Source organism: Tamlana flava, from assembly GCF_041287255.1.
GTDB classification, from domain to species: domain Bacteria; phylum Bacteroidota; class Bacteroidia; order Flavobacteriales; family Flavobacteriaceae; genus Tamlana; species Tamlana flava.
In genome coordinates this window covers 576714-807399 of record NZ_JBGGTX010000001.1, presented here as the reverse complement: position 1 = coordinate 807399, position 230686 = coordinate 576714, and the positions used below count along the sequence as shown (strand labels likewise).

Below are 230686 nucleotides of genomic sequence, written 5' to 3'. Positions count from 1 at the left end.
TAATCAGGCGATAATACAATGTTTTCCTTTTTATTTAAAATGATGTCCTTGCCGTTATATTTTTCAATGATTTGTGGATTGACATTGGCTCCTGTAAAATCTGGCGATGTATCAAAATGCGATATAAAACCAATTGTCGGCACATCGTGTTTTACATTGCTCGCCAATGCGGCCATGATGTATGCGTTTTTATCAATGGTAACCTCTTGCATGCCAATGCTTTTGAGTTCTTCGGCAAGTTTGTTTGCCAAATCCCATTGTTTTTCTGTGCTCGGTGTGGTTTTAGAATTGGGGTCAGATTCCGTATCTATTGTAACGTAGCTAATAAAGCGTTTTATAAGGTGTTCTTTTGAAATCATTGAAATGAAAAATTAATAGCCTTTACTTGACCTCTAAAATACAATTATAAATTTTTTCAGCTTCGTAATTGGTTGATTTTTTAATAAGGTGTATTTTTGCACAAATAATACTGATGTATAAACTTTTACTTCGCCCTTTATTTTTCGCCTTTGACCCAGAAAAAATCCATCATTTCACATTTTCGCTGATAAAATTCATATCAAAAATCCCTGGATTTCAAGCTATTTTTAGAAGTCTTTATTTGGTTGAAGATAAAAGGTTGGAGCGAAATTTATTCGGGCTCACTTTTAAAAATCCAGTTGGGTTAGCAGCTGGTTTCGACAAAAATGCCGTGCTCTACAACGAACTGGAAAATTTTGGTTTTGGTTTTATTGAAATTGGTACGGTAACCCCGAAAGGCCAACCTGGAAATGTAAAAAAAAGATTGTTTAGGCTAAGAGAAGACCAAGGTATTATAAACCGTATGGGGTTTAACAATGAAGGTTTGGAAGCTGCTATTGTTCAGCTAAAGAAAAATAAAGGTAAGCTAATAATTGGTGGGAATATTGGTAAAAATACCGATACAAAACCCGAAGATTACACTAGGGATTATTTGGAATGTTTTAACGCCCTTCACCCATATGTTGATTATTTTGTGCTGAATGTGAGCTGCCCTAATGTTGGGAGCCATGCCAAATTGAACGACAAAGATTATTTGGAGGAATTGATAGCGGCAGTTCAGAAAGCCAATAAATATTTTGAGAAGCAAAAACCCATCCTTCTAAAAATAGCACCAGATTTAAACAATAACCAATTGGACGAAATTGTTGAATTGGTCAAAAGCACCAAGCTAGATGGCGTAATTGCCTGTAATACGTCAACCGACAGAAGCGGACTAAAAACTTCAAAAGAAAGGCTTGATGAAATTGGCAATGGTGGATTAAGTGGCCAGCCCATAAAAGCCAAAAGTACTCGGGTTATAAAATATCTTTCCATAAAGAGTAATAAAGCTTTCCCAATAATTGGTGTGGGAGGGATTCATTCCGCTGAAGATGCTTTAGCGAAAATTGAGGCTGGAGCTGATTTAGTTCAAATCTACACCGGTTTTATTTATGAAGGCCCAACTTTGATAAAACGTATCAATAAGGTAATCCTTCAACATAATTCTACTTTATAAAGCGTTTTACGATTAAAGATTTACCATTTGAAATGTTAAGCAGATAACTTCCTGAAGATAAGTGGCTAATATCAATTGGGTGATGGTTGATTGCTGTGCCCTTTAAAAATATTTGCCTCATAAGATTTCTAATTGCAAAGTATGCAGCTTCTGAGGGATTATTGTTTTTGGCATAAAGCAAATTATCGGTTTCTGGATTAGGATAAACTTTTTAAATCTCATTGGTCACTGCGGTATAAATCGTTTGGAAAAAGACGTTGTCTATGGGAATATCACTATCCAATCCATTGCCTCTTATAGCACGAAAACGCACCTTAATGGTTTCGAGCAAATGTGGATAAATCTATGGTTTTTGTTCTAAAAGGGTCGCTTTGGCTATTCTGTTGGCCACCTCGAAGGGGAGGTATAATATAATTAATGTATCCGTTCTGGGTTTTTATATCAACATGCAGCTCACCAATGTTTTTGCCGAACATATGGTATGCAAATTCCAATCCGTTATTTACATAATCTACATTAAAGCAAGGTGAAATAAATTCCGCAACGTCCCCAGGTTCAGCACCCGAAGCTTCGGCATATATGTAACTATTTACAGTGTCATTTGAATTTTGGCTAGAGAAAGGACCAGTATCGACAGATTGGGGCTTGCCAATGTTTGAAAGCCAATTGTAACCATTTCCGCTAATATCGTTACTAGTCCAGCCTTGATTATCCAATAGGTTGAAATTTTCAAAATCTTAATTAAATAAACATAGCCAAGAATAAAGACGTTGTAAAGCTAATACTGTCGATTATTTAACATTTCAATAATAAAAGATGGATTTATTTACGCGTCAAACGACTGATTATACTTGAAGAGTTCTATTATTTTAGAACAATTTTTTTGCTTGTTTTAGCACCATTTACATCCGTTAAAGTTAAAAGGTAAATTCCTTTGCTCAAATAGTTTAAGTTTAATTTTAAATCGGAAACATTTGATGCTACCTGTACTGATTTTACCAATCGCCCCAATACATTATAGATTTTTATGGAATTTAATCGAGTGTTTTGGATATTTGAAATCGTTAAAATATCTTTACCTGGATTTGGATGAATAATCAAATCTTTAAAAGAAGTTTCATTTTCAACGCTCAAAGTTGAAGATTTATAGGTGAAGGTTACGGTTCCAATTTTTCTATCATTAAAAGGTGAAATGTTCGATAAACTTGAAATAACACCAACTGGATTTGTCTCTGGATTGCTCAATGAATACATGTTTCCATCTTCGGTTCCAGCATCGTAAGGGTATAAATCTATAGAGAAGGTGGCTTTCCAGCCATTGTTAAATCCTGAATTTCCAGACCTGAGATTTTCACCATTTACGGCAATAAACCAATCTGGGCTTGGTGCTATCATGGAAGCTAAGCTTATCAATGGAAAATCTTCGCTCACTTCAAGGTTGTTAATCGTTATTGTTCCTTTCGCTGAATTTAGTCCGCTTCCAACAACAACTTGATTGGCATCAGAATTGGTTTCAACTTCATTTACAAAAGTGCTTGTAGCACCAGTTTCGGCAATCGATTCTATTCCGGGTGAAGCAAGTGCGCCCATCATCAAAAACGTGTGTTCAGTTTTATGAGTTACTACGGTCAACGGTGACCAATGGGCGTTGGGGGGTAAATCTATAGTGCTAATGCCGTCATTAGGGTTATCTGCCACAGATTCCCAAACACTCTCAAAAGTTATATCGTAAAAGGCAACACTTTGGGCAGATGAAAACATTGACAAGAATAATGATAAGGAGACTAATGGCGCAGTGTTTTTCATATAACAACTTTTTTATTTTTTAAATAGTCGAGGCCTATTAAACGGACTTACAAAACTCTAGATAAAACACGCTTTGTTTTGATATGCTTTGTCAAATTAATACTATTTTTATCACACATTTTGAAGAAAGGAATGTCCAAACCTGTTAAAATAATTGAGTGCCCAAGAGATGCCATGCAAGGGATCAAGGAATTTATTCCAACGGCAAAGAAGGTACAATATATTCAATCCTTGTTAAGAGTAGGATTCGATACCATTGATTTTGGCAGTTTTGTTTCCCCAAAGGCCATTCCGCAAATGGTTGATACGGCCGAAGTCTTGGCACAGCTGGATTTGTCCAAAACAACTAGTAAACTATTGGCTATTATTGCCAATACAAGAGGGGCGGATGACGCCAGCAAATACCCAGAAATTGATTATTTGGGCTATCCGTTTTCAATTTCAGAGAATTTTCAAATGCGAAACACCCATAAAACCATTGCACAATCTGTGGTTACACTTTCAGAAATTCTTGAAATTGCCAATAGATCAAATAAGGAAGTGGTGGTTTACATTTCTATGGGATTTGGCAATCCTTATGGTGATCCATGGAATGTGGATATAGTAAGTGAGTGGACAGAGAAACTCGCCAATATGGGCGTGAATATTTTATCGTTAAGCGATACGGTTGGAACCTCAACACCTAAAAGTATTGATTATTTATTTTCAAATTTAATTCCGCTTTATCCCAAAATAGAGTTTGGTGCCCATTTGCATACAATACCATCTACTTGGTTTGAAAAGGTTGATGCGGCATATAAGTCCGGCTGTAACCGTTTTGATGGGGCCATTCAAGGTTTTGGGGGTTGCCCCATGGCTAAAGATGAACTTACGGGCAATATGCCAACTGAAAAACTGCTGTCGTATTTCACATCCAAAAGCAAGAATAGCTTAAATGCTCTTAGTTTTGAAAGTGCCCACAACGAAGCTTCAAAAATCTTCAATACTTACCATTAACAATTCAAATTAGTTTTTCACTACAAAACTTAACGATTTAAATGTTAAATTTTACTCATAATATTTTGAAATATAAGTAGTTGAATTTTCTAGTTAAAAATTATTTAAAATTAATCTAAATAAACTTTGAGAAAGTTTAAATAGGTGTTATTTTTGCCCCTGTAAAAAAATCTATTTATAACCAATCTAAATAAAAATAACAAATTAATCATGAGAAAAATAACCTCTATTTTTTCAATTTTAATGGTGTCATTCTTGAGTGCGCAAACCGCTCAAGATTCAATCACCTTCGACCCCCAAAAACAACTTAATGCTGCACAACGTTTGTTGTCAGGTAATTATGGTCAGGCTGTAACTGTTGGTGCTTACGGCGAAACTACTTATAATCAACCAGAGGGGATGAATGGTGAATTAGATATTCAGCGTTTGGTGCTACTTTTTGGCTACAAGTTTGACGATAAAACCCAATTTGTAACAGAGTTGGAATTGGAGCACGTTGAAGAAATTTATGTAGAGCAAGCCTTTGTTAATTATGCTGTTGCACCAAATGTTAGTTTACGTGGTGGTTTAATGCTGGTGCCTATGGGTATAATAAACGAGTTTCATGAGCCCACAACATTTAATGGTGTTGAAAGGCCGGCGGTTGATGCCGCCATTATTCCTACAACATGGCGCGAAATTGGTGTTGGTGTTACAGGACGTTTCAATGATTTATCATTAGGTTACCAAGTCTATATTTTTAACGGATTTAAATCTACAGAGGCTGATGGAGAAGGCGGAATTAGTGGATTTCTTGGGGGATCGAATGGGTTACGCGGTGGTCGTCAAAAAGCCGTTCAATCTACCGTAGATAGTCCAACATTGTCAGCTAAATTTGATTATTATGGTTTACCAGGACTTCGTTTAGGTCTTGCAGGATATTCTGGAAAAACACAGGCGGCAGACGATATTGAGGAAATGAGCGGGGCAAATATCGGCATTTCCATGTTGGGGCTTGATGCTCGTTATGCTTACCAACGTTTTACGGCTCGAGGTCAATTTGTATATGCTAGTTTAAGTGATACTGCAGCATATAACACGGCAACAGGTAGAGATTTAGGTAGTGCCCTGCAAGGTTGGTATTTAGAGGGTGCATTTAATTTATTACCTCAAAATAACCAACAGCGTTTGTTTGCGTTTGTGAGGTACGAGCAGTACGATACCCACGCCAAAACAGAGGGAGGCTTGGTACAAAACGATGCCTATAACCGGAACGATATAACAACCGGATTGAGTTACCATATTGCCCCAGGTGTTGTGCTTAAAGGAGATTATCAATTTAGAGATAACGCTTTGTCTGGAGCAGACGTGGACAATAGGCTGAATTTTGGAATTGGTGTTTGGTTCTAAAATAATTTAAGCAGGTTGAACGCACTTAACCAAAGGCAAATCATCAAAATTATTTTTGGGGTTCGCCTTTGGTCATTTTTCTTGAAATAACAACTAAAAGCAATACATTTGTAGCATGAACACAAAGGCGGTTTTAATACTATTCACAACATTTCTGATGTTATCTTTCAGCTTGCCACAAAACATTCAGAAAAAAGTGGACAAAGAAATTACCAAAGTTTTTGGTGTTGAAACTTTTGATTTTTCTGAGGTTACCATCAACCAAGAAATTGTAACAGAATTACCATCAAAGTTTGGAAAGGATAATTTCTTCAAAATTGAAGCGAATAACACCGTTTTGGGCTATGCTTATCTGTCGCAAGCACCAAGTAAAACCGCCCAATTCGATTATTTGGTTTTACTAGACAAAGAACTGATTGTATTGAAATCTAAAGTTTTGATTTACCGCGAGGAATATGGAGGAGAAATTGGCAGTTCTAGGTGGCTCAGGCAATTTGAAGGTAAAACCGGTGGCGACGAGCTTAAATATGGCGATAACATTCTGGCCATTTCCGGGGCTACAATTTCAGTTCGTTCTATGACCAATGCCATGAACGACCTAATGACTTCTTTAAAAATCCTACAAAATAAAAACGCACTCTAAATGCTACTAAACGGATTGATATTTACGCTTCCAAAAGAGATTAAATTATTAATCGGTGCATTTATTATTGTATTGAGCCTTGGGTTTTTTACTGGGTTATTATTTGTAGAAGAAACGTCATCCGCTAACCCAAATGGCATTGAAGAGCAATATTTGGGAAATGAAGACGATGACCAAGCAGAAGTAATGCGCTTTAAAAAGAGCGACCAAGAAATGCTTACTTTGGTGCATAACCATATGCTGTCCATGTCTATAATTTTCTTTTTGTTGGGTTTGATTGTTTCAATTACAAAACTTCCAAAAAAGTTAAAATTGTTTTTAATTGTAGAACCATTTTTCTCGGTTGTATTCACTTTTGGAGGTTTATATTTACTCTGGAAAGGCATGCTTTGGATGAAGTATATCGTAATGCTTTCGGGAATTTTGATGACATTTACGTTTTCACTGGCTGTGGTCGTTATCCTCAGGCAACTACTCCAAAGGAAATAATTCCCCATTTTAACAGTTTGTTGTTAAACTATCGGTGTTTGATTTAGTCTATAGTAAAGATTAACCAAATAGCCACTCTTGAAAAAGTTATTATTCTTTTCGTTCTTATTAATTTCTTCAACATTATTTGCCCAAAAATTTTCTTTGGAGGGTATTGTTAAAGACCAAGATTCAACATCTTTGGAAGGTGCTACGGTTTACGTTCAAAGTATTTCAGATAGTGTACCGATGTCCTATGGTATTACCAATAAAAAGGGTGAATTTTCACTTCAAGTCAATGCGGAAAATGATAAAAAAGCCATTTTCAACATCGCTTATTTAGGCTATAAGCCCTATACAAAAGAGATTTATGTGCCCAATGGCGACCAATTAAATTTGGGTGTGATTACCTTGGAAAATCAGGTTGAGGAACTAAATGAAATTTCGGTAGTTGGTAAAGCCCCTCCGGTGGTCATTAAAAAAGATACTATAGAATACAATGCCGATAGTTTTAAAACCATGCCCAATGATATGGTTGAAGATTTGCTTCGAAAGCTACCAGGCGTTGAAATAGATATGGATGGTGGCATTACCTATAATGGTATTGAGGTTGAAGCCATAAATGTTGATGGTATGGAGTTTTTTGGAGACAGAAGGGGAGACGTGGCACTGAAGAACATACCGAGTAATGCCGTTAGCAAAGTTCAGGTTACTGATTACAAAACTGACACCCAAAAGTTTACCGGTGAAGAATCGGATTCCGGTACCAAGGAAATCAACTTAAAAATAAAAAAAGGAAAAAATAGGGCCTATTTTGGCGATGTTAATGTGGGTTACGGTACCGATGAAAAATACCAGGCCAATGCTAATTTATTCCAGCTTATTGAAGGTAAACAGCTAGGCGTTATCATGGGAACGAATAATATCAATATGACCCGTGGTTTTAATTCGTTGCCCGATGCAACTGCAAGTACGGGTTATATTGAATCGGATTTTATAGGTGCTAATTTTGCAAAAGGAAAATGGAATGAAACCCGTATAAATGCTGATTACCGCTATAGTGCTCAAAATACCGATAGGGCCCAGAAAAGCTATTCAGAAAACTTTTTGCCTGATTTCAATTATATCACGAATTCCAATAGTAGTAGTTACAACGACTCCGATAGCCATAATGCAGGCTCAGAGCTGAGGTTTCTTATCAAACCAAAAAATGAGGCGTCCAGAAAACACGTTCGGGTATCAAATAGAACACGTTTTAATGCGTCCAACAATGATACTTTTTCTACTACCGATAGGATTTCGGAATATGAAAATGGCGATTTGGTAAGCAAGTATTTTTCAACAAATAGTTCCTCAAGCTCCAATTATTCTATAGAAAATGATTTTAATGTGGCTTCGCGGTTGGGTGGGCGTCGAGATTTTTTGGTCATTGGCTTTAATACCAATTTTGATAAGCAAGATAGCGAAGGCTCCAACTATTCCAGAAATGAATTGGAAAGCAGTGCCGAAGACATAATTCAAGATCAAGTTTCAACCACCAATAATTCGGGCTCACGAATTGGTTTTTATGGAAGATGGAGCAAAGAAATATTACCGGATTTCAGAATAATTCCTGGATACCATGCTACGGTGAATACACAAGTTGATGAAAAGAGCATTTATGATTTTAATGAAGACACCCAGGAATTTGATAGCTTTAATGACAAAATAAGTATAGATAGCCGATATGTTTCCACAACGGTCAGTCCGTCTCTGCGATTGCGTTACGACCATAACGATTTCCGTTTTGAAATTGGTGCCACACATACCAATACATTCAGAAAATATACCGATAACATTATTGAAGCCCGTAATTTTAAAAACGATTTTCAATATTTAACCTACAATGGTAGAATCCGCTATCGCGACGAAAAAGGCTATAAAAATATTTCTTTGAACTACAGACAAAATGTTGATTTACCCAACGTAAACCAATTGCAGCCTATTGCCAACGTAAGCAATATTACCAATATAGTTACCGGAAACCCAGACTTAAAACCTGGTGTGAGCCATAATCTTGATTTTGGATATCAAAATAATCTGGCGGCCAACAAAATAAGTTTAAGTGCCGGAGCAGAAGCTACTTTTGTAAACGACAAAATCATCAATTCCACGATTACAGATGCCGATTTAATACGCTATACTACTTTTGAAAACATTGATGGCGACTATACTTTTTCAGGTAATGCAGGGATTTCAAAGTCGTTTTTAAACAAGAAAACAAACTATAACATTAGCCTAAGATTAAACGGTGATTATAGAAACATTAGGTCCATTCAAAATGCCATAAAGTTTACGGCGAAAACCAATACATTAAGGCCTTCGTTATCCTTTAGTTATTCCTATGACAAAAAAATAGAAATTAGTTCGTCGTACAGTTACGGTTTAACAAATACCACGTATAATACCGATGCTTTTAATGATAACGACTTTTTTGTTCAAAATTTAAGACTTGAATCCTCGGTATTTTTTCTAAAAGATGCCTTTTTCACCAATAAATTATCCTATCGCTATAACAGTAGGGTTGGCGACGATTTTGATGGTGCCGCCATATTTTGGAACGCCGGTTTGGGTATGACCATGTTTGAAAAGAAAGCAACGCTAACGTTGGTCGGGTATGATTTTCTTGGCAAAAACAATGGCTTTAACCGTTCGGTAACAGAAACTTCTATCCGTGATGTGGAAAACATGATTTTAGAACAATATTTTATGGTCACTTTTGTGTACAAATTTGGCAAATTTGCAGGGCAAAATATGATGGATGGCCGCAGGGACTTTAGAGGAGGAGGCCGTGGAGGTTTCCGAGGCAGACGTAATTAATAATCAGATATCAGGCTGGTTCATTTTTTAGGACTCATTTTCAGAATTGATAAAACTATATTTTACTGTACATTTATAGAATGGTGCGATGTATTTTTACTTTTTGTTTTATCATTTTAGCTAAGCCCATTTGGGCAAAGGAATGGAAAAGTTTAAATGCCTATCACAAATCAACCAAAAATCAACAGCTGCCACCTTCAGATTGGTTGAAATCCGATAGAGTTAAAAACACTATAGTTTGGCAAAAGGCCAATAAATATAATCTTAAGAATAATCTATCAAAAGAATACCGAAACATTGTTGAGCGGCGTGATTTTTACAAATGGCTTTATACAGCATTGGGAAAAAAGGGGCATGAGGTGGTTTGGGTGCAGATGGCACATTACATATCAAAAAAATTGCATCTCATTGAAGCGTTTCCACATGCCTTGTTAACACGGCAAAAGATAAAAACCTATGCCAATTTAGGTAGCGTAACCGTTTTTAAAAACGCCTTTCCAGAACTTAAAACAATGTACAATTCAGATGAAATTTTAAAGGGAAAAGATGCCGATGTTTGGGATGAAACCATTTTAAAATTAGAACAGTTTAACTGGATCGCAAACATTTATGAAACAATGGATGAAAAAAGCCTTCACACCTTAGTACGTATAGCCAAGGGAAAATGTTTATATGCCTTGGTTGTGCCTAAAGCCATTCGGTTTAAAGGTGAACTATCCAACGCAAAATCCCGCTATAATTATGCACTTGAAATGCTTAAGCCATATTGCGAAAACAGATATTAAACTTAACATGATATCTTAGATATTAGTTGTATATTTGCACGCAATTATAATCGTAATTGCATCATGACTGCACATCAAAACAAAATTGTCGGCGAAGGTTTAACTTATGACGACGTACTTTTAGTTCCCGCATTTTCTGAAGTTCTCCCACGCGAAGTCAATATCCAATCCAAATTAACGCGTAACATTACTATTAACGTACCGATTATTTCGGCTGCGATGGATACCGTTACCGAAAGTAGAATGGCCATTGCCATGGCACAAGAAGGAGGTATTGGGGTGTTGCACAAAAACATGACCATTGAACAACAAGCGCTAAAGGTAAGACGTGTAAAACGTGCCGAAAGTGGTATGATTATCGACCCGGTTACGTTGCCGATGACTGCTACCGTTCGTGATGCAAAAGCCTCTATGGCAGAACACAGCATTGGGGGAATTCCTATTGTGGATCCCAATGGAACATTAAAAGGTATTGTTACCAACCGCGATTTACGTTTTGAGCACGATAACAAAAAACCGATTGTTGAGGTAATGACAGGTGAAAACCTAGTTACGGCACCTATAGGAACCTCGTTGCGTGATGCCGAAATCATCCTACAAGAAAATAAAATTGAAAAGTTATTGATTGTTGATGAAGATTATAAATTATCAGGACTCATTACGTTTAGAGATATTACCAAGGTTACCCAAAAACCAAATGCCAATAAAGATAAATACGGACGTTTACGTGTTGCTGCCGCACTAGGCGTAACTGCTGATGCCGTTGTGCGAGCCGAAGCTTTGGTAAATGCAGGTGTTGATGCCGTGGTTATCGATACAGCGCATGGCCATACTAAAGGTGTGGTAAGCGTCTTAAAAGAAGTAAAAGCCAAATTTCCAGAGTTGGATGTAATTGTTGGCAATATAGCAACAGGTGCAGCCGCCAAATATTTGGTTGAAGCTGGTGCCGATGCCGTAAAAGTGGGTATTGGTCCGGGTTCCATTTGTACTACGCGTGTGGTTGCAGGTGTTGGTTTCCCGCAGTTTTCTGCGGTGTTGGAAGTCGCTGCTGCCATAAAAGGTTCGGGTGTTCCGGTAATTGCCGATGGCGGTATCCGTTATACGGGTGATATCCCAAAAGCTATAGCCGCAGGTGCCGATACGGTTATGTTAGGCTCATTATTGGCAGGAACTAAAGAATCTCCAGGTGAAACCATTATTTACGAAGGCAGAAAATTTAAATCGTACCGAGGTATGGGTTCTGTTGAGGCCATGAAAGAAGGCAGTAAAGACCGCTATTTCCAAGATGTTGAGGACGATATTAAAAAACTGGTGCCGGAAGGTATTGTTGGGCGTGTGCCATATAAAGGTGAGTTATACGAAAGCATACACCAATTTATTGGCGGTTTACGTGCCGGGATGGGTTATTGTGGCGCCAAAGATATTGAAACCTTAAAGGAAACGGGGCAGTTTGTAAAGATTACGGCTAGCGGTATTAACGAAAGCCACCCGCACGATGTGGCCATTACCAACGAATCTCCTAATTATTCTAGATAAAATTTTTAGGTTCGTTAACGTCCTGCTAAACGCAGTTCGGTCATGAGAACGAAGATACAAAAAGAGGGAGACAATGCAGCCTTTGTGAGCGCTGCCACGCGAGCGACGGCGGCATTGTCCCTCTCGCCCATAAATTTCCCTTAGGAAATTATATTGGCGAGCCACTTTATTGAATCGGGAGTTCGATTGGCCGGGCCAAATTGCTTTTAGCACTGCAGATGGCTTACGTTTTCCCTCGATGGGCAGTGGAAGTTGTATTGAGCAAAAAGGCCTTTTTCAATTTGGTTTAGCAGGACGATGGAATACATGCACCGAAAGGGCGGGAGCAACGGAGTTGCGTAGCCATTTTGGTCAGCTTTCGCTGAATGTATTCCATCTTGGTGATATGCGTCGTTTAAATGACTTATATCAGTCGTTAACGAAGGTAGCGGAATTTTTTTACAAAGTCAATTTTTTCTTTCAAGGCAAAAAAGTGAGGGTAGTAAAAAACGTCATTGCTCCATACCACCCTCATTTTAAATAAAATTAAAGCTAATAGTTTACAAGGTATAATTTACACCAAACATAAAGTTTCTACCCATATTAAAAATACCGTCCGGCTTTAATCGAGACAGGTGGTTTGTATAGGTTTTATCGGTTAAATTGTTCGCAGAAATGGTAACAGAAAGTTCTTTGTTAAACAATGTAAAACTGCCGCCCAATCCAGCACTTAGCAAATTATAGCCATCAGTGGCCGTTTCGAAAGTGCTGACTTTGGTTTGTTTGAAAGTGCTACTCAATTTTGCAAAGGCATAGCCTTTTTTAATCCATGGCTTTTCAAATTCCACGCGTACCATATTGCTTAAACTATTGGCAGGAATTAAAGGCAAATAGGTGTCGTTTTGTTGCTTTCCGGTAACGGTTTCAAAGCTGCTTTCAAAATGTAACCAATCTAGCGGGTGCGGGTGCAAATGGAAACCGATTTCACCCCCATACAAGTGGGCGTCATCCTGTATATATAAAAACACAGGGTCTTCGTTTACGAAATCTCCGTTTGGCGACAGAAAAATGTAGTTGTTTATGGAGTTATAAAAACCGTTGGCAAACAACTCGATATGCTCGTTTTTGAGTTCTAAAGCCACATCAGTTTGAAAATTTTGCTCGCTTTTAAGCTCAGCATTACCGATTTCGTATCGGTTGGTACCTTCGTGAGTTCCGTTGGAAGTTAGTTCCGATAGATTGGGTGCCCGAAATCCTGTGGCCAAATTGATTCTTAAGGTCAGGTTTTTGGCCATATCTGTTTTTACACCAAAAGCGCCGTTAAAACTGTTAAAGTTTCTCTCAACACCATCTAAAACCAAAATCGCCCGATTATCAAAACGTGCGCCCAATTGTACATCAACCTTTTCAAAATGGATGTGTGAGGTAGCCAAAACACCAATATCATTTGTGGTGGCGTCCGGAATCAATTGCTCTTCGCCATAATTGCCATTTACTTGGTGCATACCCTGAACGCCAACAATGGTTTCGAATTTTCCCAATTCGGGCAAATGGTATTTTACATCGTAATTGGCGGTTTTTAATTTCATGTGCAGGGCGGCTTCCAGAATTTCGGCTTCATCTGTATGCGCGTCATGTTCTTCTTCCGTTTCGTCTTCTTCATGATGTTCCTCAAATTCCTTTCTGTCGTTGTAAATATACCCGAGGTTAACGTCCAATTTGGAGTTGTTCAAAAACCAAGTGGATTTTGAACTGAACACGTGGTTGGTAATATCCTGAAAGGGGAGAAGTGGTTTTTTGCTCAACGATTGTTCTCCGATTTCCTCTGGAATACCCAATTTTGAGTGGTTGAGGTTATAACGAAATTCCGTTTTAAAACTGTTGTTTTGATAACCCATTCCCGCTTTAAAATCTTCTTCCTTAAAGCGCGTGTTGGTCACCCTGTAAGGTTTTGTATTGTAGTCCGCATGTTCGGTAATGCTTCCACGGAACAAGAACTTAAAATTGTTTTCTGAAGCTTTGTACCCTGCGTTAGAACTAAATCCTTGGGTATTGCTAAAATAATTGCCACTAAAATCGCCCGACGAAGTATTGTTTTGTGCAAATCGCTCAGGATTTAAATAAAGCACACCGCCAAGAGCATCGCTACCGTAAAGTAAAGAGGCAGGGCCTTTAATGACTTCAACACTTTCAACACCAGTGGAATTTAAGCCCAATCCGTGTTCGTCACCAAATTGTTGGTTTTCCAACCGAACGCCCTGTGTGTACACCAAAACACGGTTAGAGCTGAGCCCGCGAATTACGGGTTTACCTATGCCCAAACCCGTGGAAATACTTTCCACTCCTGCAATATTGGTAATGCCCTCCGAAAGTGTAATGGCTCCATTGGACTTTAAATCGGCAACAGATTTTTGCTCTACTTTCATCACATTCTCGCTTTGTAATTTATGGAAAGGCGTTGAAATAATGATGCTTTCCATTTCAATGGCCGAAGGTTCCAAAGCAATGGACATTTGTTGGGTTGTTGGCACCGTAATCTTAAACGATTTGGTTTCATAACCCATTATGGAAACCACGATGTTATGGCTTCCCGGGGCAATGTTTTCAATATAGAATGTCCCTTTGGCATCTGTAATCGTACCTTTTTCAAGGTCTGAAATATAAATGTTGGCAAACTCCAGTGGTTCGTTAGTTTCGGCATCCGTCGCCATGCCTTGAATACTATTTTGACTGTATAGGTTAGCGGTTGCTAATAGCAACAATGCGCTTAAAAGTGATTTCATTTAAAATGTATTTAATTTAATAATATGTGAAGCTGATATAGCTCGGTTACTTATTAAATTAAAGCGGGAGGTCCCCGAAGTGAAAAGTGTAAACGTTGGTATTTACTTAAAAACTGATAAAATGACAAATGCTTTTCTGAGGTTTTGGTGAGTGAAAACAGTTGGAAATGTGAATCTGAAAACGTAAAGTGATTATGGATTTGGAATTTTTGAAAATCGCATTCTAAATCTACTTTATGTAAATGAGTGGTGCTATCACCATTACAAGCTTCGTGTTTATGGTGCTGGAAAATATGCGCCATTTTTACCGAGGCCGGCAATAACAAAGCTGCCACCAAAAGCATCGTGAAAACTCTAAAAATTATATGTTTTTTTAAATCGTTCAATTAATTAAAAAAACGTTTTAAACCAATTCTGCGGAGCATCTTTTTTTCAAAATTCCAGAAGAACTTATATTGACCAAATAGCCAGCCAAAAAATACGAGCATAAATTGGTAAACAATAAAAAGAAGGACAATTCTAATGGTCCAGTAGCCAAATGTGCCGAAATTTTCTCTATCAATATTCAGAAAGCCTAAAATGGGTTTTCCTATGTACGATGCTGTAGAACCTGTAATGGCAAAGACAATCAATATGAGTACCACTTGCCAATTACTTTCAATACCCCAACGCGTTTTTAATTTTTCCAAAATTTGCAATTTAATGCAAAAATAATGAAAACGGATTTAAATTCGAGGCGCCCAAGGCCCCAATCTCTGATTGTAGGTCATTTGAAAATAGATAAAGTAGTTGTAGAGCAGGTAATTAACCTCATAGCCATAGTCAATATTCTGTTGGTAGTTAATCTGCATTTCATATAGCTGAGGGTTGTATTGTTGCGGTTGGAGCACACGTTGGTTCCATTCCAAAACATATTGAAAGTTTCTGTTCTCTAGGTATTGCTGAGAATAAAATCCTCGAGGTCTGGCCCTGCTGGCCACCCAAAAATTGAAACCGGGCTCGATGATTATAATTTCATATTCCAGTTCCTCATTGGCTATTTTAACAGTGTCATTTTCTTTTGCATTTTCCAGCCGTTCATCTTTTTTTGAAGTAGTTTGTTTTGTCGTATTGCAATTAAGGATGACAACAGAAATAAATAGAATGTAGATAAGTTTTTTCATGGCTTGAATGCTTTAAAAAATATACTTTCAAAAGTAGTGTTCCATAAAGCTTATTAAAAGTTATAATGAGTTAAATGGGGTTTCCGTTGAGGGAAACTTGGGTTATTCTTAAAGTTACAAAAATCATTTCTTTATAAACTTTTAATTAAGATTGTTTTAATAAAAAAAGCGTCGAATACATTGTCTTCGACGCTTTTTAGATATTGTATAAACGTATTTATTTCTTTCCGAAAAGTCCACCCAACAAACCGCCAAGGCCACCTTTCTTTTTGTTGCCGCCCAAAACCATTCCAGCAACATCGTCAATAACGCTTCCGTCTCCGTCAGCATCCAAAATGGCCTCTAAAAAGCTTTGTTCTTGTTTTGGTGAGTTTCCTTGTATTAAACCACCCAATAAGCTTTCAATGCCACTTTGGCTGCTCACGTTATTTTGGCGGGTTTGTTTCCCTAAAACGCCCATTAAAATTGTTGCAGCCACTTTTAATATTTGCGCTACGGAACTGGCATCCATACCTGCCTTGGCGCCTAAAGTTTGTTCGACACGTTGTTGTTTGCTACCCAATACATGCCCAAGAATTTTACTTCCGTCATCAAGAACATTGGAATCTACACCTCCACTAAACAAGCCGCCAAGGTTGTCTAAAATACTACCGTCGTGTTTGTTGTTTAAAGCACTCATCAAACCTTCGGCACCTTGTGGTGTTGAAGCATTACGTCTCATAGCTTACATTAAAACAGGCAAAGCCATAGTCAATACATCTTGCGTTTTGTTTTGTGGTTGATTGGTTTGACTTGAAACCCCATTGATGAGGGTTTTCCCCAGGTCGCTGTTTAATAAATCTAAAATTCCGGACATGATAATTATTTTGTTTTAAAAAGATTAGAAAAAATTCGGACAATTAATGTACAAAAAAAGTCCCAACTTATGTAGTTAGGACTCAATTTTAACCTTAAGGTCACATTTGGTTTAATAAAGCCAAATTATTGTGCCATTAGCGTAATAATTTGTGATGCCAATTCTGTGCCAATTCTATCTTGTGCTTCGTTGGTTGCGGCTCCTGTGTGTGGTGTTAATGACAACGCAGGATTCATCAACAATTGCATTTCTGGTTTAGGTTCATTTTCAAAAACATCTAATGCTGCTCTGGCAACTTTACCGCTTTCAATAGCTTTTACAAGTGCCACTTCGTTTAACACACCACCACGTGCTGCGTTGGCGATGATAACACCGTTTTTCATCATGTTAAATTCTGCTTCGTCAATAACATAATCCTTTTGAGCAGGAACGTGTAATGTGATGAAATCAGCCTGTTTTAAAACCTCTTCTTTTGAAATGGTCTTAATTTCAAAACTTACTTTTTGTCCGTCAAAAAAGTCCAATTCCAAATTGGCTTTTTCAATAAAAGGATCATATGCAACCACTTTCATTCCAGCACCTAAACCTACTTTTGCAGTAGCTTGACCTATACGGCCAAATCCTAAAACACCCAAGGTTTTACCTTTTAATTCTATACCTTTAGCGTAAGCTTTCTTTAATTTACCAAAGTTGGTATCGCCTTCCAATGGCATATCGCGGTTGGAGTTATGTAAAAACCGGGCTAATCCGTAAAAATGACCAAACACCAATTCTGCAACAGAGTGAGAAGATGAAGCAGGTGTGTTGATTACATGAATGCCTTTGCTTTTGGCATAGTCCACATCAATATTATCCATTCCAACGCCGCCACGACCAATGATTTTCAATCCAGGACAGGCATCAATTAAATCTTTTCTTACGGTTGTAGCACTACGAACCAATAAAACTTTGATGTCTTTCTCGTTGATGTAGTTGCTTAATTGCTCTTGGGCCACGGTAGTAGTAATTACTTCATAGCCTCCTTTTTCCAATGCATCGATACCACTTTTTGAGATACCGTCGTTTGCTAATATTTTCATTATTTTAGTTAGTAGTTAAAAGTTAAATGGTGATAGTTCAATGAACAAAAGCCATTCAACTTTAAATTAAATTTTATTATGCTTTGCTCTCCAATTCGCTCATTACTTCAACCAAAGCTTTAACGCTTTCAATTGGAAGAGCGTTGTACATAGATGCTCTGTATCCACCAACACTTCTGTGGCCATTAACACCACTAATGCCAGCTTCTTTCAACATGGTGTCAAAAGTGTCTTTAAGGTTGTCGTTGGTAAGGTTGAAGGTCGCGTTCATTTCTGAACGGTCTTCTTTAGAAGCAAATCCTTTAAACAATGGGTTTAAGTCTATTTCAGAATACATTAAACGCGCTTTCTTTTCGTTTTCTTTTTCAATAGCCGCAATGCCGCCAATGCTTTTTAACCATTCCAAAGTCAACATAGAGGTATAAACTGCAAACACAGGAGGTGTATTTAACATACTTCCACTACCAATGTGTTTTTTGTAATCCATGATTGATGGAATTTTTCGGGAAACTTTTCCAAGAATATCTTCTTTAACCACAACAAGTGTCGTGCCTGCAGGGCCCATATTTTTTTGTGCACCAGCATAAATCAACCCGAATTTTGAAAAATCCAACTGACGTGAAAAGATATCGCTACTCATATCGCAAACCATGGGGATTGGCGAATTGGGAAACGATTTCATTTGTGTGCCAAAAATTGTATTGTTTGATGTACAGTGAAAATAATCATAATCTTCAGGAATGGAGTATCCTTTCGGGATGTAGTTAAAATTTGCCTCTTTTGATGAAGCCACTTCGTAAATATCATCCAACATTTTAGCTTCTTTTATGGCTTTTTCACTCCATGCACCAGTATTTAAGTAACCCGCTCTTTTTTCCAAAAGGTTCATGGCCACCATCAAAAACTGGGTACTTGCACCACCTTGTAAAAAAAGTGCTTTATATCCTTTGCCTTCCAAACCAAGAAGCTCTAAAACCAAAGCTCTTGCTTTCTCCATGACATCAACAAAATCCTTGCTTCTATGTGATATTTCAATTAAAGATAAACCAGAATTATTAAAGTCCATTACAGCTTGGGAAGCTTTTAATAATACCTCTTGAGGTAAAATACTAGGTCCTGCGCTAAAGTTATGTTTTTTCATTTTGTCTTATAAAAATTAGGATGCAAAGTTGCTAATTAATTAGGGATTATATGTTATAAAATCAATAATTTTTTCAAGAAATTGCTAACAAAAATTCAATGGAATCTACACTATCCGCATAATCCCAAAGTTGCGGTTTTTGTGTCTGTCCAAAGGGAATTTCATTTTCAACAAACCCTTGTGAAACAATGCATTGAATTTTGTTTTTTTCTGTTTCCAGCTTTTCTTTAAGGCTTTCTTTATCTTCATAATATTCATAGAACGCCGTTGCTATGGGCGATGCATAGCTTTCGTCTTCTTTTATCATGAAAAACCCGTTTTCAAGCATGTCGAATTCGCTCATTAAATACACTGCTTTGTTGTAGTCGTAATTATTGGCGTATTTTACTCTGTCAATAATGGGGTGCCAATGGTAAATGGCTTCAAAAAAAGCATCAAATTTGTAGCCTTTTGGCACAAAAAGTTTTGATACGTTGCGACAGCCCAAGCCATAGTATCTAAAAATATCCTCTGACAGATTTTTTAAATCTTCGGAAGTTTCATTACCAGTTAAAATAGCAACCGAATTCTTGTTGTTTCTAATTATGGAAGGTTTACCTTTAAAATAGTATTCAAAATACCTTGCCGTATTGTTGCTGCCAGTGGCAATAACCGCATCAAAGTCTTCAACCTTAGCTTCGGTAAAATTTATTTTCCCTTTAAATTGAGGTGCAACATATTCCAAATACTTGGCCAAAAACGGAAGTAAATGTTTATCGCTTGACGATTGTTTTACCAAAACCTCATGGCCCGTAATCAATACTGATAAAAAATCATGGAACCCAACCAAAGGGATATTCCCCGCCATAATTATGGCCACTTTTTTAGGTGAAACATTATTAATTTGGTAGGGTTTAAGCCATTTATTTAGATTTTCGGTCGATAGCAAATCAGCCCATCCTTTTATGGCGAAACGTATGTTTTCTGGGGTAAACCATCCGTTATGTTCTTCAGCCAATTTTAGTTGATGCTTAAAACCATCAAAAAACAGGTCATTATGTGCAATATTGTCCGCCTTTAGAATAACATCATTAGAAAATTGCCTAAAAAAATCTCCTAATTTTACAAAAGCGTTAATTCTTTCAGGTAATTGCATCTTAATTTGGTTATGACGGGTTTTGGCTTTATTTTTGCGACTGCAAAGTTAGAAAGAAAAAAACGCTATGGCAATTATAATAACAGACGAATGTATAAATTGTGGTGCTTGCGAACCCGAGTGCCCAAACACAGCTATTTATGAAGGTGCCGACGATTGGCGCTATAAAGATGGCACCAGTTTAGAAGGTACAGTAGTGCTAACAAATGGAAAAGAAGTTGATGCCGATGAGGCTCAAGAACCAATAAGCGATGAGCTTTACTACATTGTTCCAGACAAATGTACCGAATGTAAAGGTTTTCATGATGAGCCACAATGTGCTGCAGTATGCCCGGTAGATTGTTGCGTGCCTGATGAAGACCACGAGGAAACAGAGGAAGAATTGTTGGCTAAACAACGCTTTATGCATCCTGAGGATTAGTTGGCAATCGATAATGAATTATAAAAAAATCCTAAGCTTTTTTGGCTTAGGATTTTTATTTTAGCTTTAATTAGTTTTGCAATGAATCCAAAAAAAGCATTTCTCCTAATAGACGGTGAGCAACCGAATCAATTGCCAAACTTATCGAAATATGATTTGGTTTGTGCAACCGATGGTGCTTACAGTTTTTTTGCGGAAAATAACATCACTCCAGATTTTATTAGTGGTGACTTTGATGCTTTGGAAAAACTACCCAAAAATATTGAGGCTATAGCAACCCCAAATCAAGATTATACTGATTTTGAAAAAGCACTCAAGATTTTAAAAGAACGAGACTTCACTAATATTCATGTTTACGGTGCAAGCGGAAAGGAGCAAGACCATTTTTTAGGCAATTTAAGTACTGCCATAAAATGGAAATCTGAATTGAACCTTACTTTTTTTGATAATTATGGCTATTATTTTTTAGCTGACGAAACCACAAAAATTAAGGAATGTAAGGGCAAAACGATTTCGTTGGTGCCATTTCCTGAAGCATTGGGGATTGTCACATCAGGGTTGCAATACTCGCTTAAAAAGGAAAGCTTGACTTTTGGTGGCAGAATTGGAACTAGAAATGTGGCCATAGAAGATGAAGTTACCATTACTTTCGAATCTGGGGCTTTATTTGTTTTTGTTAATGATTAAACTGTAACTTAGCAGAACACCAAACCAATAAAAATCATCATGAGTTCTATTGTTAAGTTTGCCATAGTTGGAAGTGGTAATATTGCCAATACTTATCTTTCGGCAATGAAAAATATTGCGAACGCCGAAGTTGTTGCTGTAGTTTCAAGCAAATCTGAAAAGCCACAATTGTTAAGACATCTTCCTTTTTTTATAAGCATTTCGAAAATAAATATTGATTTTGATGCCGTTATTGTGTGCACCCCAAATGGCCTGCATCATATTAGTGCCGTTGAAGCAGCAAAATTGGGCAAGCACGTACTTTGCGAAAAGCCCATTGACATTACTTTGGAAAGCATAGATCAAATGATTGACGCTTGCCAGAAACACAAAGTTCAGTTGGGCGTGGCTTACCAAAGGCGTTATAGTTCAGACAACTCCATTGTGAAAAAGTTAATCGATGCCGATGAATTAGGACGTATATTTTCAGTTGATCTGTCCGTAAAAAATTATCGCGACCAAGCATATTATGATTCTTCACCATATCGTGGAACTTACAATATTGATGGTGGTGGGCCTTTTATTCAGCAAGCCTCCCATTACATCGATTTATATTATTGGTTCTTTGGAAAGCCTAAAAAGGTGGTCAGTAAATTGGGTACTTTTGCGCATGATATTGAGGTGGAAGACCACGGCGCAGCCATATTTGAACATGCTTCTGGGATAATTGGGACCATAACAGCTTCAACAGCTACAAAACCGGGGTTTCCTGCAAAAATGGAAATTTACACCAGCAAAGGCTACCTTATTTTGGAAAACGATGTCATTACCCATTGGAACATTGATGGCATTGAAAACCCAACCACCCAAAGAGCAAAAGCAAATACACATACAGGTGCGGCAACTGCAGCGGTGGCCGATACCACCAACCATGAAATTATATTAAGCGATTTTGTAAAAGCCATAAAAACAGGTGAAGATTGCCTCATAACTGGTGAATCGGCCAGAAATGCCACCGAAATGGTTTTGGAAATTTATAAAAGTCAGTTTTAATACAATATTGAATTTGCTCAAGTACTAATCAATATGCTTTCGATTACAAAATATATAACGCTTAATATAATGCTAACTGTTAACGCTTTGCTTCTTTTCTCTTGCCTTTTCGCGTGCAAAACAGAAATAGCAAAATTTGATTGTGAGAATGTTGAAATAATTGAGGCGCCTTTAGGCTTGTCCATTGCTGAAGAAGATAAATACTATTATGAAAATTACGGGTTTGTTCCACCGTTAAATCAAAAATATAAAAATTACTTCCCTTTAGGCGTGGCAGTGGCGAACCATCAAAGATTTTCCCTAGAAGGGGAACTAGTACAATACCACTTTGATGCCATTACACCCGAAAATGAGTTAAAGCCAAATTACGTTCAACCATTTGAAGGAGACTGGCGCTGGGACGATGCGGATAATCTTTTGGTTTTTGCCCAGATGAATAATAAAGAATTTCACGGGCACTGTCTTGTTTGGCATTGGCAAACGGGAGAATGGATGTTTCAAAGTCCTGATAATCCCAACAATCTAGTATCAAGAGAAAAACTGATTGAGAGAATGAAAACCCATATCAGCACTGTTGTTGGTCGCTACAAAGGAAAAATAATATATTGGGACGTTGTCAATGAAGTTATTTCAACGGACAATACAAACCGGGATAACCTTTACAGCCCATCTTATTGGTATGAAATAGTTGGGCCCGAGTTTATTGAATTGGCCTTTCAGTTTGCCCATGAAGCCGACCCCGATGCGTTATTGGTATTTAACGAATACGGACTTGCAGATCCACAGAAAAGAGCAAAAGCATTAAAAGTGATTGGTGCACTGCTTGAAAAAGGTGTAAAAATAGATGCTGTTGCCGAACAAGCGCACTGGTTTTTAAATTGGCCAAGCACAGAACAAATCAGGGATATGATTCATGACTTTCATGCTTTAGGGCAACAATATGGTGTAGACCTGAAGTTTTTAATCAGTGAGTTGGACATTGATGTGTACAACGGAAACACAAATGTAGCAGAAATGGCATATGCTTCAGTAGAAGAAGATTTAACCGCTCGGTATGATGAGCTATTTAAGGTATTCAGGGAAGAAAGCGATAAAATAGATAAGCTTTCATTCTGGCATATTTCAGATAAATATACCTGGCTTGAATTCTATTTTGCGCCTGGGCGGGCAACTTATCCCTTGTTATTTGATAAAGAGCGAAAACCAAAAGCATGTTTTTGGTCGGTTGTAAATTTTGATGCTGGTTCAGAATTTGAAAGCTTGAGACAAAACTGGATTGAAGAAAACCTCTGTGACTAATTGGGAAACCTTTGAAAGTTTTTATAGCTGTTGTTTACAATCTTGTAAATAAATAAAGCTATTTTGTGTTGATTTTCTGATAATAAAAATATAACTTCGATTATCAATCGATAAAAAGAATTGAAACTGCTTTTTATCTTTACGATAAGCGTAACCCCAAACTCACTCCCCAACACCAAAAGCTTTCATTTCCTGTAAAGGTTCTAAAGTTTCATCGTCTTTCCAAATGGCATCCTCAAATCTGTTAAGCACTTTGTATGGCACAATGCTGTCTTGTTTTATAGAGGCAAAATCATTTAAGTTCAATTTGCTATTTTCAGTAAAAAGAAGTTCTTTTTTACTGCGGTTATCGCCTTCAATTTTAAAGCTAAAACCAATTTTATTTTTTGCCCAACCATTTTCAATAAATTTTAAGTCGCGGTTTACGTAAAAATAACTGCCCTCAGTCTGTTTTAAATATTTTAGGTGATAAATGTTGTTTTTGTTCTTTTCAAATAACAAGGTTCCTTCGCTTACATTGGCTATATATTTTACACCCAAAAGCAATTTTAAGTTCAATTTGCCGCCATGTCGGTTTTTATAAAAGTTATAATCAATGCGTGTTACAGCGTATGCGGAATCACTGACAAAAATTTTTCCGGTGTATTTGGCCTTTCCTTTTCGGGGTTCAAAATTAATGATATAGGTTAGTTCGTCGTTATTAGTGGTCATCTCCTCAAAGGCATACTCATACAAATCGCTATCCAAAATATCACTTAAAAAGGAGTTATTGTAGTACTGCGCCTTTCGCAACATGTTTCGGGTTACGTTATTTAAATTTGGTATGTTGAACTCGTTTTTTTCTTCTTTTTCAAAGTTTTCATCTTTGAGCGACAGTGAATCTTCAACTTTAAAAAATCCTGTTTTTACTTTATAGGTTTTTGTGGTATCTAAATAAGTGAGTATAATCTGTGTGGCTTTGGTTTGAACATCTTCAATGGAAAAATCATTTTTATAGTCAATCAGTTTGGTGGCTTTATTGACGGTGAGTTTGCTGCTATCTAAATTAAAGCTGTACAATTCGCCTTTAAAATCGGTAAAATGGGTCATATCGCTTTCGCATATTTTTTTTGAAAGTGCTTTCAAATCGGAATTGGCTTGTTCAATATTCTTTTTCTTGACGTGCGATGCTTTTTCGATTTCAAACTCTAAATTTTTAAAATCTACATAATCGGAATTTCTTCTAAAAACTTGATATTTGTTCAATTCGTAGTCGTAGTTTTTAGGAATGTTTCGTTTTACTTTTGCTATAATCGAATCGGCATTCGGTGCTTTGTTAATCAAATAAACTTCATCCAGTTGGTTAAGAGCTTCGCTTAGGGCAATAATATTACTGGCTTTTTTGATTTCGCTTATGGATATATTATTTGTAGCATAGCCCATACATGATATGATAATAATCTTGTCGTCCTCTTCATGCTGTATGGTAAAATAGCCATCATCATTGGAAATAACACCACTATAATCACCGGTTTTTATGGTCGCATAAGGAATTGCTGTTTTGCTGTTTTTGTCAATGACCCTCCCTGTGATAGTTTGTGAAAGGCTGTTATTGCCGATTAACAAGGAAAGTGTTAATAGGAGGTACTTCATATTAAGTCGATGGTTTATAATCTTTATAACGATTAAGTTTAGATATTGTAACAAAATTTTTTACATTTAAAAAGCGAGTAAATTTTGAAATTGTTATGGTGATGAGTGGTAAAATGGAATTAAAATACTTAGTTAAGGAAATGAAACCAAAATTAAACAAAGGCGATTATGTTTTTGTTGTGGTATCCGATTTATCCACTATTGATAGAGCGCAAACCTTATGTGAGTTTAAAGAAGCTGAAGGTGTAACAATCGTAATTGAAAAACAAATTGCGGATAAATTGAATTTAAAATATGATTTTGTGGCTTCTTGGATTACCTTAACCGTTCATTCTTCTTTGGAAGCTGTCGGTTTAACCGCGGTGTTTTCATCTGAACTGACAAAGAATAATATAAGTAGTAATGTGATTGCGGGATTTTACCATGATCACATATTTGTGGCAAAAGAGGATTCAAACAAAGCGATTGAAGTATTGAATGAATTATCAAAAAATCATGTTGAATAAATAAGCTAATAAAAACCGAGCAATTGCTCGGTTTTTATTTTTCTATTGTTGTTTTTAAAAATTAAAATTTATCCTGGCAAATACATAAGTTCCATCAGATCCCATTTGAACGGAATCGGCCAAACCACCTTGGTCTGTCCATCCGTCGAACTGTGGTGTTGGATATTTGTTGAATAAATTATTGGCACCAATGCTGATTTTGGCATTATCACAAATTCGATATCCCAAACTCAAGTCTACAACCATCGCGGCTTTGTATACATCAGTGGCTACATCATATAATGCCTCTGCCTCAGTTTGATTAGTCGCTGGTGAGTCCACCCATTGAAAATCTTGTAAAGTGACTTCACTAAATTGTGTTAACGATACCGTAGCGTCTAACTTTTTGTGTGTATATCCAAGATTTAAACCAAACTTATAGTCTGGTGCAGCAGCTTCCAGGTAAGCTTGAGAAAAGGGACCAAAAAATGTAAATTCATTTAAATTGCCATTGTTTATATTTTTTATTTTAAGGTCGTTTATGTTACCTATTAAACCAACTTTAATATTCGAATCAGTGCCAATATTTGTTTCATAGCCCAAAACCACATCTAAGCCGGTTGTTCTAGTGTCTACACCATTTGCAAAAAACTGTGCAGCATCTACGTTTAGAGGACCGAGAACAGCTTGGTCTGTGAAGTTGTCAGTTAATATAATACGGTCGTCCACAGTAATTGAATAAGCATCAACAGTTGCCGTGAAATCTCCTTTTTTGAACGTAAATCCAATACTTGCATTTACAGCCTTTTCTTCATTTAATTGTCCAATACCAAAAGCTTTGGTAACAGTACTATTATTCGCCGATAATAGAGAAGGTACTGATTCACCTGCTACAATGTTATTGAATATTAAATTATAATATAGTTGCGCCAATGAAGGAGCCCTAAATCCTGTTGAAATGGAACCTCTTAATGAAAAATCGTCACTAAGTTTTAGTCTGCTAGCCAATTTAGCATTAAAAGTGTTGCCAAAATCGCTATAATTTTCAAATCTAACTGCCGCACCAAGCATAAAGGCTTCGCTTGCATTAAATTCTGTGTCAAAATAGATGCCATAATTGGTTCTGTTTCGGTCTACTTCATTAGCAGGGCTGTAGCCCGGGAAACCCTGTGAACCTCCTGGTAAATCATCTCCGTTGGAATCGAAAGCAACTGTTTGATTACTTGGATTAGTAATAATGACTCCATTGGTGTCGTAAAGCCCATATGAAGGGGCTTCACCAGCAAAAATTCCAAAATTTTCAGTTCTATATTCAAAACCAAATGCCAAACTTAAACCAGACGCAACATCATCTAAATACTTGTTGAAGTCCAAGCCCGTTGTGTTTTGTGATAAGTAATGTCCTCCAGCATCAAAATCGGTTGGCGACGCATTTTGCATAGAAGCATTATTACTGCCTTTGATAAAGTAATGGAAATTATTTTTTCCAAAAGTATTGTTGAAATCTAAATTCCACCCATTGTCCATTTGATGTCTCACACCCACAGAAACAGAAACATCAGTGATGTTTGATGTAATTCTTGGCGTAAATCCATTCGGGTATAAGCTTGGGACCGAGCGGTTATCTCCATCATCAAAACTATCTCTAGAAAAAGCATAGGCATCGGTATCTCTGTAGTTTCTGCCCCCAAAAGCATAAACTTCAGTGCGATTGTTTACCGGCAATGAAGCGTTTAACATAAAATTAAACCCATCTACACCAGCGCTACCGTAACCTTTTCTCCATGCAAAGCCTGGTCGTAAGGTGCGGTCTTTGGATAAAAACTCGGTTGTGAAATTCACATACCCACCTTGGTCGTTCAGAGGTACACCATAATTGGCATCAATTTTAACAGTGGCGCCATCAAAGTTTTTATCCTTTCCATCCAATCGATTTTTACCTTCAACATTATTAAGGGTTTCGCCCGTTGCTTCTTCCCAGCCTTCACCTACAGCGGTACTGTAAGCCCCATATGTTATTCCTCCAGAAAAGCCATCGGTATTGTCTTTTAAAACTATATTTATTACTCCTGCAATAGCATCAGAGCCGTATTGGGCAGAAGCACCATCTCTAAGGACTTCAATTCGTTTTATAGCGAAAGCTGGAATTGCATTAAGGTCAGTTCCTGAATTACCGCGTCCTCGTGTTCCAAAAATATTAACCAAAGACGATTGATGCCTACGTTTACCATTAATCAATACTAAAGTTTGGTCGGGACCTAAACCGCGTAAGGAAGCAGGAACGATATGGTCGGCACCGTCCGATCCAGATTGTCTGGTTGCATTAAAAGAAGGTGCTGCATATTGTAGTATTTCATTAACCTCAAATTTACCAGTCGTCGATGCAATTCCTGAGACATCCAATACATCTACAGGTACGGCTGTATCTGTAGCCGTTCTTCTTGGGCTACGAGAACCAACTAGGAGGACTTCATCCAGGCTCACACCTTCTTCCATAACAACATTTAGTATGGTTTGATTGTTTACAGCAATACTTAAAGTATTGTAACCTATATAACTAAAGGTTAGAGTTGCATTTTCACCTACGGTCAAGGAATAATTTCCATCAAAATCTGTTGCCGTACCTTTAGAAGTGCCATCTTCTGATATATTAACCCCAGGCAATGGAACACCATTAACATCTTTTACCGTTCCAGAAACAGTTTGTTGCGCTAATGTTAATGAGGTAGTTAACGCTAATAAATAAAAATAAATTTGTTTCATAAATATGGATATTTTGGTTAGTTTCACTAAGATAGTTGAAAAGTTTTTTATGAAATGTAAATTTTTTTGAAGATTTTGTTTTGTACTTTTTCACATTCACATGAATTTTGTTAATTCTCACTTCAATAATTCTAGATATACAATGAATATAATTTATATTTGCACTCGCAAAAAATAATTATAATGAAAGCAGGTATCGTAGGATTGCCAAACGTAGGAAAGTCAACGTTGTTCAATTGTTTATCAAATGCAAAAGCGCAAAGTGCAAACTTTCCATTTTGTACCATAGAACCCAATATTGGTGTGGTAAACGTGCCAGATCCAAGATTGGAAAAACTGGAATCGTTGGTGAAGCCCGAGCGTGTTATGCCTGCAACGGTTGAAATTGTAGATATTGCTGGATTGGTAAAAGGTGCAAGCAAGGGAGAAGGTTTGGGTAATCAATTTTTGGCGAATATTCGTGAGACCGATGCGATTCTGCATGTATTGCGCTGTTTTGATAACGATAACATTGTTCACGTTGATGGAAGCGTGAATCCTATTCGAGATAAGGAAACTATTGATATGGAATTGCAATTGAAAGATTTGGAAACCGTTGAAAAAAAACTGGATAAAGTGAAGCGCGCTGCCAAAACGGGTAATAAAGAAGCTCAAAAGGAAGAGGCTGTTTTGCTGCAGATAAAAGCAGGATTGGAAACTGGGACATCAGTTAGGGCTTTAGAGTTTTCTGAGGATGATTATAGCGATTTTGTAAAACCCGCACAGTTTATTACAGATAAACCCGTGATGTACGTTTGTAATGTGGATGAAGGTTCTGCGGTTTCGGGTAATGCCTATGTTGAAAAAGTAAAGGAAGCCGTTAAAAATGAAAATGCTGAGGTTTTGGTATTGGCGGTAGGCACGGAGGCCGATATTAACGAACTTGATGATTACGAAGAACGCCAAATGTTTCTTCAAGATATAGGGCTGGACGAACCGGGTTCTGCAAAATTGATTCGTGGTGCTTATAAACTATTGAAACAACAGACCTATTTTACAGCCGGTGTTAAGGAAGTTCGTGCATGGACTGTTGATGTTGGCGCTACTGCTCCACAGGCGGCAGGCGTAATTCACACCGATTTTGAAAAAGGTTTTATTCGTGCCGAGGTAATTGCGTACAACGATTATATTGCTTACGGTAGTGAGGCCAAGGTTAAAGAAGCCGGAAAAATGCGTGTTGAAGGCAAAAACTACGTGGTTAAGGATGGCGATGTCATGCACTTCTTGTTTAATGTTTAGGGATTTAAAAGACGGGAGTTTATCGACTAGCTAAATAGCTACAGCAAGGCTCAGTTTTTATTTTTATTGAATTTCCTCATGAACATCGTAATTTCATCGTTTTTCAGAAAACGAAGCTAAAACGGAAACTTATTTTCGTTTTATGAAATCAACTAGGTCATTTATTTACGGCATTTTACTCGGTATACTCGGTATCCTGATGTTCTCTTCCAAAGCGGTGATGGTAAAATTGGCATATCAATATCAAGTTGACGCCCTTAGTGTTTTGTTGTTGCGTATGCTGTTCTCTTTTCCATTTTATTTGGTTGTGGCCGCTATTTATAGTAGAAAGGAAAGTGCCATTAAAATTACCTCGAAAGAATATGCTTGGGTGGCGTTTTTTGGGTTTCTAGGTTATTACTTGTCCAGTTACTTTGATTTTGTTGGATTAGTGTACATCAAGGCTAGCTTAGAGCGCATTATTTTATTTCTTTATCCTACAATCATCCTGATTTTTAATCGATTGTTTTTGAAAAAACCAATCACCAAAACGCAAGTAATAGCTATTATTTTGAGTTATATGGGCATAGTAATTGCCTTTTGGGGCGAAGTGGCCATTTCGGGAAATGATACCTTTATTGGAGGCTTCTTAATATTGCTTTGTGCCATTACTTATGCTTCCTATTTGGTAGGAAGCGGTTGGTTAATACCAAAATTGGGCGTGGTTAAGCTTACCTCTTATGCCATGTTGGTTTCTTGTGTTTGCGTGTTTGTTCATTATGGGTTGGTGTCTAAAATCAATATTCTTAATTATCCGTGGGAAGTTTATATGCTGGGGTTTTTAATCGCCATTTTTGCAACTGTTATTCCTTCCTATTTGGTATCGGAGGCTATAAACCGAATCAATTCATCCAATTTTGCCGTTATTGCTGGTTTTGGTCCTATTTCAACCATAGTTTTGGCATCCATTTTTTTAAATGAGCATCTCACCATTATGCAATTATTTGGTGCTCTGATAGTTATTATTGGCGTCCTCCTCGTGTCAACCAAAAAGAAGGCTACAGCCTAAGTTAAGGTTCTCAACAATATCAAGGATATATTGTTAATTACTTTGTTTGCTGCCCTTTTCTTTTTTTATTTGGTTATGTTATATTAGCAACCCCTCACTAAATTTTACTGAATAGATATATGGCGGAACAAATCAATTACACCGAAGATAATATACGTTCTTTAGACTGGAAGGAGCATATCCGTATGCGCCCCGGAATGTATATTGGAAAGCTGGGTGATGGTAGTTCGCCAGACGATGGTATTTATATTCTGCTTAAGGAAGTTTTGGACAACTCTATAGACGAGTATGTCATGGGAGCAGGCAAAACCATTGATATTTCCATTCAAGGCAATAAGGTTATTGTTCGCGATTATGGTCGAGGTATTCCATTAGGTAAAGTTGTCGATGTGGTTTCCAAAATGAACACCGGTGGAAAGTACGACTCCAAAGCCTTTAAGAAATCTGTGGGTTTAAACGGTGTGGGTACCAAGGCAGTAAACGCGCTATCAAATTATTTTAGGGTTGAATCGAATAGGGATGGAAAATCGGCTTCAGCGGAATTTGAGCAAGGAAATCTTACCAACCATGAAATGCTTGACGATACTACCCGAAGAAAGGGTACAAAAGTATCGTTTATTCCTGATGAAACCATTTTTAAAAATTACAAGTTCAGGAACGAGTATGTGGTAAAAATGCTTAAGAACTATGTGTATCTCAACCCGGGGTTGACCATAGTTTTTAATGGTGAAAAATTTTATAGTGAGAACGGGTTAAAGGATTTATTGAGTGAAACCATCAATGAATCCGATACGTTGTATCCCATTATTCATTTACGAGGTGAAGATATTGAATTGGCATTAACGCACAGTAAAACCCAATATAGTGAGGAGTACCATTCGTTCGTTAATGGGCAAAATACTACCCAAGGAGGAACACACTTAAATGCCTTTAGGGAAGCTTTGGTGAAAACCATCCGTGAATATTTTGGTAAAAATTACGATCCTTCCGATATTAGAAAATCGATTGTAAGTGCCATCGCCATCAAGGTTATGGAGCCTGTTTTTGAAAGCCAGACCAAAACAAAATTGGGCTCTACTGATATGGGTGGTGATCACCCAACGGTGCGTACGTTTATCAATGATTTTGTAAAAACTTATCTGGATAATTATTTACATAAAAACACAGATACCGCTGAAAAAATTCAACGCAAGATTTTGCAGGCCGAACGGGAACGCAAAGAACTTTCAGGTATTCGTAAACTTGCAAGAGATCGGGCGAAGAAGGCAAGTCTTCATAATAAAAAATTACGCGATTGCCGGGTACATTTTGGTGACACCAAAAGTGACCGGAATTTAGAAACAACCTTGTTTATTACAGAGGGTGATTCGGCTTCGGGTAGCATAACTAAGTCGCGCGATGTTAATACCCAAGCCGTATTTAGTTTAAAAGGAAAACCTCTTAATTGCTACGGTTTAACTAAAAAGATTGTTTACGAAAACGAAGAGTTCAATCTGCTTCAAGCAGCTTTAAATATTGAGGAATCGCTAGAGGATTTGCGTTACAACAATGTAGTGATTGCAACTGATGCCGATGTTGATGGGATGCACATTCGTTTATTGCTTATTACCTTCTTTCTTCAGTTTTTTCCCGAAGTGATTAAAGAAGGGCATTTGTACATTTTGCAAACACCGCTTTTTAGGGTTCGAAACAAAAAGGAAACCATTTACTGTTATTCTGAAGAAGAACGCATAAACGCCATTGAAAAACTAAAACCGAAACCAGAAATTACAAGATTTAAAGGGTTGGGTGAAATTTCGCCCGATGAGTTTAAACATTTTATCGGTGATGATATGCGTTTGGATCCTGTAATGCTTGATGAGGGTATGTCCATTGAGGAATTATTGTCTTTTTACATGGGGAAAAATACACCCGATAGACAAGAGTTCATCATTGATAATCTGAAGGTTGAAATGGATATTGTTGAATAAACAAGGGCTAAAATTTTCATTTTAATAGTTTGGAACGAAAAAAATAAGAATTTGGTTATAAAATAACGTTAAATTGGTAGAGAATGATTCACATAAAATTTAATTTTGTAAAAAATAAATTCAAGAATCCGTCCCGTTATTGAGGGAATAAAAACTAAATTAAAATGTTATATTCAAAAGAAACTAAATTGGTAAGAAGAGAGGTTTATGATTTTGTAACTGCCTTAAACAGCAATATCAATAAAACAAAGTCCAAAAAACATGGTAAAACAATGCTCACTGGAAAACCCAAGAAAGATTGATAATTAATGATTGAAGAAAGCGACGATTTAATTAATAACGAAGACGAGCCCCAAGAAACCATAACCCGTGTTACGGGCATGTACAAAGATTGGTTTTTAGACTACGCTTCGTATGTAATTTTAGAACGGGCAGTCCCTGCTATTGAAGACGGTTTTAAGCCTGTTCAGCGTCGTATCATGCATTCAATGAAAGACCTTGACGATGGGCGTTACAATAAAGTGGCGAACATCGTCGGGCATACTATGCAGTATCATCCACATGGCGATGCCAGTATTGCTGACGCCATGGTGCAACTCGGCCAAAAGGATTTGTTGATAGATACCCAAGGAAACTGGGGAAATATCCTAACTGGAGATAGTGCAGCGGCATCACGATACATAGAAGCTCGCTTGAGCAAGTTTGCTTTAGATGTTGTTTACAACCCAAAAATTACCGAATGGCAAGCTAGCTATGATGGTCGTCGTAAAGAGCCAATAAACCTTCCGGTTATGTTTCCTCTTTTGTTGGCGCAGGGCGGAGAAGGTATAGCTGTTGGCCTTTCTACAAAAATATTACCACATAATTTTATTGAGCTTATTGATGCTTCCATAAAGCATTTGCAAGGCAAACGGTTTACCATTCTACCTGATTTCCCAACAGCCGGAATTGCCGATTTTTCTAATTATAATGATGGTCTAAGAGGTGGAAGGGTACGTGTGCGCGCTCGAATTTCACAATTAGACAAAAACACCTTGGTCATTACTGAATTGCCCTATGGTACGACAACCTCTACATTAATAGATTCCATCATAAAAGCCAATGACAAAGGTAAAATAAAGGTCAAAAAAATTGAGGACAATACGGCTGCTGAGGTTGAAATTTTAGTGCATCTGCCTTCCGGATTGTCGCCAGACAAAACTATTGATGCACTTTATGCATTCACCAGTTGCGAGAGTTCCATTTCGCCTTTGGGCTGTGTTATTGAAGATAATAAACCATTGTTTATAGGAGTTTCTGAAATGCTTCGCCGAAGTACTGATAATACGGTGGAGCTTCTGAAGCAGGAATTGGAGATTAAGCTAGGCGAGTTTGAAGAGCAATGGCATTTTGCATCTTTGGAGCGCATATTCATCGAGAATAGAATATATCGAGATATTGAAGAAGAAGAAACTTGGGAAGGCGTTATAAGTGCCATAGATAAAGGGCTTCAGCCGCACATAAAGCACCTTAAAAGGGCTGTAGTTGAAGAAGATATTGTTCGCTTAACGGAAATTAGAATCAAGCGCATTTCAAAATTCGATATTGATAAAGCTCAACAGAAAATTGAAGCTTTAGAAGAGCAAATTGCTGAAGTAAAACATCATCTGGCTAACCTAATTGATTATGCCATATCGTATTTCAAACGACTCAAAAAGGACTATGGCGAAGGAAGAGAGCGCAAAACCGAAATTAGGGCTTTTGATGATGTTGATGCCACTAAGGTGGTTATTAGAAATACTAAACTTTATGTAAACCGGGAAGAAGGTTTCATTGGTACATCACTCCGTCGGGATGAATATGTCTGCGATTGCAGTGATATTGACGATGTTATTGTATTTAACCAAGAAGGTAAAATGATGGTTACTAAAGTTGATGCCAAAACCTTTGTTGGCAAGGACATTATTCATGTGGCTGTTTTTAAAAAGAAGGACAAGCGCACCATTTACAACATGATTTATCGCGATGGTAAAAAAGGTGCATCATACATTAAACGTTTTGCAGTAACAGGTATAACCCGAGATAGGGAATACGACCTAACGAGTGAAAATAAAGGTTCGACCGTATTGTATTTTTCTGCAAATCCAAACGGAGAGGCAGAGGTAGTAACCATATTACTGAGGCAAGCAGGCAGTATAAAAAAGTTAAAATGGGACATTGATTTTGCAGATATTCTCATTAAAGGGCGGGCCTCAAAGGGGAATTTGGTTACCAAATATGCCGTAAAACGTGTTGAGTTAAAGGAAAAAGGGATCTCAACCTTAAAACCTAGAAAAATTTGGTTTGATGATACTGTACAACGCCTTAACCTTGATGGTCGAGGAGAATTGATAGGGGAATTTAGAGGAGAGGACAAGCTGTTGATCATCAATCAATCAGGCATTTTGAAAACGGTCACTCCTGAAGTTACCATGCATTTTGACGATGACATGATTGTTTTGGAAAAATGGGTGCCAAAAAAGCCAATTTCAGTCATTTATTATAATGGAGAAAAGGAACTTTACTATGTTAAGCGCTTTTTGGTTGAGCAGGAAGGCAAGGAAGAATCCTTTATTTCAGACCATCCAAATTCACAATTAGAAATCGTTTCAACCGATTGGAGACCAATGACCGAAGTAGTTTTTGCAAAAGAACGAGGAAAAGATAGAAAGGATAATTTGGAGGTAAACCTTGAAGAGTTCATTGCCATAAAAGGGATCTCGGCATTAGGTAATCAATTGACCAGAGATAAGGTCATTCAAATAAATCTGATGGATTCATTGCCTTATGAAGCACCTGAGGAAGTCCATGCCGACGATTTAGAAGTGGTTGATGAAACAGATGTATCGTCTAATGTTTCTGATGAAGAAAAGGATAATTCGTCAGATTCAAATGGCGATACAAACCAAGATTTTGATTTGGACGGCGAAGGACAGACTTCTTTGTTTTAACCCCTTAGTTGCTTGCTCTTTTTATTTATTCTAAAATTCAAAAACTCTACAAACAGAGAAAAAGCAATGGCGAAATAGAGGTACCCTTTAGGTACCACACCAACTTCATTTCCGAACAATTTAGTATGTGATAGGTGAGCGGCTTCAGTAATAAGCATAAAGCCAATCAAGATTAAAAATGCCAAACCTAAGATTTGCATACTGGGGTGTGTTTTAATAAATTCTCTTATAGGATTTGCAAAGCCAATCATTATTACAATGGATATAATAACCGCAATTATCATAAGTGCTAAAGTATAGCTTTGGTTGGGATGAAGACCGTTAGTCATTCCGACAGCTGTTAAAATAGAATCTATTGAGAAAATAAAATCAATAATTAATATTTGTACCAAGGCTTGTGATAAACTCTTTATTTTTTTCTTATTAAGACTTTTCTCGTCGTGGTTGGGAATTTCAACTTTTTCATGTATTTCGGACGTGCTTTTATAGATTAAAAATAATCCACCTGTAAAAAGTATAAGGGCTTGCCAACTAATGGTTATATGCAACCACGAAAGTTCAATAGTATAAAAAGGCTCCTTTAAACCTATTAAAAAGCTCACAAAAAACAATAGTATAATACGCTGAACCATAGCCAAGACCAAACCAATTTTTGTAGCTTTGGATTGTTGATTTTCGGGTAATTTGTTAGCTGCGATTGATATAAAAACAATATTATCGATACCTAAAATTATTTCCAGAAAAGTTAGGGTTATTAGTGCCATTATGGCATCACTGGTAAAGAGAAAATCTATCAACGTTGATATCAATATTTAGACTGTAAATTTAACAAAAAAGCACCTGTTTTTCTCTTTTAAATTTGCATGATTTTAGGTTCTTTTTAACTGCCGTTGAATTTTTTTTATGGCCGATTCTATTGATTTTTCAGGTTCAATGATATTGTAAGGACCCCAAAATCTTGGGTCTGAAAAGCCCGATGCCATTTCAGTCAAAATAGTTGAGGGACGAATCAATTGACTTCTAATTTCGGCAATTTTTGTGTCTCTAATTTCCCAATCAGTTATGGCCATTTCACTATTTAATGTGTACGTGCTATTGAATAGTTTTCCCTTCCAATTTACTTTAAAAGTCAGTGAAATATTGCTGTAGGCGTAGTGCCATTTGTCATTTTGGGTTCGATAATTTACTCTGTAATTAGCCTCTTTTGGGTAAACTTCAACTTTTCTGGGCTTTTTCCTAACAAACATTCGGCTAGATAGTTCTCTATTCGAAACATTTAGGCTATATACGGCGCTTTTAAGCGCTAAAGAACTAGCATCAATGTAGAGCTTGCCATAGTATAGCGGAGATTTTACATGACCTTTTTGTTTAAAATCAATAACATAAACAAGCTTGTTGTTAATTGTTGTAGTAGGGCTATAGCTAAAGTTATAAAGCTCCATGCTTTCTTCGGTAAAAATGAACTCTGGGTATTTGATGATATCCGTATAGAGATTGCTGAAAGGCCCGCCTTGTAATTTTAGGGCTATAGTATCCAATTTTGTGTAATCGGTATTTTTTCTGGCCTTAACCAACTCGATGTGGTCGTCTCTATAATTATTATATGGTTGTTTATGTATCTTAACCACCGCTTCAGAGATTGATGCATTTTTCTTTCTTTTCTTAATGGTTTCTCTGTAAAATGCAGTCATCAACGTATTATGGTTATTGTAAATGGTGCTTTTCTTTCTTAGTGTTTTTTTAACGAGTTCCCGGGCATCTTCCATGAGTGTGGCAATGATGCTAATTTCATTTAGTTTGGTAAAGCCTGGCTCCAGTTCTATTATTTCATTAATGCCTATTGAAGAAATTTTTAGGTCTATTTTTTCATAACCTAAGTAAGTAACGCTTATGGTTTCATCAATGAAATCCTCAGGCACTTTTAATAAAAATTCACCATCGCTGTTTGTTACAGTGCTAATGTTAGTGTTGTTTATAACAATATCGGCAAAAACCAGCGGTTTATTTGTGGCTTTGTCAACCACTTTTCCTTCAATTTCTTTAAAATTATCTTGAGTTTGGGCATTGATTATGTTCACGCACACTAAAAAAATAGCGAACATATAAATGAAACGATTAAGGGATGATTTGTTCATGGCAATATTTTTTAAAAAACCATGACATAAGTTACGAAATATTGGTCTAATTATCTAATATCCAATAATTTTTAACACCTTTTTTAAGAGAGTTAAATGAGTGTTTCAGTATCTTCATGAACAATTTATTATTGGAAAATTATTACCAAAGATTCATTGGGTAATACTTCCGATTCTGACATCTTTCAATTTAAGATATTACAGCAGAATTTGGCTTTTAGGGATCAGATAACTCTTAACGTAATTTTTGGATTTCAAAAAACAGAATAGCTGTATATTTACATGATTTTTATTAGAATATGCAGCAAAACTTCATACCGTTTTACAAAACAGGCTACTTTTCATCTTTAATTTGTGATTATTTAGATGAACGGGCACAACTAAAACCGTTTTATAATCGCTTTCCTAAAATTGAAAATTTTAAAAATCAAATAACCGAAAAAGAGCTGTCGTTCAAAAATGAATCTCGAAGTGTCTTGGTTGAATCACTTAAAAAGCAATTCCAAAAATTTGATGCTTCAAAAAGTTCACTTCAAAATATTGAACTTTTAAAATCTGAAAAGACGTTTACCATCACTACCGGTCATCAGCTAAATTTATTCACCGGACCACTTTATTTTCTTTATAAAATTGTTTCAACTATTAATCTTTCAAAAGCATTAAAAGAAAAATATCCTTATTACAATTTTGTTCCTGTTTATTGGATGGCTACAGAGGACCATGATTTTGATGAAATCAATTATTTCAATTTTAAAGGGAAAAAAGTACGGTGGAATAAAGACGCCAGTGGTGCTGTTGGGGAACTTTCAACTAATGGACTGGAAGCTGTTCTAGATTTGTTTTCGCAAGATTTGGGTGTAAGCAAAAATGCCCAATTTTTAAAAGAGCTATTTGAATCATCCTATTTAAAACATGCAGATTTAGCCAGTGCTACCCGATATTTGGCCAATGAATTATTTAAGGATTACGGATTGGTGATTATTGATGCCAATAATCCGGAGCTTAAAAAGCGATTTTTGCCTTACATGGAGAAAGAATTGTTAGAGCAAACCTCTTTTAAATCAGTTGCTGAAACAAACGAAAAGATAAACAATCTACCCGAAAATTACAAAATACAAGTAAATCCTCGTGAAATCAATCTGTTCTATATAAAAGACAACCTGCGCGAACGTATTGTTTTTGAAGATGGGGTTTATAAAGTTTTAAACACTAACCTTACATGGAGTAAGATTGAAATACTTAAATATCTCAATGAATTTCCTGAACGTTTTTCTCCAAATGTGATTATGCGTCCGTTGTACCAAGAAGTCATTTTACCCAATCTATGCTACATTGGCGGTGGTGGTGAGCTGGCCTATTGGTTTCAACTTAAAACATTTTTTAACGAGTTAAATATTCCATTTCCAATTTTGTTACTTCGAAATTCAGTTTTAATCCAGTCTGAAAGTCAATCCAAAAAACTAAAAAAGCTAAACATTTCAGATGAAGATATTTTCTTAAAACACAATGCTTTTATAAATAAAAAAGTTAGGGAAATATCAAATATAGACATCGATTTTTCATCTCAAAAAAAGCATCTGAAACAGCAGTTTGAAGACTTGTACAAACTGGCTGAGCAGACAGACAAATCGTTTTTAGGTGCTGTTAAAGCACAAGAAGTGAAGCAGATTAAGGGACTCGAAAATCTTGAAAAGCGTCTGCTTAAAGCACAAAAAAGAAAACTGTTTGAAGAGGTTTCAAGAATGACCGAACATCAAAACGATCTGTTCCCAAAAGGAGGTTTACAGGAGCGTAACACCAATTTTTCAGAATTCTATTTAGAATATGGCGATGCTCTTATTTCTTCTCTTATTGAAAATCTTAATCCCTTAAGAAACGAATTTTCAATTTTAACTTTATAAAGAAGCTATGTAGAAGCATATTCTTCAAACTAAAGTAATAGTTAATAAAAAACTTAACCTATTGTCTTGGTAATGCTTATTGCAATGCTATATGATTAATGACAATATCAAAATGAATTTCTTCATGTAATAGGTTGGGTTAGTGTTTCATAAAAATACCCTTTATTTTTTGTAATACAAAACGGCGGTAATTTGGACTAGATTTAGCATTTTGGATTCGAATATTTTAACTTTGGCGACAGAAGTCCAAACATAAAAAACATGCATAAAATAGATATCGAGTTAGTAGAGATGACCTTGGATGTTATGAAATATACCATCGATCGTCTCACAGCAACAAATACTAAAATTGGTAAACCAAAAAAGGAGGAAGAATTAAAAGCGTTGGTTGGCGAAACGGTTACCAAAGCGGGTATTGGTGGGGAAGTTGCCTTTAAACTCTGGAAAAAATATTTAATGAAAGCTACTGTATCGATTGATCACCCCAGACATCTGGCATTTGTGCCTGCATCTCCAACACGTGCTGCAATAATGTTCGATTTGGTAACCTCGGCATCCAGTATTCATGGTGCCTATTGGATGGAAGGCGCGGGAGGTATATTTTGTGAAAATGAGGCCATGCGCTGGATCGTTTCCTTGACGGGCTTGCCAGACGGTGCATTTGGTGTTTTTACGAGTGGCGGCACTGCGGCCAATTTATCGGCTATTGTCACGGCTCGCGAGTATTGGAGAAAAGACGATACTTATAAACGTGAAAAAGGTTTGATCATAACATCCTTTGGGGCACATTCTTCTATAAAAGCTATGGCCAAGGTTGCTGATGTGGATATTTTATTGGTAGAAAGTGAGGAAAAATTAACTGGCGACGATTTACGAAAAACCATTGACGGTTTAACCTTTCATCAACGAAAGCGTCTTTTTGCAGTGGTGGCCACAGGTGGGACAACCAATGCCGGTATCATTGATGATTTAACAGGTATTGCTGAGGTTTGTGAAAAAGAAAAGTTATGGTTTCATGTTGATGCAGCCTATGGGGGCGGAGCCTTGATTGCCGATTCCGTAAGGCACTTGTTCAATGGAATAGAACGTGCCGATAGCATCACTATAGACCCACATAAATGGATGTTTTCGCCATACGATTGTGGTGCCGTAATCTATAAAAAACCAGAACTTGCCAAAGAGGCACATTCTCAGGAAGGATCTTATTTAGATATTTTTAAAGATGAAGGGGCACATGGTTTTAACCCAACCGATTATCAAATACAGTTAACACGCCGTGTCAGAGGTTTACCTTTGTGGTTTTCTTTGGCTATGCATGGTACGGATAAGTACAAACAAGCCGTAGAGCGAGGAATTGAATTAACCCAAATAGCTGGAAAATTAATTGAAGATATGCCTCATGTTGAGTTGGTTAGAGAGCCGAACTTATCTTGTGTTTTGTATAGAAGGATAGGCTGGAAACCTGAAGACTATACACATTGGACCTACGAAAACCATAAAAAAGGATTTGCCTTGGTAACGCCCACAAAATGGAAAACAACTGATGGTTTTGAGACGGTATCTCGCTTCTGTTTTATAAACCCAGATACCACAAAGCAGGATATTAAGGCTATTTTGGAATCCATGAAATAGTTGATAGTCTTGTTGAAAAAAATACCTGAAAAATTGCAATTCCAAATGCTTCAATAAAAAATCAATTCCTATTTTTGCGCATGCAACATGATAAGGTACTTATTTTAGACTTCGGATCGCAATACACACAACTTATTGCACGCAGAGTTAGAGAGCTCAATATTTATTCCGAAATACATCCATTCAACAAAATTCCAGAACAAATTGAAGATTACAAGGCCGTAATTCTTTCGGGTAGTCCAAATTCCGTGAGAGGTGAAGATGCCCTGCATCCAGATTTAAGCAATATTAGAAGAAAAAAACCTTTGTTGTCGGTTTGTTATGGGGCACAATATTTAGCACATTTTTCAGGTGGAGAAGTAGCTCCTTCAAACACGCGTGAGTACGGTAGGGCAAATTTATCCTTCATTAAAGGGAATGAACCTTTTTTCGCTCACATTCATACAGGGAGTCAAGTTTGGATGAGCCATAGCGATACTATAAAAAAGCTACCAGAAAATGGAGTATTAATTGCCAGTACACATGATGTTCAAAATGCGGCATATAGAATTGACGGCGAAGAAACTTATGCCATTCAATTTCACCCCGAGGTTTACCACACAACAGACGGTAAACAATTATTGGAGAATTTTTTAGTCAGCATTGCGGGCTTACATCAGGACTGGACACCTCAATCTTTTGTTGAAGAGACCGTTGAGGCCATACAGAATAAAGTTGGCGATGGTAAAGTGGTTCTTGGTCTTTCCGGTGGTGTAGATTCTACAGTTGCTGCCGTTCTTCTAAATAAAGCTATTGGCGATAATCTTTACTGTATTTTCGTAAACAATGGTTTACTACGAAAAAATGAATTTGAAAACGTATTGAACCAATACAAAGGCATGGGGCTAAACGTTAAAGGAGTTGATGCTTCACAACGTTTTCTAGATGCCCTAAAAGGAGTTGAAGATCCGGAGAAAAAACGCAAGGCCATTGGTAATGCCTTTATTGAGGTTTTTGATGATGAAGCCCATAAACTGCAAGATGTTGAATGGTTGGCGCAAGGTACCATTTATCCCGATGTTATTGAAAGTGTTTCGGCTACTGGCGGACCTTCTGCCACCATAAAAAGTCACCATAATGTTGGTGGTTTGCCCGATTTTATGAAGTTGAAAATTGTAGAGCCGCTTCGTTCAATTTTTAAAGATGAGGTTAGGCGTGTAGGGGCTACCTTGGGCATTGATCCAGAACTTTTGGGGCGCCATCCGTTCCCTGGTCCCGGATTGGGCATTCGTATTTTAGGTGATATTACTGCAGAGAAAGTCCGTATTTTACAAGAAGTCGATTTCATTTTTATTAACGGTTTAAAGGAATGGGGACTATACGACAAAGTTTGGCAAGCTGGCGCTATGTTATTGCCCGTTAACAGTGTTGGCGTAATGGGCGATGAGCGTACTTATGAAAAGTGTGTGGCGTTAAGAGCCGTTGAAAGCACTGATGGAATGACTGCCGATTGGGTGAATTTGCCATATGAATTCCTTCAAAAAACATCAAACGATATAATAAATAAGGTAAAAGGCGTTAATAGAGTAGTGTACGATATTAGCTCCAAGCCACCAGCAACTATTGAGTGGGAATAAACAATTTTAAAACCCAAAAATAGTTTTTGGCACATTATATGATTGCCTTGTTAATGAGATTAAATCGTCCATTAAGTAAAAGGCAACGTATATATGAATTGTATGGCGTTTGTTATATTTATGTTTTATTTTGAACCAAATGAATAAATTTTTATTAGTAATAGTCCTGTTTCTGGCATTTAGTTTAACTTCCTTAAATGCACAAAATTTCAGCACACATAAGGTAAAAGAGGGTGAAACCATAGAAGAAATATCTTTAAAGTATTATGTAACGCCTTTTGATATTTACTCCTTAAATCCAGATGCTAAAAATGGACTTAAACCTAATACCGTACTAATTATTCCCATTTCAAAAGCGCAAAAACCAAAAGTTACCGTTACAAAGGATTTGCAAGGGTTTAGGGAACACAAAACAAAACGCAAGGAAACCTTATACAGCCTGTCCAAAGTATACGGTGTGTCGGAAGATGATATAAAAAAGTACAACAAGTTTTTATATTCCAATGCCTTAAAGAAAGGGGATAAAATTCAAATACCCATTTATAAGATAACCGAAACCGTTGAGGAGGTAAAAACTACGAAGCCTTATACGGTTTTGCCACAAGAAGGAAAATGGCGTATAGCTTACAAATTTGGAATTTCAGTGAAAGAATTAGAGGTGCTGAATCCAGATATGCACGAAGTTTTAAAAGTAGGTGAAGTTATTAACGTGCCTAATTTAGATACCGAAGACCAAAATGTGGTAGACGAAAAGTATAACTATTATAAGGTGTTGCCAAAAGAAGGGTTCTATCGTTTAAAGCTTAAATTAGGTTTGGAGCAGGATGAACTTGAAGTGCTAAATCCAGGATTAAAGGAAAGCGGTTTAAAGGACGGCATGATTTTAAAAATTCCACTTACTAGTGGTGTAGGTCAATTTTCAAAGAGCGATATGGTCAGTTTAATTGACAGTATTTCAGATTTCAGAACCAAACGTATTGCCATTATGCTGCCTTTTAGGTTAAACCGTGTAGGGTTCGATTCGGTTGCTGATACCAAAAGAAGCATAAAAAACGATCCATATTTAGATACCAGTTTAGATTTCCATTCTGGGGTTTTAATGGCTGTAGATTCACTTAAAAAATTGGGAATTTCCTTAAAAGTTGATGTTTACGATACCAAAAATGAGGTAAGTGAGGTTTCAAGAATCATTCGAGGAAATAATTTTGAAGATGTTGATGCCGTTATAGGTCCACTTACTTCTAGGAATTTTGAACAAGCGGCTGCAGAATTGAGAGCGTATAATACACCAATTTTTTCGCCAATTGGTACCAATTTAAAATTATATGATAATGTGTTTCAGTCAAGGCCATCAGACGACTTGTTGAAAACCAAAATTGTGAGTTTTGTAAAGGCAGATACTTCGGCAGCCAATATCTTAATTGTTTATGATTCCAAAAATGTTGAAGTTTCCAATGAATTGAAACGAGAATTTGGCCGTGCGAAACAGGTTCTGTCAAGAAAAAATAAAGACGGAAAAGATGAGTTTTTTGTAACGCTTGAAGATATTGAAAACGCATTAAAACCAGGAAAAAACATTGTGTTTTTAGAAACCGAAAATGCGGGTTTTGTGTCAAATGTCACCAGTGTTTTGGCATCTTTAATCAGAAAAGAAAAGACAGAGGAAGAAGAGGTCAGAGAGATTGTTTTGGTAACAACCCATGCTAATGGGGCTTTTGACGGCGATCAGGTAAACAATACCTATTTATCAAAATTGCAGTTTCATTTTGCTACGGCGTCAAAAGATTACGACGAAAACCAGCACAAAGTTTTCATCAATAAATATAACCAAATGTATAATATAACCCCTAACAACAAGGCGGTTAAGGGTTTCGATTTAACCATGGATGTCGTTCTGCGTTTAGTGTCTTCAGATGATTTGTATATGTCTGTTAAAAATGCGCCCTTAACGGAATACGTGGAAAATAAGTTTGCTTACAAAAAGCAACTTTTGGGAGGTTACTATAACGACACGGTTTATTTGGTCAAGTATGACAATTTATCGATTGTTGAGGTAAAATAATAAGTTTAACGGTAGGTCGTTTTATCTCTAGAATATTTAGTTTGTGCTTAAAGTCATCCTTTTATTTTGTGGTTTTTTATTTTTCAAACAAGACGAACCTGTCTTATCTTGGAGTGAAGTTCATAGATTGTCGTGGGCAGATTTTAAGTCAAAGCCGAATGATAATGAAAACGCCGCAGCCATAACAGCATCGGGTATAACCTTTGGTTTTTCCATTACCCAAACCGATAAAAATCAGGTGGTAAGTTTTACTTCAGAAGTACATGCCCATTTTTATCCGGAGCAATCTTGGTACAAAGTAGAGCAAGCCGATGATTATGCTTTGGGGCATGAACAATTGCATTTTTATATTACGGAATTATATGCCCGAAAATTTAGGGAACGTATCAGCGAGTTAAGGGTTTCCAATAACATTAGAAAGGAACTGAAAGGCATTCATGAAAATATAAATAAAGAGCCTTCGGAAATTCAAAGTGCTTATGATTATGAAACCGACTATTCCCGAAATTACGAAACACAAGATAAGTCGTCTGCCTTTATAAGGTTAGAACTTCAAAAATTGGCAACATATAAATCAATAGAATAAGCATGCTGTCCGATAAACAATTCTTAATCGATTTGGCACATACCAAAATGCCCTATGGTAAATACAAAAACCGTTATTTAATTGATTTACCTGAATATTATGTGGTATGGTACCACAACCAAGGTTTCCCCAAAGGTAAATTGGGCGATATGCTCAAACAGGTTTACGAGTTAAAGCTAAACGGTTTGGAAGACTTGGTCAGGAATATTCAAAAGCAATATCCAAAAAAATGACTTTTTTATCTTTCGCTGAATTTCTTCCATCGATTCGGTTTAGGAAAAGTAGTGAATTTTTACACACTAGCTTTACGGTTTGGCACCGCCCATGAATTTATAAAATTCCCTTTAGTTTAAGCACTTGGACCACTATTTTTATATACTTTTGTTGTCTGATTCCTTTTTTTGTGTTTATGTTTTGGTTTAGTTCTCTTAAGGTCTTTAAGGTTTTATCCCTATAGCCTTATTTTTATACCTCCATTCACCACAAAGCCATCTACAGGCGCATAAATGTCCCTGAACACGGGGTTGCCGATTGAACCTGTAAAGATAGTGCCAAACTTTGTTTGTCGAGTGTCTCCAAAGTTTTCAAAGTTGATGAAAATGGAGAAATTGTCCCATAACTTTTCTACCATAAACCCAAAAAGCCAATACTGTCTGCCAGTTGTCCCGTCATTTAATTTTTGAGGGCTAAAGTAATATGCTTCCAAGCCAATTTTTAATTTTTCTTCCATTTCATACATTAGAACATTATTAAGTCGGTGTGTTGAAACCAACGGGAAGGTTTTCTCCGTTCTATTGTAATGTTCATTTACATCGGCTAGAGTATAACCAATAAAAAGGGCTAAGTCACCATAAGTCAACTTTATATTTGTTTCAATACCTTTTGTATCAATAAAGCCATTAGGTTGTTGAAACTCATAAAATCCATTGTTTAACAAAGCGAGCACTAAGGGGTCTTCAATTTGTGTGTAAAAGAATAGGGTATTTATACTAAAAAATAATTGTTCTGATAATGGAGTTTTAAAGTTCATGTCGAAATTACCACCAACACTCTGCTCAGCTTTTGTGTTGGAAACATTAATGGGCAATACATTTCTGAATTGTATGCGTTCGGCATCTTCAGTGAAAACAGTTGGGGTTTTGTAACCTATACCGCCACCAAGGCGCATGCTCAATTTTTGGTTTACTTTTAATAATGCAGAGATTCTGGGCAATGCGAAAAAACCATATTCATTCTGATAATCCCCTCTGAAACCAGTTTCCAATGCAAATTTGTCTGTTGCATCCCAAGTATTTTGTACAAATATGCCTGAAGTGATATACTTATAATCAACAACCTCTGAAATATTTAATGGGTCTTGTGTGAATTTATCTGTCCAAAGGTTAAGGCCAATTATCCATTCCGATTTCGTTTCTCTGTACGTATAAGTTGCTTCACTGAATGAAGATAACTGTACACCTGAAAATGTGAAATCTGGGATTTCAATTTTTCGGTCATAATAACTCACACTGTTTTTGAGTGATAGTCTTGATTTGTCGCTTATAAGGTGGTCTATTCCTAATTGGGTGCTAAAGCGATTGGTATTGTTCTTTTCAAAAAATGAGTTTGTGGCATTACCATCTCCTTCAATGTATTTAATGTCACCACCTATGCGGTCTTCCACAATGCTATTGAAACCAATGTTGAGTGAGGTCTTATCATCAAAATCCAAAAAAACCTTTGGATTTATAGTATAACGCCTGAATTCAGGAATGGCCGTAAGCCCTATATCTGCGGGGTCATAAGGGGTGCCTAGATTATAGGAAGCAAAAATGGTGGTACCAACTTTATTATTGAACTTTTGGGAATAAAATCCGCTGACATCCAAGCCTAAAGCAGAGGTGCCGTTCAACATAAAGCTTAGTTCCCTTTCTTCTTTGGGCGTTTTTGATAAAAGATTTACCAAGCCTGCAATGGCACCACCTCCATAAAGGGTTGAAGAAGCCCCCTTAATGACTTCCACTTGTTTTAAATCAAGTGGTGCAATTTGCATCAAACTTAAACCGCCTGAAAACCCTGCATACAAAGGAAAACCATCTCTTAATATTTGTGTGTATTTCCCGTCAAGCCCTTGGATTCGGATGCTTGAATTGTAGGAAGTTGCAGATGTTTGTTGCGTTTGTATCCCTGTACTCTCGTTCAGCATCATACGGATGTCACCAGGTTTCATGTTTCCCTTTTCCTCGAGTTCCTCTCCCGAAATGGCTTCGATTCGTGTTGGTATGTTGTAGATAGTTCTTTTGGAGCGAGTGGAAGCAATCACCACTTCATCCAATTCTTCCCCTTCGCTTTTGGAAAGTAAAATCTTAACGGGTTCAGTTTCTGATAAAGGAAAGTTGAAAGTTATCTTTGTCACTTTATATCCTATATATCTAAAAATTATTGTTTGGTTTCCATTCGGAATATTATTGATTTCTAAGTACCCGTTTTGGTCTGTGATGGCACCATTGGCTGTACCGTCCAAATTTGCTGTTGCACCCAGGAGGGTTTCTTTGCTCTGGTTATCTTTTACAATGGCTTTTAATATGTTTTGTCCAAAACCCAAAGATGTATATAGCATTACAGACAAAAGCAAGATGAAATTTTTCATTTGTCTAATATTTTTATAAATGATAAAAATAATTGGGCTAGTGGTGTTTAGCACCGCTAACAATTTATAGTGGATTAATCACTTTTGTATCATTAACTTATTTTCGGAGGTTGCCAGATTTTGACAAAAAAATCATCTGTAAATTGAGGTAGATAAACCACAATAAATTTACTTTTATTGAAATGGATTTTTTTGAAGTGAAAGTTCAACTTTGAATATACAAATCCTGAACACGTTCCACAGGTTAAAAATGGTGAGCAAATAGACCAATCACTATCACGATGGTCTTCTTCTTTTTCCAAATGATTATCTGTTTGCTCTGTTTGTATTTCGTCATTACAATTATCATCCAAACAACAAGGAATTGTTGAAAGGCAAAAAGAGTATAAAGCCAAGATTAAATAAAGTGTTTTCATTGTTGCAAATGTACAAAATAAGCTATTGAAATAATGGATTAGTAAACAGGTTGGATGCGTTTAAACTCGTTTTTAGGTTGCAGGTAACTTGGCTTATATGAGTCGTTTCAATGACTTATGACAGTCGTTATAGAAACAAGTTCAGCATGCATAAACGAAAGAGGTTGGAAATTTTTATAAACCTAAGTGTTTTTTAGGCTGCCAATTCAGTTTATCTTATAAAATCATTTAAAAAGAACAGAGCCATATTTAAAACTAATAATCATTTCATCAAATTGTTTGATAAAGTCTTGGCCAAAGTTGCCATGAAAGTGATTGACATCGGTTCCGATATTGTTTGTGTGAAGCCGCAAGTCTTTCAGCCAGGCTCCCGATTTTCCAACACTTAAATGCAAACTATCCAATACGTAACCCTCAAATTCTATAAACCCTCCTCCACTGCCGGATTGAAAGGTTGTAGGTGTATAGTTTTCTTCTATTTCGGTTTTATATTTCTCGAAAAATGGTTCATACAATGCAGTTTGTCTCGCACCGGTATCAAACCCAAAACTCAAGGAGTCTTTTTTATAGGTAACTGCAATTATGGGCGTTAGTCCATCTAGGGCAAAATTGTTTATATTGTAGTCTATGGGAGTTTTGGGAATGGAAATGGTATCGTTTTTTGAAATTCTAATTTCATCCATGGCTTCGATTACTGGGAATCCTATAATCCCATTTATGTAATAATCTATTTGAGGAAAGGAAATATCGTCATCATTAAGTACCAAGAACACCACGTTTTTAAACATGAGGTCTCCAATTGTCAATTCATTGGCTATAGCGAGTTCGCTATCCACTCTTTGACCCGTAAAGGCGGTTACATAAAAGTTGGATTCAATAAATGTTAAGCCTAGTTCTTCAACAAGTGATTTTTTAATGACCGAAATGTTTGCGCCTGTATCAAATATAAAGTTTTTGGTTTTGCTGTTTATGGATACATCAACGTTGAACAGCCCAACTTTGTCCTTAACTATTGGAAAAGAAACGTCGGTACTTTTAATAATTTCCTGCTTTGGGATGTTTTTTAAGGACGTCCAAATGTTGATTTCGTTTTCCAAGTTTTCAATATCAGAGGAATCATTCAACTGAAGGAAGTTTTCTTGAATATATTTACTTGCCATGGCTGCATCACCATATTCATATAAATTCACATGATTGAGCAATTTGGTATTATAAAGGGTATTAAGAACGGTGTCTGAGAGTTTGGCCTTACTTTGGCTCAATAACTCATCAATCACCGCGTTGGATTCCGATAATTTATTGAAGACATTAAGCACAATAGCTTGGTAATATAGTTCGTGGTCTTTTGAGAGATTGTCCTTTTGGGCATAAAAGCTTTCTTTCAGTTTAAAATAGTTTTGTGTTTCAATTAAACTATCCAATAGGGTTAGTGTTTCCTGATTACTCACCTTTTCGGCAACTGGATTTTTGCAAGCCATTGAAAGAATAAGAAGAAAAAGAAAAAGCTTTTTCATGGATTTCCATTTTAATAATTATGTGGTTAAGTTAATTATAAAAAAAGAGAACGTTTGTAAAAATACGTTCTCTTTTAGGTTAGACGTTTTTATTTGTTTATTGTTACTTCATTTAAACGTTTAATGGGTTAGTTGTCATTGATGACTTGTCCTGAACCTAAAATATTAACATTCATTGAAGGGGTTCCCCTGTAATAAACATTCCCGCTTCCTTCAATTTTTACATCTAGGTTTGATTCACAGGCCACTTCAATTTCACCAGACCCTTCGTTATCAATGTTACACCTTTTTGATGGCATGTTGAAAGCAAAAATACTACCCGAGCCTTCATTTGTAATATCTAAACCATTACAACTGCCCTCCAGATAAATGTTAGCATTGCCACTGTTAAACGCCTTAAAATTTTGAACATTGGTGTTGTTGTACACGTACATGTCACCCGTGCCCGAATTTTCAATTTCTGTTAAACTAATCACAGTTAAATGGGCTTCTAAATGTACGTTTCGGTAACTTCCATCGGCTAGGGACAATTCTAATTTTCCATTTTTAACATCGGTTCGTACTCTGCCCATAATATTGTTGTCGGCAATAATTTCAACACTTTGCTCGGTACCTTTTGTAATGGTTACATAAAAGGTGCCCTCGCTTGAAACAGCATCAAAATATTCTACAGGCCTAAATTCTGAAATGGTTTGGCCAGAACCAACAAACTGGTCTTCAGAACATCCAAAAAACGTTATTAATACTGCAAGAATCATAAATAATTTTTTCATTTTTTTACTTTTTAAGATTGACGCAGCAAAACTAAAATGAAAAATATGGCTGGGCATTGATCTATATCAAGATTTAAGTTTTTTGAATTTTGCCCGTAAACGCGACAAAGTTTCGGGTGTCATATCAAGGTAAGAAGCAATGATGTGGTGCGGAATACGGTTAAAAAGGTTTAAATCTGTTTCATTAAATTCAATCAATCGTTCTTCGGCATTCTTAATGATTCTTGAAATTTCCTTATTGTGCTTTTCCACAATAAAGTCTTTAAGTTTAGCCGTTTCAAATTTGGCAAATTCAGGTTGATTGACTCTTAAGGCATCCAATTCATCTTTAGTCCAAAAAATTAATTTAGTGTTTAAAAGCGCTTGACAGTTAATGTATGAGGGTTCGCCCGTCCAATAACTAACATTGGAGGAATAGAAGAAATCATGCTCTTTTGAAATTCTTATGGTTTTTTCGTTGCCCGAATAATCTATAACATAATGACGTACCACACCTTCAATAATAAAAAAAACGCGTTTTGAAACATCGCCTTGGTTTAAAAGGTGTTCGTTTTTTTTGTATTCAATGCTATGGCCAGATTTTAAAAAGCTATCTAAAGAAAAATCCATAGAAATGTTTGTTAATTGTAAGATTGGGGATAAGTTAGTTTAACGGTTTGGCTATGGTTTCCACCCAAAATCGTTCTCATGATGATTTGTTGAGAACCATTTTTAATAAAAGTAAGAATTTTTGCTTCTCCTAGCCAAATGTGTAATGAATTATGTGCTTTGTTTTGTTTTTGTAATTATTAAACGAATAAAGCAGTATTCATTTATAGTTTATTTCGACTTATTCAATTCGTTTTGAATACTTAGAATTAATTCCTCGAAATCTGAAATTTTATCTTCTAGCCTTCGAACATAATTATTTGCTACATCTTTTTCCAAATATACCAATTGGTTAAAGGCCCTATTATTCTTTAAAGAATTATAATCAATGTGCGGAACGCCAATTTCACTGTTTTTATTTAATGTTTCTTCTCTGAATGTAAAAATTTCATTGGTAAGTTTATATCTCATTTCTTCCTGAACATCTCGGTCAGCATCAATAAAAATGATACCAAGAGGAAGATCGTTTTCGTACATCCTAACAATATTCTGCCTGAGTGAATTATCGCGAATTAAGTCAATTCCATAAGATTTTAAGGACTCATAGGCTCCCTTGTCGTAAATAAAACTTAAGGTCATCGTCATCTGTTCGAACGAATTTCTGAGAATAGAATCCGCAGGTAGCGGTATCTGGTTTAAGTCTTTAATAATAGTAGAAATATCATTTCTTTTGGTAAGAGCACGATTATTATATATAAATTTAGTTCTGCCCAAATCTCTTTTAAGTGATTTGAGTACCTCTACCAAAAAGGTATGCTCTTTTTTTATATGCTTTTGGTTTTCATTCCATGTATTTATCTGAAGAGCAATTAAAATTCCAATGACGACAAGAACAATTTCTCCAAGAGAGTATTTTAGATACTTTCCTGTTTTGCTTTCGAAAAGTAAATTTTGTCGAATTTTTCTAAAGAAATTTATCATTGGTTATTGGTTAATCATGATGAATAATAATTTCGAAACATGCTTAGTTTTAATGCTAATACACGCTCAGCACAAGTAACTAATATTAGTTTTTAAACGAAATTAGTTGAAATTTTCTTTAAAATCAAGTCATCGTTTTTTCTTATATCTTCAATTACGTTCATGGCAAAATGCGTTAAAACTTATAACGTAAACCGAGCAAATATGCTTCATTTTCCGAACTAAAGCCATTTTCTAAATGCTCCTTGGTATATGGCGAGGTAAAAATATAGGTGCTTCCAATGCCCACAACGGCTCCAGCCAAAACGTCCCAATGGTCGTGCCAGCCATCGGGGCCTTCCATTCGGCTAACGCCTACAATGGTTGCCCCTAAATAGGCCCATTTGCCATATTTCCAGCCATACCGGCGTTGTATAAAAGATGCAGATGAAAATGCGGATGTGGTATGCCCCGAAGGAAATGCGTCGTACAGATTTCTGCCTTCAGGCCTTTCTTTTTTTATGATTCGTTTGAGTGAATGGGTAATAATTAAACTTGTTCCATAAGAAAGTGCAAATTGTTTTGTCCCTTGCCAATCTTTTTTTAATTATGGTTGTTAACCCAGCGATAGCGGGCATGGCAACTTGAAGCACATCACCCGTATCTTCTAAAGCAAATTCCCATTTTTCATGTGTGGAACCATTGCCTTGAGGAACTTGCGCTGTTGTATTCAAGCCGTAGAGAATGATTAGTGAATAACCTAAAAAATACTTAATCAATCTTCCTTTCAAAATAAATATGATTTAAGGATTGTAAACTTGACCTCTGTGCGGTTTAAGGGCATCCCGTATGGGTTTCATGTCTGCTTCATCAACCACCAAATAAGCTATGCTGTGTATATCGCCATTATCCTCAACACCAGTAATGGTAATGGCTAACTTCTTAATTTTCACATATTCCTTTAGGTGAATTTCGTGGTGCTCAGCTATTTTATGGGCGTCTGGTCCACGAAAATCCCAAATCAATTTAAGTTTACGCATGTTGGCTCGGGGTATTTTTTACCTATAAATATCTGTTAAATATAGTTTAAAAAGTGTAATAATCGCTATTTTTCACCGTTTGAAAAACAACTTGTTTTATAGGTTTATATTAGTATTTTTGTAACCGCAGAAAAAAAATTACACTCATGAAATCAAACTATTTTATTTCCTTATTTTTAATGTTTTTTGTTTTAACTGCTAAAGGGCAATCTAATAACGAAACCGTATTGTTTACCGTTGATGGCGACCCTGTTTATACTTCAGAATTTATTCGGGTTTACAACAAAAACCTCGATTTGGTTCAGGATGAATCACAAAAAGATGTAGATGAGTATTTAAAGCTCTTCACCAATTATAAACTGAAACTAAAGGAAGCAAAAGCGTTGGGATTGGACGAAAAACTAACGTATATAAGAGAGCTTTCCAATTACAAACAGCAGTTGGCCAAAAATTACATGTCTGATAGCAAGGTTACCGATGACTTGGTTGAGGAAGCCTATGAGCGTATGTCATATGATGTAAATGCCGACCATATTTTGGTTAAGGTTGATGAAAACGCAAGCGCGCAAGATACTTTGGAGGCTTACAAACAAATAGTAAAACTTCGTGATAGAACGCTTAACGAAGGCTTTGAAAAAGTTCGAGCAGAAGTGCACAATGGACAAACTATTTTTGGTGAAAAATTGGGTTATTTTTCTGGATTTAGAATGGTTTATAAATTTGAAAGTGCTGCCTTTAATACTGAAGTTGGTGAAATTTCACAACCTTTCCGTACCCGTTTTGGCTACCATATTGTAAATGTTTTAGACAAGCGTAAATCAAAAGGCGAGGTTACAGTAGCGCACATTATGGTGGTGGAAAAGCCAAATGACTCTTTGGCTGAAAAACCAGAAACCAGAATTCAGGATATTTACAAAAAAATTGAACAGGGCGAAGATTTTGCATCTTTGGCCAAGCAATTTTCAGATGATAAAAATTCAGCCATAAAAGGTGGTGAATTGGCGCCATTTTCAAGTGGACAGTTAAGGGCCAAGGAGTTTGAAGATGTTGCGTTTCAATTGGAAAACGAGGGTGATAATTCAAAACCGTTCAAAACAGATTTTGGCTGGCACATTGTTAAGCTAATCAACAAAAAACCGATTCCAGAATTTGAAGCCATAAAGCCAGAATTGATCAATAAAGTTAAGCGTGATAGCCGATCTAAATTAATTGATGAAGCTTTGGTAAATAAGCTTAAATTCAAATACAATGTGAGTAACGACCAACCAAATTTGGATTATTTTGTTTCTATTTTAAATGATAATTATTTTGCTAGAACATGGCGACTTCCTGAGGATTTTAAAGGAGATAAGCCATTTTTAAAAATAGGCGATGAACAATTGCTATACAAAGATTTTGGTTATTATCTGGAAAACCAACAGCGTAATACCACGCCAAGGGCATCTTTTAAAACTATTGTTTCTGATAAATATCAAAACTTTTTAAAGGAAGAGTTAATTCAATATCAAGAAGACCATTTGGAAAGTGAAAATCCAGACTATGCCGAGATAGTGGCAGAATACAGAGACGGTCTGTTGTTGTTTGATCTTATGGAAACCACAATTTGGAATTCAGCAAAAACCGATACTACGGAAATAGAAAACTATTACGAAACGAATAAAAGTAAGTACATTTCAGAAAAGCAAATTAATGCCGTTGTAGCATCTTCTGCGAAACATAAAACTTTAAAGAAAGTAGCAAAGTTGTTAGAAGAAGGTATGGCAATAGATCGTATAAAGTCTTTGGTTAATAGCAACGATGCGATTGAAGTGATTTTTACGTCAGGCATTATGGAAGCCGATAACCAAGCTCTGCCAAAGGATTTGGAGTTTAAAAAGGGCATTTCTAAAATCCTGAAACATAATGATGGTTTTGTGGTTGTTCAAATAAAGGAAGTGCTTCCAGCCGGTCAAAAATCATTTGACGATGCAAAAGGTGCTGTTATTGGTGATTACCAAAACCACAAGGAAGAAAATTGGTTGGAAGAATTGGCTGAAAAATATAAAATTGAAGTAAACCAAGAGGCTCTGGAGCGTGTAAAGGCCCAACTTAAAAGTAAATAGGTGCGCATTAAATCCCTCATATTAATAATCTTTTTGTCTCTAATGTTTTCCTGTGATTTTTTCAAGAAAACCGATGAACGCAAACCCATTGCTCGGGTGAACGAAAGTTATTTGTATGAGGGCGATATTAAAAATTTGGTGCCCGATGGAGCTTCTAAACAGGACAGTTTACTTTTGGTGCAAAACTTTATCAATCGTTGGGCAACGCAACAGCTTTTTGTTGATGGCGCATTATTGAACTTAAGTATAGATCAGCAAGAATCGTTCAATAAATTGGTGGAACAATACAAAAACGATTTATATACCAAAGCTTATATAGAGGCTTTGGTAACCCGAAACCTTGACACGACAATACCCATTGAGGAAGCCAAAATGTATTATGAAGACAACAAAGAGGTCTTCAAACTCAATGAAGAATTGATAAAGTTTAGGTACATTCACGTTGATGAGAATATGAATAATTTTAATAACATAAAGGATCGCTTTCGCCGTTATAACGCCAAGGATAAACGTGTTTTGGATTCCATTTCAATTCAATTCAAATCTTACTCGCTAAACGATTCCATTTGGATAAAGTTAAGTCAGGCCGTAAGCAAAATTCCAACGGTGACTTCCGAAAATAAAAATGAACTGTTAAAAAAATCTAATTTTGTACAGCTCAAAGATTCATTAGGAGTATATTTGATGCAGATTAATGATGTTTTGTTGCGCAACGAAACGGCTCCCTTAGAGTATGTAAAGCCAACAATAAACCAAATAGTAATCAATAAAAGGAAGTTGGACCTCATTAGAGAATTAGAAAAAGATATTACTAAAGATGCTATTAAAAACAAACAATTTGAAATATACAATTAATTTGAAACGCCTTACACTACTCGGTGTATTGATGTTAGCCTTTAATATTTCAACTTCTCAAGAAATTATTGAAGATGAAGTAGAAGATGAGGTTGCCGTGGCTGAAACACAGCCAACCGATATTCAAAATGGTAAAAAGGTAGATGGAGTTGCGGCAGTAGTGGGCGATTTTATTGTTTTGGATTCTGATGTGCAAAAGGAAAGAGACCAGATAATTGCCGCTGGTGGCTCGTTGGAAGGTGTTGACAATTGTCAATTGTTTGGTTTAATGTTGGAGAAAAAGCTATATGCGCATCATGCCATTCAAGATAGTCTCCCAATATCTGATGCTGAAATTCGAAAAAGTGTTGATTACCAAATAGAACAGTTTTTACAGCAAACCAATGGTTCTATGGAGCGGCTTTTGGAGTTCTATAACATGGATGACGAAAAAACCTTTAGGGATGAAATGTTCGAAATTAATAAATCCAATCAATTAGCGTCTAAAATGCGTGCGAAAATTGTTTCAGAAATTGAAATTACTCCTGAGGAAGTTCGTACGTTTTTCAATAAAATTCCAAAAGATGAACGGCCAACTTTTGGTACAGAACTTAAGGTGGCGCAAATTGTCGCCGAACCAAAAGTATCAGAAGAAGAAAAACAAAGAATTATTGATCGATTAAAACAGTTCAAGGCCGATATTGTTGAAAATGGAGCCAGTTTCCGTTCTAAGGCGGTGTTGTATTCTGATGATCCAGGCTCTGCAAGTCGAGGAGGAAAATATACTTTGAATCGAAAGCAACCTAGAATGGTCAAGGAGTTTAGGCAGGTGGCATTTTCATTGCAAGAAGGTGAAGTGTCCGAACCCTTTGAAACCGATTTTGGTTACCATATCATCACCTTGGAAAAAATTAGGGGGCAAGAGTACGATGTCGCACATATTCTGTTAACGCCTAAAGTGTCCGATCAAGCTATTGAAGAAGCCAAAGAGCGTTTGGAAAAAGTAAGAAAACGTATTGTTGATGGTGATATTTCATTTGCTGATGCTGCGAGGGAAGCCAGTGATGAAAAGGAGACTAGGGCAGATGGAGGTCAATTAATTAACCCAACTACACAGGACTACAATTTTGAATTGACCAGAATGGACCCAGAACTTTACTCACAGATTCAAAACCTAAAAGATAGTGAGGTAAGTTTGGTGTTTAAAGAAGAAGACCGTACAGGAAAAATAAAGTTCAAAATCTTAATGGTTACAGATAGAATCAATGAGCATCAAGCTGATTATGCCCGAGATTTTTTAAAAATCAAGGAATTGGCTCTTGAAGAAAAGAAAATAAGGGAAATTGAAAAATGGCAAGAAGAAAAAATAATGGATACCTACATAAAAATCAGTGGCAATTATAGAGATTGCCAATTTTCTAGTAATTGGTTAAAAAAATAAGTCCATGTCTGATGTAACTGCCATTGAGCAATTTGTAAAGCAATATAAAAGCTTAAAAAGCGAAATAGCCAAAGTTATTGTTGGCCAAGATGATGTGGTCAATCAAATTTTAATCTCTATTTTTTCAGGAGGACATTCGTTGCTTATTGGTGTGCCCGGTTTGGCAAAAACCTTAATGGTAAATACCATAGCACAAGCTTTAGGATTGGATTTTAAACGTATTCAATTTACTCCAGATTTAATGCCCAGTGATATTTTAGGTAGCGAAATACTGGATGAAGACCGTCATTTTAAATTCATCAAGGGGCCAATTTTTTCTAATATCATTTTGGCTGATGAGATTAACAGAACACCTCCAAAAACACAAGCTGCTTTGTTGGAAGCCATGCAAGAGCGTGCTGTTACCGTGGCTGGGCATCATTATAAACTGGATTTGCCGTATTTTGTTTTGGCCACCCAAAACCCTATTGAGCAGGAAGGAACTTATCCGCTTCCTGAGGCACAATTAGATCGTTTTATGTTTGCCATTTATTTGGATTATCCATCCTTTGACGAGGAAGTTGAAGTAGTTAAAGCTACTACGGCTGATACACAGCTAAAAGTTAACGCTCTTTTATCAGCACAACAAATTATAGATTTTCAGCATTTAATACGTCGTATTCCGGTAGCCGATAATGTTATTGAGTATGCAGTTAGTATGGTTGGCAAAACCAGACCAAATTCAGATGCAGCTCCTGAATTGGTTAAAACCTATATTGATTGGGGTGCTGGGCCAAGAGCTTCGCAGAACTTGATTTTGGCGGCCAAAACGCATGCTGCAATCCATGGTAAGTTTTCACCAGATATTGAAAACGTTCAAGCTGTGGCGCATAGTATTTTAAGGCATAGAATCATTAAAAATTACAAAGCTGAGGCCGAGGGCATTTCAGAAGAACAAATCATCCAGAGTTTATTTTAGTCAGCTTCAAATAGTTTATCTCGAAAACTATCATTTTTCTTGTTGTTTTGGAGCTGTTGCTTATGTTGGTGCATAGGTTAAAATTAGTCACTTTAATAGGTTTATTTACCAATAACCTAACGCTCACTACTTACATTTTTTAAGATTTCTGCTATTTTCTTGGCTATTACAAAAATCGATTTTTGATTTATCGAAGAAATTGAACTTGATAAATCATCATTTTTCCACCTTTTTTTTAAAAAAAACTTTAACCATATCAAATAGTAATGACACTATCATAATTTGATATTATTGCATGAGTTAATCGAAGTTTTAATTAAAAAAAATGCTTTAATTTTGGTATTTTGCAACGCTTTTGCAAAACTAAAAAAACACGAAAACGATATCAATGGCTTTTTACGATTAAGAGGACAATGGTTTTTTCTAAACAGTAGAATCTTAAAGGAAAGTCTTTAAAATTGAAAAGAAACCTAACTATGAATAACTACAACGATTACATCAAGGAAATCGAAGAAAGAAATGCAAAAGGCTTGCATCCAAAGCCAATTGAAAGTGCTGAACTACTTGCTGAAATAATAACCCAAATTAAAGATTTAAGCAATCCATACAGAGAAGATTCGCTTAAATTTTTCATTTACAATGTTGTGCCCGGAACTACCGGGGCAGCAGGGGTTAAGGCTAAGTTTTTAAAAGAGATTATTCTTGGTGATGCCGTTGTTACAGAAATAACGCCAACATTTGCGTTTGAACTGTTATCACATATGAAAGGTGGGCCTTCTATCAAAGTTCTTTTGGACATAGCTCTAGGTTCCGATTCTGAACTTGCCAAACAAGCGGCTGAAGTTTTAAAAACACAGGTGTTCTTATACGAAGCAGATACTGCACGTTTAAAAGAAGCTTTTGAAGCAGGAAATCCTATCGCGAAGGACATAATTGAGAGTTACGCCAATGCAGAGTTCTTTACAAAACTTCCTGAAGTAGAAGAGAAGATAGACATCGTTACTTTCATAGCAGGAACAGGTGATATTTCTACCGATTTACTTTCACCTGGTGCTGATGCACATTCAAGATCAGATCGCGAGTTACATGGACAATGTATTTTTGAGCACAACAAAGACATGCAGAATGCACTTTCTGAGTTGAAGGCTCAACACCCAGATAAGCGTGTGATGTTAATCGCCGAAAAAGGAACAATGGGTGTAGGTTCTTCAAGAATGTCTGGTGTAAACAACGTAGCATTATGGACAGGTATTCAGGCTAGCCCTTATGTGCCGTTCATAAACATCGCTCCAATTATTGCAGGCACAAACGGTATTTCACCAATTTTCTTAACTACAGTTGGTGTAACGGGCGGTATTGGTATTGACCTTAAAAACTGGGTGAAGAAAACGGATGCAGAAGGAAAAACGGTTTTAGATGATAACGGAGATCCGGTGTTAGAACAGGTTTATTCAGTTGAAACAGGCACTGTTTTAACCATCAATACAAAAACAAAAAAGCTATACAACGGTGATAGGGAACTGAAGGATATTTCAGCTGCGCTAACGCCACAAAAAATGGAATTTATCAAAGCTGGTGGTTCTTATGCTGTGGTATTTGGAAAAAAATTACAAACGTTTGCTGCTAAAGTTTTAGGCGTTGAAGCACCTGTTGTTTATGCGCCTTCAAAAGAAATTTCTATCGAAGGTCAAGGTCTTACAGCAGTTGAGAAAATCTTTAACAAAAATGCTGTTGGAACTACCCCAGGTAAAACGTTACATGCGGGTTCTGACGTTCGTATAGAGGTAAACATTGTAGGGTCTCAAGATACCACAGGTTTAATGACTTCTCAGGAGTTGGAAGCTATGGCGGCTACTACTATTTCTCCAATTGTAGATGGAGCTTACCAATCTGGATGTCACACGGCTTCTGTTTGGGACGATAAATCTAAAGCGAATATTCCAAAGTTAATGAAGTTTATGAATGACTTCGGTTTAATTACGGGTAGAGATCCAAAAGGAGTTTACCACGCCATGACCGATGTAATTCATAAGGTGCTTAACGATATTACCATTGACGATTGGGCCATCATCATTGGAGGAGATTCACACACGCGTATGTCCAAAGGCGTAGCTTTTGGTGCCGATTCAGGTACGGTTGCACTAGCTTTAGCTACAGGTGAGGCTACAATGCCAATTCCTGAGTCGGTGAAAGTTACCTTTAAAGGAAACATGAGAAGTTATATGGACTTCCGTGATGTGGTTCACGCTACGCAACAACAAATGTTGAAGCAGTTTGGTGGAGAGAACGTTTTCCAAGGTAGAATTATCGAAGTTCACATTGGTACCTTGACATCCGATCAAGCCTTTACGTTTACAGATTGGACCGCAGAGATGAAGGCAAAAGCTTCAATTTGTATTTCAGAAGATGATACTTTGATTGAATCTTTAGAGATAGCAAAAGATCGTATCCAAATCATGATTGAAAAAGGTATGGATAATGATAAGCAAGTGCTTCAAGGTTTAGTAGATAAAGCAAACAAGAGAATCCAAGAAATCAAAACAAGTATTAAACCAGCCCTAAGACCAGATGCCAATGCAAAATACTATGCGGAGGTTGTGGTTGACTTAGATGAAATTGCCGAGCCAATGATTGCCGATCCCGATGTAAATAATGAGGATGTTTCAAAACGTTATACGCACGATACTATTCGTCCACTTTCATATTACGGCGGAACCAAAAAAGTAGATCTTGGTTTTGTTGGATCTTGTATGGTTCATAAGGGAGATATGAAAATCTTAGCACAAATGTTGAAAAACATCGAAGCGCAACAAGGAAAAGTTGAATTTAAAGCGCCTTTAGTTGTTGCTCCTCCAACCTACAATATTGTAGATGAGTTAAAGGTAGAGGGCGATTGGGCAGTATTGGAAAAATACTCAGGCTTTGTGTTTGATGATAATGCACCAAAAGCTGCAGCGCGTACCAAGTACGAAAACATGCTGTACTTAGAGCGTCCAGGTTGTAACCTTTGTATGGGCAACCAGGAAAAAGCAGAACCAGGTGATACTGTAATGGCAACTTCTACACGTTTGTTCCAAGGGCGTGTGGTAAAAGATTCAGGAGAGAAGAAAGGTGAATCATTGTTATCTTCAACGCCAGTAGTAGTGCTTTCTACTATTTTAGGAAGAACCCCTACCATGGAAGAGTATGAAACGGCTGTTGATGGTATAGTTTTAACAAAGTTCAAGCCATCCCAAAAACAATTAATCAACGCTTAAACCTTTTTCACCATTATAATCTAAAAGCCCAAATCACCAGATTTGGGCTTTTTATATTTCCTATGACTAAGATTTTTAGTATTTTAGTAAGGAATGAAAAGTTTAACATTGAAAAATAAAAAATACATATGGCATTTGATATTGACATGATAAAAGGTGTTTATTCCACCATCGGGGAACGCGTAAATAAAGCCCGTGAGATTGTAGGGAAACCATTAACGTTGTCTGAAAAGATTCTGTACGCCCATTTATGGTACGGTAACCCAACAAAAGCATATGTAAGAGGAAAGGATTATGTTGATTTTGCTCCTGATAGAATTGCATGTCAGGATGCTACGGCGCAAATGGCGCTATTGCAATTTATGCAAGCCGGAAAAAGTAAGGTGGCTGTGCCAACTACGGTACATTGCGATCACCTCATTCAAGCGAAGGAAGGTGCTGCGGCAGATTTAAAACATGCCAACAGTGTAAGTAGCGAAGTATTTAAGTTCTTGGAATCTGTTTCAAATAAATATGGTATTGGATTTTGGAAACCAGGTGCTGGGATTATTCACCAAGTAGTTTTGGAAAATTATGCATTTCCGGGAGGAATGATGATAGGTACCGATTCACACACCGTTAATGCAGGTGGTTTGGGAATGGTAGCGATAGGTGTTGGCGGTGCCGATGCCGTTGATGTTATGGCAGGTATGGCGTGGGAATTGAAATTCCCCAAACTTATAGGTGTAAAGTTAACAGGCAAGTTGTCGGGATGGACAGCACCGAAAGATGTTATTTTGAAAGTTGCCGAAATCCTTACCGTAAAAGGAGGAACTGGTGCTATTGTTGAATATTTTGGTCCGGGTGCAACGGCAATGTCTTGTACTGGTAAAGGAACAATTTGTAACATGGGTGCAGAAATTGGGGCAACTACTTCTACTTTTGGATACGACGAATCAATGGAACGCTATTTACGTTCCACCTATAGAGAAGATGTGGCTGATGCTGCAAATGTTGTGAAAGAACATTTAACCGCCGATGCTGAGGTTTATGCGAATCCAGAACAATACTTTGATCAGGTTATTGAAATTAATTTATCAGAATTAGGGCCGCTTTTAAACGGGCCGTTTACTCCAGACTTATCTACAGAAGTGGGTCAAGCCATGGCTAAAAAAGCAAAAGCCAATGATTGGCCAATTAAAGTTGAATGGGGCTTGATTGGATCTTGTACCAATTCTTCTTACGAAGATTTATCAAGAGCATCCTCAATAGCCCAACAGGCATTGGATAAAAATTTAAAAACAAAGGCTGAGTTCGGTATCAATCCTGGTTCAGAGCAAGTGCGTTACACTGCGGAGCGTGATGGTATTCTTCAAGTTTTTGAAAAGTTGGATGCTAAAATATTCACTAATGCCTGTGGGCCATGTATTGGGCAATGGGCAAGATATAGCGATCCTAAAAACGCGCCAAAAAACAGTATCGTGCATTCGTTCAATAGAAACTTTGCAAAACGTGCAGATGGAAACCCAAACACACATGCATTTGTAGCTTCACCTGAATTAACTGCGGCCATTGCCATTGCTGGTCGTTTGGATTTCAATCCTTTAAAGGATAAATTAATCAATGAAAATGGTGAGGAAGTTATGCTGGATGAACCAACAGGATGGGAATTACCTCCAAAAGGTTTTGAGGTAAAAGACAATGGTTATTTGGCTCCTGAAGAAGATGGTAGCCATGTTAATGTTGTGGTGAAAGAAGGCTCAGAACGCTTACAGTTACTAACACCGTTTGAGCCTATTGGGGATTCAATCACTGGTGCGAAATTATTGATCAAAGCTTTTGGAAAATGTACTACAGATCATATTTCTATGGCAGGGCCTTGGTTGCGTTTTAGAGGACATTTGGATAATATCGCCAACAATACTTTAATTGGTGCGGTAAACGCATTCAACCAAAAAACAAATTTTGTAAAAAATCAATTAACTGGAGAATATGGTGGTGTTCCAGATGTTCAGCGTGAATATAAAAAGGCAGGTATTAAAACCGTAGTTGTTGGAGACCATAATTATGGAGAAGGTTCATCACGTGAGCATGCGGCTATGCAACCAAGACATTTGGGCGTGGCTGCTGTAATTGTGAAATCGTTTGCGAGAATACACGAAACAAATCTTAAAAAACAAGGAATGTTGGCACTAACTTTCGCCAATGAAAATGATTACGATTTAATTCAAGAAGATGATACCTTCAATTTTTTAGATTTAAACGAATTTGGTCCAGACAAGCAATTGACCATTGAAGTAGTGCATGCCGATGGAAGCAAAGACATCATAAAACTGAACCACACTTATAATGCTGCACAAATTGAATGGTATAAGGCAGGTTCAGCTTTAAATTTGATAAAGAAACAAAACGCTTAATTTAAAGGGTGACGATCCAAATAAAATGCTTTTAAAATCCAGCAAAAATGCTGGATTTTTTTACGTTAAACTTTATATAAAAATCTTATAATTGTATTTTTACCAAAACACCTTATCATGAATTCTAGAGCTGCTCAGCTTAAAGCCTTTGATAGATTATTAACCATTATGGATGAACTTCGGGAGCAGTGCCCCTGGGATAAAAAGCAGACGATGGAAACTTTGCGACACCTAACTATAGAAGAGACTTACGAACTCGGCGATGCCATTTTGGATAATGATTTGGAGGAGGTGAAAAAGGAGCTTGGAGATGTACTGCTTCATATAGTATTTTACTCAAAAATTGGCAGTGAAACCAACGACTTTGACATTGCTGATGTTTGCAACAGTATTTGTGATAAATTAATCAGCAGGCACCCCCATATTTATAGTGATGTTAAGGTGGAAAACGAAGAAGATGTAAAACGAAATTGGGAAAATTTAAAGTTAAAAGAAGGTAAAAAAAGCGTTTTGGAAGGGGTTCCAAATAGTTTGCCGGCGTTGGTTAAAGCAAACAGAATTCAAGAGAAAGTGGCAGGAGTTGGTTTTGATTGGGAAGCACCAAATCAGGTTTGGGAAAAAGTGGAAGAAGAGTTAAGCGAACTAAAAGAAGAAGTTGAAAACGGAAACAAAGACGCTATAGAAAGTGAATATGGTGATGTGCTGTTTTCAATGGTTAATTATGCCCGTTTTTTAGGCATAAACCCTGAAAATGCATTAGAACGTACCAATAAAAAATTCTCAAAGCGATTTCAATATCTAGAGAAAAAAGCAAAAGCGCTCAATAAACCATTAAAAGAAATGACCTTGGCTGAAATGGATGTATTTTGGGAAGAAGCCAAGCGATTACCAAAATAAGGAATTGGAAAATCTGTGATTTTCAAATTTCCAACAGGGAAGAAGCCAAGCGATTACCAAAATAAGGAATTGGAAAAACTGTGATTTTCAAATTTCCAACAGGGAAGAAGCCAAACATTCCTCAAAAATGATATTTTAATTAGATATTTGTTTTTATTCAAGAAAGATATATTGTGGTATTAAAATTAATTAATAATGTTTATTTGTGTTTGGAGGTTTTTGCGTTGTTTGCACAAATGGCTTGGACCCAAAATATTGCACCTACATTAACGGCAATTGGCAATCAACCATATTGTCCACAAAGTGAGATTAATATTGTTACCGATTTTAACGTTGTTGACCCTGATGATACTGAGATTGAGGCATTTTATATACAAATATCAACGGGTTATGTATTAGGAGAGGATTCTTTAATTCTCTTAGGGGCTCATCCAAACATTGTTTCTTCATGGAACAGTCTTGAGGGTAAATTAACATTAACTGGATCAACTTCAATCGAGGTGAGTTATGTTGATTTTATTGCGGCGATAAAAGATATTGTTTTTCAAAGTACGAGTAATAATCCTTCGGATAAGGTTTTTTCAATAACTATAGGAGATGCCAATTACTTACCATTAACCGGTCATTATTATGAATACGTTCCAGCCTATGGTATTACATGGGCGGATGCTAGAGTGGCGGCTGAGAACTTAACTTATTTTGGCCTGCAAGGCTATTTGGCAACCATACTTTATCCAGAAGAAGCTCAATTGGCAGGTGAACAAGCTCCAGGTGCTGGTTGGCTGGGAGGATCAGATGAAGAAACTGAAGGTGTATGGAAGTGGGTAACAGGACCAGAATCTGGCACAGTTTTTTGGAATGGGGGTAATAATGGCTCAACTCCAAATTATGCAAATTGGAATATCAATCAACCGGATAATGCTCATGGTGGTCCAGGAGAGGATTATCTTCATATAACCGATCCATCTATCGGTATCAGGGGTGCATGGAATGATTTAAGAATTGCGGGAGATCCTCCAGGACCGTATCACCCCAAGGGATTTATTGTGGAGTATGGAGGAATGCCAGGAGATCCTATTATAAATATAGCGGGCAGTACAAGTATTTATACACCATCAATTATTGATAGTTCACCTGGAAGCGTTTGTGGTAGCGGAACGGTTAATTTATCGGCAACTGCTTCTAGTGGAGATGTTTTGTGGTTTGATGTCCCAACAGTAGGGACGCCATTATTCAGTGGTCAAAATTTTACAACTCCTGTTATAAATACAACAACAACCTATTATTTGTTGGCCTCAGAAAATGGATGTGAGGACGGTGTCAGGGTACCTATAGTTGCAACGGTATATGAAGAACCAACATATCAATCAAATATTGCCTTCACCAATTGTGACGCAGATAGTGTCCCAAATGATGGCTTTACCGATTTTAACTTGGAAGAGGTTAATGATATTATAACGAGTAATAATGCTTATGGGCTTTATTTTTCCTATCATCTAACTTATCTAGACGCAGATTCAAACACAAACAATATAACATCTCCCAACTCATATAATAATTCTAATGGCAATACCATATATGTTAGAATATTTAATGATTTAGGTTGTCATGTCGTATCCACCGTTAATTTGCAAATAACAACAACCTCTTTTTCACCAAACTATTTTGAAGTGCTTCAATCATGTGATGATAGCACCGAAGATGGCTTTTATGGATTTGATTTGGGGCAAATGTCGCCTTTGTTTATCTCCCAGTTTCCTTCGGGACAAAATTTAAGTGTGCATTATTTTGAACATTTGGAAGATGCCCAATTGGAACAAAACGAAATTCTTCAGCCTAATAATTATGTAAACACTGAACCTTTTTTACAGACTTTATACGTTCGTGTTGAAAGTGGTGATAACGGTGGCTGTTTTGGAATTGGTCCACATTTGATTCTAAACGTTCTTCAAAGGCCAGAATTTGAAGTAGATAATTCCGCATTTTATTGTTCCAATGCTCAGCCAATAAGAATTCCTGTAGTTAATGCAAAAGGCAATTACGCCTATGAATGGCGCGATGAAACGGGAAATATTATAAGCACTGAGTCTTATGCCGATGTATTTTCAGGAGGCTCGTTCAACGTAATAGCTAGGTCTTCTTTGGGGTGCGAATCGTTTCCAGTTAGTTTTTCTGTTGCAGAATCTAATGTTGCCGAAATAACTTTGGAGGATTTAACCATTGTTGATGCATCCGAAAATAACACCATTACCATAAACAATAACAGCAATAACCTTGGAATTGGGGATTATGAGTTTGCCCTTGATGACGAAGACGGATACTATCAAGATACTCCTTTTTTTGACAGAGTTCAACCAGGATCCCATATGATTTATGTAAGGGATAAAAGCGGTTGCGGCGTAACGTCAATAGAAGTTTTTATACTTGGTTTCCCTAAGTTTTTTACACCAAACAGTGATGGTTATAATGATTTTTGGCAGGTTGAAGGTTTAGGTTCAGATTTCAATACCAACGAATCTAAAATAATTATTTATGATCGATATGGAAAACTAATCAAGCAACTTACGGCCAAGAGCGGAGCTTGGGACGGCACTTTAAACGGACAGCTCCTTCCAAATTCTGATTATTGGTTTGTAGCTGAGTTGGTGAAACTATCGGGTGAATTGAAAACCTATCGCGGACATTTCAGTTTAATTAGGTAAAGAAACTAAATCAATACAATTCTTTTATTTTACTGAGTTTATTTTTCCAAAGTTTTAAGGATTCCTTGTGTTCCTTAATGTTATTTTTTACCTCCTTTACAACCGGGTTGTCGTCCTCTACATTGGTAAAGAATTGCAAATTGTTTTCCAATTGATTGATTTGGCTTTTTACTTCATCAATTTTTTTGCGGATAAATGCACGTTCATTGTCTAAATTTCTGCTATCCTCAGAGGCATTTAAAACATCAAGTTTGTTTTCAAACTTAATCATTTCAACCTCATTCTTGGCCATTTTTAAACCAGTTAGAAGTTCGTCAATGGTTTTTTGGAATTTACCTTCAATAAAACGTTTGTCGTTAGGAACTTTGCCCAGCTTTTGCCATTCGCTAATCTGCTCCTTTATGAGGTTTACACTTTCGTCTTTGTCTTTCGGCAATTTCAAATCTTTTAATTTGTCCAAAAGCTCATTCTTTTTATTATAAGCTTCAACTTGTTCTTTGCTGGCGGCATTTCGTTTGGCATGAATACGGTCAAAATAATGGTTACATGCTACTTTAAAGCGTTTCCATATTTTGTCACTATCTTTTCTAGGCACATGACCAATTTTTTTCCAATCGCTTTGGATTTTCTTCATCAGGGGAGTAACTGTTTCAAAATCCTCACTATCCTTGTTGTCTTCAGCTATTTTGATTAAATCGAGTTTTAATTGAAGATTGTTGTACTGGTCTTTTTTAAGCCCTTTGTAAAATGCATTTTTTTGTCTGTTGAAGGTTCTAACAGCTTCCTTGAATTTTGCCCAAGTATCTTCGTTTACTTTAATGGGAACCTTGCCAGCATTAAAAAAAGCATCTCGTAATTGTTCAACAACCTTAATTTTCTTTTGCCAAGCACCGTGTGTATTGCTTTCTTGACCAGTTGCAACATCAATTTGGGAAATAATTTCAAGCTTTTTTTCCAGATTCTTTTCGTAGACTTTATCTATTTCTTGGTAATAAAGTTGGCGTTTGTCATTTATAATTTTGGTTGCGGCCTTGAAGCGTTCCCAAATTTCTTCCCTATGCTCCCTGGCTACAGGACCCAACTCTTCTTTCCACATTTTGTGCAATTCCTGTAACTCCCTAAAAGCGTGCATCACGTTGTTATCTTTGGCTAATTCTTCTGCACGCTCAATAATAAGTAGCTTTTTTTCAAGATTATGTTTAAAATCAAGATCTCGTAAATCCCTGTTTAAATGCAAAAAGTCATAAAACATTTCTACATGGTGGTGGTAGCTGTTCCAGGCGTTGTTGTATTTGTCACGCGGAATTGGCCCCGTATTTCTCCAGCGTTCTTGTAATTCTTTAAAATGCTTGTAGGTGGTGTTTATGTTTTCTTCAACATCAATTAAGCCTTTTAATTCTTCAATAATCTCTAACTTATCAGCGAGATTTTGCTTTAAGTTTTTCTCTAAACTTTGGTAATGTTCATTAAGTTTTTTTCTGTATTCTCGGTATGCTGCTTTAAACCGTTTTTGAACGGGTGAAGAGTAATAAAAGTCCATTTCATGGCCGCCATCGTTTATAAAATCTTCTTTTTTCTCGTCAATTAATGCCTGAAATTTAGTTTTGAATTCTGAATTTATACTGTTTACATGGTTCCTAATGGCTTGTACCTTTTCATTTTTTAATAGCCTTTCCAGTTCAATGGCCAGAGCTTCCAATGACATGGTGTCGTATTCTTTTACCTCAATTTTATGTCTGTCTTTGTTGCCCTCATCTTCTGCATCTTCTGCGTTAGACTCCTCGATTTCATTCAGAACCTCGTCGTGTTCATGTGAATTTTTGATAGAATCCGTCTTCTCATCTTCAACTTTTTCTTCAGCAATTTCAGCGACTAATTCGTTGGATTCTGCATCTGTATGAGATGTTTCTTCAACGGCTTTGTTGGTATCCAATCCCGTCGAATTCTCGTTGAGATTAGTTTCTTCAGCTCCTTCTGCATTCTGCAGTTTATTTGTGTCAGACATTTTAAAAATGTTAAGGTTCATTTCACTTATTAGAACTTTAAAGATACTAACAAGTAAAGTATTTACAAAGAGGTTGAAGATTTTTAGTTGTAATATGATGGGTTTTATTCAATATCCCATATAGACCAAGCTTTTTGGGCTTGTAATTTCAACATATTTAGTCCATTAATGATGGTAGCTCCGTTTTGTTTTCCAAGACTTAAAAATTTGGTTTCCTCTGGGTTGTAAATGAGGTCGAATAAAATATGTTTTTCAGTTATGGCATTGTACTGAATATCTGGGCAAACGTCAATATTTGGGAAGGTGCCAAGTGGCGTGCAATTGATTATAATTTGATGGTTTTCAATATCTTCTACGGTCAAGGTTTCATAACTAAAGGCAATGCCGTTTGAAAGCTTTCTCGATACATATTGAAAAGAAATTCCTAATTCTTTTAGGCTGTATGCAATAGCTTTACTAGCACCACCGGTGCCTAAAACCAAGGCTTTCCGATGATGTTTTTTTATAAATGGCTCTAACGATTTTTTAAAACCATAACAATCAGTATTATAGCCCACTAACTTCCCCTTTTTGGTAATTTTAATGGTGTTGACTGCACCTATTTCTTTGGCTTTTTTGTTTAGTTTATCCAGATAAGGTATCACCTGTTCTTTGTACGGAATGGTAACATTTAATCCCTTTAAGCCTTTGGTGTTCTTAACTATGGAAGGAAAATGGTCTATATTTTCAATATCGAAGTTTTCATAAGAAGTATTGTCAATGCCTTCATCTTCAAATTTTTTTTTGAAGTATGCTTTTGAAAATGAATAGGATATATTTCTTCCTAAAAGACCTAATTTGTTCATTTAATTTTTCTGGTTTTTTGTCCGTACCACTCCAGTGCCAAAACTATTAAAATTCCCAAAACTATAAAACCTATGGCGTAGTATGTTTCAGTGTCCCAGCCTGGTAAATAGCGTTGGTAGTTTTTTATAACTTTTTTGCCAGCAGAATCCAATATGAAACTGCCATCAGTAGCAACTATGTATATACTCTTTTTCCATGGCCAAACAACGCCCAATGAACCGATAATAAACCCTATAATTGATGCAAGGGTAATGCTTTTAAAATGTTTAAGAATATAGCTTAATGCATGAGAAAAGGTAACCAAACCGGTAAAAGAACCGAAGGTGAAAATCCCCAAAACCTCAAGCATTCTTATACGTTCTCTATTGTTGATAAAACTGAAATCACCTGAAAAAATATCAGAAAAAGTATCGTATAAAGCGTTAACTGAATCTACCAAAAGTAATACATAATTGCCTAAAAGAATTAAAATGAAGGATCCTGAAAAGCCGGGCAAGGTCATTCCCGAAACGCTAATAATGCCGCAGAAAAAAACAAACCATAAGTTGTCATTTTCCGTGGCAGGATTTAAAAAACTGATACTCGCTCCCAAAATAATACCGACCGCCAAGGATATGTAAGTTTTGTAGTTCCAGTCATTAAAGTCCTTGTTAATGTAATAGATGGAGCCAATAATCATTCCGAAAAAAACACTCCAAACATATAGTTCATAATGTTCGATTAAGAAGTCCAAAACTTTAGAGACGCTAAAATAGCTAACAATCATTCCGAAGAAAAGTAGCCCCAAAAACCGACCATTTACATATCGGTAAAAACTGTTAAACCTTCCGTTAAAAAGTAACAAGAATGCTTTTCGATTTATTTTTTTTAGTGAATAGATGAATTCTTCATAAAAACCCGCCACAAAAGCAACCACGCCGCCAGAAACCCCAGGAACTTTATTCGCAGCACCCATGCCCAGTCCTTTTAGGATCAAGAATATTTTATCTCTGAGTGTTCTGGTGCTTTGCATATTTATTTTTTAGAGCCTAATCTCTCCAGAATAAAAATAGTTAAAAACCCTAAGACCATTAATGCCGTGCCAAATAGTAATTGATTATTGCCTTCAAAAGCAAAGGGGGAAATGCTTTCTTGTAATAAAGGAGTCTTTATTCCCTTTGAATTGGTGTGCCAAGTAAGTGTATTTTTCCATGGCCAAACCCTATTTAAAGATCCGAAGATAAAACCAGTTAACACAGCCAAAGTTATATTGTGAAAGTGTTTAAATAACCATTTTAAAACGTGGCTAAAACTTACCAGACCAATTACGGCGCCAATTATAAAAATCAATAACTTTTTGATATCCAAGTCATGAATGGCATTGCTCAAGGTTTGGTAGGCACCCAGAATGATGAGTATAAATGAGCCCGAAATACCGGGTAAAATCATGGCGCAAATAGCAATGGCTCCTGCAAAAAAAAGAAACCAAGGGTTGTCGTTTGTTGCCATAGTCGGCAATTTGCTGATATAAAACGCTATTGCAGCACCAGCAAGCAAAGATATGATGGTTGCCAAGTTCCATTTGGTTATTTGTTTGCCCACAAAGTAAATACTGGCAATGATGAGCCCAAAGAAAAACGACCATATTAAAATAGGATGGTCTTCAAGCAAGTATTTGGCCAACCGCATAAAAGACACAAAACTAATGACGATGCCTAAAAGTAGGGCAACAATAAAGTTTCCGTTGAGTTGTTTCCAAAACGGCTTAATGCCCTCTTTAAAAAGGGTTTTAAATAATGATGCATTTACCTTACTGATGGTGGTAATTAATTCTTCGTAAATACCTGAAATAAAAGCTATGGTTCCTCCCGAAACGCCAGGTACAGCATCTGCGGCACCCATGGCTAATCCTTTAATGGAAATGATTAAATAGTCGATTAAACGTCTTTGCATATTTGGTTTTTTAAGCAAAAACCAAAGGTATGTATTTTAACGGAACGTTTAAGTTATGGATTTGTTTTTAGTAAGTTTTTAACAACCATATTGTTTACAACCTCAGGAAAAAGCTCATCAAGTATAAACGAGTAATCTTCGTTTAATTTTATTGCGTTTTTTAAATGGAAAGAGCCCTCGTTGTTTTGGTTTAACGAAAAATAGGAGCCAGCTAGACGATATTCAATTTCAGCATTTTCATTGTAAAAATCTTGGGCTTGTTCAAAATTAAAAATGGCTGCTTCAAGTTCACCCAGTTTTATCAATAAATCACCCCGAGAAAGCCAAGTACTCAATTCGTAATTGCCCAATTCCAGGGTTTTTTTGAAACCGCGCTCTGCTTCTTCGTAGAGATTTAAACGTTGATTGATTTGAGAATACAATTTCCAATAAGTTACATTTTCTGGATCAATATTGATTGCTTTATTGATGAAGTAAAGTGCTTTTTGGAAATCCCCTTTTCTTTTGTAAAACCTGGTAATAGCAATCCAACCTTTGTCCAATAGAGGGTCTTCGTGCACCGTTCTGTCATAATATTGAAGAGCCAAATCAAAGTTTTTCAACCTTTCATAGCAGTTGCCAATACGCAGTAAAGCAAAAGAAGTTGGTTCATCCAATTTTAAGGTTATGGAGTAATTTTCTATGGCGTCCTCATACCGTTTTAGTTTTTCCAATACTTTACCACGTTCAAGATACGCGCCAACAAAAGTGTCGTCTGATATAACTGCAAAATCAAAAGCAGTCAGCGCTTTATTGTAGTCTTTTAAAATGAAATATTGTTTTCCCAATTGATGCCAAGCCACTTCGCAATATGGATTTTTGTCTAAAAAGATGTTCAAATATGAAATGGCATCTTCATTTTGGTTTAAAAATTCGAAGCAGTAAATGATATTGTACAACGCTGAATAATCATCCATATCCTCTTCAAGACACTTCATAAAATACGTTTTGGCATTTTCATATTCATCAAGAAATAGGTACTCCATACCGATTAACGAATAGATGTCAACAACATCATCGGTAAGGCTAAGGGCCTGTTTTAAAACATCAATAGCTCTTTGGTGATTATCCTGTTTAGAAAAAATATTGGCTTTTTGGATGTAAATTTCTTCATTTGTAGGGTCAATGCTATAAAGCTCATTTAACAAGGTGTCTGCTTGGGGAAATTTGTCTTCAAAAACATAGATTTCAACTTTAAAAAGTCTTAAATTGATGGAGGAGGGGTGTTGATCTAAACCTAATTTAATGGCCTTTTTTGCTAGAGCTATTTTACCTTGGTTTAGATAGTGGTGAATGATGTTTTCAAATTCTTCGGAATCGAAAAACAAAACATGGTTGGTTTTTAACATCGATTCAAACTTGGTGAGCGGTAAGTTGTTGTTCTCTTCAGGACTAAACTCCATAGGCAAATTTGTGGGATTTCTACTCGAATAAATTTAAGCTTCTAAATGCTTTTGAATGGAAAATGAAGTAAATGTTTTTAACAAAGTAATCAACAGGTACCGGCATTTTTTAATTTTATTAATAGTTTTTTATTGATTATCAGAAGTTTGTGTTATTTATTTTGACGGAGTATTTCATCTAAAATATCAATAATTATTTTGCAACCGTATTTTATTTCGTCATTTGAAATTGTCAACGGAGGAGTAATTCTTACAGCTTTAGGCTCGAAAAGCAGCCAAAAAAGTATTAATCCAGCATCTTGACACTTCAAAATAAGTTTATTTGTTATTTCTGCAGAAGGCGTTATAAAAGCTAACATGAGTCCTTTGCCTCTTATTTCTTTTATCAGGGGATGAACAAGAAGGCTCTTGAATAATTTTTCCTTTTCCAGTACTTCTACCATTAAATTGCTTTCAGTAATTTCCTTTAAAGTTGCTAGGGCAGAAGCGGCAATTACCGGATGCCCGCCAAATGTGGTGATATGGCCTAATTTTGGATTTTCCATCAACAAATCCATTAATTTTCCCGAAGCGGTAAAAGCACCAATGGGCATACCGCCTCCCAACCCTTTACCTGTCACTAAAATATCAGGGGTACAATTATAATGTTGAAAGCCGAAAAGTTTTCCGGTTCTTCCAATTCCTGGTTGAATTTCATCTAATATAAGGAGTGCACCAACATCATTACACTTCTTTCTTACTTTTTCTAAGTAGTCGTTTTTGGGTTCTAAAAAACCAGCGCCTCCTTGAATGGTTTCTAAAATAACGCCCGCCGTTTTTTCGGTTATACGGTTTAAGTCTTCTTCGTCATTAAAAGTTATGAATCTCACTTCTGGTATAAGTGGCCTGAAAGCTTGTTTGCGCTCTTCATATCCCATAACACTCATAGACCCCATAGTATTACCGTGGTATGCATTTTGGGCGGCAATGATTTCGCTCCGTCCAGTGGCTCTTTTTGCCAATTTTAAAGCACCTTCAATGGCTTCTGTTCCTGAATTGGTTAAGTAGGTCTTCTCTAGGGTAATTGGTAGTTTACTGGCTAATAATTTTGTGAGTTCAACAGCAGGTTTTTGAATATATTCACCGTATACCATAACATGCATATATTTGTCCAACTGCTCTTTAATGGCATTTACAACTTTAGGGTGGTTGTGGCCTAAAGGACAAGCGGAAACACCTGCGACAAAATCTAAATACGGCTTATTTTTAGTGTCATAAATGAATGATCCATTGGCATGTGAGATTTCCATGGCCAAAGGATGTGCCGTGGTTTGGGCTTGATATTTTAGGAAATCTGGTTTCATTCTTTATTCAGAAAGTTTTTTAACTCAGCTCCCCAACCGTATACTTCATCGGTAGGTTGAATTTGCCCTAGCAAAAACCTAAAAACATTACTGTCTTTTTGGTGGCCTTCCAAGGTGTATTTTGTCCAGGTATTTTTTAGTGTTATGTCTAAGTGGGATAAATCTTTAAAGCCTTTTCCAATTAAGTTTTTTGCCATTAACCTAAAAACTATTTTGCCATTTCCTTTTAACCAAACTGAAATTTGGATTTTGCCTTTCAAGTTAGGTACATCTTGAAGAATAATACCATTTTCTGCATTTTTGTTGTAAATTTTATCAGCTGTTTTTGTGTTGTCCTCAGCTAACATATCATCAGGTTTTACAGAAATATTGATTTTTGCCCAAATATCTGAGTCAAATTCATTTTTAGATTTTATTAGGTTAATTCGAGGTGTTAAAGTTGAAAAAACATTACGTGCCGCCTTATTTTTAGGTACATTTTTACCGGCTTGTTCTATACGTTCCATCATATTTTCATCAAAAAAGGCATCTTGCGGCACATAATCTTCAAGCCCTTTTATAGTTGGTAAATTATAAGGTTTGTCTGCTTTAAATAAATCTTCAATGCTTAATGGTCGCTCTTCCTCGCGCCAATCAAAACCTTTAAGAAATTTTTGGTTTTCAGGGTATTTCGACTCGGGGTACAAATTGCCATCCACTTGATTAAACCTGGTATATTCATCGATATCTCCGTTGGAAAATAACATGGAAATGCTGCCCGATTTTGCTTTATCAATACCAATTAATTCCTGTTGGTCGTTTCGGGCATAGAAAATAGATTCTGCATTTTTATTAATATCTACCTGCCTCAATTGGTTTTCAGCATTAAATAAACCAACCAATCGCATACCATAAATTTGGTTATAGCCGGTTTTGCTTATGGTATCTTGACTGATTATGAATGCATTATTGAAAACCAAAAGCGAGTCTATTTTTTCAGTTTCGTTGTTGGATAGTAAGTGAATGGTGTCTCCCGTCATTTGGTTTTCCAAATTCCACAAAACAGGTTTTCGTTTTAACGAAAATTTATCTCCTGGTGAAAAACGTGGAATATTTATAAATTTGGTAATGCCCGTTTTTTGGTTGGAATATATAGAATCGGCTTTACCACTCATGTCCGATTTGTACATTTTAGCATTGTAATAGGCATTAATAATCCTGTTTTCTGGTTTGCCTGTAACCATGATTTTGTCGGCATGTATGTAAATGGAATCATGCTCTTGCACCGTTATGGCCAATGCCCGTTTTGTTATGAAAACGGAATCCTTTTCTTTAAACACTTCTGCATAGTGGCCCTTTACAACACTGTTGTTTATGGTATCGGTAATTTTGATGTTGTTTGACGCCGAAGCAAAACTCTTCGTGTCATCGAAATATAAACTATCACCTTCAATAATTCGGTTATCGTAATCTATTCTCGCGTTTTTTAGTGCGTAACCTACTTTGTTTTCTGTATCATAAAAGCCTTTTTCGCAATATGTTTTACTGGTTTCGGTGGTTATTGTTGAAGGCCCGTACAAATAAGCAAGACCCGTATCTGAATAAAAATCGAAGTAATTGGAATTAATGGTTGACTCTTCATTCACCAAAACAACATCTTCAACAAACCTTAGCTTATTAATACTCATATAGGAACGGCCAATTTTACTTGTAATGGTCACCGAAGAATCTCGAACAACCGTACCGCCACTTTTGTAGAAGGCTTGTTCCTTGAGTTTATCAAAATATAATGTATCCGTAGTTATTATAGAATTCGGGTCTTCCAAAACCACATCGCCGCGTGCAAAGGCTAGTTCTGTAATGCCACTATACTCAACATATTTTGCAGTCATTTTTATGGTATCCCCCTGTTTTATATTAACATTACCATAAGCTTCTATGAAATTTTCAGCACTGTAATGTATGGCTTTATCACACCACATATTGGCGCCATTATGTTCAATATGAACTTGCTGTGCATCGTCCCGTGTTAGAATTTTGGCCCCTGGATAATTTTCTTCGTCAATGGTAAGCTTTCCGGCATATTCAATTTGGATTTTCTTTTTGGTTTGCCCGTTAACAAAATCGGTGGAAATAAAACAAATAAAAAGCGTGAAAATTAAAACCTGTAGTATCTTCAAAATAGAAATTATTTGTAGCAAAAATAACGATTAAAATGATGTTTTATGATTGCAGAACAAAAAACGCTCCAAATATATTCTAGAAGGCTGAAACAAGATGAATTTTAATCTTTATTGTCTGTTTTTTTTCGTCTATAGTTTCATAATATGTTAATTTTGTAAAATAAAAACTAAAAATACATGGAAGATTTATCACAAGAGGAATGGGCAGAACAATTAGCTAACGATGATAATGCCGTAGTGCTAGATGTGAGAACAGACGCCGAAGTTGCCGAAGGTATTATACCAAATGCCATTCATATTGATATTTACAAAGGTCAGGGGTTCATATATCAAGTCGAGGAGCTGGATAAGAGCAAAAATTATTATGTGTATTGTAGATCGGGGAATAGAAGTGGCCAGGCCTGTAAAATAATGGAGCAGCTGGGTTTTGAAAACACATATAACCTCGAGGGAGGCATGTTGCAGTGGACTGGTGACGTTGTTGATATGGATTGAGTTTTCAAAACTTTCAAGTAAGCCAAAACTATATAATTAATTTTAAACTAATAAGCAGATGAAATATTTATGGTTTATAACCTTGGTTACATTTCCACTATTGTTCAATTGCCAATCAATAAGTAAGGAAATTAAAATAGCTCCGGAAGAACTTAATGAGGTTTTGCAGAGTAACGAAGGCATGCAACTGGTCGATGTAAGAACTCAGGAAGAATACCAAACATCGCATTTAAAAAATGCCGCGAATTTTGATTTTTATTCTAAGAGTTTTGCCGATTCTTTAAAAACTCTGGACAAAAATAAACCTGTCTATGTCTATTGCCGTTCAGGTGGTAGAAGTGGAAAAAGCGTTGAAGAACTAAAAAAACTAGGCTTCAAGGAAATTTATGATTTAGAGGGCGGCATTCTAAATTGGATAGATCAAGGTTTGGAAGTATCCAAGTAAGACGCTCTTCTATTAAATTTAGGACTATTTAAAAAAGTAGTTGAAGTAACATTCAACTACTTTTTTTCGTCATTCACCTTTTTTATTTTTTCATCATATCTTATTTTTTGTATTTTTATGTATCATTTACTAATTAAAAGCAAAAAGTATTGAATGATTTTTGACATATTTTCAATTGTAAAAATTTTTAAATTAATAATTTTAAAAAATATGGAAAACGGATATATAATTTTAGGAATAATTGCCCTGCTTTTTTTAAGCATGTATGGATATTCTTATCTATCGGTTTACATGGAGAAAATCAGGCAAAATAAAGAGAAAAAACAAGAGATAGAAAGGCAGGAATTAAGACGTCAAAAACGTTTGGAACATCAGGCCAAGGTTGACGAAAAAGTTAAAAAATTCAATAAACGTAAAGAAGAAATTCAACATGAATTAATGCTGTTAGAAAAAATGAAAGAAAAGCAGCGAGTTAGTTAGTCCTTAAATTCTTCTTTAACAAAAAACCCATATAAGTGATAATTTATATGGGTTTTTTTAGTTTGTGGAGCCGCCGAGATTCGAACTCGGGTCCAAACAAGTAACTAAAGGGCTTTCTACACGTTTATTCTTTTCTTGTTTTTCGATTGCAAGCTGGTTAAAGACAACCCACCTACAACTTAGCTTTTAAATCTCGAAAGTGCATCAAAGCGCTACACAATCTTGGTTAATTTTTACGATGCCCCTAAAAAGAACGCCACTAACCAAGGCTTTCAAGGGACATTTAGCTTTCCCGCCTTGCGGGACTAGGCTTGCTCTTACTATAATTCAGAATTAAGCAGCTAAAGCGTAGTTATTCTCGCCGTTTAAATTTTGGTTCAGCCTTTAACGTGTTTCAAAACCATTACACGACGTGCTTACCGTTTAATTAATCTCGCTGTCAAAACCAGTCGACCCCAATTAAATAGTAATTTTTTTGGCGTTGCCCTATCGGGTCAGGCTTTCGGCAGTCGCTCTTTGCAAGTAGCTCCAACAATGCCTCAATCCTTAACGCGGGGAGCAAAGGTATCAAAAAAAGTTTGGTTAAACTTTCAAATCCCTTTACATTAGTTCAAAATTTATACCAAAAATTGTTTTGTCAGTTATATTGTTACAGCACCTAATTAATAAAAAATGAACATTAAATTCGCTATAATAAAAGAACGTAAAAACCCACCCGATAGGCGTGTGGTTTTTTCGCCTTCAAAATTGAAAAAAGCCAAAAAACAATTTCCAAATGCCTCTTTTAAAGTTGAAGCCTCAGATATTCGGGTGTTCCCGGATGAAGAATATACCAATGCTGGTTTTGAGGTTACAAATGATGTTTCAGATTGCGATGTTTTTATTGGGGTAAAAGAAGTGCCAGTTGAAGCGCTAATACCCAATAAAAAATACTTCTTCTTTTCGCACACCATAAAAAAACAACCATATAACAGAAAGTTGTTAAAAGCTATTTTAGAAAAGAACATTGAGCTTTACGACCACGAAACTATTGTCAACAAAGAAGGTTTTCGTTTAATTGGTTTTGGCAGGTATGCAGGTATTGTTGGTGTTTACAATGGGTTTCGAGCCTGGGGTTTGAAATATAGTTCATGGAGTTTACCCAAGGCAGGTCCATTGCCTAACCAAAAGGCTTTGATTAATGAATTGAATAAAATTACTGTTCCTAACATAAAGATACTTTTAACAGGAAGTGGAAAGGTAGCTAACGGAGCCCAAGAAATGTTGGATGCCATGAACATAAAACGAGTTTCCGTTGAAGAATATTTATATAATACATATAACGAACCTGTTTATTGTAAAATTGATGTACTAGATTATAACAAACGAAAAGACGGGAAAACGGTTGGTGATGTTTATGACTTTTTCAAAAATCCGCAAGATTATGAATCTAATTTTTTCAGATTTGCCAAGGTTACAGATTACTATATTGCAGGTCATTTTTATGGAGATGGTGCGCCTTATTTATACACCCGATCCGATGTAAAATCTCCAGATTTTAATATTAAAGTAGTTGCAGATATTAGTTGTGATGTTGATGGCCCGGTGGCTACAACCCTTCGTGCTTCAACCATTGAACACCCTGTTTATGGCTACGACCCACAAACTGAAAGAGAGGTTGATTACAGAAACGATAAAGCCATTGTGGTTATGGCAGTTGATAATCTGCCTTGCGAACTTCCGCAAGATGCCAGTGAAGGGTTTGGCGAAATGTTTTTACAGCATGTTATTCCTGCTTTTTTCAATAATGACAAAGATGGTATACTTAAACGAGCAAAAATTACTGAAAACGGAAAACTTACCGAACGTTTTGCTTATTTGCAGGATTATGTGGATGAAAAGGAATAAATTTGTCACTTACCCAATTATTTAATTTATGATAAAAACGGCTTTGGTTACGGGCGCAGCATCTGGCTTGGGTTATGAGTTGGCCATGCTTTTGGCAAATGATGGTTATAAATTAATATTAGTTGATATTGATGAACTGGGGTTGGCAAAAGTAAAAGCTGAAATAGCCGATAAGTTTAATTTAGAAGTTATTACTTTGATCAGGGACTTAAGTGCCCCTAATGTAGCCCAAGATATAATTGACACCATAAGTAATGAACCTATTGACGTTCTAATAAATAATGCAGGTTTTGGTTTGTTTGGCTCGTTCGTGGAAACAGAATGGGAGCGTGAATCTGAAATGTTGCATTTACATATTTTAACAACTACGCATTTAACCAAGTTGGTCTTAGAGAGTATGGTTCAACGAGGCTCCGGGCGGATATTAAATGTGTCTTCTCTTGCGGCATTTCAACCAGGACCTTTGATGGCTATTTATTATGCATCCAAAGGTTATATGCTATCCTTCTCTGAGGCCATTGCCAATGAATTGAAAGGAACCGGGGTTACGGTAACAGCGTTGTGCCCAGGACCAACAAAAACTGATTTTCAAAAAACGGTAGCTGAAGATTCTTCAAATAACAAAATTACTTTTAATATGGCTTCAGCAAAGGCTGTGGCATTATATGGCTACAATTCTATGTTAAAAGGAAAGGCTTACGCTATTCCGGGGAAATTCAATAAATTTCTTGCTGTTTTACCCAGATTGGTTACCCGAAATGCGGCAACATTCATTGTTAGGAAAATACAGGAAAAAAACCGTGAAAAATAATAGCCTATAAGGTAATTTAGTAAGCAATCTAGGTTTTATCAATTGTCATTTTATTTCTACTTTAATGAGACAATTAATACTCATTATCCTTTTATTATTTCTTTAAAATCACTAACTTATGAGGTCTTTCACTGGTTATTAATTTAAAAGAAATGAGTCATGAGTTTTGCCTTAATTTTTACAATTTCAGTAGTTGTATTTCTGTTATCTGGTATACGCATTATTTTTGAATATAAACGGGCTTTAAAGTTTAGGTTTGGTAAACATATTAAAACTTTGCAGCCTGGTTTTAGGTGGATTATTCCTTTAGTAGAAACTATTCAGATTGTTGATATAAGAGTTATTACCATTAATGTGGTTTCCCAAGAGGTTATGACCGAAGATAATGTACCGTGCAGTATAGATGGTGTAGTTTTCTTTAAAGTAATTGATCCTGAAATGGCTGTGTTGGAAGTTGAAGAATATACTTTTGCTATCACGCAATTGTCGCAGGCTGCACTTAGGGATGTTTGTGGTAAGGTGGAGTTAGATACTATTTTGTCCAAACGTGAAGAAATGGGAAACAACATTAAAAAGATTGTGGAGGTTGAAACCAAAGAATGGGGAATAGATATTATTGATGTTAAGATTAAGGATATTCAGCTACCAGAAAACATGAAACGTATGATGGCAAATCAAGCTGAAGCAGAGCGTTCCAGACGTGCGCGAATTATTCTTGCTTTGGCCGAAGAGCAGGCTGCTGGCAAATTACTTGAAGCAGGTAAACTTATTGATCAGTCACCTTCAGCAATAAAATTAAGGTTGTATCAAACGTTATCTAATATTGCGGCCGAAAAGAATTCTACAATATTATTTCCTTTCCCAGAAGAAGTATTGCCTAGAAACTCAAGAAAAAACGATGAAAAAAACTAGATTCATTAATATTGAATATTATTTTTTTTACTTTCAGATTTTATTTCAATAAAAAAACAGGTTCAAGAGAATTACTTTTTAAGTATTTTTTTATTGAAAATTCCCGTGCTTGATTCTAGTCGTATGATATAAATACCTTCAGACAGTTCAAACATCGGTATAGAGGTATAATTAGATTTTATGTTTTTCACTTTAGTTCCTAAAATTGAATAGATTTCTACTTTTTTAAGAGGTTTTTTAGAATCGATAGTCAAGTGGTTAATAACGGGATTTGGGTACAAATTAATAAATTGTCCTAAATCATTTTCATCTATACTTAAGGCAGCACAATCTTCGGAATATACAGTTGTATCATTTTTTATCCATGTACTGTAAGGTGCTCCGTCATTATTAGCTAGAGTTTCATCATCAACCTGGATGCAACCTAAACTATTACAAGATCTGGCATTAAAAAATACAAGGGAATTATTGTTTCCGTTTTTAACATTTAATGTTGTAATATTTTGACTGTATGAACAATCAACATAGGTTAAGGCTGGATTTTGACCGAGGTCTAAACTTGTAAAACTTGATCCAGCACAATAAACTGTTCGTAGAGCAACATTATAACTTAAATCTATATCTGTAAGTATATTATTAAAAAAATAAAGCTCTTCTAAATTTATATTGTGGCTTAAATCCAGTGATGTAAGTGGATTGCCATAACAAACTAATCCTACTAAAGCAGTATTCTGGTCAAGAATTAAATCTGTAAATAAATTATCATCACAATTTAACTGAGTTAAAAGAATATTGTTGCTAACGTTTAATGCTGTTAATTGATTTCTACCACAATTTAATGATACTAAAGCTGTATTTAGACTAACATCTAAATTAGTTAGTTGGTTAGAAAAACAATAAAAAATTGATAAGGCAATATTTTTGCTGACATCTAAATCTGTAAGTTGATTAGCTTGACATTGTAAATAATACAAGGCTGTATTTTTACTTACATCTAAAGTTGTGAGTTGATTTGAAGTAAGACCTAAAGATGTTATTAAAGTATTTTTGGTAATATCGATGCTTGTTAATTGATTGTTGTTGAAATTTAAAAATGTAAGTGCTGTATTTTTTGTTACATCAATAGTTTCAAGGGTATTATTAAAACATTGTAAACGGGTCAGGACTGTATTTTGAGTAACATTTAAATTAATGAGCTGATTATCATTGCAGGTTAACTCAATTAAATTTGTATTTTGACTTAAATCTAAATCAGTTAACTGATTATAAGAACAGACTAAATGGGTTAAACTTGTAAAACCTTCAATGCCTGTTAAGTCAGTAATAGATTTAGAATGAACATCTAAAACTGTAACATCTGAAATATCCGCAGTCGCAACACTTTGATTTATGGTACCATCGGTATCAATGCCTAAATTAATAAGGGCTTGTTCAAAATTGGCATCTGGAATTGCAGTGGTTTGAGCATTTAATATACCTAAAACTAAAAAAAGGAGCGCGAGGGAAGAGTAATTTTTTAACATGATAGTTAGATTTAACTAACTCGTAAAATAAGTATTTAAAAGGTAGAATAATATGACGAATGTTCTCTCTAATTTTAAAAAAAATGGTTAAATTTATTATTTGTATTTTGCTAAAAGATTCGGTTAAAACTTCATTTTGAAATATCTTCAAGCTTTATTGCTCTTTCTGAATTTGAAGTTTGAATTCTAATCTTATGGTCGTTAAGTTTCTTAAGGTCTATAAGATTAAATATAAACTTTAAAAATTGACCCGAAACCAATTTTGTAATCTATTTATTTTTAAGATTGAAGATTTCAAGAATATGAAAACGGAGCAAAAAGATAAATAATAAAGCTGAACATCTAAACTGTTCTGACAAGTTTGAAAGGGTTTATATTCAAGGAATTTTAAAATTTAGAGGTATAAGCTAAAGAGAATTTATCACCTTTCTGATAGCCACTAAATTGGTTAGCAGTTTTTCCAAATTATCCAAATGTAGCATATTGGCACCATCGCTTTTGGCATTAGCTGGATCGAAGTGGGTTTCGATAAACAATCCATCAACATTATTTACAACACCAGCTCGGGCAATGGTTTCAATCATATCGGGTCTGCCGCCGGTAACCCCAGCAGATTGGTTGGGCTGTTGCAAAGAATGGGTAACATCTAAAACCGTAGGAGCAAACTTCCGCATGGTTGGAATACCCCGAAAATCAACAATCATGTCTTGGTAGCCAAACATGGTTCCGCGGTCGGTTATCCAAACTTTATCGTTTCCGGCATCCTTCACTTTTTGCACCGCATGTTTCATGGATTCGGGACTCATAAATTGCCCTTTTTTTAAATTGACCACTTTCCCCGTTTCGGCAGCAGCTACTACCAAATCGGTTTGTCTCACCAAAAATGCAGGAATTTGAAGCACATCAACATATTCTGCCGCCATGGCAGCATCCGAAATTTCATGGATATCCGTAACGGTTGGTATGCTGAAGGTGTCTGAAACTTTTTTCAGGATTTTTAAAGCCTTCTCATCGCCAATACCCGTAAAACTATCAATTCTGCTTCGGTTTGCCTTTTTAAAACTACCTTTAAAAACATATGGAATTTCAAGTTTGTCGGTTATGGCGACAACTTTTTCGGCTATCCGTAGCGCCATGTCTTCACCTTCAATGGCACAAGGACCACACAGTAAAAAGAAATTGTTAGGATTTGTGTGCTTAATATTTGGAACTTCAGAAAGGTTCATTTGCTTAAAAATTTAAGCAACAAAGTTACGCATTATATGGCTTCTTTTAAACTATTTCTAATAATCCATAAAGCCATGGCAAAATTTGTAAAAATAAGTATTCCACCATAAAGTAGGGGTTCATTAATGTATGAAAGCGAAATTATTTTAAAGGCATCTGATAAAAATGCAATGATAAGATATGACGAGATGCATACAAACGTAATCCCCAAAGTGAAATTGAGCTTTTTGTTAGGCTTTATAATTTGCCATAAAAATGGAATTGCAAACAATAAAATGGGATATGCAGCTATACCTTCCTGTTTGTTAATTACCGTAAACCAATACGCAGAAACTGTGATAAAATAGAGGTAAGGAATTAAATTTGTGTATTTATTGATTAGGGACGACATAAAATTGTCTTTTGCTATTTGAAAATCAGTTCATTATAAAAATAACAAAAACCAATTTTTAAAATTATTATAACTTTTAATTATAACAATTTTTTAACTAAATATGAAAATAACACGTACCTTTGCACGCTCAAAATAGGCACCGTTATGGCTAACATTAAAAATATTGCAATTATTGCACACGTAGACCATGGTAAAACTACCTTGGTTGATAAAATTATGTATCACTGTCAGTTATTCCGTGAGAACGAAAATACAGGCGATTTGATCCTTGACAACAACGATTTGGAGCGTGAAAGAGGTATTACGATTACTTCAAAAAACGTTTCGGTAGTATATAAAGACACAAAAATCAACATTATAGACACTCCTGGTCACGCCGATTTTGGAGGAGAAGTAGAGCGTGTTTTAAACATGGCTGATGGAGTTTTATTGTTGGTTGATGCCTTTGAAGGCCCTATGCCGCAAACACGTTTTGTACTTCAAAAAGCTATTGATTTGGGGTTGAAACCATGTGTCGTCATCAATAAAGTTGATAAGGAAAACTGCACACCAGATGAAGTTCATGAAAAAGTGTTCGATTTAATGTTCGAATTGGGTGCCGAAGAGTGGCAACTGGACTTTCCAACTGTTTACGGTTCAGCAAAAAACAATTGGATGAGCGACGATTGGCAAAACCAAACCAGTAACATAGAGCCTTTGTTGGATATGGTGATAGAACATATTCCGTCGCCAAAAATTGAAGAAGGCTCTACTCAAATGTTGATTACATCATTAGATTTTTCATCCTTTACAGGTAGGATTGCGATTGGTCGATTAACCCGAGGTATTCTGAAGGTCGGCCAAAATATTTCCTTGGTGAAAAGAAATGGAAGTATTGAAAAGTCAAAAATTAAAGAACTGCATACATTTGAAGGTTTAGGTCGTAAAAAAGTAGATGAAGTTCAAGCGGGTGATATTTGTGCCATTGTTGGTTTAGAAAATTTTGAAATTGGTGATACTGTGGCCGATTGGGAAAAACCAGAAGGTTTGAAAACCATTGCTATTGATGAACCAACCATGAGTATGTTGTTTACCATTAACGATTCTCCTTTTTTTGGCAAAGATGGAAAGTTTGTAACGTCAAGACATATTAAAGAGCGTTTGACTAAAGAATTGGAAAAGAACCTTGCGCTTCGAATAGAAGAAACCGGTAGTGCAGATAAGTTTATGGTCTTTGGTCGTGGTGTACTCCACTTGTCCGTTTTAATTGAAACCATGCGTCGCGAAGGGTACGAACTTCAAATTGGACAGCCGCAAGTTATCATTAAAGAAATAGATGGTGTAAAATGTGAACCAGTTGAGGAAATGACCATAGATTTACCCGAAACAGTTTCGGGTAAAGCCATAGAAATGGTAACGTTAAGAAAAGGCGAAATGCTTAGTATGGAAGCTAAAGGAGAGCGTATGGTTTGCCAGTTTATTATCCCTTCCAGAGGTATTATAGGTTTGCGTAACCAATTGTTAACTGCAACCGCTGGAGAGGCTATCATGGCACATCGCTTTAAAGAATATCAACCTTTAAAAGGCGGTATTCCAGAACGTCAGAATGGTTCCCTGGTTTCAATGGAAAAAGGTCAAGCAATTCCTTATTCAATTGATAAATTACAAGAAAGAGGTAAGTTTTTCATCGATCCGGGAGAAGATATTTATGAAGGACAAGTTATTGGTGAAAACTCACGAGGTGATGATATGACCGTTAACGTTACCAAAACAAAAAAGTTGAGTAATGTACGTTCTTCTGGAGCTGATGAAAAGGCAAAAATAGTTCCTGCAATCAAATTCTCTTTAGAAGAAGCTTTGGAATATATCCAAAAAGATGAATATGTTGAGGTAACTCCAAACCATTTACGTATACGTAAAATCTTTTTGACAGAAGTAGAGCGTAAGCGAAATAAATCCATTTAAAATTGGAGTTTCTGGGAGTTTCATGGGTAGAATGGATTGGTTATGCTGCCATGGCAACGGTGCTAATTTCATTTTTAATGAAATCTGTAGATAAATTACGAATAGTAAATGCTTTGGGGTGTTTACTATTCGTGTTTTATGGCTTTGTTCTTCAGCCGTTATTAAAGCCCATTATAATAACGAACTTGGCCATTCTTGGTATTAACATATATTACCTTGTTAAAAAAAGCAGGCTTAACTCATAGGAATTGATGAAATCGTTATTTCATATGTTTCAATATAGGATATTAGCCATAAAGCTATTTTGTATATTTGATTCCTTAAAAAATATGCAATAATAAACTGCTCAAATTTTTGTTATTAGTGAGTATTTTGTTTGTTTTGATTGTTTAATAAGCAACGGTTAAACTTCACATTAATTGAAAAAACTAATTGATTACATAAATAGCAAGGTTTTAGTGGAAATGGCATCGTTGCAAATAGCCTCGGTAATAACTAAAATTATTGCGGGCATATTAACATCTAAGGCTATAGCTATGTTTATCGGCCCTGTTGGATTGGCCTTGGTTGGCAACCTGCGTAATTTTGTTAGTGCTTTTCAAACCATTGCCACCGGTGGTTTTTATAAGGGAGCCGTTAAATTTATTTCCGAATTTAAGGACGATTTACACAAACTAAGCAAAACAATATCTACGATTTATTATGTTGGATTTATTCTAACAATATTGGTGTCTTTTTTTTGCTATTTTAAGGCAGATTGGATAAACAATGTCATATTTCCAACATCAACCAAATATGCCTACGTTATTCAGATATTTGCAATAGTTCTTCCTTTTTATGCTCTGAATATGTTGTCGTTTTCTATCATAAATGGCTTTTCAAAGTATAAAATTTTAATTATAATCAATATTATTGGCCAGATTTTAAGTGTATCGGTAGCGCTTTTGTTAATCTATCAGAACAAAATTGATGGAGCACTAATATCTGTCGTGATTGCTGAGTCCCTGATATTTTTAATAACATTAGTTGGTATAATCAATAGGCGAAGTTTGGTGCCGCTCATCAAAGCCAACAATTTAAGTTTAAGTTTGTTTAAAAAATTAGGGCCATATTCATTAATGGCCGTTTTTTCGTCCGTTTTGTTGCCGTTTGTTGCTATTGCTATTCGTTCTTATATCATTGATAATATAGGGTTTAAAGATGCTGGGTTTTGGGAGGCAATGACTAGGATTTCCAAATATTACCTGATGTTCGTTAGTTCATTAATTGCATTGTACCTTCTACCCAGATTTTCAGAAATTGATACAACAAGGGAATTTAAAAAAGAAGTTTTTAGTTTTTATAAAACGATTATTCCTTTTTTGTTGGTGGGATTGTTGCTAATTTATTTTTTGAAGCACTATATTGTTCTTGGCATTTTTTCAGAAGAATTTCAACCTGTTGAAGATTTATTTTTATGGCAATTATTGGGTGATTTTGTTAAGGTGTTGTCCATTGTAATAGCTTACCAGTTTTTGGCTAAAAAAATGTTTTGGCACTATGTTTTGACTGAGGCATTTTTAGTCATCATTCTTTACATCACCAGCATTTATTTTATTGACATAGTGGATGGTGCCAAAGGTGCTGTCATAGCCCATTTCGTGAGTTATTTAATGTATTATGGCATTATTTTGCTCATTTTTGGAAGTTCGCTTTTTGGGGTAGAGGCAAATAACGATAGCTCCATTTAGGTTTTTAATCCACAATTATTGTGGTATTTAATAGTTGTAATGGGCTTTTAAAACTTTATTTGACTATTTTTGTGCTTAAAATATGTTTTATGCAATTTCTTTATTTTGATCCAGGATTGGGGGCAATGATAGCCCAGGCAGTAGTAGCTGCGGTAGCTGGTGTGCTAATGTTTTCTAAGAATATAGTTTATAAAATAAAAGTGCTTTTGGGTTTGGCAAAGAAAAATGATATTTATGATGATATAGATATATCTGATTCCGATTTGGAAAACGAATCTAAAAGTGATAAATAAAAAAAATCATTCAGCTTCCTTTAGAGACCCCTCGGGCTATATTTTTATTGACCAAGGTGTAGTTAAACGAAGAATAAATCCCATATATTTCGATCAGTATAAAGCCTTAAAAGAAAAGGAGCTTTTTAAAAAATTATTTTCTGCAAGTTGGTTAGTAAAGCATAAGGAAGTCTTTTCAGATGACTCACAAATTATCATTGAACCTGAACATATTCCTTTTGTTACTTACCCTTACGAATGGAGCTTTGGCCAATTTAAAGAAGCTGCGCTACTGACACTAAAAATTCAAAAATTTTGTTTGGATAACGATATGTCCTTGAAAGATGCTTCTGCTTTTAATGTTACATTTTTCAAAGGTAAAGCCATATTCATAGACACTTTGTCCTTCGATTTTTATCAAGATAATGAACCCTGGCGTGCATTTAAACAGTTTGTTTCCCATTTTTTAGGCCCGCTTCTTTTGGCACGATACCATGGTGCTTCTGTATTAAATTCATTAATCAACTATATTGATGGGGTTCCAGTAAAAATTCTGTCCTCAATGTTGCCATCTAAAACAAAACTCAATCCTTTTGTTTATTCCAACGTTCACTTGTTGGCAAAATATGAGGACGAGTATAAAGCCGACTATAAAGGAAAGACCAAAAAATCTACATTGTCCAAAAAGGCTCAACTGAATATCATTAAGACTTTGTATGATTTTATTAAGAAAATTGAGCTTAAAGAACAATCGGAATGGGGAGATTATTACAATAAAATAAATTATTCTAAATCTGCATTTGAGCAAAAGTCTAAAATCATCAATCAATGGATCCGTGATTTGAAAATCAAAACATTGATCGATATTGGGGGAAACGATGGTACTTTTGTTAGACGAATTGATACTGACTTAGAACAAGCTTTAATTTGCGATATAGATAATAATGCGGTAGGCCATAATTATAAAATATTAAAAGATAACGGTGAAACCTATATAACACCATTTGTGCTGGATATGTTAAATCCATCTCCTGCTATAGGCTTTAATAACAAGGAACGGGATTCTTTTTTAGAGCGAATAAAAGGTTTTAAACCAGATATTACTTTGGCATTGGCGGTAATTCACCATATGACTTTGTCTGGAAATATTCCTTTTGTCATGTCCGCAGAATTTTTTGCATCATTTTCTAACTGTCTAATTATTGAATTCCCCAAAAGAAAAGACTCATGGGTAGAACGGTTGCTAAATGCCAAAAGAGAATTTAAAGAACATTTCAATTTTTACAACATTGAATCTTTTGAAGAGGCCTATATTGAATCTTTTGATATTGTTGAAAAGCAAGAAATTAAAGATTCTGAACGGGTTATGTATTTATTAAAAAATAAAAATGCTTAAAGGAATAAGAACCAGGATATTAAAATTTTTAAGCAGCCCGAAAAACCCACCATTAATCATCGGATTATCAGCTGGTGTATATCCACTCTTAAAATATTACAATTCAAATTTTCCCCTTGTTAACTCTTTAATACATTTGATTGTATTTATACTGGTATTTTTAATTGCACCAATAATTATGGCCTATTTAATAAAGGCCATTGGAATAAAATTGAATTTTTTTAAAAACTATCAAGCATTAATGTTTACCTTTTTAAACTTAAATTCTTTTGCTATATTGGTGGTTGTAAGTACTTGGGGGATAAAAAAGCAAAGTTTAATTATTGCGTTATTAATTGCTACTTTTTGTTCTTTTTTGCTAAAAAAACACCTTAAAAAAGTTATTGTTTTTCAATTTATTATGGCTCTTTTGGTTGCTCCAAAATTGATTCCAGATGTTTATAACCAATTTTTCACAAAAGACGAATGGAAACATTTGCCCGATAACATTGTTGAGGCTAAATTCAAAAGAACTCCCAATATTTATGTGGTACAGCCCGATGGTTATGTAAGCCAAAAAACCTTAGAAAATGGATTATATAAATCAAGAAGTGGGTTGTATGGTTGGCTGGAAGAAAACAATTTTAAGGTTTATCATGATTTTAGAAGCAATTATCCTTCTACTTTAGTTGCTAATGCGTCTTTCTTTTCAATGAAACATCATTATTTTGGAGAAACATTATTCCCTTCGTTAGAAATGCCCAGGGCTAGAGAAATAATTAATGGGAACAATAGTGTTATTAAGATTCTGCAGAATAATGGTTATAAAAGTTATTTTATTGTTGAAGACGAATATTTACAACAAAATTTTGCAAAAAGTTACTACAACTATCAAAACATCTCCAGAAACGAAATTCCAGTTTTTAGTAGTGGACAAAATGTAAAAAAAGATGTTCATCAGGATTTAGAAAATGTCCTTAATATAACCTCAAACCAAGAAAACCCTAATTTTGTCTTTATAGAAAAATTAATCCCACATCACGTTCATTTTGAGGATACTATTGAAGCAGAACGAGAAGATTATTTAGAGAAAATAAACAAAGCCAATATTTGGATAAAAAAAACAGTAAGTTTAATTAACAAAAAAGACCCTAACGCTATTATACTTATAGCTGCAGACCATGGTGGTTGGGTTGGAATGGGAAATTACGATAGTTTTCATTCAACAAATAATAACCTATTGGTTAATTCAATATTTAGTGGGTTATGCGCTATTAAATGGAGTGAAATAGATGGTTCTAATTATGATTCAAAATTGAAAAGCACCGTTAATATTTTTAGAATTCTATTCTCTGCTTTAAGTGAAGATACGTCGTATTTAAACCAGTTGGAAGAAGATGACAGCTACCATTTGAGAAAAGATAAATTATTTGGGCTTTCTGTTTATAAATTGATTAATGAAAAAGGGGAAGTTATCGAAGATTTAAGAGAAAAATAAAGTATGGGTGAGTATAAGGTTGTAAAATATACATCGCAATTTTATAATGAATGGAATCAATTTGTTGAAGAATCCAAAAACGCTACATTTTTATTTCATCGGGATTTTATGGAATACCATATTGACCGATTTCAGGATTTTTCATTATTGATTTTCAAAAACGAAAAGCTAGTTTCTATATTGCCTGCAAATAAGTTAGATGATAATGTTTTTTCACACAATGGGTTGTCATACGGAGGTTTTGTTTTAAGTAAGAAAGTTTCTTTTAGTGATACCTTAAATGCTTTTCAAGCGATGTTAAATTTTTTAAAAGATTTTGGGGTTAAAACATTGTCTTTAAAACTACTTCCAAAAATATACAATAAATTGCCCAGTGACGAAATTGACTATATACTTTTTAAACTGAATGCTCAATTGTTTAGAAGAGACATTACAACTACTATTGATCAAACTGTCCAACTCAATTTAAAATCATCAAACAGGCTAAGAAATTTAAATAAGGCAATAGCTAAAGGCATTGTTGTTAAAGAGGCCAAAGATTTTAATGACTTTTGGAATTTAATTTTAACGCCTAATTTGAAAGCAAAGTATGGCGTATCTCCTGTACATTCGTTAGATGAAATTGAATTGCTAAAAAATAAATTTCCAAATAACATCAAGCAATTTAATGCATATATAGACGGTAGTATTGTGGCTGGGGTTACTGTTTTTGAAACAAAAAATGTGGCGCATGCCCAATATATTTCAAAAGATAATAAAAAAGTTTCAGAGGGAGGGCTTGACATTATTTTTGACTTTCTTATTAATAAAGCATATCAAGACAAGAAATTTTTTGATTTTGGTATATCAAACGAAAAAGAGGGTCGTTTTGTAAATGGAGGTTTGCAGGCCTGGAAGGAAAGTTTCGGGGGGCGTTCAGTTTCTCACGATTTTTATAAAATTAATGTCGATAACTGCTATCTTCTAGATAATGTATTTTTATGATAAAGTTTTTAGGTCTTCAAAAAGTAAATGGGCGTTTTCAAGAAGAGTTTCAAAACCAATTTGAATCGTTCTTGAATTCAGGGAACTATGTTTTAGGAGAGCAAGTTTCAAAATTTGAATCTGAGTTTGCTAAGTATTGTGGAACAAACCATTGTATTGGTGTTAGCAATGGTCTTGATGCACTTAAACTAATTTTTGAAGCCTTTAAAATTCTTGGTAAACTTAAAAAAGGCGACGAGATATTGGTACCAGCCAATACCTATATTGCTTCTGTTTTGGCCATAAGCCATTGCGGGTTAAAACCAATTTTGGTAGAGCCTGATATAAAAAGTCTAAATATCGATTCAAGTTTAGTAGAAAACTTTTTGTCTCCAAAAACAAAAGCTATTTTAGGGGTTCATCTATATGGCAATTTATTTGATGTTGCGCGTTTAGAGGAAATATGCAAAAAGCACCATTTGTTGCTTATTGAAGATGCTGCCCAAGCCCACGGAGCTAAATATATTGATGGACGCAGGACTGGCAATGTCTCGCATGCAGCGGCTTTTAGTTTTTACCCAACAAAAAACCTTGGAGCACTTGGAGATGGTGGTGCAATAACTACAAACAGCGATGATTTAGAAGTTGTAATAAGGAAATTGAGAAACTATGGGCAAACAACAAGAAATATATATGATTTTAAAGGATATAATTGTAGGCTAGATGAACTCCAAGCATCCTTTTTGAGGGTGAAATTGAAGTATTTGGATGAAGACAATAAAAAGCGTCAAGAAATTGCTAAATTTTATCTTGATGCTATAAAAACGGAACATATAATCCTTCCTGATTCCAATAATTTGGAATCTCATGTTTTTCATCAATATGTTATAAGGCACGAAAAACGAGACAATCTAAAGAATTATCTGTATAAAAATGAAATAGAAACTTTAATTCATTATCCTAAACCCATTCACAAACAGAAGGCATTTAAAGAACTCAGTCCTTTAAAACTTCCTGTAACAGAGAGGCTCCATAACGAGATTTTAAGTTTGCCGATTTATGTGACGCTAAGTCAAAATGAAATGAGTAAAATTGTATCTGCAATAAATAAGTTTAGTTGAAATTTTTAAAACATCATAAAAATTTATTTCTAATAAAACTGTTTTCGGTAAATTCCTTAGGAGTGGTTGGAAAATCGCTTTTAGTTGTTTTTACCCAAAAGATAGTGGCCGTTTTTTTAGGCCCTGAAGGCATGGCCTTAGCTGGTAATTTAAAAAATGCTCTTGCATTTTTAGGTTTAGGAGTGACGTCGGGTGTAGACCAAGGTCTTTTAAGTTATCAATCAAAATATGAAAACAAAAGTCGATTGCTGAACAAACTATATGGCACCTCAATGGCTTTTAGTATTGTTGGAAGCATTTTGGTTTTTTTTGTGCTGTTTTTTGGTTCTAAGTTTTGGAGTAACTATCTATTTAGCACGCCAAATTACAGTTATTTATTTATCATATTGTCTTTTTTATTGCCCTTTATAGCAGTTTATAACTTGTGTTTTAGTATTATTAGTGGTAAGTCAAATTATAAAAAAGCAACCTTAATATCTTTTGTTTCTAGTGCTTTATCGGTAGTGTTGGTTTTGTTATTGGTAATCAACTATCGGTTATCAGGGGTTTTACTTGCAATTACACTAACTCCTATTTTGCAGTTGTTAGCCTTGGCTCTTCTTGGCAAGAAAGAAATTCTTTTATTGTTTAAAAATAGAATAGAATTTAATAAGCTTTTTAGGTCTAGATTAGTGGGGTTTATGATTATGTCTTTTGTGGCAGTTGCTTTGAACAATTTTGTTGACATAGAGCTAAGAAATTATCTAATTGAAAAACTTTCTACTAAAGAAGCAGGGTATTGGACTGCTATTTCTAGTTTGTCAACCTATTATTTATCTTTTATGGCGGGTATTTACACACTTTACATATTGCCAAAATATGCGAAAATAGATGGTTTTACCGAATACAAATTTGAGCTGATTAACATCTATAAAATAATTTTACCAATATTTTTGGTCATGTTTATTGTGATTTATTTATGTAAGGGTTTTGTCATTAAGACTTTGTTCTCAGATGAATTTTTGCCTATGGAAATACTTTTTAAGTGGCAGTTAATCGGCGATTTTGTAAAAATTATAGCAGTAGTAATGGCTTATCAGTTAGTAGCAAGAAATGAATGGAGGTTGTTTATATTGACAGAGTTTGTTTCGTATATTATATTATATTTTCTAGGGGTTTATTATATAGAAAAAAATGGTGTTGAGGGCATAGTATTTGCTCATTTTGTACGTTACCTATTATATTTGTTAATTATTGTGCTGTCTGTTAGGTATGCTTTTATAAAAAGAAAAGTAAAATGAAGTTAAAAACAAAAAAAATAGAGGTTTTAAATATTCCTATAATTCATGACCCAAGAGGTAATTTGGCCGTTATTGAAAAAGAAGTTGTGCCTTTCGAAACTAAGCGGGTCTACTACTTATTCGATGTTCCTAGTGGTTCGAGTAGGGGTGGGCATGCGCATAAGGAACTGAGTCAGTTTTTAGTCGCGTTGAGCGGTAGTTTTGACGTAATAATAAAAATAGGAGAAAAAACAGAAAAGGTTACCTTAAACAATCCATCTCGGGGATTACTGATTACACCATGTGTATGGAGAGAGTTGGAAAATTTCTCATCTGGAGCTGTTTGCTTGGTAGTTGCATCAGACGTTTATAAAGAAGAGGATTATATTTGCAACTTTGAAGAGTATCTACTTTATCTTTCTAAAAACGAATTGTAGTTTTCTGAAAAGCAAAAACTGACTGGACAAATAATTGAAAAAATCAAAACACGTTCTGCTTCCTTTCAATGATTTAAACATAGCCTTACCAAGTACTTTATCTCCAAAATATCCTGCCAAATGCAGTTTGCTTTTGTTTGAATATTTTTCATAATCTTCCATAACCTTTGGAAGAAAATTGTATTTTTTCGAAAAGAATTTTACCAAATTTAGCATTTGCTTGTTTAAGCTTAACTGTAATTTAAAATCCTTTTGGTTGCTATAAGAATCAGTATGTATTCTATATACATGCAAAGATTCATCAACCCTATCAAAATCGGTGTTCATAACCAAATCAACAAGTATAGGGTAATCTTCAATAGTGATATTCATTTCCAAATATGTATTAAAATCGACAAAATTTAAAAGATGAACTCGGTTATAGCAAATCCCTACGGGATATATTTGACCTGTCAAAACTAAATGCTTATAATACTCTTTACTGCTCTTTATTTGAGAATCGTTATCAAATGCGATGACTTTACTAGTTGTGGTAAATAGTTTGTCGTACCCACTATCAATAAAACCAAGGGATGGATTTTTTTTAATGACATCAACCATTTTTTGAAGAGCGTAGTCTTGTTTTAAATAATCGTCTCCAGCAATATCAAAAACATAATCACCTCTACACCTATCTAGAGTTGTTTTAAAGTTTTTTAGAATACCGAGCTGAGTAATATTTTGCCTGTAATCAATAAGGTTTGGATATTGCTGGGCGTACTGGTTTAAGATATTTGGCGTATTGTCGGTAGAGTTATCATCTCCAATTATAATTTCAAAGTCGAACGAAGTTTTTTGCCTTAAAATAGATTGCAATGTTTCTTCAATATAATTTTCGCAATTATAAGTTAAAAGGTGGACGGAAAGTAACGGTTTGGAATTCATATTAAAATGACGAAACTCTTATGTTGTTTTTCAAAAGTAAAAGTTTAATTCTGTTTAATATGATAATAATAAATCTGGGGCCTTTTAATAGAAGTTGTTGCTTTATTGAAAGATTATTGTAGTTAATGTTTTTTAAGATGGTTTTCATCTTTTTGGTGTTGTTTTCTATTTTATATTGGTAGGCAAAAATGTACCTGTAAAGATCAAGGTATCTTTTTAGTGAATCATTGCCATTTGTCCAATTTTCATAATAATCTAGGTTTGGGATTTCCTTTTCAGAAATACCGTTTCTGGTCATTTGACGAGGAACATTGAAGTTTTTTTCTAAAAGGGCTTTAAAATAATAAGCGGTTTTAAATTTAGAACCATATTTTATATAAAAATCAATGTCTTCTGCAAAGGTTATTTTAGGATTAAAAACATCTGCCTCATCAACCATATTTTTTTTAAAAGCCATCGAACTTGGGCAAAAAATACATTGGTACATGTTTGCCTTAAAAAAGTCGTCTATTACAAACGATTTGTTTTTTAAGGTTTTTGATAAGTTCTTCTCAGGTTCTAAAGTGTTTCCCAATTCATATATTTCTAAATAGTCTGTGCCATATATGCTTGCCTCAGGGAACTTGTTGTAAAGCATTTTTATACTTTCAAGATAATTAGGCATCCAAATATCATCGGCATCAAGTAATGCTATTACCTTTCCTTTTGCGTGAAGAACACCTCTGTTTCTAGTAGCTGAAAGGCCGAGGTTTTTTTCGTTTTCAAAAACTTTAATACGGCCATCTTTTATGTTTTTAACTTTGTTTAAGCTATTATCAGTGCTACCATCATTAACCACAATTATTTCATAATCTGTAAACGTTTGACTCAAAACACTGCCTATGGTGTCTTTTATATATTGTTCCTTGTTGAATAGTGGTATGACTACTGAAAAAAAAGGCATTATTTATGTGTTTTTAAAGAACAAAAATAACCAAGTCGGTATAGATCAAAGAGAAACAGAGATGGGTTTTTGGAAAGCAATTGATTTTCAAAATACACTCTCAATAATTTATTTACAAAAAAGTATTTTAACAAATGGTGTAAATAAATCTTTCTAATGTAAAAATAAATTTTTGAGATTAATGTATCATTGTACGAAATTAAACCTTGGTCAATGAATAGAGATAATGCCTCCATAGATTGTAATGATTTAAGCAAAAACTGTTGGCTGGTTTCCAATCCTAAATGATATACAGGATTGTTAATATGTGATACATTTACCTTTTTACGCTGTAATTCTAAGGCAAATAGAGTGTCTTCATGTCTTAAATTTGGGATATCCTCATTAAAAGAAACTTTTTTAAACACATTTTTATGAATTAAAAAACTTAAAGTTAAAAAACGCAAATATGGTTTTAAATTTCGTTTTTCTTTAGATAGGGCTTCGCGCTTTTTTCCATACTTCCAACGCAGCATTTGATTCTCCGCAGGTGGGGTATTTTCGTATAAAATGCCACCATAAATAACTTCAGATTGGTAATTTATCGAATTTATGTAGGTTTCAATAAACGAATTATTAACAGGCATAACATCGGCATCCAAAAAAAGCAACCATTGAAAATTAGCTTGATTTGCCAACAAGTTTCTTATTTTGCTTCGTCCAATATTGGATTTAAGAATTTGAAATAAACAGTTTTGCAAAGTATTTATTTTCTTGTTTGCCTCACTTATTTCAACATTTGTAGAAGCATCGTCTAAACAAATAATTTCAAAATCAATGTTACAAACCTTGGCTTGTTTGTATAATTCTTTAACTAAAGAAACAATGTTACAATTATATGTTGGTATTAAAATTGAAAGCATTATTTTGTTGCAATTAATACAGTTTCAGGTGAAACAAAACCATTTTTGAAATCAATTTGCTCTTTTTCAAAAGTTTTAATTATAACCCTAAAACCTGTGTTTTCCAATCTTGATTTTAATCCAATAACCGAATAAATTCTAATATGGTCGTGTTGGCCAAAATGTTTGGTGCGTTCTTCGGGTGATTTTATAGAGTAATCTTCATAAATATCTCCATTTTTAAATGGTGTTTGGATATAAATTGAACCGTTGGGTTTTAAGACCCTGTAAAGCTCACCCATGGCTTTTTTGTCGTCAACAACGTGTTCTAAAATGTGATAGCAAATAATTGTATCAAATTTATTGCTTTCTTGGTCTATTGCTGTAATGTCAAAATGGTAATCAGCAATAAATTCATTTTCAAAATCTGAACTGAAATAATTAATGCTTTTTGTCTTCTTGAGTTTTCTGAACAAACTTCTCGATGGTGAAAAGTGCAATAGGTTTCCGTGTAAGGCTTTGTTATCATTTAAAATTTTCCACAATCTTCGGTTTCTTGATAAACTGCCACAAAATGGGCAAAGTAAATCTTTATTTTTTAAGAAAATAAACGTTCTTAAATCTTTAGCACAAATATTACAATGATGGGTGCTTCCTTTATAAAACAGACCAAAAACATTTCTAAATAAAAGCTCGTTATTAAAGAGGAATTTTTTTGGTATTATAGTTTTTATGCTTCTTTTTATATGACTATACATTTTTAACCTTTCCGTTGCACCACTTCATAAACTTGATTTTCGTCACACCGTAGGGTTTTGCTGGGATATTTTAGAAGTAGCGCATAATCGTGAGTGGCCATGAGTATGGTATTGCCATTTTTATTGATTTCCTGCAAAACTTCCATAACTTCAACACTGGTTTGAGGGTCTAAATTTCCAGTGGGCTCATCGGCCAAAATAAGTTCAGGATTGTTTAATAGAGCCCTTGCAATGGCAACTCGCTGTTGTTCACCACCGGAAAGCTCGTGTGGATATTTAAAACCTTTGGTTTTCATGTCAACTTTTGCCAATACTTCTTCAACACGTGTGTCCATTTTTTCTTTGTCTTTCCAACCAGTGGCTTTTAGCACAAAAAGCAAATTATCATTAACTGTTCTGTCTATCAATAATTTGAAATCTTGAAAAACAACCCCTAATTTTCGTCTTAAAAAAGGAATTTCTTTATCGGTTAGTGTTTTCAAATCGAAATCAACAATACGGCCTTCGCCTTCCTTAAGGGGTAAATCGCCATAAAGGGTCTTCATAAAACTACTTTTTCCCGTTCCGGTTTTTCCAATTAGATACACGAAATCACCTTTGTTAACTTCAACATTAACGTTGGAGAGCACAAGGCTTTCACCTTGAAAAATTGATGCGTCCTTTAATTGTAAAATTGGATTTGCCATAAATTAAATTGAAGTTTTCGGTGCTGTAAAAATATCACTAAAAAAGTAAAATCTTAAAAACTAACGATTAAAACTTTCCTTTATTTTTCCAAGTAAATTTACTATTAATAAGTTGGTTTATAATTCTAGCACGATTGTTGCGTTATAACTTTGAGTTTAAATTATCTTTGATCATCAAATTAAAAACGAACTTTAATGACTATAAAAAATATGGTTTCGCTGTTGTTGGCGTTTAATTTTAGTCTACAAATCTTAGCACAGCAATCAGCCACTTACACCAGTAATTTGGTAGAATACCAAAAGGCGTTATCGCTATATAATAATCAACAATATCGTGCTGCACAGTCTTTGTTTGGGAACATTAAAAAAACCGCAGACGAAGAAGTATTGCAATCCGATTGCTCCTATTATGTTGCCAATTGTGCGGTGCGATTAAACCAGCAAAACGCTGATCAATTGGTTGAGGATTTTGTAAAAGATTATCCAACAAGTACCAAAAGAAATACTGCTTTTGTAGATGTTGCTGATTGTTATTTCACCAATGGAAAATATGCATACGCCAGAAAGTGGTATGACAAAGTTGATGAAAATGCCTTGGGAAGAAAAGAGCGCGAAAAATTTTATTTTAACAATGGCTATACAGCCTTTACAACAAAGCAATATAAAGATGCCAAAAAATATTTGAGTCGCGTTGAAAATTCCCAAGAGTATGGCTCACAGGCTAAATATTATATTGGTTTTATGGCTTATGAAGGTGACGATTATGATCAGGCCAATGCCTATTTTGAACAAGTTAGCGACCAAGAACGCTACAAAGAAAAACTGTCGTATTACCAAGCCGATTTGAATTTCAAATTAGGGAATTTTAAAAAGGCTATTGAACTGGCAAAAGCACAGTTGGATAAAAGTGATGCCAATGAAGTTTCGGAACTTTCAAAAATTATAGGTGAGAGCTATTTCAATTTAGGACTGTATGGCGAAGCTATTCCGTATTTAACCGAATACAAAGGAAAGAAAGGACCCAGTGATAGAACGGGAAAATGGAACAACACCGATTATTACCAATTGGGCTATGCCTATTACAAACAGAAGGATTATGAAAAGGCCATATCAGAATTCAATAAAATAGTTGGTGGAACCAATGCCATTGCCCAAAATGCCTATTACCACTTGGGTGAAAGTTACGTGCACCTTGATAAAAAACAAGAGGCATTGAATGCTTTTAGAAATGCCTCGCAAATGGATTTCGATTTAAAAATCCAGGAAGATGCGTGGTTAAACTATGCAAAAATCAGTTATGAAATTGGTAATCCGTATCAATCGGCACCGCAGGTTTTGACTGGTTATTTGGAAAAATATCCTGAGACGAGTTACAAGGAAGAAATTGAAACACTTTTAATCGACTCGTACATTACTTCAAAAAATTACAAGGAAGCTTTGAGTTTGTTGAAAGATAAAAAGAGTTATGAAAACAAAGTAGCCTATCAAAAAGTGGCTTTTTATAGAGGTTTGGAACTTTATAATGAAGGCAATTTTCTTGAAGCTGCATCACTTTTTGATGCCTCTTTAACCGAACAACAAGACCCCGTATACACCGCTCGGGCAACCTTTTGGAAAGCCGAAACCGATTATAATTTAACCAATTATGATGATGCCTTAATTGGTCTTAAGCAGTTTCAGCAGCAAACAAAATCGTCGTCAACGCCAGAAATGGAAAATCTGGATTACAATTTGGCATATACTTATTTCAAATTGAAAAATTATGGGAAGGCTACGGAGCATTTCAATCAATTCATTTTCAAAAAGAAAGATGATAAGGTTAGATTGAATGATGCTTATTTGCGTTTGGGTGATGCGCATTTTGTGTCAAGTGAATACCAAAGTGCCATTTCAGCTTATGAAAAAGCCATAAAATTAAACGAAATAGATTCTGATTATCCGGCATTTCAAAAAGCGATGAGTGTTGGATATACAGGGGAATCTTCAAAAAAAATAAAGGAATTGGAGCAATTTGTGTCGCAATACCCAAAATCAAAATTACGTGATGATGCTTTGTACGAATTGGGTAATTCCTTTGTAAAAGCAAATGAAACAGATAAAGCGATGCGAGCTTACGACCAGTTGATAAGCGAATATAGTATGAGCTCGTTTGTGCCAAAAGCTTTGTTACGAGAAGGGTTGGTGTATTACAATGGCAGCGAAAATGAGCGTGCTTTAACAAAATTTAAAAAAGTAGCAGCCGATTATCCGAATACCCCTGAGGCGGTTCAAGCGGTTTCAACAGCCCGTTTAATTTATATCGATTTAGGTCGTGTTAACGATTATGCCAAATGGGTAAAAACTTTGGATTATGTTGAGGTTACCGACAAAGAATTGGATAATGCCACATACGAGGCTGCAGAAAAGCAGTATTTGGATAACAACAGCGATAAGGCCATATCGCAATTTAATGACTATTTAAATGAATTCCCGAACGGATTGCACACTTTGCAAGCACATTTTTATGTGGCGCAGTTGTATTACAAAAAGAACTTAAGCGAAAATGCAGCACCGCATTACAAGTATGTTGTAGAAGTTTCCCAAAATGAATTTACCGAAGAGGCTTTAACTCGATTATCACAATTTTATTTAGAGAAGAAAAGCTGGAACCAAGCCATGCCGTTGTTGAAGCGACTGGAACAGGAGGCTAACTTTCCACAGAATGTCATTTTTGCGCAATCTAATATGATGAAGGCTCACTACCAATTGGAAAATTTCGTTGATGCCGTTTCGTATGCTGAAAAAGTATTGGCCAGTTCGAAAGTAGACAATAAAATTAAAGGCGATGCCTATATCATCATTGCACGGTCTGCAATGAAAACTGGTGATGAAACCAAGGCAAAAAAGGCCTATGCACAAGTAGAAAATGTAGCAACAGGTGAAACCGCTGCCGAAGCATTATATTATAACGCTTATTTTAAAAATAAGGACGGACAATACGAAGCTTCAAACAATTCGGTACAAAAACTGGCAAAAGATTTTTCAGGTTACAAATATTACAGTGCAAAAGGGCTGGTGCTCATGGCTAAGAATTTTTATGCTTTGAATGATGCCTTTCAGGCCACTTACATTTTAGAAAGTGTCATTCAAAATTTTGCGGAATTTGATGATGTGGTCAGCGAGGCTAAAACTGAATTAAGCAAAATTAAAGCTGAGGAAGCCAAAACAAATTCATCTATTCAACCAGAAGATTAAAATTCATCAATCATATAAAACGAAAAATAAATATATGCGAAAGCACATAAAAAACATAATGGTAGTGGGAGTTGTATTAATCACCGTGAGTACACGCTCCCAAAACAGGCGAAACGATACCATAAATACAGGTGTTATTGATGTGGTAAAGCCTTATACACCGACGATTTCAGATGCCTTTAAGGTAAAGGAAACACCGTCTTTGGATGATGAAACCACCGAAACGAAAAAAGAAATTAAGTACAATATTTTTTCATTTCCAGTAGCATCAACATTTACGCCTGCAAAAGGAAAGGCCGCCACTGTTGAAAAACAAGCTCCTGAAAAGTTATATGACAATTATGCTACTATGGGCCTGGGAAGTTATACCACTATTTTGGGTGAGGTGTATCTAAACCATGCCATTAACCGAAACGAAAGTGTTGGAGGTTATGTTAGCCACCATTCTTCAGGAGGTGATATAGAAGGAGTTTCTTTTGCGGATAGCTTTTCCAATTCAAAAATCAACTTAAATTATGCCAGTAGGTTGAGGGATTTGTCTTGGAATGTAGAAGCAGGTTTTCAGCATCAAATGTACAATTGGTATGGGGTGCCAGAATCTCAGATTACTCAAGCCCTTAATGATAATATTGATGTTGGACATTCATTTTACGAAGCGCATTTTGGCGGTGATATTTCTTTTGAAGACACCTACATTAATTCAGGAAACTTCTTTTTTAGACGTTTTGGAGATAACCAGGGTTCTGGAGAAAATCGCTTAAAAATTCAATCAACCGTTGATGTACCCATTAACGGCGAAGAGATTTCAACCGATTTAATCATCGACTATTTAGGAGGAAGTTTCGATAGAAATTATTTTACAGATGAAGAGTTGAGCTATGGCAATTTCCAAATTGGGGTTTCGCCATCATATGAGTTAAAACAAGACGATTTAACCGTTAATTTGGGCGTGTCGTTATTCTATTTAAGCGACAAAGAATCAGGTAAAAGTAAATTTTATATTTATCCAAATTTTACGGCTTCATACCGTTTGGTTAACGATGTGTTGATTGCTTATGGGGGCATTCAAGGTGACTTGATTCAAAATTCATATTACGGCTTTGCCAATGAGAATCCGTTTGTTTCCCCAACCTTATTTGTAATGCCAAACGACCGACTTTATAATGCCTTTGTGGGATTAAATGGAAAGCTGTCCAGTAATATGAGCTATAATATTAGTGGCCGTTATATTTCGGATAGAAACAGGGCGCTTTATAAAACTAATGTGGTTAGAAATTTAACTCCAGAACTTGGTTATGACTACGGAAATTCATTCGGAATAGTTTACGATAACGTGGATGCGTTTAGTGCAGCAGGTGAAATAAATGTCGATGTTAATAGAAATTTCACATTAGGCTTAAAGGCTGAGTATTTTACTTATAATACCAATGATGAAGCTGAACCTTGGAACTTGCCCGATGTTAAAGGGTCTTTGTTTTTGGATTATCAAATAGATGAAAAATGGTTTGCTGGAGCCAATTTATATTATGTGGGCGAGCGCAAAGATATTTTGGAAATGGAAGGCTCATTAACACCAGAAGCAAATGTACCTACCGTTCTTGATAGTTATTTTGATGCCAATGCGCATGTGGGTTACCACGTTAACGAGCAGTTTTCAATTTTTGGAAAGGTGAACAATATTACAGATAAAGCCTATCAGAAATGGCAAAATTTCCCAGTGCAGAGCATTCAGTTTTTTGCAGGAGCAACTTATAAGTTTGATTTCTGATGGAGGAATGAAAGTTTAGCCAGATAGTCAAAATGTTCCCCCTTCAAAACCAATTCACATTTTAAACCAATGGTTTCAGATATCAATTTTAAAGTGTCGAAATCGAGGTATAGCCATTTCATGGGTGTTTCGTTTTTACCTTTGTAGCTTAAAAAATAATCGAGTTCGCCATAATAATTGGCGTTCATGTCCATCCAATAGCCACCATCATCATCTTCATACATGTATTTGATGTCAGATGAGTCAATTAAAACCTGCCCATTAGGTTTTAGTAAACTTTTCAAGTGTTTTAAGTATTTTGAAACTTGAGTTGTTTCCTGAAAAATACCTGTTCCATTCATAAGTAACAAAATGGTATCAAAAGTTTCGGTTTCTTCCAAAATGTTTTTAATTTCAGCATATAAAACACCTCGTTTTTTCGCAACTTCAATGGCACCTTTTGAGATGTCTATAGCTTTAGCCTTAAGTCCCTTTTGTTGTAAATACAAACTGTGGTTACCAGCACCGCAACCAACATCCAAGATTTTACCTTTGCAAAGCTTTAAGGCTTTTTGTTCAATTTTGGGCATTTCAGAAAACGACCTGAATAAATACGGTAGAGGCAATTCATCTTCATCAGAAATATTGGTTGAGGTAATAATGTCCTCGGTATAATCTCCATTATGGTAATCCAATAAGGCTTTTCCGAAAAGGTCTTTCATTGTAAAAATTGCAATTAAATGTAGCAGATTAAAAGTTTTAGATTCGTGATTTAAAAATCCAGATGTTCTAAAAGGTCTAACAAATCTAAATGTCTAAATTTACCCTATGCAAGACTTTATTAACCAACTGCCTGAGCTCGCCAAAGATAAGCATAACGAAAACAAGAAATTCTTTGCGAAGCTAAAAAAGAAACCACCAAAAAACTTGGATTATGTAATGCAAGAATTGCATGAAGAAGAGTTTGAACGAACAGATTGCCTTAAATGTGCCAATTGCTGCAAAACCACGGGGCCGCTATTTACCGGCAAGGATATTGAACGCATAGCCAAACATTTTAAGTTGAAACCACAACAATTTATCGAGCAGTATTTGCGTATTGACGAAGATAACGATTATGTGTTGCAAAGTGTGCCTTGTGCATTTTTGGGCAACGACAATTATTGCTCCATTTATGAAGTGCGCCCAAAAGCTTGTCGTGAATTTCCGCATACCGACCGAAAAAAGTTTCAGCAGATTTCAAATCTTACATTAAAAAACGTAGCCATTTGTCCGGCTACTTTTAATATTGTAGAGGCTATGAAGCAAAGAATAAAATGATTATATTTAGGTTTAAATTTCTTGGTTTTTGGAAACTATCTTAAATTATTTTGAACATATTCCTTCGCCGCACAGAGCCTTAATAATTGCAGGAGGATTAACCATATTTTGGCTTATTGAGAGTGGCATTCCTCTCTTTTACTTTAAATACAACAAATGGAAGCATGCCATCCCTAATTTATTTTTCAATTTAACCTTAATGATTGTCAATTTTCCATTGGCTATTTTATTGGTGAAATCTTCCGATTGGGTTGTTGATAATTATTTCGGTATAATCAATTGGCTACCAGAAATGTCCCTATGGCTGTATACTTTTTTGGGTGTGTTTTTTCTGGATTTTTTTGGTGCATATTTACCGCATTTAGTCGGACACAAGATAAAACCTCTTTGGATGGTGCATTTGGTACATCATACAGATCATAAAGTTGACACCACAACGGCAAACAGGCATCATCCCATAGAAAGTGTCATTCGATTTTTATTTACTCTTTTTGGTGTTTTGGCCGTTGGAACTCCAATAGCACTGGTAATGTTATATCAAACGCTTTCTGTTATAGCCACACAGTTTAGCCATGCCAATATAAAGCTGCCAAAAAAAGTGGATAACTGGATTAGTTATATTATTGTTTCACCAGATATGCACAAAGTGCACCATCATTATAAAATGCCATATACTGATAGTAACTACGGTAATATTTTCTCGATTTGGGATAGGTTTTTTGGAACGTACATGAAACTAGATACTGATAGGATTATTTATGGAGTTGATGTATTTCCCGATGAAAAGGAAAATAGTAACATCATCGATTTGTTGAAACAACCTTTTCAAAAATATAGAAAACCTACTTCGGTAGAAGAGAAGCTGGATTAACCGTTTTCTATATCGCTAATATGATGTTCCAAAGCTTTCACTGAAATTTGGATTTCCTTGATTAATAATGCCAACGAAAAAATCAATAAAATAAGTGCCAACCCGAATACCCAAACCGCAACAAGGTGCTGTTCTACATAAATTAAAAACATGGTCAATACGCACAAAAGTAAGCTGCTAATGCCCGCAATTTGCATGCTTCGGGTTAAGTAAAGGCGTTGTTTTAAGTTACGTATCTGTTTGATTAAACGTTCGTCCTTTTTCTTCAAATATTTGTCATGCAAATCCCGAATAACTGCCGCATAGGCAATAAATCGGTTGGTGTATGCCAACATAATCAACGAGATGGCAGAAAACAAAAGAGCCGGTGTGGTTAAGGTGAGTTGTTCCATCAAAAAAGTTTCTTCAAATTTATATAAGTTCAAATAAAAAAGCCCAATATTTTTCTATTTTAGTGGCATGCGCGAGGACTTTCTACATTATATCTGGAAACATAAAAAATTTTCAACGGAAAGTTTACAAACTACAGCGAGCGAAAGCATTTTTATTACTTCTTTCGGGCAACATAATCTTGATTCTGGCCCTGATTTTTTTAATGCCCAAATGAAAATAGGTGAGCAACTTTGGGCTGGGAATGTTGAAATTCATGTAAAGTCATCAGATTGGTTTTTGCACAACCACGAAACCGATAAGGCCTATGACAACGTGATTTTGCATGTGGTTTGGGAGCACGATATGGACGTTTTTAGAAAGAACAACACGCCAATACCAACTTTGCAACTGAAGGGTTTAATAGACACTCCCATTTTGAATAACTATGAAAAACTATTTTCCAAAACAAGCAAATGGATTAATTGTGAAAATGATTTTTTTACAGTTGATGATTTTATGTTGAACAATTGGTTGGAGCGTTTGTTTTTTGAGCGTTTGGAACGAAAATCTAAGGATATTGAAGCGCTTTTAATAGATTCAAAAAATGATTGGGAGGCAGTGCTTTTTAAAATGTTGGCAAAGAATTTCGGACTCAAAGTTAATGGTGAATCGTTTTTTAGTTTGGCCAATTCCATTGATTTTTCAATTATTAGAAAAACAAGAACAGAGCAAAGTAATTTAGAGGCGCTTTTGCTTGGGCAAGCTTGTTTGCTGGATGAAGATTTGGAAGGAGCTTATTTCAAAAAACTGAAACAAGAATACACCTTTTTAATGCAGAAATTCCAATTGAATAATTCTCAAGTATTGCCCATACAGTTTTTTAGGTTGCGTCCGCCAAATTTCCCGACCATACGGTTGTCACAATTGGCAAGTTTATACCATCTGCATCAAAATTTATTTTCAAAAGTGGTTGAGACCAATAAATTGGAAGATTTTTACGGGCTTTTCAAAGTATCAACTTCTAAGTTTTGGAAAACCCATTATACGTTTCAAAAGGAGTCAAAACCTTCAGAAAAAAGGCTTTCAAAATCTTTTATAGGTTTATTACTAATAAATACGGTTATTCCAATTACATTTTGCTACGCAAAGCATCAAGGTAAAGATGTTGAGGATCACATTCTAAACTTAGCCACATCTTTAAGTTCAGAAAAGAATAGCATTGTTGATGCATTCAATAATTTGAAAAAAGTTTCTAAAACATCTCTAGAATCTCAGGCAATGATTCAGTTAAAAACAACTTATTGCGATACTGACAAATGTTCGCAATGTGCTATTGGCAATACATTATTATCTAGAAATATTTAAAATGGATATTCAAAAATTATTAAAATCATAGAAATATGATTAACCCAGAAATAGGAAACTTAAAAGCTTAAATAATATTAATTTTATAATTAAATTGCAGGTATGAATAGTATTTACAAACCTTTGTTGTTTTTTCAAAAGCACGGTTATTACGTTTGCCAACGTATTGCCGACAGGTTGGGAATTAGGGCAAAAGTCGTAAGAACATCTTTTATGTACTTAACTTTTGTTACTTTGGGTTTTGGGTTTGCGCTCTATCTCTTTTTGGCTTTTTGGATGCGTATCAAAGACTTAGTTTATACCAAGCGCTCCTCAGTTTTCGATCTATAATCCATGAATCCACTTATCCGATTTTTTAGAACCAAAATTTATACAGCAGTATTTTTGCTGGTTGTTATTTTGCTTATAGGTATTGCCGGTTATAAAATCATTTCGGGGTATTCTTGGGTAGATGCCATTTATATGACGGTTATAACCATGACCACTGTTGGTTTTGGCGAGGTAGTTGCATTGGATGATACATCAAAAATTTTCACCATATTTTTAATTTTGGCGAGTGTGGTTATTGTTGGTTATGCCTTATCTATTATTACAGAATATATTTTGAGTAAAAACAATATTGAAGAATTAAAGCACAAAAAAATGCAAAAGAAGATAGATAGTTTTAAAAACCATGTAGTTATTTGTGGTTACGGACGTAACGGCAAACAAGCTGCTAGAAAACTTAGTGCACACAATAAACAGTTTGTCATTATTGAGAAAAATAAGGATATTGAAGAACGCCTTCAAATGGATAGGGTGCCTTATGTGATAGGTAATGCCAATGAAGATGAGGTTTTGAACTTGGCAGGGGTAAATCGGGCATCTTGTTTTATATCGGCGCTACCAAATGATGCCGATAATTTGTTTGTTGTGCTTTCGGCCAGGCAACTAAATTCTAAAATAAACATTATAAGTCGTGCTTCAAGTGAGTCATCTTATGACAAACTAAAGTTTGCTGGAGCCAACAACGTTATTCTGCCCGATAAAATTGGAGGAGACCATATGGCCTCTCTGGTTGTGGTTCCGGGTTTAATGGAATTTATTGATAACCTTTCTATCGTAGGCAAATCAAATATTAATATTGAAGAAGTGGCCGTTGAAAAATTGTTCAATACTAAGCGGGAAAGAACCATTAAAGATTTAGACTTACGCCGAAAAACAGGTTGTACGGTAATAGGCTATAAGGATGAAAATGGCGAATATATTGTAAATCCTGAGGCAGAATTAAGGTTGGCCGCAAATTCTAAGATTATTGTTTTGGGAAGACCCGAACAAATAGAAGCATTGAATTCTGAGTACGATATCGATTAAAGAATCCTCGATTTTATCGGCCTTAGTTTGAGAAAACCGTTTTTTTTTAGCATATTGCTGCTTTTTAATTCGAATATTTCAAAAAAATTAAATAAAACTTACCTTATGAAGAAATATCTTCTTTCAATTTTCACAGTAATTTTACCATTTCTAACATTTGCTCAAGAAACAACTTCCGAAAAAATCGACCGGGTTTTCAAGGATTACACAGGTTGGTTTGTTGATGCCATCTTTTATGAAATTCCTTTTTCAGAAGAATATCAAATTCCATGGGTTTTAATTGTGTTGATTGGAGGAGCAATTTTCTTTACAATATATTTCAGGTTCATTAATGTAACTGGATTCAGGACAGCTTTACGTGTGGTACAAGGTAAATATGAAGATATTGAAAAACACGGAGCCGATACCTTGTACGGAGATCCAACCGATAATGTTGACCATAATATCATCGAGACTTTAAGGGACGATAGTGCCCACGGAGAGGTATCGCATTTTCAGGCTTTAACCGCTGCATTATCGGCAACAGTTGGTTTGGGAAATATTGCAGGTGTGGCCGTTGCCTTATCAATAGGTGGGCCGGGAGCAACATTCTGGATGATTCTTGCCGGTCTTTTGGGCATGGCATCAAAGTTTGCTGAATGTACTCTGGGTGTAAAATATAGAGATGTTGGCGAAGATGGTACCGTGTATGGTGGTCCCATGTATTATTTATCTAAAGGTTTCGGCGAAAAAGGCATGAAAGGGCTTGGTAAAGTGTTGGCTGTTGTGTTCGCTGTTTTTGTTATTGGAGGTTCATTTGGAGGAGGCAATATGTTCCAAGCTAACCAAGCTGCTGCTCAATTTATTAAGCTTTTTAATTTTGAAAGCGGAAACGCTGGAATGTATTTTGGAATTGTTATGGCTATAATCGTAGCTATTGTAATTATTGGTGGAATAAAACGAATTGCCTCTGTAACCGAAAAAATAGTGCCTTTTATGGCAGGTGTTTATGTGCTGGCTGCGCTTATAATTCTAGGATTTAATTGGCATCTAATTGATGATGCTTTTGCTTTGATAATTGAAGGAGCATTTTCTGGTTTGGGTATTGCTGGTGGACTTGTTGGTGTTATGATTCAAGGTATTAGAAGAGGGGCGTTTTCAAATGAAGCAGGTGTTGGTAGTGCCGCAATTGCGCACTCTGCGGTACGTACAAAATATCCAGCAAGTGAAGGTATTGTGGCGCTTTTAGAACCTTTTGTTGATACCGTTGTAATTTGTACCATGACTGCCTTGGTAATTGTAATTACGAATTTTGATGGTAGCTTTATGGAGTATGGCGTACCAATTAAAGAAGGCGTTGAGTTAACTGCCACTGCCTTTGATAGTGTAATTCCGCATTTCTCTATTGTGTTAACCGTGGCGGTAATATTATTTGCCTTTTCAACCATGATCTCATGGTCCTATTATGGTATGCAAGGTTGGGTGTTTTTATTTGGTAAAGGAAAAATAAGCGATTTGGTTTATAAAATATTGTTTCTGTTTTTTGTAGTGGTTGGCTCATCCATCAGCCTCGGTGCTGTGATTGATTTTTCCGACGCCATGATTTTTGCCATGGTTGTGCCCAATATTATAGGTGTAGTCGTCTTATCTCCAATAATCAGTCGGGAACTTAAGAAATACATGAACGCAATCAACGTAAAACATGATGCTTTGGATGAAGGTGCAGAAGACCTAACCAAGCACATGTAATTAACTAAACTAAATAGATTTTATGAAATCCCATTTCACGTTTTCTAAAGAACAGCGGAATGGGATTTTATTATTATTTGCACTCATTGTCATTCTACAATGTGTTTATTTTTTTGTTGATTTTGATTCGGAAAAGATTATTGTTGATGAGGAAGCATTATCAAAATACGCCAAAGAAATCGATTCACTGCGCCAAGTTCAACTGGAACAGAACACCCCAAAGATATTTCCCTTTAACCCCAATTACATTACCGATTTCAAAGGTTCAACTTTAGGGATGAGCAATGAGGAAATTGATAGATTGTTGGATTTTAGAAAACAAAATAAATGGATTAACTCGGTTGAGCAGTTTCAAGAAGTCACCAAAGTGTCCGATTCATTGCTTGATGCCATTTCACCATATTTTAAGTTTCCAGATTGGGTAATAAATTCTAAACCTACAAGTTCAAATCCTAGTTTCAGTTATAATAATGTTCCAAAAACCTTTGCTCAAAAGGGAGATTTAAACACGGCAACGGCCCAACAACTTCAAAAAGTTAATGGTATTGGTGAAGTGCTTTCAAAGCGCATTGTAAAATTCAGGAACAAACTCGGAGGTGGATTTGTGGGTGATGCACAGCTTCAAGATGTTTATGGTTTAACACCTGAGGTTATTGAGAAAATCATGGAACAATTCACCGTTCAGAAACCCAGCCCAATAAAAAAAATAGACCTAAATACAGCTACCGTTGATCAATTGGTAACCATTCCACATATTGATTACAACTTGGCCAATGAAATTGTTGAACAGCGCAAATTGCGTGAAGGATTTCAATCCATTGACGAATTAAAAAAAGTAAAGAACTTTCCTTCAGCTAAAATAAAGATAATTGAATTATATTTGCACCTCGAAAAAGAAAAAAAATGAATAGTATGTACTTCACTGAGGAGCACAATCTTTTTAGAAAAAGTCTTCAGGATTTTTTAAATAAAGAGGTGGTGCCCCATATTGATAAATGGGAGGAAACAGGAAATATCGACCGTTTTATTTGGAAAAAATTCGGCGATATGGGGTTTTTTGGTATCAATTACCCAGAAATCTATGGTGGTTTGGGGTTAGATTTGTTCTACACCGTTATTCTTCTTGAAGAACTTCAAAAAATAAATTCTGGTGGCTTTGCCGCGGCTATTTGGGCCCATGCGTATTTGGCTATGACGCATTTAAATGCTGAAGGCGATGAAGCCATAAAACAAAACTATTTAGTCCCAAGCATTACTGGTGATAAAATAGGATGTCTGTGCATTACCGAACCTTTTGGAGGGAGTGATGTTGCAGGTATGCGAACCACTGCCGTTAAAGAAGGAGACCATTACATTATAAATGGTTCAAAAACCTTTATAACGAATGGTGTGATTAGTGACTATTTAGTGGTTGCTGCCAAAACAACACCTGATAAAGGCAATAAAGGTATTAGCATTTTTGTTTTAGATAGGGATTTGGCAGGTGTTTCAGCAACCAAATTGGATAAACTGGGCTGGCGTGCATCGGATACAGGTGAAATAGCTTTTGATAATGTAAAAGTGCCGGTTGAAAACCTGATGGGTGAAGAAGGAAAAGGCTTTTCATATATTATGCAGCATTTTTCGTTGGAGCGTTTGGTTATGGGCGTTAATGGGCATGCACGAGCAGAATATGCTTTGGATTATGCCCTGCAATATATGGGAGAGCGTCATGCCTTTGGCACATCCATCAACAAGTTTCAAGCGTTAAGGCATACTATTGCAGACCTTTATACAGATATGGAGGTATGTAAGGCATTCAATTATTCGGTGGCTTACAGGTTGAACAAAGGCGAATACGTGGTTAAAGAAGCTACCATGTCTAAACTTAAATCAACTAAAATGGCCGATGAGGTGGTTTACAAATGTTTGCAGTTTTTGGGTGGCTATGGTTATATGGAAGATTATCCTATGGCGCGACTTTTTCGCGATAGCAGATTAGGCCCTATTGGTGGTGGAACCTCAGAGATACTTCGTGAGATACTTGCCAAAATTATTATTGATAAAAAAGAATATAAGCCTGCGACCTAAAATAATTTTGAATTTTAATTCAGGAATTGCGAATTAATTTTATATTTGCACCCACAATTTCTAAAAGAGAGGAGGTTAAGACACTATGTTAATAATACCAATTAAAGAAGGAGAGAATATAGATAGAGCGCTAAAGCGTTATAAAAGAAAGTTCGATAGAACAGGAGCTAAACGTGAGTTACAAGTTCGCAAACAGTTCAGCAAACCTTCCGTTTTACGTAGAGCACAAATTCAAAAAGCACAGTACATACAAAGACTAAGAGATGCAGAAGATATATAAGCTGCTCCAAATAAATCAAAATCCCGCTTGATGCGGGATTTTTTTTGTCCAATAATTTCCGTTTGCCTTTTACGAATAAAAAATGTTGCGTTTTGAAGTTTAAACTTTTAACTTTAAACTCTAAACATAACGCATGCCTTTCAAATCGTTTCTTGATTATCTTTCTTTGGAAAAAAACTATTCGGCTTTAACCGTAAAGGCCTATCAAAATGATTTAAGGGATTTTTCAGATTTTGTAAAAATCGAATATGATACCAACACCATAAATACAGTTAACTACGCACAAATAAGAAGCTGGATTGTTAGCTTGGTTGAAAACGGATTGACCAACCGAAGTATTAACAGGAAAATCTCTGCCTTAAACTCATATTACAAATTTCTTTTAAAGGTTGGCGATATTGAATTAAATCCTTTATCAAAACACAGGGCTTTAAAAACAAGTAAAAAGATTCAGGTGCCATTTTCGGAATCTGAAATTAAGGCTGTTTTGGAAGATTTTAATTTTGATGACGATTTTGAAAGCCTTCGCAACAAGTTTCTTATAGAATTGTTTTATTCCACTGGTATAAGAAGGATTGAATTAATAGAACTTAAATTGTCGAGCATTGATTTACAAAATAAAACCCTAAAAGTATTGGGCAAACGAAATAAGGAGCGCATCATTCCGTTATTAAATTCTGTGGTTCAAACGGGAAATCTATATTTAGAGAAAAGGATTAGCCTGCCAAGTATTTCGGATGACAATTATCTGTTTTTAACGAAAAAAGGCGTTAAATTATATGAAACGCTTGTGTACAGAATAATAAATGATTATTTTAGTTTGGCATCTTCAAAGGTGAAAAAGAGCCCGCACATTCTTAGGCACTCTTTCGCAACCCATTTGTTAAACCAAGGTGCCGATTTAAATGCAGTTAAAGAACTTCTCGGACATTCAAGCTTGGCTTCCACCCAAGTTTACACGCACAACAGCATAGCAGAATTAAAAAAAGTGCATGTAAACGCACACCCAAGAAGTAAAAAGTATTATTAAAATATTGTCTAACCAAAAAAGTGTATTAACATGAAAGTAAACACGCAATCAGTGAATTTTAATGCCGACAAAAAGTTGATAAATTTTATCCAAAAGCGAATGGATAAATTGGATTTGTTTTATGACAAGGTTATTAAATCTGATGTTTTTTTGAAAGTAGAAAATACCAGTGAAAAAGAGAATAAAATTTTTGAGGCAAGGGTAAGTGTTCCAGGCGATAGTTTTGTAGTAAAAAAACAGTGCAAAAGCTTTGAAGAAGGTACAGATATGGCGGTGGCATCGCTAGAAAGACAACTTAAAAAGAGAAAAGAAAAATTAAGGCCGCATTTATAATAAAATTTCTTAAAAAATGTTTTGAATAAAATAAAAAATCTATACATTTGCAGTCCGTTAGAAATAACGGGCTTTTTTTTATGCTCAAAAGGCATAAAAAGCCGATGTAGCTCAGCTGGCTAGAGCAGCTGATTTGTAATCAGCAGGTCGTGGGTTCGAGTCCCTCCATCGGCTCAAGTTCATTAAAAAAATGGGATTAATTTAAAATTGGGGGAGATACTCAAGCGGCCAACGAGGACAGACTGTAAATCTGTTGTTTTTTAACTTCGCAGGTTCGAATCCTGCTCTCCCCACATTTAAAATTTAAGATGTCAGATTTTCGAATCACGATTTAAAAATCTTCATCAAATTGCGGGAGTAGCTCAGTTGGTAGAGCGTCAGCCTTCCAAGCTGAATGTCGCCGGTTCGAACCCGGTCTCCCGCTCAATAATTTACGAGTTACACGATGTGCGATTTACGAATCGTAAATCTAAAATCGGCAATCGTAAATGTAAAGCCGGTGTAGCTCAGGGGTAGAGCGTTTCCTTGGTAAGGAAGAGGTCACGAGTTCAAATCTCGTCATTGGCTCTATATTAGAAGAAAATTAGAATACACTAATATTATTTATAACTAAGATTAAAATTATTTAAAAAACATGGCAAAGGCAACTTTCGATCGTTCAAAACCACACTTAAACATTGGTACAATTGGACACGTAGATCACGGTAAAACAACTTTAACTGCTGCTATTACTAAAGTATTAGCTGATGCAGGTTTCTCAGAAGCAAAATCATTCGACCAAATTGATAACGCACCAGAAGAAAAAGAAAGAGGTATCACAATTAATACATCTCACGTAGAATATCAAACAGCTAATCGTCACTATGCGCACGTTGACTGTCCAGGTCACGCGGATTACGTAAAAAACATGGTAACTGGTGCTGCTCAAATGGATGGCGCTATTTTAGTGGTAGCTGCAACTGATGGTCCAATGCCACAAACTCGTGAGCACATCTTGTTAGGTCGTCAAGTAGGTATTCCTCGCATCGTTGTTTTCTTAAACAAAGTTGATATGGTGGATGATGAAGAGTTATTAGAATTAGTAGACATGGAAGTTAGAGATTTATTGAACTTCTATGAGTACGATGGAGATAATGGTCCTGTAATTTCTGGTTCTGCTTTAGGTGCACTTAACGGTGAGCAAAAATGGGTAGATACTGTAATGGAATTAATGGAAGCATGTGATACTTGGATTGAAGAGCCTGTTCGTGATATGGATAAGCCTTTCTTGATGCCGATTGAAGACGTATTCTCTATTACAGGTCGTGGTACTGTAGCAACTGGTCGTATTGAAACTGGTATTGCTAAAACTGGTGACCCTGTAGAGATTATCGGTATGGGTGCTGAAAAATTAACTTCTACCATTACTGGTATTGAAATGTTCCGTCAAATATTAGATAGAGGTGAAGCTGGTGATAACGCTGGTATCTTGTTAAGAGGTATTGAGAAAACTCAAATCTCTAGAGGTATGGTAATCACTAAACCAGGTTCTGTAACTCCTCACAAAAAATTCAAAGCTGAGGTTTATATCCTTAAAAAAGAAGAAGGTGGACGTCACACTCCATTCCACAACAACTACCGTCCACAGTTCTACGTTCGTACAACTGACGTAACTGGAAACATTGCGCTTCCAAGCGGTGTTGAAATGGTAATGCCAGGAGATAACTTAACTATCACTGTTGAATTGATTCAACCAATTGCAATGAACGTAGGTTTACGTTTCGCTATCCGTGAAGGTGGTAGAACTGTAGGTGCTGGTCAGGTAACTGAGATTTTAGACTAATACAGTTGAAATAATTATTAAGCTAAGGTATTCCGTATTTTTCGGAATACCTTGACTTATGTTTACGGGTTTAGCTCAGTTGGTAGAGCACTGGTCTCCAAAACCAGGTGTCGGGAGTTCGAGTCTCTCAACCCGTGCAATGATAAAGTTGAATACCATTTCAAATTACTTTAAAAAAACAATAAAAATGGCTGGATTTGTAAATTATATAAAAGAATCATTCGGAGAACTTAAGAATAATGTGTCTTGGCCCACATGGGCAGAGGGACAAAGCTTAACAGTTTTGGTTGCGGTATTTTCAATTATATTTTCTCTTGCCATTTGGGGTGTTGATACGGTATTTAGTAAAGTTATTACAGCTTACTTTCAATGGATTGGTTAATTGGAAAAAAGAGAAGTTATGTCTGAAGTAAGTGAAAAAAAATGGTATGTTGTTCGTGCCGTAAGTGGTCAAGAAAACAAAATCAAAACCTATATTGAGAATGAAATTGCTCGGTTAGGTATGCAAGATTATGTTGACCAAGTATTGGTGCCAACAGAGCGCGTGATTCAAATACGAAACGGAAAAAAAATACACAAAGAAAAGGTGTTTTTTCCTGGATATATTATGATTCAAGCAAATTTAACAGGTGAGATTCCTCATATAATAAGATCAGTTACCAACGTAATTGGTTTTTTAGGTGAAACAAAAGGAGGAGATCCTGTGCCGTTAAGGCAATCTGAAGTAAATAGAATGCTCGGCAAAGTTGACGAGCTTTCAGTTGATGAAACAGCAAATGTGGCTATTCCATTTACCAAAGGAGAGACCGTAAAAGTTATTGATGGACCATTCAATGGATTTGATGGCACTATCGAAAAAATAAATGAAGAAAAGCGTAAACTTGAAGTTATGGTTAAGATTTTCGGAAGAAAAACACCATTGGAATTGAGTTATATGCAAGTTGAAAAAGTATAATAATTGTTACACTATATAAAATGATGCGGTTTTTGCTTCCAAATTAAAGCGCGTCGACTAAATTATTAAAAATGGCAAAAGAATTAGGTAAAGTAGTTAAGTTACAAGTTCGGGGAGGTGCTGCGAATCCGTCGCCACCGGTTGGACCCGCTTTAGGTGCTGCTGGAGTAAACATTATGGAATTCTGTAAGCAATTTAATGCTAGAACCCAAGATAAAGCTGGTAAAGTATTGCCTGTGGTTATCTCTGTTTACAAAGACAAGTCGTTTGACTTTGTTATTAAAACTCCTCCAGCTGCAGTACAATTATTAGAAGCGGCCAAGGTGAAAAAAGGTTCAGGAGAACCAAACCGAAAAAAAGTAGCTAAAGTGACGTGGGATCAGATTAAAGCCATCGCAGAAGACAAAATGCAAGATTTAAATGCGTTTGAAGTAGGTTCTGCTATGAAAATGGTTGCTGGTACTGCAAGATCGATGGGAATTACCGTAACAGGAAAATTTCCTTCTTAATCTATTAAAGCATTAAAAAATGGCAAGATTAACAAGAAAGCAAAAAGAAGCTTTAGCGAAAATTGAAAAAGGAAGGGTGTATTCATTAGATGAAGCATCAGCCTTAGTTAAAGAAATTACCAATACAAAGTTTGATGCATCAGTTGATATCGCTGTGCGTTTAGGAGTAGATCCACGTAAAGCAAATCAAATGGTAAGAGGTGTTGTTTCACTTCCTCACGGTACTGGTAAAGATATGAGAGTATTAGCATTGGTAACACCAGATAAAGAAGCCGAAGCAAAAGAAGCTGGAGCAGATTACGTTGGTTTAGATGAGTATCTTGATAAAATCAAGAGTGGCTGGACAGACGTTGATGTTATCATTACCATGCCGAGTGTAATGGGTAAATTAGGTCCTTTAGGACGTGTATTAGGTCCTCGTGGCTTAATGCCTAATCCAAAAACCGGTACGGTAACTATGGATGTTGCAAAAGCGGTGAGTGAAGTAAAGGCTGGTAAAATTGACTTTAAAGTTGATAAAACGGGTATTGTTCACGCCGCTATTGGAAAAGCATCATTTAGTGCTGATAAAATTGCTGGAAACGCAAATGAATTGATTCAAACATTAATTAAATTAAAACCAACAACTGCAAAAGGAACTTATGTAAAAAGCATTCACTTGTCTTCTACCATGAGCCCTAGTATTGTTGTTGACCCAAAAATTGGTTAATTAAGTTAAAACTTTTATTATGACAAGAGAAGAAAAATCACAAGTAATTGAGGACTTAACAGCAGAATTGGCCAATAACGCAAATATCTATTTAGCTGATATTTCGGGGTTAAACGCAGGAGCTACCTCAGATTTACGTCGTGCCGCTTTTAAGGCCAACGTAAAAATGGCAGTTGTTAAAAACACGTTACTTGCAAAAGCAATGGAAGCTTCAGACAAAGAGTTTGGAGAACTTTCAACAGTTTTAAAAGGGAATACATCTGTGATGTATTCTGAAACAGGTAATGCACCAGCTAAATTAATTAAAACCTTCCGCAAAAAATCAGAGAAGCCTTTATTAAAAGGTGCTTTTATTGAGGAAGCTGTTTACATTGGCGACAATCAATTAGACATGTTAGTTGATATCAAGTCTAAAGAAGAGTTATTGGGAGATATTATAGGATTACTACAATCTCCTGCTAAAAATGTTATTTCTGCACTTAAATCAAGTGGGGGAAAATTAGCTGGAATTATTAAAACACTATCTGAAAAAGAAGGATAGTATTAAGCAGTACGCACTTTATTACAATTATATTATTACAAAATTATTAAAACGATAGAAAAATGGCAGATTTAAAAGATTTCGCAGAACAATTAGTTAACCTTACTGTTAAAGAAGTAAACGAGTTAGCAACTATATTAAAAGATGAGTATGGTATCGAGCCTGCTGCTGCAGCTGTAGCTGTTGCTGCTGGTCCTGCTGCTGGTGGCGATGACAGCGCTGAAGCTCAAACAGAATTTGACGTAATGTTGAAAGCAGCTGGTGCTTCTAAATTGGCAGTAGTTAAATTAGTTAAAGAATTAACTGGTTTAGGATTAAAAGAAGCTAAAGAATTGGTTGACGGTGCACCTAGCGCAATTAAAGAAGGTGTTTCTAAAGACGAAGCAGAGGCTTTAAAAGCACAGTTAGAAGAAGCTGGAGCTGAGGTTGAGCTTAAGTAAGCTTAGCTACTCAAAAACATAAGGGTTTAGGTTTGTCCCGCCTTGGCGGGATAATACCTAAACCATTTTGCGTATATATTGACGACATACGCTTTCACTATTTTTTTAATCAAAATTCCGTCCATTGATGTTATCAACACAAGCTGAAAGATTAAATTTCTCTTCTATTGTAAATAGAACGGAATATCCTGATTTCTTGGATATTCAGATTAAATCCTTCCAGGATTTTTTCCAATTAGAAACAAAATCTGAAGAAAGAGGTGATGAAGGTCTTTACAATACCTTCATGGAAAACTTTCCAATTACAGATTCTCGTAATCAATTTGTATTAGAATTTTTAGATTACTTTGTAGATCCACCACGATATACCATTGAAGAGTGTATTGAAAGAGGACTTACTTACAGCGTTCCGCTAAAGGCAAGGTTAAAATTATATTGTACAGACCCTGAACATGAGGATTTCGAGACCATTGTTCAAGATGTGTACTTAGGAACTATACCTTACATGACACCTAGTGGAACCTTTGTTATAAACGGTGCAGAGCGTGTTGTGGTTTCTCAATTACACCGTTCTCCAGGGGTTTTCTTTGGTCAATCATTCCATGCCAATGGTACAAAACTATATTCGGCAAGAGTTATTCCTTTCAAAGGATCTTGGATTGAATTTGCTACAGATATCAATCAGGTTATGTATGCCTATATTGATAGAAAGAAAAAGTTACCTGTTACAACGCTTTTCCGTGCAATTGGTTTTGAGCGTGATAAGGATATCTTAGAGATTTTTGACCTAGCCGAAGAGGTTAAAGTTTCAAAATCTGGATTGAAAAAATACTTGGGACGCAAATTGGCTGCTCGTGTTCTTAATACATGGCATGAGGATTTTGTTGATGAAGATACAGGTGAAGTGGTATCTATTGAGCGTAACGAAATTGTATTGGATCGTGACACGATTTTAGATAAAGATAACATAGAGGAAATTATTGAAGCTGATGTTAAAACGATTCTTTTACATAAAGAATCTAATGAACAAGCAGACTACGCTATCATTCACAACACGCTTCAAAAGGATCCGACAAACTCTGAAAAGGAGGCTGTTGAGCATATTTATCGTCAATTACGTAATGCCGAACCGCCAGATGAAGAAACTGCGCGCGGTATTATAGATAAATTGTTCTTTTCAGACCAACGTTACTCATTAGGGGAAGTAGGTCGTTACAGAATGAACAAAAAATTAGGTCTTAATATCGAAATGGATAAGCAAGTGCTTACCAAAGAGGATATAATTACCATTATTAAATATTTAATCGAGCTTATCAATTCTAAAGCTGAGATTGATGATATTGATCACTTATCTAACCGTCGTGTACGTACTGTTGGTGAGCAATTGTCACAGCAATTTGGCGTTGGTTTAGCACGTATGGCACGTACTATTCGTGAGCGTATGAACGTTCGTGATAATGAGGTGTTTACACCAATCGACTTGATTAATGCTAAAACATTATCGTCTGTAATTAACTCGTTCTTTGGTACGAATCAGCTATCTCAATTCATGGATCAAACCAATCCATTGGCTGAGATTACTCACAAGCGTCGTTTATCGGCTCTTGGACCTGGAGGTCTTTCTCGTGAAAGAGCAGGGTTCGAGGTGCGTGACGTTCACTATACACACTACGGACGTTTATGCCCCATTGAGACACCGGAGGGACCAAATATTGGTTTAATTTCTTCACTTTCAGTTTACGCTAAAGTGAACTCCATGGGATTCATTGAAACGCCTTACCGTCCTGTTGAAAACGGGGTAGTAGATATCAAAAACGCCCCAGTATATTTAAGTGCAGAGGAAGAAGAAGAAAAATTAATCGCACAAGCAACGGTTAAGGTTGATGGTGACGGAAAGATTTTGCATGAAAAGGTAATTGCCAGAATGGAGGGTGATTTCCCGGTTATTGAGCCTACTTCAATCCATTTTACAGATGTTGCTCCTAACCAAATTTCATCTATTTCGGCTTCATTAATCCCATTCTTGGAGCATGATGATGCAAACCGTGCGTTGATGGGATCTAACATGATGCGTCAAGCGGTACCATTATTATTGCCACAAGCACCAATTGTTGGAACAGGTTTAGAGCGCCAAGTGGCTTCAGATTCTCGTGTATTAATTAATGCAGAGGGAGTTGGAGAGGTGCTTTACGTTGACGCCAATGAAATTAAAATTAGATACGACCGTACAGAAGATGAGGCTAAAGTAAGTTTTGATAGCGATGTTAAAACCTATCAATTAGTGAAATTCAGAAAAACCAACCAAGGTACTTCTATAAACCTTAAACCAATTGTGGTTAAAGGTGATAAGGTAACCAAAGGTCAGGTTTTATGTGAAGGTTATGCGACACAACAAGGTGAGTTGGCACTTGGTAGAAATATGAAAGTTGCCTTCATGCCTTGGAAAGGATATAACTTTGAGGATGCGATTGTGATTTCTGAAAAAGTTGTTCGTGAAGACATATTTACATCCATTCATATTGATGAGTATTCTCTTGAAGTAAGAGATACTAAGTTGGGTAATGAAGAATTAACCAACGATATTCCAAACGTTTCTGAAGAGGCTACTAAAGACCTTGATGAAAATGGCATGATTCGCGTTGGTGCCGAGGTTAAGCCTGGCGATATTCTTATTGGTAAGATTACACCTAAAGGAGAATCTGACCCAACACCTGAAGAAAAATTATTGCGTGCTATATTCGGAGATAAAGCGGGAGATGTAAAAGATGCTTCCTTAAAAGCTTCACCTTCATTAAATGGTGTTGTAATTGAGAAAAAATTGTTCTCCAGAGCCGTAAAAGATAAGCGTAAAAGAGCTCAAGATAAGGATGATATTTTAGCTTTAGAAGCTCAGTACGACAGAAAGTTCGATGAGTTAAAGGATGTATTGGTTGAAAAACTATTTAACATCGTAAATGGTAAAACAGCGCAAGGTATCTTTAATGATTTGGGTGAAGAAGTATTACCAAAAGGTAAAAAATTCACTTTAAAAATGTTGAACGCCGTTGATGATTATGCTCATTTGATATCAGGAAAATGGACGACAGATGATCATACCAATCAATTGGTTGCTGATTTAATTCACAACTACAAAATCAAGGAAAACGACTTACAAGGTTCTTTACGCCGTGAGAAGTTTACCATTTCTGTGGGTGATGAATTACCTGCTGGAATCATTAAATTAGCTAAAGTTTACATTGCTAAAAAACGTAAGCTTAAAGTCGGAGATAAAATGGCGGGTCGTCACGGTAACAAGGGTATTGTTGCGCGTATTGTTCGTCAAGAAGATATGCCATTCTTGGAAGATGGAACACCAGTTGATATCGTATTGAACCCTCTTGGGGTACCTTCACGTATGAACATAGGTCAGATTTATGAAACTGTATTAGGTTGGGCAGGTCAAAAATTAGGGCGTACGTTTGCTACTCCTATCTTTGATGGTGCCAATATTGACCAAATTAATGCATTAACTGACGAAGCTGGAATTCCACGATACGGGCATACTTATCTTTATGATGGTGGAACCGGTCAACGTTTTGACCAACCGGCAACGGTGGGTGTTATCTATATGTTGAAACTAGGACATATGGTTGATGATAAAATGCACGCTCGTTCTATTGGACCTTACTCATTAATTACTCAACAGCCCCTTGGTGGTAAAGCACAATTTGGTGGTCAGCGTTTTGGTGAGATGGAAGTTTGGGCACTTGAGGCTTATGGTGCATCAAGTACCTTACGTGAGATTTTAACTGTAAAATCTGATGACGTTATTGGTAGAGCTAAAACATACGAAAGTATTGTAAAAGGTGAACCAATGCCAGATCCAGGATTACCAGAATCCTTCAACGTACTTATGCACGAATTGAAAGGTTTAGGTTTAGATATCAGATTAGAAGAGTAGTTAATTAAAAAATTTCAACCATAATATTATGGCAAGAAAACAAGATAAAAATACAGTAAAGAGATTTAACAAAATCTCAATTGGTTTGGCATCGCCAGAATCTATTTTAGCAGAGTCTAGAGGTGAGGTTTTAAAACCAGAAACTATCAATTATCGAACTCACAAACCAGAACGTGATGGTTTGTTTTGCGAGCGTATTTTTGGTCCGGTTAAGGATTATGAGTGTGCTTGTGGAAAATATAAAAGAATTCGTTACAAAGGTATTGTTTGTGATCGTTGTGGTGTTGAAGTAACCGAAAAGAAAGTACGTCGTGATCGCGTTGGGCACATTAATTTGGTTGTTCCTGTGGCTCATATTTGGTACTTCCGTTCGTTGCCAAACAAAATAGGTTACTTACTTGGTTTGCCATCTAAGAAATTAGATATGATTATTTACTACGAACGCTATGTAGTAATTCAGCCAGGTAATGCCAAAAACGAAGACGGTGAACCATTACAAAAAATGGATTTCCTTACTGAAGAAGAATACCTAAACATATTAGAAACACTTCCCCAAGACAATCAATATTTAGATGATTCAGACCCTAATAAGTTCTTGGCTAAAATGGGTGCTGAATGTTTAATTGAGTTGTTGGCAAGAATAGATTTAGAATCGTTATCATACGAGCTACGTCATAAAGCAAATACTGAAACGTCCAAACAACGTAAAACAGAAGCTTTAAAACGTTTGCAAGTTGTTGAGTCGTTGCGAGAATCAAACTTGAATAGAGAAAACAGGCCTGAGTGGATGATTATGAAGGTAATTCCAATCATCCCGCCAGAATTGCGCCCGTTAGTGCCACTTGATGGAGGTCGTTTCGCAACTTCAGATTTGAACGATTTATACCGTCGCGTTATTATCCGTAACAACCGTCTTAAAAGATTGGTTGAAATCAAGGCTCCTGAAGTAATCTTACGTAACGAAAAACGAATGTTACAAGAATCAGTAGATTCATTATTTGATAATACACGTAAGTCTTCAGCTGTAAAAACAGATTCTAATAGACCTTTAAAATCGTTATCCGATTCACTTAAAGGTAAGCAAGGACGTTTCCGTCAAAACTTACTTGGTAAACGTGTTGATTATTCTGCCCGTTCGGTAATTGTTGTTGGTCCAGAATTAAAATTATTCGAGTGCGGATTGCCAAAAAATATGGCTGCCGAGCTATACAAACCTTTTGTTATTAGAAAGTTAATTGAAAGAGGTATTGTAAAAACGGTTAAATCTGCTAAGAAAATTATAGACAAACGAGAGCCTGTGGTTTGGGATATCTTGGAAAATGTTCTTAAAGGGCATCCAGTATTGCTAAACCGTGCTCCTACATTACACAGATTGGGTATTCAAGCTTTCCAACCAAAATTAATTGAAGGAAAGGCCATCCAATTGCACCCATTGGTGTGTACAGCGTTTAACGCGGATTTTGATGGTGACCAAATGGCGGTTCACTTGCCACTAGGACCTGAGGCGATTTTAGAATGTCAATTATTGATGTTGGCATCTCATAACATCTTAAATCCAGCAAATGGTTCTCCTGTAACGGTACCTTCACAAGATATGGTTCTTGGTCTTTATTATATGACTAAAGAGCGTAAATCTACTCCAGAAGTACCAGTTAAGGGTGAAGGATTAACGTTCTATTCTCCAGAAGAAGTTGAAATTGCTTTTAATGAAAGAAAAGTTGATTTGAACGCTGGTATTAAAGTGCGAACCATTGATATCAACGAAAATGGTAAGCTTGATAGAATGATTGTTGAAACTACTGTTGGTCGTGTATTGTTTAACCAACATGTACCTCAAGCAGCTGGTTTTATTAATAAAGTATTGACCAAAAAGTCTTTAAGAGATATTATTGGTGACATTCTTAAGGTAACTTCAGTTCCTGAAACTGCAGATTTCTTGGATGCTATTAGAACTTTAGGTTTCAAATTTGCATTCCAAGGTGGTTTGTCATTTAGTTTAGGTGATATTATCATTCCACCGGAAAAACAAAGTATGATTGATAAAGCCAATAGTTTAGTTGATGGTATTACAGGAAACTATAACATGGGGCTTATCACAAATAATGAGCGATACAACCAAGTTATTGATATCTGGACATCTACAAATGCTGAATTGACCGAGTTGTCCATGAAACGTATTCGTGAAGACCAACAAGGCTTTAACTCAGTGTTCATGATGCTTGATTCAGGAGCACGTGGATCTAAAGAACAGATTCGTCAGCTTACCGGTATGCGTGGTTTGATGGCAAAACCTAAAAAATCTAATGCTGGTGGAGGTGAAATTATTGAAAACCCAATTCTTTCTAACTTTAAAGAAGGACTTTCAATTTTGGAATACTTTATCTCGACTCACGGTGCACGTAAAGGTCTTGCAGATACCGCTTTAAAAACGGCTGATGCTGGTTATCTAACCCGTCGTTTGGTTGATGTTTCGCAGGATGTTATTATCAATACTGAAGATTGTGGTACGCTAAGAGGTGTTGAAGTAGAGCCTTTGAAGAAGAATGATGAAGTTGTTGAAACTTTAGAAGAAAGAATAGTTGGTCGTGTATCATTAAATGATGTTTACAACCCACTAACTGACGAATTGTTGGTTGCTGCAGGTCAATTGATTGAAGATGATATAGCAAAAGCTATTGAGCAATCACCACTTGAAAGTTTAGAAGTACGTTCAGCCTTAACTTGTGAAGCATTACAAGGTATTTGTGCTAAATGTTACGGACGTAACTTGGCAACCGGTAAAATGGTTCAACGTGGTGAGGCCGTAGGTGTTGTTGCAGCACAATCTATTGGTGAGCCTGGAACACAGCTTACATTGCGTACTTTCCATGTGGGAGGTATTGCGGGTAACATTTCGGAAGAAAATAAATTGGCTGTTAAGTTTGATGGTATTGCCGAAATAGAAGATTTAAAAACAGTTAAAGGTAAAGATGGAGAGGGTAACGATGTAGATATCGTAATTTCCAGAACGTCTGAACTCAAATTGATTGATAAGAAAACAGGTATTGTTTTAAGCAATAACAACATTCCTTACGGTTCTACACTTCATATTAAAAATGGACAAGAGCTATCTAAGGGTGATGTAGTTTGTACTTGGGATCCTTATAACGGTGTTATCATTTCAGAATTTGCTGGTAAAATTAAATACGAAAACATCGAGCAAGGGGTTACTTATCAAGTAGAAATTGACGAGCAAACTGGTTTCCAAGAAAAAGTAATTTCTGAATCTAGAAACAAAAGATTAATTCCAACACTTCATATTGAAGATGGAAAAGGAGAAATTATCCGTTCTTACAACTTGCCAGTAGGATCTCACTTGATGATTGATGATAAAGAGAAGATTAGCGTTGGTAAGATTTTGGTTAAAATCCCACGTAAATCAGCCAAAGCGGGTGATATTACTGGTGGTCTTCCTCGTGTAACCGAGTTATTTGAAGCACGTAACCCATCTAACCCAGCGGTAGTTAGTGAGATAGATGGTGTCGTTTCATTTGGTAAGATTAAACGTGGTAACCGTGAGATTATCGTAGAGTCTAAACTTGGTGAGGTTAAAAAATACTTGGTTAAATTATCTAATCAAATCCTTGTTCAGGAGAATGATTATGTAAAAGCTGGTATGCCTTTATCTGATGGATCAATTACGCCAAACGATATTCTTGATATTAAAGGACCATCTGCTGTTCAGCAATATTTGGTTAACGAAGTACAAGAGGTATATCGTTTACAAGGTGTGAAAATTAACGACAAGCATTTTGAGGTTGTTGTAAGACAGATGATGCGTAAAGTAAGAATTATTGATTCTGGTGATACCATCTTCTTAGAAGACCAATTGGCGCATAAAGATGATTTTATTATGGAAAATGATGAAATCTTCGGAATGAAAGTTATTGAAGATGCTGGAGATTCAGTGAACCTTAAAGCGGGACAAATTATTTCGCCTCGTGAACTAAGAGATGAAAACTCCATTTTACGTCGTGAGGATAAAAATCTTGTAGTGGCAAGAGATGCCAAACCGGCAACGGCCACACCTATTTTACAAGGTATAACAAGGGCATCACTTCAAACTAAGTCGTTCATTTCTGCGGCATCGTTCCAGGAAACAACAAAAGTTCTTAACGAGGCAGCGGTAGCCGGTAAGGTTGATACCTTAGATGGCTTGAAAGAAAATGTTATTGTAGGTCATAGAATTCCGGCGGGTACAGGTATGAGAAACTATTCTAATATCATTGTGGGCTCAAAAGAAGAATTTGACGAGATGATGCAAGTAAAACAAGAATTAAATTATAACTAAAAATTGTCATTCCCGCTTAGGCGGGAATACTTTTTTTATATCATATCTAAAAAATTATGGCAAACGAAAAGGATAAACCAAAACAAGGGCAAATCAATATAGAACTTGATGAGAAGGTTGCGGAAGGAACTTATTCCAACTTGGCCATTATCAATCATTCCGTTTCAGAATTTGTAGTGGATTTTGTAAACATTATGCCAGGAGTACCAAAAAATAAAGTGAAATCTAGAATTATATTGACACCCCAACATGCCAAACGATTGTTAAAAGCTTTAGGTGATAATGTGGCTAGATTTGAAAATGCCCATGGTGAAATTAAAGATTACGAGCAACCGCCAATACCATTGAATTTTGGCCCGACGGGACAAGCATAAATAAAAAAGCCTTTGTAAAACAAAGGCTTTTTTATTATTCGCTAATTTCTAGAATTTTGTTTAGGTGAAATTTTAATGCTCCAGATGGACATTTGTTTACTTGTTTCTTTATTTTGTCGGTTGATGAGCCGTTCAGGTCTACCCAAGGTATAACAGAGTTCATAAAAACTTCAGAAAGTTCTTTGGCACATATACCAGAAAGAACACAAACGCAGGGGTCGTAGGTTACAGTAATTTCATCATTACTGAATTCTTTTGCATTAATCTCCATAATATAATCAATTTGGGGTTGATTGTTCATTTAAAATTAGAAATACCTTAAGTTCATAAATCAAATAATCGTTAAAAACGTCCAAAAACTTGTCAAAAAGTAATATTTTCGATGAAATGCATAGTTATTTAATCGAATTCTGATACAAAATGAAATTTTAAACTCGGATACTTTTGTTGACTCATTTCAAGTGAAAAAGGGGAATCTGCAAGAAATACCAATTGGTTTTGTTTGTCTTTTGCAAGGAAACGTTGCTTTACCCTTAAAAAATCTTTGAATTCTTCACTTTTTTCATCTTCAGCTTCAATCCAACAAGCCTTATATACATTTAGGTTCTCATAAGTACACTTTGCACCATATTCATGTTCCAACCTATATTGAATGACTTCGTATTGTAACGCACCAACGGTACCAATTACTTTGCGTCCGTTAAGCTCCAATGTAAACAATTGGGCCACACCTTCATCCATCAATTGGTCAATTCCTTTATAAAGTTGTTTAGATTTTAATGGATCGGCATTATTAATATATCTAAAATGTTCTGGCGAAAAACTTGGTATACCTTTATAGTTTATTTCTTCTCCTTCGGTAAGCGTGTCGCCAATTTTAAAATTGCCCGTATCGTGCAAGCCGACAATATCGCCGGGATAGGAGACATCAACAATTTCCTTTTTCTCAGCAAAAAATGCATTCGGACTTGAAAACTTCATCTTTTTGTTTTGTCTTACGTGAAGGTATGGCTTGTTTCTTTCAAACTTTCCAGAAACAATTTTTACAAAGGCCAAACGATCTCTATGGTTGGGATCCATATTGGCGTGTATTTTAAACACAAACCCTGTAAACTTGTCCTCCTTGGGTTCAACCAAGCGTTCTTCACTATGTTTTGGTCTTGGTTTAGGGGCTATTTCGATAAAACAATCCAATAGTTCCCTTACACCAAAATTGTTTAATGCGGAACCAAAAAATACAGGTTGTTGTTTTCCTTGAAGATATTCATCTTTATCAAAATCAGGATATATGCCTTCAACCAACTCGATTTCTTCCCTTAACGTATTGCCGGCTTTTTCACCAACCAACTTATCAAGTTCAGGGGAGGATAAATCGGATATTTTAATAGTTTCCTCAATATCTTTTCTGCTATCTCCGGTAAAAAGGTTGATGTTTTTCTCCCATATATTGTATATGCCCATAAAATCATAGCCCATACCAATTGGAAAACTCAACGGAACGACTTTCAAACCCAGTTTCTGTTCAATTTCATCCAACAAATCAAAAGCATCTTTACCTTCTCTATCCATTTTGTTGATGAACACAATTATCGGTATGTTGCGCATGCGGCAAACTTCAACTAATTTTTCAGTCTGTTCCTCAACACCTTTGGCAACGTCAATAACAACTATCACGCTATCAACGGCCGTTAATGTTCTAAAGGTGTCTTCAGCAAAATCTTTATGCCCTGGGGTATCTAAAATATTGATTTTAATACCATCATATTCAAAAGCCAAAACAGAAGTAGCTACCGAAATACCGCGTTGGCGCTCAATTTCCATAAAGTCACTCGTGGCTCCCTTTTTAATTTTATTACTTTTTACGGCACCCGCTTCTTGAATGGCACCACCAAAAAGTAAAAGTTTTTCGGTTAATGTCGTTTTACCGGCATCGGGGTGCGAAATAATTCCAAAAGTTCGTCTGCGTTGTATTTCTTTTAAAAAGCTCATAATGTTTGTGCAAATGGGTTGCAAAGATAATATTTATAGTTCATTAGAAATATAAGTTATAGCATCATTTTATTTTTCTATTTACAAATACGGGATTTTGCATTTTACTTGGTATTTTTGTTAGACTATGAAAGAAGAAAAGGTAATTCTGGTTAATGAAAATGACGAACAAATTGGGTTGATGCCCAAGTTGGAAGCACATGAAAAAGCATTGCTGCACCGTGCGTTTTCGGTTTTTGTTTTTAACGAACAAGATGAATTGATGTTGCAACAAAGAGCTTGGGATAAGTACCATTCTCCCGGACTTTGGACGAACACTTGCTGCAGTCACCAACGGGAAGGTGAAACCAATATAGAAGCGGGTAAAAGACGATTGCAAGAAGAAATGGGTTTTGTTGTTGACCTGCAAGAATCCATTTCATTTATATATAAAGCCCCTTTTGATAACGGTCTCACAGAGCACGAATACGACCATATATTGTTGGGCAAATACAACGGCGAACCTGCAATTAACCCTGATGAAGTGGCCAATTGGAAATGGATGCCCTTAGAGGCTGTAAAAGATGATATTTCTTCGAATCCTGATTTATATACGGCTTGGTTTAAGGTGATTTTTGATAAATTCTACCAACACATAAATATCAAGTTATGAAGGTAAAAGTTAGTAGAAAAGCGCATTTTAACGCGGCGCACAGATTGTTCAGAAAAGATTGGAGTAGTCAAAAAAATGAAGAGATTTTTGGAAAGTGCAACAATCCTAACTTTCATGGCCATAATTATGAGCTCATCGTATCGGTAATAGGGGAGATTGATGAAGAAACGGGTTATGTTATTGACATGAAAATTCTAAAGGATATTATAAGGGAAGAAGTTGAAGATGCCTTTGATCATAAAAACTTAAATCTTGAAGTTCCGGAATTCAAAACTTTAAACCCTACTGCCGAAAATATTGCCGTTGTTATTTACAATAAAATTAAGCCTAAGCTAGACTCTAAACTGGAACTGGAAATAACGCTTTACGAAACACCTCGAAATTTTGTTACCTTTTCAGGTTAATAATTTAAAATAAATAAAATTATGTCAAGTAATTTATACCCGCTTAAGTTTCATCCTATTTTAAAGGATAAAATTTGGGGAGGGCAAAAATTAAAAACTATTCTTAATAAAAAATCAGATTTATCAAATATTGGAGAAAGTTGGGAAATTAGCGATGTGGAAGGCGATACTTCAATTGTTAGTAACGGCAATTTAGCCGGGCAATCGCTAAAAGACCTTTTAAAATCATTAAAGGCCGATTTGATTGGTAATAAAAACTATGAGGTTTTTGGGAACAAGTTTCCCCTGCTTATAAAGTTTATTGATGCCAAACAAGATTTGTCCATTCAATTGCATCCAAATGATGAGTTGGCTGCAAAACGCCATAATTCGTTTGGAAAAACTGAGATGTGGTACGTTTTTCAAGCCGATGAAAATGCTAATTTAATTGTTGGATTCAACCAAGAAGTAACTCCAGAGAAGTACTTAAAACACTTAGCAAATAAAACTTTAACCGAAATTTTGAATTTTGATAAAGTTAAAACTGGTGATACTTATTTCATCGAAGTAGGGCGTGTACATGCCATAGGGGCAGGGGTAATGGTTGCAGAAATACAACAGACCAGCGATATTACCTACCGTGTTTATGATTGGGATAGAGTGGACGACCAGGGTACTAAACGCGAGTTGCATAACGATTTAGCCATTGATGCGATTGACTTTAATATGCCAGATAATTTTAGGGTTGATTATTCAAAAGAAAAAAACCAGTCCAATATGATGGTGAGCTGCCCTTATTTTAAAACGAGCTATCTGGAAGTGTCCAAAACTTTAAAAAAGCTGAATGATAAAGACTCGTTTTTCATTTATATGTGTGTTGATGGTGACGCAAAAATCACCGCCAATGGTTTTACCGAAAGCTTCATAAAAGGAGAAACCATATTACTTCCTTCGGGAATAAAAAACTTTGAAATAAGCGCTGAATACGCCAAACTACTAGAGGTTTATGTTTAGCAATATGGGCATAGTTATTAAAAAACTATTCCTAGAATTCTGGAACTAAATACCAAAATATTAGCTATTTTTGTTCAAAATTAAAATTATTAAGACATGGCAAACGTTAGAGATTTAAAAAAGGATATAAATTACGTTCTAGGTGATATTATAGAGGCAGTGTATGTTTGGGAATATTCAAACACAGATAAAGATACTAAAAAGAGCGAGGCTATTATTGATGAAGCCATTGAAACTTTTGACGAACTTATTGCAAAAGTGAATGCTAAAAATGTGGAGAATCCCAAAGGCCATTTTAATGCCATTAAAGATGAGCTAGAAGAAAAAGGCAAAGCATTAATTGAAAAAATTAATAATCTTGGATAATTTTTTTAGCGGATTTGTTGCAGATATTATTTTTGAGATTATATTTGCAGCCGTTAAATAAGCCGATGTAGCTCAGTTGGCTAGAGCAGCTGATTTGTAATCAGCAGGTCGTGGGTTCGAGCCCCTCCATCGGCTCAGAAAAAGAAAAAAAGACCTTTCAAATTTGAAAGGTCTTTTTTATGTGTATTCCTGATATATAGTCTATTCTATATTTTCGTTTATTTTTATTTGTTCAATAAACTCATTTAATTCTTTCCCGTACTTTGACTCTTTAATTTTTGGTGTCAACGATTTGTTTATGGTGTCCAAGAAATTAAATTTTGCATCGTAGATTTCCGTCAACGCCAAATATGGAGCCACCTCGCTATCACCATGACTAATGGCAAAATTAATGGTATAAAGATATTTTCGCTTTAAAATATTTTTGGATTCTTTTTCCAAAGAATCAATTTTAACGGAGTCTCCATCTCTTTGCGCATCAAAAGTTTCCTTTATCAAATCTAGTTTTCTATCATTAATTTTAGAAATAATCGATTGGTATTCCTCTAAAGTTTTTTGTTGTGCCGAACCACTAATTTTGGCATCATAAACAAAGTTTTTTAAGGTTGTGTTTATTTCGGTAATTCCTTTATCCGCAAAAAAGGAAATTCTATCTTCAACAGTACTGTTTTTATCCAAGTATAAAAAGAAAACTTCAGGTGATTCAATGGGGCTATGCAATTCAAAACTAGGATTGCCATTAATCACAATGGAATCAATAGTAACTAAGTTCGTGTCTATTGTTTTCTTTAGGTAAACGGTTCCTTTTTTTAAATCTTTGATGTTTACTTTTACCGTTAAATCATTTTGATTATTGCTACAGCCAATAATAAAAAGGGCAAGTAATAAAATTGAAATTCTTTGCATGAAGTGATTTGTTTTTTGACGGAGCAAATATCCTATAATTATATTTTAAATACTAGTTGGCATAAAACTATTTTTAATTGTTAATTAAATCTTAAAACAAAAATTTATGGCACAGTTTGGCACAAGTATTGCTTTATAATAATCGAATTCATTCAAGTAGTTAGTTTATTGAGTGGTTACTTTAAACTGAAGAATTGTAATTCATATTTTGGTTGGTTAGTTAGTAAAGAAGCACTCTTTTTTGGGTGCTTCTTTAATTTTAAAATGCTTCGTTTTTTGGTTTTTAGTCATTGAAAGAATATGTATTTCATCGATTATAAGTATATTTTCATCTTAAAATGTTAAAATTTAGTGTATTTAATCGATTTTTAGTGTATTTTATCGTTAGTTAATATTTAATAGTTATATCTTTGGAGTGTACTAAATAACACACTTTTTAGTTCAATGGATTAATTAATTAATATTTGCATTATGTTGTTGATAAGGAGACCCCAAATCTGACATCATAATATTAAAAAGCAAATTGAAAGGAAACCGGGTTTGAGGGAACCCGGTTTTTTTATGCAATAATTCGAAAGGTCAGATTAATCCGTTTTCCGATATCTTTTTGGGTTTTCGGTATTTGGTGCAGCCAGTTATGTTGCGTTTCACCTTTCATTAATAAAAGGCTGCCATGCTGTAAAACGAGTTTGGCTTTCAAAAATTTATCTTTTTTATGTTTTAGATGAAAAATGCGCTCGGTCCCAAAAGATATTGAGGCAATAACCGGGTTTTTACCAAGTTCTTTTTCATCATCCGCATGCCAACCGTTGCTATCTTTTCCAGAACGGTACAAATTTGCCAAACAGCTGGTAAATTCTATTTTTAATTCTTCATCAATCATGTTCTTGATTGCAAGCAATTCGCCTTCAAAAGGCAAAGGCTTCATTTTTATATTACTGTAGGTGTAGCTATTGTTGTTGGTTGCATAAAAAGCGGTAAGTCTTGGCTGTTCAAATGTTTTACCAAAAATAGTAATGTTGTCCTGTCTCCATTCGATATCCTTTAAAAGCTTATTGAAAAAATCATCAGCTTCATTATTATTGAAGAAATTTGGATAATAGATAACATCGGCATCTTTCAATTCTAAATTTATGCATGGGTTTAGCCTCATTCTCTTTTATTTTCTAATTTAGCATAATCCATAAATAAAATGAAGCACACTTTTCTTTTTTTATTCTTGTTGCTGGGTTTGAATTCCATTGCGCAATTGCCCGAAGGCTTTGTTTACGTGGAAGATAGTATTCCTGATTTAGACGTAGAATTACGTTACTACGGTTCAAATAATTTTATAGGAAAGCCAATAGATGGGTATGAAACTGACAAGCTTATTCTTACCGTTGAAGCTACTATGGCCTTGAAGAAAGTGCATATGGCCTTGCAAGACCAAAATCTGTGTTTAAAAGTTTATGACGGCTATAGGCCACAGCGTGCCGTAAACCATTTTATTCACTGGGCTAGGGATTTTAATGATACCTTAAATAAACAAAAATTTTACCCTGATGTTAATAAGAGTGATTTGTTTAAGGAAGAATACATAGCAACTAGATCTGGCCATAGCAAAGGCAGCACTGTAGATTTAACCATAATTGATGGAAATACAGGAGAACCATTGGATATGGGCAGTGAGTATGATTTTTTTGGGGAACAATCTTGGGTTGAATATAATGGCATTTCCGAAAAACAAAGGGCCAATAGGCAATTGTTGCAAAAAATAATGCTGCAACATGGTTTTAGGAATTATCCTAAGGAGTGGTGGCATTTCACGTTGCGATGGGAACCGTTTCCGAACACCTACTTTGATTTTCCTATTGTACCAAAACCTATTTAGATTCTGGTAAGTTTTTCAATAATTGTTTTATGTTTTGGGAATTTACTAATCAATGTATTTCTTTCTGCTAATTTAAAATCCTTAAAATCGAAACCAGGGGAGACCGTGCATCCTAGAAGTGAATAAGAATCTTTATTGGTAACTTCCGCCGCAAACCAATCTTTAGCTTTAACAACAAATTGCGGAATTTCATTTTTTTCTAAATTATTTCCAATAATCACCGAGCTATAAGCGCCTTCCGAAGAAATGATGTGCAACTTTATTGAAGAGCCTTTATAAAAGTGCCAAATTTCATCTTGTTTAATCTTGTGGAAAGCAGAAAACGTATCCGAAGTCAATAAGAAATAGATACAAGTAGAAAAGTTTCTGTTTTCTGTGAAGTCAGAACCCAGATTTTCCGGAGTTATTTCACCAGAACTTCTGTATGTTTCTTTAAAATATCCCCCCTCTGGGTGATGTTGCATGTTTAGTTGTTCAGCTATTTTTTTTGCCTCCTCCATTAAAAATAGTGTTTAGTACCAGCGTTTCTTTTTCTTTTTGGAAGCTTCGCTTTTTCTACCTTTTTTATGTTTGCTTCCCGTTTTTTTTGATTTATGGACTATCGGTTTTGCTTTTGGATCTAGCGGATAAGGGTGGTCATCCACCACATCTATTTGAAGCTGAATAAGTTGTTGGATGGTTTGCACATAACTTTTTTCGTCGGCAGAACATAATGAGTATGCCTTTCCGGAATTTCCTGCTCTGGCCGTTCGACCTATTCTATGTACATAAGTTTCGGGTACATTGGGCAAATCAAAATTTATTACGGCATCCAAATCATCAATATCAATGCCCCGTGCGGCCACATCGGTAGCGATTAAAATATTGGTTTCCCCATTTTTAAACTGATTCAAAGCCTCCTGCCTTGCCGTCTGACTTTTATCACCATGCAGTGTGTTTACTTTATAGCCATTTTTTAGAAGTGTCTGCTCTAATTTATCCACGCCAAACTTGGTTCGTCTAAAAATGATGATATGCCCTTTAATGGTGTTGCGCAATAAGTGCAAACACAGTTCCATTTTATTTCGCTTCGGAACATAAAAAAGCAATTGATTAACATCTTTTGAGGTTGACGCGTTTTGTGCCACTTCAATACGCTCTGGGTCTTTTAAAATGGTATTTGCCAAAAATTCCACTTTGTGAGGAATGGTAGCCGAAAACAGAAGCGTTTGTTTTTCCTTGGGGCACAAACGTTCAATTTTTCTAACGTCATCAATAAAGCCCATATCTAACATGAGGTCGGCTTCGTCCAGCACCAGAATTTCCACATAATCAAGATTTACAACGTCTTGTTTATGCAAATCGAGCAATCGGCCGGGAGTGGCAATTAAAATATCAACACCTTTTTTCAGTACATCCTTTTGTGGTTCGATTGATGTGCCACCATAAACCACGGTAGACCTCAGGTTGGTGTATGTACTATATGTTTTAAAATTTTCGTAAATCTGTAAGGCCAGTTCCCGAGTTGGGCTAACAATAAGGGCTTTTATTTTTTTTCCGTTTTTTGGGGCGTCTTGTTCGTTAATCAATAACTGAAGGATAGGAAGTGCAAATGCAGCGGTTTTGCCCGTTCCGGTTTGTGCGGAAACAATAAGGTCTTTTTTATTTAAAACCAGAGGAATGGTTTTTTCTTGAACCAATGTGGGGTTATCGTAACCAGCTTCTGCCACAGCCCTTAAAATAGGTCTGTTTAATTGTAAGTCTTTAAAGGACATTTAAAATGTTTTGCCGCAAAGATAACCCAATTTTAAGAGAGGATTTTTTTTATTTTCATGGCATTCCAGGTATTGTCCACATGAAGAAGTTTGGCGGGCTTTAAACGGTAATCGCCTAAAAAATCCCAATCGAACTCTTTGTGCAGATTGCCTATTTCGCTTAAGGTAGTTTCGTTGGGATAAAATACCCAAAGTACCGAAGAATCCATAAGCCTAGGAAACAGTGTAAGCATCTGCTCCATAAATTCATTTTTGCTTTCGGTGAACACAATGGCACATTCTACACAAGAGGTGATGACCAAAGATTCATTGTGCTCTATTTTGGCGAATATTTCCTCAAAATTGTCCGGAACATTCAAAATATAAATGTCTTTAAACTTTTTGAGTTTTAATTTTGTAGTGAGGGTTTGCATATTCTAAAGATACAAAAAAAATGATTTTAAAAGGGCGACAAATTGCGGTGGAAAATGAAAAAATCTATTTTAAAAAGCTCATAAATTCTTTTCGTGCACGTTCGGGTAGAGCATTGTTTTTTGCTGCCAGGTTTAGTAAGTCTTTATCTTTGTTTTTCGCAAAAATTAAATGATACAATTGCGCCGTTGTTAGGCTGTTTTCAGGTCTTTCAGTAAGCGTAAATTTGTCGCCAGGTTTTACAAAGCCTTCTTCCAAAACCCGAATATAGGTACCCGGGTGGCCGCATACTATAAATTTTTTTAAAATGTTTTGGTTGCCAAATTTCGCACCCAATTTAAAACAGGGTTCGCGTGGTTGGGTTATTTGCACTTTGGCTTCTCCTACTTTATAAATATCGCCAACAAAAATCTGTGTTTCGTCCAAGCCTGAAACAGTTAGGTTTTCGCCAAACATGCCCCAATTCCAATCTAAATTGGGGTAAAGGTTTTTCCAATAGCCGTAATAATCTTCAGAAAACAAATAACAGGCCTTAAACTCGCCACCATGGTATTTTCTATCGGTCACTTCATCATCTTTTACATCATTTTTGCCCAAAAAAATAGGGGCATTGGTTGGGGTTTTGTAAATACCGGTAACCACTTCTTTTTTTCTCCAAATAATGGTTTTGGGTTGTGCTATGTTGGTTGAGGTGATTTGCATGGAGTTCGTTTAATGCGATGATATGCGCCGTTTTAATGACTTATATCAGTCGTTAAACGAAGGTAGTTGAAATTTTTTACAAAGTCAATATTCTACGTTTCGGTTTTAAAAAAAATTAAGCAACCGTTTCCAACCCACCCGGGAAAGGTCTATAGACGTAGTATTGCAGCACTTCCTCAATGGCCAGTTTTAAGGCTTTGTTTATGGGTACAATCATGTTTCCCAACTTAAAATCTATTTGTGCCAACTGCATGTAGTAGTCTGTAAACATGGGTACATACAGGCCGTTGTTAATGGCCTCCACGGTATCTTGGTAAATACCCTGTTGGTTTTCTTTAATGATTTTGCAAGTAACCAAACGCTCTTTACCGTATTTATCCCTTGACGCTGCGTATCCAAAAAGCCTGCATATTAGTCCACGATATTTATAGTTGCTGCATTGCCCCGAAGCATAATCAACTATGTTTAATGGATTGTAAATGTGGCAAATGCTCGGGTTTTGTTTGCTCTGCAATTCTTTAAGTGTGGTTTCGGCCTTTCCAGTCAAAAACAGATGAAATGCCAATGGTAAAAACTCCAATGGCGAAGCTTCCATAGTGGGGTTGTTGCAGCATTGGCCACAGCCCGATATGCATTGCAATTTTGTTTTATTTTGAAATGTAAAGATTTTTGAATCAAGTTGCTCGAATAGACCTTCTATCAACTTTACTTTTCGCTCTATGGACATAAATGACGCCTCGATATTTTTCGCGAATGTAATTTATTTTTCGATTGGTTGTTATGCTGTCGATTTCTTTTTTTTAGAAAAAATTAAAATATAAGCAATTGGGGTTTAGTGGTTTATGTCTTCATGAATTCGGCCAATGTTTCTTTTGTTATTAGGATGAAATCAGTGATTCTGTAATGTCTTTTAAATTCAAATGCTTTAGTTTTCGGGCATTATGGTGAAACTAAAATTATAAACTTGATTAGCGTAATACATGTACTTGGGGTGTGGTTTTGCACCCCAACTGTTGTCACCACCAACGCCCATCATTTTATGGTCAATATGAAGTTCAACAAAATCTTTTTCGGTAATATCTGCTGTTGTTCTTAGTAATTTTTGTTTTCCGGGGTCAAAATCGGAAGTGCTATTATGCAATGCATTAAACTCCAAAACTTCTTTATTCGCAATAATTTTTAGGCCCAATCCGTATTGATTTTTTAAACTCAGCCAACGTACATCCGATTTATGCCCATTTTCCTGTGGTCGGTTGTATGCCACATATTGGTCGGCAACTTTAGAGTTGTAAAGTCCAACAAAAGCTGCTGTGTTCCGGTCTATGTAATTTTCCCATGGCCCTCGACCGTAGTAGCTTAAGTTATCAAATTCTTTGGGGAGCTGAAGTTTTAAACCAATTCTCGGAATTTCAGGTAAATCCTCTTTTTTCGCTTCAAAGCTATAATTGACATCTATTTGTCCATTTCCTTTTATGGTATAAGCAATGGAAACATTGCCATCAATTTTTGGGATGTGGAACGTTGTGCTCACCATAACCTCTGATTTTGATATCTTTTTGGTTTCAACATCCTTCAAAACAAATTCATGGGCGGCTTGCTTCCAAATTTCAGCACGTTCCTGAAGCTTGTTTCCAAAATCGTTGTCGGTGGGGGCTCTCCAAAAATCCAATGCCAAAGGTGTTTTTATCAATTCGTAGCCATTGAGCATGTATGAAGTTAACATTCCCGTTTGTTTAGAAATACTAGCGTTAAATGTATTCCCAGAGATGATTATTTTGTTTTCATCTTCTGATGAACTGATAGGAGCAGAACTTTCCAATTTATTTGCGGCTGGTACAAATTCATTTAACCCAAACTGTTCTGAGGCTACGATATGGCCGTACGGAATGAAATAATTGAAATCGTTTTGAACGGCATAAAGATTTAGAAAGTATTCTTTATTGTTGTCGGGCAACGAAAATTCTATGGTAAACTCTTTTTCAGATTGCGGTGCAATGCCCACGGGCTTAAGTTCCCCAGAATTGGCAACGGTACCATAGGCTAAAAGTTCCCATTTAACCATGTAGCCATCCAAATTTGTAAAGAAATTATCATTTTTTATACTTATCAGTCCTTTTGAGGCATCAATATTTTTGAACTTAATATTTTGGTAAACCTTTTTTATCTCAAATAGCGCAGGGTGTGGCTTTAGGTCAGGGTCAACAATACCGTTTAAACAAAAGTTGCCATCGTGGTGCACACCCTCAGGCTCAAAATGACCGCCATAAGCCCAGAATTTTTTACCATGTTCATCGTATTTGGCCAAACCTTGATCCATCCAATCCCATATAAAACCACCTTGCAGTTGTGGATGTGAATAAACCAAGTCCCAATACTCCTGAAAATTGCCATTGCTATTGCCCATGGCATGTGAATATTCACACCAAATAAAAGGGCGTTCTTTATCTGTTTCCAACCATCTGTTTTTTATATATTCAATCTCCGCATACATAAAGCCTTGGATATCTGTGTGCCGTTCTTTTAAATCGGTCATTCTTTCGGCGCGTTCATAATGTACCGGGCGGCTGGTATCCAATTTTTTTATGGCGTTATAGCCCGCTAAAAAGTTTGGTCCTGTGCCGGCTTCGTTTCCCATGCTCCAAACAATAACCGATGGATGGTTTTTATCTCTTTCAACCATATTGACTATTCGTTCTTCATGCGCTGCTTTCCAAGCAGGATTGTTGGCCAACGTATGTTTTGGTTCGTACCCCATACCATGCGACTCGATATTGGCTTCATCATAAACATATAGTCCGTACTCATCGCAGAGCCTATACCAAGTAGGGTCATTTGGGTAATGGGATGTTCTAACGGCATTAATGTTAAATAGCTTCATCGTTTTGATGTCGGCTATCATGTCCTGTTCGTTTACCACATGTCCGTGATAAGGATTGTGTTCATGCCTATTTACGCCTTTCAAAAGAATAGGTTTGCCATTTACTAAGAGTTGCCCACCTTTAATTTCTGAAGTTCTAAACCCGATTTTAATGGCGGTAGCTTCTATCAATTCTCCTTTCTTGTTATTCAGGCTTAAAACTAGTTTGTATAAGTTGGGAGTTTCGGTAGACCATTTTTTAACGTTGGTAATTTCAGCACTGAAATTAATCTTTTTGGTGCCTTTACCCAGTTCGAAAGAAGATTGGTTGCCATCAATTTGATTCCCTAAATCATCTAATATTTGATAGGCAATAGAATATTTTCCTTTCTTTTTCTGGGTGTTTTTTATATCAACCTCTAGATTAAATATGCCGTTTTCGTAGTTTTTGGCAAGTGATGCAATTGCAAAGAAATCATTAATGTGTGTTTTGGGCCTGGCCAATAAAATAACATCTCTTTGAATACCAGATAAGCGCCAAAAATCTTGGTCTTCTAGGTAGCTTCCATCAGTAAATTGGAATACTTGTACGGCAACTTTGTTTTTTCCAGCTTTTAAGTAAGGTGTTATATTAAACTCTGAAGGCAACTTAGAATCTTGACTGTAACCAACTTTTTCGCCATTCACCCAGATGTAGTACCCCGATTTCACTGAACCAAATTGGATATAGATTTCACGGTTGTTCCATGTTTCAGGTAAATTAAAGTAGGTAATATAGGACCCAACTGGATTTTGAGCTTCATTTATAAATGGTGGATTTCTATCAAAAGGATAATCTGCATTGGTATAATTGGGATAACCGTACCCGTACATTTCCCAGTTTCCTGGCACAGGAATTTCATCCCAAGTGCTATCATCATAATTGACCTTATAAAAATCCAGATTCCTTTCTGACGCTTTAGATGCATATTGGAATTTCCATTTCCCATTTAAAAACTGAATATACTCTTCTTCCTTAGGGGCACTTTTCATTGCGCTCTCATGAGTGGAATAAGGGTAAAATGATGCATGGGCATTTTCTCTGTTCTGTTTGAAGATTTCTGGGTTTTCCCAATCATTTTGGCCAATAATGTTTTGAGATAGAAAGAATAAAAGGAAAAGGATTTTTAATGATTTCATGTGGTAATTCTGAATTTTGTTTAAATGTACTATAATCTTGCGCCAAAAAAAACCGCTTTGTGAAAACAAAGCGGTTTAATACATTCTTAATAAATATAGAAATGGATTTATCTGATGGTTTTATTTATTAAAAATGTATTTAAAGCCAACCATAACCAAATCGGTCGTCATGTCATAAGATACGTTACTTCCTGGAATAGCTCCATAAGGTGGGTAATTTTGAATAAGACTAGGGTCAGGGTTCAGTATTTGTCCTGATGTTTTACCGCCGCTGTCACCATGATGGTACATGGCATTTAATGAAAAACGCTCACTTGCTTCGTAGGTTAAACCAAATTGAAAGGCATTTTTTATAATGGCTGTTGCCGGAATGTTGAAGAATGCCACGTCTTCATTTATAGGATTTGAGCTATAAGTATAACCTAGGCGAAGTGGTAGTTTGTCAATACCCTTGTACTGAACACCGACTGAAATAATATCTATATTTTCCCAACCAAATCCTTTTACTGAGTAAGTTTGTGTCCATCCTGTTGTAGAGAAGCCATCGGTGTTTTCATAATCTACCAAACGGTAATCTATAGCTATATCAAAATCAGATTTAGAATAGCCCAATCCTATAGAATAAATAGCTGGATAATCCATATTAAATGAATTGCTGGCTGTTGAATTATCTAAATAAACATTTTTAAATTCAAAATCATTGAAATATTGTGTTGTTTTATAAGAAGCACCAGCTTTAAAGCCAGTTTTGCTATCATAAAATAAGCCTATTTGTGCCCCAATTCCTGTTGCTGTGGCTTTATCGGTAGACGGATAGCCAGACCCGTTAGGATTTGCAGTAGGGTTTGGCATGAGTTCTAAGGATGCAAAGTTGAATGTAGGTTGAACGCCTACTGAAAACTTATCGCTTATTTCATAGGCATAGGTAAGCCCAATTTGAAGGAGCATATAATCTGATTCAATTCTGCCAAATCCTTGATTACTTTGGGGCATGTTAATGGGGTTGGTCATACTTTCTGGGAAGGTAACACCAAAGCCACTGATGCCAAAAGCGGAAAAACCAAAAGTGTGTTTACTGCCTTCTTTGCCCCAAACAAAAGCTAAGGCAGGCATTGGAGAAATACCTCTGTCGTCTTCTGTCACTCCAGAAACCGATGTTCCTGGTTGCTGACCTGGTACCGTTGAATACAAAGTAGGAGATGAAAAGAAAAGCCCAATATCAAAATTTAATATAGTCCCATCAAATGTGGAAACAGCAGCAGGGTTCCATTGTAATGCCCCTGAAATGTCCAATGGTTGGGCTGTTGCAGCACCACCCATAGACATATTGACCGAGCCAACCCCTTGCATGATGTGTCCAGATTGAGCCAATGATGAAATAGAAAATAATAAAAACAAAAACTTTGGTACAAATGATTTCATAATGATATAATTAGTTGTATTATTTTAAGTGTGAAGTTCAAAATAACACATGGTTTTTCTACTCGAATTTGAAACCAAAAATATGGTAGCCGATGAAATATTTAAATGATATATATCATGAATTGGCTTTTAAATGCCATTATGAATAAGTAGTTCTCCTTAGGGTGAAAATAAAAACCACTTTGTGAAAACAAAGTGGTTTTTATTAATGAAATTACCCTCTTGGAGGGATTTTTTTTATTTTATCATTTCGTAGCTACGTTTGATAAAGTTGGTAAGCTCCTCACCTTTTAATAAACCTTGAGACAAGCGCGCCAAATCCAAACTTTGGTTTATTAAACGCTCTTGTTTCTTTTTGGTTTTAGTGTTTAAAATCTCGCTTACCAATTCGTGGTTTGTATTCACCACCAAGTTGTACATTTCTGGGAAATTGCCCATTCCAAACATACCGCCGCCACCTGTTTGTTGCATTTCTTTCATTCGACGCATAAACTCAGGTTGGGTAATGATAAACGGATTTGCGTTGCTATCCATAGCTTCCAATTGTACCATGAATTTTTCAGAAGGAATAACTTCTTTCAACAATTCATCCAATTGTTTCTTTTGGTCCTCATCCAATTTTGAAATGGACGTGTCGTCCTTTTTAATCAAATTGTCAATATGGTCGCCATCAACACGAGCAAACGAAACATTTTCTTTGCTAGTTTCAAGCTTTTGGATTAAATGAGAAACAATCGGCGAATCCAGCAATAATACCTCATAATCTTTGGCTTTGGCTGCTTCAATGTAACTGTGCTGTGCATCTTTGTCAGAAGCGTAAAGAATCACTAATTTATCATCTTTATCCGTTTGTTTTGCTTTTATTTTGTTGTAAAGCTCTTCGTAAGTATAGTATTTGCCATCAACCGTTGGGTAAAGCGCAAAAGCTTCTGCTTTTTCAAAGAATTTTTCTTCGGAAAGCATGCCGTATTCAATCACGATTTTAATATCGTCCCATTTCTTTTCGAAGTCCTCACGGTTGTTGTTGAACAATGATTTTAATTTATCGGCCACCTTTCTGGTGATGTATGATGAAATCTTTTTAACGGCACCATCGGCTTGCAAGTAAGAACGAGATACGTTTAACGGAATGTCTGGTGAATCTATAACACCACGAAGCATAGTTAAAAACTCGGGAACGATGCCTTCTACATTATCGGTTACGAATACTTGGTTTTGGTACAATTGAATTTTATCCTTCTGGATTTGCATGTCGTTAGATAGCTTTGGGAAGTATAAAATACCTGTTAAATTGAACGGATAATCTACATTTAAATGAATGTGGAACAGTGGCTCTTCAAATTGCATAGGGTACAATTCACGATAAAAGCTGTTGTAGTCTTCATCTTTTAAATCTGTAGGTTGCTTGGTCCACGCTGGGTTTGGGTTGTTTATGATGTTGTCAACCGTAATTTTTCTTTGAGGCTCTTTAGTTTCCTTGCCGTCTTTATCTGTGATTGTTGCAGGTTCGTGATCGGGGTCGTTTATTTCCTTTGTCCCAAATTTGATTGGAATAGGCATAAACTTGTTGTATTTCAATAAAAGTTCCCCGATTTTACTTTCTTCAAGGAAATCCTTTTCGCCTTCAGAAATGTGCAAAACAATTTCAGTACCTCTCTCTATTTTTTCAGCAGGCTCTAATGAAAACTCTGGAGAACCATCGCAGGTCCAATGTGCTGCAGGTTCATCTTTATATGATTTGGTGATGATTTCAACTTTATCTGCAACCATAAATGCAGAATAGAATCCTAAACCAAAGTGACCAATAATACCGGTGTCTTTACCAGAATCTTTGTATTTATCCAAAAACTCTTCAGCGCCAGAGAACGCAATTTGGTTGATGTATTTTTCAACCTCTTCTGCTGTCATACCCACACCTTGGTCTATAATGTGAAGTTTTTTTCCTTTTTTATCTATTTTAACTTCAATTTTTGGGTTGCCATATTCAACCTTTGCTTCACCAATGCTAGTTAAATGTTTTAATTTAAGCGTTGCATCGGTAGCATTACTGATCAACTCACGTAAAAAGATTTCGTGGTCGCTATACAAGAATTTTTTAATGAGTGGAAAGATATTCTCTACCGATACATTAATGTTTCCTTTTGTCATGATTTATAATGTTTTATTGTTGTTTATGATATGCTCCTCTTAAGGCAACAAAAATGCCAATTAATTAAAGGTGACAAACTGGCATTAAAAAAGCCATTTTGGTTTAAAAATGGCTTTTCTCGTTGATTTTGAATGATAATTTATTCTGAATCTGACTCTAAATCTTCAGAGGGTTTTAGGTACTTTTCAAACCATTGGTCTTGTTCCCAAAGCATGTGGAGTATAGATTCTTTGGCGGCATAACCATGGCTTTCCTTGGGCAACATAACCAGTCTAACAGGTGCACCCAAACCTTTTAGAGCATTAAAATAGCGTTCACTTTGCAGTGGGTAAGTGCCAGAATTATTGTCGGCTTCACCATGTATTAATAGTAAAGGTGTTTTCATGGTGTCGGCATGCATAAATGGTGACATATTGTAATAAACCTCTGGGGCTTCCCAATAATTGCGCTCCTCATTTTGAAAACCAAAAGGTGTAAGGGTTCGGTTGTAGGCGCCACTTCTGGCAACACCTGCTGCAAATAAATTGGAATGCGAAAGTAAATTGGCGGTCATAAATGCACCATACGAATGCCCACCAACAGCAACTCTTTCTCTGTCTATATAACCTAGATTATCTAAGGCGTCAATACCCGCTTTGGCGTTTGCTACAAGCTGTTTTATGAAGGTGTCATTAGGTTCTTCGTCGCCTTCCCCAACAATAGGAAAGGATGCATCGTCTAAAACAACATAACCTTTAGTTACCCAATAAATGGGAGAACCATACCAAGGGTAGGTAAACTCGTTGGAGTTTTTTGTGTTTTGGCCTGCACTACTTTTATCTTTGAATTCCTCGGGGTATGCCCACATTATCAAGGGGTATTTTTTACCAGATTCGTAGTTTGTTGGTAAATACAATGTTCCTGATAACTCTAAACCATCTTCACGTTTGTATTTAATAATTTCCTTATGTACATCTTCAATGCCTTTAAAAGGGTTTTCAAATTGGGTCAATGGTAGTGGTGCAATACGTTTTTTTATGTTTTTGATGTAGTAGTTAGGGTATTCGTTTTTAGATTCAATCCTGACCAATATTTCACCTTTTTGCATATTCAGCGCCATTGAAATGTCTTCAAGTTTATCGGTCAGTGCCGACTGGTACAAACGTGATGTTTCCTTCGTCTTTAAATTCAAAGCATCTACAAATGGAAATTTGCCCTTGTCGCTATAACCATCACCAATTAAATAGGCATTGTCTTCAATAATATCTAAAGTGTAACGGCCAAAAGCGTTTCTTTTAGTAACAAAACGCCCAGGGTCGCTATACACTTCTTGGTAATTCCTGTCTGAAATAATTTCAGGTTTTTTATCCGTATTTGAAGGGTTGAAAACATAGGTTTTTAGGTTTCGGGTATTCCACCAATAATCATATGCAATTGCAGTGGTTTGGTTGCCCCATTCTATGTTATAAAAACGGTTGATGGTATGAAGCAAAGTTTTTGGTTTTCCATTGAAGGGCGAATCCAGCTGTAATATTTCATCCCTGAAAGGCACCTCTTTTTCGGGATCACCTTCGTCCAAAGCTTCAGCCCAAAACAGGGTAGCGGGTTTGTCGCCTCGCCAAGCTACATCACGTTTGCCTTTCCTAACCGCCATAAAACCTTGAGGCAGATCTTCAATTAAGGGCACTTCTAAAAATGTGGTTACCAAATCGGCATTTTTGTTATAGATTTTGGTTTTTGACGGAAATCTGGAATAGGGGACCAAATAGGAAAACGGTTTTTCAATAGTGGTAACCAAAACGTAGTTGCCGTCAGGTGAAAATGAAACGTCATTATACATATCGCTTTTAAGCCAAGGTGACAAATTGCCTTCTAAGTCAACCTTTTGCAATTCAGATAATACCAATTGCTCAAAATTATGCTCGTCAGTTTTATTTTTCAGTAGATCTTGATAAGTTCTATTTTGTGCTTTTAAGCCTCCTTCGCTTTCTGAAATTGTTGGTCCTGTGGGTACGGCGGTTTTAGTGTCGATTAGCTCTTTTCTATTTTTTGAAAGTGTTTTTATTAACAATGAATTATTGTCATTAAACCAATAAAACGGATTTCCAGTATTCGCATTAAGGTTGTCTTCAGTGATTTTTTTTGCACTTTTAGATTCAATATCCAATACCCAAAGTTCCACACCATTTAAGGTGGTATTCGTGAAGGCCATCATTTTTTGGTTAGAAGACCACGAAAAATTAGCCAGCCTCGGGCTGTCTGGTAAACCAGAAACATAGGATTCTTTCCCTTTTCTGCCCAATCGAACTTTTATATTGTTGAAATAGCTCTGTCTGCTGCTTATGTTGGTTTTTGGGTTAATTCTAAGCCCGCCAAGGCGCATTTCTGTTTCAGAAAGTGTTTCAATACTTTTAAATTTACTTCGGTATAAAAACACCATGTTTTCACCATGACTATCCATTCTAATTGATGGAGCCAAAGGTGCCTCTGCCAATTCTAAAATTTCTTTTGGTGGTTCCTGGTAATTTAAGTTTTCCTGGGAAGAAAGATAAAAACTGCTTAGGATAAAGCCAATAAGCACAAATTTTCTCATTTTTAAGGATTTTTTTGACGTAGCTAAATTTAGATAAATAAATAGGCTCTAGCTCCTAAAAGAAAGTTAAATAACCTATTTGTTGATTTTGAAATGAATTTAAGTTTTTAAATTATTTATAATGATTATCTTGTGTTACACAAAAATATGAGTCGACTATGTATAATTCTAAAATTATAGGTTTAGGTAAATATCTTCCGGATAACGTGGTAACCAACGATGATTTGTCCAAAATGATGGATACCAATGATGAATGGATACAGGAACGTACGGGCATTCAAGAACGCAGGTGGATAAAAGAAGGAAGTAATGACACCTCTGCGGTTATGGGGGCTAAAGCGGCGAAAATGGCTATTGAACGTTCTGGTTTAACCAAGGACGACATTGATTTTATTGTATTTGCCACCTTGAGTCCAGATTACTATTTTCCTGGTTGTGGTGTTCAAATTCAAGATATTTTGGATATGCCAACCATTGGTGCTTTAGATGTAAGAAACCAATGTTCAGGTTTTGTTTATGCCATTTCTGTGGCCGATCAGTTTATAAAAACAGGCATGTACAAAAATATATTGCTAATAGGTGCAGAATACCATAGCAACGGATTGGATAAAACAACACGAGGTAGAGGTGTGACCGTTATTTTTGGTGATGGTGCAGGAGCGTGTGTGCTTTCAAGAGAAGAAGATACAACCAAAGGCATTTTGTCCACTCATTTGCACAGTGAAGGAAAATATGCCGATAAATTGATGGTTGAAGGGCCAAGCATTGCTCATTGGGTTCCTGAAATTCTGGAAAACCCAGACGATACTTCATATTTCCCATATATGGACGGAACATTTGTTTTTAAACATGCCGTTGTTCGTTTTAGTGAAGTAATTATGGAAGGTTTAATGAAAAATGGATTGAAAAAGGAAGATATTGATATGCTCATTCCGCATCAGGCCAATTTGAGGATAGCTCAATTTATACAGAAAAAATTTAGGTTGAGGGACGACCAAGTTTTCAACAATATTATGAAATATGGAAACACCACGGCGGCCTCAGTAATTATTGCGCTTACCGAAGCTTGGGAAGAAGGTAAGATTAAACCAGGAGACAACGTGGTCTTAGCTGCTTTTGGTAGCGGATTTACTTGGGCAAGTGCTATCATTAAATGGTGTTAATTCATTCCTGAAAATCAAAAAAACAAAAAACCCGAAACTATACAGTCTCGGGTTTTTCTAGCTATTAATCAACTTCAACTAACACTAATGTGAAGAATCTTAGTATATTAGACGTGAAAAGTCCAAAATTATTGCACACAAGTTTAAGATTTAACTTTTTTTAACAGATAAAAAAAACCCGGAACCAAAAGCTCCGAGTTTTTATTATACTAATCTTTAAATACGAATTTTGAATGTGTAGATGACTAACTCTAAATAATTATTATTTCGTGTTTGGCTAGATTGTACTTACTTAAAACGTAAGTTACTGATTTATATTGTGTAAAGAAAAAATTTTAACATTTAACAAAAAATATTCAAATTTAAATAAAAGCAAACCCCCAAAACTATAGAGTTTTAGGGGTTTTTATTTAATGCAAGCATGTACACTAACCATCAACTATTAATATGCGATGCATTAAATTTATTGTTTTTTTATAGGAATCCGCCACCACCGGGTTCTACGTTATCGTCTCTTTGTTTTCTAGATTTTGCTCGGTACTTTCCACCACCAAATCTGTATGACAAGCCAACGTTCCATGTGTTGCTTTCCCAATTAAAGGCACCAATTTGCGGAAATGGTTTAGCGCCATTAAATGCAAACTCCATGGTATTAAAAATGTCATTGTAGTTGAAGCTAAAAGTTCCTTTGCCTTCGGCAAAACCAATACGGGCACCTAAGTTTACAAAATACATGGGCTCTCTTAATATTTGTATGCTTTTGTTCTTTCCGCGATAAAAGCCAAAGGCCGTCAACGATATAGTTTTGCTTAAACTGAAGTTATTGTAGATTCTGAAGTTCCAAGCAACATTGTCAACTTCGTCTATTTTGGTTTCAATATCATTTATCGTAGCGGTTTCTATTGGAGCCGTTAAGTTTTCCGCAATACCTCTATTAACTTGGGAATATAAATCGAAACTTGAGTTTATGTTCCACCATTTTATTGGTCTGTAATTTGATGAAAGTTCAAAACCATAGGCAGAAGTATCATCAAAATTATCATGGGTCAATATCACACGGCCAGAAGTAACATCAGTTCTGTCAATAAATAGGGCTCGGTTAATATCGTCTGTAATTCTTCTGTAAAACACACCAGCTGTTACGGTTCCTCTACGTTCATTTAAAGTGCGGGTATAATTGGCTTCTATAGAGTTCGTAAATTGTGGCTTAAGGTTAATGTTTCCGTACGATGAAACAAGCGGTGTGCTCCATTCTTTTATCGGGTTAACCTGATCAATTCCGGGGCGATCAACACGACGGCTATAACTCAATTGATAGGAGTTTTTTTCTGAAGCGGTATAGGTTAAAAATGCAGATGGATATACTTGAACATAGTCATTTTTGAAGGTTTCGGTGCTCTCCGCTTCCGACGAAAGCGCCAAAGCATCTTCTTTCACATTTTCAGCACGCATACCAACTTGATAGGACCACTTTCCAATTTCTTTGCTAAATGTGGCATAGCCCGAGTAAATATCTCTGGTATAATCAAAATTTGTGCTAGGTGTGGGTCTAAAAATACCATTGGCATTAAAAGATTGCCCTGTTGAGGCATATTTTATATCTGAATTAAACAGTCGGGCTTGTAAACCCAATTCTAATTTTGAACTTTCACTAAGCGGATTTACATAATCTAAGTTTATAGTGGTACTTTTTCGATAGGTGTCATTAAAATCCGTGTAGTCTTCATTGGAATCTAAAAGGAAAATAAAATCGGCTGGTCGGTCATCAATAAAATCATTGTAATCTACTTCCAATTCTATATTGTGTCCGTCTTTTGAGAAATCGTGCTTGTAGTCAAAGTTGTATTGCGATGAAGTATTGTCACTTTCCGATAGAAAAAGTTGACTTTGATTAAAAGAGGGGTCATCGTAAAAGAAAGCATCTGTTTTTCCCCGGGTACTATTTACCGAAGGGTTCTGGGTGGTGAAAACAGATAGCATGTTTTTTTCATCCAGGTAATAATCAATTCCAACTTTAAAAAGATGGGAATTTCTTTTATCTAAAAACTTAAAGAACTGCTCCGAATTGTTTTCTGGTCTGTTAACAATTCCTCTATTTTGGTATTTGGAAATATTGTTGCTGTAGCTTCCGTAAAAATTAAACTTTCCGTTTCTGTAGTTTAAGTTGACAGCACTATTGAATTTTGCTTCAATTTGCTGGGTAAGGCCTACGCTAACATCGCCATTAAAGCCAATCAACGTATTTTTATGAAGTATTATATTGATAATACCACTCATGCCTTCTGGATTATATTTGGCAGAAGGATTGGTAATTAATTCTATGGATTTGATAGCGGTAGAAGGAATTTGCTTAAGCAACTGAGCCGTTGGGATGTTGGATAGTTTACCATCAACCATAACACGAACATTTTGGTTTCCGCGTAGGCTAATATCTCCTGTTTGTGCATCAAGACTAACAGATGGAATGCCAACCATGAGCTCTGAGGCACTTCCAGTGGCTGCCAAATCCTTTCCAATAGTAATCACTTTTCTGTCAACCTTTTGTTGTATGGTTGAGGTTTCTGCTATAACGGTAACTGCATCCAGACCTTCAGCTTCTTCTTCAAGAAAAATATTTCCTAAATCTATTTTGTAGTTGTTCTTTTCAACTGCAATGTTTTTGTTAATTGTTTTATAACCGATATATTGAATGCTAACAATGAGGCTGCCTTCTTCAACTTTTTCGATGATAAAAGTACCATTGTCTAAAGTTATTCCACCTGTGACGGTTTCGCCTGAAGGATTTTTGATGATTACATTAACATAGGGTAAGGGTTGTTGTAAAGCGGCGTCTAAAACCGTACCGGTTATGATGCCTAATTTTGCGTTTTCTGGGTCGGAATTTTTAGTGCGTGCCTTAATGGAAATTGAAAACAATATTAGGCACAAAAAGAGAACTCTTTTCATTTGATTTGATTGATTTTTTGATTGATGATTATTAACAAGACGATGAACTTTAAAACTTGTTACTATATTTAGGACAATTAACAGCATTTTAACATACAAAGTCCATAATGGGAATTTGGCTGTCAATACTTATTTTAATTTAAAAAGATGAAAAAGACTTTGGTGCTGGGTGCTTCGCTAAAACGCAATCGATATTCCAACTACGCCATACAGCGGTTGGTGGCGAACCATGTTGAAGTTGTTGCGTTTGGTTTAAAGAAAGGAGAAGTTGCAGGAATTCCAATTGATACAGAACTCATGCCCTATAAAAGCATACATACGGTAACATTATATTTGAAAGCAAAAAGCCAGCAACAGTATTATAACTATATTATTTCGTTAAATCCACAGCGCGTCATTTTTAATCCAGGAACAGAAAACACTGAGTTTTACAGAATTTTAAAAGATAAAAATATTCCGTTTGAAGAAGCTTGTACGTTAGTGTTGCTTGCTACGAATCAATATTAAACCTAAAAAGGTGAGAAGCCCATTGATGATTAAAATTTCAAAACCTATTTGGTAGCCATTCAATAAATCAACTGAAAATTCATTTATAAAATAGGAGACAATTGGGGCAATAATCGCAATTATCCAAACATATTTGTCCTTAAGTTGTTGTTTGGTAAATATGCCAAATGCAAACAATCCTAATAATGGTCCGTAGGTATAACCTGCAGCCGTGAACAACTCCCAAATTACAGAAACATCTTTAAAAATGGCATCAAAAAGTATAATTACAATTACTAAAATGGCACTTATAAAAACGTGAACACGCTTTCGAATACTCTTTTGAATTTCCTTTGGTTTTTTATCAAGTTCAATAATATCAATGCAAAAAGAAGTTGTAAGTGAGGTTAAGGCCGAATCTGCACTTGAATATGCCGCAGCTATAAGTCCCAAAAGGAAAAAGGCCGAGGTCATTACACCAATTTCGGGTAGCATGGCAATGGTTGGAAACAAATCATCTTTCTTGGCTGTAATTCCATGTTGATTGGCATATTGGGTTAAAAGTAAACCCAAAACAAGAAAAAGGATATTAACAAAAATCAATATCACACTAAAAGAAACCATGTTTTTTTGCGCTTCTTTTAGGTTCTTACACGTTAAGTTTTTTTGCATCATATCTTGGTCTAAGCCCGTCATGGTAATGGTGATAAACATACCAGCAAGAAAACTTTTTACAAAATATTGGGCATCATTAACGTCATCCCAAAAAAACACTTTGCTCATAGCATTCTCTTTAACGTTGCTATAAATTTCTGATATACCATTTAAATTCAGTGTGTTTGCCAAAAACAGGATAGTTATTACCACAGAAACCAACATAAAAAGTGTTTGCAATGTATCGGTAAAAATTATGGTTTTTATACCGCCTTTAAAGGTGTACAGCCAAATCAGTGCAATGGTGATTACAACGGTAACCGTGAACGGAACACCATATTGGTCAAATATTAAAAGTTGAAGCACTTTTGCCACTAAAAAAAGTCTGAATGAAGCACCAACAATTCTGGAAATTAAAAAAGCTACTGAGCCGGTTTTATAACTCACATTCCCAAAACGGTCTCTTAAATATGTGTAAATAGAAGTTAGGTTGAGTTTGTAGTAAATAGGCAAAAGCACATAGGCAATCACCAAATACCCAAAAAAATAACCAAAAACAACTTGTAAGTAGCCAAACTGTTTGGCTTCGACAGCCCCGGGGACAGAAATAAAGGTTACTCCAGACAATGATGCCCCAATCATACCAAAAGCAACCAAATACCAAGGAGCCGATTTGTTCGCTTTAAAAAAGGCATCGTTAGAGTCTTCTTTTCCAGTAAAATAGGATATTGAAATTAAAACTGTAAAGTAGGCGGCGATTAGTAATAGTATTTGAGTAGCAGTCATAAAACCCTATGTTTATTTCGCCAAAATACAAAATAAGTTAAGGGTGCAAAGCTATTTTGTTGTTGAATTTGAGTCAAAAAGTGTTAATTTCGCGGCTATGGAATTTTCTTCAAAACTATTGGAACACGCGGTTAATGAAATGTCACAATTACCGGGCATTGGTAAACGAACAGCCTTACGTTTGGTTTTGCACATGTTAAGACAGCCCAAGGAACAAACCAATGTGCTTGCCCACGCATTACAAACCATGCGCAACGAAGTAAAGTTCTGTAAATCATGTCATAATATTAGTGATATTGAACTTTGTGAAATATGTTCAAGCTCTAGCAGAAACAAAGATATTATCTGTGTTGTTGAAGATATTAGGGATGTTATGGCGATAGAAAACACAAGTTCCTTTAAAGGTTTGTACCATGTTTTGGGAGGAAAAATTTCACCAATGGACGGTGTTGGTCCTCACGATTTAAACATAGATAGCTTGGTTATAAAGGTGAAATCGGGCAGTGTTAAAGAGCTTATCTTTGCTTTGAGCTCTACCATGGAAGGAGATACCACCAATTTTTATATTTTCAAACAAATTCAAGATTTCAACATCATAACGTCCACAATTGCAAGAGGTATTTCTGTTGGTGATGAATTAGAATATACCGATGAAATAACGTTAGGCCGAAGTATTATTAATAGAGTGCCTTTTGAATCTTCTTTGAAATCCTAATCGATTATGAAAAAACAGGGTATCTTCTTAAATTATCTTAATTTCGATTAATCGATTACACTAAATTGCCTTTCGTGAAACTCTCTATAGTCATTTTAAATTATAATGTACGCCATTTTTTAGAGCTTTGCTTAAAAAGTGTTGAGTCAGCCATAACAAATCTGGATGCTGAAATAATTGTTGTTGATAATGATTCTGAGGACGACAGTTGCCAAATGGTAAAGGATTTGTTTCCACAAGTCAATCTTATTGAAAATAAAGATAATTTAGGATTTTCAAAAGGGAATAACGCTGGGGTTTCAAAAGCAAAAGGTAAGTATTTGTGCATTTTGAACCCTGACACTGTGGTCGCCGAAGACACTTTTGAAAAATTACTGGCGTTTGCAGAATCAAAAACAAAACTTGGGGCGGTAGGCTGTAAATTAATTAATGGTGGAGGTTTGTTTTTACCTGAGAGCAAGCGCAATATACCGTATGTAAGAGCGGCGGTTAAGAAAATATTCGGCAATCCTTCAGAATACTACGCCAATCATATTGGGCAAAATGAAATTGGCAAAATAGATATATTGGTTGGGGCATTCATGTTTTTAAAGCGCCAAGTTTACAATGAGGTGGGTGGTTTTGATGAAGATTATTTCATGTATGGTGAAGACATAGATTTATCGTACAGAATTTTAAAATCTGGATATGATAATTATTATTTTGGAGCCATAACAGCCATTCATTTTAAGGGAGAAAGTACTTTAAAAGATAAATCATATGCTAAAAGATTTTTTGGAGCCATGCAAATTTTTTACTCAAAACACTTCAAAACCAATCCTTTATTTGATATGTTTGTTTGGCTTGGAATAAAAATGGCCTATTTTTTAAGGAAAGTAAGGCCAGAAAAAATTAAGAATGTCAGTGCTTATGCTTTTATATCAGATAAGATAGATGAACGAGTAGCACATGTTTTATCTGGTTTACCAAGTTTGCAGACACAAATTGGTGAATTTGAAAATGGTACCGAAGTTATTTTTGATGGAAATAAAATAGCCTATAAAGAGATGATAGAAGCGATGGAGTGCAATTTTAAGAAAACCAAACAGCTTACCTATAAAATTCTACCAAAGGGTTCAAATTTTCTTGTTGGTAGCGATGACGGTTTTAGCAGGGGTGAAGTTATAATGTTAGAGTAGATTTATTGATAACATTTTAAAATAAATATTGTTTTTTAGTAATTTTGCAAAAGAAATTAAATAAAAAAGGCGTTACGTTGTAGATATGGCAAAATTTGAACTGAAATTACCAAAAATGGGAGAAAGTGTTGCTGAGGCAACCATAACATCTTGGTTAAAAGAAGTTGGAGACACTATTGAAATGGACGACCCCATTCTGGAAATTGCTACAGATAAAGTAGATAGTGAGGTACCCAGTGAAGTTGATGGTGTTTTAGTGGAAAAGTTTTTTAATGTTGATGAAGTTGTGCAGGTTGGCCAAGTGTTGGCGATTATAGAGACTAAGGGTGGTGATAAAGCAGAAGTCGATTCTGTTGAGGAAGGTGCCCCAATGGTTTCAAAAGAAGAAGAAAGGGCTGTTGAACAGTTAACCCAATCCATAACAAAAGCCAAAGAAACAATTGCTCCGGTAATTTCTAGTGGTGACAGGTTTTATTCGCCTTTAGTGAAAAATATCGCCAAACAAGAAGGAGTTTCGCAACAGGAGTTGGATGCTCTAAAAGGAACCGGTAAAGATGGGCGTGTAACTAAAAATGATATTTTAGATTACATTGAAAACGGTGCAGAAAGGCAGGGGCAAGCGTCAACAATAACTCATTCTAAAACTGTTGAGGCCCAGTCAATTCAACAACCAAAAGTTGAAAAGCCAAAAGAAACTGTACAACCTGTTTTATCGAGTGGCGAAGATGAAATTATTGAAATGACTAGAATGGGCAAACTTGTTGCAGAACATATGGTTCATTCTGTTCAAACTTCAGCGCATGTCCAAAGTTTTATTGAAGCCGATGTCACTAAAATATGGAATTGGAGAAATAAGGTGAAAGACGCTTTCATGAAACGTGAAGGTGAAAACCTAACCTTTACGCCTGTTTTCATGGAAGTTGTTGCCAAAGCACTTCGCGATTATCCTATGATGAATATTTCAGTTCAGGGAACTTCCGTCATTAAAAAGAAAAATATCAATTTGGGGATGGCTGCAGCATTACCCGATGGAAACCTTATTGTGCCTGTCATAAAAAATGCAGATCAGTTAAATTTAGTGGGCATGACTAAAAAAGTTAACGATTTGGCAAATCGTGCACGTTTGAATCAATTAAAACCTGATGAAGTTCAGGGCGGAACCTATACAGTAACCAATGTGGGGTCTTTTGGAAGCATTATGGGAACACCTATAATCAATCAGCCACAAGTAGGCATTTTAGCCTTGGGCGCAATTAGAAAAGTTCCAGCAGTAATAGAAACCTCTGAAGGCGATTTTATAGGCATTCGTTATAAAATGTTCTTATCGCACTCATACGACCACCGCGTCGTAAATGGGGCACTTGGCGGTATGTTTGTGAAAGCTGTAAAAGATTATTTAGAAGCTTGGGATACCAATAGAGAGATTTAAAAGCCAGTTTATTAGTTTAAAGAATCCAGCCTTTTTATTATGATGGTTGGATTTTTTATTTTAGCAAAACATAAAACCTTAAAATGCAATTAAACCTAACAAAACCCATATGTTTTTTCGATTTAGAAACTACAGGGGTCAACATAACCAGAGATAAAATTGTTGAAATTTCAATTTTAAAAATCTATCCAAACGGAACGGAAGAAAGCAAAACTTGGTTGGTGAATCCTGAAATGCCAATTCCTAAAGAAGTTACGGCCATTCATGGTATAACCGATGAAAAAGTAGCCAATGAGCCTACGTTTAAGGAACTTGCCAAGGACATTTATAATATGATTAAGGATTCCGATTTGGGAGGGTTTAATTCGAACCGATTCGATATTCCTTTGTTGGCTGAGGAAATGTTGCGGGCAGAGGTTGATTTTGATATGAAAAACAGATTGGCTATTGATGTACAGACTATTTTCCATAAAATGGAACAACGTACCCTAAGTGCAGCATATAAATTTTATTGCAATGAAAACTTGAATAATGCTCACGCTGCCGAAGCGGATACCAAAGCAACTTACGAAGTTCTGAAGGCCCAAGTCGCCATGTACGACGAACTTGAGAACAATGCCAAATTTTTGGCAGAGTTCAGTGCACGAAAAAAGTTTGCCGATTTTGCCGGCTTTATTGCCTATAATAAAAAAGGAGAAGAGTGTTTTTCTTTTGGAAAACACAAAGGTAAGTTAGTTACCGAGGTATTGGAAAATGAACCAGGTTATTTTGGTTGGTTGCTTAATGCTGATTTTCCACTGTACACAAAAAAGGTTTTAACGGCTATTAAATTGAGAAGTTTTAATAATAAGCTAGGGTAGTTTCAAAGAATCTAATTATCTTAAAATCTAATAGTCTAGAAATGAAACTTATTTGCATAGGTAGAAATTACACTGAACATATTAAAGAGTTGGAAAACGAAAAGCCAACCGACCCAGTGGTTTTTTTAAAACCGGATACGGCAATCTTGTTAAAAAAACAGCCTTTTTTTATTCCAGATTTTTCTGAAGACGTACACTACGAGGTCGAGGTTTTGTTGAAAATCAATAGAATTGGAAAGCACATCGATAGAAAATTTGCCCATAAATATTATGATGAAATTGGTTTAGGCATAGATTTTACAGCGCGTGATTTACAAAGTCAATTAAAGGCAAAAGGACTTCCTTGGGAAAAAGCAAAATCTTTTGACGGTGCGGCCGTAATTGGTAAATGGATTGATAAAAAAATCATTAGCGATGTAAACAGCATTGAATTTTCTTTAAAAAAGAACGATAAAATTGTTCAAAATGGAAATACAAGCCACATGCTTTGGAAAATTGATGAATTAATAGAATATATTTCAAAATATTTTACTTTGAAGATAGGAGATATTATATTTACAGGAACACCAGCAGGAGTTGGCAAAGTAGTTGCTAATGATAAACTAAAAGGATATTTGGAAAACAATGAAATGTTTTCGATAACAGTTAAATAAATGGAATTAAACTACAAACTTTATAGGGTAAAAGAATTGGCAGACAACGACGAGGATTTTATAAAATCTTTGGCCGAAGCTTTTTTGGAAGAGGTTCCCGTTGATGCCGAACGATTAAAAAAAGCGGTGGCAGAAGAAGATTATTTCAATGCCTATCAAGCAGCCCATAAAATGAAACCGACTGTCGATTTATTTGAATTGGGGGTTTTGGACACTTTAATTGAGGTTCAAGACTGGGGTAAGTTTGAGAAACGTGATTTAGATATTTCTGCTGAATTGGATATTGTTATTTCTGCCGTAGAAAAAGCTGTTGCAGAAATAAAATCAGATTTTAACCTATAACGCCATGTTAGCCGAAATAATAACCATCGGCGACGAACTTCTCATAGGGCAAGTTATAGATACAAATTCTGCCTTCATTGCAAAACAACTCAACAAAATAGGGGTATCTATTTATCAAATCACGTCGGTTCAAGACGACAAGGATCATATTTTACAAGCCTTGAGGGATGCTGAAGGCCGTGTGGATATTGTTATTCTTACTGGCGGATTAGGGCCAACTAAAGACGATGTCACTAAAAAAACTATAGCGGAATATTTTGACGATACGTTGGTAAGGGACCAATCGGTTTTAGATAATATAGAGTCCATTTGGAAACAACACGTTAGAACCCAATTGCTTCAAGTAAACAAAGACCAGGCATTAATACCCTCAAAAGCTAAACCGCTGATGAATAGGTTAGGTACGGCTCCTGGTATGTGGATGGAAAAGGGTGATAAAGTATTCATTTCCCTTCCGGGTGTACCCTATGAAATGATGGCTTTAATTGAATTTGAAGTGCTTCCAAAACTTAAAGATAAATACCATCGCCCTTATATCCTTCACAGAACGCTTATGGTTTATGGGCTGGGTGAAAGCGCATTAGCGGAAAGAATTGAACCTTGGGAAGACGCGCTGCCCAAGCATATTAAATTGGCATATTTGCCAAGTTTGGGACAAATGCGTTTACGTTTATCAACCAAGGGATTTGATGAAGTTCAGCTGAAAAATGAGGTTCAGAAGCAGATTGACAAAGTCATTCCGTATTTAAAAGATGAATTTGCGGGTTTTGAAGATGAAGAAGGCTCCGTTGAAATCGTTATTGCTAAACAGCTCACGAAACTAGGAAAAACCTTGGCCATTGCCGAAAGTTGTACAGGCGGTGCCGTAGCCGAAAGATTTACAATAAACCCGGGTGCTTCTGCTTTTTTTAAAGGCGGTGTTGTTACGTATGCAACACAATCAAAAATTAATGTTTTGCACGTTTCAAAAACCATGATTGATGCCCATTCAGTGGTAAGCGCTCCGGTTGCGGAGTCTATGGCAGAAAATGCCCTTCAATTATTTCAATCAGATTATGCCATTGCTACCACAGGAAATGCTGGCCCAAAAAAAGGAGATTCCAAAGCGGAAGTTGGTACAGTTTTTATTGCCATTGCTACAAAAAGTGGGGTTTATTCCAAAGAATTTAACTTCGGAAATCTTCGCCTAAAAGTTATAAACAAGGCAGTGAATAAAGCCTTAGAAATGCTCCTAAAAGAAATTTTTAAAAATTGATAAAATTTAGGTTGGCATAATATAAAGAATTTGTATATTTGCACCTCGATTTTAAGAAACAAAGAATTTAAAGTTATATATAATGTCAAGAGTTTGTGAACTTACAGGGAAGAAGGCTATGGTTGGAAACAACGTGTCTCATGCATTAAACAGAACTAAACGGAAATTTAACGCGAATTTAGTGAAGAAACGTTTTTACATTCCAGAAGAAGACAGCTGGATAACTTTAAAGGTTTCTACATCTGCTTTAAAAACAATCAATAAAATTGGTATTTCTGCGGCAATTAAAGAAGCAAAATCTAAAGGGTTTTTAAAATAATAGCTGCATTTAATAAGTAATAAGACATGGCAAAGAAAGGTAATAGAATACAGGTAATATTAGAGTGCACAGAGCACAAGGAGTCTGGTCAACCAGGAACTTCCAGATACATTACTACAAAAAATAAAAAAAATACGCCAGGAAGAATGGAGATTAAAAAATTTAATCCTATCCTTAAACGTATGACAGTTCACAAAGAGATAAAATAGTAAGTCATGGCAAAGAAAGCAGTAGCATCATTACAAACAGGATCTAAAAGATTAACTAAGGCAATAAAAATGGTTAAGTCTCCAAAAACTGGGGCTTACATGTTTGTTGAGTCTATTATGAGTCCAGAACAAGTTAACGACTTTTTTAACAAAAATTAAAAGGGCATCGTTTCAAGATATTATAAGCTGCTTTCATTCAGAAAGCAGCTTTTTTTATTTTATATTTGAACGTTTTCTGCTATAAATGTAGAAAATTAATATTTGGTAAGGAAATTGAAAATGAGTTTTTGGGCGTTACCACAAGGGTCGGGCTTTCAACTGTATCTTTTTAAACTCCATTGCGAGAACGAAGGATGTGGCAATCTCCCAAAATTTAGTTCTCAATAATGGTAGTTTCATCAATTATAAAAGGGATTTAGTTTATCCTGAGCGAAGTCGAAGGGCTGCAATCCCTAACGCAAAAAAATAGTAAGAGTTTTAGCAACTCAACAACAAACAACGAACATTAAAAATGAGTCTTTTTAAAAAAATATTTTCCTCAGAAAAAAAGGAAACGTTAGATAAAGGATTGGAAAAATCAAAAACCAGTTTTTTCGGGAAGCTGAGTAAGGCTGTGGCCGGAAAATCAAAAGTTGATGATGAGGTTTTAGATAACTTGGAAGAAGTATTGGTAACGAGCGATGTTGGCGTAAAGACCACCTTGAAGGTTATTGAACGCATTGAAGAACGCGTTGCTAAGGATAAATATTTGGGAACTGACGAACTCAACCAAATCCTTCGTGAAGAGATTGCAGCATTATTGAGTGAAACCAATTCTGGAGAGGAAAGTGATTTTAAGATTCCAGATTTGCCAAATCTAGAAAACGGAAACAAAACGCCTTACGTCCTTATGGTAGTTGGGGTAAACGGTGTTGGAAAAACTACAACCATTGGTAAGTTGGCCTACCAATTTAAAAAGAAAGGCTTAAAGGTCATACTTGGTGCGGCCGATACGTTTAGAGCTGCTGCTATAGACCAGCTTCAAGTTTGGGCGGATAGGGTAGATGTGCCCATGGTTCGCCAAAATATGGGTAGCGACCCCGCATCTGTGGCTTTCGATGCGCTCCAATCTGGAGTTAACCAAAATGCCGATGTCATTATCATAGATACTGCAGGGCGACTACATAACAAGGTAAACTTAATGAATGAGCTGACGAAAGTTAAACGCGTGATGCAAAAGGTTGTTCCAGATGCTCCCCATGATGTCTTATTGATATTGGATGGTTCTACAGGGCAAAACGCATTCGAGCAGGCAAAGCAATTCACTGCAGCGACTGAGGTAACTTCTTTGGCTGTAACCAAATTGGATGGAACCGCTAAAGGTGGTGTGGTTATTGGCATTTCAGACCAATTCCAGATTCCAGTAAAATACATTGGTGTTGGTGAGGGTATTGAGGATTTGCAAGTGTTCAATAAGTTTGAGTTTGTCGATTCGTTTTTTAAATAAACTCCTTAATCATTTCAATTCGACTTTAGTAAGTTGATTTAAAATTCCATTATCATTGCGTACCTTTGCGCCCTGATTTATAAGAACATATATGCGCACAAAATCAATTAAAAAAAATAAGATTAATGTCGTTACGCTGGGCTGTAGTAAAAATGTTTACGACAGCGAAGTGTTGATGGGGCAGTTGAAAGCTAGCGGAAAAGATGTGGTGCATGAGCAAGAGGGTAATATTGTGGTTATCAATACTTGTGGATTCATCAATAATGCCAAGGAAGAGAGTGTCAATACCATTTTGGAATATGTTCAAAAAAAGGAAGAGGGTGATGTTGATAAGGTTTTTGTAACAGGTTGTTTAAGTGAGCGATACAAACCTGATTTGATAAAGGAAATCCCGAACGTGGATGAATATTTTGGCACTACCGAATTACCAGCTTTGCTAAAAGCCCTTGGTGCTGACTACAAACATGAACTCATCGGTGAGCGCTTAACAACCACTCCAAAAAACTATGCTTATTTGAAGATAGCGGAAGGTTGCGACAGGCCGTGTTCGTTTTGCGCCATTCCCATAATGCGCGGAAAGCATAGAAGCACACCAATTGAAGAGGTTGTTGTTGAAGCTGAAAAATTGGCGGCCAATGGCGTTAAGGAACTTATTTTAATTGCGCAGGATTTAACCTATTACGGACTCGATTTATATAAAAAACGAAATTTGGCAGAATTGCTTGAAGCCTTGGTTAAAGTTGAAGGCGTAGAGTGGATTCGTTTGCACTATGCTTTTCCGACGGGGTTTCCAACCGATGTGTTGGATGTGATGAACCGCGAGCCGAAAATTTGTAATTATTTAGATATTCCATTGCAGCATATTTCAGATGATATTTTAAAAAGTATGCGTCGCGGTACAACAAAGGAAAAGACCACCAATCTTATAGAAGAATTTAGAGCAAAAGTCCCCGAAATGACCATTCGGACTACATTGATTGTGGGTTACCCCGGGGAGACTGAAGCACATTTTCAAGAGTTGAAACAGTGGGTTAAAGACATGCGTTTTGAGCGTTTAGGCTGCTTTACCTATAGTCATGAAGAAAACACCCATGCCTATAATTTAGAAGACAATGTGCCAGAGCAAGTAAAGATTGACCGCGCCAACCAAATCATGGAAATTCAATCGCAGATTTCTTGGGAATTAAACCAACAAAAAATAGGTCAGGAATTCAAGGTGGTTATTGATAGAAAAGAGGGTAATTATTTTATTGGGCGTACCGAATTTGATTCTCCAGATGTAGATAACGAGGTGCTTATAGATGCCGCCAAAACCTATTTAAAAACAGGTGAGTTTACCACCGTTAAAATTATTGAAGCCGAAGACTTTGACCTATATGCTGAGGCTTTATAGCCTATATGTGCATAAATTATAGATTGTTATTTGTAAAGAAAATAGCATTAGCCATAAACAGTTTGCCATTTTCCCAAAAACTTCTGAATAGTACATCATCAATCATATATATAACGCTGCCTTTGTCTAGTTTTTCTTCTCCGAAAACCAATGAGGATTCTAATGATTTCAATAATTTACTCCCGGTAAATCCTGAAACAACTTTCGGTTGGTTGATATAGGCAACATTGTAATTTTTGCCTCCCAAAAGGTTGTAGTTTTCATTGCCTAATTTTAATGTAAAATAGGTGTCAGAATAACCAAAAGCTAAAGGATGAGTTTGATCAACCTCTGTTTTCAAAATTGAACCAGATATTGAGTAGCTTATATTTTCTCTTTCGCGGTTTGAATAAGGAATTAAATTTGTAGTAGAGTCCTTTTCCTTTTTTATTTCCTTTTCAGATTTTTTTGGTTTTAATGCAAATCCCTTTTCATTTGCAAAAACTTTAATAGCTCCTTTAATTGCGATAACTTTTCCTCCTCCTTTTATCCAAGAATGTAACTTTTTTATACAATCTTCATTAAAAATGCTTTTATAATTGCCGCTGGGTAGGATGACTATATTGTATTTTTCTAAATCAAACTGATTAAAATTTGATGCTAGTACTGATGTTACCGGATAATTTAATTCCTTTTCAAAAAAATGCCAGAATGCACCATAATTTAGGGACTCTAATTTATTTCCAGAGAGAATGGCTATTTTGGGTGTTTTCACCAATTTAATACTTGGTGAACCAAGGTCGGGCCCATTAATATTAAAACCAGATAGAACAGGAGTTATTTTCCGTTCACATGTATTGGCCGTGTTTAAAATATGATCGTCAAAATTTTCAAACTTTTTATTATCTCCTCTAAGCATAAGAAGTGATCCTCTACTAAACATTTCACCTTCTATTTTGATAGGCTTTTCGGTAAATCTTACTTTGATTTTTTGTTTAATTAGTGATGCTAAAAATTTAGCGTCTTCAAGATGTTTCCAATTTAGAATGTAACCAACAGCCGATTTGTTAATTTCATTATTTATTTTTTTTGAAGTATTTGTATGAGAATGTACTTGTTTTGTGCTTGCAATAGTTTTTAAACCATAAGCGTAAGGTATACTCCAAGCTGTGATATCATAAGTTAAACTATCTGATAGCTTTGCTTTTGGCTCAAATAATACCTTAATTATTTTGCCTTTTGGTTGGTTTGTTGAAACAACCAAATCTCTTTCAGTAGTGCTTACTGTTCCATTTGAAGCTTCAAAATAGTTATAGCCACGTACTTTTTTTTCAGAACAACTGCCATATTTTATCTCATGTATATCAAGTAATTTTTTTAATGATTTAATTTTATCTTCATTTCCTTGTAAAACATAGCTTTTATATTTTAAGTCTGGGGTATCAAAGAATTTTTTAAATCCCATGTTCAATTTTTTAGCATGTTTTGAAGCCATTTCAATTGTGGATAAACCTGTGGTGGTATGATGTAGAATACGGTCAGTCAAGGTTAATATTGACCCATCGGGTTGAGCAATGCCTAAGCCACTTCGTCCGTGTCCGGGCTGTTCATAGGTCATTCCAATAGCGCCTAAATAAGTAGGATATGTATCTCCATAACTTGGGTAAAAGAGATCAAATTTTTCACCAGTATAATAAAGCCAACCTTCTTTGTCAAAATATTTAGAATGATTTTTGCCAATTTCTGTTTGGAAATTTCGTTGCCAATCTGTTACTATCTCATGATAAGGTTCTGCCGCAGGTGCAAAATAATAATTGTTACTAGTTTTTTCATGAAAATCTACATGGATGTGCGGTAGCCATTTGTTGTAAACTTTCAAACGACACTGTGTTTCAACTTGCGTAGCCCAAGCCCAATCTCGATTTAAATCAATGAAATAATGATTAGACCGGCCACTAGGCCAAGGTTCAATGTGCTCATTGGCTTGAGGGTTGGTGTTATAGGGTCTTCTTGCAATTGAATTATACCAATTTACATATCTGTCCCGTCCATCTGGGTTTAAACACGGATCTATAATAACAACTGTATTTTTAAGCCAGTCTTGTTTGTCCTTCAATAGGATGTATATGGTTTTCATAGATGCTTCAGAACTAGAAGCCTCATTGCCATGAACATTATAACTTAGCCATATAATTGAAATACCGTTATCTGTAGCGTCACCATCAATGATTCCGGCGTTTTGCAGGTTATTTTTCCTAATATCTTCAAGACTTTTAATGTTTTTTTCAGAGCTTAAGTAAACCACATACAAAGGTCTGTTTTCGTAAGTACCCCCATATTGTTTCAATTTAATTCGTTCGGGAAATTGAGCCGCCAAATATTTGTAATAATCTACAATTTGATGATGTCTTGTAAATGTTGTTCCAAGTTCGTAGCCTAAAAACTCCGATGGCGATTGTATATTTTGGGAATAGGTTTTTTGAAAAAACAAAATAAAAATTAATATAAGTAGATGATACCTTTTTGTCATTTTCTTGATGTATGCTTGATTATTATAGGATAAGGTACGAAAAACAAACTTAGCTTGAATGTTATTTTGAACAATCCTTTTTTACTATTTTTATTGATTTGAAAATATAAAAATTGGATTCATTTTTAGAATTTTTACAACAATCTACCGAAAAGCCCATAGACGTTTTAAGTATAATAAATACAGGAACTAATTATGTGGCTATTAATCTATCAGAAGCCAATAGTTATTTGAGTACTGTTGATGTATCTTCTTCTGAAAAATTTAGCCAATATATTGAATCTTATCTTAAAACTAACAATGCTAATGTCGCTTATGGCGGCTATTTGGAAAAAAGAAATATTTATAAGCGGAGCTTTCATTTTAACCAGCTGGATATAAAAAAGGAACGAAATATTCACTTAGGCTTGGATTTATGGTGTTCTATAGGGACCAAAGTTCTGGCAGCGCTGGATGGCGAAGTTCATAGTTTTAAAAATAACAAAAACTACGGTGATTATGGGCCTACCATCATTTTAAAGCACCAAATAAGAGGCGAGGTATTTTATACTCTTTATGGACATTTAAGTTTGGAGTCTATATCAGCATTACAAATAGGGAAAACATTTGAACAAGGGGATTTTTTGGGAACGTTAGGAGATGCCAAAATTAATGGTGACTACCCACCGCATTTGCATTTTCAGATTATCAAAGATATGCAAGGTTTTATGGGTGATTACCCAGGCGTTTGCAGCCAAACCGATTTAGAATTTTATAAAGCCAATTGCCCGAACCCTAATTTACTGTTGAAGTTGTAGTTTTTTTAAGAGGTTAGTTAAACAGTTCGAATATGATGCGTGCAGCACTTTATTCAATAATTTTCTTTGTTTATTTATTTTCAATTTTACTATTTCTTTTCTTTCTATTGCTAACCGAGGCATGCACTATGTTTTTTGTTGTACTTTCGTTATTTACTCTTCGCTATTTTTGAGTCAATTATATCCAATAGTTTTTCAGACAGGGCTTTCATTTTCTTGTACTCACCAATAACTAGGTTATTGTTAAATTTAGACAGTACAAAACCATTTTTAAATGTTTGGTTTTTCAATAGTAATTCGATTTTTTCTTTTGAAAGTTCTGTTCTATCTCCTTGAGTTCCATTCGACACTTGATGTGTATAATTTGAAATATCTGATTCAAGGTCTGCTGCACTGAAGTAAATAGGGAACATGTAATTTTCGAAATCTTTATACATATGACTTTCTATGAATTCTATTTCCTTGTAAACTAGCTCTATATTAAGCAATATATCTTTTATGGAGTCATTAGAAATAATGGCAAAATTTCCAGAGTTTATTAATTCTTGATAAGTGTTATCATTCTTCTTAAAAGGAGACCAAATCTGAACATTTAAGTTGTGAAAATTAAATTCATCGAGAGTAGGCTCTTTTTTATTATTAAACATTTGAATGATATTTTCCGCAGAATTAATCGATGTCTTTCTCAGATTAGTATAATTTTCAAGTTCAATTATTGTAAGTTTCATATCAGATTTAATACCCGAAAGATATTTTAGTTCCTGATTTTTGAGTTTTCTTGCTTCATTCCAATTATTAATACTTAATGCAATTAAAATTCCAACGACAACGAGTACTATTTCACCAATTGCATATTTCAAATACTTTCTAGTTTTTCCTTCTAAAAGTAAATTTTGTCTAATTTTTCTAAAGAATTTTATCATTGGTTAACGGTTTGTCATAATGAAGCACAACTTTAAGGTTAATTATTTATATCGATAGTTAACCTAATGTAGTCGAAATTTTTTATTAAGACAACTTCAAAATCAAAAGTTCCTCTACAAAACCGATTTTAAAGCAGAAAACAAAGCAAGCTTTAATTCATCAGGAAAAGCATTGTTGACTGCATGTTTTTGGTTGATTTCCAGTTCTATCCCCAAATAATTGTTTTGGGACTGTTTGCGCAAATGGGTTGTAAACCCATCGGCTTTTCCCAAATATGGATAGTTATAGCGCACTTTTAAATTCGGGGCTTTCCTTAAAATGTCTTCTTTGAAAAACTTGCAAAATGCTTTTTCGCTATTTCGGCACGAATCAAATAACAAACCAATATCGCAATGCCGTTCAATACCGTTAAGATTGGGCGTGAATGAGTGAATTGAAATATGCAAAACGGTTTCGTTTTGATTAACCCAATTCATTATTGTGTTTTCCACCGCGGTTCGGTACGGTAAATAATATGTATCTATAAGCTGCTCTTTTTCTGCCTTTGAAAGGGACTTGGTGAATTCTGAAAATAACTCGGGGTGATGCAGCGAACGGTTTAATTCAATGAACAATCGGCTAGTTTCCGAATATAACGCATAATCGGCCAAAGGTTTTAAGAATTGAAACAAATCAAGCGCGCCCAAATCATAGCCTCGATGCGAGTTTAAAACGGCTTCTTGACCTTCAAAATATGTTTTAAAATCTTCGGGAGTAATATTTCCTCCATGCTCACAGGTTAAAACGAGTTTCACGGGGTGAATATTTTATTTTCTTGCAGGCATTGTGCCAATTCAAAATAGACTTTTTTAAGGTTGGGTTCTGAAAGGTCACCAGCTAAGGTATCCAATATTCGTGTAGATAAAGTGCCATGGTTTAAAATGGTTTCAATGGCTTGATGATGTACGTCATTAATATTCGGTTTAACCAAATTATAAAGGTGTTTCCAAATGTTTTGGACGTTACATGCTTCGTTAATTCCGAATAGCTTCAAATACTCCAAATTTGAGACAATCGCATGTTCACCGCATCTGATACAGGAATTCAAAATATCGAAAAGAGGCGCTACTTCAAATATTTTTTGACGTTCCAAGGGGGATAATTTTTCAGAAACCAAAAGCTTTAAAACTTCAATAATGAAGGCGCAAATAGAAATGTCTGCCTTGGGGGACTCCTGAATATCCGCCAACCGTATTTCAATGGCATTTCTATCAAATCGAGCAATGGCACCACGGGAATTCAAGAAATAATGGTCTAGAATATGTGCGGTATCATGGGGTTTTATAGCCTTATTGATTGGATTGAAAATAACATTTTCGTATTCTTTTTTAGAAAATACATTTTCAGGAATAACCTGACCGGTCATTTCTGGGATTTTCTTTTGATTGGTTTTGTAATATTCCAATCGGGTATCTTTAAACCCTGTATTTTGTCCTTCCAAAATTGGCGAACTAGCGCACAATGCAGGAATTAAGGGTAAAACAACTCGAATGGCGGCGTGCAGTTTTTCAAATTCAGCATCATCATAAAAAGGTAAATTGATGTGGGTGCTTTGTACATTGCTCCAGCCATGACCTTTACAGTTAAAAATACGATTATAAAGAGCATAAACCTCGCTGTAGCTATGCTGCCATAACGTGGTTTCAGTTAATGGATCCATCAAAGGATGTGCTGCTGTTGGTAAAAGCATACCGTTTTCAGAATCCAATAAACTGTTGATTTCCAGAATATTTTTATGGAATTGCCCAGGAAGCGTCTTGAGGTTTTTTGCGGGCCCATTGGTTTTTAATTCCACAACATGGGCAACCAATTCATTGCTCCAAGCAACAGGGCCATTATCAACGTCTGAGGTTAATTCACCATTTTTCAAAGTAAGCAGTTGGTCTACAACGGGCATGATTTTTAAATTGGAACGACCTACAACCATATATTCCAGTTCAATACCAAAAACCTCAAATAAATGATATTTCTTGCCCATGTTAATCCAGTCTAGATTTTAATGCCATTAATATTTCAGAATAAACCAAATCGCCATAAAACCGATCTTCAACACCAAAATCGATATTGGGGTTATCATTTATTTCAATCACCATGGGTTTGCTGTCAACAACTTTTATATCAATACCAAATAGTCCTTTACCCATTAGTTTTGCTGATTTAATGGCCATTTTTATAACTTTTTTTGGCACTTCTTCAATTGGTAAACAATCGGCGTCACCATCCTGGTCATTTTTGTTTTTTGCTTTCCAATTATAAATTTGCCAATGCCCTTTGGCCATGTAATATTTACAGGCGTAAAAGGGCTTGCCATCTATAATACCAATGCGCCAATCGTAATCGGACGGGCAGAATTCTTGGGCAATAATTAAATCGGATTCCTTGAGCATGCTACTGGCAAGTGAACTGAATTCTTCAGTAGTTTTGGCCTTTTTCACCCCAAATGAAAATGTAGAATCAGGAGCTTTAAGCACACATGGTAGGCCTGTATGTTTCAAAACCTCATTAAGATTGTCTTTGTGCACAATGATGGTCTTTGGGGTATCTATATTGGCGTTTTCCAAGGCTTCGGCCATATAAACCTTATTGCAGCATTTTAAAATGGCATCGGCGTAATCAACTACAGCAATGCCTTCTTGCTGTGCCTTTCGGGCAAAGGCGTAAGCTTCGTTGTTTACTTCGGTGCTTTGCCTGATGAAAAGCGCATCAAAGGAGGATAGACGCGTTAAATCCTTGGGTTCAATAATTTCGGCGTAAATGTTCATCTTTTCCGCTACCTCAACAAACTTTTTTAATGCCTTTGGGTTACTTGGTGGTGCAGGGTCGTTAGGATTGACCAAAATAGCCAAATCAAAATCGCTGGTTATTAATTTTGGTTTGTCGTAGCGTTTTTTAGAAAAGTACTGATTGGCAAACAGATGCACACTTTCCAAATGCTCATTCGGGATTTCGCTTTCTGAAATGACCTTAACACTGTGAATGTTCCACTTGGTGGTGTAATTAAATTTCACCCTAAAAAATGGCACTTGGAAATGTCTATAAAATAAGTTGCTAAGCTCTTTATACTTCTGGGCCACATTTTGTCCGAAGTAAATGCTCAAAGTAAACTCGCGGGATTTTATGTTTTTTAAACTTTGCTGAATGATATCGTCAAATTCATCCGAAACAATTCTTACTAGTTTTAAGTTTTTTAGATCAACAATATTTTTTACCGTTGGAATAGGCAAATGCCCACGCGCCTCGGCCAAAAGCGATACATAATAGCCTTTGGATTGGTAGTTGTAATCTTTACATAGATTGAAAATCCGAGCTTTTTTGAGCAACGAAAATTTGGGGTTTGTTAAGTAATCTTGAGAAGAAATAACGGTAATATGTTCAATCGAAAAATTCCACTTTTCAGGTTGATTGACAACAATATATTTTTGCATTAACGTAGCATTCAGCAATATAAATTTTAAACAAAATTAGTGTTTTTTTGAATTGAAAATATTTTTTTTAGAATGTTTAGTTATGTTTTCAATAAATTAAAACTTACTCTTTTTCAAGACTTTAACTTTTGTTAGAAACTAAAACTTCAATAATAATTCACCTCGGTAACCTTTGTTACGCACTCACCCGATTTAGTGATATAATTTTGCGCCAAATAAATAAAATATTACATGCGAAATATATATTACTTAATTACTTTATCGTTTTTGTTTTGGTCATTTGGTCTTGAGGCACAGAATGTGGTTACCATATCCAAAACCAAGGCATTAACGAAAGTATCAGAACATAACGTGTCCTTAAAGATTTCTGCAGAAGAATTCAAACAGGCCAGAGCAGATTACCGTCAAACCAATGCGGTTTTCCTGCCAAATATTACAGCCAGCCATACCGGAATGGCCACTACAAACCCATTAATGGCGTTTGGCTCAAAAGTGAACCAGGAAATTTTAACAGCCAGCGATTTTGATCCAGTATTGTTAAACGACCCGTCCCAGATTGAAAATTTTGAAACCAAGCTGGAAATTCAACAACCATTGCTCAATTTTGACGGTTTTTATCACCGTAAGGCGGCAAAATCAAAAATGGACGCTATGTCTTTGCAAACACAACGCACTGCTGAGTATCTGGAATTTGAAGTAGATAAAGCTTATATGCAATTGCAGTTAGCCTATAAAGGTGTTGCTGTTTTAGAAAAAGCTTTGGAAGCTGCCAACGCCAACAAAAAACTGGCGGACAACAGTTTTAATCAAGGTTATTTACAACGCTCCGATATTTTAAACGTGGAGGTTCGGGTAACCGAAGTGCAAAACCAGTTGCAAATGGCCAAGAGTAATGTGCTGAATGCTTCCAATTATCTGTCTTTTTTAATGAATGATGAAACCGAAGCCGTTTACAAACCAATAGATAGTTTAAGGGTATTGTCGCCAACCATTGAAATGGCCATGATTTCAGAAAATCGCTCGGATATTAAAGCTATGGCAATGGCAACCGATGCCTATAAAGCCATGAGCCAATCTGATAAAATGGCGTTTTTACCTCGATTGAATGCCTTTGGAAATTACTTTTTATATGACGATGAAATTTTCCAGGGTAATAGCAACGGCTACATGTTCGGGGCGCAGTTATCTTGGGATATTTTTCAGGGTTCAAAGCGATTTGGAAAAGCCCAAAAAAGTAGAGCTGAATTCGAAAAATCGAAATTAGAATACGAGCAATATGTTTCTAAAAGCAATTTAGAATTCAACAAAGCCAAACGTATGTTTACCGATGCGGAAAACAAGTTAAACTTAAACACTTTGGCATTGGCGCAATCTGAAGAATCATTGCGAATTAGAACAAATCGATTTAAAGAGGGGTTGGAAAAAACATCCGATTTATTAATGGCAGAAACGCAATATGCACAAAAACAATTGGAATACTACCAAACCATATTTGAGTACAACTATGCATTAGCCTACTTGCAATTTTTGACGAAATAATGGATATAGTTAACAGTTCACAGTTTCAGTATTCAACTAAAACCGAAAAGATAAATCGAATGAAATTACAGTTTAGAAATAAAAATATAAAGATGAAAATAATAAATACAGTGGCAGCACTAACACTAACCCTATTGATGGCAAGCTGCGGAAAGGAAGATAAAAAAGTTGTTGCCGATAATGCTCCAGCAATACCGGTAACGGTTGCTCAAGTTACGGCCAATGGAAGTAATGTATTTTTAAGTGCAAGCGGAAAAGTGCAAGCCACAAATAGTGCCGATTTAAGCACCAGAATGATGGGTTTTGTAAATAAAGTACACGTTAATGTTGGTGATAAAGTAAAAAAAGGACAATTGCTTATTTCCATTAACAATGCAGATTTACAGGCTAAAAAAGCACAGGTTAATGCCAGCATTACTGAGGCAACCGCCGCTTTTAACAATGCCGAAAAAGATTATAACCGTTTTAAAAGTCTATTTGCCAATAACAGTGCTTCACAAAAGGAAATGGACGATATGACTGCGCATTTTGAAATGGCAAAAGCCCGTTTAAATGGAGCCAAAGAAATGGAGAATGAAGTAAACGCACAGTTTGCCTATTCTAACCTTAGAGCGCCATTTGATGGTGTGGTTACTTTAAAAACGGTTAAAGAAGGTGATATGGCAAACCCAGGACAGCCTTTAATTTCTGTAGAGTCTCCAGGGACTTTTGAAGTAGTGGCTATGGTACCTGAAACCGAAATTTCCAAAATTAAGAATGGCACTGTAGTAGATGTTTTGGTAAAATCTATTGATGGAACACTTAAAGGGAAAGTAACTGAGGTTAGTGCCTCAGCAAAGCATACAGGTGGGCAATATTTGGTTAAAATAGTGCTGGATGCTACCGAAGCGAACATTCTTTCGGGAATGTTTGCAACGGTGCAGTTTCCAGTTGAAAAGCAAACTAAAGCCCAAGTTGTTTTGGTGCCGTTAGACGCCATTGTAACCAACGGACAACTAACCGGAATTTATACGGTTAGCCAAAGCAATACGGCTATTTTACGTTGGGTGCGCTTAGGAAGTACTTTTGGGAATCAAGTTGAAGTGTTGTCTGGTTTAAGTGCAGATGAAGGCTACATTGTTTCGGCCGAAGGAAGATTGTTCAATGGCGCAAAGGTGAGTGTGCAGTAAGCTGTCTCAGCTATTAGTAAGATTATTGTTTAGTATTAATTAAAAATAACCCAATAAATTTTTCCCTCAGGGGAAATAAAACGGGAATATATATTATGGAAAAAGGATTCGCAGGACGCATAGCCAATTTCTTCATCAATTCAAAGTTGACCATTTTGTTGATGATAGCATTAATGATTATTGGCGTTTACAGTTCCACATTAATTCCAAGAGAGGAAGAGCCTCAAATAATTGTTCCGATGGCCGACGTTATGGTTGGCTATCCTGGAGCTGGCCCGAAGGAAGTTGAGAACAGGGTTGTAAAACCTTTGGAAAAAATCATTTCAAACATTAATGGTGTTGAGCATATCCATGCAATGGCCATGAACGGTCAAGCCATGATTATTGTTCAGTTTTATGTTGGTGAAGACACTGAGCGCTCCTATGTAAAGCTCTATGATGAGTTGATGAAACATAGAGATATGTTTATAAATGGCATCTATGAGCCCATGGTTAAAACACGTTCTATTGACGATGTACCCATGCTTGGTGTAACGCTTTGGAGTGAAGCATACAATGATTATGAGCTGCGTCAAATAGGAGAGGAACTTTCATCAGATATTAAAAAGATAAAGGATGTTTCCATAACCAAAGTAATTGGAGGAAGAAACCGTCAGCTAAAGGTTATTTTGGATAAAGGCAAAATGGCAGAGCTTAATGTAGATCCGTTGAGTATTATGCAAATGGTTCAAGCCAATAATGGTAGTGCTCAATCTGGTCATTTCAATGCTAACGATACCGAATATCTTTTAACAACCGGTAAATTTTTAAGCAGTGCAGATGATGTTAAAAACTTAGTTATTGGCACGTCGCAAAATATGCCTGTTTACCTAAAACAAGTTGCGGAAATAAAAGATGGTCCTGAATCGCCAGCTAACTATGTTAGTTTTGGTTATGGAAGCACAACGGAAGAAGGTGTTATTCACCAATCGGAATATCCTGCAGTCACCATTTCTATTTCAAAAGTAAAAGGTGCAGATGCGATGAAGATTTCAGAGAAAATCTTAGACCAAGTTGAGGATTTAAAGAAAACTTTGATTCCAGATGATGTTCATGTAGAAATTACCAGAAACTATGGTGAAACCGCATCGCATAAAGTATCAGAATTGTTATTGCACTTGGGGGTTGCCATTTTAGCGGTTACGGTTTTGGTTATGTTGGCTATGGGCTGGAGAGGCGGATTAGTGGTGTTCTTTTCGGTGCCATTAACCTTTGCGCTTACACTGTTTAGTTATTATATGTTAGGTTACACGCTTAACAGGATTACATTGTTCGCTTTAGTATTTGTTGTTGGTATTGTGGTAGATGATAGTATCATTATTGCTGAAAATATGCACAGGCATTTCCATATGAAGAAGTTGCCATTCAAACAAGCGGCTATTTTCGCCATCAATGAGGTAGGTAACCCAACCATTTTGGCAACGTTTACAGTTATTGCAGCAATTTTACCCATGGCGTTTGTGTCTGGGATGATGGGACCATATATGAGTCCGATGCCCATTGGAGCGTCTATTGCTATGATGCTATCGTTATTTGTGGCCTTAACGGTTACGCCATACTTAGGGTTTCATTTGCTTAAAGTGAAAGATAAAGAAGAGCATAAAGAGGAACAAGGTTTAGAGACCAGTAAAATTTATAAAATCTACAAAAAGGTTGAAGAACCATTGTTGGAAAGTAAATCCAAAAGATGGTCTATGATGGGAATAACTGTGGTTTTATTGCTGTTTTCTGTGATGGCATTCTTTACCAAATGGGTGGCTGTAAAAATGCTTCCTTTTGATAACAAGAATGAAGTTCAAATTGTTATTGATATGCCAGAAGGCACAACTTTAGAGCGTACAGGAGCCGTGGCAAAAGATATTGCCCAATATTTAAAATCGGTTCCAGAAGTGGTTAATTACCAAAGTTATGTGGGGTCTTCGGCACCAATTACATTCAACGGTTTGGTACGTCATTACGATTTACGAGGAGCGAGCAATACAGCTGATATTCAAGTAAATTTATTGCACAAAGCCGAAAGGGATGCGCAAAGTCATGATGTTGCAAAACGTATTAGACCTGAAATCCAGAAAATTGCCCAAAAGTACAATGCCAATGTAAAAATTGTTGAGGTACCGCCTGGACCTCCGGTGCTATCAACCATAGTAGCCGAAGTTTATGGGCCTGATTATGACGGACAAATAAAAGTGGCGCAACAAGTTGAGCAAATTCTTCAAAAAACCGATGATGTGGTGGATATCGATTGGATGGTTGAAGCACCACAAACGGAATACAAAATTGAGGCAGATAAGGAAAAAGCCATGTTAAATGGTGTGGTTCCACAACGAATAGTTGGAAACCTCACATACTTGATGGGCGAGCATTCTATTGGTAATCTGTATGACGAAAAATCCAATGACGCCGTTAGTATTGTCATGAAATTGGATGATGCCGATAAAACATCATTACAAGAGGTTACCAATCTTAAAATTAAAGGCCAAAGAGGAATGGTTCCTGTAAGCGATTTGGTAAAAATAAAACATGACACGTTGCAGAAAACCATTTTTAGAAAAGACCAAAAGCAAGTGGTTTATGTGTTGGCCGATATGGCAGGAGGGTTGGAAAGTCCGGCATACGCTATTTTGGGAATGGAAGAAAAGTTGAAACAAATTAAACTTCCTAAAGGCTATAATATTAATGAACTGTACATGAACCAGCCCGATAATGAAGACGATTATACCGTAAAATGGGATGGTGAATGGCAAATTACCCTTGAGGTCTTTAGAGACTTAGGTGCGGCATTTATGGTGGTTATCATCATTATTTATATGCTGATTGTTGGCTGGTTCCAAAATTTTAGAACACCAATAGTGATGATGGTTGCCATTCCATTGTCGTTAATAGGCATTGTATTTGGCCACTGGTTGTTGGGGGCCTTCTTTACCGCCACCTCATTTATAGGTATGATTGCCTTGGCTGGTGTTATGGTGCGGAATTCGGTGCTGTTAATCGACTTTATTGAAATTCGTTTAAACGAAGGCGTGCCTATGAAACAAGCAATTATAGAAGCGGGAGCCGTAAGAACAACGCCAATTTTGTTAACAACGGGTGCTGTGGTTATTGGAGCTGTCATTATCTTATTTGATCCCATTTTCCAAGGGTTGGCTATTTCATTGGTGTTTGGTGCCATTGTTTCAACATTGCTTACACTGTTAGTTATTCCATTAATTTATTACATAACGGAAAAGAAAAATTGGGAAAAGAACACCATTGAATCTGATGACGCAGACATTGAATAATACTTGACTATGATAACATTAAAAATTTAGAAAATGAAACTCATACTTATAACTGCAATAGAAGAATTTGAAAAAGATGTCAAGAAAATTTTAAGCCATTCGGGCGTCAAGTCTTTTTCATATCAAGAGGTAAAAGGCCATAAAAATGATAGCGATGGCACCATAGATAATTGGTTTGCATCTGGCCATAACGAATTTAATTCGTTGCTATTTACTGTATTTGTTGCGTGCGAATGCGTTGAAGACATTTACAAACGTGTTGAAAAATTTAATGCCAAGCAAGAAAGCTTATCTAAAATTCACTTGGCAACATTAGAAATATCTAAATCCATTTAAGAGAACATTATTATTATGAAAAACAGAATAGTACGCGGTATAGCAGGAACATTTATTTTAATAAGCCTTTTGTTGGCTATTTATGTAAACATCAATTGGCTTTGGTTTACAGCTTTTGTGGGGGCGAATTTATTGCAGTCTTCATTAACAAAATGGTGCCTTATGGATACCATTTTAGAGAAGGTTTTTAAGGTAAAGGATTAGTTGTGTTTTGGGATTTTGTTTAACCACAAGATTTGGTTTTAGGTTAGTTATTTTAGTTAAACATTATTATTAGGAATTTTGGGTGGATTCGATTATAATTGAATCCACCTTAATTGTTTATATTCACGGAGGTTAGTTAAGATTTTTCACAATCAGGTGAAAATTAATAATTACCCATTTATTATTCAGATGGCACAAGTCTTATTAGTCGGGCAGGTTCATCTGTTAGTAGATATAGGTAGCCATCTGGCCCAGTTCGTACATCACGAATTCGCCCCAAACCTTTTAAGATGATTTCTTCTTGAACCACCTTGCCATTCACAACTCTTATACGATGTAATTCCTGTGCTCTAAGGCTTCCCGCGAAAAAATCGTTTTTCCATTTTGAAAATTTTGAACCTTTGTATTGCGTTAAACCGCAAGGCGCTATAGAGGGCGTCCATTGCAATAATGGCTGCTCCATGCCTTCCTTTTCAGTTATTGAAGTTATTGGTTGGCCGTTATAATTTATACCGTGCGTGATGATAGGCCAACCATAATTCCTCCCTTCTAGAATAAGATTAAACTCATCGCCACCGCGCGCACCATGTTCCGTAGCATATATATTATGCTTTTCGTCTACCACGAGCCCCTGCGGATTTCTATGTCCATAGCTCCAAATGCCTTTTGGTACATCGGGATTTTTTATAAATGGGTTGTCCGCAGGAATTCTTCCATCATCATATAGCCTAAAAATTTTCCCGTTCGGAAGTGTTAAGTCTTGTGCCTGCCCCATGGCACCTCTTTCACCAATAACGAAATAAATATATCCTTTATCAAATGCTATGCGTGTACCATAGTGCGCCCCAGACCGCATATAGAATTTTGGGTCGGCTTTATAAATCCATTCTTGGTCTACCCATTTATGATTTTTTATCCTACCTCGAACAATAGCGGTTTGAGATTTTGACCTACCATTTTCATCACGCCAACCATCGGCAAATGCCAGATAAATCCAACCATTTTTTTTATAATTGGGGTGAAGTGCTATGTCCATCATACCACCTTCTGGACCATCAAAAATTACATTGGGGGTATTATCGATGGGATTAGGATTTAAGGTATTGTCAGAATTAACAATGTGAATTGGTCCAAGACGTTCTGTCACTAATTTTCTGCCATCAGGAAGAAATGCCAAGGACCAAGGTGTTCTGAAACCTGTTGTAAGGACTTCAACTTTATACGAATGGTATTGCGTTTTAACAACATTCTCCAATTGGTCGTTTGGAATTGACTCGCTTGAATCCCTAGATTCCAATTCACGAATATAAACTACAATACCTCTAATTTGCTCGTCGGTTAAAAGGGAACTGAAAGGCACCATTCCTTTTTCTTCCTTTCCGTTTTTTATGGATTGGAAAATTTCATCGTCCGAACCTCCGTAGCTCCATTGCTTATCGGTCAAACTGCCTCCAACGGCACCCGAAACATGACAACTCATGCAGAGGTTTTGGTAAATGTCTTCCACATTCGATTTTGGTGATTCTTGCGATTGCAAGTTGATTGCCCATAATGTAAACAACATTATCCAAAAAAATCTAGATGGTCTTGTTTTGATGTTCATTTCTAATTTTAAATTCAAATTTGGTTGAAATGTTTCAATTCAATACTGAGTAGTGCAAAATCAAAACTAAATTGCTAATCAATTTTTATTGAGGTCATTGTTAAAGATCCGCCAACAGGTTTATCATTAAAAATGGTAATTGCTTCATTTTTTTCTTTCAACCCTAAAGTATAAATAAGCGGTAAAAAGTGTTCAGGCGTAGGTATAGCTAAATCAAAAGCTTTGCCTTCCTTTTTAAAATTAACGAGGTTTTGGTGGTTGCCATCCAAAATATAGGCTTTCATTTGTTCGTTGGCTTCGGTGGCCCAATCATAGGCATAGGATTCATTAAGTTTATTCCAAGCAACCATTCTCAGGTTATGCACCATGTTTCCGCTCCCCACAATAAGCACGCCTTTTTGCCGTAAACTGGTCAGATCCTGGGCCAATTCATAATGATATTGTGCTGGTTTGGTGTAATCAATGCTCATTTGAATTACTGGAATATCAGCATTGGGGTAAAGATGTTTTATAACGCTCCAAGCACCGTGGTCCAATCCCCATTTATCGTCCAAACCAACCGTGGTTGAGGTAACAATACGCTGTGTTTCTTTTGCCAATTCAGGGCTTCCAGGCGCACGATATTGCACATCAAACAGCGCTTGCGGAAAACCACCAAAATCATGAATGGTGCGCGGGTGTTCCATGGCCGTTACAAAAGTGCCGTTAGTTTCCCAGTGCGCTGAAATGCATAAAATGGCATTAGGTCGTGCCAATTCCTTTCCAATTTTTCTAAAGGATTGTACAAATTCGTTTTCCTCAATGGCGTTCATGGGGCTGCCGTGCCCCAAAAATAGCACCGGCATTTTGTTGGTATTGCTTAAGTTTGAGGTTATTTTGTTTAAATTATTTAATGTCATATAGTGTGTTAATAATGGTAAACTTGCCAAGGTCAATAAAAAATCTTTTCGCTTCATAGTTCATTGAAAAGTGCTTTTGTTTGGCTAAATAGGCACCTAAATTTAAGTGAATTTTTTTGAATGCCTCTTTGTAAAAAGAAAAAAGGGTGAATTTTAAAATTCAACCTTTTTTATAAATCAATTTTTAGGCAGAATGGACATTAAAATGTTCGTTGCCAGTTTGTAGGAACAAATAATCTCTACTATGTTTCATTTTAGTGTACAGGTTATCGTTTACTTTAACAGGTACTTTTAAATTTGGAAACTTAATTAAATAGTAATCCTTTTCTTTTCCAATCAGTTGGACTTTGACAGGTTTTCCTTCCATAATCTAAAAATTTTAAAATTAAACTATAAAATTGATACTGTCATTTCAGAACAAAAGATGTTCCAAATCGAAAAAGCCTTTTTGCCTGAAATTTTGACAGTTTAATTTGTTGATGACTTCAAAAAATAAATTAAATGGAGTCCATTAAATCTTTTTCTGTTTGTTGATTTCGTCTTGAAGTTGGCGTCTTACTTTTTGCTCACGCTCCAAAGCCGTTCTGCGGTGTTCGTCAAACTCTTCCTCAATTTCGGCAAGTGCTTTTTTGGCATCACGCGTAACAGCATTACTGTTTTTAAATTTATAAATGAATAAGAGGAGCAAGCCCAAAAGTCCTGCAATGATGGTCCACATTAGGGCATTATAGCCTGTTTTGCTCATTTGCATGCCAAACAAAGCCATACTGTCTTTTTCCGTATTTGTTTTATCTAAATTCTCTTTGGTATCGGCCAAATTGGCTTTTAATTCTGAAATTTCATCGGCCTGAGATTTTACAACGGCTTGGGTTTCTGCAAGGTTTTTATGAACTGTTTTAAGGGAATCGATGGTGTGCGCCCGTAACGTTAAAAACATACTAAGTTTTACGGCTTCGTAAGCTTGGCCATTGGTGCCTTTAAAATTACCGGATTTCCTTAAGATATATTCGAATTGATTATCAATGGTGCCACTATTTAATGATAGGGCTTCTTCTTGGTCTTCGTTAGATTGGGAAAATGACGTTATTGAAATGAAACAAGTACATACTACAACGAAGAGGAATTTGATAGGATTCATTTTTGGTTTGATTTTAATGGTTGTATTTGGTTTGCCAATTTATAAAATTATGATTATAAATCATTTAAAAAGCCTCATTTTATGAGGCTTTTTTTATATACGAATCAAAATTTAATTTAGATGTTCAATTTTAATAATATGTATAACGTCTAACTTTCGCAATATATTTTGCAAGCCGAACAACTTGATGGCTGTAGCCATATTCATTGTCGTACCAAATATAAAGGATGATGTTTTTGCCATCCTTACGCACAATGGTTGCTTTGCTATCATAAATTGAGGGTGCCGAACTGCCAACAATATCGCTGGATACCAACTCATCGCTCAGCTCATATTTTATTTGTTCCACCAAATCGCCTTCTAAAGAATATTTTTTCAAAATGGTATTAACGCCATCCAATGAAGTTTTGCTTTCAAGTTCTAAATTTAGAATAGCCAATGAACCGTTTGGCACAGGAACTCTTATGGCATTGGAAGTTAATTTGCCTTCCAAGCTCGGTAAAGATTTTGCTACGGCATTGCCTGCACCGGTTTCTGTAATAACCATATTTAACACAGCCGCTCTGCCACGACGGTATTTTTTATGGAAATTATCCACCAAATTTTGGTCGTTGGTATAGGCATGGATGGTTTCTAAATGACCACTTTTTACACCAAAGGAATCTTCAATAGCCTTTAAAACCGGGGTTATGGCATTTGTGGTACAAGAAGCTGCCGAAAAAATATTTAGTTCATCCGGATCATGCTGCAAATGGTTTACGCCATGAACAATATTGGGCACGTCTTTTCCTGGGGCTGTCAATAAAACCTTGTCAATACCTATAGATTTTAAATGTCTGCTTAAACTGGGTTTGTCCCTAAAAGCGCCTGTATTGTCAATAACTAAGGCATTTTTGACGTCATAAGCTGTATAGTCAATATCTTCAGGGGCATTGGCCGAAATAATATGAACGGTGGTGCCATTTATAATCAAAGACTTGTTTTTCGCATCAATGGTAACTGTTCCGGGAAATTCGCCATGAACAGAATCATTGCGAAGCAATGCTGCCCGTTTTTCCAAAATGGTTTCATTCAATTCACCACGAGTTACAATGGCCCTTAATCGTAACTGGCTACCCTTTCCTGTACGCACCATGAGTTCGCGCGCTACCAATCTTCCTATTCTACCAAAACCATAAAGCACAACATCTTTTGGTTCAATTTCCCCAAACTTTGAGGCATCCCTTAGTTTTGAAGCTACAAACTGCGTGGCATTGCTTTGGCCGCTATCTTCCAAATGAAACTCATAGGTGAGTTTGCCAATATCCAATTTTGCGGGGGCAAGATTCAGGGCTTTTATGGCTTGGGCAATTTCAACCGAATCGAAAATGGAAATGGGTTTTTGTACAAATTTCCCAGCGTATTCGTGTAAGTTTAAAATCTGGCTAACGTTTCTGTCGATTAATTGATTTCTAAAAAGCACCAATTCAATGGACTTGTCGTACCACAAATCACTTACAATTTTTATAAATTCTACCGTGGCCTTTCGGCGGTCTGCCTGAAAAGCCAATTCTTTTTCATAAGTTTTGTTGGAAACCATAGTTTATGTGTTTAGTATAGTGAAGCATATATAGAAATACCTTATTTCAAACGTTTTCGTAAGATATATCGTAAAAAAATCGTTAATCTGCAAAGTAGAGGTGATGAGCCAAATTTTTCCACCATTTTTATCGAGAATCTGCAAAAAAAATAACCCTCCAAAAAAGATATTCCGAAGGGTTATTAACAACCATGAAACTAATTATCTAAAATTGTAGCGTTCTTTTTCGCCATTAGAGTTTATAAGCTCAATTCTGAGTGGCTCATAGGGCGACCTGTTCTTGATTGCTTCTTGGGCATCATCAACAGAATTAATTTTAACATCGTTTATTGAAGTAATGATGGCCCCTTCATCAACGCCGTTCTTCTTCCAATACGACTTGTACTCATTGTTCAATTCAATTATTTTTACTCCATTCGATGCTTTTACTTTTTTCAAATCTTCTTTTTTAGCATTTTTAACACGGCCTACAAGCGGTAGTGTAATAGTTTCGTTTCTTGTTAAAGTAACGGCAACTGTTCTTAATTCACCGTCTTTTGAAAGTGTTAGATTAACCACATCGCCTGCTCGTCTGGCACCGATATGCCCCGTTAAATCGGCAAACTTTGATACTTTAATATAATCAATCTCTTTGATGATGTCACCTTTTTGAATACCTGCTTTCTCTGCTCCAGAATCTTCAACAACACTATCCACGTAAATACCTTCGGTGTCATTTATGCCAAGTTCGTCAGCAATTTTGCTATTTAAAGCACCGCCAGTAATGCCTAGAATACCGTTTTGTACATTACCGTATTCCATAATATCTTCAATAACTCTTCGGGCTATATTACTCGGAACGGCAAAAGAATAACCTATATAAGAGCCTGTTTGGGAGGTAATAGCCGTGTTGATGCCTACTAATTCGCCTTGAGTATTTACAAGCGCACCACCAGAATTTCCGGGGTTAACAGCTGCATCCGTTTGAATGAATGACTGAGTATATTTTCCTGAAGGATCTAAATTTCTTGATTTTGCACTAATAATACCAGCTGTAACAGTTGAGGTTAAATTAAAAGGATTACCAACCGCCAAAACCCATTCACCTATTTTAGCATTATCGGAGTCAGCAAAGGTTACATATGGCAAATCTTCATCGGGCTCAATTTTCAAAAGAGCAATATCCGTTTTAGGGTCAGAGCCTATAATTTCCGCCTTGTACGTTTTGTTATTATTCAACGTTACCGATAATTCATCAGAATTGTTGATGACATGGTTATTGGTGATGATGTATCCGTCAGCATTAATAATTACCCCAGATCCGGTACCCATTTGGGCACGTTGCGGACTTCTACCTGAAAATAAATCTTGTAAGGTCATTTGTCCAGAACTAATCGTTACGTTCTTAACGTGAACCACAGCATTTACAGTGTTTTCTGCAGCAATAGTGAAATCTGGAGCTTCATCCAAATTAGATAAACTTAAGTTACTGGTGGGTAAAAATGTAGGTGTTGTATTTTCCTGAGCGACGATTATGGGCTTTTCGTCTTCTAAAAAAAGTTTGTAGGAGCCTAATGTGGAAATACCACCTAAAGCCGAAACTAATACTAATGTTATTATCTTCTTCATAATTTGAATTTCAGTTTTATTTACAACGATTAAAATTAAATATTTATTGAATTTTGAATTTTTATTTAACGATTTTTAACTTCTATTTTAACGACACCTTAACAATCAATAAAACGGCTATCAAAAAGGAGCTCTTAAACAGCAATATTGAAGTTTCCATTGTATTTGTCATTCTCACGAAAGCGGGAAACCTGTAAAGGAATATTGCCACAATATTCCTTAACTATTTATATCTTTGTGCCAAATTATGCAACAGACTTTTTATAAATATCAAGGAACGGGAAACGATTTTATTATGATTGATAATCGTCAGCAAACGTTCAACAAAAACAATACCAAATACATTAAAAGCTTATGCGACAGACGTTTTGGCATAGGTGGTGACGGACTTATTTTGTTGGAAAACAATGATTCGTTGGATTTTAGGATGGTTTATTATAATGCGGATGGCAATGAAAGTACCATGTGCGGAAATGGTGGGCGTTGTTTAGTGGCTTTTGCAAACCAACTGGGTATTATAAAAAATGAGTGTACGTTTAATGCCATTGATGGGCTGCACCATGCCTCAATTAATAACGGAATTGTAAGGTTGCAAATGCAAGATGTTGATGCGATTGAAAAGTATGAAAACCACGTTTTTTTAAATACGGGCTCGCCACACCATGTGCAGTTTGAAAAGGATATCCAAGATTTTGATATAAAAACTTTAGGTGCTAAAATTAGATACGGGCAGCCATATAACCAAATTGGGACTAATGTCAATTTTGTAAAAAAAATATCTGATGATTCGTTTAGGGTTCGTACCTACGAAAGAGGAGTAGAGGATGAAACCTTATCCTGCGGAACCGGTGTTACCGCTGTTGCCATTGCCATGAATTATATTGGCGAAACGGAAAAAAACCTTATTAGCCTTAAAGTTGAAGGTGGTGATTTAAAAGTAAGCTTTGATGTTGAAAACGACTCCTATAAAAACGTTTGGCTTATCGGTCCGGCAACTTTTGTTTTTAAAGGCACGATATGAAAACATTGAAGGGTGAAAACATATTTTTACGTGCTTTGGAACCCGAAGATTTGGAGTTTGTACATGCCATTGAAAACGACGAATCTGTTTGGGAAATTAGTAACACACATACCCCATATTCCAGATTTTTAATTAAACAATATTTAGAGCAAGCGCACAAAGATATTTATGAGGCTAAACAATTAAGATTGGTCATTTCCAGTTATGAAAATGTAACCATCGGTCTGATAGATTTGTTTGATTTCGATTTCAAAAATAAAAGGGCCGGTATTGGTATTTTGGTAAAATCGCCAAACGATAGATTGAAAGGATATGGAAAGGAGGCCCTGAAATTATTGGTCAACTACTGTTTCACGCATTTGGGCTTGCATCAGTTATTCTGTAATATTTCAGAAGAAAATGAGGCTAGCCAAAAGCTTTTTAAGAGCCAAGGGTTTATTGAAGTCGGATTGAAACGCGACTGGAATGTCATAAACGGAGGTTATAGAAACGAATATTTATTTCAGCTTATAAACTAATATAAATGTATTTCAAAAAGATACTTGGAGCCATTGCAATTTTAGGTCTTGTTGCGGCCTCTTTTTTTGCCAATTTCGTCTATAAGGCCATGATGCGCCCAAATACAGCATTCAATAACGAAGTGGCATACATCTATATTCCCACAAATGCAAGTTATGAAGAAGTAAGAAACCAATTGGAGCCTTTATTGGATGATATTGATTCTTTTGATGATTTGGCCAAGCAAAAAAAATATACAAACAATATTAAAGCAGGTCGTTTTGAAATTAAAAGAGGAATGAGTAATAATGATATTATCAATTCCATAAGGAGTAACAATCTGCCCATTAAATTATCGTTTAACAATCAAGAAACCCTTGAAAAATTGGCAGGCAGAGTGGCCAGCCAAATTGAAGCCGATAGCTTGTCCCTTGTTGAAGTTATGAACGATGAAAATTTTTTAAAGGAAAATAACTTCAGTAAAGCAACAGCGTTGGGCATGTATTTACCAAACAGCTACGAATTTTTTTGGAATACTTCTGCTGAAGCCTTTAGGGAGCGTATGCTAAAGGAATACAATCGATTTTGGAATGAAAGTAGAATAAAGAAAGCTGAGGAACTTGGCTTAACTCCAAGCCAAGTTATTACGTTGGCATCCATTGTTCATGAAGAATCCAAAAAAGTCAGTGAGCAACCAAGAATTGCCGGTGTTTATCTAAATAGATTAAGGATTGGCATGCCATTGCAGGCAGACCCTACGCTAAAATTTGCTGCTTATCAGCTTCCACAGTATAAAAACACTGTTATTAAACGTGTGTTGAATGTGCATAAAGATATCGATTCGCCCTACAATACTTATAAAAATGGAGGATTGCCTCCTGGTCTAATTTCCATGCCAGATATTTCAGCAATAAATGCCGTTTTAAATTACGAGAAGCACAAGTACCTCTATTTTGCTGCCGATGCGCAGCGATTAGGCTATCATAAATTTGCAAAAGCCTTGGCGCAGCATAACGTCAATGCACGAGAATATCAGCGTTATTTGTCATCACAAGGGATTAATAACTAGTGAAGTGCTCGCTGCTAAAATATATTGCCTTTTTAGTTTTATTGCCTGTTTTTTCCTTTTCTCAATCTAAATTAAACGGATTTTTAACACCTAGTGATACACTAAATATCCAACGACGCAATGCTGTAATTATTTCTGAAGCATCAATTTCTGCAATTACACTAGTTGGTTTGAATCAACTTTGGTATTCAGATTATGACCAATCTAAATTCCACATTATTAATGATAACAGTGAATGGTTGCAAATGGACAAGTTCGGTCATGTTTTCTCGTCTTATCAGTTAGGGAAACACGGAGCGCAATTATTAAATTGGAGTGGAGCTAAAAAAAAGAATCAATTGCTATATGGGGCAACATTGGGTTTTACGTTTTTAACCGCTGTTGAGGTTCTTGATGGTTATTCAAAAGAATGGGGTTTTTCATGGGGGGATATTCTAGCCAATGGAGTTGGTTCAGGATTATATATTGGGCAAGAATTATTGTGGAATGAGCAAAGAATTGCCGTTAAGTACAGTTTTCATGACACAAAATTCGCACGACTAAATCCAAATAAGCTCGGTGAAACGTATATGGAGCAAATTTTGAAAGATTATAACGGGCAAACTTATTGGTTCTGTTTTAATTTGCATTCATTTTTAAAAAATAGTAACATGTCAAAATGGCTAAATATTGCAGTAGGCTTCGGTGCAGATGGTATGCTTTATGGGTCTAAAGATGTTGACAATCAGGTGTTAACAAATATTGAGAGGTACAGGAAGTACTATTTAAGTTTTGATGTAAATTTGAATAATTTAAGGACAAATTCAAGGTTATTGAGGTCTATTTTTGATGTTTTTAATATGATAAAAATACCGTTTCCTACCATAGAAATTAGCAAAAAAGGGACTGTATTTCATCTATTCTACAATTAAAAAGAACACATAATCGATTAATTTTGAACTTATTGAAAAAAATCATAATTTTGCACGCTCAAATTTCAAGGTGTATTTTTTATTAAAATATGCTGAAAAAATTTATGACTATGGTAAAACATATTGCAAGTTACATGACCTTTACACTTACAATATCAGCGCTATTGTATCTGTCGTTTCAATCTAATGAAACAATTGATTTAAGCAAATATTCTACGGAAGGCTTAAATTTGAACTATACGGTAAATGACGACAATGTTCAAGACGATTATTTGTTGGCATTAAACGAGAACAAAGAAGAATCATTTTCACCTTATTTAGGAAAATCATTTGTTGGCTTTAAAGAGGCTTTGGCTTTTAAGGAGTCTGGAGGTAATTATAACTCGGTAAATACTTATGGGTATTTAGGGAAGTATCAATTTGGAGCTTCTACTTTAAAGCTTATTGGTATTAATAATCCGGCAAAGTTTTTAAAGAACCCAAGATTGCAAGAGAAGGCCTTTTTGGCAAACACGGCACGAAATAAATGGATTTTAAGACGAGATATCAAGAACTTCGTTGGAAAGCGAATTAACGGTATTATTGTTACTGAATCTGGTATTTTGGCTGCAGCGCACTTGGCAGGACCTGGAAGCGTTAAACAATACCTAAGAAGTTACGGTTTGGATAATTTTGCTGATGGTTATGGTACCACGGTTCATTATTACATGAAACGTTTTTCTGGATATGACACTTCTTTTGTAAAAGCGGATAAAAAAGCAAAAGCTATTTAAAAAAGCAGTTCTAGGTTACGACTAGAATTTATGAATTATAAATATGGTAGGTCTTTTATGAAGGTCTACCATATTTTTTTTCCATTGCTCTACGGTTAGGGTTTTTATAAATTCTGTTGGCAAAGTAATGTCGCATGCCACACAAATACTTGTTGAATTATTGAGAATTATGGTCAAGTCCTCAAGGATTTTATTGTTTCGATAGGGTGTTTCAATAAATATTTGTGATTGATTGAGCTCAAAGGATAAACGTTCCAAGCGCTTTATTTCATTTTTGCGTTCATTTTTATCAATTGGTAGATAGCCATTAAAAGCAAAGCTTTGTCCGTTCATACCAGAGCCCATGATGGCCATAAGTATTGAAGAGGGGCCTACCAAAGGCACAACTTTAATGTTTTTGCTGTGCGCTATTTTCACAACATCTGCTCCTGGGTCTGCAACTCCTGGACAGCCAGCTTCAGATAATAAACCGACATCAATACCGTTTAAGCAGGGCTCAAGAAAATTTGGTAATTCTGCTATTTCGGTAAATTTATTTAAAAGGAAAATTTTGAGAGCTGGTTGTGGCTTTTCAGGGCTTATTTTTTTAATGAACCGCCTTGCCGTTTTTTCATTTTCAACAATAAAAGTGTTGATGTTATCAATGGTTTGTTTTACAGAAATGGGCAAAACTTCCAAAGGTTCTGTATCTCCCAAAGTAGTTGGAATAAGGTAAAGCCTCCCTTTTTTTTCGTTCATTTAGTTGATTGTAAGTTTTTTTATAGTTTTTGAAGAATCATCAAAACGGACTTCCATAAAATATAGACCTCCTCCGTAATTTTGAATGTTCAGAGTAATTTTTTGTTGGGTTGGTGCTATACCTAAAATTTTCCGCCCTTGAATATTGTAAATATTAATGGAGATGACTTTATTCTGAATTCCTGATAAATCCAAGTTAACTATATTTTTCGTAGGGTTAGGATACATTTTAAAACTAAAAGTCTCATTTTCGGAAATATCCAAATTGGCATCAGAAATTTTGTAAACAGAAGAACCACCTGCAATGTAAAGTTCGCCATTAACATCTTCACCTAAAGTGGTCCATCCTTTGGTTATGTTTGGTGTTTGAAAAACCAAATCCCAATTACTTCCATTTTCGGTTAAAATTCCAATGTTTTGAGTGCAATAATCTGCAAAGAAATATTTGCCCGAGAAATTAGGAAAATTAGAGCCTCTGTAGACATAACCCCCTGTTATAGAACCAGAACAGCCACTACCAACATGAGGGTACTCGGCAACTGGAGCAACGGTGGAATTTAATCCACCAGAAGGGCAATTTGTACTTGTATTATAAGTATGTGTACCCTCATAACAACGCCAGCCGTAATTGTCGCCAGGGTTGCCAGAACCTATTACTTTGTTTATTTCTTCGTAAGCATTTTGCCCAACATCGGCAATCCATAAATCATTGGTGGTACTGTCAAAGGAAAATTTCCATGGATTCCTTAACCCAATAGCATAAATTTCAGGTCTTGGGTCGTTCGGTCCATCGGCAGAGCTTGAAAAAGGATTATTTGAAGGGATGCTATATGTTGCTCCACTCACATCAATGCGCAGCAGCTTCCCGAAAAGGCTATTTGTATTTTGTGCCCTGTTTTGCGGGTCACCACCGCTACCACCATCCCCAACGGCAATGTACAAAAAACCATCGTTCCCAAAGGCGAGTTTACCACCGTTATGATTGCTATATGGCTGCTGATAGGTTAGTATAATTTCGCCCGAAGTATCTGCTACGTTTGGATTTGCGCTTACCGTGTACTTTGAAATGACGGTATTTGGTTGGTCTGTACTTGAATTGTCCGTGTAATTCACATAAAACCTACCTGAAGTAGCATAATCAGGTGCAAAAGCAAGACCCAAGAGTCCGCGTTCACCGCCTGATCCAACAAGGCCAGAAATATTTAAAAATGGGTTAGGGTTAACACTTCCGTCGGAATTTAAAATTTTTATAATTCCGGATTTTTCTACCACAAATAGCCGACTATCTCCAGCATGGGCAATTTCTACTGGACTGGAAAAACCAGAAGCAAAGCTATTAAGTTGGACGGTTTGTGCAGCCCCAATTAGGCCTAAAACAAAACAGGAAATGAAAATGTATAAATTTTTCATAGCGCATCTTTTTAAGTAAATTTAATAAATAAGATGCTAAATGCCATGTTTTTAGCGTGTTACTTTTTCGGCAATAATATCGCAAGCCTCGTCCAACATTTGGTAAACGTTTTGAAAACCTTGATCGCCACCATAGTAAGGATCGGGAACATCATGGTTTTGATTTGGGTAAACCTCATTCAGAATAAGTTTAACTTTGGCAAGGTCATTTTCATCTCTTGCAAGTTTTACCACATTCTGAAAATTTGAGTTATCCATGACATAAATTAAATCAAATCGGTCAAAATCTGAAACTCCAAATTGCCTTCCTCTTAAATTTGAAATATTCAAACCATATTGCCTAGCTGTAGCAACCGAACGTCTATCTGGAGAACTGCCAATATGATATGCAGCCGTACCGGCAGAATCAATGGTAAACGATTCTCTCGGAAGTTTTGATCTTAAAATACCTTCGGCCAAGGGTGAACGACAAATGTTTCCCAAGCATACCATCAGAATTTTAGTCATTTTGATTTGAATTTATACAGAAAGCTTCTTGGAAATATCTTCAACATATTTTCTGAATTGTTTATCTGTTGAAGATAGATTGTCCACAGTTTTGCATGCGTGAAGTACGGTGGCATGGTCGCGTTTTCCAATTTGGGAACCAATGCTTGCCAAAGATGCTTTTGTGAATTTTTTGGCAAAAAACATCGCTAATTGGCGGGCTTGAACGATGTGGCGTTTTCTGGTTTTTGATTGAAGCGTGTCCACATCCATTTGGAAGTAGTCTGAAACCACCTTTTGAATATAATCTATAGATACCTCGCGTTTGGTATTCTTTACGAACTTTTCAACAATAATTCGAGCCAAATCGAGGGTGATTTCTTTTTTGTTGAAGGAAGATTGGGCAATCAAGGAAATGATTGCGCCTTCAAGCTCCCTAACATTGGTTTTAATGTTTTTGGCTACATATTCAATTATATCCTCAGGCATTTCAACACCGTCACGATATAATTTGTTTTTTAAGATGGAAACGCGTGTTTCAAAATCCGGATTTTGCAATTCGGCCGACAGTCCCCATTTAAAGCGCGAAAGCAAACGCTGTTCAATATCTTGCATATCAACAGGAGCCTTGTCACTCGTTAAAACTACCTGTTTTCCATTTTGGTGTAAGTGGTTGAAAATGTGGAAAAATACGTCCTGAGTTCCTGTTTTTCCGGAAAGGAATTGCACATCATCAATAATTAATACATCAATGATTTGATAAAAATGAATGAAATCATTTCTATTATTTTTCTTAACGGCATCAATGTATTGTTGTGTAAACTTTTCCGCAGAGATGTATAAAACGGTTTTTTCTGGATATTTATCTTTAATATCAACCCCAATGGCATGTGCCAAGTGTGTTTTACCTAAACCAACACCACCAAAAATCAATAAAGGATTAAAAGATGTGCCTCCTGGTTTTGCTGCTACAGCAAGTCCTGCACTTCTGGCTAATCGGTTAGAATCTCCTTCCAAGAAATTTTCAAAACTATAATTTGGATTTAGTTGAGATTCGATCTTAACATTTCTAATACCTGGAATGACAAATGGATTGCGCAATTCAGGGCTTTTATTGTTCAGAGGAATATCAACGTCTTGCGATTTTACTGCGCTTCTGTTTGAACTTGGAATTTTTTCAGTAAACGGTTGCTTGTTGCCATAAGTGTTTTCCATTTTAATAATGTAAACAAGTTTGGCAGATTCGCCCAGTTCCTTTGTTAGTGATACTTTTAAGATTTTAACATAGTGCTCTTCAAGCCACTCGTAAAAGAATTTGCTGGGTACCTGAATGCTTAAGGAATTGTCTGTAAGCTTAACTGCTTTAATTGGCTCAAACCAAGTTTTGTATGCTTGCGGTTGGATGTTATCCTTTATAAATTCAAGACAATTATTCCATACCGATTGCGCAGTTAAACTCATTTTTAAATATACAGGTTTTTTAGTTAGTTAGATTAATTTATGAAAAATGGCTTTTCATATCCCCCTATTCTGGTGAGGCAAATATGTGAACAAAATTCTTAAAAAAAAAATCAATTGGTATTGAATTTTTAGAAAATTTTCATCATGTTTAACCCATTGCCGAAACTACAAAAAAATATCCAATAAAGCTTATGAAATTCGATGAAATACAAATAAGAGTGAGATATGGTGAAACAGATCAAATGGGCGTGGTATATCATGGCAATTATGCGTTATATCTGGAAATGGGAAGAATTGAATGGTTGAGAAAATTCGGAATTTCATATAAGTTGATGGAAGAAAATGGAATAATGTTGCCTGTCATTTCAATGAATATAAACTATAAAAAATCAGCAGTTTATGACGACATAATTAATGTAAAAACTCAACTGAAAAATAAGCCCACTGCAAAGATCGAATTTGAGTATGAAATTACAAATGAAACAGGCGAAATTTTAACAACGGCATCTACAGTTTTGGTGTTTATTGATATGAAAACAAACCGACCGACACGAGCTCCTCAATACATTTTGGACGCTATTAATAATTAATCTAAATTTCTTTTATTTCAATTTCGTACAAATTTTCGAAGATTTCGAATGTAGATGTAGCTTCTTTCTTTCTAACCGAAATGGTTATTTGGCAATCCAATTCTAATTTTTGATTGATAATATTTAAATTTTTCTCTTTGATGATGCACATTACGGTGTTCATGTTTATGTAATCAAAACTGATTAGATAATCAATATTGATAGTTTTTTCAACAATTTTTGATGCTTCAAGCGTTAATTGTGCCGTTGTTTTGTAAGCATTTATTAAACCACTGACCCCCAATTTTACACCGCCAAAATAGCGTACCACAACTATCAAAATGTTTGTGACTTCAAAAGATTGTATTTGTCTGTAAATGGGCATACCTGCACTGTTGCTCGGTTCGCCATCATCATTGGCACGATAAACAATATTTTCTGTACCGATTTGATATGAGTAACACCAATGCCTTGCCGAATGGTGCTCTTTTTTTAAAGCCTCAATGTGTTGTCTTATTTCTTCTTCATTACTTACAGGGTAAGCATACCCATAAAACTTGCTGTTTTTGTCCTTAAAAAGCACATTTCCGACGGGAGATTTTATGGTTTTATATGTGTCTTTTACTTCCAAAAAAAATTAGAATAGGTGTTTTTTAGTTTCAAAAAGGTCACAAATGTCCTCTGTTTTTGGGTTGATGTGCCATGTATAGATGCCAAGGTTTTTTGCTGTTTTGCAATTATGGATGTTGTCATCAATAAATATACATTCGTTGGCCCTTAAACTGTTTTCAGAAAGAACAAATTCGAAAATATCAATATTCGGTTTTCTTAAATTAATTTCATGGGAGAGGTAAAACGCATCAAAACAGCTTTTGAAGTCTTCATAAAGGGGCACATGTTTTTTAACGTAATCTATATGGAGTTCGTTGGTGTTGCTCAATAATATTAGTTTGTAAATACCTTCATTTTTCAATTGCTGAAGAAACTCCAAACGGTTCTTGGGAAAATCCTTCAGCATGTAGTTCCAAATGCCAATAAGTTCTGTTTTTGAAAGGTTCGGAAAGTTTTCGGCATAAAACCCGATAAATTCTTCAGTGGAAATTAAGCCTTTTTCATAAAGTTCATTATTGCCAATCATCTCTTCCGAAGGCGATTCAATTTGAAACTTTTCCAGAGCATATTTTTCCGCGCCTTCAATATCTAAATTGATGAATACGTTGCCAAAATCAAAGATTAAGGTTTTAATCATTCCAATAAATTTTAAGAATATCGTTCAAAATCTTTTCTTCTGAGATTAACTTTCCAGAAAAAACAGGGGCTATTGTGCCGCTTTTAAATATATTGCTTCCAATAAAAACACGAGCTTCATCCCAAAGGTTTTCATTAATAAAGGTTTGAAGGGTTTTTGCACCACCCTCAATAATAACGGAATTTATGTCTTTTTGAAATAAAACATGACAAATTTGCTGAGCAACAAGTTGCGAAAAATCAATTTCATTATTGCTGATAATAATCGTTTCGGCTTCATCATTAAATACAGAAAGCGATTTTGAAAGCTTTTTGTCTTTGTCTAATACAATTCTAATAGGGTTGTTTCCGGTCCAATCCCTAACGGTTAAACTAGGGTTGTCCTGTAAAACAGTATTTGTGCCCACTAGAATGGCTTGTTCTTCGGTACGCCATTTATGAACCAATTGCCTGGAAAATTCATTGGTAATCCAAACAGGTTTTTGTTCTTTTTTGTTTTTGGGTGCGATAAAACCATTTTTGCTTTCAGCCCATTTTAAAATGATGTATGGCCGTTTTTTATTATGAAAAGTAAAAAATCGTTTGTGGTGCTTTTTGCATTCGTCTTCTAAAATGCCAACGGTAACATTACAACCAGCATCAATCAGCTTTTTTACGCCTTTTCCTGCTACTTGTTCGTTGTCATCAATGCATCCTATAACCACTTTTGGGATGTTGTGCTTAATAATGAGATTGCTACACGGCGGAGTTTTACCAAAATGTGAACAGGGCTCCAACGTTACATATAGCGTAGCCTCATTTAAAAGGTTTTTATCTTTAACAGAATTTATGGCATTCACTTCGGCATGGTTTCCGCCATATTTACTGGTAAAGCCTTCACCAATAATCTTATTGTTATGTACAATTACACTGCCCACCATGGGATTGGGTCTGGTGATTCCCAAACCGTTTTTTGCAATGTCCAGACAGCGCTGCATATATGTTTCGTGGGTATTCAATGCTAATATTTGATTTTTACGTCTTCGGTAACATCAACAGTGTAAGCGTGCGAAAACCCTAAGACTTTATAATTAATATCGCCTATGTACTGCACTTTTACTTTTTTGCTGAATAGGCTTCCAACTAATCCGCCAATACTTTTATTACTGAAAATACTGTCGGTAAGCACGTTGGTTTTTAACGGAATGCTGAACTCTTTTTTGGCAGGAACCTCAAAAGTTTCGGCAGAAACGGTGGCCATCTCATTATCGTTTATGAACACTTTTATTTCATCGGTTTGCAATTCACCACCAATATTGTTTGGGTTGATAAAAAGAGCGTCTGCCGTAATGGTTATGAATTTTGAACTAGATTCCTCCACTTTAATGTTCTCTACACCAACAAACTGTGGTTTTTCGGTTACCGTACAACTTATAAAAGCCACGCTTATTGTTAATAAGATTATGAGGTTTTTCATTCCCAATTTTTTTGATTTACCGTATCTTCACTACTTTAAAAGTGGCCATTACAGTGAGTAAAGATACTATAGTTATTCGAGAAATTGAACCTCAAGATAACCAACAAATTGAGCAGGTTATTCGAGATTGTTTTCATGAATTTAAAATTCCATTGGAAGGCACGGCGTATTCTGATCCTGAAACGTCAAAAATGTTTGAATCCTACCAAAATGAAAATGATGTTTATTTTGTAATTGAAAGCAATGGAGAGGTTTTGGGCGGTGGTGGTGTAAAACCACTCACTGACTTTGAAAATGAAATCTGCGAAATTCAAAAAATGTACTTTTCGCCAAAAATTAGAGATAAAGGCTATGGCAAAATGCTTTTTGAAAAATGTATGGAATCAGCAAAACAATTAGGCTATAAACAATGTTATTTGGAATCTGCTTCACAGTTAAAAGCAGCCATCCATATTTATGAAAGTTATGGATTTAAACATTTATCGAATGCTTTGGGCAATACCGGTCATTATTCCTGTGGTGTTTGGATGATTAAAGATTTATAATGAAGTTAAAGGCCATTCAACATAGTTTCCACAAAGAATTAGATTCTATTTATGCTTCCGAAGAGGTGGATAGTTTCTTTTATATGTTGGCTGAATCCCATTATAAGGTAAAACGCATACAATTGGCCACAGATCCTGAATTGTCGGTTGAGGATGAAGCACTTATTTTAAAAAGTTTGACGGCCCTAAAAGGGGAAAAACCCATACAATATATTTTGGGTGAAACAGAGTTTTATGGACTGACCTTTAAAGTGAATGACGGGGTGTTAATACCCAGGCCGGAAACGGAAGAATTGGTTGAATGGGTTTTAAAGAAAGTTGATAAGGCTGCCGAAGTGCATATTTTGGATATCGGGACCGGGAGTGGCTGTATTGCTGTTTCTTTAGCAAAGCATTTGCCCAAGGCCAAAATACATGCATTGGATATTAGTAAAAAAGCACTTGAGGTTGCAAAACTAAATGCAAAGTTAAATGGTGTTGTGGTCGATTTTTTTGAAGGCGATATTTTATCCGATAATGCACAAACAAGTTTAAAATCAATAAAATACGATATCATTGTTTCCAATCCCCCATATATTCGCGAACAGGAAAAACAGTTTATGAAATCAAATGTTATGGATAACGAGCCCCATTTGGCCCTTTTTGTAAACCATGAAAACCCCCTGTTGTTTTATGAGGTCATTTCATCATTTGCGGTAGATAATTTAAAGGAGCAAGGTGCCTTATATTTTGAGATTAATGAATATCTGGGAAAGGATATGATTGATTTATTGAGACGCAAGAATTTCATAAATATTGAACTAAAACAAGACATTTTTAAAAAAGATAGGATGATCAAAGCCGTAAAAAGTTAATGAGTGGAGTAAAACAACAAATAGAAGCTTTGCGTAAAGAACTTCGCGAACACAACTACAATTATTATGTTTTGGACAATGCGACCATTTCAGATTACGAGTTCGATATAAAACTAAAGCAACTTCAAGAGCTTGAGGCAAATCACCCCGAGTTTTTTGATGCCAATTCCCCAACGCAGCGTGTTGGTGGTGCCATAACAAAAAACTTTGAAACCGTTGCCCATGAATACCGTATGTATTCTTTGGATAATTCGTACTCTAAAGAAGATTTGCAAGATTGGGAGAAGCGCATTAAAAAATTGGTTGATGGCCATGTACAATATACCTGTGAACTAAAATATGACGGAGCTTCCATTAGTTTAACTTATGAAAACGGTTTGTTCCAAAAAGCGGTAACGCGCGGTGATGGATTTCAGGGAGATGATGTTACGGCCAACGTAAAAACCATAAAATCCGTGCCTTTACAATTAAAAGGAGATTATCCAATAAAGTTTGATATCCGTGGGGAAATTGTTTTGCCTTTTGAAGGCTTCAATAAAATGAACGAAGAGCGCATAGAAATTGGCGAAGAACCTTATCGAAATCCAAGAAATACAGCATCGGGCAGTTTAAAGTTACAAGATAGTGCAGAGGTGGCCAAAAGACCATTGGAGTGTTTGCTATACAATATCATAGGTAATAATTTAGGTACAAAAAGCCAATTTGAAGGTTTGGAAAAGGCAAGACAATGGGGCTTTAAAGTGCCCGAGGCAGCTAAGTTGGTGAATTCCATTGATGAGGTTTTGGAATTTATTGAATATTGGGACATACACCGTCATGGTTTACCTTATGAAACCGATGGGGTTGTGGTTAAAGTCAACGATTTACAGCAGCAGGAAGAATTGGGTTATACGGCCAAAGCACCACGTTGGGCCATGGCCTATAAATTTAAGGCAGAACAAGTTTCTACGCGGTTAAATAGTATTGTATATCAAGTGGGTAGAACAGGAGCCATCACGCCGGTTGCTAATTTAGAGCCTGTAGAATTGGCTGGAACAACCGTAAAACGTGCCTCTTTGCATAATGCCGATCAAATTGAAAAGTTGGATATAAGGGTAGGCGATGAGGTTTTTGTTGAAAAAGGAGGAGAAATCATTCCTAAAATTTTAGGTGTAGATTTAACAAAGCGTCCGATTAATACCCGACCCACACAATACATAACCAATTGCCCAGAATGTGGTACAGAACTCGTCAGGCAAGAAGGAGAGGCCCAGCATTACTGTCCAAATTATAATGGCTGCAAACCTCAAATAATAGGTAGAATCCAGCATTATATTTCCAGAAAAGCTATGGATATAGAAGGTTTGGGCGGAGAAACCGTGGCTCTTTTGGTTAGCGAAGGATTGATTTACAATTATTCAGATTTGTATGAATTAGCCAGGGAACAGGTAATTCCTTTAGAGCGTATGGCAGAAAAAAGTGCTGATAATTTAATCCATGGGATAGAACAATCAAAAAATATTCCTTTTGAACGTGTTCTTTACGCCTTAGGAATTAGATATGTTGGAGAGACTGTGGCAAAGAAGCTGGCTAAACATTATAAAAGTGTTGATGCATTGGCATCAGCTTCACCTGAAGATTTGGTTAGTGTAGACGAAATCGGAGTTAAAATTGCAGAAAGTGTCCATGCATTTTTCATTTCCGAAGAAAACAAAAACATCCTTAACAGGTTAAGGCATTTCGGCGTTCAATTAGAGATGTCTGCTGAGGAACTTGAGGGAAAGACGAGTATTTTAGAAGGTCAATCTATTGTTGTTTCGGGTGTTTTCGAGTCCATTTCCAGAAACGAGCTGAAAAAATTAATAGAAGATAATGGTGGGAAGGTTAGTAGCTCCATTTCTTCTAAAACGAGTTACATTGTGGCAGGTGATAACATGGGGCCAAGCAAAAAAGAAAAGGCTGAAGTACTCGGTATAGATATAATAAATGAATATGAATTCTTACAAAAATTGAATTAAAATCTATTTTTTATCGATAAAAAACATTTTTATACGTTGAAATACAAAATTTTTATATATATTTGACCCGAAGCTAAAATATCTCTCATGAACAAGTCAAAAGTCTTGATCGGGTTTGTTTTATTATGTTATATATTATTCGCTGTTTTTGAACTTAGCGGAAACGATGGTATAGCCTATTATTCACGGTCGTTAATTGTACCTCTCATTACTTTAATCTACTTGTTACTTATCAAAGACAAGAAAAGATTGTTTCTGTTATTTTTGGTGTTTTATTCCATATCAGATTTGATGGGTTTAGTTATAGATAGTATGCCTTTTGATGAGTCTGGTTCTCTTTATGACTTCAATTATTACAGTGGTAATCTTTTATATATGATTTCCTATTTATTTTTGGTAATAAAGATTTGCAAGTCTATAAGCTTTAAACATATTCTGAAGCATTACTTAGTTCATGCTATTGTCCTTATAGCACTAAATATTTATTTTATTTATGTGCTGCAAGTTATAATCAGTCCTAATTTGGTTGTACAAAACGATTATTATTTTGAGTTGGCCTATAATATTGTGGCCCTTCTTTTGTTGCCATTGTCGTTGTTGAATTATTTTTATAGAGACAACAAAAAATCCTTGTACCTGTTTTTAGGTTCTTTATGTATCGTTTTTTCTGAAGTTATGGATGTGGCCTACATTTATATTTCCGAACGAGGTATATTGAACTTTTTATCAACCACACTGATTTTATTGGCTTTTTATTTACTTTACCAGCAATCAAAATTAAATAATGTTGCCAACAAAAATGAACAATTTATGTTTGTTGATTAGGCGGTTTATTTAAAATTCATAAGAGGAATATCTTTCCGATACAAGTATATAATTATAGCCGAAAGAATAAAAGTTATTACAGCAGTTGCAAACAATACGCCACTGTCGCCATTTACTTCTATCCCGAGTTGTGTTAAATGAATAAAAATAGCACCGCCAATAATTCCCAAAGCTAGGCTTGCCCCAAGCCAAACTTTTTTCGGAATGAGCAATAAAATTCCAGAAATAAGCTCTAAAATACCAATGGTAATTCTTCCATAAGGCTCCAAACCAATTTTTTGAAAAATATAGACGCTGTCTGGATGTGCAAAAAACTTAAAACGTAAAGTTTGAATAAGAATAATGGATACAATTATTCTTAAGGATAGAGGGAGGTGTTTTTTCATCTTATAAATCTTGATAAAGTTTTAGACGTTTTTTGGGGTAACAACTTAAAATTGAGACATGATTTTTTCGATGAACGAATATTTTTGAATAAAATATCGATGAAGGGTATGTTTTTATCGTTATAATTTATAAATATTATTATATTTGTAATAACCTACTTATGTCTTAATCATGAAAAATTGGTATTCTCGTAATTTCAATAATGTCTTTTTCGGACTTTTTTTAACCATAATCATTTCAATTGGTTTTGATTATTTTTATGGAAGTGAAAATTTACTGCAGTTTATTTTACCAACGATTATACCTGTTTTTTCGGGTGTGTATTTAATAAAATATAAATTTCAAAACATCCCATTTATTTTCTTTTTGTTCTTCTCTTTTTTAGGAAATGCATTTGGGTTGGTTAATTTAAAAACTGAGGATTTTTACATTTTAAATATTACATCGTTAGCAGCACTTGTGAGTTTGATCTTCATATCGGGTCAAAAATTTAAAGTAAAGGAAGTGCATAAATTGGTAGGTATTTATCTATTGACCGTTTTTACCATCAGTTTGTTTTTTGTTTATGAGGTCATTGATATTTTCAGATATTTTATTTTAGAGGATACCGATTTCTATATGTTCGTGCTAAATTGTTTAGGTTTATTGGTGTTCGCCTTTATGTCCTTAGGTTATTATTTGAACACACAAACCAAATCGGCCATATTATTTCTAACGGCTGCCATTTGCTTTGCCTTCACTTCGCTAGTAGATTATTTTGTTATTTACTTTGCGTACAACTGGAATTTTATATTTCTTCATAAATTGCTATATGTTGTTGGATTATACCAAATAATTAAATTCATGATTGAGGAACATAGTTTGAATAGGTTGAAGCCTATTGAAGACTATGAGGTGTACTATTCTGAAATCACTTTTGCCTAGACTATAATTGATGCGCCGTTTGCAGACTTATTTTTGTTGGAATCAAAATAAAAATCAATTCTTCCCAAATTAATTCCGTAGCAACCTACTTGGTTTACGAGCATATTTTTGCCCTCAATATTTTTTACAATAGTTGGTTTGGAAAGAAAGGTATGTGTATGCCCCCCAATAATTAAATCAATATCCTTTGTGGCTTCCGCTAATTTTAAGTCGCTAACTTTATTGGGCTCTTTTCTGTAATTATACCCTAAATGGGAGAGACAAATAATGAGGTCGCACTTTTCTTCAGTTTTTAAAATGCGCGTCATATCCTGTGAAATTTCAATGGGGTTTAAATATTTGGTTTCCTTAAACATAGCTGGGTCTACCAGACCATACAACTCAATACCTAAACCAAAAATACCTATTTTAATACCAGCTTTTGATAATATTTTATAAGGTTTGGTATGTGCATCCATTATGGTATTTGAAAAATCATAATTTGCAGAAACGAACTCAAATGTTGCATGGGGCATCTGTGCATAAAGGCCTTCAATGCCATTATCAAAATCGTGGTTGCCAATGGTCGCCAAATCATATTTTAATTTGCTCATTAGTTTGAATTCCAGTTCGCCACCATAATAATTGAAATATGGTGTGCCCTGAAAAATGTCACCAGCATCCAATAAAAGAGTATTTGGGTTTTCTTTTCTAATGGACTCAATTAAACTTGCACGTCTGGCAACGCCACCTTTATTGGCATTTCTGCCATCTTCGGGGCCAAAAGCATCAATATGGCTGTGTACGTCGTTGGTGTGCAAAATGGTTATTTTGGGGCTTTTCTCTAAAGATGTAAAAGACTGCAAGCCAAAACTACTCAAAGATACTAAGGCGGTTCCTGCTGAGGCTTGTTGTATAAATGTTCTACGTTTCATTTTTTTTTTTGAAATTTTGAATTTTATAGTGCGTTCTTTTATCTGTTGATTTGAATAAACCGGTCATCCATTTTTGGGTTAACAGTGTCCAGCTTCATAAACTTATCCATTAAAACATTTCTAATTTTATAGTTTAAAACGTAAACGCTATCATTTGGTTTGAAAAAACTCATATTGTCACCTCCATTGCATAAATAGTCATTGGTTGCCACATAATAAATACTGTCCTCATAAATTTCATTTCCATTGATTTTTTCTTCCACAACGTCAAAATTTTGGTCTATGACCAGCTTAAGCTTCGATACTGGATGCGCCTTTTTAGTGTCAGCCAAATAACGAATCATCTTTTCTATTTGCGTGCCTTTTAGGGCAGCTACAACGACACTGTTTTCAAAGGGCATCAATTCAAAAACTGTTCTCTTGGTAACGTTACCTTTTGACAGTATTGAGCGTATACCACCATGATTAAGCAAAACCATATCGATATCATGGCCCGTTCTACTTTTAAAAATAGGGTTGGATTCACTAAAAACCGCATCTGCCATAAAATTTCCAATAGCTGTATTAAACTCACCATCCGTTTTCGTATAAGTGTCTGCCGAATAGGCCAAAATGCTATCTAGGTCTTTTTGAATATTATCCCTGAAAGGTTTTAAATAAGATTCAATTTCAGGGTCTTTCACTAGGGAATCTGTTATTGCAATTTGTTCGCCTTCAATTTTAGAGAGGTGCATTTGTTGCTGTTTGCAACTTGATAAAACAAAAATATATAACAAAATAAAGAAATGTGTAAACCTCATGTATAATTAAATAATTTGAATGTACTTTTGCTACCTTTGCGGAAAGTATAAAGGTAAATGATTTTAAAGGGTTTTAAAGCAAAATCTAATAAAAAGTACTTGAACAAATTGTTATCAGAGCGACAAGTAAATGTTACCGATAACAAGGTTGTAAGTTTGGGCGTTATCTTAAATATTGATGAGTTTGATGATTTTGAGGCGTTTAGAAAACTTGCCAATCAAATAGAGATTCGTCCGAATAGGTTAAAAATTGTGGCATTTTCAGAAAGCGAAAAGGATGATTTAAATTCTTGGGACGAATGCCACAACCCAAAAGATTTTGGTTGGAATGGAAAGATTAATAATTTAGAATTACAGGAGTTCCTGAACACAAAATTCGACCTTTTAATCAGTTATTATAACGATGAAGTTTTAGAACTTAAATTGATGACCACCCTTTCTCAAGCCAAATTTAAAATTGGCATTTTACAAACAGATGAGCGCCTAAACGATTTAATAATTAAAACCAATTTAAAGGAGTTTGACCTGTTTAAAAAGGAAATTTTAAAATACCTAACTATATTAAATAAAATAAATAATAATGAGTAAGTTTTTAGGAACAGGAGTTGCATTGGTTACCCCATTTAATGCAGATTTGAGCTTAGACCATGAAGCCCTAGCCAATATTGTAAATTATAATATTGACAATGGTGTTGAATATCTAGTGATTTGTGGAACCACAGGAGAAAGTGTAACCCTTACCAAGCAAGAAAAAAAGGAAGTTATAGCAACCATTGTCAAGGCCAATAGCGGGCGCGTACCCATGGTTTTGGGTATAGGCGGCAACAATACAGCTGCCGTTATTGAAGAAATTCAAGCAACCGATTTGAGCAAGATAGACGCCATTTTATCGGTTTCACCTTACTATAACAAACCTACTCAAGAAGGTATTTATCAGCATTTTAAGGCTATTGCGGAGGCTTCTCCCATTGATGTTATTCTGTACAATGTTCCTGGGCGCACATCCAAAAACATAGAACCTAAAACTACGTTAAGGTTGGCCAACGATTTTAAAAATGTTGTGGCAGTTAAGGAAGCTGGAAACAATATGGCCCAATATTTAGAGTTAATTAAAAACAAACCAGAAGATTTTTTAGTGATTTCTGGTGATGACGATTTAGCATTGGGAGTTGTCTTAGCTGGTGGAGCCGGCGTTATTTCCGTAATCGGACAAGGATTTCCAAAGGAATTTTCAGAAATGATCCGTTTGGGACTTAAAGGTGATGCCAAAGCAGCCTACAAATTGCATTTTAAATTAATGGATGTTATTGGGTATATTTTTGAAGAAAACAACCCTGCAGGCATAAAAGGTGTTTTTGAAGCCCTAAAATTGTGCAGAGATACCGTAAGATTGCCCTTGGTTCCAGCATCAAACAGCTTGAAGGCCAAAATAGCAGATTTTGTGAAAAACTTTTAGTTGTTAAATATAACTTAAACCTTGTATTTATTGGATTTTAGCCTTTATTTTAGCCGTGAAATAATATTTTTAAAATCCATTTTAATAGCTTAATTTTGCAAGCTGTAATAAAAATTAATGAATAAGTTTTTTTGCATAGTATTTGTTTTCACTGTTTTAACAAGTTGTAGCGAATTTCAAAAGGCTTTAAAGTCTGAGGATATTGCCACAAAGTTTAAATTAGGAGAAGAACTCTATAATGAAGGTGAATTTTCAAAAGCGAATAGATTATTTGCTCAAATAGTACCGAATTATAGAGGGAAACCGCAAGCTGAAAAGTTAATGTTTTTATATTCCAATTCATTTTATAAAATGAAGGATTACTATGTGGCGGGTTATCAGTTTGAGCGTTTTACGTCAAGCTATCCAAAAAGTGAAAAGGTTGAAGAAGCTGCGTTTTTTGGTGCCAAAAGCTATTACATGCTTTCGCCAAGATATTCTAAAGATCAAAAAGAAACCAAAGAAGCTATTGAAAAGCTTCAAGAGTTTATCAATGTTTTTCCTGATTCTGAATATGTGGCAGAATCCAATAAGTTGATTCAGGAATTGGATTTTAAATTAGAAAAGAAAGCCTTCGAAATAGCCAAACAGTATAATCACATATCTGATTATCCTGCTTCCGTAAGATCGTTTGATAATTTCATTTTTGAATTTCCAGGGTCAAGATTGCGTGAAGAAGCTTTATTTTACAGATTAGATTCAGCTTATAAACTGGCCATGAACAGTGTTGAATATAAAAGTACCATTCAAGATGGCTTGGTCTATCTCAAAAAAAATAGACTTGAAGAGGCCAAGGATTTTGCTAGATCCTACAAACAATCATTTAGTAACTCAAAATTTATTGATGAGGTTAACGAAATGGCCATAAATATTGACGAAGAATTAAAAAGATACAGCACAAAAAGTTAAACACAATTTCAAATGGATTTAAAAAAAACCAATGCTCCGGTAAATACGGTAACGTACGATAGAAATCAAATAGATGAGCCAACTGGAAACATCTACGAGTCTATTTCTATCATTTCAAAGCGTGCAGAACAAATCAACACAGAAATAAAAAAAGAACTTATTGATAAGTTGGAAGAATTTGCCACTTACAATGATAGTCTTGAGGAAGTGTTTGAAAACAAAGAGCAAATTGAGGTGTCAAAATTTTACGAAAAATTACCAAAACCTCATGCATTGGCCGTTCAAGAATGGTTAACTGATAAGGTTTATTTTAGAAATACCGAGGAAGATTCTCAATAATAATTTCTAAATTTATACACCATTAAATAAACTCCAATACCGTTTTTATAAATGGTATTGGAGTTTGTTTGGTTAATAAACATGGGTTTTATGAGTATATTAAGTGGAAAAAATATTCTACTTGGAATTACAGGAGGTATTGCCGCCTATAAAACAGCTTCACTGGTAAGGTTATTGGTTAAATCTGGTGCTAGCGTAAAAGTGGTTATGACGCCAGCTGCAAAAGATTTTATAACACCGTTAACTTTATCAACTCTATCTGAACACCCCGTGTATTCTTCGTTTACCAATGAGGAAGATGACAATGCCGTATGGAACAGTCATGTTGATTTGGGTCTGTGGGCAGATTTGTTCATCATTGCTCCGGCAACGGCAAATACAATGTCCAAAATGGCCAATGGTACCTGTGATAATTTACTTTTAGCAACATACTTGTCGGCAAAATGCACAGTGTATTTTGTACCCGCTATGGATTTGGATATGTACAAACACCAAAGTACACTTCAGTCTTTTGAGACCTTAAAAAGTTATGGTAATATCATGATTCCTGCAACAAGTGGTGAATTGGCAAGTGGTTTAGTTGGCGAGGGGAGAATGGCCGAACCAGAGGATATTGTTGCTTTTATTGAAAACGACATTTTAGGCAAACTTCCACTACGTGGAAAAAAAGTTTTGATTACAGCTGGACCGACTTACGAAGCCATTGATCCAGTTCGTTTTATTGGAAACCATTCCAGCGGAAAAATGGGATTTGAAATCGCTAAAGCTGCTGCAAAATTGGGTGCTGAGGTTATTTTAATTTCAGGGCCAACCCATCAAAAAGTATCAAATAGTTTAATTGAACTTATTCCCGTAGTCAGTGCAAATGAGATGTATGCAGCTGTACATAAATATTTCAAGAATGTTGATGTAGCCATACTTTCGGCTGCAGTAGCCGATTTTGCACCAAAAGAAGTAGCTAACCAGAAAATAAAAAAGAAGACTGATACGTTAATTTTAGAGCTGGAAAAAACGAAGGATATCTTGGCTTCTTTGGGAGACATCAAAAAACAGCAATATTTGGTCGGTTTTGCATTGGAAACAGAGAATGAACTTGAAAATGCAAAAGGAAAACTAAAAAAGAAGAATTTAAATTTAATTGTTTTAAATTCGTTGAATGATAAAGGAGCCGGTTTTAAAAGTGACACCAATAAAGTGATTTTTATTGATGACAAAAACCAAATAATGGAGTTTGAATTAAAGTCGAAAGCTGATGTGGCCGCAGATTTAATGAATAAAATTATATCAGAAATTAATGCGTAACTTTTTAGTCATACTATTGTTTTTCCTTTCAATTAAAGGGTTTTCACAAGAATTAAATTGTAGTTTGGTGGTTAATGCCGAACAAACAGGAAATGAAAATTTCCCAATCTTTAAAACTTTAGAAAAGCAACTTACCGAGTTCGTTAACAACACAAAATGGACCACCAAAACCGTTAAGCCCCAAGAGCGTATTAATTGCAGCATGATTATCAATGTCAGTGATTACAGCGGTGAAAATTTTCAGGCAACTTTGCAAGTTCAGTCCGGTCGACCGGTTTATGGCTCCTCATTTAGTACGCCCCTTTACAATTTCAATGACAAGGATTTCACGTTTAGGTATTTAGAATTTCAAAATCTAATTTACAATCCGTCTCAATTTGAATCTAATTTGGTTTCGGTTTTGGCATTTCATGTTTATATGATTTTAGCTTTGGATGCCGATTCTTTTGAACAAAATGGTGGTGATGAATATTACCGTCAGGCCCAGGTTATTACCAATTATTCCCAACAAGGAAATTTTAAGGGCTGGAAAGTTGAAGATGGACTGCAAAGCCGTTTTGCGATAATTGACAACGTGCTGTCCCCAACATTTAAAGAATACAGGGATGTTATGTACAACTATCATAGAAATGGATTGGATGTTATGAGTAAAGATGTTAAGACCGGAAAGGATGAAATTGCTGAATCCTTGAAAAAGTTTCAGGCCATGAACAGCCGCCGCCCAAATTCATTTTTATTGCGCACGTTTTTTGATTCCAAAGCTGATGAAATTGAGCAAATTTTCACTGACGGTCCAAGTGTAAACATTGCTGCTGTAAAAGAAACACTTCAAAAAGTTGCGCCAATGCACAATAGCAAATGGCAAAATATTAAATATTGATTTTGGCCAGAAGTTTAAAGACAGAAGCCTGGAATTAACTACTGCAAACCGAAATATGCTAACCTCCCTCTCCATAAAAAACTACGCTTTAATTAATCATCTTCAGATTGATTTCAATAGTGGATTTTCCATCATTACAGGTGAAACCGGTGCCGGTAAGTCTATTTTACTTGGTGGTTTGTCGCTTGTTCTTGGTAAACGTGCCGATTTAAGTAGTATGAAGGATACTTCCGAAAAATGTATTATCGAAGCTGTTTTTGATATTTCAAATTATAATTTAAAATCAATTTTTGAGGAAGAGGACCTTGATTTTGAAGAGCAAACTATCATTAGAAGAGAGATTTTGCCTTCTGGAAAATCAAGGGCTTTTGTTAACGATTCTCCAGTAAACTTAAGTAGTTTGCAACTTTTGGGTGAAAGGCTGATTGATATTCATTCACAGCACCAAACCTTGGAGCTTACCAGCAACGAATTCCAATTTCAGATTATTGATGCTTTGGCAAAAAATGACGAGCTTTTACAAACCTATAAGACAGAATTAAAAAATTACAAGTCACTCAAAAAGCAATTAAATGAGCTTTTAAATTTTAAAGCCGAAGCCATTAAAGAGCACGATTACAATACATTTTTGTTGAATGAACTGGTTGAAGCTAAATTGGTTGAAGGGGAACTTGAAGTTTTAGAAGAAGAATACGAAACCCTAAATAATATTGAAGGCATTAAAGAAAAACTTGCCGAAGCGTATCAGCTATTAAGTGAGGACCAAATAGGGGTTTTGTCGACGCTAACAGCTTTAAAAAATGCGTTTCAAAAGTTGTCAACATTTTCATCAAAATATGAAGATTTGTACAACCGAGCCAATAGCAGTTTAATTGAAATGGACGACTTATTCAATGAGGTCAACAATTTGCAAGAAGATTTGGATGCCGATCCCAACCGATTGGAAGTTGTAGATAGCAAGCTTAAGGTTCTTCATAACTTAATGCAAAAACATGCCGCTTCAGGTATTTCGGAATTGGTTGAGATTAGAAACCAGCTTGAAGAAAAAGTTTTGGTTACAGAAAATTTGGATGGCAACATTCAAAAGAAGGAAGCAGAAATAACCTCAAAAGAAAAGGAACTGAATGCCATTTCGAAAGAACTAAATAAAAAACGAATCGAAGTTATTCCTGGTTTAAAGCAACAATTGGAAACCATTTTAAGTAGTTTGGGCATGCCCAATGCACAATTTAAAATGCAATTGGTTTATGGTGATGATTTCTTTAACAATGGAAGGGACGAGTTGTCCTTTTTATTTTCAGCCAACAAGGGAGGCAGTTTTAATGAGTTGAAAAAGGTAGCTTCGGGTGGTGAGTTATCGCGAATTATGTTGGCCATAAAATCGGTTTTGGCTCAATATATCCAGTTGCCAGCTATTATGTTCGACGAGATTGATACAGGTGTTTCTGGTGAAATTTCAAATAAAATGGGCGATATTATGTTGGAAATGAGCAAAACCATGCAGGTGTTTTCCATTACCCATTTACCTCAAATTGCTGCCAAGGGGCATTCACATTTTAAAGTTTATAAGGAAGATGTGAACAACGTTACGCAAACCAATTTAACAAAATTGAATTATGATGAGCGCATTGTTGAAATAGCCCAAATGCTCGGGGGCTCAGAAATGTCGTCATCTGCCATAGCCCACGCCAAGGAATTGCTAAACTAAAAAAGTAAAAAGTTTAAAATAAAAAGTATAAAGTTTAGTATTTTTGAAAGTATTAAAACTAATTAACTAAACAGCTATACAACTAGCGACTTAACAAAATAGATATGTCATATAATTTACTTAAGGGAAAAAAAGGAATCATTTTTGGGGCACTAGATTCAAATTCTATTGCATGGAAAACGGCAGAGCGTGTACATGAAGAAGGTGGAAAATTTGTTTTAACGAATGCGCCAGTAGCTATGCGTATGGGGCAAATTAATGAGTTGGCTGAAAAAACAGGTTCTGAAATTATTCCGGCCGATGCCACTTCTTTGGAAGATTTACGAAATTTGGTAGAAAAGTCCATGGAGATTTTGGGAGGCAAAATAGATTTTGTGTTACATTCCATAGGGATGTCTATTAACGTTAGAAAAGGAAAACACTACACTGATCAAAATTACGAATGGACACAAAAAGGTACTGATGTTTCTGCAATTTCATTTCATAAGGTGATGCAAACACTTTATAAGGCTGATGCCATGAACGAGTGGGGAAGTATCGTGGCATTGTCATACATGGCCGCACAACGCGTGTTTCCAGATTACAACGACATGGCCGATAATAAGGCGTATTTAGAGAGTATTGCGCGTAGTTTTGGCTATTTCTTCGGAAGAGATAAAAAAGTACGTGTAAATACCATTTCTCAATCACCAACACCAACAACTGCAGGCAGTGGTGTAAAAGGTTTTGATGGTTTTATTGCCTACGCCGATAAAATGTCGCCATTAGGTAACGCTACGGCGTTAGACTGTGCAAACTATACCGTAACCTTGTTTAGTGATTTAACCAAACGAGTTACCCTACAAAACCTTTACAATGATGGAGGTTTTAGTAATATGGGTGTTAGCGACGCAGTTATGAGTACCTTTGTTGGTGACGAATAAAATAAAATTTTTTATTAAGGAAAAGCCACCCGTAGAAAGGTGGCTTTTTTGTTACTTTGTGTTATGCAAGTCCATAATGGGCATTAGGTATAAATATAAAGTATAAACCCTTGTCACAACTTCAGTTCTCATTCATAATACCTGTTTATAATCGTCCTGATGAAATCCAAGAACTTTTACAAAGTTTTGACGCTTTGGAAGGCGATAAAGGTTTTGAGATTGTAATTGTTGAAGATGGCTCTGAAAATTCGTCAAAAACAGTTGTTGAGGGTTTTGCCAAAAAACTGAATATTTCATATTTCTACAAAAAAAATTCAGGACCTGGCGATTCCAGAAACTATGGAATGCAACAAGCTAAAGGCAACTATTTTATCATTTTGGATTCTGATTGTATTCTTCCAAAAGAGTATTTAATTGAAGTTGAAAAGAGCCTGAAAGATGAGTACGTTGATTGTTTCGGTGGACCTGATGCCGCACACCATTCTTTTACCAATTTACAGAAAGCCATTAATTTTTCTATGACTGCTTTTATTACTACTGGCGGCATTCGGGGGAGTAAAAAAAGTGTGGATAAGTTCCAACCAAGGAGTTTTAACATGGGGCTTTCAAAAGCTGCTTTTGAAGCCTCAAACGGGTTTGGACGTATTCACCCGGGTGAAGACCCTGATTTGACCATAAGACTTTGGGATTTAGGCTTCAAGACCAAACTAATTCCAGAAGCTTTTGTTTTTCATAAGCGCCGTATTTCGTGGTACACGTTCTACAGGCAAGTAAATAAATTTGGAATGGTACGGCCTATTTTAAACAAATGGCATCCTTCAACAAAAAGAGTAACCTATTGGTTTCCAACAATTTTTTGTTTGGGCTTGTTCTTGTCAGTTATTCTATTATTTTTCCACGTGAAATGGCTGTTTGTGCTGTACTTAGTATATTTTGTTGTTGCCTTTATTTTGGCATTTTTCAGTACAAGAAGTTTACGGGTGGCCATTTTGGTTATACCTGCAATTTTTGTACAATTTTTGGGTTACGGTTATGGGTTTTTAAAATCCACATGGGCGGTTTCCGTTTTAAATAAGCATGCTGAAACACATTTCCCTAAATTATTTTTCAAACAAAAATGATAAGAAAATTAAAGTCTAAAATATTAACCTCGATTAAAAATAGGCGAATCAATGTTTTTTTGTTGTTTCTTTTATTGGCTTTTATCATTTTAATTTTTTCAAAACTTTCAAAGGAATACACAAAAACCGTTGCGTTTTCCATTGAAAGAACAAATGTCCCACAGAAATACATTATTCTAAATGATTCAGTAAAACTGAATGTGACCTTAAAAACGCACGGATTTAAGTGGATAAAGTACGCCTTTAATAGACCGAAGATCAGTGTGGATTTCAATAAAGATGTTTATAAAAAAGACGCTTATTTTGTTTGGCATAAAAGCAAGGCTTTTTTGAACAACACACAATTTGACAAGCAGGTTGAAATATTAAATATTTCCCCAGATACTTTAAGATTTGGGTTTGGGGTGAATTTGGTCAAAAAAGTTCCTGTTAAAGTGAATACGGATATTGGTTACAGTGTGGGTTATGATTTGGCAGGTAATATGGTTTCTGAACCTGATTCGGTAATTGTGGTTGGTCCAAATACTGTGGCTTCAACAATAAATTTTTTAGAAACGGAAGTTTTAAAATTAACGGATGTACGTTCTTATATAGCCGAAACCGTCAAGCTTAAATTGCCCGACAAAAAATCGGATTTAAAGTTTTCAACAGATAAAGTCACCATTAAAGCTAAAGTTGAAAAATTTACGGAGGGTACGCTAAAAATCCCTGTTACGATGGTGAACGTGCCAGATACCATGACAATTAAATATTTTCCGAAGACAATAAGTGTTACCTATTATGTTAGCTTAAACAATTTTGACGTTGTAAAGCCAAAAGACTTTAAAGTAGTATGTGACTATGGTAAAGTGAGCGAAAATCAATCGTTTTTAATTCCAGAATTGGTTCGTTTTCCCGAAGTGGTTAAAAATGTTAAGATTGGGCAGCAACATGTTGAATTTATAATCACTAAATGAAAATCGTAGGACTTACAGGTGGCATTGGCAGTGGCAAAACAACCGTTGCACAGCAATTTAAGAAATTGGGCATTCCCTTTTATATTGCTGATAAGGAAGCCAAAAAGCTAATGAACAAGTCTAAAATGATTAAGCGAAAACTTGTTGAATTGTTAGGTGAAGAGGCCTATTTGGACGGAAAGCTAAACCGACCTTTTATTGCCAGCATCATTTTCAAGAACAAGGATATTCTTGAGAAAATGAATGCCATTGTGCATCCAAGGGTTGCCAAACATTTTAAAAAATGGCTTTTAAAACAAGAAGCGCCTTATGTTATAAAAGAGGTAGCCATTTTGTTTGAAAACGGAGGCCATAAGGATTGTGATTATGTGATTACCGTTGTAGCACCAAAAGAATTAAGAATAAAACGACTGCTTGAGCGCGATGACACTTCCAAAGAAAAAATTGAGGCTATCATGAAAAATCAGTGGTCGGATGATGAAAAAGCTAAACTTTCACACTATATTATTGATAATGTAAATCTGGACGATACAAAGTCGCAAGTTTTACATATACACCAAGATTTACTTCAAAAAATCTAGAATTTTACCTTTTTGTTAATGTAAGGTTAAAAGGTAAGTTTTTAAATGTTAAAATGTTAATTTTGAATGATGAGCAAAAGATTATTCGTCCTGTTGATAATATTAATGAGTTTATCACTTATTGGTATTATTTCCATCCAAGCTTATTACATTAACAATTCTGTAAAGAATGAAAAGGAACGTTTTAAATCTAATGTGGTTACGGTAATAAATAATGTATCCAGCACCATTGAGAAAAACGAATTAGAAAAATACTTTTCAGAATACCTAAGCTTAGACAAGGAAAAAAAAACAGATGAAGATGCTGTTTCTCAGTTGCTGATTTATAGAAAGAACAACAGCACTAAAGAAACGCTCATTTACCAAAGTAATGTTTTAGAAGAAAACTATAAACTTTCTTCATCGCTCTTTGACGTTTTAGATAGTCTCGAGGTTAAAAAAATAATAGGAAATTCATCCACAGAAATCTATAGAGATTTAGGATCTTCAGACAAGGATATAAAAAGCCCCATTACCAATATTGTTAGAAGTGGCATAATTGAAGAGGCCCAAAAGATAAATTTTGAAAAGAATTTTAAGGCTATTCTTAAAAGAAATCCTATTTATAAAAGGGTTTCAGAAGATGAAATTAAAAATTTATTGTCTGAAAAGCTGGCTAAATATGATATAGATATCGACTTTGAATTTGCTATTTACGGTAACGACTTGGCTACCAAAGTAAAAAGTAAAAATTTTGAGTATGATAAAAATTCAACTTTTGGCGTACCTATTTTTTATGATGATGAGAACAGGACACCTTACCGGTTGTTGGTAAATTTTCCGGATGATAGAAAGTTTATTTTGTCATCAATCATAGGTATGGTACTTTTATCTGTTGTCTTTACATTAATTATTATTTTGGCTTATGCAAGCGCCTTGTTTCAATTGGTAAAACAGCGAAAGATTTCGGAAATAAAAACCGATTTTATCAATAACATGACGCACGAGTTTAAAACGCCAATTGCTACCATCAATTTAGCTTTGGATGCCATTAAGAACCCAAAAGTTATTGAAGATCAAGACAAGGTTAAGCGTTACCTTTCTATGATAAAGGAAGAAAATAAGCGTATGCACGCCCAAGTGGAAAATGTATTGAGAATATCTAAACTAGAAAAGAATGAACTGAACATCAGTAAGGATAGAGTTGAATTGCACGACTTAATTGAAGATGCCATAACGCACGTAGAGCTTATTGTTGAGGACAGAAAAGGGTACGTAAAAACCTTTTTTGAAGCGGAGCAATCTTCGGTTTTGGCCAATGAAACGCACTTTACCAATGTTATTGTGAATATTTTGGATAATGCCATAAAGTATTCTCCAAATGCCCCAGAAATTGAGGTCTATACGGAAAATGTAGGCACCAATGTTATTTTGAAAATTAAAGACCATGGTAGCGGAATGAGTAAAGCTGCAGCCAAAAGGGTGTTCGAAAAATTTTATAGAGAACACACCGGAAACATTCATAACGTGAAAGGCCACGGATTAGGTTTGGCCTACGTTAAACGAATTGTTGAAGACCATCAAGGTCATGTATCAGTAGAAAGTGAAAAAGACAAAGGAAGCACATTTACAATCAAGCTTCCTCTAATATCTTAAAAATGGAAGAACATAAAAAAAGAATATTGTTAGTTGAAGATGATCCAAATTTTGGAACCGTTCTTAAAGATTATTTAATGATGAACGATTACGAAGTAACCCACGCCAAAAACGGTATGGAAGGCTTTGAAAAGTTTAAAAAAGACGATTTTGATTTATGTATTTTGGATGTGATGATGCCTTACAAAGATGGATTTACGTTGGCTAAGGAAATACGTGAAAAGAACAGCGATGTGCCGATTATTTTCTTGACGGCAAAAACCATGAAAGAAGACGTTTTAAAAGGCTATAAAGTAGGAGCGGATGATTACCTAAACAAGCCATTTGATAGTGAAGTTCTTTTAATGAAAATAAAGGCCATTATACAACGCAAGGCTACCGAAACCATTTCAGATAGCAAGCAATTTGAATTTAAAATTGGCCGATTCGATTTAAACTCCAAACTACGCTTTTTACGTTTTGATGGTGGCGATCCCGTAAAATTATCACCAAAGGAAAATGAATTGTTGCGGTTATTGGCATTGCATGAAAACGATTTAATGCCCCGCGAATTGGCACTTACCAAAATATGGCGCGATGATAATTATTTTACCTCACGTAGTATGGACGTGTATATTGCCAAACTTAGAAAATACTTAAAACTAGACCCAAAAGTTGAAATTCTTAACATTCATGGGGAAGGGTTTAGATTGGTGATAAACGATTAAAACTAAATAAGTAGAAAATTTAAAATCCAGCTTTTAAGCTGGATTTTTTTATGCTTTTTTTTTGATTTAATCGGTTTCAACATAGTTTTTGAAGTTGTTTAAAATGGCTTGCCAACCATTTTTTTGCATGTCAATGGGGTGTTCATCTTCAGGGTCAAAAACCACCACAATTTCCGTTTGATTGTTTAAAATATGAAATGAAACCGAGGCCAATCTTCCACCAAATTCATATGTAAAATGGTTTTTAGGTTCAATTTCGGTATAAACGGCTTCAAAATCAAAACCAAAACTGCCATCTTTGGCTTCCATTCGTGCTTTGTATGTGCCACCAACTTTCATGTCATTGGAGGCTGACGGGCAATGCCAGCTGGGGTCGGCAAAATTCCATTGGGTAATGTGTTTTGGGGTGGTGTAATAGTCCCAAACTTTGTCTTTATTGGCATTAATAGTTGCCTTAACCGTTATTTTTTCTTTGCTCATTTTGTTTGATTTTCCTGAACTCTAAATTTAACTATTTTAATGATTAAATCAATAGGTAACGGTTGGTCTAACGGAAATTGTACTGAACCTTTTCCTTGTTTGTAAACAGAAAGTTCCTCCTGAAATTTTTCATGCGCACTAGGTGTGGCATAAAACCCAATATGTTTTGCAAAGCCTCCAAAGTAAACCAATGGCTTTTTGTTTAGTTTATACGCTGGCATACCATAGGCAATACTTTCAACCGTGTTTAGGGCGTGTTTCTTTATGGTTTCACGCATTAAATTTAGTTTTTCCTGTGTGGCTTCCGGAAAGGCGGCTATGTAATCTTCAACGGTTTTAACATCATGGTCAATTGGCAATGACTTAATTTAAATATGATTTTCCAACCACTCCCTAAACTCATAAAAATTTTGCGGTGCTACACCATGGCCAACGGGAAATTCAGAATATCGATATTTAATGTTTAAGCTGTCTAAAAATGGAGGTGTTAAACGTGCCCAACTTACAGGAATAACTTGGTCAGCACTGCCATGCGAACAATAAAAATTTAAATGCCCATAATCGCGGGTTTCAACATCTTCTGGAAGGATATCTTTATTGATGTATCCGCTCAAAGCCACGATGTTTTTAACTTTTTCCGGATAGGTTAATGCCACGGCATAACTTAGAATACTACCTTGGCTAAACCCTAAAAGGTTTACATTATTTTTGTCAACCGGATAAGCTGCTATGGCTTCATCAATAAAAATGGCTATTAAGTCACGCGACTGCTTGGCCTGCTTATTATCGCTCCATTTGCCTTTTTCAGCATCAAAATTAATGGCATACCAGGCATTGCCAAAAGGAGGCAAAGAGTAGGGGGCTTTTACCGAAATGATAAAAAGTTCTTCTGGCAATTCTGAAGCAAAAGAAAACAAATCATTTTCGTCGCTGCCGTAGCCATGAAGCATAATTAATAGTGGTGCATTTTTAGCAAGGGTTGATTTACGCGTAATATGCTCTAATGAAAGCGACGGTTTAGCCATAATTAAGAGCCCAGATTGGCAAACAATTTTTGATAAAATGCACCCAATAGAGGGACTTCATTTTTTTTTCTTGAAAGAGCTCCAGAAAAACCGTAGATAAAAAGCACAGCAAAAAACAGATAAAATCCAGAGGTTACTGTCCAACTGTCAAAACTGCCCACTGGGTAACCCAGTGCCCAAAACGTGAGCCAAAGCCCTAAAGACTGCCTGATGTGGAAGCTTGCAAAGGCGCTTTTATTTTTTTTGTCGTTGTTCAAAAAATAAGCAATAATAACACCAATTATGGTAATGTAGCTGATAATGGCATTATTTCGCCCGCGTTCAATATCTTGTTCTGTCATTTTTTATGGATTTAAAACCAACTGATTGTTCGCAACAATACCATAAACGATTCCTTTTAAAGTTTCATTTTCAAAAATGGCATTTTTGGATTTTGAAATGATTCTGTCTCTGGTGAATTTTGATTTTGCATCTGGATTAAAAAGGGTCATATTAGCAGTATTTCCAACATTTATTGGTGTGTTTTCCAATCCGAATCTACTTTTGCCCCTTGTTAAAATATCTATGGTTTTTTTTGTTGTAAAGCAGTTTTGTAAAGCCCCGAAAGCACTTTCAAGGCCAATGGTGCCATAATCGGCACGGTCAAATTCAACTTTCTTTTGTTCTACATCAATAGGGTTGTGGTCTGTTGTAACCATATCAATTGTGCCGTCTTTTACCGCTTCAATTAACGCATCAACATCAGTTTGTGTACGCAATGGAGGCAATACTTTAAAGTGGGTATTAAAATCGCCTAAAGCCTCATCGGTAAAGTACAAATTATGCACAGCCACACTACAGGTAACATCAAGTTTTTTGGATTTTGCCTCACGAATTAATTCCACAGATTTTGCCGTAGAAATGGTTGCAATGTGCAATTTGCCACCTGTATACTCCAACAGGAATAAATCGCGGGCCACTTGAAGTTCTTCTGCCAAAGCGGGAATACCTTTCAAGCCTAGTTTTGTGCTTGTTATATGTTCGTTCATCACTCCATGTCCGGCAATTTTGTTCTCCTGCGGAAACGAGCAAACCAATCCGTTAAAATTACTGGCATATTGCAGAGCAATTTTCATGAGGTTCGGATTTGAAATAGGTTTGTGATAATCGTAAAAAGCCACTGCACCAGCCGTGCCCATATCAAAAAGTTCGGCCATATCTGTTCCTTTACTGCTTATGGTCAATGCGCCAATGGGCAAAAGGGTTACTGCATGGTTTTGGGCTTTCGATTTTAAAAAGGCAATATCGGAATTCGTATCTATAACCGGATTGGTATTGGCATTTACAGCTACAGCCGTAAACCCAGAAGATGCAGCTGTTTTAAGTCCATTTTTTATAGTTTCGCGTTCTTCAAAACCTGGTTCGCCAAAACTCACACTGCTATCAAACCAACCTTGCGAAATATGGAGGTTTTCCAATATTATTTCCTGATAATTTTTTGGATTTTTGATGCTGCTGTCAATCTTGGTAATCTGCCCTTTTTCAATCAAAATATCTTGAATCGTGTTGTGGAAATCACTTTTTGGGTCAATAATTGTGGCAGATTTTATAAGTATGTTCATTTAAAGAATTTTAAGATGAGCATTTCAGTAATCAATAACGCTAGCGCAAAAATAACAAACCATTTCCAGAGCGCATTAACTTTTGAGTCACTTTTTAGAGTATCAAAAATTTCGGAAACAGAATTGCTGATTGTTGTTTGTTCTGAAGACGTAGGGTTAAGGTAGGATAAAACACTTTCTTCCCTGCTGTAATTATAGCTAACATTCTTAATGCTTTCGCCTTTATTGGTAATGGAGTAAGTACCCGCTATTGAAGGTGTTTCTTGAGTGGTAACAACCACCTTGTTGTTGAAATATTGCTGCTTTGGTATGATGTTTATGTCTTCCTTTATGAGTGTAAGTACGGCGTCTTGTTGCATTTGTGTCTCCACATCAAATCTGTTTTTTTCTCCAATTTCATAATACAATTCAGGGATTTTTAAACTTTGTTTGGCTATGTTATAAAAAGTTGGAACTATGAGCGGTGAATTTTTGAAACTTGAGTTTTTCTGATTTAATGGCGAGGCAAACACAAACGTATTTTTGATTTGCCCCAAAAAGGTTTTTCCATCTTCAAACTGTAATGCAGAAGACATATCTGATGAACTGAAATTATAATAACTGTTAACCTTTGGATATTGAAAGTTTTTTACTTGTTTTTCAAAAACACCCTGATTATACAAAGGATGTGTGTAATTAATAGTGGTAACCCGCTTGTCGGTTTCAACAAAATTGGTAAAACGGGACCGATAATTGGCTAATAGTTGGTTGTAAGATTCAATATTTATGGCTTCCGAAGGAATGGCAATAACGATACCACCCTTTCGGGTAAATTGCTTTAAAGCGGTGGCCAGTGGCATGGGAATGTCGTCCAATTCATTTAAAACGATGAGATGTTGAGAATCTATGAGATTATAGTTCAACTGGTCTATAGGAGTTGTAATATAATTGAATTCGTCTGACGTGTAAATACGTTTTAAAAACGAATCGTCATTTCCATTAATACCCAAAACATTAATTTTTGAGGGTCTGTTGATGCTAAAAAATAGAGTATTGTCAAACTGCAAATTGGAATCATCAATGGATATTTTTCCGTTGATAACTTCGTTAATAGGGATTGAAAACGTGGTTTCTGCATTTTTGTTAATTTCTACCGATGTTTTGGCAATAAGATTGTTGTTATTGAAAAGTGAAATGGGTAAATTTTTAACGGGATTTCCGCTATTTATTAGCTTTACTTTTAGTTCAATTGATGTTGCCGTACGCTTCGAAATAAATGCACTATCAATAGCTATGTTGTTCGTGTTTACAGGTGCCAGTTTAACCAAATGAAGATGGGTGAGCGAATCCAATTCAGGGTTAAAACTGCCATTATTTTCCTGAAAATCTGAAATATAAACCAGATTTTTTGCAACATCTTTTTTGTTGTCAAAAACGGCGTTGATTTTCAATAAAGCAGCTTCGGCCGATATTTTTTCAGAAGAACAACTTATCCGTAGCAATTCATTTTTTACAGCCTTTATTGTGGTATTTTTAAAACTATTGTCGTTGGTTATTATAGAAATATTTTCGTCTTCGGGAACATTTTCAATAATATCCTGTACTGCACGTTTTAACAATTCACCTTGACTCCCTTTTGCTTGCATGCTGAACGAATTGTCCAAATAAACAACGGTTTCTTTTTCAACATTCAAATTGCTGGTTTTTGATGTAAATGGCTGTGCAAATGCAAAAATCAAGGCCACCAGCAGCAATAATCGGGTTATAAGTATCAACCACTTTTTTAATTGTGAACTTTTGCGTGTTTGTATGGTGGCTTCCTTTAAAAAGGCCACATTGGTAAAAGGTACTTTTTGGAATTTACGCAGTTGAAATAAATGAACAATAATTGGGATGAGCAGTAAAAAAAGCGCGTAAAGAAGTTCGGGGTGTTTAAACTGCATATCTTTTATGGATTATCCAAACCTACATAATTTTTTTAATTAACAAAAGAAAACTTGGGTTGTAGTTTTTTATGAAACGTAGCTTTTCCTTGTTTAGTCTTAAGGAATGACTTCATAAGCTTAAAAATGATTGAAACTGATGGCTAATTAGATGTTTTTATTTAATCAGTCTAATAATGTTGGGATAAAAATTTTTGATTTTTCCATTTCTGACTTTTACTGCAAATATGATTGGCAAAATAATGTTTATTGTGCTAAAAATGCCCCACAGTGTTAGGATGTCAAAAGGGTTCATGCCACCAATAACATGCGTTATCTTGCTAAATACCCCAACAAACAAAGCAGAGTAGCTCAAAAATGTCCAAAGTATTTGAAAATTTAATAGATTGACTCCAATAGTATTCAAGCCTATTATTTTGTCCTTTTTGTTTAGCCACAATATAAGAGGGATAATTATATTTCCTAAAGGTATAACCAAGAATGTTAAAACGGATAGGTGAAAGAAAATCAAATAATTTTTGTCGTGTTCTTTTCCATAATCTAAAATATCTTCAGCATTAATATCTAAAGCTTCACAAATTAATTGGAGGGTTTTTCCTCTCGGTTCATTTTCTTTGTTCTCAATGCGTTGAATTGTTCTTAAATTGACTCTAGCAGATTCAGCTAATTCTTCTTGAGATAGACCTTTTCTTTTTCTGGTGTCTTTAATTTTGTTTCCTAGTTCTGTCATAATCGATTCTATTAATTTGCTTCAAAATTACTGTTGAAACCAAATGTTTGATAGCGGTTTGTTTGCGACATTTTTACGGCAATTGTGTCAATTGCATTAATTTGGGTCATTAACAAAAGAAAAAATAGTCCGTCATTGAGTACATTTCTTGTTTTTTAAAATATGCTTTGATTTCAATTTGAGCCTTTGGATTGGCCACAGTCACGATACTTTGTGGACGGTTAATTTTTTCTAAATCTGTAAAGGGCTTTAGTTTTTGGTCGTAAATGGCCTTGCCAATTTTTTTCGGATTGTCGCATATCCACTCAAAAGGAATGCCTTTTTCAACTAGATTTTTGGCAATAGTTTTTCCTTTTAATCCGGCGCCCCAAACAACTAAGGGACGTGAAGCATCAAAATCCAATTCCAAAAAATAATGGAGTTTAATATCTAAAAAAGTGTTTTCAGCGTAATTGCTGTGGGTGCGCGATGTACGTGTTTGGTAATCGCGCCAAAAGTGTAAAATTTCATTGGATGGAATAATTTTGTAATCTGCTTTGTAAAACCGAAAGGTTAAATCGTAATCTTCGGGGTAACGGTTAGGTTGGAAGTCATCAATGGCCAGTAAATCGTCGCGATGAAGCATCCAACATGGCGAAGCGATAACACATTCCTTATAAATCTCAGAATAATTATTGCCAGTTGTAGTCAAATGGTTAAGCCAATCTTCATATTTTTTATAACCATCACTGATACCAAGCTCTGAAAAATAAGCGACCAACCCGGTAGCAACATGGTTTTTGCCATGGTTCAACAAATTGTTCAATAGAACCTCCAGTTTATTTTCGGGCATTACATCATCGCTATCCATACGGGTAATATAGTGGCCAGTACTTGTTTCAAAAGCCAAACGAAGCGCTTCAATAATACCTTTGCCAGAATTTTTAATAAGCTGTATCCGCTCGTCCTCTTTCGCGTAGGCGTTTACAATGTGGTAGCTGTTATCGTTAGAGTAATCATCAACAATAATCATTTCCCAGTTTTTATAGGTTTGACTTATAATAGAATCCAAACAATCGGCGATAAAATCTTCGGTATTCTTAAACGGAATTAAAATGCTTACTAATGGCTCTTGCATGCTGCGAATTTAACAAAACCTTAAGAATGGCGACCGTAACATAATAGTATTTTGCACGTCAATTTAAAAAACTTTAAAATCTGAAATAATGAACACGAAAACCATAATGGGCTTGGTGGTTGGTATTTTATTGGCCAGTTGTAGCGCTTCAAAAAAATCTGGAAACGATTTGGCTATAAATTCACCTGTTGAAACGAGCATAGATTTAAGTAAAGTAACCAATGATAAAGTTCCGGTAACCATAAACCCTGGGCGTTTTACTGCGCAAACCGTAACCTATAGGTTGCCTAAAGTTGTTCAGGGTACTTATTCAATAAGTAATTTCGGTAGTTATATTGATGATTTTAAAGCCTTTGATTATTCTGGAAATGAAATGCCTTTTGAAAAAGTTGACACCAATTCCTGGACTATAGCCGATGCCAAAAAACTTGACAAAATAACGTATTTTGTTAATGACACTTATGACATTGAAGAGCAGGGCGGTATAGGGAAAGAACAACCCTTTTCGCCTGCAGGAACCAATATTGAACCTGATAATTATGTGTTAAATCTCCATGGGTTTATTGGCTATTTCGATTCGCTAAAAAGTAATCAATACAAGCTTGACGTAACTGCTCCAGCAGATTATATGCGAAGCTCTGCCTTGCAAAACATCAGTTCAAAAACCAGTGAAGATGGAACCTTAATGACCTCCAGCTATTTTGCACCGCGATATTTTGATATTACCGATAACCCTATGATGTATGGTGATTTGGATGTTGAAGAGTTTCAAGTAGGCGATATCAAAATTGTTTTGAGTGTTTACTCACCTAATAAAGTACATTCTTCAGCATCTTTAAAAGAAACCATTTTTAAAATGATGAAGGCGCAAAAAACATTTTTGGGCGACATCAATTCCACACCGCGCTATGATATTTATTTGTATCTGTCGCCCGGAGAAGAAGACTCACCAAAAGGATTTGGGGCATTGGAACACCACACTTCTACAGTAGTAGTAATGCCAGAAGCTATGGATGAGGAGGCCTTAGCCGATGGTATGATTGATGTGGTTTCCCATGAATTCTTTCACATTGTAACCCCATTGAGTGTCCACTCTGAAGATGTGCATTATTTTGATTATAACAACCCAACTTTTTCAAAGCACTTGTGGATGTATGAAGGGGTAACCGAGTATTTTGCCACGCTATTTCAAGTGAACCAAGGTTTGGTGGATGATAGCAAATTCTACAGCGATATTTACGAAAAAATCATGGCTTCAAAACAAATGAATGATGCTATGAGTTTTACCATCATGAGCGAGAATGTTTTAAAAGCACCATATAAGGATGAGTATTTAAACGTCTACCAAAAAGGAGCCTTAATTGGCATGTGCATCGATATTTTAATGCGTGAAGAAAGTAATGGCAACCGTGGTATTTTGTCATTAATGAAAGAGCTTTCCAATAAATACGGAAAAAATAAACCTTTTGATGATGATAAACTTATTGGCGAAATTACAGCCATGACCTACCCGTCTGTGGGTGAGTTTTTAAATACCCATGTGGTTGGTGATTTGCCAATAAATTACAATGAATTTTTTGAAAAAGTTGGTTTGGAAATAGGAGAGGGCAAGATCGAAGCCAACTATATTTTAATGGATGGTGCACCTATAGTTGGTGGTGATGGTCAAAAAGGAACCATTTTCTTTACAGATAAAGTGTTGAAAAATAGTTTTTGGGTAGAACAAGGTGTTCAGCCTAACGATGTCATTAAAAGCATTGACGGTACAGAGTTAACTTTGCAAAATGCGAACCAAGTTTTGCAAAAAGTATTTATGTGGAGACCTGGTAAGGAGGTTGAAGTGATATTCGATAGAGATGGAGAAGAAATAGTTATTAAAACTACAACTACCCAAGGGTATACAAGTGGTGAGAAAATTGTTGAAAAACCTGACGCGACTGAGACTCAAAAAGCCTTGCGCGCGGCCTGGTTAAGAGGGTAGCAACTTCAATTTTAATAAATAAAAACGGGCTGTGCATAAAGTGTTGGACAGTCCGTTTTTTAATGTTAGATGTTTTCAAAAACACCCAGCCCAAAAAGGGCAAAATCGTATTTAACAGGGTCTTTTGGGTCTAATTTTCTTAAGGCATTATCCAGTTCTAGCAAGGCTTTGGCATCGTTTTGTTTTCGTTTTAGTAAACCGAGTTTTCGCGCCACAGTGCCGGAATGAGCATCAAGAGGGCAGGAGAGCTGTGATGGAGATAGACTTCTCCAAATACCAAAATCTACCCCGGCACTATCTTGCCTAACCATCCAACGCAAGAACATATTAATTTGTATAATTAAGGTAGCTTAATTGAATTCCACATCATACCATAACAAATGTTTCTATACGTGGAGGATTTCTAGACTCAACATCTACTAGAATTTAATGTCTTATCTTTAGGATTAAATATTCAAGAATATAACAATGGCTATTGTTGTTACTAATTTGAATTATCGGGATAAAGGGAGATATATAAATAACAAATTACTAGTTTCCCTTCATTAAAACTAACCATTAACCAATGATAAAATTCTTTAGAAAAATTCGACAAAAGCTACTTTCTGAAAATAAGTTTAGTAAATATCTTATTTATGCCATTGGTGAAATTATTTTGGTAGTTATAGGAATATTAATTGCACTATCAATTAATAATTGGAATGAAAATAAAAAGGCACAATTAGAAGATGTTAAATTTTTAAGTAATCTGCGTAATGAAATCCAGTTAGATACCACAGCAATATTCTATAGAACCAATCATTATGCCCAGATTAATGACGAGTTAAAGCAAGCATTACAATTCTTAAATAGACCAACAGAAATTAGTGAAAATGAACGTCAAATAATAAGTATGGCAATTGTAAATCTTCCAGTATTAACCTCACTTAATAAAAATGTAGAAAAAAATAATATACAGTTAGCTAATGGAACTTTGCTTAATATTAATGAGCAGCTAAGCAGAGAATACGAGAGTTATATATTAACCACAAAATATTATACAGATGTAACTAATAAATTAGGACAGTCCCTACAATTAATTGCAACTCGAGATGTTCATCCATATGTAGACTTGGATTATGTTAGTCCAGGAGAGGAAAAAGTTTATTTTAATTTCGAAGAATTGAAAAGCAATCGTTTACTCAAAAATGCTATTAATAAATCAATAAGATATCGTGGGTCTTACATTCTTAGTATGGAATTATTGAGGGAAAGGGCAATTAAGTTATTAAATATTTTGAATGAAGAATTAAAACAACGAGAGCACAACAATGCATCCTATGAAAAGTACTAGCCCAGTTCTTCAAAGTTAATATTTAAATTTTTTAGTACATATTTTTAATATTTTCAATGACCACCACATTATATACTATCACAAATGTAGCCCTTGTTGGTGGTGTCAATCACTTCCCATACAAGTTTTATACAAATTCACTAACTTCTTATTGATTCTTAATTATTCCCGTATATTTTTTAATAACTAAATTATGATTATTGTTTTTTTCGTTGTAAAAATGACTATTGATTAAAAATTTTCAAAAATACCCAATCCAAATAGGGCAAAATCATATTTCACTGGGTCGTGTTTGTCGAGTTTTCGTAAAGATGTATCCAGTTCCATTAATGCTTTAGCATCGTTTTGTTTTCGAGTTAGTAAACCTAGTTTTCTAGCAACATTACCTGAGTGCACATCTAGTGGGCAAGATAATTGAGATGGCGAGAGGCTTTTCCAGATACCAAAATCTACTCCTGAATTATCCTTTCTCACGAACCATCTGAGCATCATATTGATACGTTTTGCCGCAGAATTTTTTAAGGGGTCGCTCACGTGTTTTTGGGAACGGGGTAAATGTTCCATTTCAAAAAAGATAGTCTTAAATTTTGATATCGAAGTTTGGAGCGAATGGTTTTTGGCATATTTTGCAAAAACGGCTTCCAAACCGTTGTGTTGTGTATAAATATGTTTTAGTGATGCAACAAACTGTATGGCGTCATCTCCATTGAATGTGCGATGCACAAAGGATTGCAGCTTTTCCAAATCCTGTTCTTCATGATTCATCACAAAATCATACGGAGCATTATCCAACAAATCCATCAACCTTTTTGCATTGGTTATGATGCTTTTTCGGTTACCCCAAGCAATGGTTGCCGTTAAAAATCCAGCAATCTCAATATCTTCTTTTTTACTGAATTGATGGGGAACTTGAATAGGGTCGCTTTCAATAAACTTTGGGTTGTTGTACTGTTCGACTTTTAGGTTTAGAAAGTCTTTTAATTCTTGGGTATTCAAATTGATGAAATCAGTTTTTATATCGTTTTAGTCGGTATCAAAAATACTATTTAATGAACTATTGGAATTGTTTGAAGAGAATAAATTATTGATTTTAAAAACTTTTAAACCAATTAAAACATCGATGAAATACAAAATTTAACTTTGAAATGAAAAATAATATTTTTAGCCATATACTAATGTTTAGAATTTTAGCGTTATTTGGATGGTAAAACAAATTCTTATGAAGAAAATATTAGTCCCAATTCTGGCAATCGTTTTAATGGGTTGCCAAGACAAAGAGAATGTAAATAATGATACAGCGCAACAGCAAACCCTCGCTGCCTTGCTGGAATATACTGTGGTGAATAAAATTTTTCAAGATGTTGGCAATAACGGTGGTGATGCTGTTTTAAGTTCTGAAAGTTCGGCTTCAGGAAAATCATCTGTAAAATCTGAAGTTGATGGCCCTACCATAACTGTTGAGCCTCTTGATTTAACAACCTTCCCGAAAACCATTACTGTTGATTATGGTACTGGTGTTTTATGTCAGGATGGTATAAACAGAAAAGGTATTGTTACCATAGTTTCTACGGGTTGGTATCGTAGTGTGGGCAGCATGCATACAGCTACGTTTGATAATTACTACCATGAAAATTTTAAAGTTGAGGGTACCCATGTTGTTGAGAATTTAGGCTTGAATCAAGACAATAATTTAG

The 230686-nt window shown here is 35.7% G+C and carries 210 protein-coding genes, 6 tRNA genes, 1 other RNA gene and 2 pseudogenes (2 of these 219 only partly in view); 129 read left to right on the top strand and 90 right to left on the bottom strand.

Annotation, left to right across the window (positions count from 1 at the left end; translation table 11 throughout):
* Positions 1 to 359: the 5' portion of a peptidase T gene (gene pepT / locus ACB104_RS03480; protein ID WP_370476884.1), read on the bottom strand. Its footprint begins 889 nt before the window's first position; 359 of the gene's 1248 nt are visible here — the first part of the coding sequence; its start codon is at positions 357 to 359; its stop codon lies off the left edge, out of view.
* A gap of 113 nt (positions 360 to 472) precedes the next feature.
* Here pepT and ACB104_RS03475 point away from each other — a divergent pair, with 113 nt between their 5' ends.
* Entirely contained in the window at positions 473 to 1516 is a 1044-nt protein-coding gene (locus ACB104_RS03475; protein ID WP_370476883.1) for a quinone-dependent dihydroorotate dehydrogenase, read from the top strand.
* On the opposite strand, the gene ACB104_RS03470 is transcribed toward ACB104_RS03475, so the two are convergent.
* The 3 genes from ACB104_RS03470 to ACB104_RS03460 form a co-directional block, all read right to left on the bottom strand.
* Positions 1506 to 1697, bottom strand: a complete 192-nt coding sequence (locus ACB104_RS03470; protein WP_370476882.1) for a T9SS type A sorting domain-containing protein — start codon at positions 1695 to 1697, stop codon at positions 1506 to 1508. The two genes, ACB104_RS03475 and ACB104_RS03470, sit on opposite strands and share 11 nt — an antisense overlap.
* A gap of 133 nt (positions 1698 to 1830) precedes the next feature.
* Positions 1831 to 2232, bottom strand: coding sequence for a hypothetical protein (locus ACB104_RS03465; protein ID WP_370476881.1), 402 nt, complete (start codon positions 2230 to 2232; stop codon positions 1831 to 1833).
* A 148-nt stretch (positions 2233 to 2380) separates the two neighbouring features.
* Positions 2381 to 3322, bottom strand: coding sequence for a T9SS type A sorting domain-containing protein (locus ACB104_RS03460; protein WP_370476880.1), 942 nt, complete (start codon positions 3320 to 3322; stop codon positions 2381 to 2383).
* Positions 3323 to 3454: 132 nt separating this feature from the next.
* Between ACB104_RS03460 and ACB104_RS03455 the strand changes: the two genes are divergently transcribed.
* The 8 genes from ACB104_RS03455 (at position 3455) to ACB104_RS03420 (ending at position 12521) form a co-directional block, all read left to right on the top strand.
* The gene (locus tag ACB104_RS03455) at positions 3455 to 4318 is read left to right on the top strand and encodes a hydroxymethylglutaryl-CoA lyase (protein ID WP_370476879.1); all 864 of its coding nucleotides are present in this window, start codon (positions 3455 to 3457) and stop codon (positions 4316 to 4318) included.
* Positions 4319 to 4528: 210 nt separating this feature from the next.
* Positions 4529 to 5707 carry a putative porin gene (locus ACB104_RS03450; protein WP_370476878.1) on the top strand — a complete coding sequence of 393 codons (1179 nt, stop codon included), beginning with the start codon at positions 4529 to 4531 and terminating at the stop codon, positions 5705 to 5707.
* A gap of 115 nt (positions 5708 to 5822) precedes the next feature.
* Positions 5823 to 6350 (top strand): FMN-binding protein, encoded by a 528-nt coding sequence (locus ACB104_RS03445; RefSeq protein WP_370476877.1) that lies wholly within the window; start codon positions 5823 to 5825, stop codon positions 6348 to 6350.
* A complete protein-coding gene (locus ACB104_RS03440) occupies positions 6351 to 6839 on the top strand; it encodes an Aq_1264-related membrane protein (RefSeq protein WP_370476876.1) in 489 nt (162 codons plus the stop codon).
* Between the two features lie 78 nt (positions 6840 to 6917).
* A complete protein-coding gene (locus tag ACB104_RS03435; RefSeq protein ID WP_370476875.1) occupies positions 6918 to 9677 on the top strand; it encodes an outer membrane beta-barrel protein in 2760 nt (919 codons plus the stop codon).
* Positions 9678 to 9757: 80 nt separating this feature from the next.
* Complete coding sequence (locus ACB104_RS03430) at positions 9758 to 10462, top strand: Insecticidal toxin complex protein (RefSeq protein WP_370476874.1); 705 nt, start codon at positions 9758 to 9760, stop codon at positions 10460 to 10462.
* A 63-nt stretch (positions 10463 to 10525) separates the two neighbouring features.
* Complete coding sequence (guaB, locus tag ACB104_RS03425; protein ID WP_370476873.1) at positions 10526 to 11998, top strand: IMP dehydrogenase; 1473 nt, start codon at positions 10526 to 10528, stop codon at positions 11996 to 11998.
* Positions 11999 to 12167: 169 nt separating this feature from the next.
* On the top strand, positions 12168 to 12521 hold the full coding sequence (locus ACB104_RS03420) for a hypothetical protein (protein ID WP_370476872.1): 354 nt from the start codon (positions 12168 to 12170) through the stop codon (positions 12519 to 12521).
* Positions 12522 to 12537: 16 nt separating this feature from the next.
* Here the strand turns inward: ACB104_RS03420 and ACB104_RS03415 are convergent, their stop codons facing one another.
* From ACB104_RS03415 to ACB104_RS03380, 8 genes and pseudogenes are all read right to left on the bottom strand, one after another.
* Positions 12538 to 14760 carry a TonB-dependent receptor gene (locus ACB104_RS03415; RefSeq protein WP_370476871.1) on the bottom strand — a complete coding sequence of 741 codons (2223 nt, stop codon included), beginning with the start codon at positions 14758 to 14760 and terminating at the stop codon, positions 12538 to 12540.
* Between the two features lie 53 nt (positions 14761 to 14813).
* Positions 14814 to 15146, bottom strand: a complete 333-nt coding sequence (locus ACB104_RS03410) for a hypothetical protein (protein ID WP_370476870.1) — start codon at positions 15144 to 15146, stop codon at positions 14814 to 14816.
* On the bottom strand, positions 15147 to 15449 hold the full coding sequence (locus ACB104_RS03405) for a DUF6787 family protein (protein WP_370476869.1): 303 nt from the start codon (positions 15447 to 15449) through the stop codon (positions 15147 to 15149). It lies immediately after the preceding gene.
* Positions 15450 to 15485: 36 nt separating this feature from the next.
* Positions 15486 to 15923 carry a DUF6146 family protein gene (locus ACB104_RS03400; RefSeq protein WP_370476868.1) on the bottom strand — a complete coding sequence of 146 codons (438 nt, stop codon included), beginning with the start codon at positions 15921 to 15923 and terminating at the stop codon, positions 15486 to 15488.
* Between the two features lie 217 nt (positions 15924 to 16140).
* Positions 16141 to 16779 (bottom strand): annotated as a pseudogene (locus tag ACB104_RS03395) (DUF937 domain-containing protein).
* 125 nt (positions 16780 to 16904) lie between these two features.
* Complete coding sequence (locus ACB104_RS03390) at positions 16905 to 17858, bottom strand: D-2-hydroxyacid dehydrogenase (RefSeq protein WP_370476867.1); 954 nt, start codon at positions 17856 to 17858, stop codon at positions 16905 to 16907.
* 76 nt (positions 17859 to 17934) lie between these two features.
* Positions 17935 to 18999 carry a 3-phosphoserine/phosphohydroxythreonine transaminase gene (gene serC, locus ACB104_RS03385; protein WP_370476866.1) on the bottom strand — a complete coding sequence of 355 codons (1065 nt, stop codon included), beginning with the start codon at positions 18997 to 18999 and terminating at the stop codon, positions 17935 to 17937.
* Positions 19000 to 19072: 73 nt separating this feature from the next.
* Entirely contained in the window at positions 19073 to 20134 is a 1062-nt protein-coding gene (locus ACB104_RS03380) for an acyl-CoA reductase (RefSeq protein ID WP_370476865.1), read from the bottom strand.
* A 67-nt stretch (positions 20135 to 20201) separates the two neighbouring features.
* On the opposite strand from ACB104_RS03380, the gene ACB104_RS03375 reads away from it, so the two are divergent.
* From ACB104_RS03375 to ACB104_RS03360, 4 genes are all read left to right on the top strand, one after another.
* Positions 20202 to 20555 carry a 4Fe-4S dicluster domain-containing protein gene (locus tag ACB104_RS03375; RefSeq protein ID WP_370476864.1) on the top strand — a complete coding sequence of 118 codons (354 nt, stop codon included), beginning with the start codon at positions 20202 to 20204 and terminating at the stop codon, positions 20553 to 20555.
* Positions 20556 to 20636: 81 nt separating this feature from the next.
* Positions 20637 to 21242, top strand: a complete 606-nt coding sequence (locus ACB104_RS03370) for a thiamine diphosphokinase (protein ID WP_370476863.1) — start codon at positions 20637 to 20639, stop codon at positions 21240 to 21242.
* A 39-nt stretch (positions 21243 to 21281) separates the two neighbouring features.
* Positions 21282 to 22274, top strand: a complete 993-nt coding sequence (locus tag ACB104_RS03365; protein WP_370476862.1) for a Gfo/Idh/MocA family protein — start codon at positions 21282 to 21284, stop codon at positions 22272 to 22274.
* A 69-nt stretch (positions 22275 to 22343) separates the two neighbouring features.
* The gene (locus tag ACB104_RS03360) at positions 22344 to 23573 is read left to right on the top strand and encodes an endo-1,4-beta-xylanase (RefSeq protein ID WP_370476861.1); all 1230 of its coding nucleotides are present in this window, start codon (positions 22344 to 22346) and stop codon (positions 23571 to 23573) included.
* Positions 23574 to 23735: 162 nt separating this feature from the next.
* On the opposite strand, the gene ACB104_RS03355 is transcribed toward ACB104_RS03360, so the two are convergent.
* On the bottom strand, positions 23736 to 25205 hold the full coding sequence (locus ACB104_RS03355; RefSeq protein WP_370476860.1) for a carboxypeptidase-like regulatory domain-containing protein: 1470 nt from the start codon (positions 25203 to 25205) through the stop codon (positions 23736 to 23738).
* Between the two features lie 95 nt (positions 25206 to 25300).
* Here ACB104_RS03355 and ACB104_RS03350 point away from each other — a divergent pair, with 95 nt between their 5' ends.
* Positions 25301 to 25711 carry an ACT domain-containing protein gene (locus ACB104_RS03350; protein WP_370476859.1) on the top strand — a complete coding sequence of 137 codons (411 nt, stop codon included), beginning with the start codon at positions 25301 to 25303 and terminating at the stop codon, positions 25709 to 25711.
* A gap of 54 nt (positions 25712 to 25765) precedes the next feature.
* On the opposite strand, the gene ACB104_RS03345 is transcribed toward ACB104_RS03350, so the two are convergent.
* Positions 25766 to 28453 (bottom strand): TonB-dependent receptor, encoded by a 2688-nt coding sequence (locus tag ACB104_RS03345; protein ID WP_370476858.1) that lies wholly within the window; start codon positions 28451 to 28453, stop codon positions 25766 to 25768.
* Between the two features lie 183 nt (positions 28454 to 28636).
* Between ACB104_RS03345 and ychF the strand changes: the two genes are divergently transcribed.
* The 5 genes from ychF (at position 28637) to ACB104_RS03320 (ending at position 35718) form a co-directional block, all read left to right on the top strand.
* Complete coding sequence (ychF, locus tag ACB104_RS03340) at positions 28637 to 29731, top strand: redox-regulated ATPase YchF (protein WP_370476857.1); 1095 nt, start codon at positions 28637 to 28639, stop codon at positions 29729 to 29731.
* Positions 29732 to 29873: 142 nt separating this feature from the next.
* Positions 29874 to 30779, top strand: a complete 906-nt coding sequence (locus tag ACB104_RS03335; RefSeq protein WP_370476856.1) for a DMT family transporter — start codon at positions 29874 to 29876, stop codon at positions 30777 to 30779.
* 119 nt (positions 30780 to 30898) lie between these two features.
* Entirely contained in the window at positions 30899 to 32749 is a 1851-nt protein-coding gene (locus tag ACB104_RS03330) for a DNA topoisomerase IV subunit B (RefSeq protein WP_370476855.1), read from the top strand.
* 164 nt (positions 32750 to 32913) lie between these two features.
* Positions 32914 to 33051 (top strand): hypothetical protein, encoded by a 138-nt coding sequence (locus ACB104_RS03325; protein ID WP_370476854.1) that lies wholly within the window; start codon positions 32914 to 32916, stop codon positions 33049 to 33051.
* A gap of 6 nt (positions 33052 to 33057) precedes the next feature.
* Positions 33058 to 35718 (top strand): DNA gyrase/topoisomerase IV subunit A, encoded by a 2661-nt coding sequence (locus tag ACB104_RS03320; RefSeq protein WP_370476853.1) that lies wholly within the window; start codon positions 33058 to 33060, stop codon positions 35716 to 35718.
* Here ACB104_RS03320 and ACB104_RS03315 read toward each other — a convergent pair.
* Complete coding sequence (locus ACB104_RS03315) at positions 35715 to 36515, bottom strand: TerC family protein (protein ID WP_370477095.1); 801 nt, start codon at positions 36513 to 36515, stop codon at positions 35715 to 35717. The two genes, ACB104_RS03320 and ACB104_RS03315, sit on opposite strands and share 4 nt — an antisense overlap.
* A 72-nt stretch (positions 36516 to 36587) precedes the next feature.
* The gene (locus ACB104_RS03310; RefSeq protein ID WP_370476852.1) at positions 36588 to 37853 is read right to left on the bottom strand and encodes a carboxypeptidase-like regulatory domain-containing protein; all 1266 of its coding nucleotides are present in this window, start codon (positions 37851 to 37853) and stop codon (positions 36588 to 36590) included.
* 299 nt (positions 37854 to 38152) lie between these two features.
* Between ACB104_RS03310 and bshC the strand changes: the two genes are divergently transcribed.
* From bshC to ACB104_RS03280, 6 genes are all read left to right on the top strand, one after another.
* A complete protein-coding gene (bshC, locus tag ACB104_RS03305; RefSeq protein ID WP_370476851.1) occupies positions 38153 to 39754 on the top strand; it encodes a bacillithiol biosynthesis cysteine-adding enzyme BshC in 1602 nt (533 codons plus the stop codon).
* A gap of 261 nt (positions 39755 to 40015) precedes the next feature.
* The gene (locus ACB104_RS03300) at positions 40016 to 41386 is read left to right on the top strand and encodes a pyridoxal phosphate-dependent decarboxylase family protein (protein WP_370476850.1); all 1371 of its coding nucleotides are present in this window, start codon (positions 40016 to 40018) and stop codon (positions 41384 to 41386) included.
* An 80-nt stretch (positions 41387 to 41466) separates the two neighbouring features.
* Positions 41467 to 43002 (top strand): glutamine-hydrolyzing GMP synthase, encoded by a 1536-nt coding sequence (gene guaA / locus ACB104_RS03295; protein WP_370476849.1) that lies wholly within the window; start codon positions 41467 to 41469, stop codon positions 43000 to 43002.
* A gap of 139 nt (positions 43003 to 43141) precedes the next feature.
* A complete protein-coding gene (locus tag ACB104_RS03290) occupies positions 43142 to 45064 on the top strand; it encodes a LysM peptidoglycan-binding domain-containing protein (RefSeq protein ID WP_370476848.1) in 1923 nt (640 codons plus the stop codon).
* A 43-nt stretch (positions 45065 to 45107) separates the two neighbouring features.
* Entirely contained in the window at positions 45108 to 45650 is a 543-nt protein-coding gene (locus ACB104_RS03285) for a DUF922 domain-containing protein (protein WP_370476847.1), read from the top strand.
* A gap of 2 nt (positions 45651 to 45652) precedes the next feature.
* Positions 45653 to 45883 (top strand): DUF3820 family protein, encoded by a 231-nt coding sequence (locus ACB104_RS03280; RefSeq protein ID WP_370476846.1) that lies wholly within the window; start codon positions 45653 to 45655, stop codon positions 45881 to 45883.
* A gap of 218 nt (positions 45884 to 46101) precedes the next feature.
* Here the strand turns inward: ACB104_RS03280 and ACB104_RS03275 are convergent, their stop codons facing one another.
* The 9 genes from ACB104_RS03275 to ACB104_RS03235 all read right to left on the bottom strand — a co-directional run bounded on the left by ACB104_RS03275 (position 46102) and on the right by ACB104_RS03235 (position 53570).
* Positions 46102 to 48279, bottom strand: coding sequence for a TonB-dependent receptor (locus ACB104_RS03275; protein ID WP_370476845.1), 2178 nt, complete (start codon positions 48277 to 48279; stop codon positions 46102 to 46104).
* A 92-nt stretch (positions 48280 to 48371) separates the two neighbouring features.
* Positions 48372 to 48695, bottom strand: coding sequence for a DUF6660 family protein (locus ACB104_RS03270; protein ID WP_370476844.1), 324 nt, complete (start codon positions 48693 to 48695; stop codon positions 48372 to 48374).
* 224 nt (positions 48696 to 48919) lie between these two features.
* Positions 48920 to 50209: a retropepsin-like aspartic protease gene (locus tag ACB104_RS03265; RefSeq protein WP_370476843.1), complete on the bottom strand. Its 1290-nt coding sequence runs from the start codon at positions 50207 to 50209 to the stop codon at positions 48920 to 48922.
* A gap of 128 nt (positions 50210 to 50337) precedes the next feature.
* Positions 50338 to 50982: a head GIN domain-containing protein gene (locus ACB104_RS03260; protein WP_370476842.1), complete on the bottom strand. Its 645-nt coding sequence runs from the start codon at positions 50980 to 50982 to the stop codon at positions 50338 to 50340.
* Positions 50983 to 51048: 66 nt separating this feature from the next.
* Entirely contained in the window at positions 51049 to 51591 is a 543-nt protein-coding gene (locus ACB104_RS03255; protein ID WP_370476841.1) for a Crp/Fnr family transcriptional regulator, read from the bottom strand.
* Positions 51592 to 51801: 210 nt separating this feature from the next.
* Positions 51802 to 52551, bottom strand: coding sequence for a DUF6090 family protein (locus ACB104_RS03250; protein WP_370476840.1), 750 nt, complete (start codon positions 52549 to 52551; stop codon positions 51802 to 51804).
* Positions 52552 to 52726: 175 nt separating this feature from the next.
* Complete coding sequence (locus ACB104_RS03245; RefSeq protein ID WP_370477094.1) at positions 52727 to 53053, bottom strand: phosphatase PAP2 family protein; 327 nt, start codon at positions 53051 to 53053, stop codon at positions 52727 to 52729.
* Positions 53034 to 53321, bottom strand: coding sequence for a P-loop NTPase family protein (locus ACB104_RS03240; RefSeq protein ID WP_370476839.1), 288 nt, complete (start codon positions 53319 to 53321; stop codon positions 53034 to 53036). Before ACB104_RS03240 ends, ACB104_RS03245 begins: the two co-directional genes overlap by 20 nt.
* 12 nt (positions 53322 to 53333) lie before the next feature.
* Positions 53334 to 53570, bottom strand: coding sequence for a hypothetical protein (locus ACB104_RS03235; protein WP_370476838.1), 237 nt, complete (start codon positions 53568 to 53570; stop codon positions 53334 to 53336).
* Positions 53571 to 53716: 146 nt separating this feature from the next.
* Here ACB104_RS03235 and ACB104_RS03230 point away from each other — a divergent pair, with 146 nt between their 5' ends.
* From ACB104_RS03230 to ACB104_RS03195, 8 genes are all read left to right on the top strand, one after another.
* The gene (locus ACB104_RS03230; RefSeq protein ID WP_370476837.1) at positions 53717 to 55672 is read left to right on the top strand and encodes a peptidylprolyl isomerase; all 1956 of its coding nucleotides are present in this window, start codon (positions 53717 to 53719) and stop codon (positions 55670 to 55672) included.
* A 42-nt stretch (positions 55673 to 55714) separates the two neighbouring features.
* Positions 55715 to 56527, top strand: a complete 813-nt coding sequence (locus ACB104_RS03225) for a peptidyl-prolyl cis-trans isomerase (RefSeq protein WP_370476836.1) — start codon at positions 55715 to 55717, stop codon at positions 56525 to 56527.
* The gene (locus tag ACB104_RS03220; RefSeq protein WP_370476835.1) at positions 56490 to 57947 is read left to right on the top strand and encodes a peptidylprolyl isomerase; all 1458 of its coding nucleotides are present in this window, start codon (positions 56490 to 56492) and stop codon (positions 57945 to 57947) included. The genes ACB104_RS03225 and ACB104_RS03220 overlap by 38 nt, the downstream gene beginning before the upstream one ends.
* Positions 57948 to 57951: 4 nt before the next feature.
* Positions 57952 to 58905, top strand: a complete 954-nt coding sequence (locus tag ACB104_RS03215) for an AAA family ATPase (protein ID WP_370476834.1) — start codon at positions 57952 to 57954, stop codon at positions 58903 to 58905.
* A gap of 476 nt (positions 58906 to 59381) precedes the next feature.
* Positions 59382 to 62162 (top strand): bifunctional aconitate hydratase 2/2-methylisocitrate dehydratase, encoded by a 2781-nt coding sequence (locus ACB104_RS03210; RefSeq protein ID WP_370476833.1) that lies wholly within the window; start codon positions 59382 to 59384, stop codon positions 62160 to 62162.
* Positions 62163 to 62290: 128 nt separating this feature from the next.
* Complete coding sequence (locus ACB104_RS03205) at positions 62291 to 64558, top strand: aconitate hydratase (RefSeq protein ID WP_370476832.1); 2268 nt, start codon at positions 62291 to 62293, stop codon at positions 64556 to 64558.
* A 117-nt stretch (positions 64559 to 64675) separates the two neighbouring features.
* The gene (gene mazG / locus ACB104_RS03200; protein WP_370476831.1) at positions 64676 to 65455 is read left to right on the top strand and encodes a nucleoside triphosphate pyrophosphohydrolase; all 780 of its coding nucleotides are present in this window, start codon (positions 64676 to 64678) and stop codon (positions 65453 to 65455) included.
* Positions 65456 to 65628: 173 nt separating this feature from the next.
* Positions 65629 to 68157 carry an FIDD domain-containing protein gene (locus ACB104_RS03195; RefSeq protein ID WP_370476830.1) on the top strand — a complete coding sequence of 843 codons (2529 nt, stop codon included), beginning with the start codon at positions 65629 to 65631 and terminating at the stop codon, positions 68155 to 68157.
* Positions 68158 to 68167: 10 nt separating this feature from the next.
* Here the strand turns inward: ACB104_RS03195 and ACB104_RS03190 are convergent, their stop codons facing one another.
* The 7 genes from ACB104_RS03190 to ACB104_RS03160 all read right to left on the bottom strand — a co-directional run bounded on the left by ACB104_RS03190 (position 68168) and on the right by ACB104_RS03160 (position 77884).
* Positions 68168 to 70162: a DUF349 domain-containing protein gene (locus ACB104_RS03190; RefSeq protein WP_370476829.1), complete on the bottom strand. Its 1995-nt coding sequence runs from the start codon at positions 70160 to 70162 to the stop codon at positions 68168 to 68170.
* A 104-nt stretch (positions 70163 to 70266) separates the two neighbouring features.
* Positions 70267 to 71007: a shikimate dehydrogenase family protein gene (locus ACB104_RS03185; protein ID WP_370476828.1), complete on the bottom strand. Its 741-nt coding sequence runs from the start codon at positions 71005 to 71007 to the stop codon at positions 70267 to 70269.
* Positions 71004 to 72020 carry a DUF368 domain-containing protein gene (locus tag ACB104_RS03180; protein ID WP_370476827.1) on the bottom strand — a complete coding sequence of 339 codons (1017 nt, stop codon included), beginning with the start codon at positions 72018 to 72020 and terminating at the stop codon, positions 71004 to 71006. The genes ACB104_RS03185 and ACB104_RS03180 overlap by 4 nt, the downstream gene beginning before the upstream one ends.
* Positions 72021 to 72022: 2 nt before the next feature.
* The gene (locus ACB104_RS03175) at positions 72023 to 72940 is read right to left on the bottom strand and encodes a polyprenyl-phosphate transporter (RefSeq protein ID WP_370476826.1); all 918 of its coding nucleotides are present in this window, start codon (positions 72938 to 72940) and stop codon (positions 72023 to 72025) included.
* A gap of 53 nt (positions 72941 to 72993) precedes the next feature.
* Positions 72994 to 74382, bottom strand: a complete 1389-nt coding sequence (locus ACB104_RS03170; RefSeq protein WP_370476825.1) for a tetratricopeptide repeat protein — start codon at positions 74380 to 74382, stop codon at positions 72994 to 72996.
* Between the two features lie 152 nt (positions 74383 to 74534).
* On the bottom strand, positions 74535 to 75725 hold the full coding sequence (locus ACB104_RS03165; RefSeq protein ID WP_370476824.1) for an aspartate aminotransferase family protein: 1191 nt from the start codon (positions 75723 to 75725) through the stop codon (positions 74535 to 74537).
* A complete protein-coding gene (locus ACB104_RS03160) occupies positions 75722 to 77884 on the bottom strand; it encodes an OstA-like protein (protein WP_370476823.1) in 2163 nt (720 codons plus the stop codon). The genes ACB104_RS03165 and ACB104_RS03160 overlap by 4 nt, the downstream gene beginning before the upstream one ends.
* 180 nt (positions 77885 to 78064) lie before the next feature.
* Between ACB104_RS03160 and ACB104_RS03155 the strand changes: the two genes are divergently transcribed.
* From ACB104_RS03155 to ACB104_RS03145, 3 genes are all read left to right on the top strand, one after another.
* Entirely contained in the window at positions 78065 to 78382 is a 318-nt protein-coding gene (locus ACB104_RS03155; RefSeq protein WP_370476822.1) for a rhodanese-like domain-containing protein, read from the top strand.
* Between the two features lie 58 nt (positions 78383 to 78440).
* Positions 78441 to 78827, top strand: coding sequence for a rhodanese-like domain-containing protein (locus tag ACB104_RS03150; RefSeq protein ID WP_370476821.1), 387 nt, complete (start codon positions 78441 to 78443; stop codon positions 78825 to 78827).
* Positions 78828 to 78980: 153 nt separating this feature from the next.
* The gene (locus ACB104_RS03145) at positions 78981 to 79307 is read left to right on the top strand and encodes a hypothetical protein (protein WP_370476820.1); all 327 of its coding nucleotides are present in this window, start codon (positions 78981 to 78983) and stop codon (positions 79305 to 79307) included.
* 62 nt (positions 79308 to 79369) lie between these two features.
* Here the strand turns inward: ACB104_RS03145 and ssrA are convergent.
* Positions 79370 to 79764, bottom strand: a transfer-messenger RNA (tmRNA) gene (gene ssrA / locus ACB104_RS03140).
* A gap of 221 nt (positions 79765 to 79985) precedes the next feature.
* Between ssrA and ACB104_RS03135 the strand changes: the two genes are divergently transcribed.
* From ACB104_RS03135 to ACB104_RS03125, 3 genes are all read left to right on the top strand, one after another.
* Entirely contained in the window at positions 79986 to 81194 is a 1209-nt protein-coding gene (locus ACB104_RS03135; protein WP_370477093.1) for an NAD(P)-dependent oxidoreductase, read from the top strand.
* A 28-nt stretch (positions 81195 to 81222) separates the two neighbouring features.
* Positions 81223 to 82005, top strand: a complete 783-nt coding sequence (locus ACB104_RS03130; RefSeq protein WP_370476819.1) for an SDR family NAD(P)-dependent oxidoreductase — start codon at positions 81223 to 81225, stop codon at positions 82003 to 82005.
* Between the two features lie 159 nt (positions 82006 to 82164).
* A complete protein-coding gene (locus ACB104_RS03125) occupies positions 82165 to 82917 on the top strand; it encodes a slipin family protein (RefSeq protein WP_370476818.1) in 753 nt (250 codons plus the stop codon).
* Between the two features lie 71 nt (positions 82918 to 82988).
* Here ACB104_RS03125 and ACB104_RS03120 read toward each other — a convergent pair whose 3' ends face one another.
* From ACB104_RS03120 to ACB104_RS03110, 3 genes are all read right to left on the bottom strand, one after another.
* Positions 82989 to 84440, bottom strand: a complete 1452-nt coding sequence (locus ACB104_RS03120; RefSeq protein ID WP_370476817.1) for a T9SS type A sorting domain-containing protein — start codon at positions 84438 to 84440, stop codon at positions 82989 to 82991.
* Positions 84441 to 84847: 407 nt separating this feature from the next.
* Positions 84848 to 85666, bottom strand: coding sequence for a 3-deoxy-8-phosphooctulonate synthase (gene kdsA / locus ACB104_RS03115; RefSeq protein WP_370476816.1), 819 nt, complete (start codon positions 85664 to 85666; stop codon positions 84848 to 84850).
* A gap of 32 nt (positions 85667 to 85698) precedes the next feature.
* Positions 85699 to 86058 (bottom strand): hypothetical protein, encoded by a 360-nt coding sequence (locus ACB104_RS03110; protein ID WP_370476815.1) that lies wholly within the window; start codon positions 86056 to 86058, stop codon positions 85699 to 85701.
* A gap of 147 nt (positions 86059 to 86205) precedes the next feature.
* Here ACB104_RS03110 and typA point away from each other — a divergent pair, with 147 nt between their 5' ends.
* The 9 genes from typA to ACB104_RS03065 all read left to right on the top strand — a co-directional run bounded on the left by typA (position 86206) and on the right by ACB104_RS03065 (position 96660).
* Entirely contained in the window at positions 86206 to 88005 is a 1800-nt protein-coding gene (gene typA / locus ACB104_RS03105) for a translational GTPase TypA (protein WP_370476814.1), read from the top strand.
* A 419-nt stretch (positions 88006 to 88424) separates the two neighbouring features.
* Positions 88425 to 89735 (top strand): O-antigen translocase, encoded by a 1311-nt coding sequence (locus tag ACB104_RS03100; RefSeq protein WP_370476813.1) that lies wholly within the window; start codon positions 88425 to 88427, stop codon positions 89733 to 89735.
* Positions 89736 to 89824: 89 nt separating this feature from the next.
* Positions 89825 to 90028 (top strand): hypothetical protein, encoded by a 204-nt coding sequence (locus ACB104_RS03095; protein WP_370476812.1) that lies wholly within the window; start codon positions 89825 to 89827, stop codon positions 90026 to 90028.
* Complete coding sequence (locus ACB104_RS03090; RefSeq protein WP_370476811.1) at positions 90018 to 91403, top strand: class I SAM-dependent methyltransferase; 1386 nt, start codon at positions 90018 to 90020, stop codon at positions 91401 to 91403. Before ACB104_RS03095 ends, ACB104_RS03090 begins: the two co-directional genes overlap by 11 nt.
* Positions 91404 to 91644: 241 nt before the next feature.
* On the top strand, positions 91645 to 92880 hold the full coding sequence (locus ACB104_RS03085; protein ID WP_370476810.1) for a sulfatase-like hydrolase/transferase: 1236 nt from the start codon (positions 91645 to 91647) through the stop codon (positions 92878 to 92880).
* 3 nt (positions 92881 to 92883) lie between these two features.
* Positions 92884 to 93864: a GNAT family N-acetyltransferase gene (locus ACB104_RS03080; protein WP_370476809.1), complete on the top strand. Its 981-nt coding sequence runs from the start codon at positions 92884 to 92886 to the stop codon at positions 93862 to 93864.
* Positions 93861 to 94964 (top strand): DegT/DnrJ/EryC1/StrS family aminotransferase, encoded by a 1104-nt coding sequence (locus ACB104_RS03075; protein WP_370476808.1) that lies wholly within the window; start codon positions 93861 to 93863, stop codon positions 94962 to 94964. Before ACB104_RS03080 ends, ACB104_RS03075 begins: the two co-directional genes overlap by 4 nt.
* Entirely contained in the window at positions 94961 to 96244 is a 1284-nt protein-coding gene (locus ACB104_RS03070) for an O-antigen translocase (protein WP_370476807.1), read from the top strand. The genes ACB104_RS03075 and ACB104_RS03070 overlap by 4 nt, the downstream gene beginning before the upstream one ends.
* Positions 96241 to 96660: a sugar 3,4-ketoisomerase gene (locus tag ACB104_RS03065; protein ID WP_370476806.1), complete on the top strand. Its 420-nt coding sequence runs from the start codon at positions 96241 to 96243 to the stop codon at positions 96658 to 96660. The genes ACB104_RS03070 and ACB104_RS03065 overlap by 4 nt, the downstream gene beginning before the upstream one ends.
* On the opposite strand, the gene ACB104_RS03060 is transcribed toward ACB104_RS03065, so the two are convergent.
* From ACB104_RS03060 to ACB104_RS03040, 5 genes are read right to left on the bottom strand one after another with little or no spacing between them, the layout of a single operon-like run.
* On the bottom strand, positions 96631 to 97584 hold the full coding sequence (locus ACB104_RS03060) for a glycosyltransferase family 2 protein (RefSeq protein WP_370476805.1): 954 nt from the start codon (positions 97582 to 97584) through the stop codon (positions 96631 to 96633). The two genes, ACB104_RS03065 and ACB104_RS03060, sit on opposite strands and share 30 nt — an antisense overlap.
* A 1-nt stretch (position 97585) precedes the next feature.
* Positions 97586 to 98527, bottom strand: coding sequence for a glycosyltransferase family 2 protein (locus tag ACB104_RS03055; RefSeq protein ID WP_370476804.1), 942 nt, complete (start codon positions 98525 to 98527; stop codon positions 97586 to 97588).
* A complete protein-coding gene (locus ACB104_RS03050; protein WP_370476803.1) occupies positions 98527 to 99429 on the bottom strand; it encodes a glycosyltransferase family 2 protein in 903 nt (300 codons plus the stop codon). The genes ACB104_RS03055 and ACB104_RS03050 overlap by 1 nt, the downstream gene beginning before the upstream one ends.
* Entirely contained in the window at positions 99429 to 100166 is a 738-nt protein-coding gene (locus tag ACB104_RS03045; protein WP_370476802.1) for a class I SAM-dependent methyltransferase, read from the bottom strand. Before ACB104_RS03045 ends, ACB104_RS03050 begins: the two co-directional genes overlap by 1 nt.
* Positions 100167 to 100168: 2 nt before the next feature.
* Positions 100169 to 100852, bottom strand: a complete 684-nt coding sequence (locus tag ACB104_RS03040; RefSeq protein WP_370476801.1) for a cell division ATP-binding protein FtsE — start codon at positions 100850 to 100852, stop codon at positions 100169 to 100171.
* A gap of 195 nt (positions 100853 to 101047) precedes the next feature.
* Between ACB104_RS03040 and ACB104_RS03035 the strand changes: the two genes are divergently transcribed.
* Both ACB104_RS03035 and ACB104_RS03030 read left to right on the top strand, forming a co-directional pair.
* Positions 101048 to 104086: a tetratricopeptide repeat protein gene (locus tag ACB104_RS03035; protein ID WP_370476800.1), complete on the top strand. Its 3039-nt coding sequence runs from the start codon at positions 101048 to 101050 to the stop codon at positions 104084 to 104086.
* 34 nt (positions 104087 to 104120) lie between these two features.
* Positions 104121 to 105854 carry a TonB-dependent receptor gene (locus tag ACB104_RS03030; protein WP_370476799.1) on the top strand — a complete coding sequence of 578 codons (1734 nt, stop codon included), beginning with the start codon at positions 104121 to 104123 and terminating at the stop codon, positions 105852 to 105854.
* On the opposite strand, the gene ACB104_RS03025 is transcribed toward ACB104_RS03030, so the two are convergent.
* Complete coding sequence (locus ACB104_RS03025) at positions 105836 to 106555, bottom strand: class I SAM-dependent methyltransferase (RefSeq protein WP_370476798.1); 720 nt, start codon at positions 106553 to 106555, stop codon at positions 105836 to 105838. The genes ACB104_RS03030 and ACB104_RS03025 overlap by 19 nt on opposite strands.
* 106 nt (positions 106556 to 106661) lie before the next feature.
* Between ACB104_RS03025 and ACB104_RS03020 the strand changes: the two genes are divergently transcribed.
* Positions 106662 to 107153 (top strand): YkgJ family cysteine cluster protein, encoded by a 492-nt coding sequence (locus ACB104_RS03020; RefSeq protein WP_370476797.1) that lies wholly within the window; start codon positions 106662 to 106664, stop codon positions 107151 to 107153.
* A 28-nt stretch (positions 107154 to 107181) separates the two neighbouring features.
* Positions 107182 to 108024 carry a sterol desaturase family protein gene (locus ACB104_RS03015; protein ID WP_370476796.1) on the top strand — a complete coding sequence of 281 codons (843 nt, stop codon included), beginning with the start codon at positions 107182 to 107184 and terminating at the stop codon, positions 108022 to 108024.
* Here ACB104_RS03015 and ACB104_RS03010 read toward each other — a convergent pair.
* Positions 108021 to 108416, bottom strand: a complete 396-nt coding sequence (locus ACB104_RS03010; RefSeq protein WP_370476795.1) for a DUF2721 domain-containing protein — start codon at positions 108414 to 108416, stop codon at positions 108021 to 108023. The two genes, ACB104_RS03015 and ACB104_RS03010, sit on opposite strands and share 4 nt — an antisense overlap.
* A gap of 67 nt (positions 108417 to 108483) precedes the next feature.
* Between ACB104_RS03010 and ACB104_RS03005 the strand changes: the two genes are divergently transcribed.
* The 24 genes from ACB104_RS03005 (at position 108484) to ACB104_RS02890 (ending at position 130175) form a co-directional block, all read left to right on the top strand.
* A complete protein-coding gene (locus tag ACB104_RS03005; RefSeq protein ID WP_370476794.1) occupies positions 108484 to 109761 on the top strand; it encodes a DUF2851 family protein in 1278 nt (425 codons plus the stop codon).
* A 102-nt stretch (positions 109762 to 109863) separates the two neighbouring features.
* Complete coding sequence (locus ACB104_RS03000) at positions 109864 to 110091, top strand: PspC domain-containing protein (RefSeq protein WP_370476793.1); 228 nt, start codon at positions 109864 to 109866, stop codon at positions 110089 to 110091.
* Positions 110092 to 110094: 3 nt separating this feature from the next.
* Positions 110095 to 111114, top strand: a complete 1020-nt coding sequence (locus tag ACB104_RS02995) for a potassium channel family protein (RefSeq protein WP_370476792.1) — start codon at positions 110095 to 110097, stop codon at positions 111112 to 111114.
* A gap of 105 nt (positions 111115 to 111219) precedes the next feature.
* Positions 111220 to 112842, top strand: coding sequence for an alanine/glycine:cation symporter family protein (locus ACB104_RS02990; RefSeq protein WP_370476791.1), 1623 nt, complete (start codon positions 111220 to 111222; stop codon positions 112840 to 112842).
* A 22-nt stretch (positions 112843 to 112864) separates the two neighbouring features.
* Positions 112865 to 113749 carry a ComEA family DNA-binding protein gene (locus tag ACB104_RS02985; RefSeq protein WP_370476790.1) on the top strand — a complete coding sequence of 295 codons (885 nt, stop codon included), beginning with the start codon at positions 112865 to 112867 and terminating at the stop codon, positions 113747 to 113749.
* Positions 113746 to 114912, top strand: a complete 1167-nt coding sequence (locus ACB104_RS02980) for an acyl-CoA dehydrogenase family protein (protein ID WP_370476789.1) — start codon at positions 113746 to 113748, stop codon at positions 114910 to 114912. Before ACB104_RS02985 ends, ACB104_RS02980 begins: the two co-directional genes overlap by 4 nt.
* 85 nt (positions 114913 to 114997) lie before the next feature.
* Entirely contained in the window at positions 114998 to 115192 is a 195-nt protein-coding gene (gene rpsU / locus ACB104_RS02975) for a 30S ribosomal protein S21 (protein ID WP_370476788.1), read from the top strand.
* A 133-nt stretch (positions 115193 to 115325) separates the two neighbouring features.
* A complete protein-coding gene (locus ACB104_RS02970) occupies positions 115326 to 116222 on the top strand; it encodes a tyrosine-type recombinase/integrase (protein ID WP_370476787.1) in 897 nt (298 codons plus the stop codon).
* Positions 116223 to 116252: 30 nt separating this feature from the next.
* A complete protein-coding gene (gene hpf, locus ACB104_RS02965) occupies positions 116253 to 116555 on the top strand; it encodes a ribosome hibernation-promoting factor, HPF/YfiA family (protein ID WP_370476786.1) in 303 nt (100 codons plus the stop codon).
* A gap of 100 nt (positions 116556 to 116655) precedes the next feature.
* Positions 116656 to 116729, top strand: a tRNA-Thr gene (locus ACB104_RS02960).
* Between the two features lie 36 nt (positions 116730 to 116765).
* Positions 116766 to 116848 (top strand) — tRNA-Tyr (locus tag ACB104_RS02955).
* Positions 116849 to 116906: 58 nt separating this feature from the next.
* Positions 116907 to 116979, top strand: a tRNA-Gly gene (locus ACB104_RS02950).
* Positions 116980 to 117050: 71 nt separating this feature from the next.
* Positions 117051 to 117122: transfer RNA gene (locus ACB104_RS02945), tRNA-Thr, on the top strand.
* 67 nt (positions 117123 to 117189) lie between these two features.
* Positions 117190 to 118377, top strand: a complete 1188-nt coding sequence (gene tuf / locus ACB104_RS02940) for an elongation factor Tu (RefSeq protein ID WP_370476785.1) — start codon at positions 117190 to 117192, stop codon at positions 118375 to 118377.
* 64 nt (positions 118378 to 118441) lie between these two features.
* Positions 118442 to 118514: transfer RNA gene (locus tag ACB104_RS02935), tRNA-Trp, on the top strand.
* Between the two features lie 50 nt (positions 118515 to 118564).
* A complete protein-coding gene (gene secE, locus ACB104_RS02930) occupies positions 118565 to 118759 on the top strand; it encodes a preprotein translocase subunit SecE (protein ID WP_370476784.1) in 195 nt (64 codons plus the stop codon).
* An 18-nt stretch (positions 118760 to 118777) separates the two neighbouring features.
* Positions 118778 to 119332, top strand: a complete 555-nt coding sequence (gene nusG / locus ACB104_RS02925) for a transcription termination/antitermination protein NusG (protein WP_370476783.1) — start codon at positions 118778 to 118780, stop codon at positions 119330 to 119332.
* 71 nt (positions 119333 to 119403) lie between these two features.
* Positions 119404 to 119841 (top strand): 50S ribosomal protein L11, encoded by a 438-nt coding sequence (gene rplK / locus ACB104_RS02920; RefSeq protein ID WP_370476782.1) that lies wholly within the window; start codon positions 119404 to 119406, stop codon positions 119839 to 119841.
* Between the two features lie 19 nt (positions 119842 to 119860).
* Positions 119861 to 120550: a 50S ribosomal protein L1 gene (gene rplA, locus ACB104_RS02915; RefSeq protein WP_370476781.1), complete on the top strand. Its 690-nt coding sequence runs from the start codon at positions 119861 to 119863 to the stop codon at positions 120548 to 120550.
* 19 nt (positions 120551 to 120569) lie between these two features.
* Positions 120570 to 121091 carry a 50S ribosomal protein L10 gene (gene rplJ / locus ACB104_RS02910; RefSeq protein WP_370476780.1) on the top strand — a complete coding sequence of 174 codons (522 nt, stop codon included), beginning with the start codon at positions 120570 to 120572 and terminating at the stop codon, positions 121089 to 121091.
* Between the two features lie 62 nt (positions 121092 to 121153).
* Positions 121154 to 121531 (top strand): 50S ribosomal protein L7/L12, encoded by a 378-nt coding sequence (gene rplL, locus ACB104_RS02905; protein WP_370476779.1) that lies wholly within the window; start codon positions 121154 to 121156, stop codon positions 121529 to 121531.
* A gap of 127 nt (positions 121532 to 121658) precedes the next feature.
* On the top strand, positions 121659 to 125471 hold the full coding sequence (rpoB, locus tag ACB104_RS02900; protein WP_370476778.1) for a DNA-directed RNA polymerase subunit beta: 3813 nt from the start codon (positions 121659 to 121661) through the stop codon (positions 125469 to 125471).
* A 28-nt stretch (positions 125472 to 125499) separates the two neighbouring features.
* On the top strand, positions 125500 to 129801 hold the full coding sequence (gene rpoC / locus ACB104_RS02895; protein WP_370476777.1) for a DNA-directed RNA polymerase subunit beta': 4302 nt from the start codon (positions 125500 to 125502) through the stop codon (positions 129799 to 129801).
* A gap of 56 nt (positions 129802 to 129857) precedes the next feature.
* Positions 129858 to 130175 carry a DUF3467 domain-containing protein gene (locus ACB104_RS02890; RefSeq protein ID WP_370476776.1) on the top strand — a complete coding sequence of 106 codons (318 nt, stop codon included), beginning with the start codon at positions 129858 to 129860 and terminating at the stop codon, positions 130173 to 130175.
* A gap of 34 nt (positions 130176 to 130209) precedes the next feature.
* On the opposite strand, the gene ACB104_RS02885 is transcribed toward ACB104_RS02890, so the two are convergent.
* Together ACB104_RS02885 and ACB104_RS02880 are read right to left on the bottom strand one after the other, a co-directional pair.
* Positions 130210 to 130476, bottom strand: coding sequence for a (4Fe-4S)-binding protein (locus ACB104_RS02885; RefSeq protein WP_370476775.1), 267 nt, complete (start codon positions 130474 to 130476; stop codon positions 130210 to 130212).
* Positions 130477 to 130574: 98 nt separating this feature from the next.
* Positions 130575 to 132164 carry a peptide chain release factor 3 gene (locus ACB104_RS02880; protein ID WP_370476774.1) on the bottom strand — a complete coding sequence of 530 codons (1590 nt, stop codon included), beginning with the start codon at positions 132162 to 132164 and terminating at the stop codon, positions 130575 to 130577.
* 127 nt (positions 132165 to 132291) lie between these two features.
* Here ACB104_RS02880 and idi point away from each other — a divergent pair, with 127 nt between their 5' ends.
* The 5 genes from idi to ACB104_RS02855 all read left to right on the top strand — a co-directional run bounded on the left by idi (position 132292) and on the right by ACB104_RS02855 (position 134714).
* Complete coding sequence (gene idi, locus ACB104_RS02875; RefSeq protein WP_370476773.1) at positions 132292 to 132816, top strand: isopentenyl-diphosphate Delta-isomerase; 525 nt, start codon at positions 132292 to 132294, stop codon at positions 132814 to 132816.
* Complete coding sequence (locus ACB104_RS02870; RefSeq protein ID WP_370476772.1) at positions 132813 to 133220, top strand: 6-pyruvoyl trahydropterin synthase family protein; 408 nt, start codon at positions 132813 to 132815, stop codon at positions 133218 to 133220. The genes idi and ACB104_RS02870 overlap by 4 nt, the downstream gene beginning before the upstream one ends.
* A gap of 21 nt (positions 133221 to 133241) precedes the next feature.
* A complete protein-coding gene (locus ACB104_RS02865; RefSeq protein WP_370476771.1) occupies positions 133242 to 134213 on the top strand; it encodes a type I phosphomannose isomerase catalytic subunit in 972 nt (323 codons plus the stop codon).
* Positions 134214 to 134309: 96 nt separating this feature from the next.
* Complete coding sequence (locus ACB104_RS02860; RefSeq protein WP_370476770.1) at positions 134310 to 134579, top strand: hypothetical protein; 270 nt, start codon at positions 134310 to 134312, stop codon at positions 134577 to 134579.
* Between the two features lie 61 nt (positions 134580 to 134640).
* Positions 134641 to 134714: transfer RNA gene (locus ACB104_RS02855), tRNA-Thr, on the top strand.
* Positions 134715 to 134780: 66 nt separating this feature from the next.
* Here the strand turns inward: ACB104_RS02855 and ACB104_RS02850 are convergent.
* Together ACB104_RS02850 and ACB104_RS02845 are read right to left on the bottom strand one after the other, a co-directional pair.
* Complete coding sequence (locus ACB104_RS02850; protein WP_370476769.1) at positions 134781 to 135485, bottom strand: DUF4369 domain-containing protein; 705 nt, start codon at positions 135483 to 135485, stop codon at positions 134781 to 134783.
* A gap of 559 nt (positions 135486 to 136044) precedes the next feature.
* Entirely contained in the window at positions 136045 to 136638 is a 594-nt protein-coding gene (locus ACB104_RS02845; protein WP_370476768.1) for an alpha-ketoglutarate-dependent dioxygenase AlkB family protein, read from the bottom strand.
* Positions 136639 to 136677: 39 nt separating this feature from the next.
* Between ACB104_RS02845 and ACB104_RS02840 the strand changes: the two genes are divergently transcribed.
* The gene (locus ACB104_RS02840) at positions 136678 to 137355 is read left to right on the top strand and encodes a M15 family metallopeptidase (protein ID WP_370476767.1); all 678 of its coding nucleotides are present in this window, start codon (positions 136678 to 136680) and stop codon (positions 137353 to 137355) included.
* Here ACB104_RS02840 and ACB104_RS02835 read toward each other — a convergent pair.
* The 9 genes from ACB104_RS02835 to ACB104_RS02795 all read right to left on the bottom strand — a co-directional run bounded on the left by ACB104_RS02835 (position 137352) and on the right by ACB104_RS02795 (position 150401).
* Positions 137352 to 137855 carry a cupin domain-containing protein gene (locus ACB104_RS02835; protein WP_370476766.1) on the bottom strand — a complete coding sequence of 168 codons (504 nt, stop codon included), beginning with the start codon at positions 137853 to 137855 and terminating at the stop codon, positions 137352 to 137354. The genes ACB104_RS02840 and ACB104_RS02835 overlap by 4 nt on opposite strands.
* A 12-nt stretch (positions 137856 to 137867) precedes the next feature.
* Entirely contained in the window at positions 137868 to 139109 is a 1242-nt protein-coding gene (locus ACB104_RS02830; protein WP_370476765.1) for a DEAD/DEAH box helicase, read from the bottom strand.
* Between the two features lie 32 nt (positions 139110 to 139141).
* Entirely contained in the window at positions 139142 to 139522 is a 381-nt protein-coding gene (locus ACB104_RS02825; protein ID WP_370476764.1) for a hypothetical protein, read from the bottom strand.
* A gap of 64 nt (positions 139523 to 139586) precedes the next feature.
* The gene (locus tag ACB104_RS02820; RefSeq protein WP_370476763.1) at positions 139587 to 140222 is read right to left on the bottom strand and encodes an MOSC domain-containing protein; all 636 of its coding nucleotides are present in this window, start codon (positions 140220 to 140222) and stop codon (positions 139587 to 139589) included.
* Positions 140223 to 140337: 115 nt separating this feature from the next.
* A complete protein-coding gene (locus ACB104_RS02815) occupies positions 140338 to 140949 on the bottom strand; it encodes a YkgJ family cysteine cluster protein (RefSeq protein ID WP_370476762.1) in 612 nt (203 codons plus the stop codon).
* A gap of 198 nt (positions 140950 to 141147) precedes the next feature.
* Entirely contained in the window at positions 141148 to 144258 is a 3111-nt protein-coding gene (lacZ, locus tag ACB104_RS02810) for a beta-galactosidase, LacZ type (protein ID WP_370476761.1), read from the bottom strand.
* Between the two features lie 120 nt (positions 144259 to 144378).
* Entirely contained in the window at positions 144379 to 145680 is a 1302-nt protein-coding gene (locus tag ACB104_RS02805) for an OmpP1/FadL family transporter (protein ID WP_370476760.1), read from the bottom strand.
* Positions 145681 to 145917: 237 nt separating this feature from the next.
* On the bottom strand, positions 145918 to 147828 hold the full coding sequence (gene htpG, locus ACB104_RS02800; RefSeq protein WP_370476759.1) for a molecular chaperone HtpG: 1911 nt from the start codon (positions 147826 to 147828) through the stop codon (positions 145918 to 145920).
* A 140-nt stretch (positions 147829 to 147968) separates the two neighbouring features.
* Entirely contained in the window at positions 147969 to 150401 is a 2433-nt protein-coding gene (locus ACB104_RS02795) for an alpha/beta hydrolase family protein (RefSeq protein ID WP_370476758.1), read from the bottom strand.
* A 158-nt stretch (positions 150402 to 150559) separates the two neighbouring features.
* Here ACB104_RS02795 and ACB104_RS02790 point away from each other — a divergent pair, with 158 nt between their 5' ends.
* Positions 150560 to 151564 (top strand): 3-oxoacyl-ACP synthase III family protein, encoded by a 1005-nt coding sequence (locus ACB104_RS02790; RefSeq protein WP_370476757.1) that lies wholly within the window; start codon positions 150560 to 150562, stop codon positions 151562 to 151564.
* A 474-nt stretch (positions 151565 to 152038) separates the two neighbouring features.
* Here the strand turns inward: ACB104_RS02790 and ACB104_RS02785 are convergent, their stop codons facing one another.
* Complete coding sequence (locus ACB104_RS02785) at positions 152039 to 154510, bottom strand: TonB-dependent receptor (RefSeq protein ID WP_370476756.1); 2472 nt, start codon at positions 154508 to 154510, stop codon at positions 152039 to 152041.
* A 147-nt stretch (positions 154511 to 154657) separates the two neighbouring features.
* On the opposite strand from ACB104_RS02785, the gene ACB104_RS02780 reads away from it, so the two are divergent.
* Positions 154658 to 155017 carry a CoA-binding protein gene (locus ACB104_RS02780; protein WP_370476755.1) on the top strand — a complete coding sequence of 120 codons (360 nt, stop codon included), beginning with the start codon at positions 154658 to 154660 and terminating at the stop codon, positions 155015 to 155017.
* Here the strand turns inward: ACB104_RS02780 and ACB104_RS02775 are convergent.
* Positions 154988 to 156436 carry a sodium:solute symporter gene (locus ACB104_RS02775; RefSeq protein WP_370476754.1) on the bottom strand — a complete coding sequence of 483 codons (1449 nt, stop codon included), beginning with the start codon at positions 156434 to 156436 and terminating at the stop codon, positions 154988 to 154990. The two genes, ACB104_RS02780 and ACB104_RS02775, sit on opposite strands and share 30 nt — an antisense overlap.
* Positions 156437 to 156533: 97 nt before the next feature.
* On the opposite strand from ACB104_RS02775, the gene recR reads away from it, so the two are divergent.
* The 12 genes from recR (at position 156534) to rimO (ending at position 166275) form a co-directional block, all read left to right on the top strand.
* Entirely contained in the window at positions 156534 to 157151 is a 618-nt protein-coding gene (gene recR / locus ACB104_RS02770; RefSeq protein WP_370476753.1) for a recombination mediator RecR, read from the top strand.
* 74 nt (positions 157152 to 157225) lie between these two features.
* Positions 157226 to 158329 (top strand): glycosyltransferase family 2 protein, encoded by a 1104-nt coding sequence (locus ACB104_RS02765; protein ID WP_370476752.1) that lies wholly within the window; start codon positions 157226 to 157228, stop codon positions 158327 to 158329.
* Between the two features lie 85 nt (positions 158330 to 158414).
* Positions 158415 to 159758 carry a dihydrolipoamide acetyltransferase family protein gene (locus ACB104_RS02760; protein ID WP_370476751.1) on the top strand — a complete coding sequence of 448 codons (1344 nt, stop codon included), beginning with the start codon at positions 158415 to 158417 and terminating at the stop codon, positions 159756 to 159758.
* Positions 159759 to 159841: 83 nt separating this feature from the next.
* Positions 159842 to 160618: an exonuclease domain-containing protein gene (locus tag ACB104_RS02755; protein WP_370476750.1), complete on the top strand. Its 777-nt coding sequence runs from the start codon at positions 159842 to 159844 to the stop codon at positions 160616 to 160618.
* A 41-nt stretch (positions 160619 to 160659) separates the two neighbouring features.
* On the top strand, positions 160660 to 161271 hold the full coding sequence (locus ACB104_RS02750; RefSeq protein WP_370476749.1) for a fumarylacetoacetate hydrolase family protein: 612 nt from the start codon (positions 160660 to 160662) through the stop codon (positions 161269 to 161271).
* Positions 161272 to 161613, top strand: a complete 342-nt coding sequence (locus tag ACB104_RS02745) for an Hpt domain-containing protein (protein ID WP_370476748.1) — start codon at positions 161272 to 161274, stop codon at positions 161611 to 161613.
* A 4-nt stretch (positions 161614 to 161617) separates the two neighbouring features.
* Positions 161618 to 162868, top strand: coding sequence for a competence/damage-inducible protein A (locus ACB104_RS02740; RefSeq protein WP_370476747.1), 1251 nt, complete (start codon positions 161618 to 161620; stop codon positions 162866 to 162868).
* Between the two features lie 82 nt (positions 162869 to 162950).
* Positions 162951 to 163187 carry a 50S ribosomal protein L28 gene (gene rpmB, locus ACB104_RS02735; RefSeq protein WP_027136933.1) on the top strand — a complete coding sequence of 79 codons (237 nt, stop codon included), beginning with the start codon at positions 162951 to 162953 and terminating at the stop codon, positions 163185 to 163187.
* Positions 163188 to 163213: 26 nt separating this feature from the next.
* Positions 163214 to 163396 (top strand): 50S ribosomal protein L33, encoded by a 183-nt coding sequence (gene rpmG / locus ACB104_RS02730; protein ID WP_139695441.1) that lies wholly within the window; start codon positions 163214 to 163216, stop codon positions 163394 to 163396.
* A gap of 6 nt (positions 163397 to 163402) precedes the next feature.
* The gene (locus tag ACB104_RS02725; RefSeq protein WP_370476746.1) at positions 163403 to 163555 is read left to right on the top strand and encodes a DUF4295 domain-containing protein; all 153 of its coding nucleotides are present in this window, start codon (positions 163403 to 163405) and stop codon (positions 163553 to 163555) included.
* Positions 163556 to 163907: 352 nt separating this feature from the next.
* Entirely contained in the window at positions 163908 to 164882 is a 975-nt protein-coding gene (gene ftsY, locus ACB104_RS02720; protein WP_370476745.1) for a signal recognition particle-docking protein FtsY, read from the top strand.
* A gap of 91 nt (positions 164883 to 164973) precedes the next feature.
* On the top strand, positions 164974 to 166275 hold the full coding sequence (rimO, locus tag ACB104_RS02715) for a 30S ribosomal protein S12 methylthiotransferase RimO (protein WP_370476744.1): 1302 nt from the start codon (positions 164974 to 164976) through the stop codon (positions 166273 to 166275).
* A gap of 16 nt (positions 166276 to 166291) precedes the next feature.
* Here the strand turns inward: rimO and ACB104_RS02710 are convergent, their stop codons facing one another.
* On the bottom strand, positions 166292 to 168745 hold the full coding sequence (locus tag ACB104_RS02710; protein WP_370476743.1) for a M14 metallopeptidase family protein: 2454 nt from the start codon (positions 168743 to 168745) through the stop codon (positions 166292 to 166294).
* A 152-nt stretch (positions 168746 to 168897) separates the two neighbouring features.
* Here ACB104_RS02710 and ACB104_RS02705 point away from each other — a divergent pair, with 152 nt between their 5' ends.
* Entirely contained in the window at positions 168898 to 169581 is a 684-nt protein-coding gene (locus ACB104_RS02705; RefSeq protein ID WP_370476742.1) for a peptidoglycan DD-metalloendopeptidase family protein, read from the top strand.
* Positions 169582 to 169730: 149 nt separating this feature from the next.
* Here the strand turns inward: ACB104_RS02705 and ACB104_RS02700 are convergent, their stop codons facing one another.
* The 4 genes from ACB104_RS02700 to ACB104_RS02685 form a co-directional block, all read right to left on the bottom strand.
* Complete coding sequence (locus ACB104_RS02700; protein WP_370476741.1) at positions 169731 to 170504, bottom strand: DUF6090 family protein; 774 nt, start codon at positions 170502 to 170504, stop codon at positions 169731 to 169733.
* 114 nt (positions 170505 to 170618) lie between these two features.
* A complete protein-coding gene (locus ACB104_RS02695) occupies positions 170619 to 171299 on the bottom strand; it encodes an N-formylglutamate amidohydrolase (RefSeq protein WP_370476740.1) in 681 nt (226 codons plus the stop codon).
* Positions 171296 to 172522: a glutamate-cysteine ligase family protein gene (locus ACB104_RS02690; RefSeq protein ID WP_370476739.1), complete on the bottom strand. Its 1227-nt coding sequence runs from the start codon at positions 172520 to 172522 to the stop codon at positions 171296 to 171298. Before ACB104_RS02690 ends, ACB104_RS02695 begins: the two co-directional genes overlap by 4 nt.
* 1 nt (position 172523) lies before the next feature.
* Positions 172524 to 173969 (bottom strand): RimK family ATP-grasp domain-containing protein, encoded by a 1446-nt coding sequence (locus ACB104_RS02685; RefSeq protein ID WP_370476738.1) that lies wholly within the window; start codon positions 173967 to 173969, stop codon positions 172524 to 172526.
* A 231-nt stretch (positions 173970 to 174200) separates the two neighbouring features.
* Here ACB104_RS02685 and ACB104_RS02680 point away from each other — a divergent pair, with 231 nt between their 5' ends.
* From ACB104_RS02680 to ACB104_RS02660, 5 genes are all read left to right on the top strand, one after another.
* The gene (locus tag ACB104_RS02680; protein ID WP_370476737.1) at positions 174201 to 175508 is read left to right on the top strand and encodes a TolC family protein; all 1308 of its coding nucleotides are present in this window, start codon (positions 174201 to 174203) and stop codon (positions 175506 to 175508) included.
* 92 nt (positions 175509 to 175600) lie between these two features.
* The gene (locus ACB104_RS02675) at positions 175601 to 176677 is read left to right on the top strand and encodes an efflux RND transporter periplasmic adaptor subunit (RefSeq protein ID WP_370476736.1); all 1077 of its coding nucleotides are present in this window, start codon (positions 175601 to 175603) and stop codon (positions 176675 to 176677) included.
* Positions 176678 to 176772: 95 nt separating this feature from the next.
* Entirely contained in the window at positions 176773 to 179994 is a 3222-nt protein-coding gene (locus ACB104_RS02670; RefSeq protein ID WP_370476735.1) for an efflux RND transporter permease subunit, read from the top strand.
* 33 nt (positions 179995 to 180027) lie between these two features.
* Complete coding sequence (locus tag ACB104_RS02665; RefSeq protein ID WP_370476734.1) at positions 180028 to 180330, top strand: hypothetical protein; 303 nt, start codon at positions 180028 to 180030, stop codon at positions 180328 to 180330.
* A gap of 15 nt (positions 180331 to 180345) precedes the next feature.
* Positions 180346 to 180534 carry a YgaP family membrane protein gene (locus tag ACB104_RS02660; RefSeq protein ID WP_370476733.1) on the top strand — a complete coding sequence of 63 codons (189 nt, stop codon included), beginning with the start codon at positions 180346 to 180348 and terminating at the stop codon, positions 180532 to 180534.
* A gap of 181 nt (positions 180535 to 180715) precedes the next feature.
* On the opposite strand, the gene ACB104_RS02655 is transcribed toward ACB104_RS02660, so the two are convergent.
* The 6 genes from ACB104_RS02655 to ACB104_RS02630 form a co-directional block, all read right to left on the bottom strand.
* Complete coding sequence (locus ACB104_RS02655; RefSeq protein ID WP_370476732.1) at positions 180716 to 182137, bottom strand: PQQ-dependent sugar dehydrogenase; 1422 nt, start codon at positions 182135 to 182137, stop codon at positions 180716 to 180718.
* Positions 182138 to 182211: 74 nt separating this feature from the next.
* Complete coding sequence (ygiD, locus tag ACB104_RS02650) at positions 182212 to 183036, bottom strand: 4,5-DOPA-extradiol-dioxygenase (protein ID WP_502267018.1); 825 nt, start codon at positions 183034 to 183036, stop codon at positions 182212 to 182214.
* A gap of 184 nt (positions 183037 to 183220) precedes the next feature.
* A complete protein-coding gene (locus ACB104_RS02645; protein ID WP_370476730.1) occupies positions 183221 to 183403 on the bottom strand; it encodes a hypothetical protein in 183 nt (60 codons plus the stop codon).
* 144 nt (positions 183404 to 183547) lie between these two features.
* Positions 183548 to 184174, bottom strand: a complete 627-nt coding sequence (locus tag ACB104_RS02640; protein ID WP_370476729.1) for a tRNA (guanine-N1)-methyltransferase — start codon at positions 184172 to 184174, stop codon at positions 183548 to 183550.
* A 130-nt stretch (positions 184175 to 184304) separates the two neighbouring features.
* Positions 184305 to 185753: a glyceraldehyde-3-phosphate dehydrogenase gene (locus tag ACB104_RS02635; RefSeq protein ID WP_370476728.1), complete on the bottom strand. Its 1449-nt coding sequence runs from the start codon at positions 185751 to 185753 to the stop codon at positions 184305 to 184307.
* Between the two features lie 201 nt (positions 185754 to 185954).
* The gene (locus tag ACB104_RS02630) at positions 185955 to 187361 is read right to left on the bottom strand and encodes a trypsin-like peptidase domain-containing protein (protein ID WP_370476727.1); all 1407 of its coding nucleotides are present in this window, start codon (positions 187359 to 187361) and stop codon (positions 185955 to 185957) included.
* A 247-nt stretch (positions 187362 to 187608) separates the two neighbouring features.
* On the opposite strand from ACB104_RS02630, the gene dapF reads away from it, so the two are divergent.
* The 5 genes from dapF to ACB104_RS02605 all read left to right on the top strand — a co-directional run bounded on the left by dapF (position 187609) and on the right by ACB104_RS02605 (position 191633).
* Positions 187609 to 188382 carry a diaminopimelate epimerase gene (gene dapF, locus ACB104_RS02625; RefSeq protein ID WP_370476726.1) on the top strand — a complete coding sequence of 258 codons (774 nt, stop codon included), beginning with the start codon at positions 187609 to 187611 and terminating at the stop codon, positions 188380 to 188382.
* Positions 188379 to 188900, top strand: a complete 522-nt coding sequence (locus ACB104_RS02620) for a GNAT family N-acetyltransferase (RefSeq protein ID WP_370476725.1) — start codon at positions 188379 to 188381, stop codon at positions 188898 to 188900. The genes dapF and ACB104_RS02620 overlap by 4 nt, the downstream gene beginning before the upstream one ends.
* Before the next feature lie 5 nt (positions 188901 to 188905).
* A complete protein-coding gene (gene mltG, locus ACB104_RS02615; protein WP_370476724.1) occupies positions 188906 to 189949 on the top strand; it encodes an endolytic transglycosylase MltG in 1044 nt (347 codons plus the stop codon).
* Positions 189949 to 190860, top strand: coding sequence for a DUF2279 domain-containing protein (locus ACB104_RS02610; RefSeq protein ID WP_370476723.1), 912 nt, complete (start codon positions 189949 to 189951; stop codon positions 190858 to 190860). The genes mltG and ACB104_RS02610 overlap by 1 nt, the downstream gene beginning before the upstream one ends.
* A 110-nt stretch (positions 190861 to 190970) precedes the next feature.
* Positions 190971 to 191633 (top strand): lysozyme family protein, encoded by a 663-nt coding sequence (locus ACB104_RS02605; protein WP_370476722.1) that lies wholly within the window; start codon positions 190971 to 190973, stop codon positions 191631 to 191633.
* 21 nt (positions 191634 to 191654) lie between these two features.
* Here ACB104_RS02605 and ACB104_RS02600 read toward each other — a convergent pair whose 3' ends face one another.
* Genes ACB104_RS02600 through dnaA form a run of 4 tightly spaced genes read right to left on the bottom strand, consistent with a single transcriptional unit; the run spans position 191655 to position 195728 of the window.
* Entirely contained in the window at positions 191655 to 192371 is a 717-nt protein-coding gene (locus tag ACB104_RS02600; protein WP_370476721.1) for an SAM-dependent methyltransferase, read from the bottom strand.
* Complete coding sequence (locus ACB104_RS02595; RefSeq protein ID WP_370476720.1) at positions 192372 to 193781, bottom strand: PQQ-dependent sugar dehydrogenase; 1410 nt, start codon at positions 193779 to 193781, stop codon at positions 192372 to 192374.
* 51 nt (positions 193782 to 193832) lie between these two features.
* Entirely contained in the window at positions 193833 to 194288 is a 456-nt protein-coding gene (locus ACB104_RS02590) for a low molecular weight protein-tyrosine-phosphatase (RefSeq protein ID WP_370476719.1), read from the bottom strand.
* Positions 194289 to 194300: 12 nt separating this feature from the next.
* Positions 194301 to 195728 (bottom strand): chromosomal replication initiator protein DnaA, encoded by a 1428-nt coding sequence (dnaA, locus tag ACB104_RS02585; protein WP_370476718.1) that lies wholly within the window; start codon positions 195726 to 195728, stop codon positions 194301 to 194303.
* Positions 195729 to 195919: 191 nt separating this feature from the next.
* Between dnaA and ACB104_RS02580 the strand changes: the two genes are divergently transcribed.
* Positions 195920 to 196318 carry an acyl-CoA thioesterase gene (locus ACB104_RS02580; protein WP_370476717.1) on the top strand — a complete coding sequence of 133 codons (399 nt, stop codon included), beginning with the start codon at positions 195920 to 195922 and terminating at the stop codon, positions 196316 to 196318.
* Position 196319: 1 nt separating this feature from the next.
* Here ACB104_RS02580 and ACB104_RS02575 read toward each other — a convergent pair whose 3' ends face one another.
* From ACB104_RS02575 to ACB104_RS02560, 4 genes are read right to left on the bottom strand one after another with little or no spacing between them, the layout of a single operon-like run.
* On the bottom strand, positions 196320 to 196928 hold the full coding sequence (locus ACB104_RS02575; RefSeq protein WP_370476716.1) for an IMPACT family protein: 609 nt from the start codon (positions 196926 to 196928) through the stop codon (positions 196320 to 196322).
* A gap of 6 nt (positions 196929 to 196934) precedes the next feature.
* The gene (locus ACB104_RS02570; protein ID WP_370476715.1) at positions 196935 to 197546 is read right to left on the bottom strand and encodes an HAD family hydrolase; all 612 of its coding nucleotides are present in this window, start codon (positions 197544 to 197546) and stop codon (positions 196935 to 196937) included.
* A complete protein-coding gene (gene ribD / locus ACB104_RS02565) occupies positions 197539 to 198522 on the bottom strand; it encodes a bifunctional diaminohydroxyphosphoribosylaminopyrimidine deaminase/5-amino-6-(5-phosphoribosylamino)uracil reductase RibD (RefSeq protein ID WP_370476714.1) in 984 nt (327 codons plus the stop codon). The genes ACB104_RS02570 and ribD overlap by 8 nt, the downstream gene beginning before the upstream one ends.
* Before the next feature lie 23 nt (positions 198523 to 198545).
* Positions 198546 to 199001: a hypothetical protein gene (locus ACB104_RS02560; protein ID WP_370476713.1), complete on the bottom strand. Its 456-nt coding sequence runs from the start codon at positions 198999 to 199001 to the stop codon at positions 198546 to 198548.
* 53 nt (positions 199002 to 199054) lie between these two features.
* Between ACB104_RS02560 and ACB104_RS02555 the strand changes: the two genes are divergently transcribed.
* The 4 genes from ACB104_RS02555 to ACB104_RS02540 all read left to right on the top strand — a co-directional run bounded on the left by ACB104_RS02555 (position 199055) and on the right by ACB104_RS02540 (position 203222).
* On the top strand, positions 199055 to 199546 hold the full coding sequence (locus ACB104_RS02555) for a GNAT family N-acetyltransferase (RefSeq protein WP_370476712.1): 492 nt from the start codon (positions 199055 to 199057) through the stop codon (positions 199544 to 199546).
* Positions 199546 to 200400, top strand: a complete 855-nt coding sequence (gene prmC / locus ACB104_RS02550) for a peptide chain release factor N(5)-glutamine methyltransferase (RefSeq protein WP_370476711.1) — start codon at positions 199546 to 199548, stop codon at positions 200398 to 200400. Before ACB104_RS02555 ends, prmC begins: the two co-directional genes overlap by 1 nt.
* Entirely contained in the window at positions 200400 to 202397 is a 1998-nt protein-coding gene (gene ligA, locus ACB104_RS02545) for an NAD-dependent DNA ligase LigA (protein ID WP_370476710.1), read from the top strand. The genes prmC and ligA overlap by 1 nt, the downstream gene beginning before the upstream one ends.
* An 87-nt stretch (positions 202398 to 202484) precedes the next feature.
* Positions 202485 to 203222, top strand: a complete 738-nt coding sequence (locus ACB104_RS02540) for a hypothetical protein (protein WP_370476709.1) — start codon at positions 202485 to 202487, stop codon at positions 203220 to 203222.
* Between the two features lie 5 nt (positions 203223 to 203227).
* Here ACB104_RS02540 and ACB104_RS02535 read toward each other — a convergent pair whose 3' ends face one another.
* Positions 203228 to 203608 carry a DoxX family membrane protein gene (locus ACB104_RS02535; RefSeq protein ID WP_370476708.1) on the bottom strand — a complete coding sequence of 127 codons (381 nt, stop codon included), beginning with the start codon at positions 203606 to 203608 and terminating at the stop codon, positions 203228 to 203230.
* Between the two features lie 172 nt (positions 203609 to 203780).
* Here ACB104_RS02535 and ACB104_RS02530 point away from each other — a divergent pair, with 172 nt between their 5' ends.
* A complete protein-coding gene (locus tag ACB104_RS02530; protein WP_370476707.1) occupies positions 203781 to 204533 on the top strand; it encodes a hypothetical protein in 753 nt (250 codons plus the stop codon).
* On the opposite strand, the gene ACB104_RS02525 is transcribed toward ACB104_RS02530, so the two are convergent.
* Together ACB104_RS02525 and ACB104_RS02520 are read right to left on the bottom strand one after the other, a co-directional pair.
* On the bottom strand, positions 204530 to 205447 hold the full coding sequence (locus tag ACB104_RS02525) for a bifunctional metallophosphatase/5'-nucleotidase (protein ID WP_370476706.1): 918 nt from the start codon (positions 205445 to 205447) through the stop codon (positions 204530 to 204532). The genes ACB104_RS02530 and ACB104_RS02525 overlap by 4 nt on opposite strands.
* Positions 205448 to 205485: 38 nt before the next feature.
* A complete protein-coding gene (locus ACB104_RS02520; protein ID WP_370476705.1) occupies positions 205486 to 206181 on the bottom strand; it encodes a 5'-nucleotidase C-terminal domain-containing protein in 696 nt (231 codons plus the stop codon).
* 123 nt (positions 206182 to 206304) lie between these two features.
* On the opposite strand from ACB104_RS02520, the gene ACB104_RS02515 reads away from it, so the two are divergent.
* From ACB104_RS02515 to ACB104_RS02455, 13 genes are all read left to right on the top strand, one after another.
* Complete coding sequence (locus tag ACB104_RS02515) at positions 206305 to 206835, top strand: DUF6913 domain-containing protein (protein ID WP_440871013.1); 531 nt, start codon at positions 206305 to 206307, stop codon at positions 206833 to 206835.
* A complete protein-coding gene (dapA, locus tag ACB104_RS02510; RefSeq protein ID WP_370476703.1) occupies positions 206828 to 207703 on the top strand; it encodes a 4-hydroxy-tetrahydrodipicolinate synthase in 876 nt (291 codons plus the stop codon). Before ACB104_RS02515 ends, dapA begins: the two co-directional genes overlap by 8 nt.
* Before the next feature lie 117 nt (positions 207704 to 207820).
* Positions 207821 to 208651, top strand: coding sequence for an outer membrane protein assembly factor BamD (locus ACB104_RS02505; protein WP_370476702.1), 831 nt, complete (start codon positions 207821 to 207823; stop codon positions 208649 to 208651).
* A gap of 12 nt (positions 208652 to 208663) precedes the next feature.
* Positions 208664 to 208990 carry a DNA-directed RNA polymerase subunit omega gene (locus ACB104_RS02500; protein WP_370476701.1) on the top strand — a complete coding sequence of 109 codons (327 nt, stop codon included), beginning with the start codon at positions 208664 to 208666 and terminating at the stop codon, positions 208988 to 208990.
* Between the two features lie 90 nt (positions 208991 to 209080).
* Entirely contained in the window at positions 209081 to 210292 is a 1212-nt protein-coding gene (gene coaBC / locus ACB104_RS02495; RefSeq protein ID WP_370476700.1) for a bifunctional phosphopantothenoylcysteine decarboxylase/phosphopantothenate--cysteine ligase CoaBC, read from the top strand.
* Positions 210285 to 211172 carry a type IX secretion system protein PorD gene (gene porD, locus ACB104_RS02490; protein WP_370476699.1) on the top strand — a complete coding sequence of 296 codons (888 nt, stop codon included), beginning with the start codon at positions 210285 to 210287 and terminating at the stop codon, positions 211170 to 211172. The genes coaBC and porD overlap by 8 nt, the downstream gene beginning before the upstream one ends.
* A 55-nt stretch (positions 211173 to 211227) precedes the next feature.
* A complete protein-coding gene (recN, locus tag ACB104_RS02485) occupies positions 211228 to 212880 on the top strand; it encodes a DNA repair protein RecN (RefSeq protein ID WP_370476698.1) in 1653 nt (550 codons plus the stop codon).
* A gap of 104 nt (positions 212881 to 212984) precedes the next feature.
* Positions 212985 to 213803 (top strand): enoyl-ACP reductase FabI, encoded by an 819-nt coding sequence (locus tag ACB104_RS02480; protein ID WP_370476697.1) that lies wholly within the window; start codon positions 212985 to 212987, stop codon positions 213801 to 213803.
* Positions 213804 to 213913: 110 nt separating this feature from the next.
* Positions 213914 to 214924 (top strand): glycosyltransferase family 2 protein, encoded by a 1011-nt coding sequence (locus ACB104_RS02475; protein WP_370476696.1) that lies wholly within the window; start codon positions 213914 to 213916, stop codon positions 214922 to 214924.
* The gene (locus ACB104_RS02470) at positions 214921 to 215880 is read left to right on the top strand and encodes a CdaR family protein (protein WP_370476695.1); all 960 of its coding nucleotides are present in this window, start codon (positions 214921 to 214923) and stop codon (positions 215878 to 215880) included. Before ACB104_RS02475 ends, ACB104_RS02470 begins: the two co-directional genes overlap by 4 nt.
* Positions 215877 to 216461: a dephospho-CoA kinase gene (coaE, locus tag ACB104_RS02465; protein ID WP_370476694.1), complete on the top strand. Its 585-nt coding sequence runs from the start codon at positions 215877 to 215879 to the stop codon at positions 216459 to 216461. The genes ACB104_RS02470 and coaE overlap by 4 nt, the downstream gene beginning before the upstream one ends.
* 105 nt (positions 216462 to 216566) lie before the next feature.
* Entirely contained in the window at positions 216567 to 218096 is a 1530-nt protein-coding gene (locus tag ACB104_RS02460; RefSeq protein WP_370476693.1) for a sensor histidine kinase, read from the top strand.
* A 2-nt stretch (positions 218097 to 218098) separates the two neighbouring features.
* The gene (locus tag ACB104_RS02455; RefSeq protein ID WP_370476692.1) at positions 218099 to 218803 is read left to right on the top strand and encodes a response regulator transcription factor; all 705 of its coding nucleotides are present in this window, start codon (positions 218099 to 218101) and stop codon (positions 218801 to 218803) included.
* Positions 218804 to 218869: 66 nt separating this feature from the next.
* Here ACB104_RS02455 and ACB104_RS02450 read toward each other — a convergent pair whose 3' ends face one another.
* The 8 genes from ACB104_RS02450 to ACB104_RS02415 form a co-directional block, all read right to left on the bottom strand.
* On the bottom strand, positions 218870 to 219283 hold the full coding sequence (locus tag ACB104_RS02450) for an SRPBCC family protein (RefSeq protein WP_370476691.1): 414 nt from the start codon (positions 219281 to 219283) through the stop codon (positions 218870 to 218872).
* Positions 219280 to 219642 carry an iron chaperone gene (locus ACB104_RS02445; protein ID WP_370476690.1) on the bottom strand — a complete coding sequence of 121 codons (363 nt, stop codon included), beginning with the start codon at positions 219640 to 219642 and terminating at the stop codon, positions 219280 to 219282. Before ACB104_RS02445 ends, ACB104_RS02450 begins: the two co-directional genes overlap by 4 nt.
* A 9-nt stretch (positions 219643 to 219651) precedes the next feature.
* Positions 219652 to 220308 (bottom strand): alpha/beta hydrolase, encoded by a 657-nt coding sequence (locus tag ACB104_RS02440; protein ID WP_370476689.1) that lies wholly within the window; start codon positions 220306 to 220308, stop codon positions 219652 to 219654.
* 2 nt (positions 220309 to 220310) lie between these two features.
* The gene (locus ACB104_RS02435) at positions 220311 to 220649 is read right to left on the bottom strand and encodes a hypothetical protein (protein WP_370476688.1); all 339 of its coding nucleotides are present in this window, start codon (positions 220647 to 220649) and stop codon (positions 220311 to 220313) included.
* A 3-nt stretch (positions 220650 to 220652) separates the two neighbouring features.
* Positions 220653 to 221909, bottom strand: a complete 1257-nt coding sequence (locus ACB104_RS02430; RefSeq protein ID WP_370476687.1) for a dihydroorotase — start codon at positions 221907 to 221909, stop codon at positions 220653 to 220655.
* Positions 221906 to 223831, bottom strand: coding sequence for a vWA domain-containing protein (locus tag ACB104_RS02425; protein WP_370476686.1), 1926 nt, complete (start codon positions 223829 to 223831; stop codon positions 221906 to 221908). The genes ACB104_RS02430 and ACB104_RS02425 overlap by 4 nt, the downstream gene beginning before the upstream one ends.
* Positions 223832 to 223988: 157 nt before the next feature.
* The gene (locus ACB104_RS02420) at positions 223989 to 224561 is read right to left on the bottom strand and encodes a magnetosome magnetite crystal formation protein family (RefSeq protein WP_370476685.1); all 573 of its coding nucleotides are present in this window, start codon (positions 224559 to 224561) and stop codon (positions 223989 to 223991) included.
* Positions 224562 to 224670: 109 nt separating this feature from the next.
* Entirely contained in the window at positions 224671 to 225678 is a 1008-nt protein-coding gene (locus ACB104_RS02415; protein WP_370476684.1) for a glycosyltransferase family 2 protein, read from the bottom strand.
* A gap of 88 nt (positions 225679 to 225766) precedes the next feature.
* On the opposite strand from ACB104_RS02415, the gene ACB104_RS02410 reads away from it, so the two are divergent.
* The gene (locus tag ACB104_RS02410; RefSeq protein ID WP_370476683.1) at positions 225767 to 227659 is read left to right on the top strand and encodes a M61 family metallopeptidase; all 1893 of its coding nucleotides are present in this window, start codon (positions 225767 to 225769) and stop codon (positions 227657 to 227659) included.
* Between the two features lie 65 nt (positions 227660 to 227724).
* On the opposite strand, the pseudogene ACB104_RS02405 reads toward ACB104_RS02410, so the two are convergent.
* A pseudogene (locus ACB104_RS02405) lies at positions 227725 to 227994 on the bottom strand (DUF2400 family protein); the annotation flags it as partial.
* A gap of 230 nt (positions 227995 to 228224) precedes the next feature.
* Here ACB104_RS02405 and ACB104_RS02400 point away from each other — a divergent pair.
* On the top strand, positions 228225 to 228992 hold the full coding sequence (locus ACB104_RS02400) for a DUF6090 family protein (RefSeq protein ID WP_370476682.1): 768 nt from the start codon (positions 228225 to 228227) through the stop codon (positions 228990 to 228992).
* A gap of 231 nt (positions 228993 to 229223) precedes the next feature.
* On the opposite strand, the gene ACB104_RS02395 is transcribed toward ACB104_RS02400, so the two are convergent.
* The gene (locus ACB104_RS02395; protein ID WP_370476681.1) at positions 229224 to 229988 is read right to left on the bottom strand and encodes a TIGR02757 family protein; all 765 of its coding nucleotides are present in this window, start codon (positions 229986 to 229988) and stop codon (positions 229224 to 229226) included.
* 223 nt (positions 229989 to 230211) lie between these two features.
* On the opposite strand from ACB104_RS02395, the gene ACB104_RS02390 reads away from it, so the two are divergent.
* Positions 230212 to 230686: the 5' portion of a hypothetical protein gene (locus tag ACB104_RS02390; protein ID WP_370476680.1), read on the top strand. It continues 338 nt past the right edge of the window; 475 of the gene's 813 nt are visible here — the first part of the coding sequence; it begins with the start codon at positions 230212 to 230214; the stop codon falls past the right edge of the window.

Excerpts from the sequence above, each read along its gene's own strand:
- ACB104_RS02985 (WP_370476790.1), top strand. The coding sequence starts at position 112,865 with ATGAAATCCCATTTCACGTTTTCTAAAGAACAGCGGAATGGGATTTTA.
- recN (WP_370476698.1), top strand. The coding sequence starts at position 211,228 with ATGCTAACCTCCCTCTCCATAAAAAACTACGCTTTAATTAATCATCTT.
- ACB104_RS03165 (WP_370476824.1), bottom strand. The coding sequence starts at position 75,725 with ATGAAACCAGATTTCCTAAAATATCAAGCCCAAACCACGGCACATCCT.
- ACB104_RS02840 (WP_370476767.1), top strand. The coding sequence starts at position 136,678 with ATGAAGCACACTTTTCTTTTTTTATTCTTGTTGCTGGGTTTGAATTCC.
- ftsY (WP_370476745.1), top strand. The coding sequence starts at position 163,908 with ATGAGTCTTTTTAAAAAAATATTTTCCTCAGAAAAAAAGGAAACGTTA.
- idi (WP_370476773.1), top strand. The coding sequence starts at position 132,292 with ATGAAAGAAGAAAAGGTAATTCTGGTTAATGAAAATGACGAACAAATT.
- ACB104_RS03185 (WP_370476828.1), bottom strand. The coding sequence starts at position 71,007 with ATGAACAAATTAGGTCTTTTAGGAAGAAATATATCCTATTCATTTTCA.
- ACB104_RS02890 (WP_370476776.1), top strand. The coding sequence starts at position 129,858 with ATGGCAAACGAAAAGGATAAACCAAAACAAGGGCAAATCAATATAGAA.
- ACB104_RS03130 (WP_370476819.1), top strand. The coding sequence starts at position 81,223 with ATGATAAAAACGGCTTTGGTTACGGGCGCAGCATCTGGCTTGGGTTAT.
- rplJ (WP_370476780.1), top strand. The coding sequence starts at position 120,570 with ATGACAAGAGAAGAAAAATCACAAGTAATTGAGGACTTAACAGCAGAA.
- mazG (WP_370476831.1), top strand. The coding sequence starts at position 64,676 with ATGAATTCTAGAGCTGCTCAGCTTAAAGCCTTTGATAGATTATTAACC.
- serC (WP_370476866.1), bottom strand. The coding sequence starts at position 18,999 with ATGAAAAAACATAACTTTAGCGCAGGACCTAGTATTTTACCTCAAGAG.
- ACB104_RS02540 (WP_370476709.1), top strand. The coding sequence starts at position 202,485 with ATGAACAAGTCAAAAGTCTTGATCGGGTTTGTTTTATTATGTTATATA.
- ACB104_RS03220 (WP_370476835.1), top strand. The coding sequence starts at position 56,490 with ATGCTATTAAAAACAAACAATTTGAAATATACAATTAATTTGAAACGC.
- ACB104_RS03390 (WP_370476867.1), bottom strand. The coding sequence starts at position 17,858 with ATGAAAATATTAGCAAACGACGGTATCTCAAAAAGTGGTATCGATGCA.
- ACB104_RS03150 (WP_370476821.1), top strand. The coding sequence starts at position 78,441 with ATGAAATATTTATGGTTTATAACCTTGGTTACATTTCCACTATTGTTC.
- rpoC (WP_370476777.1), top strand. The coding sequence starts at position 125,500 with ATGGCAAGAAAACAAGATAAAAATACAGTAAAGAGATTTAACAAAATC.
- ACB104_RS02500 (WP_370476701.1), top strand. The coding sequence starts at position 208,664 with ATGGATTTAAAAAAAACCAATGCTCCGGTAAATACGGTAACGTACGAT.
- ACB104_RS03065 (WP_370476806.1), top strand. The coding sequence starts at position 96,241 with ATGAAGTTAAAAACAAAAAAAATAGAGGTTTTAAATATTCCTATAATT.
- ACB104_RS03075 (WP_370476808.1), top strand. The coding sequence starts at position 93,861 with ATGATAAAGTTTTTAGGTCTTCAAAAAGTAAATGGGCGTTTTCAAGAA.
- ACB104_RS03335 (WP_370476856.1), top strand. The coding sequence starts at position 29,874 with ATGAAATCAACTAGGTCATTTATTTACGGCATTTTACTCGGTATACTC.
- ACB104_RS02630 (WP_370476727.1), bottom strand. The coding sequence starts at position 187,361 with ATGAAGAAGATAATAACATTAGTATTAGTTTCGGCTTTAGGTGGTATT.
- secE (WP_370476784.1), top strand. The coding sequence starts at position 118,565 with ATGGCTGGATTTGTAAATTATATAAAAGAATCATTCGGAGAACTTAAG.
- ACB104_RS02665 (WP_370476734.1), top strand. The coding sequence starts at position 180,028 with ATGAAACTCATACTTATAACTGCAATAGAAGAATTTGAAAAAGATGTC.
- ACB104_RS03255 (WP_370476841.1), bottom strand. The coding sequence starts at position 51,591 with ATGGATTTTTCTTTAGATAGCTTTTTAAAATCTGGCCATAGCATTGAA.
- ACB104_RS03215 (WP_370476834.1), top strand. The coding sequence starts at position 57,952 with ATGTCTGATGTAACTGCCATTGAGCAATTTGTAAAGCAATATAAAAGC.
- ACB104_RS02815 (WP_370476762.1), bottom strand. The coding sequence starts at position 140,949 with ATGTCCATAGAGCGAAAAGTAAAGTTGATAGAAGGTCTATTCGAGCAA.
- ribD (WP_370476714.1), bottom strand. The coding sequence starts at position 198,522 with ATGCAGCGCTGTCTGGACATTGCAAAAAACGGTTTGGGAATCACCAGA.
- ACB104_RS03230 (WP_370476837.1), top strand. The coding sequence starts at position 53,717 with ATGAAATCAAACTATTTTATTTCCTTATTTTTAATGTTTTTTGTTTTA.
- ACB104_RS02850 (WP_370476769.1), bottom strand. The coding sequence starts at position 135,485 with ATGCAAAGAATTTCAATTTTATTACTTGCCCTTTTTATTATTGGCTGT.
- ACB104_RS03225 (WP_370476836.1), top strand. The coding sequence starts at position 55,715 with ATGTTTTCCTGTGATTTTTTCAAGAAAACCGATGAACGCAAACCCATT.
- ACB104_RS02755 (WP_370476750.1), top strand. The coding sequence starts at position 159,842 with ATGCAATTAAACCTAACAAAACCCATATGTTTTTTCGATTTAGAAACT.
- ACB104_RS03020 (WP_370476797.1), top strand. The coding sequence starts at position 106,662 with ATGCAAGACTTTATTAACCAACTGCCTGAGCTCGCCAAAGATAAGCAT.
- rpsU (WP_370476788.1), top strand. The coding sequence starts at position 114,998 with ATGTTAATAATACCAATTAAAGAAGGAGAGAATATAGATAGAGCGCTA.
- ACB104_RS03000 (WP_370476793.1), top strand. The coding sequence starts at position 109,864 with ATGAATAGTATTTACAAACCTTTGTTGTTTTTTCAAAAGCACGGTTAT.
- ACB104_RS03270 (WP_370476844.1), bottom strand. The coding sequence starts at position 48,695 with ATGAAAACACTTTATTTAATCTTGGCTTTATACTCTTTTTGCCTTTCA.
- ACB104_RS03110 (WP_370476815.1), bottom strand. The coding sequence starts at position 86,058 with ATGTCGTCCCTAATCAATAAATACACAAATTTAATTCCTTACCTCTAT.
- ACB104_RS02835 (WP_370476766.1), bottom strand. The coding sequence starts at position 137,855 with ATGGAGGAGGCAAAAAAAATAGCTGAACAACTAAACATGCAACATCAC.
- rpoB (WP_370476778.1), top strand. The coding sequence starts at position 121,659 with ATGTTATCAACACAAGCTGAAAGATTAAATTTCTCTTCTATTGTAAAT.
- ACB104_RS03235 (WP_370476838.1), bottom strand. The coding sequence starts at position 53,570 with ATGCGTAAACTTAAATTGATTTGGGATTTTCGTGGACCAGACGCCCAT.
- ACB104_RS02700 (WP_370476741.1), bottom strand. The coding sequence starts at position 170,504 with ATGATAAAATTCTTTAGAAAAATTAGACAAAATTTACTTTTAGAAGGA.
- ygiD (WP_502267018.1), bottom strand. The coding sequence starts at position 183,036 with ATGACATTAAATAATTTAAACAAAATAACCTCAAACTTAAGCAATACC.
- ACB104_RS02425 (WP_370476686.1), bottom strand. The coding sequence starts at position 223,831 with ATGCAGTTTAAACACCCCGAACTTCTTTACGCGCTTTTTTTACTGCTC.
- ACB104_RS02400 (WP_370476682.1), top strand. The coding sequence starts at position 228,225 with ATGATAAAATTCTTTAGAAAAATTCGACAAAAGCTACTTTCTGAAAAT.
- ACB104_RS03445 (WP_370476877.1), top strand. The coding sequence starts at position 5,823 with ATGAACACAAAGGCGGTTTTAATACTATTCACAACATTTCTGATGTTA.
- ACB104_RS02635 (WP_370476728.1), bottom strand. The coding sequence starts at position 185,753 with ATGGTTTCCAACAAAACTTATGAAAAAGAATTGGCTTTTCAGGCAGAC.
- rimO (WP_370476744.1), top strand. The coding sequence starts at position 164,974 with ATGCGCACAAAATCAATTAAAAAAAATAAGATTAATGTCGTTACGCTG.
- ACB104_RS03345 (WP_370476858.1), bottom strand. The coding sequence starts at position 28,453 with ATGAAACAAATTTATTTTTATTTATTAGCGTTAACTACCTCATTAACA.
- ACB104_RS03205 (WP_370476832.1), top strand. The coding sequence starts at position 62,291 with ATGGCATTTGATATTGACATGATAAAAGGTGTTTATTCCACCATCGGG.
- ACB104_RS02560 (WP_370476713.1), bottom strand. The coding sequence starts at position 199,001 with ATGAAAAACCTCATAATCTTATTAACAATAAGCGTGGCTTTTATAAGT.
- ACB104_RS03080 (WP_370476809.1), top strand. The coding sequence starts at position 92,884 with ATGGGTGAGTATAAGGTTGTAAAATATACATCGCAATTTTATAATGAA.
- coaBC (WP_370476700.1), top strand. The coding sequence starts at position 209,081 with ATGAGTATATTAAGTGGAAAAAATATTCTACTTGGAATTACAGGAGGT.
- ACB104_RS03055 (WP_370476804.1), bottom strand. The coding sequence starts at position 98,527 with ATGCCTTTTTTTTCAGTAGTCATACCACTATTCAACAAGGAACAATAT.
- ACB104_RS03400 (WP_370476868.1), bottom strand. The coding sequence starts at position 15,923 with ATGAAAAAACTTATCTACATTCTATTTATTTCTGTTGTCATCCTTAAT.
- ACB104_RS02620 (WP_370476725.1), top strand. The coding sequence starts at position 188,379 with ATGAAAACATTGAAGGGTGAAAACATATTTTTACGTGCTTTGGAACCC.
- ACB104_RS03060 (WP_370476805.1), bottom strand. The coding sequence starts at position 97,584 with ATGAATTCCAAACCGTTACTTTCCGTCCACCTTTTAACTTATAATTGC.
- ACB104_RS03350 (WP_370476859.1), top strand. The coding sequence starts at position 25,301 with ATGGTGATGAGTGGTAAAATGGAATTAAAATACTTAGTTAAGGAAATG.
- ACB104_RS02690 (WP_370476739.1), bottom strand. The coding sequence starts at position 172,522 with ATGGGCAAGAAATATCATTTATTTGAGGTTTTTGGTATTGAACTGGAA.
- ACB104_RS02680 (WP_370476737.1), top strand. The coding sequence starts at position 174,201 with ATGCGAAATATATATTACTTAATTACTTTATCGTTTTTGTTTTGGTCA.
- ACB104_RS02455 (WP_370476692.1), top strand. The coding sequence starts at position 218,099 with ATGGAAGAACATAAAAAAAGAATATTGTTAGTTGAAGATGATCCAAAT.
- ACB104_RS02780 (WP_370476755.1), top strand. The coding sequence starts at position 154,658 with ATGAAAAAGACTTTGGTGCTGGGTGCTTCGCTAAAACGCAATCGATAT.
- ACB104_RS03330 (WP_370476855.1), top strand. The coding sequence starts at position 30,899 with ATGGCGGAACAAATCAATTACACCGAAGATAATATACGTTCTTTAGAC.
- ACB104_RS03430 (WP_370476874.1), top strand. The coding sequence starts at position 9,758 with ATGGTGCGATGTATTTTTACTTTTTGTTTTATCATTTTAGCTAAGCCC.
- ACB104_RS02980 (WP_370476789.1), top strand. The coding sequence starts at position 113,746 with ATGAATAGTATGTACTTCACTGAGGAGCACAATCTTTTTAGAAAAAGT.
- ACB104_RS03280 (WP_370476846.1), top strand. The coding sequence starts at position 45,653 with ATGCTGTCCGATAAACAATTCTTAATCGATTTGGCACATACCAAAATG.
- ACB104_RS03370 (WP_370476863.1), top strand. The coding sequence starts at position 20,637 with ATGAATCCAAAAAAAGCATTTCTCCTAATAGACGGTGAGCAACCGAAT.
- ACB104_RS03050 (WP_370476803.1), bottom strand. The coding sequence starts at position 99,429 with ATGCTTTCAATTTTAATACCAACATATAATTGTAACATTGTTTCTTTA.
- ACB104_RS02420 (WP_370476685.1), bottom strand. The coding sequence starts at position 224,561 with ATGACAGAACTAGGAAACAAAATTAAAGACACCAGAAAAAGAAAAGGT.
- lacZ (WP_370476761.1), bottom strand. The coding sequence starts at position 144,258 with ATGAAATCATTAAAAATCCTTTTCCTTTTATTCTTTCTATCTCAAAAC.
- ACB104_RS02830 (WP_370476765.1), bottom strand. The coding sequence starts at position 139,109 with ATGTCCTTTAAAGACTTACAATTAAACAGACCTATTTTAAGGGCTGTG.
- dapA (WP_370476703.1), top strand. The coding sequence starts at position 206,828 with ATGAGTAAGTTTTTAGGAACAGGAGTTGCATTGGTTACCCCATTTAAT.
- ACB104_RS03175 (WP_370476826.1), bottom strand. The coding sequence starts at position 72,940 with ATGCAAAGACGTTTAATCGACTATTTAATCATTTCCATTAAAGGATTA.
- ACB104_RS03355 (WP_370476860.1), bottom strand. The coding sequence starts at position 25,205 with ATGAAGTACCTCCTATTAACACTTTCCTTGTTAATCGGCAATAACAGC.
- kdsA (WP_370476816.1), bottom strand. The coding sequence starts at position 85,666 with ATGAACCTTTCTGAAGTTCCAAATATTAAGCACACAAATCCTAACAAT.
- htpG (WP_370476759.1), bottom strand. The coding sequence starts at position 147,828 with ATGACAAAAGGAAACATTAATGTATCGGTAGAGAATATCTTTCCACTC.
- ACB104_RS03375 (WP_370476864.1), top strand. The coding sequence starts at position 20,202 with ATGGCAATTATAATAACAGACGAATGTATAAATTGTGGTGCTTGCGAA.
- guaB (WP_370476873.1), top strand. The coding sequence starts at position 10,526 with ATGACTGCACATCAAAACAAAATTGTCGGCGAAGGTTTAACTTATGAC.
- ACB104_RS02880 (WP_370476774.1), bottom strand. The coding sequence starts at position 132,164 with ATGAGCTTTTTAAAAGAAATACAACGCAGACGAACTTTTGGAATTATT.
- ACB104_RS03125 (WP_370476818.1), top strand. The coding sequence starts at position 82,165 with ATGAGTTTTGCCTTAATTTTTACAATTTCAGTAGTTGTATTTCTGTTA.
- ACB104_RS03360 (WP_370476861.1), top strand. The coding sequence starts at position 22,344 with ATGCTAACTGTTAACGCTTTGCTTCTTTTCTCTTGCCTTTTCGCGTGC.
- ACB104_RS02685 (WP_370476738.1), bottom strand. The coding sequence starts at position 173,969 with ATGCAAAAATATATTGTTGTCAATCAACCTGAAAAGTGGAATTTTTCG.
- ACB104_RS02580 (WP_370476717.1), top strand. The coding sequence starts at position 195,920 with ATGAAATTCGATGAAATACAAATAAGAGTGAGATATGGTGAAACAGAT.
- ACB104_RS02440 (WP_370476689.1), bottom strand. The coding sequence starts at position 220,308 with ATGGCTAAACCGTCGCTTTCATTAGAGCATATTACGCGTAAATCAACC.
- ACB104_RS03025 (WP_370476798.1), bottom strand. The coding sequence starts at position 106,555 with ATGAAAGACCTTTTCGGAAAAGCCTTATTGGATTACCATAATGGAGAT.
- ACB104_RS03415 (WP_370476871.1), bottom strand. The coding sequence starts at position 14,760 with ATGAAATCACTTTTAAGCGCATTGTTGCTATTAGCAACCGCTAACCTA.
- hpf (WP_370476786.1), top strand. The coding sequence starts at position 116,253 with ATGAAAGTAAACACGCAATCAGTGAATTTTAATGCCGACAAAAAGTTG.
- ACB104_RS03095 (WP_370476812.1), top strand. The coding sequence starts at position 89,825 with ATGCAATTTCTTTATTTTGATCCAGGATTGGGGGCAATGATAGCCCAG.
- ACB104_RS02415 (WP_370476684.1), bottom strand. The coding sequence starts at position 225,678 with ATGCAAGAGCCATTAGTAAGCATTTTAATTCCGTTTAAGAATACCGAA.
- ACB104_RS03085 (WP_370476810.1), top strand. The coding sequence starts at position 91,645 with ATGTTTACCTTTTTAAACTTAAATTCTTTTGCTATATTGGTGGTTGTA.
- dnaA (WP_370476718.1), bottom strand. The coding sequence starts at position 195,728 with ATGAGTTTAACTGCGCAATCGGTATGGAATAATTGTCTTGAATTTATA.
- recR (WP_370476753.1), top strand. The coding sequence starts at position 156,534 with ATGGAATTTTCTTCAAAACTATTGGAACACGCGGTTAATGAAATGTCA.
- ACB104_RS02410 (WP_370476683.1), top strand. The coding sequence starts at position 225,767 with ATGAACACGAAAACCATAATGGGCTTGGTGGTTGGTATTTTATTGGCC.
- ACB104_RS02785 (WP_370476756.1), bottom strand. The coding sequence starts at position 154,510 with ATGAAAAGAGTTCTCTTTTTGTGCCTAATATTGTTTTCAATTTCCATT.
- porD (WP_370476699.1), top strand. The coding sequence starts at position 210,285 with ATGCGTAACTTTTTAGTCATACTATTGTTTTTCCTTTCAATTAAAGGG.
- ACB104_RS03145 (WP_370476820.1), top strand. The coding sequence starts at position 78,981 with ATGATTTTTGACATATTTTCAATTGTAAAAATTTTTAAATTAATAATT.
- ACB104_RS03210 (WP_370476833.1), top strand. The coding sequence starts at position 59,382 with ATGAATAACTACAACGATTACATCAAGGAAATCGAAGAAAGAAATGCA.
- ACB104_RS03325 (WP_370476854.1), top strand. The coding sequence starts at position 32,914 with ATGTTATATTCAAAAGAAACTAAATTGGTAAGAAGAGAGGTTTATGAT.
- ACB104_RS02820 (WP_370476763.1), bottom strand. The coding sequence starts at position 140,222 with ATGCAAATCACCTCAACCAACATAGCACAACCCAAAACCATTATTTGG.
- ACB104_RS03250 (WP_370476840.1), bottom strand. The coding sequence starts at position 52,551 with ATGATAAATTTCTTTAGAAAAATTCGACAAAATTTACTTTTCGAAAGC.
- mltG (WP_370476724.1), top strand. The coding sequence starts at position 188,906 with ATGTATTTCAAAAAGATACTTGGAGCCATTGCAATTTTAGGTCTTGTT.
- ACB104_RS02460 (WP_370476693.1), top strand. The coding sequence starts at position 216,567 with ATGAGTTTATCACTTATTGGTATTATTTCCATCCAAGCTTATTACATT.
- ACB104_RS02525 (WP_370476706.1), bottom strand. The coding sequence starts at position 205,447 with ATGAAACGTAGAACATTTATACAACAAGCCTCAGCAGGAACCGCCTTA.
- ACB104_RS02675 (WP_370476736.1), top strand. The coding sequence starts at position 175,601 with ATGAAAATAATAAATACAGTGGCAGCACTAACACTAACCCTATTGATG.
- ACB104_RS02865 (WP_370476771.1), top strand. The coding sequence starts at position 133,242 with ATGTCAAGTAATTTATACCCGCTTAAGTTTCATCCTATTTTAAAGGAT.
- ACB104_RS03010 (WP_370476795.1), bottom strand. The coding sequence starts at position 108,416 with ATGGAACAACTCACCTTAACCACACCGGCTCTTTTGTTTTCTGCCATC.
- ACB104_RS02570 (WP_370476715.1), bottom strand. The coding sequence starts at position 197,546 with ATGATTAAAACCTTAATCTTTGATTTTGGCAACGTATTCATCAATTTA.
- ACB104_RS02805 (WP_370476760.1), bottom strand. The coding sequence starts at position 145,680 with ATGAAATCATTTGTACCAAAGTTTTTGTTTTTATTATTTTCTATTTCA.
- ACB104_RS02990 (WP_370476791.1), top strand. The coding sequence starts at position 111,220 with ATGAAGAAATATCTTCTTTCAATTTTCACAGTAATTTTACCATTTCTA.
- ACB104_RS02430 (WP_370476687.1), bottom strand. The coding sequence starts at position 221,909 with ATGAACATACTTATAAAATCTGCCACAATTATTGACCCAAAAAGTGAT.
- ACB104_RS02860 (WP_370476770.1), top strand. The coding sequence starts at position 134,310 with ATGGCAAACGTTAGAGATTTAAAAAAGGATATAAATTACGTTCTAGGT.
- ACB104_RS02480 (WP_370476697.1), top strand. The coding sequence starts at position 212,985 with ATGTCATATAATTTACTTAAGGGAAAAAAAGGAATCATTTTTGGGGCA.
- ACB104_RS03005 (WP_370476794.1), top strand. The coding sequence starts at position 108,484 with ATGCGCGAGGACTTTCTACATTATATCTGGAAACATAAAAAATTTTCA.
- ACB104_RS02670 (WP_370476735.1), top strand. The coding sequence starts at position 176,773 with ATGGAAAAAGGATTCGCAGGACGCATAGCCAATTTCTTCATCAATTCA.
- ACB104_RS03365 (WP_370476862.1), top strand. The coding sequence starts at position 21,282 with ATGAGTTCTATTGTTAAGTTTGCCATAGTTGGAAGTGGTAATATTGCC.
- ACB104_RS03035 (WP_370476800.1), top strand. The coding sequence starts at position 101,048 with ATGACTATAAAAAATATGGTTTCGCTGTTGTTGGCGTTTAATTTTAGT.
- ACB104_RS02775 (WP_370476754.1), bottom strand. The coding sequence starts at position 156,436 with ATGACTGCTACTCAAATACTATTACTAATCGCCGCCTACTTTACAGTT.
- ACB104_RS03040 (WP_370476801.1), bottom strand. The coding sequence starts at position 100,852 with ATGGCAAATCCAATTTTACAATTAAAGGACGCATCAATTTTTCAAGGT.
- ACB104_RS02725 (WP_370476746.1), top strand. The coding sequence starts at position 163,403 with ATGGCAAAGAAAGCAGTAGCATCATTACAAACAGGATCTAAAAGATTA.
- prmC (WP_370476711.1), top strand. The coding sequence starts at position 199,546 with ATGAAGTTAAAGGCCATTCAACATAGTTTCCACAAAGAATTAGATTCT.
- rpmB (WP_027136933.1), top strand. The coding sequence starts at position 162,951 with ATGTCAAGAGTTTGTGAACTTACAGGGAAGAAGGCTATGGTTGGAAAC.
- ACB104_RS03300 (WP_370476850.1), top strand. The coding sequence starts at position 40,016 with ATGCATAAAATAGATATCGAGTTAGTAGAGATGACCTTGGATGTTATG.
- ACB104_RS02515 (WP_440871013.1), top strand. The coding sequence starts at position 206,305 with ATGATTTTAAAGGGTTTTAAAGCAAAATCTAATAAAAAGTACTTGAAC.
- ACB104_RS02995 (WP_370476792.1), top strand. The coding sequence starts at position 110,095 with ATGAATCCACTTATCCGATTTTTTAGAACCAAAATTTATACAGCAGTA.
- ACB104_RS03265 (WP_370476843.1), bottom strand. The coding sequence starts at position 50,209 with ATGAAAAAGCTTTTTCTTTTTCTTCTTATTCTTTCAATGGCTTGCAAA.
- ACB104_RS02450 (WP_370476691.1), bottom strand. The coding sequence starts at position 219,283 with ATGAGCAAAGAAAAAATAACGGTTAAGGCAACTATTAATGCCAATAAA.
- ACB104_RS02640 (WP_370476729.1), bottom strand. The coding sequence starts at position 184,174 with ATGAATCCTATCAAATTCCTCTTCGTTGTAGTATGTACTTGTTTCATT.
- ACB104_RS02600 (WP_370476721.1), bottom strand. The coding sequence starts at position 192,371 with ATGAACGAAAAAAAAGGGAGGCTTTACCTTATTCCAACTACTTTGGGA.
- ACB104_RS03290 (WP_370476848.1), top strand. The coding sequence starts at position 43,142 with ATGAATAAATTTTTATTAGTAATAGTCCTGTTTCTGGCATTTAGTTTA.
- ACB104_RS03440 (WP_370476876.1), top strand. The coding sequence starts at position 6,351 with ATGCTACTAAACGGATTGATATTTACGCTTCCAAAAGAGATTAAATTA.
- ACB104_RS03310 (WP_370476852.1), bottom strand. The coding sequence starts at position 37,853 with ATGAACAAATCATCCCTTAATCGTTTCATTTATATGTTCGCTATTTTT.
- ACB104_RS03475 (WP_370476883.1), top strand. The coding sequence starts at position 473 with ATGTATAAACTTTTACTTCGCCCTTTATTTTTCGCCTTTGACCCAGAA.
- tuf (WP_370476785.1), top strand. The coding sequence starts at position 117,190 with ATGGCAAAGGCAACTTTCGATCGTTCAAAACCACACTTAAACATTGGT.
- ACB104_RS02530 (WP_370476707.1), top strand. The coding sequence starts at position 203,781 with ATGAAAAATTGGTATTCTCGTAATTTCAATAATGTCTTTTTCGGACTT.
- ACB104_RS03320 (WP_370476853.1), top strand. The coding sequence starts at position 33,058 with ATGATTGAAGAAAGCGACGATTTAATTAATAACGAAGACGAGCCCCAA.
- ACB104_RS03455 (WP_370476879.1), top strand. The coding sequence starts at position 3,455 with ATGTCCAAACCTGTTAAAATAATTGAGTGCCCAAGAGATGCCATGCAA.
- ACB104_RS03155 (WP_370476822.1), top strand. The coding sequence starts at position 78,065 with ATGGAAGATTTATCACAAGAGGAATGGGCAGAACAATTAGCTAACGAT.
- ACB104_RS02790 (WP_370476757.1), top strand. The coding sequence starts at position 150,560 with ATGTATAATTCTAAAATTATAGGTTTAGGTAAATATCTTCCGGATAAC.
- ACB104_RS03170 (WP_370476825.1), bottom strand. The coding sequence starts at position 74,382 with ATGGAGTTTAGTCCTGAAGAGAACAACAACTTACCGCTCACCAAGTTT.
- rplA (WP_370476781.1), top strand. The coding sequence starts at position 119,861 with ATGGCAAGATTAACAAGAAAGCAAAAAGAAGCTTTAGCGAAAATTGAA.
- ACB104_RS03450 (WP_370476878.1), top strand. The coding sequence starts at position 4,529 with ATGAGAAAAATAACCTCTATTTTTTCAATTTTAATGGTGTCATTCTTG.
- ACB104_RS03460 (WP_370476880.1), bottom strand. The coding sequence starts at position 3,322 with ATGAAAAACACTGCGCCATTAGTCTCCTTATCATTATTCTTGTCAATG.
- ligA (WP_370476710.1), top strand. The coding sequence starts at position 200,400 with ATGAGTGGAGTAAAACAACAAATAGAAGCTTTGCGTAAAGAACTTCGC.
- bshC (WP_370476851.1), top strand. The coding sequence starts at position 38,153 with ATGCAGCAAAACTTCATACCGTTTTACAAAACAGGCTACTTTTCATCT.
- rplK (WP_370476782.1), top strand. The coding sequence starts at position 119,404 with ATGGCAAAAGAATTAGGTAAAGTAGTTAAGTTACAAGTTCGGGGAGGT.
- rpmG (WP_139695441.1), top strand. The coding sequence starts at position 163,214 with ATGGCAAAGAAAGGTAATAGAATACAGGTAATATTAGAGTGCACAGAG.
- ACB104_RS03120 (WP_370476817.1), bottom strand. The coding sequence starts at position 84,440 with ATGTTAAAAAATTACTCTTCCCTCGCGCTCCTTTTTTTAGTTTTAGGT.
- ACB104_RS03180 (WP_370476827.1), bottom strand. The coding sequence starts at position 72,020 with ATGCAAAGCACCAGAACACTCAGAGATAAAATATTCTTGATCCTAAAA.
- ACB104_RS02970 (WP_370476787.1), top strand. The coding sequence starts at position 115,326 with ATGCCTTTCAAATCGTTTCTTGATTATCTTTCTTTGGAAAAAAACTAT.
- ACB104_RS02535 (WP_370476708.1), bottom strand. The coding sequence starts at position 203,608 with ATGAAAAAACACCTCCCTCTATCCTTAAGAATAATTGTATCCATTATT.
- rplL (WP_370476779.1), top strand. The coding sequence starts at position 121,154 with ATGGCAGATTTAAAAGATTTCGCAGAACAATTAGTTAACCTTACTGTT.
- coaE (WP_370476694.1), top strand. The coding sequence starts at position 215,877 with ATGAAAATCGTAGGACTTACAGGTGGCATTGGCAGTGGCAAAACAACC.
- ACB104_RS02745 (WP_370476748.1), top strand. The coding sequence starts at position 161,272 with ATGGAATTAAACTACAAACTTTATAGGGTAAAAGAATTGGCAGACAAC.
- ACB104_RS02885 (WP_370476775.1), bottom strand. The coding sequence starts at position 130,476 with ATGAACAATCAACCCCAAATTGATTATATTATGGAGATTAATGCAAAA.
- ACB104_RS03030 (WP_370476799.1), top strand. The coding sequence starts at position 104,121 with ATGCGAAAGCACATAAAAAACATAATGGTAGTGGGAGTTGTATTAATC.
- nusG (WP_370476783.1), top strand. The coding sequence starts at position 118,778 with ATGTCTGAAGTAAGTGAAAAAAAATGGTATGTTGTTCGTGCCGTAAGT.
- ychF (WP_370476857.1), top strand. The coding sequence starts at position 28,637 with ATGAAAGCAGGTATCGTAGGATTGCCAAACGTAGGAAAGTCAACGTTG.
- ACB104_RS02470 (WP_370476695.1), top strand. The coding sequence starts at position 214,921 with ATGATAAGAAAATTAAAGTCTAAAATATTAACCTCGATTAAAAATAGG.
- ACB104_RS02595 (WP_370476720.1), bottom strand. The coding sequence starts at position 193,781 with ATGAAAAATTTATACATTTTCATTTCCTGTTTTGTTTTAGGCCTAATT.
- ACB104_RS02645 (WP_370476730.1), bottom strand. The coding sequence starts at position 183,403 with ATGGAAGGAAAACCTGTCAAAGTCCAACTGATTGGAAAAGAAAAGGAT.
- ACB104_RS02605 (WP_370476722.1), top strand. The coding sequence starts at position 190,971 with ATGGTAAAACATATTGCAAGTTACATGACCTTTACACTTACAATATCA.
- ACB104_RS02435 (WP_370476688.1), bottom strand. The coding sequence starts at position 220,649 with ATGACAGAACAAGATATTGAACGCGGGCGAAATAATGCCATTATCAGC.
- ACB104_RS02760 (WP_370476751.1), top strand. The coding sequence starts at position 158,415 with ATGGCAAAATTTGAACTGAAATTACCAAAAATGGGAGAAAGTGTTGCT.
- guaA (WP_370476849.1), top strand. The coding sequence starts at position 41,467 with ATGCAACATGATAAGGTACTTATTTTAGACTTCGGATCGCAATACACA.
- ACB104_RS02825 (WP_370476764.1), bottom strand. The coding sequence starts at position 139,522 with ATGCAAACCCTCACTACAAAATTAAAACTCAAAAAGTTTAAAGACATT.
- ACB104_RS03260 (WP_370476842.1), bottom strand. The coding sequence starts at position 50,982 with ATGAAAAAATTATTTATGATTCTTGCAGTATTAATAACGTTTTTTGGA.
- dapF (WP_370476726.1), top strand. The coding sequence starts at position 187,609 with ATGCAACAGACTTTTTATAAATATCAAGGAACGGGAAACGATTTTATT.
- ACB104_RS03045 (WP_370476802.1), bottom strand. The coding sequence starts at position 100,166 with ATGTATAGTCATATAAAAAGAAGCATAAAAACTATAATACCAAAAAAA.
- ACB104_RS02750 (WP_370476749.1), top strand. The coding sequence starts at position 160,660 with ATGAAACTTATTTGCATAGGTAGAAATTACACTGAACATATTAAAGAG.
- ACB104_RS02505 (WP_370476702.1), top strand. The coding sequence starts at position 207,821 with ATGAATAAGTTTTTTTGCATAGTATTTGTTTTCACTGTTTTAACAAGT.
- ACB104_RS02740 (WP_370476747.1), top strand. The coding sequence starts at position 161,618 with ATGTTAGCCGAAATAATAACCATCGGCGACGAACTTCTCATAGGGCAA.
- ACB104_RS03190 (WP_370476829.1), bottom strand. The coding sequence starts at position 70,162 with ATGTCTGACACAAATAAACTGCAGAATGCAGAAGGAGCTGAAGAAACT.
- ACB104_RS02660 (WP_370476733.1), top strand. The coding sequence starts at position 180,346 with ATGAAAAACAGAATAGTACGCGGTATAGCAGGAACATTTATTTTAATA.
- ACB104_RS02590 (WP_370476719.1), bottom strand. The coding sequence starts at position 194,288 with ATGACTAAAATTCTGATGGTATGCTTGGGAAACATTTGTCGTTCACCC.
- ACB104_RS03380 (WP_370476865.1), bottom strand. The coding sequence starts at position 20,134 with ATGCAATTACCTGAAAGAATTAACGCTTTTGTAAAATTAGGAGATTTT.
- ACB104_RS02845 (WP_370476768.1), bottom strand. The coding sequence starts at position 136,638 with ATGAGGCTAAACCCATGCATAAATTTAGAATTGAAAGATGCCGATGTT.
- ACB104_RS02870 (WP_370476772.1), top strand. The coding sequence starts at position 132,813 with ATGAAGGTAAAAGTTAGTAGAAAAGCGCATTTTAACGCGGCGCACAGA.
- ACB104_RS03275 (WP_370476845.1), bottom strand. The coding sequence starts at position 48,279 with ATGAAAAATTTCATCTTGCTTTTGTCTGTAATGCTATATACATCTTTG.
- ACB104_RS02520 (WP_370476705.1), bottom strand. The coding sequence starts at position 206,181 with ATGCACCTCTCTAAAATTGAAGGCGAACAAATTGCAATAACAGATTCC.
- ACB104_RS02795 (WP_370476758.1), bottom strand. The coding sequence starts at position 150,401 with ATGAGAAAATTTGTGCTTATTGGCTTTATCCTAAGCAGTTTTTATCTT.
- typA (WP_370476814.1), top strand. The coding sequence starts at position 86,206 with ATGGCTAACATTAAAAATATTGCAATTATTGCACACGTAGACCATGGT.
- ACB104_RS02655 (WP_370476732.1), bottom strand. The coding sequence starts at position 182,137 with ATGAACATCAAAACAAGACCATCTAGATTTTTTTGGATAATGTTGTTT.